At 67.0% G+C, this 223,400-nt stretch carries 222 protein-coding genes, 1 other RNA gene and 1 other annotated feature (1 of these 224 cut by a window edge); of the genes, 116 read left to right on the top strand and 107 right to left on the bottom strand.

The features are described 5' to 3' along the window. Positions 1–42 precede the first annotated feature (42 nt). Both NWE53_RS13230 and NWE53_RS13235 read left to right on the top strand, forming a co-directional pair. Positions 43–507, top strand: coding sequence for a MarR family winged helix-turn-helix transcriptional regulator (locus tag NWE53_RS13230; protein WP_265054710.1), 465 nt, complete (start codon positions 43–45; stop codon positions 505–507). After that, entirely contained in the window at positions 497–1,984 is a 1,488-nt protein-coding gene (locus NWE53_RS13235) for an amidase (RefSeq protein ID WP_265054711.1), read from the top strand. Before NWE53_RS13230 ends, NWE53_RS13235 begins: the two co-directional genes overlap by 11 nt. On the opposite strand, the gene NWE53_RS13240 is transcribed toward NWE53_RS13235, so the two are convergent. Beyond that, complete coding sequence (locus NWE53_RS13240; RefSeq protein WP_265054712.1) at positions 1,968–2,489, bottom strand: YkgJ family cysteine cluster protein; 522 nt, start codon at positions 2,487–2,489, stop codon at positions 1,968–1,970. The genes NWE53_RS13235 and NWE53_RS13240 overlap by 17 nt on opposite strands. Positions 2,490–2,679: 190 nt before the next feature. Between NWE53_RS13240 and NWE53_RS13245 the strand changes: the two genes are divergently transcribed. Continuing rightward, positions 2,680–4,059: an aspartate aminotransferase family protein gene (locus NWE53_RS13245; RefSeq protein ID WP_265054713.1), complete on the top strand. Its 1,380-nt coding sequence runs from the start codon at positions 2,680–2,682 to the stop codon at positions 4,057–4,059. A 102-nt stretch (positions 4,060–4,161) separates the two neighbouring features. After that, positions 4,162–4,476 (top strand): hypothetical protein, encoded by a 315-nt coding sequence (locus NWE53_RS13250; RefSeq protein ID WP_265054714.1) that lies wholly within the window; start codon positions 4,162–4,164, stop codon positions 4,474–4,476. Between the two features lie 148 nt (positions 4,477–4,624). Here the strand turns inward: NWE53_RS13250 and NWE53_RS13255 are convergent, their stop codons facing one another. Beyond that, positions 4,625–5,221 (bottom strand): L,D-transpeptidase, encoded by a 597-nt coding sequence (locus tag NWE53_RS13255; protein ID WP_265054715.1) that lies wholly within the window; start codon positions 5,219–5,221, stop codon positions 4,625–4,627. A gap of 222 nt (positions 5,222–5,443) precedes the next feature. Here NWE53_RS13255 and NWE53_RS13260 point away from each other — a divergent pair, with 222 nt between their 5' ends. Beyond that, the gene (locus NWE53_RS13260) at positions 5,444–6,373 is read left to right on the top strand and encodes a histone deacetylase family protein (RefSeq protein ID WP_265054716.1); all 930 of its coding nucleotides are present in this window, start codon (positions 5,444–5,446) and stop codon (positions 6,371–6,373) included. A gap of 155 nt (positions 6,374–6,528) precedes the next feature. Here NWE53_RS13260 and ribB read toward each other — a convergent pair whose 3' ends face one another. The 4 genes from ribB to NWE53_RS13280 form a co-directional block, all read right to left on the bottom strand. Then, positions 6,529–7,809, bottom strand: coding sequence for a 3,4-dihydroxy-2-butanone-4-phosphate synthase (ribB, locus tag NWE53_RS13265; RefSeq protein ID WP_265054717.1), 1,281 nt, complete (start codon positions 7,807–7,809; stop codon positions 6,529–6,531). A 186-nt stretch (positions 7,810–7,995) separates the two neighbouring features. Beyond that, positions 7,996–9,114 carry a chorismate synthase gene (aroC, locus tag NWE53_RS13270; protein WP_265054718.1) on the bottom strand — a complete coding sequence of 373 codons (1,119 nt, stop codon included), beginning with the start codon at positions 9,112–9,114 and terminating at the stop codon, positions 7,996–7,998. A gap of 66 nt (positions 9,115–9,180) precedes the next feature. Then, positions 9,181–13,203: a Pls/PosA family non-ribosomal peptide synthetase gene (locus NWE53_RS13275; RefSeq protein ID WP_442865014.1), complete on the bottom strand. Its 4,023-nt coding sequence runs from the start codon at positions 13,201–13,203 to the stop codon at positions 9,181–9,183. A gap of 245 nt (positions 13,204–13,448) precedes the next feature. Further along, positions 13,449–14,045 (bottom strand): histidine phosphatase family protein, encoded by a 597-nt coding sequence (locus NWE53_RS13280; protein ID WP_265054720.1) that lies wholly within the window; start codon positions 14,043–14,045, stop codon positions 13,449–13,451. Positions 14,046–14,185: 140 nt separating this feature from the next. Here NWE53_RS13280 and folP point away from each other — a divergent pair, with 140 nt between their 5' ends. From folP to folK, 3 genes are read left to right on the top strand one after another with little or no spacing between them, the layout of a single operon-like run. Next, positions 14,186–15,028 (top strand): dihydropteroate synthase, encoded by an 843-nt coding sequence (folP, locus tag NWE53_RS13285; RefSeq protein WP_265054721.1) that lies wholly within the window; start codon positions 14,186–14,188, stop codon positions 15,026–15,028. After that, on the top strand, positions 15,025–15,399 hold the full coding sequence (folB, locus tag NWE53_RS13290; RefSeq protein WP_265054722.1) for a dihydroneopterin aldolase: 375 nt from the start codon (positions 15,025–15,027) through the stop codon (positions 15,397–15,399). The genes folP and folB overlap by 4 nt, the downstream gene beginning before the upstream one ends. Continuing rightward, on the top strand, positions 15,389–15,913 hold the full coding sequence (folK, locus tag NWE53_RS13295; RefSeq protein WP_265054723.1) for a 2-amino-4-hydroxy-6-hydroxymethyldihydropteridine diphosphokinase: 525 nt from the start codon (positions 15,389–15,391) through the stop codon (positions 15,911–15,913). Before folB ends, folK begins: the two co-directional genes overlap by 11 nt. A gap of 18 nt (positions 15,914–15,931) precedes the next feature. Here the strand turns inward: folK and NWE53_RS13300 are convergent, their stop codons facing one another. The 5 genes from NWE53_RS13300 to NWE53_RS13320 all read right to left on the bottom strand — a co-directional run bounded on the left by NWE53_RS13300 (position 15,932) and on the right by NWE53_RS13320 (position 19,107). Continuing rightward, on the bottom strand, positions 15,932–16,252 hold the full coding sequence (locus NWE53_RS13300; RefSeq protein WP_265054724.1) for a type II toxin-antitoxin system PemK/MazF family toxin: 321 nt from the start codon (positions 16,250–16,252) through the stop codon (positions 15,932–15,934). After that, positions 16,246–16,500, bottom strand: coding sequence for an AbrB/MazE/SpoVT family DNA-binding domain-containing protein (locus NWE53_RS13305; protein ID WP_265054725.1), 255 nt, complete (start codon positions 16,498–16,500; stop codon positions 16,246–16,248). Before NWE53_RS13305 ends, NWE53_RS13300 begins: the two co-directional genes overlap by 7 nt. Positions 16,501–16,574: 74 nt before the next feature. Continuing rightward, complete coding sequence (fabI, locus tag NWE53_RS13310; RefSeq protein WP_265054726.1) at positions 16,575–17,414, bottom strand: enoyl-ACP reductase FabI; 840 nt, start codon at positions 17,412–17,414, stop codon at positions 16,575–16,577. A 159-nt stretch (positions 17,415–17,573) separates the two neighbouring features. Continuing rightward, on the bottom strand, positions 17,574–18,497 hold the full coding sequence (locus NWE53_RS13315; protein ID WP_265054727.1) for a DnaJ C-terminal domain-containing protein: 924 nt from the start codon (positions 18,495–18,497) through the stop codon (positions 17,574–17,576). Between the two features lie 154 nt (positions 18,498–18,651). Continuing rightward, complete coding sequence (locus NWE53_RS13320; RefSeq protein ID WP_265054728.1) at positions 18,652–19,107, bottom strand: RT0821/Lpp0805 family surface protein; 456 nt, start codon at positions 19,105–19,107, stop codon at positions 18,652–18,654. 125 nt (positions 19,108–19,232) lie between these two features. Here NWE53_RS13320 and pdxH point away from each other — a divergent pair, with 125 nt between their 5' ends. The 5 genes from pdxH to NWE53_RS13345 all read left to right on the top strand — a co-directional run bounded on the left by pdxH (position 19,233) and on the right by NWE53_RS13345 (position 22,028). Next, on the top strand, positions 19,233–19,847 hold the full coding sequence (gene pdxH, locus NWE53_RS13325) for a pyridoxamine 5'-phosphate oxidase (protein ID WP_265054729.1): 615 nt from the start codon (positions 19,233–19,235) through the stop codon (positions 19,845–19,847). A 13-nt stretch (positions 19,848–19,860) separates the two neighbouring features. Continuing rightward, positions 19,861–20,637: an SDR family NAD(P)-dependent oxidoreductase gene (locus NWE53_RS13330; RefSeq protein ID WP_442865015.1), complete on the top strand. Its 777-nt coding sequence runs from the start codon at positions 19,861–19,863 to the stop codon at positions 20,635–20,637. A gap of 16 nt (positions 20,638–20,653) precedes the next feature. Continuing rightward, positions 20,654–21,133, top strand: coding sequence for an NUDIX hydrolase (locus NWE53_RS13335; protein ID WP_265054730.1), 480 nt, complete (start codon positions 20,654–20,656; stop codon positions 21,131–21,133). Continuing rightward, a complete protein-coding gene (locus NWE53_RS13340; protein WP_265054731.1) occupies positions 21,130–21,576 on the top strand; it encodes a TIGR02301 family protein in 447 nt (148 codons plus the stop codon). Before NWE53_RS13335 ends, NWE53_RS13340 begins: the two co-directional genes overlap by 4 nt. Positions 21,577–21,758: 182 nt before the next feature. Continuing rightward, entirely contained in the window at positions 21,759–22,028 is a 270-nt protein-coding gene (locus NWE53_RS13345) for a hypothetical protein (RefSeq protein WP_265054732.1), read from the top strand. 200 nt (positions 22,029–22,228) lie between these two features. Here NWE53_RS13345 and NWE53_RS13350 read toward each other — a convergent pair whose 3' ends face one another. The 6 genes from NWE53_RS13350 to NWE53_RS13375 all read right to left on the bottom strand — a co-directional run bounded on the left by NWE53_RS13350 (position 22,229) and on the right by NWE53_RS13375 (position 28,237). Beyond that, entirely contained in the window at positions 22,229–23,500 is a 1,272-nt protein-coding gene (locus tag NWE53_RS13350; RefSeq protein ID WP_265054733.1) for an RNA polymerase sigma factor, read from the bottom strand. Between the two features lie 56 nt (positions 23,501–23,556). Beyond that, positions 23,557–23,979, bottom strand: a complete 423-nt coding sequence (locus NWE53_RS13355; RefSeq protein WP_265054734.1) for a YciI family protein — start codon at positions 23,977–23,979, stop codon at positions 23,557–23,559. Between the two features lie 84 nt (positions 23,980–24,063). Then, entirely contained in the window at positions 24,064–24,486 is a 423-nt protein-coding gene (locus tag NWE53_RS13360; RefSeq protein WP_265054735.1) for a YciI family protein, read from the bottom strand. Positions 24,487–24,614: 128 nt separating this feature from the next. After that, a complete protein-coding gene (locus NWE53_RS13365) occupies positions 24,615–25,277 on the bottom strand; it encodes a dihydrofolate reductase family protein (RefSeq protein ID WP_265054736.1) in 663 nt (220 codons plus the stop codon). Between the two features lie 140 nt (positions 25,278–25,417). Continuing rightward, entirely contained in the window at positions 25,418–26,836 is a 1,419-nt protein-coding gene (locus NWE53_RS13370) for a pyridoxal phosphate-dependent decarboxylase family protein (protein WP_265054737.1), read from the bottom strand. Positions 26,837–26,896: 60 nt separating this feature from the next. Beyond that, positions 26,897–28,237, bottom strand: coding sequence for a dihydroorotase (locus NWE53_RS13375; RefSeq protein WP_265054738.1), 1,341 nt, complete (start codon positions 28,235–28,237; stop codon positions 26,897–26,899). A gap of 258 nt (positions 28,238–28,495) precedes the next feature. On the opposite strand from NWE53_RS13375, the gene ygfZ reads away from it, so the two are divergent. From ygfZ to NWE53_RS13390, 3 genes are all read left to right on the top strand, one after another. Continuing rightward, entirely contained in the window at positions 28,496–29,395 is a 900-nt protein-coding gene (gene ygfZ / locus NWE53_RS13380) for a CAF17-like 4Fe-4S cluster assembly/insertion protein YgfZ (RefSeq protein WP_265054739.1), read from the top strand. After that, positions 29,392–30,051, top strand: a complete 660-nt coding sequence (locus NWE53_RS13385) for a DNA-3-methyladenine glycosylase I (protein WP_265054740.1) — start codon at positions 29,392–29,394, stop codon at positions 30,049–30,051. Before ygfZ ends, NWE53_RS13385 begins: the two co-directional genes overlap by 4 nt. A gap of 117 nt (positions 30,052–30,168) precedes the next feature. Continuing rightward, a complete protein-coding gene (locus NWE53_RS13390; RefSeq protein ID WP_265054741.1) occupies positions 30,169–30,795 on the top strand; it encodes an HD family hydrolase in 627 nt (208 codons plus the stop codon). Here the strand turns inward: NWE53_RS13390 and NWE53_RS13395 are convergent. Then, entirely contained in the window at positions 30,770–32,068 is a 1,299-nt protein-coding gene (locus NWE53_RS13395) for a pilus assembly protein (RefSeq protein ID WP_265054742.1), read from the bottom strand. The genes NWE53_RS13390 and NWE53_RS13395 overlap by 26 nt on opposite strands. Before the next feature lie 302 nt (positions 32,069–32,370). Here NWE53_RS13395 and aceB point away from each other — a divergent pair, with 302 nt between their 5' ends. Then, the gene (aceB, locus tag NWE53_RS13400) at positions 32,371–33,978 is read left to right on the top strand and encodes a malate synthase A (RefSeq protein ID WP_265054743.1); all 1,608 of its coding nucleotides are present in this window, start codon (positions 32,371–32,373) and stop codon (positions 33,976–33,978) included. A gap of 65 nt (positions 33,979–34,043) precedes the next feature. Here aceB and NWE53_RS13405 read toward each other — a convergent pair whose 3' ends face one another. From NWE53_RS13405 to NWE53_RS13415, 3 genes are read right to left on the bottom strand one after another with little or no spacing between them, the layout of a single operon-like run. Beyond that, positions 34,044–34,205, bottom strand: a complete 162-nt coding sequence (locus NWE53_RS13405; protein ID WP_265054744.1) for a hypothetical protein — start codon at positions 34,203–34,205, stop codon at positions 34,044–34,046. A 51-nt stretch (positions 34,206–34,256) separates the two neighbouring features. Continuing rightward, positions 34,257–35,201, bottom strand: a complete 945-nt coding sequence (locus tag NWE53_RS13410) for a dihydrodipicolinate synthase family protein (protein WP_265054745.1) — start codon at positions 35,199–35,201, stop codon at positions 34,257–34,259. An 8-nt stretch (positions 35,202–35,209) separates the two neighbouring features. After that, entirely contained in the window at positions 35,210–35,419 is a 210-nt protein-coding gene (locus tag NWE53_RS13415; protein ID WP_265054746.1) for a hypothetical protein, read from the bottom strand. 175 nt (positions 35,420–35,594) lie between these two features. On the opposite strand from NWE53_RS13415, the gene NWE53_RS13420 reads away from it, so the two are divergent. The 9 genes from NWE53_RS13420 to NWE53_RS13460 all read left to right on the top strand — a co-directional run bounded on the left by NWE53_RS13420 (position 35,595) and on the right by NWE53_RS13460 (position 42,973). Next, positions 35,595–36,641, top strand: a complete 1,047-nt coding sequence (locus NWE53_RS13420; protein ID WP_265054747.1) for a DUF3616 domain-containing protein — start codon at positions 35,595–35,597, stop codon at positions 36,639–36,641. Positions 36,642–36,646: 5 nt separating this feature from the next. Further along, positions 36,647–37,207 (top strand): NUDIX hydrolase, encoded by a 561-nt coding sequence (locus NWE53_RS13425; protein ID WP_265054748.1) that lies wholly within the window; start codon positions 36,647–36,649, stop codon positions 37,205–37,207. Positions 37,208–37,365: 158 nt separating this feature from the next. Further along, the gene (locus NWE53_RS13430) at positions 37,366–38,265 is read left to right on the top strand and encodes a hypothetical protein (protein WP_265054749.1); all 900 of its coding nucleotides are present in this window, start codon (positions 37,366–37,368) and stop codon (positions 38,263–38,265) included. A gap of 142 nt (positions 38,266–38,407) precedes the next feature. Then, on the top strand, positions 38,408–38,689 hold the full coding sequence (locus NWE53_RS13435; protein ID WP_265054750.1) for a metal-sensing transcriptional repressor: 282 nt from the start codon (positions 38,408–38,410) through the stop codon (positions 38,687–38,689). Between the two features lie 25 nt (positions 38,690–38,714). Beyond that, positions 38,715–39,827, top strand: a complete 1,113-nt coding sequence (locus tag NWE53_RS13440; RefSeq protein ID WP_265054751.1) for an S-(hydroxymethyl)glutathione dehydrogenase/class III alcohol dehydrogenase — start codon at positions 38,715–38,717, stop codon at positions 39,825–39,827. Between the two features lie 200 nt (positions 39,828–40,027). Then, complete coding sequence (fghA, locus tag NWE53_RS13445) at positions 40,028–40,864, top strand: S-formylglutathione hydrolase (protein WP_265054752.1); 837 nt, start codon at positions 40,028–40,030, stop codon at positions 40,862–40,864. 83 nt (positions 40,865–40,947) lie between these two features. Further along, complete coding sequence (locus tag NWE53_RS13450; RefSeq protein WP_265054753.1) at positions 40,948–41,358, top strand: low affinity iron permease family protein; 411 nt, start codon at positions 40,948–40,950, stop codon at positions 41,356–41,358. A gap of 203 nt (positions 41,359–41,561) precedes the next feature. Continuing rightward, positions 41,562–41,849 (top strand): hypothetical protein, encoded by a 288-nt coding sequence (locus tag NWE53_RS13455; RefSeq protein WP_265054754.1) that lies wholly within the window; start codon positions 41,562–41,564, stop codon positions 41,847–41,849. Between the two features lie 275 nt (positions 41,850–42,124). Then, entirely contained in the window at positions 42,125–42,973 is an 849-nt protein-coding gene (locus NWE53_RS13460; RefSeq protein ID WP_265054755.1) for an outer membrane protein, read from the top strand. 73 nt (positions 42,974–43,046) lie between these two features. Here the strand turns inward: NWE53_RS13460 and gpmI are convergent, their stop codons facing one another. Next, entirely contained in the window at positions 43,047–44,561 is a 1,515-nt protein-coding gene (gene gpmI / locus NWE53_RS13465) for a 2,3-bisphosphoglycerate-independent phosphoglycerate mutase (protein WP_265054756.1), read from the bottom strand. Positions 44,562–44,677: 116 nt separating this feature from the next. Between gpmI and NWE53_RS13470 the strand changes: the two genes are divergently transcribed. Beyond that, positions 44,678–45,427 (top strand): haloacid dehalogenase type II, encoded by a 750-nt coding sequence (locus NWE53_RS13470; protein ID WP_265054757.1) that lies wholly within the window; start codon positions 44,678–44,680, stop codon positions 45,425–45,427. Between the two features lie 19 nt (positions 45,428–45,446). Continuing rightward, entirely contained in the window at positions 45,447–46,133 is a 687-nt protein-coding gene (locus NWE53_RS13475) for a glutathione S-transferase family protein (protein ID WP_265054758.1), read from the top strand. 24 nt (positions 46,134–46,157) lie between these two features. Here the strand turns inward: NWE53_RS13475 and NWE53_RS13480 are convergent, their stop codons facing one another. Further along, on the bottom strand, positions 46,158–47,639 hold the full coding sequence (locus NWE53_RS13480) for a sensor histidine kinase (protein ID WP_265054759.1): 1,482 nt from the start codon (positions 47,637–47,639) through the stop codon (positions 46,158–46,160). 280 nt (positions 47,640–47,919) lie between these two features. Here NWE53_RS13480 and NWE53_RS13485 point away from each other — a divergent pair, with 280 nt between their 5' ends. Next, complete coding sequence (locus tag NWE53_RS13485; protein ID WP_265054760.1) at positions 47,920–49,593, top strand: formate--tetrahydrofolate ligase; 1,674 nt, start codon at positions 47,920–47,922, stop codon at positions 49,591–49,593. Positions 49,594–49,724: 131 nt separating this feature from the next. Here the strand turns inward: NWE53_RS13485 and NWE53_RS13490 are convergent, their stop codons facing one another. After that, the gene (locus tag NWE53_RS13490) at positions 49,725–50,762 is read right to left on the bottom strand and encodes an L-idonate 5-dehydrogenase (RefSeq protein ID WP_265054761.1); all 1,038 of its coding nucleotides are present in this window, start codon (positions 50,760–50,762) and stop codon (positions 49,725–49,727) included. Between the two features lie 132 nt (positions 50,763–50,894). Here NWE53_RS13490 and NWE53_RS13495 point away from each other — a divergent pair, with 132 nt between their 5' ends. Beyond that, complete coding sequence (locus NWE53_RS13495) at positions 50,895–51,662, top strand: SDR family NAD(P)-dependent oxidoreductase (protein ID WP_265054762.1); 768 nt, start codon at positions 50,895–50,897, stop codon at positions 51,660–51,662. Positions 51,663–51,850: 188 nt separating this feature from the next. On the opposite strand, the gene glmM is transcribed toward NWE53_RS13495, so the two are convergent. The 4 genes from glmM to ybgF form a co-directional block, all read right to left on the bottom strand. Continuing rightward, positions 51,851–53,194, bottom strand: coding sequence for a phosphoglucosamine mutase (gene glmM / locus NWE53_RS13500; RefSeq protein WP_265054763.1), 1,344 nt, complete (start codon positions 53,192–53,194; stop codon positions 51,851–51,853). A gap of 294 nt (positions 53,195–53,488) precedes the next feature. Continuing rightward, positions 53,489–55,414, bottom strand: coding sequence for an ATP-dependent zinc metalloprotease FtsH (ftsH, locus tag NWE53_RS13505; RefSeq protein ID WP_265054764.1), 1,926 nt, complete (start codon positions 55,412–55,414; stop codon positions 53,489–53,491). 109 nt (positions 55,415–55,523) lie between these two features. Continuing rightward, positions 55,524–56,564: a tRNA lysidine(34) synthetase TilS gene (gene tilS / locus NWE53_RS13510; RefSeq protein ID WP_265054765.1), complete on the bottom strand. Its 1,041-nt coding sequence runs from the start codon at positions 56,562–56,564 to the stop codon at positions 55,524–55,526. Positions 56,565–56,590: 26 nt separating this feature from the next. Next, positions 56,591–57,532 (bottom strand): tol-pal system protein YbgF, encoded by a 942-nt coding sequence (gene ybgF / locus NWE53_RS13515; protein WP_265054766.1) that lies wholly within the window; start codon positions 57,530–57,532, stop codon positions 56,591–56,593. Between the two features lie 168 nt (positions 57,533–57,700). Here ybgF and ssrS point away from each other — a divergent pair. The 3 genes from ssrS to NWE53_RS13530 all read left to right on the top strand — a co-directional run bounded on the left by ssrS (position 57,701) and on the right by NWE53_RS13530 (position 59,481). Beyond that, positions 57,701–57,857: non-coding RNA, 6S RNA (gene ssrS / locus NWE53_RS13520), on the top strand. A gap of 6 nt (positions 57,858–57,863) precedes the next feature. Beyond that, positions 57,864–58,451: a 5-formyltetrahydrofolate cyclo-ligase gene (locus NWE53_RS13525; protein WP_265054767.1), complete on the top strand. Its 588-nt coding sequence runs from the start codon at positions 57,864–57,866 to the stop codon at positions 58,449–58,451. Positions 58,452–58,656: 205 nt separating this feature from the next. After that, positions 58,657–59,481: a TIGR00282 family metallophosphoesterase gene (locus tag NWE53_RS13530; protein WP_265054768.1), complete on the top strand. Its 825-nt coding sequence runs from the start codon at positions 58,657–58,659 to the stop codon at positions 59,479–59,481. A gap of 220 nt (positions 59,482–59,701) precedes the next feature. On the opposite strand, the gene NWE53_RS13535 is transcribed toward NWE53_RS13530, so the two are convergent. Then, on the bottom strand, positions 59,702–61,057 hold the full coding sequence (locus tag NWE53_RS13535; RefSeq protein WP_265054769.1) for a globin-coupled sensor protein: 1,356 nt from the start codon (positions 61,055–61,057) through the stop codon (positions 59,702–59,704). A 238-nt stretch (positions 61,058–61,295) separates the two neighbouring features. On the opposite strand from NWE53_RS13535, the gene NWE53_RS13540 reads away from it, so the two are divergent. Together NWE53_RS13540 and NWE53_RS13545 are read left to right on the top strand one after the other, a co-directional pair. After that, positions 61,296–62,042, top strand: a complete 747-nt coding sequence (locus NWE53_RS13540; RefSeq protein WP_265054770.1) for a YebC/PmpR family DNA-binding transcriptional regulator — start codon at positions 61,296–61,298, stop codon at positions 62,040–62,042. 327 nt (positions 62,043–62,369) lie between these two features. Further along, positions 62,370–63,320, top strand: a complete 951-nt coding sequence (locus NWE53_RS13545; protein ID WP_265050007.1) for an IS110 family RNA-guided transposase — start codon at positions 62,370–62,372, stop codon at positions 63,318–63,320. A 13-nt stretch (positions 63,321–63,333) separates the two neighbouring features. On the opposite strand, the gene NWE53_RS13550 is transcribed toward NWE53_RS13545, so the two are convergent. Further along, a complete protein-coding gene (locus NWE53_RS13550; protein ID WP_265054771.1) occupies positions 63,334–64,113 on the bottom strand; it encodes a sulfite exporter TauE/SafE family protein in 780 nt (259 codons plus the stop codon). 153 nt (positions 64,114–64,266) lie between these two features. On the opposite strand from NWE53_RS13550, the gene ruvC reads away from it, so the two are divergent. The 5 genes from ruvC to NWE53_RS13575 are packed head-to-tail and all read left to right on the top strand — an operon-like array spanning position 64,267 to position 67,495. Beyond that, positions 64,267–64,782, top strand: a complete 516-nt coding sequence (gene ruvC, locus NWE53_RS13555) for a crossover junction endodeoxyribonuclease RuvC (RefSeq protein WP_265054772.1) — start codon at positions 64,267–64,269, stop codon at positions 64,780–64,782. A gap of 25 nt (positions 64,783–64,807) precedes the next feature. After that, positions 64,808–65,425 carry a Holliday junction branch migration protein RuvA gene (ruvA, locus tag NWE53_RS13560; RefSeq protein WP_265054773.1) on the top strand — a complete coding sequence of 206 codons (618 nt, stop codon included), beginning with the start codon at positions 64,808–64,810 and terminating at the stop codon, positions 65,423–65,425. Then, positions 65,422–65,910, top strand: a complete 489-nt coding sequence (locus NWE53_RS13565) for a GNAT family N-acetyltransferase (protein ID WP_265054774.1) — start codon at positions 65,422–65,424, stop codon at positions 65,908–65,910. Before ruvA ends, NWE53_RS13565 begins: the two co-directional genes overlap by 4 nt. A gap of 23 nt (positions 65,911–65,933) precedes the next feature. Next, positions 65,934–66,959 carry a Holliday junction branch migration DNA helicase RuvB gene (gene ruvB, locus NWE53_RS13570; RefSeq protein WP_265054906.1) on the top strand — a complete coding sequence of 342 codons (1,026 nt, stop codon included), beginning with the start codon at positions 65,934–65,936 and terminating at the stop codon, positions 66,957–66,959. After that, positions 66,956–67,495, top strand: a complete 540-nt coding sequence (locus NWE53_RS13575; RefSeq protein WP_265054775.1) for a YbjP/YqhG family protein — start codon at positions 66,956–66,958, stop codon at positions 67,493–67,495. Before ruvB ends, NWE53_RS13575 begins: the two co-directional genes overlap by 4 nt. A gap of 48 nt (positions 67,496–67,543) precedes the next feature. On the opposite strand, the gene NWE53_RS13580 is transcribed toward NWE53_RS13575, so the two are convergent. Then, on the bottom strand, positions 67,544–68,059 hold the full coding sequence (locus tag NWE53_RS13580; RefSeq protein WP_265054776.1) for a hypothetical protein: 516 nt from the start codon (positions 68,057–68,059) through the stop codon (positions 67,544–67,546). A 158-nt stretch (positions 68,060–68,217) separates the two neighbouring features. On the opposite strand from NWE53_RS13580, the gene ybgC reads away from it, so the two are divergent. From ybgC to NWE53_RS13595, 3 genes are all read left to right on the top strand, one after another. After that, complete coding sequence (ybgC, locus tag NWE53_RS13585; RefSeq protein ID WP_320109573.1) at positions 68,218–68,622, top strand: tol-pal system-associated acyl-CoA thioesterase; 405 nt, start codon at positions 68,218–68,220, stop codon at positions 68,620–68,622. Between the two features lie 55 nt (positions 68,623–68,677). After that, entirely contained in the window at positions 68,678–69,334 is a 657-nt protein-coding gene (locus tag NWE53_RS13590) for a TetR/AcrR family transcriptional regulator (RefSeq protein ID WP_265054777.1), read from the top strand. Positions 69,335–69,429: 95 nt separating this feature from the next. Beyond that, on the top strand, positions 69,430–69,888 hold the full coding sequence (locus tag NWE53_RS13595) for a DUF2852 domain-containing protein (protein ID WP_265054778.1): 459 nt from the start codon (positions 69,430–69,432) through the stop codon (positions 69,886–69,888). A gap of 146 nt (positions 69,889–70,034) precedes the next feature. On the opposite strand, the gene NWE53_RS13600 is transcribed toward NWE53_RS13595, so the two are convergent. Beyond that, a complete protein-coding gene (locus tag NWE53_RS13600; protein ID WP_265054779.1) occupies positions 70,035–70,616 on the bottom strand; it encodes a hypothetical protein in 582 nt (193 codons plus the stop codon). Positions 70,617–70,714: 98 nt separating this feature from the next. Continuing rightward, positions 70,715–70,963 carry a hypothetical protein gene (locus tag NWE53_RS13605; protein WP_265054780.1) on the bottom strand — a complete coding sequence of 83 codons (249 nt, stop codon included), beginning with the start codon at positions 70,961–70,963 and terminating at the stop codon, positions 70,715–70,717. A 305-nt stretch (positions 70,964–71,268) separates the two neighbouring features. On the opposite strand from NWE53_RS13605, the gene tolQ reads away from it, so the two are divergent. From tolQ to tolB, 4 genes are read left to right on the top strand one after another with little or no spacing between them, the layout of a single operon-like run. Further along, positions 71,269–71,979, top strand: a complete 711-nt coding sequence (tolQ, locus tag NWE53_RS13610; protein WP_265054781.1) for a protein TolQ — start codon at positions 71,269–71,271, stop codon at positions 71,977–71,979. 12 nt (positions 71,980–71,991) lie between these two features. Continuing rightward, positions 71,992–72,441 carry an ExbD/TolR family protein gene (locus NWE53_RS13615; protein ID WP_265054782.1) on the top strand — a complete coding sequence of 150 codons (450 nt, stop codon included), beginning with the start codon at positions 71,992–71,994 and terminating at the stop codon, positions 72,439–72,441. Between the two features lie 28 nt (positions 72,442–72,469). Further along, positions 72,470–73,678, top strand: a complete 1,209-nt coding sequence (gene tolA, locus NWE53_RS13620; RefSeq protein ID WP_265054783.1) for a cell envelope integrity protein TolA — start codon at positions 72,470–72,472, stop codon at positions 73,676–73,678. Positions 73,679–73,683: 5 nt separating this feature from the next. After that, a complete protein-coding gene (tolB, locus tag NWE53_RS13625) occupies positions 73,684–75,021 on the top strand; it encodes a Tol-Pal system beta propeller repeat protein TolB (RefSeq protein ID WP_265054784.1) in 1,338 nt (445 codons plus the stop codon). A gap of 179 nt (positions 75,022–75,200) precedes the next feature. Here tolB and NWE53_RS13630 read toward each other — a convergent pair whose 3' ends face one another. Continuing rightward, positions 75,201–76,001 carry an aldolase gene (locus tag NWE53_RS13630; RefSeq protein WP_265054785.1) on the bottom strand — a complete coding sequence of 267 codons (801 nt, stop codon included), beginning with the start codon at positions 75,999–76,001 and terminating at the stop codon, positions 75,201–75,203. Between the two features lie 377 nt (positions 76,002–76,378). On the opposite strand from NWE53_RS13630, the gene pal reads away from it, so the two are divergent. Beyond that, positions 76,379–76,891, top strand: coding sequence for a peptidoglycan-associated lipoprotein Pal (gene pal, locus NWE53_RS13635; RefSeq protein WP_265054908.1), 513 nt, complete (start codon positions 76,379–76,381; stop codon positions 76,889–76,891). 195 nt (positions 76,892–77,086) lie between these two features. On the opposite strand, the gene NWE53_RS13640 is transcribed toward pal, so the two are convergent. Both NWE53_RS13640 and NWE53_RS13645 read right to left on the bottom strand, forming a co-directional pair. After that, positions 77,087–77,455, bottom strand: a complete 369-nt coding sequence (locus NWE53_RS13640) for a cell division protein ZapA (RefSeq protein WP_265054786.1) — start codon at positions 77,453–77,455, stop codon at positions 77,087–77,089. Positions 77,456–77,475: 20 nt separating this feature from the next. Continuing rightward, positions 77,476–77,781, bottom strand: a complete 306-nt coding sequence (locus NWE53_RS13645; protein WP_320109574.1) for a DUF4164 domain-containing protein — start codon at positions 77,779–77,781, stop codon at positions 77,476–77,478. Between the two features lie 342 nt (positions 77,782–78,123). On the opposite strand from NWE53_RS13645, the gene tkt reads away from it, so the two are divergent. From tkt to NWE53_RS13705, 12 genes are all read left to right on the top strand, one after another. Beyond that, a complete protein-coding gene (gene tkt, locus NWE53_RS13650; protein WP_265054787.1) occupies positions 78,124–80,121 on the top strand; it encodes a transketolase in 1,998 nt (665 codons plus the stop codon). 119 nt (positions 80,122–80,240) lie between these two features. Next, positions 80,241–81,251 carry a type I glyceraldehyde-3-phosphate dehydrogenase gene (gap, locus tag NWE53_RS13655; protein WP_265054788.1) on the top strand — a complete coding sequence of 337 codons (1,011 nt, stop codon included), beginning with the start codon at positions 80,241–80,243 and terminating at the stop codon, positions 81,249–81,251. Positions 81,252–81,354: 103 nt separating this feature from the next. Then, the gene (locus NWE53_RS13660; protein WP_265054789.1) at positions 81,355–81,852 is read left to right on the top strand and encodes a hypothetical protein; all 498 of its coding nucleotides are present in this window, start codon (positions 81,355–81,357) and stop codon (positions 81,850–81,852) included. Beyond that, complete coding sequence (locus NWE53_RS13665; RefSeq protein ID WP_265054790.1) at positions 81,849–82,421, top strand: putative glycolipid-binding domain-containing protein; 573 nt, start codon at positions 81,849–81,851, stop codon at positions 82,419–82,421. Before NWE53_RS13660 ends, NWE53_RS13665 begins: the two co-directional genes overlap by 4 nt. A gap of 10 nt (positions 82,422–82,431) precedes the next feature. Further along, positions 82,432–83,625, top strand: coding sequence for a phosphoglycerate kinase (locus NWE53_RS13670; RefSeq protein WP_265054791.1), 1,194 nt, complete (start codon positions 82,432–82,434; stop codon positions 83,623–83,625). Positions 83,626–83,768: 143 nt separating this feature from the next. Further along, on the top strand, positions 83,769–84,851 hold the full coding sequence (gene fba / locus NWE53_RS13675) for a class II fructose-bisphosphate aldolase (RefSeq protein WP_265049935.1): 1,083 nt from the start codon (positions 83,769–83,771) through the stop codon (positions 84,849–84,851). 195 nt (positions 84,852–85,046) lie between these two features. Next, positions 85,047–86,201, top strand: coding sequence for a benzoate/H(+) symporter BenE family transporter (locus tag NWE53_RS13680; protein WP_265049936.1), 1,155 nt, complete (start codon positions 85,047–85,049; stop codon positions 86,199–86,201). Continuing rightward, complete coding sequence (locus tag NWE53_RS13685; RefSeq protein ID WP_265049937.1) at positions 86,198–86,851, top strand: thiamine phosphate synthase; 654 nt, start codon at positions 86,198–86,200, stop codon at positions 86,849–86,851. Before NWE53_RS13680 ends, NWE53_RS13685 begins: the two co-directional genes overlap by 4 nt. Next, complete coding sequence (locus NWE53_RS13690; RefSeq protein ID WP_265049938.1) at positions 86,848–87,765, top strand: tetratricopeptide repeat protein; 918 nt, start codon at positions 86,848–86,850, stop codon at positions 87,763–87,765. Before NWE53_RS13685 ends, NWE53_RS13690 begins: the two co-directional genes overlap by 4 nt. 91 nt (positions 87,766–87,856) lie before the next feature. After that, positions 87,857–88,645, top strand: a complete 789-nt coding sequence (locus NWE53_RS13695; protein ID WP_265049939.1) for an inositol monophosphatase family protein — start codon at positions 87,857–87,859, stop codon at positions 88,643–88,645. Between the two features lie 87 nt (positions 88,646–88,732). After that, positions 88,733–89,743, top strand: coding sequence for a flagellar motor protein MotA (locus NWE53_RS13700; protein ID WP_265049940.1), 1,011 nt, complete (start codon positions 88,733–88,735; stop codon positions 89,741–89,743). 29 nt (positions 89,744–89,772) lie between these two features. Continuing rightward, the gene (locus NWE53_RS13705) at positions 89,773–90,789 is read left to right on the top strand and encodes a peptidoglycan -binding protein (protein WP_265049941.1); all 1,017 of its coding nucleotides are present in this window, start codon (positions 89,773–89,775) and stop codon (positions 90,787–90,789) included. A gap of 140 nt (positions 90,790–90,929) precedes the next feature. Here NWE53_RS13705 and NWE53_RS13710 read toward each other — a convergent pair whose 3' ends face one another. Beyond that, positions 90,930–92,735, bottom strand: a complete 1,806-nt coding sequence (locus NWE53_RS13710) for an ABC transporter transmembrane domain-containing protein (RefSeq protein ID WP_442864833.1) — start codon at positions 92,733–92,735, stop codon at positions 90,930–90,932. A 241-nt stretch (positions 92,736–92,976) separates the two neighbouring features. On the opposite strand from NWE53_RS13710, the gene rpmE reads away from it, so the two are divergent. After that, complete coding sequence (gene rpmE, locus NWE53_RS13715) at positions 92,977–93,213, top strand: 50S ribosomal protein L31 (protein WP_265049942.1); 237 nt, start codon at positions 92,977–92,979, stop codon at positions 93,211–93,213. Between the two features lie 307 nt (positions 93,214–93,520). On the opposite strand, the gene rcdA is transcribed toward rpmE, so the two are convergent. After that, positions 93,521–94,051, bottom strand: a complete 531-nt coding sequence (gene rcdA / locus NWE53_RS13720) for a protease adaptor protein RcdA (RefSeq protein WP_265049943.1) — start codon at positions 94,049–94,051, stop codon at positions 93,521–93,523. Between the two features lie 370 nt (positions 94,052–94,421). Beyond that, on the bottom strand, positions 94,422–94,622 hold the full coding sequence (locus tag NWE53_RS13725; RefSeq protein ID WP_265049944.1) for a DUF1192 domain-containing protein: 201 nt from the start codon (positions 94,620–94,622) through the stop codon (positions 94,422–94,424). A gap of 94 nt (positions 94,623–94,716) precedes the next feature. On the opposite strand from NWE53_RS13725, the gene NWE53_RS13730 reads away from it, so the two are divergent. Continuing rightward, the gene (locus tag NWE53_RS13730) at positions 94,717–95,715 is read left to right on the top strand and encodes an NAD(P)H-quinone oxidoreductase (protein WP_265049945.1); all 999 of its coding nucleotides are present in this window, start codon (positions 94,717–94,719) and stop codon (positions 95,713–95,715) included. A 383-nt stretch (positions 95,716–96,098) separates the two neighbouring features. Next, positions 96,099–96,827, top strand: coding sequence for a DUF1013 domain-containing protein (locus NWE53_RS13735; RefSeq protein WP_265049946.1), 729 nt, complete (start codon positions 96,099–96,101; stop codon positions 96,825–96,827). 122 nt (positions 96,828–96,949) lie between these two features. Here the strand turns inward: NWE53_RS13735 and NWE53_RS13740 are convergent, their stop codons facing one another. Beyond that, complete coding sequence (locus NWE53_RS13740; protein ID WP_265049947.1) at positions 96,950–98,884, bottom strand: propionyl-CoA synthetase; 1,935 nt, start codon at positions 98,882–98,884, stop codon at positions 96,950–96,952. A 176-nt stretch (positions 98,885–99,060) separates the two neighbouring features. Between NWE53_RS13740 and NWE53_RS13745 the strand changes: the two genes are divergently transcribed. Both NWE53_RS13745 and NWE53_RS13750 read left to right on the top strand, forming a co-directional pair. Continuing rightward, positions 99,061–99,825, top strand: coding sequence for a sulfite exporter TauE/SafE family protein (locus tag NWE53_RS13745; RefSeq protein ID WP_265049948.1), 765 nt, complete (start codon positions 99,061–99,063; stop codon positions 99,823–99,825). A 99-nt stretch (positions 99,826–99,924) separates the two neighbouring features. Next, positions 99,925–101,553, top strand: coding sequence for an acyl-CoA synthetase (locus NWE53_RS13750; RefSeq protein ID WP_265049949.1), 1,629 nt, complete (start codon positions 99,925–99,927; stop codon positions 101,551–101,553). Positions 101,554–101,572: 19 nt separating this feature from the next. Here the strand turns inward: NWE53_RS13750 and NWE53_RS13755 are convergent, their stop codons facing one another. The 3 genes from NWE53_RS13755 to NWE53_RS13765 all read right to left on the bottom strand — a co-directional run bounded on the left by NWE53_RS13755 (position 101,573) and on the right by NWE53_RS13765 (position 102,726). Further along, the gene (locus NWE53_RS13755; protein WP_265049950.1) at positions 101,573–102,070 is read right to left on the bottom strand and encodes a YidB family protein; all 498 of its coding nucleotides are present in this window, start codon (positions 102,068–102,070) and stop codon (positions 101,573–101,575) included. Between the two features lie 37 nt (positions 102,071–102,107). Further along, the gene (locus tag NWE53_RS13760; RefSeq protein ID WP_265049951.1) at positions 102,108–102,368 is read right to left on the bottom strand and encodes a GlsB/YeaQ/YmgE family stress response membrane protein; all 261 of its coding nucleotides are present in this window, start codon (positions 102,366–102,368) and stop codon (positions 102,108–102,110) included. A 169-nt stretch (positions 102,369–102,537) separates the two neighbouring features. Beyond that, entirely contained in the window at positions 102,538–102,726 is a 189-nt protein-coding gene (locus tag NWE53_RS13765; RefSeq protein WP_265049952.1) for a YdcH family protein, read from the bottom strand. A 229-nt stretch (positions 102,727–102,955) separates the two neighbouring features. On the opposite strand from NWE53_RS13765, the gene NWE53_RS13770 reads away from it, so the two are divergent. From NWE53_RS13770 to NWE53_RS13790, 5 genes are all read left to right on the top strand, one after another. Continuing rightward, positions 102,956–103,174: a YdcH family protein gene (locus NWE53_RS13770; protein WP_055728071.1), complete on the top strand. Its 219-nt coding sequence runs from the start codon at positions 102,956–102,958 to the stop codon at positions 103,172–103,174. Between the two features lie 102 nt (positions 103,175–103,276). Then, positions 103,277–103,777, top strand: coding sequence for a 5-(carboxyamino)imidazole ribonucleotide mutase (gene purE / locus NWE53_RS13775; RefSeq protein WP_265049953.1), 501 nt, complete (start codon positions 103,277–103,279; stop codon positions 103,775–103,777). After that, a complete protein-coding gene (locus NWE53_RS13780; RefSeq protein WP_265049954.1) occupies positions 103,774–104,874 on the top strand; it encodes a 5-(carboxyamino)imidazole ribonucleotide synthase in 1,101 nt (366 codons plus the stop codon). The genes purE and NWE53_RS13780 overlap by 4 nt, the downstream gene beginning before the upstream one ends. A 269-nt stretch (positions 104,875–105,143) precedes the next feature. Next, positions 105,144–105,377 (top strand): 30S ribosomal protein S21, encoded by a 234-nt coding sequence (gene rpsU / locus NWE53_RS13785; protein WP_038359685.1) that lies wholly within the window; start codon positions 105,144–105,146, stop codon positions 105,375–105,377. 243 nt (positions 105,378–105,620) lie between these two features. After that, positions 105,621–106,472 (top strand): tetratricopeptide repeat protein, encoded by an 852-nt coding sequence (locus NWE53_RS13790; RefSeq protein WP_265049955.1) that lies wholly within the window; start codon positions 105,621–105,623, stop codon positions 106,470–106,472. A gap of 21 nt (positions 106,473–106,493) precedes the next feature. Here the strand turns inward: NWE53_RS13790 and NWE53_RS13795 are convergent, their stop codons facing one another. The 5 genes from NWE53_RS13795 to NWE53_RS13815 all read right to left on the bottom strand — a co-directional run bounded on the left by NWE53_RS13795 (position 106,494) and on the right by NWE53_RS13815 (position 110,773). Further along, entirely contained in the window at positions 106,494–107,318 is an 825-nt protein-coding gene (locus tag NWE53_RS13795) for an alpha/beta hydrolase (protein ID WP_265049956.1), read from the bottom strand. Positions 107,319–107,450: 132 nt separating this feature from the next. Further along, on the bottom strand, positions 107,451–108,857 hold the full coding sequence (locus NWE53_RS13800; RefSeq protein ID WP_265049957.1) for an NAD(P)(+) transhydrogenase (Re/Si-specific) subunit beta: 1,407 nt from the start codon (positions 108,855–108,857) through the stop codon (positions 107,451–107,453). Between the two features lie 3 nt (positions 108,858–108,860). Then, positions 108,861–109,295 carry an NAD(P) transhydrogenase subunit alpha part 2 gene (locus NWE53_RS13805; protein ID WP_265049958.1) on the bottom strand — a complete coding sequence of 145 codons (435 nt, stop codon included), beginning with the start codon at positions 109,293–109,295 and terminating at the stop codon, positions 108,861–108,863. A gap of 17 nt (positions 109,296–109,312) precedes the next feature. Further along, positions 109,313–110,452, bottom strand: coding sequence for a Re/Si-specific NAD(P)(+) transhydrogenase subunit alpha (locus NWE53_RS13810; protein WP_265049959.1), 1,140 nt, complete (start codon positions 110,450–110,452; stop codon positions 109,313–109,315). Positions 110,453–110,488: 36 nt separating this feature from the next. After that, complete coding sequence (locus NWE53_RS13815; RefSeq protein WP_265049960.1) at positions 110,489–110,773, bottom strand: aa3-type cytochrome c oxidase subunit IV; 285 nt, start codon at positions 110,771–110,773, stop codon at positions 110,489–110,491. 278 nt (positions 110,774–111,051) lie between these two features. Here NWE53_RS13815 and NWE53_RS13820 point away from each other — a divergent pair, with 278 nt between their 5' ends. Next, entirely contained in the window at positions 111,052–111,273 is a 222-nt protein-coding gene (locus NWE53_RS13820; RefSeq protein ID WP_265049961.1) for a hypothetical protein, read from the top strand. 5 nt (positions 111,274–111,278) lie between these two features. On the opposite strand, the gene NWE53_RS13825 is transcribed toward NWE53_RS13820, so the two are convergent. The 3 genes from NWE53_RS13825 to NWE53_RS13835 all read right to left on the bottom strand — a co-directional run bounded on the left by NWE53_RS13825 (position 111,279) and on the right by NWE53_RS13835 (position 114,475). Then, positions 111,279–112,646 carry an ABC1 kinase family protein gene (locus tag NWE53_RS13825; RefSeq protein WP_265049962.1) on the bottom strand — a complete coding sequence of 456 codons (1,368 nt, stop codon included), beginning with the start codon at positions 112,644–112,646 and terminating at the stop codon, positions 111,279–111,281. A gap of 122 nt (positions 112,647–112,768) precedes the next feature. After that, positions 112,769–113,521, bottom strand: a complete 753-nt coding sequence (locus NWE53_RS13830) for a bestrophin-like domain (RefSeq protein WP_265049963.1) — start codon at positions 113,519–113,521, stop codon at positions 112,769–112,771. A gap of 48 nt (positions 113,522–113,569) precedes the next feature. Then, entirely contained in the window at positions 113,570–114,475 is a 906-nt protein-coding gene (locus NWE53_RS13835) for a beta-keto acid cleavage family enzyme (protein ID WP_265049964.1), read from the bottom strand. A gap of 125 nt (positions 114,476–114,600) precedes the next feature. Here NWE53_RS13835 and NWE53_RS13840 point away from each other — a divergent pair, with 125 nt between their 5' ends. Further along, positions 114,601–116,226 (top strand): acyl-CoA synthetase, encoded by a 1,626-nt coding sequence (locus NWE53_RS13840; RefSeq protein WP_442865030.1) that lies wholly within the window; start codon positions 114,601–114,603, stop codon positions 116,224–116,226. Positions 116,227–116,346: 120 nt separating this feature from the next. On the opposite strand, the gene NWE53_RS13845 is transcribed toward NWE53_RS13840, so the two are convergent. From NWE53_RS13845 to NWE53_RS13855, 3 genes are read right to left on the bottom strand one after another with little or no spacing between them, the layout of a single operon-like run. Continuing rightward, positions 116,347–117,201 (bottom strand): PCC domain-containing protein, encoded by an 855-nt coding sequence (locus tag NWE53_RS13845; RefSeq protein ID WP_265049966.1) that lies wholly within the window; start codon positions 117,199–117,201, stop codon positions 116,347–116,349. Continuing rightward, complete coding sequence (locus NWE53_RS13850; RefSeq protein WP_265049967.1) at positions 117,198–118,832, bottom strand: acyl-CoA synthetase; 1,635 nt, start codon at positions 118,830–118,832, stop codon at positions 117,198–117,200. The genes NWE53_RS13845 and NWE53_RS13850 overlap by 4 nt, the downstream gene beginning before the upstream one ends. Next, positions 118,829–119,716, bottom strand: a complete 888-nt coding sequence (locus NWE53_RS13855; protein WP_265049968.1) for an IclR family transcriptional regulator — start codon at positions 119,714–119,716, stop codon at positions 118,829–118,831. The genes NWE53_RS13850 and NWE53_RS13855 overlap by 4 nt, the downstream gene beginning before the upstream one ends. A 226-nt stretch (positions 119,717–119,942) precedes the next feature. Between NWE53_RS13855 and NWE53_RS13860 the strand changes: the two genes are divergently transcribed. From NWE53_RS13860 to iolB, 8 genes are all read left to right on the top strand, one after another. Continuing rightward, complete coding sequence (locus tag NWE53_RS13860; protein ID WP_265049969.1) at positions 119,943–121,811, top strand: TRAP transporter large permease; 1,869 nt, start codon at positions 119,943–119,945, stop codon at positions 121,809–121,811. Between the two features lie 189 nt (positions 121,812–122,000). Further along, positions 122,001–123,020, top strand: a complete 1,020-nt coding sequence (locus NWE53_RS13865; RefSeq protein WP_265049970.1) for a TRAP transporter substrate-binding protein — start codon at positions 122,001–122,003, stop codon at positions 123,018–123,020. Positions 123,021–123,173: 153 nt separating this feature from the next. Continuing rightward, positions 123,174–123,977 (top strand): SDR family NAD(P)-dependent oxidoreductase, encoded by an 804-nt coding sequence (locus NWE53_RS13870; protein WP_265049971.1) that lies wholly within the window; start codon positions 123,174–123,176, stop codon positions 123,975–123,977. A gap of 214 nt (positions 123,978–124,191) precedes the next feature. Beyond that, positions 124,192–125,055, top strand: coding sequence for a MurR/RpiR family transcriptional regulator (locus tag NWE53_RS13875; RefSeq protein WP_265049972.1), 864 nt, complete (start codon positions 124,192–124,194; stop codon positions 125,053–125,055). Between the two features lie 106 nt (positions 125,056–125,161). Continuing rightward, entirely contained in the window at positions 125,162–127,096 is a 1,935-nt protein-coding gene (locus NWE53_RS13880) for a bifunctional 5-dehydro-2-deoxygluconokinase/5-dehydro-2-deoxyphosphogluconate aldolase (protein ID WP_265049973.1), read from the top strand. Between the two features lie 160 nt (positions 127,097–127,256). Then, entirely contained in the window at positions 127,257–129,107 is a 1,851-nt protein-coding gene (gene iolD, locus NWE53_RS13885; protein WP_265049974.1) for a 3D-(3,5/4)-trihydroxycyclohexane-1,2-dione acylhydrolase (decyclizing), read from the top strand. A gap of 26 nt (positions 129,108–129,133) precedes the next feature. Next, the gene (gene iolE / locus NWE53_RS13890) at positions 129,134–130,018 is read left to right on the top strand and encodes a myo-inosose-2 dehydratase (RefSeq protein WP_265049975.1); all 885 of its coding nucleotides are present in this window, start codon (positions 129,134–129,136) and stop codon (positions 130,016–130,018) included. Between the two features lie 159 nt (positions 130,019–130,177). Beyond that, a complete protein-coding gene (gene iolB, locus NWE53_RS13895) occupies positions 130,178–130,975 on the top strand; it encodes a 5-deoxy-glucuronate isomerase (protein WP_265049976.1) in 798 nt (265 codons plus the stop codon). Between the two features lie 66 nt (positions 130,976–131,041). Here the strand turns inward: iolB and NWE53_RS13900 are convergent, their stop codons facing one another. Continuing rightward, the gene (locus tag NWE53_RS13900) at positions 131,042–131,563 is read right to left on the bottom strand and encodes a DUF4156 domain-containing protein (RefSeq protein ID WP_265049977.1); all 522 of its coding nucleotides are present in this window, start codon (positions 131,561–131,563) and stop codon (positions 131,042–131,044) included. Between the two features lie 43 nt (positions 131,564–131,606). Here NWE53_RS13900 and NWE53_RS13905 point away from each other — a divergent pair, with 43 nt between their 5' ends. After that, positions 131,607–131,906 carry a hypothetical protein gene (locus tag NWE53_RS13905; protein ID WP_265049978.1) on the top strand — a complete coding sequence of 100 codons (300 nt, stop codon included), beginning with the start codon at positions 131,607–131,609 and terminating at the stop codon, positions 131,904–131,906. 102 nt (positions 131,907–132,008) lie between these two features. On the opposite strand, the gene NWE53_RS13910 is transcribed toward NWE53_RS13905, so the two are convergent. Beyond that, complete coding sequence (locus tag NWE53_RS13910; RefSeq protein ID WP_265049979.1) at positions 132,009–132,671, bottom strand: hypothetical protein; 663 nt, start codon at positions 132,669–132,671, stop codon at positions 132,009–132,011. A gap of 177 nt (positions 132,672–132,848) precedes the next feature. Between NWE53_RS13910 and NWE53_RS13915 the strand changes: the two genes are divergently transcribed. The 3 genes from NWE53_RS13915 (at position 132,849) to NWE53_RS13925 (ending at position 135,636) form a co-directional block, all read left to right on the top strand. Then, on the top strand, positions 132,849–133,058 hold the full coding sequence (locus tag NWE53_RS13915) for a hypothetical protein (RefSeq protein WP_265049980.1): 210 nt from the start codon (positions 132,849–132,851) through the stop codon (positions 133,056–133,058). Between the two features lie 177 nt (positions 133,059–133,235). Continuing rightward, on the top strand, positions 133,236–133,556 hold the full coding sequence (locus NWE53_RS13920; protein WP_265049981.1) for a polyhydroxyalkanoic acid system family protein: 321 nt from the start codon (positions 133,236–133,238) through the stop codon (positions 133,554–133,556). Positions 133,557–133,764: 208 nt separating this feature from the next. Beyond that, the gene (locus tag NWE53_RS13925; protein WP_265049982.1) at positions 133,765–135,636 is read left to right on the top strand and encodes a cation:proton antiporter domain-containing protein; all 1,872 of its coding nucleotides are present in this window, start codon (positions 133,765–133,767) and stop codon (positions 135,634–135,636) included. A 61-nt stretch (positions 135,637–135,697) separates the two neighbouring features. Here NWE53_RS13925 and NWE53_RS13930 read toward each other — a convergent pair whose 3' ends face one another. From NWE53_RS13930 to NWE53_RS13940, 3 genes are all read right to left on the bottom strand, one after another. After that, positions 135,698–136,114 (bottom strand): DUF3830 family protein, encoded by a 417-nt coding sequence (locus tag NWE53_RS13930; RefSeq protein WP_047578809.1) that lies wholly within the window; start codon positions 136,112–136,114, stop codon positions 135,698–135,700. A 124-nt stretch (positions 136,115–136,238) separates the two neighbouring features. Continuing rightward, positions 136,239–137,309 (bottom strand): patatin-like phospholipase family protein, encoded by a 1,071-nt coding sequence (locus NWE53_RS13935; RefSeq protein WP_265049983.1) that lies wholly within the window; start codon positions 137,307–137,309, stop codon positions 136,239–136,241. After that, positions 137,306–138,091 carry a 3-hydroxybutyrate dehydrogenase gene (locus tag NWE53_RS13940; protein WP_265049984.1) on the bottom strand — a complete coding sequence of 262 codons (786 nt, stop codon included), beginning with the start codon at positions 138,089–138,091 and terminating at the stop codon, positions 137,306–137,308. Before NWE53_RS13940 ends, NWE53_RS13935 begins: the two co-directional genes overlap by 4 nt. Positions 138,092–138,204: 113 nt before the next feature. Here NWE53_RS13940 and NWE53_RS13945 point away from each other — a divergent pair, with 113 nt between their 5' ends. The 3 genes from NWE53_RS13945 to NWE53_RS13955 all read left to right on the top strand — a co-directional run bounded on the left by NWE53_RS13945 (position 138,205) and on the right by NWE53_RS13955 (position 142,075). Continuing rightward, positions 138,205–138,744 carry a Fur family transcriptional regulator gene (locus NWE53_RS13945; protein ID WP_265049985.1) on the top strand — a complete coding sequence of 180 codons (540 nt, stop codon included), beginning with the start codon at positions 138,205–138,207 and terminating at the stop codon, positions 138,742–138,744. 13 nt (positions 138,745–138,757) lie between these two features. After that, entirely contained in the window at positions 138,758–140,032 is a 1,275-nt protein-coding gene (gene ispG, locus NWE53_RS13950) for a flavodoxin-dependent (E)-4-hydroxy-3-methylbut-2-enyl-diphosphate synthase (RefSeq protein ID WP_265049986.1), read from the top strand. Between the two features lie 78 nt (positions 140,033–140,110). Beyond that, positions 140,111–142,075, top strand: coding sequence for a potassium transporter Kup (locus NWE53_RS13955; RefSeq protein ID WP_265049987.1), 1,965 nt, complete (start codon positions 140,111–140,113; stop codon positions 142,073–142,075). Positions 142,076–142,267: 192 nt separating this feature from the next. On the opposite strand, the gene NWE53_RS13960 is transcribed toward NWE53_RS13955, so the two are convergent. The 5 genes from NWE53_RS13960 to NWE53_RS13980 form a co-directional block, all read right to left on the bottom strand. Beyond that, positions 142,268–143,143, bottom strand: coding sequence for a DMT family transporter (locus NWE53_RS13960; protein WP_265049988.1), 876 nt, complete (start codon positions 143,141–143,143; stop codon positions 142,268–142,270). A gap of 142 nt (positions 143,144–143,285) precedes the next feature. After that, positions 143,286–143,768 (bottom strand): MarR family winged helix-turn-helix transcriptional regulator, encoded by a 483-nt coding sequence (locus tag NWE53_RS13965; protein ID WP_265049989.1) that lies wholly within the window; start codon positions 143,766–143,768, stop codon positions 143,286–143,288. Between the two features lie 102 nt (positions 143,769–143,870). Further along, positions 143,871–144,452 (bottom strand): NAD(P)H-dependent oxidoreductase, encoded by a 582-nt coding sequence (locus tag NWE53_RS13970; protein ID WP_265049990.1) that lies wholly within the window; start codon positions 144,450–144,452, stop codon positions 143,871–143,873. A 161-nt stretch (positions 144,453–144,613) separates the two neighbouring features. Continuing rightward, positions 144,614–146,038 carry an FAD-binding oxidoreductase gene (locus NWE53_RS13975; RefSeq protein ID WP_265049991.1) on the bottom strand — a complete coding sequence of 475 codons (1,425 nt, stop codon included), beginning with the start codon at positions 146,036–146,038 and terminating at the stop codon, positions 144,614–144,616. Then, positions 146,035–147,363, bottom strand: a complete 1,329-nt coding sequence (locus NWE53_RS13980) for a cytosine deaminase (protein ID WP_265049992.1) — start codon at positions 147,361–147,363, stop codon at positions 146,035–146,037. Before NWE53_RS13980 ends, NWE53_RS13975 begins: the two co-directional genes overlap by 4 nt. Positions 147,364–147,554: 191 nt before the next feature. Here NWE53_RS13980 and folD point away from each other — a divergent pair, with 191 nt between their 5' ends. Further along, positions 147,555–148,415, top strand: a complete 861-nt coding sequence (folD, locus tag NWE53_RS13985) for a bifunctional methylenetetrahydrofolate dehydrogenase/methenyltetrahydrofolate cyclohydrolase FolD (protein WP_265049993.1) — start codon at positions 147,555–147,557, stop codon at positions 148,413–148,415. A gap of 2 nt (positions 148,416–148,417) precedes the next feature. Here folD and NWE53_RS13990 read toward each other — a convergent pair whose 3' ends face one another. The 3 genes from NWE53_RS13990 to lpdA form a co-directional block, all read right to left on the bottom strand. Continuing rightward, positions 148,418–148,762 carry a HepT-like ribonuclease domain-containing protein gene (locus NWE53_RS13990; protein ID WP_265049994.1) on the bottom strand — a complete coding sequence of 115 codons (345 nt, stop codon included), beginning with the start codon at positions 148,760–148,762 and terminating at the stop codon, positions 148,418–148,420. Next, positions 148,762–149,058, bottom strand: a complete 297-nt coding sequence (locus tag NWE53_RS13995; protein ID WP_265049995.1) for a nucleotidyltransferase family protein — start codon at positions 149,056–149,058, stop codon at positions 148,762–148,764. The genes NWE53_RS13990 and NWE53_RS13995 overlap by 1 nt, the downstream gene beginning before the upstream one ends. Before the next feature lie 164 nt (positions 149,059–149,222). Beyond that, entirely contained in the window at positions 149,223–150,623 is a 1,401-nt protein-coding gene (lpdA, locus tag NWE53_RS14000; protein WP_265049996.1) for a dihydrolipoyl dehydrogenase, read from the bottom strand. A gap of 222 nt (positions 150,624–150,845) precedes the next feature. Here lpdA and NWE53_RS14005 point away from each other — a divergent pair, with 222 nt between their 5' ends. Continuing rightward, positions 150,846–152,513, top strand: coding sequence for an L-lactate permease (locus NWE53_RS14005; protein WP_265049997.1), 1,668 nt, complete (start codon positions 150,846–150,848; stop codon positions 152,511–152,513). 146 nt (positions 152,514–152,659) lie between these two features. Here NWE53_RS14005 and NWE53_RS14010 read toward each other — a convergent pair whose 3' ends face one another. The 9 genes from NWE53_RS14010 to zapE form a co-directional block, all read right to left on the bottom strand. Further along, positions 152,660–153,064, bottom strand: coding sequence for an MAPEG family protein (locus NWE53_RS14010; protein ID WP_265049998.1), 405 nt, complete (start codon positions 153,062–153,064; stop codon positions 152,660–152,662). 87 nt (positions 153,065–153,151) lie between these two features. Then, complete coding sequence (locus NWE53_RS14015) at positions 153,152–153,568, bottom strand: VOC family protein (RefSeq protein ID WP_265049999.1); 417 nt, start codon at positions 153,566–153,568, stop codon at positions 153,152–153,154. 42 nt (positions 153,569–153,610) lie between these two features. Further along, complete coding sequence (gene odhB, locus NWE53_RS14020; protein WP_265050000.1) at positions 153,611–154,888, bottom strand: 2-oxoglutarate dehydrogenase complex dihydrolipoyllysine-residue succinyltransferase; 1,278 nt, start codon at positions 154,886–154,888, stop codon at positions 153,611–153,613. 129 nt (positions 154,889–155,017) lie between these two features. Next, positions 155,018–157,975 carry a 2-oxoglutarate dehydrogenase E1 component gene (locus NWE53_RS14025; protein WP_265050001.1) on the bottom strand — a complete coding sequence of 986 codons (2,958 nt, stop codon included), beginning with the start codon at positions 157,973–157,975 and terminating at the stop codon, positions 155,018–155,020. 156 nt (positions 157,976–158,131) lie between these two features. After that, complete coding sequence (gene sucD / locus NWE53_RS14030; protein ID WP_265050002.1) at positions 158,132–159,016, bottom strand: succinate--CoA ligase subunit alpha; 885 nt, start codon at positions 159,014–159,016, stop codon at positions 158,132–158,134. 9 nt (positions 159,017–159,025) lie between these two features. After that, positions 159,026–160,222, bottom strand: coding sequence for an ADP-forming succinate--CoA ligase subunit beta (sucC, locus tag NWE53_RS14035; RefSeq protein WP_265050003.1), 1,197 nt, complete (start codon positions 160,220–160,222; stop codon positions 159,026–159,028). Between the two features lie 79 nt (positions 160,223–160,301). Then, on the bottom strand, positions 160,302–161,264 hold the full coding sequence (mdh, locus tag NWE53_RS14040) for a malate dehydrogenase (protein WP_265050004.1): 963 nt from the start codon (positions 161,262–161,264) through the stop codon (positions 160,302–160,304). A 262-nt stretch (positions 161,265–161,526) separates the two neighbouring features. Continuing rightward, the gene (locus NWE53_RS14045) at positions 161,527–162,126 is read right to left on the bottom strand and encodes a TetR/AcrR family transcriptional regulator (RefSeq protein ID WP_265050005.1); all 600 of its coding nucleotides are present in this window, start codon (positions 162,124–162,126) and stop codon (positions 161,527–161,529) included. Between the two features lie 209 nt (positions 162,127–162,335). Next, a complete protein-coding gene (gene zapE / locus NWE53_RS14050) occupies positions 162,336–163,514 on the bottom strand; it encodes a cell division protein ZapE (protein ID WP_265050006.1) in 1,179 nt (392 codons plus the stop codon). Positions 163,515–163,926: 412 nt separating this feature from the next. Between zapE and NWE53_RS14055 the strand changes: the two genes are divergently transcribed. Further along, positions 163,927–164,877, top strand: coding sequence for an IS110 family RNA-guided transposase (locus NWE53_RS14055; RefSeq protein WP_265050007.1), 951 nt, complete (start codon positions 163,927–163,929; stop codon positions 164,875–164,877). A gap of 24 nt (positions 164,878–164,901) precedes the next feature. On the opposite strand, the gene NWE53_RS14060 is transcribed toward NWE53_RS14055, so the two are convergent. The 4 genes from NWE53_RS14060 to argH are packed head-to-tail and all read right to left on the bottom strand — an operon-like array spanning position 164,902 to position 168,865. Further along, entirely contained in the window at positions 164,902–165,732 is an 831-nt protein-coding gene (locus NWE53_RS14060) for an ABC transporter substrate-binding protein (RefSeq protein WP_265050008.1), read from the bottom strand. Positions 165,733–165,768: 36 nt separating this feature from the next. Continuing rightward, complete coding sequence (locus NWE53_RS14065; RefSeq protein WP_320109511.1) at positions 165,769–166,563, bottom strand: amino acid ABC transporter ATP-binding protein; 795 nt, start codon at positions 166,561–166,563, stop codon at positions 165,769–165,771. Continuing rightward, a complete protein-coding gene (locus tag NWE53_RS14070) occupies positions 166,560–167,453 on the bottom strand; it encodes an amino acid ABC transporter permease (RefSeq protein ID WP_265050009.1) in 894 nt (297 codons plus the stop codon). Before NWE53_RS14070 ends, NWE53_RS14065 begins: the two co-directional genes overlap by 4 nt. Further along, entirely contained in the window at positions 167,450–168,865 is a 1,416-nt protein-coding gene (argH, locus tag NWE53_RS14075) for an argininosuccinate lyase (protein ID WP_265050010.1), read from the bottom strand. The genes NWE53_RS14070 and argH overlap by 4 nt, the downstream gene beginning before the upstream one ends. A gap of 96 nt (positions 168,866–168,961) precedes the next feature. On the opposite strand from argH, the gene NWE53_RS14080 reads away from it, so the two are divergent. Further along, positions 168,962–169,888, top strand: coding sequence for a LysR family transcriptional regulator (locus tag NWE53_RS14080; protein ID WP_265050011.1), 927 nt, complete (start codon positions 168,962–168,964; stop codon positions 169,886–169,888). Positions 169,889–169,941: 53 nt separating this feature from the next. Continuing rightward, on the top strand, positions 169,942–170,328 hold the full coding sequence (locus NWE53_RS14085; RefSeq protein ID WP_265050012.1) for a SpoIIAA family protein: 387 nt from the start codon (positions 169,942–169,944) through the stop codon (positions 170,326–170,328). A 12-nt stretch (positions 170,329–170,340) separates the two neighbouring features. On the opposite strand, the gene phoB is transcribed toward NWE53_RS14085, so the two are convergent. The 7 genes from phoB to NWE53_RS14120 all read right to left on the bottom strand — a co-directional run bounded on the left by phoB (position 170,341) and on the right by NWE53_RS14120 (position 176,999). Further along, the gene (phoB, locus tag NWE53_RS14090; RefSeq protein WP_265050013.1) at positions 170,341–171,039 is read right to left on the bottom strand and encodes a phosphate regulon transcriptional regulator PhoB; all 699 of its coding nucleotides are present in this window, start codon (positions 171,037–171,039) and stop codon (positions 170,341–170,343) included. An 11-nt stretch (positions 171,040–171,050) separates the two neighbouring features. After that, positions 171,051–171,770 (bottom strand): phosphate signaling complex protein PhoU, encoded by a 720-nt coding sequence (gene phoU / locus NWE53_RS14095; RefSeq protein ID WP_265050014.1) that lies wholly within the window; start codon positions 171,768–171,770, stop codon positions 171,051–171,053. A gap of 85 nt (positions 171,771–171,855) precedes the next feature. Next, positions 171,856–172,662, bottom strand: coding sequence for a phosphate ABC transporter ATP-binding protein PstB (pstB, locus tag NWE53_RS14100; RefSeq protein ID WP_265050015.1), 807 nt, complete (start codon positions 172,660–172,662; stop codon positions 171,856–171,858). Between the two features lie 40 nt (positions 172,663–172,702). Beyond that, positions 172,703–173,587, bottom strand: coding sequence for a phosphate ABC transporter permease PstA (gene pstA / locus NWE53_RS14105; RefSeq protein WP_265050016.1), 885 nt, complete (start codon positions 173,585–173,587; stop codon positions 172,703–172,705). Positions 173,588–173,604: 17 nt separating this feature from the next. Beyond that, positions 173,605–174,561, bottom strand: coding sequence for a phosphate ABC transporter permease subunit PstC (pstC, locus tag NWE53_RS14110; RefSeq protein ID WP_442865031.1), 957 nt, complete (start codon positions 174,559–174,561; stop codon positions 173,605–173,607). A gap of 246 nt (positions 174,562–174,807) precedes the next feature. Beyond that, entirely contained in the window at positions 174,808–175,833 is a 1,026-nt protein-coding gene (gene pstS, locus NWE53_RS14115; RefSeq protein WP_265050018.1) for a phosphate ABC transporter substrate-binding protein PstS, read from the bottom strand. A gap of 113 nt (positions 175,834–175,946) precedes the next feature. Continuing rightward, entirely contained in the window at positions 175,947–176,999 is a 1,053-nt protein-coding gene (locus NWE53_RS14120; RefSeq protein ID WP_265050019.1) for an ATP-binding protein, read from the bottom strand. A 119-nt stretch (positions 177,000–177,118) separates the two neighbouring features. Between NWE53_RS14120 and ppk2 the strand changes: the two genes are divergently transcribed. Continuing rightward, positions 177,119–178,072, top strand: a complete 954-nt coding sequence (ppk2, locus tag NWE53_RS14125; protein ID WP_265050020.1) for a polyphosphate kinase 2 — start codon at positions 177,119–177,121, stop codon at positions 178,070–178,072. 16 nt (positions 178,073–178,088) lie between these two features. Here the strand turns inward: ppk2 and NWE53_RS14130 are convergent, their stop codons facing one another. From NWE53_RS14130 to NWE53_RS14165, 8 genes are all read right to left on the bottom strand, one after another. After that, on the bottom strand, positions 178,089–179,375 hold the full coding sequence (locus tag NWE53_RS14130) for a TRAP transporter large permease (RefSeq protein ID WP_265050021.1): 1,287 nt from the start codon (positions 179,373–179,375) through the stop codon (positions 178,089–178,091). Next, positions 179,372–179,887 (bottom strand): TRAP transporter small permease, encoded by a 516-nt coding sequence (locus NWE53_RS14135; protein ID WP_265050022.1) that lies wholly within the window; start codon positions 179,885–179,887, stop codon positions 179,372–179,374. The genes NWE53_RS14130 and NWE53_RS14135 overlap by 4 nt, the downstream gene beginning before the upstream one ends. 211 nt (positions 179,888–180,098) lie before the next feature. After that, a complete protein-coding gene (locus tag NWE53_RS14140) occupies positions 180,099–181,091 on the bottom strand; it encodes a sialic acid TRAP transporter substrate-binding protein SiaP (protein ID WP_265050023.1) in 993 nt (330 codons plus the stop codon). Positions 181,092–181,143: 52 nt separating this feature from the next. After that, positions 181,144–181,821, bottom strand: coding sequence for a GntR family transcriptional regulator (locus NWE53_RS14145; RefSeq protein WP_265050024.1), 678 nt, complete (start codon positions 181,819–181,821; stop codon positions 181,144–181,146). A 25-nt stretch (positions 181,822–181,846) separates the two neighbouring features. Continuing rightward, positions 181,847–182,743: a dihydrodipicolinate synthase family protein gene (locus tag NWE53_RS14150; protein WP_265050025.1), complete on the bottom strand. Its 897-nt coding sequence runs from the start codon at positions 182,741–182,743 to the stop codon at positions 181,847–181,849. 83 nt (positions 182,744–182,826) lie between these two features. Next, a complete protein-coding gene (locus NWE53_RS14155; RefSeq protein ID WP_265050026.1) occupies positions 182,827–183,645 on the bottom strand; it encodes a carbohydrate ABC transporter permease in 819 nt (272 codons plus the stop codon). Positions 183,646–183,823: 178 nt separating this feature from the next. After that, positions 183,824–184,750: a carbohydrate ABC transporter permease gene (locus NWE53_RS14160; RefSeq protein WP_265050027.1), complete on the bottom strand. Its 927-nt coding sequence runs from the start codon at positions 184,748–184,750 to the stop codon at positions 183,824–183,826. Between the two features lie 102 nt (positions 184,751–184,852). Next, on the bottom strand, positions 184,853–186,190 hold the full coding sequence (locus tag NWE53_RS14165) for an ABC transporter substrate-binding protein (RefSeq protein WP_265050028.1): 1,338 nt from the start codon (positions 186,188–186,190) through the stop codon (positions 184,853–184,855). A gap of 201 nt (positions 186,191–186,391) precedes the next feature. Between NWE53_RS14165 and NWE53_RS14170 the strand changes: the two genes are divergently transcribed. Continuing rightward, positions 186,392–187,252 carry an amidohydrolase family protein gene (locus NWE53_RS14170; protein WP_265050029.1) on the top strand — a complete coding sequence of 287 codons (861 nt, stop codon included), beginning with the start codon at positions 186,392–186,394 and terminating at the stop codon, positions 187,250–187,252. Positions 187,253–187,408: 156 nt separating this feature from the next. Continuing rightward, a complete protein-coding gene (locus tag NWE53_RS14175) occupies positions 187,409–187,864 on the top strand; it encodes an RbsD/FucU family protein (protein ID WP_265050030.1) in 456 nt (151 codons plus the stop codon). On the opposite strand, the gene NWE53_RS14180 is transcribed toward NWE53_RS14175, so the two are convergent. Beyond that, on the bottom strand, positions 187,842–188,357 hold the full coding sequence (locus tag NWE53_RS14180; protein ID WP_265050031.1) for a hypothetical protein: 516 nt from the start codon (positions 188,355–188,357) through the stop codon (positions 187,842–187,844). The two genes, NWE53_RS14175 and NWE53_RS14180, sit on opposite strands and share 23 nt — an antisense overlap. 1,097 nt (positions 188,358–189,454) lie before the next feature. Next, positions 189,455–189,715 (bottom strand): hypothetical protein, encoded by a 261-nt coding sequence (locus NWE53_RS14185; RefSeq protein WP_265050032.1) that lies wholly within the window; start codon positions 189,713–189,715, stop codon positions 189,455–189,457. A gap of 522 nt (positions 189,716–190,237) precedes the next feature. On the opposite strand from NWE53_RS14185, the gene NWE53_RS14190 reads away from it, so the two are divergent. From NWE53_RS14190 to NWE53_RS14210, 5 genes are all read left to right on the top strand, one after another. Then, positions 190,238–191,368, top strand: coding sequence for a helix-turn-helix domain-containing protein (locus NWE53_RS14190; protein ID WP_265050033.1), 1,131 nt, complete (start codon positions 190,238–190,240; stop codon positions 191,366–191,368). 15 nt (positions 191,369–191,383) lie between these two features. Next, positions 191,384–191,869 carry a hypothetical protein gene (locus tag NWE53_RS14195; RefSeq protein WP_265050034.1) on the top strand — a complete coding sequence of 162 codons (486 nt, stop codon included), beginning with the start codon at positions 191,384–191,386 and terminating at the stop codon, positions 191,867–191,869. A 115-nt stretch (positions 191,870–191,984) separates the two neighbouring features. Then, entirely contained in the window at positions 191,985–193,163 is a 1,179-nt protein-coding gene (locus NWE53_RS14200; protein ID WP_265050035.1) for a phosphoserine transaminase, read from the top strand. 202 nt (positions 193,164–193,365) lie between these two features. Further along, positions 193,366–194,955 (top strand): phosphoglycerate dehydrogenase, encoded by a 1,590-nt coding sequence (gene serA, locus NWE53_RS14205; RefSeq protein ID WP_265050036.1) that lies wholly within the window; start codon positions 193,366–193,368, stop codon positions 194,953–194,955. 2 nt (positions 194,956–194,957) lie between these two features. Next, positions 194,958–195,206: a DUF1902 domain-containing protein gene (locus NWE53_RS14210; RefSeq protein WP_265050037.1), complete on the top strand. Its 249-nt coding sequence runs from the start codon at positions 194,958–194,960 to the stop codon at positions 195,204–195,206. 2 nt (positions 195,207–195,208) lie between these two features. Here the strand turns inward: NWE53_RS14210 and NWE53_RS14215 are convergent, their stop codons facing one another. After that, positions 195,209–196,201, bottom strand: a complete 993-nt coding sequence (locus NWE53_RS14215; RefSeq protein WP_265050038.1) for a zinc-dependent alcohol dehydrogenase family protein — start codon at positions 196,199–196,201, stop codon at positions 195,209–195,211. A 101-nt stretch (positions 196,202–196,302) separates the two neighbouring features. Here NWE53_RS14215 and NWE53_RS14220 point away from each other — a divergent pair, with 101 nt between their 5' ends. Together NWE53_RS14220 and bla are read left to right on the top strand one after the other, a co-directional pair. Then, positions 196,303–197,202, top strand: coding sequence for a LysR family transcriptional regulator (locus NWE53_RS14220; protein WP_265050039.1), 900 nt, complete (start codon positions 196,303–196,305; stop codon positions 197,200–197,202). An 85-nt stretch (positions 197,203–197,287) separates the two neighbouring features. Continuing rightward, entirely contained in the window at positions 197,288–198,289 is a 1,002-nt protein-coding gene (gene bla, locus NWE53_RS14225) for a class A beta-lactamase (RefSeq protein WP_265050040.1), read from the top strand. A gap of 139 nt (positions 198,290–198,428) precedes the next feature. Here the strand turns inward: bla and NWE53_RS14230 are convergent, their stop codons facing one another. Further along, positions 198,429–199,337 carry a DMT family transporter gene (locus tag NWE53_RS14230; protein WP_265050041.1) on the bottom strand — a complete coding sequence of 303 codons (909 nt, stop codon included), beginning with the start codon at positions 199,335–199,337 and terminating at the stop codon, positions 198,429–198,431. A gap of 115 nt (positions 199,338–199,452) precedes the next feature. Between NWE53_RS14230 and NWE53_RS14235 the strand changes: the two genes are divergently transcribed. The 4 genes from NWE53_RS14235 to NWE53_RS14250 all read left to right on the top strand — a co-directional run bounded on the left by NWE53_RS14235 (position 199,453) and on the right by NWE53_RS14250 (position 203,726). Then, positions 199,453–200,334 (top strand): type 1 glutamine amidotransferase, encoded by an 882-nt coding sequence (locus tag NWE53_RS14235; RefSeq protein ID WP_265050042.1) that lies wholly within the window; start codon positions 199,453–199,455, stop codon positions 200,332–200,334. A 305-nt stretch (positions 200,335–200,639) separates the two neighbouring features. Next, entirely contained in the window at positions 200,640–200,957 is a 318-nt protein-coding gene (locus NWE53_RS14240) for a DMT family transporter (RefSeq protein WP_265050043.1), read from the top strand. A gap of 140 nt (positions 200,958–201,097) precedes the next feature. Beyond that, entirely contained in the window at positions 201,098–201,844 is a 747-nt protein-coding gene (locus NWE53_RS14245) for a F0F1 ATP synthase subunit A (protein WP_265050044.1), read from the top strand. Positions 201,845–202,001: 157 nt separating this feature from the next. Then, positions 202,002–203,726 (top strand): mucoidy inhibitor MuiA family protein, encoded by a 1,725-nt coding sequence (locus NWE53_RS14250; RefSeq protein ID WP_265050045.1) that lies wholly within the window; start codon positions 202,002–202,004, stop codon positions 203,724–203,726. Positions 203,727–203,910: 184 nt separating this feature from the next. Here the strand turns inward: NWE53_RS14250 and NWE53_RS14255 are convergent, their stop codons facing one another. Continuing rightward, a complete protein-coding gene (locus NWE53_RS14255; RefSeq protein ID WP_265050046.1) occupies positions 203,911–204,489 on the bottom strand; it encodes a tyrosine phosphatase family protein in 579 nt (192 codons plus the stop codon). Between the two features lie 124 nt (positions 204,490–204,613). Further along, complete coding sequence (locus tag NWE53_RS14260; RefSeq protein WP_265050047.1) at positions 204,614–205,825, bottom strand: M20 aminoacylase family protein; 1,212 nt, start codon at positions 205,823–205,825, stop codon at positions 204,614–204,616. 516 nt (positions 205,826–206,341) lie between these two features. Between NWE53_RS14260 and NWE53_RS14265 the strand changes: the two genes are divergently transcribed. Together NWE53_RS14265 and NWE53_RS14270 are read left to right on the top strand one after the other, a co-directional pair. After that, a complete protein-coding gene (locus NWE53_RS14265) occupies positions 206,342–207,634 on the top strand; it encodes an adenylosuccinate synthase (protein WP_265050048.1) in 1,293 nt (430 codons plus the stop codon). 51 nt (positions 207,635–207,685) lie between these two features. Further along, on the top strand, positions 207,686–208,930 hold the full coding sequence (locus NWE53_RS14270; protein ID WP_265050049.1) for a histidine kinase: 1,245 nt from the start codon (positions 207,686–207,688) through the stop codon (positions 208,928–208,930). Between the two features lie 188 nt (positions 208,931–209,118). Here NWE53_RS14270 and NWE53_RS14275 read toward each other — a convergent pair whose 3' ends face one another. Further along, a complete protein-coding gene (locus tag NWE53_RS14275; RefSeq protein WP_265050050.1) occupies positions 209,119–210,066 on the bottom strand; it encodes a polyprenyl synthetase family protein in 948 nt (315 codons plus the stop codon). Between the two features lie 168 nt (positions 210,067–210,234). On the opposite strand from NWE53_RS14275, the gene mtgA reads away from it, so the two are divergent. The 3 genes from mtgA (at position 210,235) to NWE53_RS14290 (ending at position 213,404) form a co-directional block, all read left to right on the top strand. Continuing rightward, on the top strand, positions 210,235–210,900 hold the full coding sequence (gene mtgA, locus NWE53_RS14280) for a monofunctional biosynthetic peptidoglycan transglycosylase (protein ID WP_442865032.1): 666 nt from the start codon (positions 210,235–210,237) through the stop codon (positions 210,898–210,900). A 153-nt stretch (positions 210,901–211,053) separates the two neighbouring features. After that, positions 211,054–211,239 (top strand): 50S ribosomal protein L32, encoded by a 186-nt coding sequence (gene rpmF, locus NWE53_RS14285; protein ID WP_265050052.1) that lies wholly within the window; start codon positions 211,054–211,056, stop codon positions 211,237–211,239. Between the two features lie 473 nt (positions 211,240–211,712). Next, positions 211,713–213,404, top strand: a complete 1,692-nt coding sequence (locus NWE53_RS14290; protein ID WP_265050053.1) for an EAL domain-containing protein — start codon at positions 211,713–211,715, stop codon at positions 213,402–213,404. A gap of 116 nt (positions 213,405–213,520) precedes the next feature. Here the strand turns inward: NWE53_RS14290 and NWE53_RS14295 are convergent, their stop codons facing one another. Next, positions 213,521–214,186 carry a hypothetical protein gene (locus NWE53_RS14295; protein WP_265050054.1) on the bottom strand — a complete coding sequence of 222 codons (666 nt, stop codon included), beginning with the start codon at positions 214,184–214,186 and terminating at the stop codon, positions 213,521–213,523. A 236-nt stretch (positions 214,187–214,422) separates the two neighbouring features. Further along, positions 214,423–214,478: a sequence feature (sul1 is cis-regulatory element that is thought to sense ions involved in sulfur or methionine metabolism; They are found in Alphaproteobacteria), on the top strand. A gap of 102 nt (positions 214,479–214,580) precedes the next feature. On the opposite strand from NWE53_RS14295, the gene NWE53_RS14300 reads away from it, so the two are divergent. Next, positions 214,581–216,056: a SulP family inorganic anion transporter gene (locus NWE53_RS14300; protein WP_265050055.1), complete on the top strand. Its 1,476-nt coding sequence runs from the start codon at positions 214,581–214,583 to the stop codon at positions 216,054–216,056. Positions 216,057–216,187: 131 nt separating this feature from the next. Here NWE53_RS14300 and phaR read toward each other — a convergent pair whose 3' ends face one another. Next, complete coding sequence (gene phaR / locus NWE53_RS14305; protein ID WP_265054912.1) at positions 216,188–216,790, bottom strand: polyhydroxyalkanoate synthesis repressor PhaR; 603 nt, start codon at positions 216,788–216,790, stop codon at positions 216,188–216,190. 311 nt (positions 216,791–217,101) lie between these two features. Between phaR and NWE53_RS14310 the strand changes: the two genes are divergently transcribed. Genes NWE53_RS14310 through phbB form a run of 3 tightly spaced genes read left to right on the top strand, consistent with a single transcriptional unit; the run spans position 217,102 to position 219,279 of the window. Beyond that, positions 217,102–218,280: an acetyl-CoA C-acetyltransferase gene (locus tag NWE53_RS14310; RefSeq protein WP_265050056.1), complete on the top strand. Its 1,179-nt coding sequence runs from the start codon at positions 217,102–217,104 to the stop codon at positions 218,278–218,280. Between the two features lie 16 nt (positions 218,281–218,296). Continuing rightward, positions 218,297–218,512, top strand: a complete 216-nt coding sequence (locus NWE53_RS14315; protein ID WP_265050057.1) for a DUF1737 domain-containing protein — start codon at positions 218,297–218,299, stop codon at positions 218,510–218,512. 41 nt (positions 218,513–218,553) lie between these two features. Next, entirely contained in the window at positions 218,554–219,279 is a 726-nt protein-coding gene (phbB, locus tag NWE53_RS14320) for an acetoacetyl-CoA reductase (protein ID WP_265050058.1), read from the top strand. 45 nt (positions 219,280–219,324) lie between these two features. Here the strand turns inward: phbB and NWE53_RS14325 are convergent, their stop codons facing one another. Further along, the gene (locus NWE53_RS14325) at positions 219,325–220,563 is read right to left on the bottom strand and encodes an MFS transporter (protein ID WP_265050059.1); all 1,239 of its coding nucleotides are present in this window, start codon (positions 220,561–220,563) and stop codon (positions 219,325–219,327) included. 342 nt (positions 220,564–220,905) lie between these two features. Next, complete coding sequence (locus NWE53_RS14330) at positions 220,906–222,108, bottom strand: MFS transporter (RefSeq protein WP_265054913.1); 1,203 nt, start codon at positions 222,106–222,108, stop codon at positions 220,906–220,908. 286 nt (positions 222,109–222,394) lie between these two features. On the opposite strand from NWE53_RS14330, the gene yddG reads away from it, so the two are divergent. Then, positions 222,395–223,252 (top strand): aromatic amino acid exporter YddG, encoded by an 858-nt coding sequence (yddG, locus tag NWE53_RS14335; protein WP_265050060.1) that lies wholly within the window; start codon positions 222,395–222,397, stop codon positions 223,250–223,252. Between the two features lie 143 nt (positions 223,253–223,395). Here the strand turns inward: yddG and NWE53_RS14340 are convergent, their stop codons facing one another. After that, positions 223,396–223,400: the 3' portion of a TIGR02302 family protein gene (locus tag NWE53_RS14340; protein WP_265050061.1), read on the bottom strand. The gene runs 2,752 nt beyond the window's last position; only the last 5 of its 2,757 coding nucleotides appear in the window; its start codon lies beyond the right edge, outside the window; it ends in the stop codon at positions 223,396–223,398.

The following is a 223,400-nucleotide window of genomic DNA, read 5'->3' on the forward strand; positions in this document are numbered from 1 at the left end:
CGAGATGGTTTAGGTCTGATCGTTCAAGAGGGGGAACGCGCGATGACCGCACCGAAGACCGTGCCACACGCGGCGACGGAGCCTGATCGCGTCTGGTTCCGCTTCATGCGATTGCACCAGCGTATGCTCATTCAGATGACGGCGCGCATCCGCACGCTCGGCCTCTCGGTCCCGCAATTCGACCTGCTTTCGACGCTGACCGAGCAGGAAGGCATCAGTCAGAGCGAGCTGGCCGAGCGGCTCTATGTCACCAAGGGCAACGTCTCCGGGCTGGTCGACCGCCTCGTGCAGGCCGGGCTCGTCGAGCGCCGCGCCATTGCGGGCGACCGGCGCTCCTACGCCATGCACCTGACGCCGGAAGGCCGCCGGCTGGCCGAGGCCGGCATCGCCGCCCAGCGCGATTTCGTCGCCAGCACGCTAGGCAAGCTCGGATCGGACGATCTCGCCGAGCTCGATCGCCTCGTGCTGCTCTGGCGCGATCTTGCCCGCGCCGTCGATGCCGAGTGACGGCACGATGGCTGCCGGCATCGATCTCACCGCCTCCGCCACGGTCTTGCGCGCGGCGCTGCTCGCCCGCCGCTTCAGCGCCACCGAGCTTCTGGAAGCGACCTTCGCCCGCATCGACTCGCTGAACCCGCGCCTCAACGCCATCGTCACGCAGGATCGCGACGCCGCCCGCGCCATTGCCCTCGCCAGCGATGCGCGGATCGCCGCGGGCACGGCCCGCCCGCTCGAGGGCCTGCCGATCACGATCAAGGATGCCTTCGACGTCGCCGGCCTGCCCTCCTCCGGCGGCCTGCCGGCCTATCGCGAGCGCGTGCCGGCCGAGGATGCCGCAGCCGTGGCGCGGCTGCGTGCGGCAGGCGCGGTCATCATCGGCAAGACCAACGCCCCCGTGTTCTCGGGCGACTTCCAGAGCTACAACCCGGCCCATGGCGTGACCAACAATCCCTGGGACGAGGCGCGCTCGCCGGGCGGCTCATCGGGCGGAGCGGCCGTGGCCGTCGCGACCGGCATGAGCGCCTTCGAGCTCGGCTCCGATCTCGGTAGCTCGATCCGTTGGCCGGCCCATGCCTGCGGCGTCTTCGGCCTCAAGACGAGCTGGGGGCTGGTCTCGACCTGGGGGGCGATCCCGCCGCCGCCGGAACGGCGCACACCGCGCAATGCCGACCTGATGGTCGCCGGTCCGATCACCCGCGCCGCCGAGGATCTCGACCTGATCCTGCCGGTCATCGCCGGTCCGCGCGATGTAGCGCACGCCTCTGCGCCTTTGCCGGAGCCGCGCTTCATCGACGCGAAGGGCCTGCGCGTCGCGCTCTGGGCCGACGATCCCTTCGCCCCCGTCGACAGCCAGGTGTCGGCCGTCGTGCGCGAGGCTGCGCGTCGTCTCGCCGAGGCCGGCGCCATCGTCGACGAGACCGCCCGCCCTTCCGTCAGCTTCGCCGATGCCTTCGAGGTCTATGCTCTGCTGAACCATGCCGTCGTCGCCTATGGCCTGCCGCCCAAGGTGCGCGCCCGCATCCAGGCGCAGGCCTCGCGCTTCAGCCCGAACGACCTGTCGCACCAGGCGTTGCAGGCGCGCGGCGCGCGGATGACGCCCGGCCTCTATCAGCAGATCGCGCATCGCCGCTTGGCCCAGAAGCGGCAATGGGCACGTTTCTTCGGGCGCTACGACGTCGTGCTCTGCCCGCCGGCGCCGGTCGCGGCGATCCCGCACGACCACACGCCCGATATCCACGCCCGCCGGCTCCTCGTGAACGGCGAGCCGCGCCCCTATCTCGATTTCCTGCACTGGGCCGCGCTCGCGACCGGCTCGGACCTGCCGGCCCTGTCGGCGCCGGTCATGCTGTCGCGCGAGGGCTTGCCGCTCGGCGTGCAGATCATCGCGCCTTTCGGGGAAGACCGGACGGCCATCGCGGTCGGCGCCATGCTGGAACGCGCCGGGAGCGGTTTCGCCGTGCCGCCGCTCAGTTCGTCGCCCTGACCTTCTCGACGGTCTGGCGTCCGCCCGGCAGATCGCGCAGGACGATGCGCTCATCCGCCGCGAGCTGCCCGAGAACAGTCTCGCCGCTCGCCGTCACCGCGGTCGCGGTCTTGCCGACGAAGACGATCACCGGCCGGCTGCCGGCGGCCGCCCAGCGTCTGAACTGCGAGAGATAGGGCTCCTTGCGCCAGGCCTGTGCCGCGCCGGGGTCGACCTGCGCATAGAGCAGCCGGCTCGCGCCATCCATGGTCAGGACGAAGCGGCTGCGCTCCGGCTTCCACTCCGGGCCGAGGAAATCCTGGCTGATCCAGAGGCAATGGAAGTCGCGGCACTGCTGCGGGCGGGTGTCGTAGATGCGGCAGCCGCGCCCGGGCTGGCAATTCCGGCACCAGGTGCCGGCCGTCATCGGCACGGCCGGGACATCGTAGACCTTGCAGCACAGCGCGCAGCTGCCGCAGCTGCGGCCGGGCGCCGGCCGGTTTGTCGAAAATGACGGGTCGAGCATCAGCCTTGGCCAGTCCGGAACGATTCCAGATTGGAAGATTGCCCACCTGTGCCAAGCCTGACAAGTGCGCGGCTTTGCGCCATCGGCCGCCTTGCAGCAGAGTATGGCGTCCCCTGCGCCAAAATCGCTCAACATTTGCGGTCAGTTCGGCTTATGGTGGCAAGAATTTTTAACAGGCCGGGAGCCCATCATGCTGTCGAATGTCGCCGTCAGGGATATCGAGACGCTCGTCCATCCCTATACGAACCTTGCCGCCCACCGGCAGAACGGGCCGCTGGTGCTGGAAAGCGGCAAGGGCATCTTCGTCTACGATTCAGCCGGCAAGGAATATATCGAGGGCATGGCGGGGCTCTGGTGCACCGCGCTCGGCTACTCCAACCAAGAGCTGATCGAGACCGCCTACGAGCAGATGAAGAAGCTGCCCTTCACCCACATCTTCGGCGGGCGCAGCCATGACCCGGCGATCGAGCTCGCCGAGAAGCTGAAGGAGATCGCGCCGGTTCCGATTTCGAAGGTGTTCTACGGCGCCTCCGGCTCGGACGCCAACGACACCCAGGTCAAGATCGTCTGGTACATGAACAATGCGCTCGGCCGGCCGCAGAAGAAGAAGATCATCTCCCGGCTGAAAGGCTATCACGGCGTCACCGTCGCCTCGGCGTCGCTGACCGGCCTGCCCAACAACCATATCGACTTCGACCTGCCGCTGCCCGGCATCCTCCACACCTCCTGTCCGCACCATTACCGCTTCGCCGAGCCCGGCGAGAGCGAGCAGGACTATTCGACGCGCCTTGCAGCCGAACTCGAGGAAATGATCCTGCACGAGGGGCCGGACACGGTCGCCGCCTTCATCGCCGAGCCAGTGATGGGCGCCGGTGGCGCGATCACCCCGCCGGCCGGTTATTTCGAGAAGGTCAACGCCGTCCTCGCCAAGTACGACATCCTCTTCATCTCGGACGAGGTCATCACCGGCTTCGGCCGCACCGGCAAGATGTTCGGCACCGAGACCTACGGCATGAACGCCGACACGATCTCGCTCGCCAAGCAGATCACCTCCGCCTATTTCCCGCTCAGCGCCGTCATGATGAACGAGAAGGTCTATGAGGTCCTGGTCGACCAGAGCCGCAAGATCGGCACCTTCGGCCATGGCAACACCTATGCCGGCCACCCCGTCGGCTGCGCCATCGCGGTGAAGACGCTGGAGATCTATCAGCGCGAGAAGATCGTCGATCACGTCAACAAGGTTTCGCCGGCCTTCATCCGGCGCCTCGACAAGCTCGCCGAGCATCCGCTCGTCGGCGAAGCCCGCGGTGTCGGCCTGATCGGCGGCGCCGAGCTGGTCAAGGACAAGCAGACCAAGGCCTCCTTCGAGACCAAGAAGGGCGTCGGCGCCAAGGCCGTGACCTACGCGCTGGAAGAGGGCCTCATCACCCGCGCCATGGGTGACCGTCTCGCCTTCTGCCCGCCGCTGGTCATCAGCGAGGCCGAGATCAACGAGATGTTCGACCGCTGCGAGCGCGCGCTCGACAAGACGCTGAACTGGGCCAAGGCGGAAGGCCTGTTCGCCGCCTGAGGGCCGGACGCACGAGGGATACGAAGGGCCGGGCGGCGATCGCCCGGCCCTTTTTCTTTTGTTCATCAATGTGGCCGAAGCTGCCGCGGGCCACAGATCGCCATGAACAAATCACAGACGCGCCCCGGCCCCGACCTGATCGGCGGTCAGGTTGCAGGGGTCGGGAGCGAGAGCTCCCGGCACGAGGTCATCAGAAAGTCAGGAGCCATGCTTCAACACGACGCCCGTCCCAAGATGCAGGATCGCAGGGGTTTTCACGATGCCAAGGCACGCGAGACCTACGCTTCCCAATTCCGCCCGATCGCGATTCAGGCGGTCGCTGCGGGAACCAGACAGATGTCGGGCGCGTTGAGGAAGCACGGCGAGACACGCAAGGCCGATTTGCCCGGTGCGCTTCGCCACGGTTTCGCCGACTGAAACCTCCCCTTCGAGACCCAAACGACTGGCCGGTGCGGAGTTTGCTCCCACCGGCCTTTTTTTGTCCGTCGTCCGAACGAGCGGTACTCGCAAACGAAAACGGGCGGCCCGAGGCCGCCCGCTGAAACACTAAAACCGGCCTGAAACGTCAGACGACGACGACCTTCGCGCCCGCCGGCACGCGGTTGAAGAGATCGATCACGTCGATGTTGCGCATCCGGATGCAGCCGGACGAAGCCGAGCGGCCGATCGTCTCCGGCTCGTTGGTGCCGTGAATGCGATAGAGCGTGTCCTGTCCGTTCTGGTAGAGATAGAGCGCCCGTGCGCCGAGCGGGTTGTCGGGGCCGCCAGCCAGGCCGCCAGCGACCGGCTTCAGATGCGGCCAGCGCTTGATCATCTCGGCCGGAGGCGTCCAGCGCGGCCATTCGGCCTTGCGCTGCACCACGGCCTCGCCGGTCCAGCCATAGGCCTCTTCGCCGGTCGCGACGCCGTAGCGGATCGCCTTCTTGTTCGGCAGCACGAGGTAGAGGAACTTCTCCTTCGTATCGACATAGATCGTGCCGGGCGGCTGACCGGTGGGATCGGCGATCTCATACGGGAGATAGGGAAGGTAGGTGTCGAACTTGGGGACGAGCGCGATATATTCCGCGTCCCGGGCTGACAGCTCAGGCGCAGCTACGCTCTTGTACTGGCAGGCGCCAAGGAGGGCCGACAGCGCCAAGGCAACGAAAACGGTTTTCTTCATAGCTTCCACCAGAGCGACCCGCAGGCAGCCTTTATGATGAATCGAACGTTAACGCTTCGTATCGCCCGAGACTTGCCCGAAGGGCGTTGGTCTGGCGAAGCACTAGGCCCCAAACCGGCAAGGTGCAATCTAGTTCCCTTTGTGACTCCCGGATGGCGCCTCGGCGTGGCAAAGCAGCCACGCTTCCCGCTGCTCAAGCCCTGTTCTCTCGGATAATCGCGCTTGACCACGCTTCTTATCACGCACCCGGCGGGCCTCGACCACGTCATGCCGCCCGGCCACCCCGAAAGCGCCGAGCGCCTGAAAGCCGTCGACCAGGCGCTGGAGGCGGAACGCTTCGCCTCGCTGATTCGGATCGAGGCGCCGCTGGGCACGCTCGATCAGGTGGCGCTCTGCCACCCCGCCGACCACGCGCAGGCGCTGATCGATTCGAGCCCGGCCTCAGGCTTCGTCCAGGTCGATGGCGACACCTTCATGTCGCCCGGCACGATCGAGGCTGCGCTGCGCGCCGTCGGCGGCGCGGTGCTGGCCGTGGACGAGGTCATGGCCGGCAAGGCGCGCAATGCCTTCGTCGCGATGCGCCCGCCCGGCCACCATGCCGAGCGCGACCGCGCCATGGGCTTCTGCTTCTTCAACCATGCCGCCGTCGCTGCCCGCCACGCGCAGAAGGCGCACGGCGCCGAGCGTGTCGCCATCGTCGACTGGGACGTGCATCACGGCAACGGCACGCAGGACATCTTCTGGGACGATGCCAGCGTGCTCTACGCATCGTCGCACGAGATGCCGCTCTACCCCGGCACCGGCGCCGCCTCGGAGCGCGGCACACATGGCACGATCGTCAATGTGCCCCTGCGTCCCGGCGAAGGCTCCGACGAGTTCCGCGAGGCTTTCGAGGTCGCGATCCTGCCGCGCCTCGATGCCTTCCGCCCCGATCTCGTCGTGATCTCCGCCGGTTTCGATGCGCATTGGCGCGATCCGCTCGCCAGCCTCAACCTGCGCGAGGCCGACTTCGCCTGGGCGACGCAGAAGCTGATGGAGCTGGCCGACAGGCACGCTGGCGGCCGCATCGTCTCGGTGCTGGAAGGCGGCTACGATCTCGATGCGCTGGCAACCTCCACCGCCGCCCATGTCGCGGCGCTGATGGGCAGCTGACGGCGTGCCCCCAAGGGATCAGACCCAGCCGTCATTCTCGGGCCGCGCAGCGGACCCGAGAATCTCTCGCCGCAAGCTGCGCCGGTACAGGAGCCTTCTCGTCACGAGATGCTCGGGTCAGGCCCGAGCATGACGGCCTGTTGGCTGCGCGCCGCCTACTCCAGCGGCGAAGTCCCGGCGATCTCGATGCCGAAGCCGCTCAGGCCCACGAAGGAGCGCGGCGAGGATGCGAGGTTCACGATCGAGCTGACGCCGAGATCGCGCAGGATCTGCGCGCCGAGCCCGACCTCGCGCCATTGCTGGCTGCGCAGGGCGTCGGCGCCTTCATCCTCGACGCTCTTGATCGGCACGCCGGCGCTGCCGTCGCGCAGATAGACGAGGACGCCCTTGCCCTCCTGCTGGAAGCGCTTGAGCACGCACTGGATCGAGCTGGCTCCGCCGAGCACGTCGGCGACGACATCGGCCCGGTGCAGGCGCGCCGGCACCTTCTCGCCATCCCCGAGCTTGCCCATGACGAAGGCGAAGTGCTGCGTATCGTCGAAGGGCGTGATGTAGACATGGCCGGTCATCTCGCCGAACGCGGTCTTGACCGGGAAGGAATGCACACGCTCGACCAGCTTCTCGCGCAACTGGCGATAGGCGATGAGATCCGCGACGGTGATCTGCTTGAGCCCGTGCTTCTCGGCGAAGGCGGCTATCTGCGCGCCCTTCATCACGGTGCCGTCGTCATTGGCGAGTTCGCAGATCACGCCGACCGGCGGCAGGTCGGCGAGCTTGCACAGGTCGACGGCGGCCTCCGTATGGCCGGAGCGCATCAGCACGCCGCCATCCTTGGCGATCAGCGGGAAGACATGGCCGGGCCGGACGAAATCCGCCGCGCCCATATTGCCGTTGGCGAGCGCGCGGACCGTGTTGTTGCGCTGCTCGGCCGAGATGCCGGTGGTCAAGCCGTGCTTGACGTCGACCGTGATGGTAAAGGCGGTGCCGAGCGGGGCATCGTTCGACGACACCATCGGGTCGAGCCGCAAACGGCGCGCCTCGGCCGAGGTCAGCGGCGCGCAGACGATGCCGCAGGTGTTGCGGATGATGAAGGCCATCTTCTCCGGCGTGCAGAGCGAGGCGGCGACGATGAGATCGCCCTCGTTCTCGCGGTCGTCGTCATCGGTGACGATGACGATCTCGCCGCGGGCGAAGACTTCGATGGTCTCTGCGACATTGTTGGACATGGCAGCCTCGCGCGGCCCGGACAGGCCGAGGAAATCATTGGGGGTGACGGAGCCGCTCGTGGCGGCGGCGATGCGCTCGGCGCTTTCGCGGGAGATCCAGGCGGTCTGGTCGTTGCACAGCGCCGTCACGCTGGCCGGCGACAAGCCGACCTGCTTGGCAAAGGCGCTGCGCGCGATCTTATGCTGTCGGAGCCAGGCGTCGAGCTTCATGCGACCAAGCTAATACGGCAGCGTTTCATCCGCAATGAAGAGACGATGCATTTTCAGTATTGCTGAAATGCAAGGTGCCCCGAGCCGTCATGCTCGGGCTTGCCCCCATGACGAGAAGGCTCCTTACCAGAGCCTCTTCCGGCCGGAGATTCTCGGATCCGCTTCGCGGCCCGAGAATGACGCGGCCTACTCCTGAAACGGCCAGCGCGTCTCCACCACGCCCACCTGCCCGCGATGGCGCAGATACTGGTCCGCCAGCACGCAGGCGACCATCGCCTCGCCAACCGGCACCGCGCGGATGCCGACGCAGGGGTCGTGCCGCCCCTTGGTGAACATCTCGGCCTCGCCGCCCGTGCGGGTCACGGTGGCGCGCGTCGCCAGAATAGAGGAGGTCGGCTTCACCGCGAAGCGCGCCACGATCGGCTGCCCCGTCGAGATGCCGCCGAGGATGCCGCCGGCATGGTTGGAGAGGAAGAGCGGGCGCCCGTCATTGCCGGCGCGCATCTCGTCGGCATTCTCCTCGCCGGAGAGTTCCGCCGCACCGAAGCCCTCGCCGATCTCGACGCCCTTCACCGCATTGATGCTCATCAGCGCCGCCGCGATCTCGGCATCGAGCTTGCCGTAGATCGGGGCGCCAAGCCCGGCCGGCACGCCCTCGGCGACGATCTCCAGCACCGCGCCGATCGACGAGCCCGACTTCCTGATACCGTCGAGATAGCCCTCGAAGAAGGCGGCAGCCTTGGCATCCGGGCAGAAGAAGGGATTGCGGCCGACCTCGTCCCAATCCCAGTTGCCGCGATCGATCCTGTGCGGCCCCATCTGGACCAGCGCGCCGCGCACGACCATGCCGGGCACGACCTTGCGGGCGATGGCGCCCGCCGCGACCCGCATCGCCGTCTCGCGCGCTGAGGAGCGCCCGCCGCCGCGATAGTCGCGGATGCCGTATTTCACATCATAGGTGAAATCGGCATGGCCCGGCCGGTATTTGTCCTTGATCTCGGAATAGTCCTTCGAGCGCTGGTCGACATTGTCGATCAGGAGCCCGATCGAGGTGCCCGTCGTCACCTGAACGCCGTCGCTCTCGCGGGCGAAGACGCCGGAGACGATGCGAACCTGGTCCGGCTCCTGGCGCTGCGTGGTGAAGCGCGACTGGCCCGGCCGGCGCCGGTCGAGATCGCCCTGGATGTCGGGCTCGGTCAGCGGGATCAGCGGCGGGCAGCCATCGACCACGCAGCCGATGGCCGGGCCATGGCTCTCGCCGAAGGTGGTGACGCGGAAGAGGTGGCCGAAGCTGTTATGCGACATGGGTGCCTGCGCGAAATCCTGCGCAGGCTCTTAGTCCCCATGGTGACCGGTGGTCAAACCGCGTGCTCAATGCCCGGCCGGCGCCTTCGCCGGCACCGCGGGCGCCCCCTCCCAGCGCGTATGCGCCGGCAGGTTCTCGCCCTTCATGATGACCGTGAGCAAGCCGATCTGGGCGTAGTCGCCGACATGGGTGTCGTAGAGCACGGTCGCGCCTGCGCCGACGCAGACGCCCTTGCCCAGCTTCACCCTGCCGACCTTCATCACCCGGTCCTCGTAGAGATGCGTCTGCAGCGCCGAATGGGCGTTCACCGTGCAGAAATCGCCGACCCTGATGCAGTCGAATTCGGTGATATCCGTCGAGTCGAGCCAGACGCCCTTGCCGTATTTCGCGCCGAACAGCGTCAGGAACCAGGGCAGGAACGGCGTGCCGCGCAGATAATCGAACAGCACCTTGCCGCCGAGGCCCCAGTACATGACGGCGACGGCCTCGGTGCGCATCGCCCACCACGACCACATCGGCTTCATCACCGGCTTGTAGGCGCCCATCATCAGCCATTTCACGGCCGCGCAGATCAGCGCCTGCACCACGGCGATCGCGACCGCGACCCCCATGAAGGACAGCACGAGGCCGAGCCAGTCGCCCTCGTTGATTTTCTGCTGCAGCACCATGTCGACGGCGATGGTGCCGAAGGTGATGAACAGCATCGACGGGAAGGAGGTGTGCAGCGCCTCGAAGACGCCGCGCCCGAACTGCTTGCCGAAGGAGGGCTTGTAGGTCCAGTCCGCGCCGAGATCGACCTTCTGCCGCGTCGGCAGCTTGATCGGCGGCGAGCCGAACCAGGTGTCGCCGGGCTGCATGCGGTCATTGGCGGGGGGTTTCGACTTGATGCCGATCAGCACGCGGTCGGGAATGACGGCGCCCGGCGGCACCACCGCATCGTTGCCGATGAAGACCTGCTCGCCGGTGCGCGTCGAATCGAGGCGCATATAGCCGCGGCGCATGTCTTCGTCGCCGAAGACCACCTCGTCGGCGATGAAGTTGCCGGCGCCGATGCCGGTGAGGTCGTAGCGGCCGGAGAGATTGGTCGAGATCTCCGCCCCCTTGCCGATGCTGGCGCCCATCAGCCGGTACCAGGCCCGCATGTAGATGGTCGCGAAGAGCGAGGAGAGCGTCTCCAGCGTTACTTCCGTCGCCAGCGCTACCGTCCATTTGCGCGCGTAGAAGCCGGAATGGATCGAATAGGAGCCGGAGGTGACGCGCGGCAGGATCGCCCAGCGCAGCCCGGCCATCAGCAGCACGGTGAAGGCGATGAGCCCGATCGCCGTCGGCCAGGTCAGGATCGGCAGGAACCAGAGATAGCTGATCTCGGTCCAGCCGGCGATCCAGTAGTCGATCTTGTCGAACAGCCAGAAGGCCGGGAAGATCGGCAGCAGGCTGACCGGCGGCAGCACGATCAGCATCAGGATGTGGAAGGCCGTCATCAGCGTGCGCCGTGCGGGCGAAGCTTCCGCCTGCGGCGGCAGGGCGGCGAGATCGACCGTGCCGATCTTGCGCGCCGGCGTGCCGTCCCAGATCTCGCCTACCCCGACCCGGGCGCCGGGCGGGATCGCGGTCAGGTCGCCGATCTCGGCATGGTCGCCGATCGCCGAGCCGTGGCCGAGCACCACGGACGCGCCGGCCGAGACGTCCTTACCGATCTTGATGCGGCCGATGACGAGCTTGTCGCCGATCGCCTCGCCATTGGCGAAGGTGGTCTTGGAGCCGAAGCTCGTGCCTTCGCCGATCTCGATCAGGTCGATCGCGCCGGCCTCGTAGTCGGAGATGATGACGTCGCGCCCGACCTTGGCGCCGAGCAGCCGCCAATAGAAGCGCATAACCGGCGTGCCCTGCAGCCATTTGATGTGGACGAGCCCGGCGACGCGCGCCGCGAACCACCAGCGGAAGTAGTAGACGCCCCAGAGCGGATAGATTCCGGGCTTGGTCCGGCCGAGCACGACCCATTTCAGCGCGATGGCGATGAGGCCGGTGACCAGGATGATCGCGATGTAGACGCCGAGCAGCGCGCCGATCTGGCCGAGCAGCGGCAGATCCTCGCCGGAGAGGATCATGTAGGTGACGAAGACGCCGAGCCATTGCGCCGTCGCGAGACCGATGACGACCGGCAGCACCACAGCCTGGGCCAGCCCGCAGAAGAAGCGGCGCAGGAATGGCGGCGGCGTGAAGGACAGGTCCTCGGTCGCGGCGATACCGCGCTCGTCGAGCAGTTCGGCCATCGCGCGCAACGTGCGTGCGCCGTAGACGTCCTGCAGCGTGATGCCGGCATAGGCCGGCGTTTCCCGCACGATCGAGATGAAGCGCGCCGCCAGCAGCGAATGGCCGCCGAGATCGACGAAGAAGTCCGCCTCCAGCGGCAGGCAGGCAGCGCCGAGCACGCGCCGGGCGGCGTCGAGCAGTGCGGCTTCGGTGGCGTTGCGCGGCGGCTCCTGCTCGCCATCGGCGCTGGGCGCCGTCAGCGGCGCCGCCTTGAGCATCTTGCGGTCGACCTTGCCGGAGACCATGCGCGGCAGCGATCCGACCGCCTCGAAATGTGCCGGCACCATATAGGGCGGCAGCTTTTCGCGCAGTGCCGCGCGGAGCGCGCCCCCGTCGACGGCTACGCCCGGCTCGGCCACGACAAAGGCGACGAGCCGCTCGATGCCATCGTCGGTGCGCAGCACGACGGCGGCCTGCGCCACGCCGGGCTCGTCGGCGAGCTTGGATTCGATCTCGCCGAGTTCGACACGGAAGCCGCGGATCTTGATCTGGTCGTCGATGCGGCCGTGGAAGACGATGTTGCCGTTGTCATCGAGGCTGACCGCATCGCCGGAGCGGTAGAGCACCGGGTCGCCCTCTCCCGCCAGGCCGGCGAAGGGGTTGGCGATGAACTTTTCGGCCGTCAGCTCCGGCCGGCCGTGATAGCCCTTGGCGACGCCCGGCCCGCCGATCAGCAACTCGCCCTGCTCGCCCGGGTGGACGAGGCGCAGCTCCTCGCTGACGACATAGGCGGTGTAGTTCGGGATCGGCTTGCCGATGGTGACGGTCTCGCCGGGCACGACCTCCGCGGCGGTCGCAACGACGGTCGCCTCGGTGGGCCCGTAGGTGTTGAGGATGCGCCGGCCCGGCTTCGACCATTTCTGCACGATCGCCGGCGGCAGCGCCTCGCCGCCGAGCAGGATCAGCTTCAGCGAGGGCACGTCGGCAGGCAGGATGCCGAGCAGCGTCGGCACGGTGTCGATCACGGTGACGCCGGCCTCCTCGAGGATGGCGGGCAGCTTCTCCGCATCGCCCATCATCTCCGGCGAGGCGACGAACAGCGTCGCGCCGACGAGATAGGGCGTCCAGATCTCCTCCATCGAAAGGTCGAAGGCGACCGATGCGCCCTGGAAGACGACGTCGTCCGGCCCGATGCCGTAGAGCGCGTTACCTGAGCGCAGGAAATGGCAGATGTTGCGATGGCTGATGACGATCGCCTTCGGCGTGCCTGTCGAGCCGGAGGTGTAGATCAGATAGGCCGGATGGTCCTTGGTCAGCCCGGCGGGCCGTGCCGCAGGCTCAATCCCGTCGGAATGTGCGGCCAGCCCCTCGGGCGACCAGACGGTCAGCTCGATCGCCTCCGCCCGACCGGCCCAGCCGGCGCAGGTGACGATGCCCTTGGCCGCCGCATCGTTCAGGCATGTCGCGATGCGCTCGACAGGCGCTTCCGCATCGAAGGGCACCCAGGCCGCGCCTGCGCGCGTGATCGCGATCTGCGCGACGAGCAGGTCGATGCCGCGCGGCATCCACAGCCCGACCATGTCGCCGGGCCCGACGCCAGCAAGTTGCAGCCCGCGCGCCTGCCGCCCGGCTTCCGCCCAGACTTCGGCATAGCCCAGGCGCCGCTCGCGATCGACGAGGACGGGATGATCAGGGCGAACGGCGACGGTCGCCGCGAAGATTTCGGCCAGCACCTCGTCACGGATCAGGTCAGGGCGCTTCTCGCCCGCCATCATGGCAAGGGGATTAGCGCCGGTCGCGTCCGACGCCGCCGACAGCTTCGTCATATCGTTCATCGCGCCCCGTTGCGCTGAAAGGCCCGTCGCTGTCGCCGCGGCAAACCAAGCCTGCGGCAGCACGGTGCCCTACCACGCACCCTATGAAGAAAACCGGAATCGTCGCAACGCGCCGCGACATCCGCGTGAGCCCCCCGGCCGGGCGGGCCGCCGCTTCACGACGTTTTGCTAGCACATTACTCCTGCGGAATCACGCGTGAACCGGTGATGAATGCCATGCGGTTGCGGAGGCCGATCAGGGCGGATCAGAGCCAATCGGCCTTGTTACCGGTCACGACGAGCAGCTTGCCCTGCCAGATCTCGACCATGGACGCCTCCCGCGGCGCCACCGCGCCGACCAGCGCCAGGACAGCGCGCGCCACCCCGCCATGGCTGACGATCACCGTCTCGCGCTGCAAGCCTTCGAGCACCGGCCGCACCCGCTCGGCCAGCATGCGGTAGCTTTCGCCGCCGGGCGGCACGAAGCCCCATTTGTCGCGCTCGCGCAGATGCGCCTGCTCGCGCTCGGCCTTGCGGATGTCGCGCCAGGTGAAGCCTTCCCACTCGCCGAAGGTCAGTTCCCGCAGCCGGTCGTCGATCGTGTAGGCGCCTGCCGGCAGCGCGAGCTCGTGCCGCAGGATGTCCATCGTCTCCCGCGCCCGCAGCATGGGCGAGCCGATATAGTCGAGCCCGGCATAGGCCGGCTCCAGCGCCTTGAGGCGCCCGGCCGCCTCGGCAGCCTGTCTGCGACCGAGTTCGTTGAGCGGGATGTCCTGTCCGCCCTGCAGCCGGCCCTCCCGATTCCAGTCGGTCTCGCCATGGCGGACGAGGATGAGCCGGTGCGGAAGCGATAGCGGGACCATGTGGCGCTTCTGCACGCTGGCACCCGCACCGTCAAAGCCCGGAGCGATGCTTCCTGCCCATGGCGACAATTGGCCGCTTTCTGTGGCCCAATCCACACGGCGTGTGTATAGCGCCCTTGCCCTGTCACTGGCGGACCCGCATGCCCCTCGCCCTCACCTTGCCCGATGGCCGCAGCCTGGCGCTCGATGCGCTGCCGCTCGTCATGGGCATCGTCAACGTCACGCCCGATTCCTTCTCGGATGGCGGCCTGCTCGCGAGCACCGAGGCTGCCGTGGCCCATGGCGAGCGCCTGGCCGCCGAGGGCGCCGCGATCGTCGATGTCGGCGGCGAGTCGACCCGCCCCGGCCATGCCACCGTCGATGCCGCGACGGAACTGGCCCGCGTGCTGCCGGTGATCGCCGGGCTGAAGGCACGGACCGACACGCCGATCTCGATCGACAGCTACAAGGCCGAGGTGGCCGAGGCCGCGCTCGCCGCCGGCGCCGCGATCGTCAACGATGTCTGGGGCGCCCAGCGCGATCCGCGCATCGCCGAGGTCGCCGCCCGCGCCGGCGCGCCGATCATCCTGATGCACAACCGGGAGACGATCGACGCCTCGCTCGACATCTTCGACGACGTCAGGCGCTTCCTCGATCGCTCGATCGCCATCGCGACGCAGGCCGGCGTGCCCCGCGGCCAGATCGTCGTCGACCCCGGCATCGGCTTCGGCAAGACCATCAGCCAGAACCTCGACCTGATCCGCCATCTCGACCGGCTGAACGAACTCGGCTGCCCGATCCTGCTAGGCGCCTCGCGCAAATCGACGCTCGGCCGCATCACGGGCCGGGAGATTCCGGCCGAACGGCTCGCCGCCAGCATCGCCGCCCATCTCTATGGCGTGAGCCGCGGCGCCGCCATCATCCGCGCCCATGACGTCGCGCCCCATATCGATGCGCTCAAGACCTGGGCCGCGATCGAGGACAGCATGAAGGTAGTCCCGTGAGCGAAACCGGCTCCATCCTGATCGAAAAGCTCGATATCTACGCCTATCACGGCTTCTTCTCGGAGGAGGAGCGCCTGGGCCAGCGCTTCGTGCTCGACATCCTGCTGGCCGTCGACATCCGCGCCTCCGCGATCAGCGACAAGCTCGCCGACACCGTCGACTACGGCAACGTCGTCGCCGTCGCGATCGAGGCGTTCACGGCGCGCCGCTACAATCTGCTCGAGGCGGCGGCGCGCGCCGTGGCCTTCGCCATCCTCGAGCGCTTCCCGCCGGTCGGCCGGGTCGAGGTCACGCTGCGCAAGCCCGGCCCGCCGATCCCGGCGACGCTCGGCTCGGTCGGAATCAAGCTGGATTTCCGGCGTGAGGACTGAGGCCGCCCTCGCCTTCGGCGGCAATCTCGGAGATCCCGTCGCAGCCTTCGCCTCCGCCCTGCGGAGCCTGCGCGGCCATTCCGCCGTCACGCTCGGGCGGCTCTCATCCGTGTACCGCACGGCGCCCTGGGGCAAGACGGACCAGCCCGAATTCCTCAACATGGCAGCGCTCGTCGAAACCTCGCTCGCGCCCGCTGAGCTGCTCGCACTCTGCCTGGAGCTGGAGCGGGCCGGCGGACGCGAACGCCGCGAGCGCTGGGGGCCGCGCACCCTCGACATCGACATCCTGACTTATGGCGACGAACTCATCGACCAGCCCGGCCTGCAGATCCCCCATCCGCGCATCGCCGAGCGCGCCTTCGTGCTGGCGCCGCTGGCGGAGGTTCTGCCGCGACGAGTGATCGGAAGCGAGACGGTCGCCGGCCTGCTTGGGGCTCTCGCCGACGAAACGATCCGCCGCGACGATGCCGCGACGGACCGGTTGAGAGCGCTGCTTGCAACACCCCTGCCCTGACTCGCCCAGCGACCTCGGCTACTCTTCGTAGAGTTCGCGCAGAACAGCCAAGGCCCGGCTGAGAGTGGATGGTGGAGCCGCGCCCAGGCGTCGGATCAGTCTTTTCTTGTCGAGCGCCCTGCTCTGTTCGAGCAGGACTAGCCCGTCGATGCCCTGGAACGAGATCGGTACGCGAAAGCCCGCCGCCCGGCTTTTCGAGGTCATCGGCGCAACGATGACCGTACGAAGATGGTCATGAATCTCGGCAGGCGAGATGATGAGGCACGGTCGCGTCTTCTGGATCTCGCTGCCGATCGTCGGGTCCAGCGCCGCGAGCCAGATCTCGCCGCGCTTCACCATGCCAACTCGGTATCGTCCGCATTGCCGAATTCGGGCCAGGCCAACGCGTCGTCGCCCACCGCCGCGAGGCTTTGGGCATCTTGCGCCCAACCTGCACGGGCCTGCTCCTGCACGCGCTGGATGACGATGCGGCCCTGCTCCACCGTGAGCTCGACACCATCGCCTGCCTTCGCCCCGATTTCAGCCAGAAGGGGTTTTGGGATGACGACGCCGGCGGAATTTCCGAACTTCTTGACGGCGCTGCGCATGGCCTCCTCCAACGAGGAAAACAACATACGCACAACCGAACGCCGTTACAACAATGTTATAACAAAAACTGGCGTCACTCGCCCTTTTCGAGGCTGATGTCCGGCGCGGTCGGCACCTTCATGCCGACGACATGGTAGCCGGCGTCGACATGCAGGATTTCGCCGGTGATGCCGCGCGACATGTCGGAAACGAGGAAGACCGCGGTCTCCCCGACCTCCTCGATCGTGACCGTGCGGCGCAGCGGCGAGTTGTACTCGTTCCAGCGCAGGATATAGCGGAAATCGCCGATGCCGGAGGCGGCGAGCGTCTTGATCGGCCCGGCCGAGATGGCGTTGACGCGGATCTTCGAGGGGCCGAGATCGGCTGCAAGGTACTGCACGCTCGATTCGAGCGCGGCCTTGGCGATGCCCATGACGTTGTAGTGCGGCATCCACTTCTCGGCGCCATAATAGGTCAGCGTCAGCAGCGAGCCGCCATCGGTCATCAGCTTCTCGGCGCGCTGGGTGATGGCTGTGAAGGAATAGCAGGAGATCAACAGGGACTTGGAGAAGTTCGCCTCGCTGGTGTCCACATAGCGGCCGGTCAGCTCGTCCTTGTCGGAAAAGGCGATGCAATGAACGACGAAATCGAGCTTGCCCCAGAGCTTCTCGACCTCGGCGAAGACCGCATCGATCGTCGCTCCGTCGGTGACGTCGCAATGGCCGACGACATGGCCGCCGAGCTGCGTCGCCAGCGGCTCGACCCGCTTCTTCAGCGCATCGCCCTGATAGGTGAAGGCGAGTTCCGCGCCGGCATCGGCAGCCGCCTTGGCGATGCCCCAGGCGATGGAGCGATTGTTCGCGACGCCCATCACGAGCCCGCGCTTGCCCTTGAGGAGATTGGCGGTCGGCGAAACGGCGTTGGAATCAGGCATGGGAAACCCGCGAACTGAACGATGAAGGACGGTCTCTTAGAACAGTCGCGGGGAAGTGGGAACCGCTTTTGATGCCGGCCTCCACGGATGATTCGCGCATCCGGGCCCGATTGGCGGCACTTGTCCGCCGTTTCGCGCCAAAACCCAAAACGCGCCGGCTTAGTCGCCGCGCGCCTTCATCAGGGCCGTCAGCTCCGCATCTTCGGCCGGCATCTCGATGTCGATCGCGACGAACAGATCGCCGACCGCGCCCTTCTCGCCCTTGAGCCCCTTGCCGCGCAGGCGGAACTGCTTGGCGCTGCCCGTCATCGGCGGGATGGTCATCTCCACCGCCCCCGTCAGCGTCGGCACATGCAGCGGCCCGCCGAGAACCGCCTTGGCGAGCGGCACCGCGACGCGGGTGCGCAGGTCCTTGCCGTCGATCGTGAAGCGCGGGTCCGGCTTGACCTTGATCGTCATCATCACGTCGCCGGCCTCGCCGGAGAACGGGTCGGTCTGGCCGAGCCCACGCAGGCGCATCACCTTGCCGTCGCTGACGCCTTCGGGAATCGTGATCTCGACCTCGCGCCCGCCGGGCAGCTTGACTCGGCGCGTCCCGCCAGTCGCGGCCTGGACCAGCGTGACCTCGAGCGTGAAGCTCTGCTCCGGTGGCTTCTGCGGCTCGGGCTTGCCGCGGGCGCGCCGGCTCGCCTCGCCAAACAGCGAGGAGAAGATGTCAGACGCGTCGAAGCCGGCATCGCCGCCGCTGCCGCCGGCACTGCCCCGGCCGAAGGGCGCGCCGCCCTGGCCGAAATTGAACTCGAAGCCGCCGCTGCGCCCGCCCCTGCCGGCGCCCATGCCCTCGAAACCCTGGAATTTCGGCTTGCCCTCGGCGTCGATCTCGCCGCGGTCGAACTGCTTGCGCTTGGTCTCGTCGCCGACGATCTCATAGGCGGTGTTGAGCTCGGAGAAGCGGTCCTGCGCCTTCGGATCCTCCCGATTGCGGTCCGGGTGCAGCTCCTTGGCGCGGCGGCGGAAGGCTTTCTTGATTTCCGCATCGCTCGCGCCGCGGGCGACGCCCAGAACCTGATAGGGATCGCGCATCCAAAACCTCGTTTCCACGCAAAGTCGGACAGCCGGCGCCAACCGCGCCAGCTACCCGCTTCGCTCTATCTGGGTATGGTGTGGCGCGAGCGCAACACCCTTCAAGCGCCCTTCTGCACCCGCCGTCAAGGCGAGGCAAGCGATAGCTGGGCGGTCAGCCCAGGTCCTTCCAGGGGCCGACATCCTTCACCGCCCATTCGCCGCCGGAGGGGCGGCAGGCCGTTCCCTGCAGCTTGACCGGCCGGGTCTGCGTCTGGACGCTGGCGATGAAGGCGCGGCAGATCTCATCCGAGCGCAGGAACGGCCCGCCGACCGGCACGAAGGAGCCCTTGATGCCGTTCTGGGGATTGTCCCAGGAGACGGCGGCGCCATTGCCCTGCGGATCGAGCGCAACGCCCATCGCGCCATCGGCGCGGCGCATGTCTTCCGGCCCGAGCTCTGACGAAAGGCTGGCCAATGCGGCAGGCCTGTTGCCGCCTCGCGCGGGCAGGATGGCGGACGTCGTCGCCACCTCGTCCTCGCTCTTGCTCGACAGGCCGAGGATCGGGAACGACACCGAGCAGCCGGCAGAGAGCAGCGCCAGCGCCATGGCGGCAACCAGCGGGCGCATGGGGGCTGCGCAATCAGGAAGGCTTTGGAACGCCTCGGCCCCTGCCCTATATAAACCAGCCGTCCGAAACCGGATCACTTCGCGCTCGCCCAAACGCCCACACTCCACTGACCGAGGATTAGAACGTGCAACCGTTAACGAGCGGTGACTTCACCGAGGAAAACGAGCCTTTCGCGTTGTTCCAGAAGTGGTTGGACGAGGCGGCGAAATCCGAGCCGAACGACCCGACCGGCATGGCGCTCTCCACCGTCGATGCCGAAGGCCTGCCCAACAGCCGCATGGTTCTGCTGAAGGGCCATGGACCCGACGGATTCGTCTTCTACACCAACACCGAGAGCCAGAAGGGCCAGGAACTGCTCGGCCAGCCCAAGGCCGCCGCGCTGTTCCACTGGAAGAGCCTGCGCCGGCAGGTGCGCATCCGTGGCACGGTCGCCCTCGTCACCGACGCCGAATCCGACGCCTATTTCCAGTCGCGCCCGCGCGACAGCCGCATCGGCGCCTGGGCTTCGCAGCAATCGCGCCCGCTGGAGAGCCGTTTCGCGCTGGAGAAGGCGGTGGCGAGCTACACGGTGAAGTTCGGCCTCGGCGAGATTCCGCGCCCGCCCTATTGGCGTGGCTTTCGCATCACCCCGGTCTATATCGAGTTCTGGCGTGACGGCGCCTTCCGCTTGCACGATCGCGTCGTCTTCCGCCGCGGCACGGCCGGCGAGCCGTGGACCAAGACGCGCTTCTACCCTTAAGGACTCCAGTTCTATGGCGATGCCGACGTTCGATTTTCCGAAGACCGAGGCTGGCAAACGCCCGGTCATGCTGCTGACCGGGGCGAGCCGCGGCATCGGCCATGCCACGGTGATGCAGTTCGCCATGGCGGGCTGGCGCATCCTGTCCTGCTCGCGTCAGGCCTTTTCCGAGAAATGCCCCTGGCCCTCCGGCGCCGACGACCACATCCAGATCGATCTCGGCGACCCCGAGGACACGATGCGCGGCATCGCCGAGATCAAGAAGCGCTTGGCCGCCGAGGGCGGCAAGCTCAACGCGCTCGTCAACAATGCCGGCATCTCGCCGAAGGGGCCGAAAGGCGAGCGCCTGGGCGCCGCAACGACCTCCTTCAACGACTGGCACAAGGTCTTCCAGGTCAATTTCTTCGCGCCGATCATGCTCGCCCGCGGCCTGCTCGACGAGCTGACCACGGCGAAGGGCGCCATCGTCAACGTCACCTCGATCGCCGGCTCGCGCGTCCACCCCTTCGCCGGCGCGGCCTACGCTACTTCCAAGGCCGCTCTCGCCAGCCTGACCCGCGAGATGGCCGCCGATTTCGGACCCCTCGGCATCCGCGTGAACTCGATCTCGCCGGGCGAGATCGACACCGCCATCCTCTCGCCGGGCACCGAGAAGATCGTCGCGACCCTGCCGATGAAGCGGCTCGGCAAGACCGACGAGGTCGCCAAGGCGATCTATTTCCTCTGCACGGACTCTTCGAGCTACGTCACCGGCTCGGAACTGCACATCAACGGCGGGCAGCACGTTTGACGCAGGGCGCAGCAGCATGACCGCCGAAGGCGGGCAGGTCATCCGCTTCCCGGCCGCCGGCCGCGCGGCGGCAAGACCGGTTCTGGCAGCCTCTGTCGCGGTCTTCCGCGACGGCAAGGTGCTGCTGGCGACCCGCACCAAACCGCCAGCCGACCAGCTCTGGTCCCTGCCCGGCGGCAAGGTCGAGGCCGGCGAGACGCTCGAGGAGGCCGCGCTGCGCGAGCTGGAGGAGGAGGTTGGCGTCACCGCCCGCATCCTCGGCTTCAACCGCCATGTCGAGATCTTCGGCCGCGATGCGAAGGGCGAGGTGACGCATCATTTCGTGGTCGCCTCCTTCGTCGGCGCATGGCTCTCCGGCGAGCCGCGGCCGGGACCCGAAGCCGGCGCCGTGATGTGGGCCGATCCGCTCAAGCTCGGCGGCCTCGCCACGACCCGCGAGCTCGGCGATGTGCTGCGCCGCGCGCACGACATCTTTGCGGCCAGTGGTTTGGCATGAGGCGCGCGGCGCCCGCCCTCGCCGTTCTGGCCGCCCTGCTGATGCTGGCGCCCGTGGCCACGGATGCCCAGCAACGCACGCAACCGGCGGCCAAGCCCCCGGCTTCCAAGCCCGCCGAGCAGCCCGCCCCCGAACCGACCGGCCCGCCCTACGAGCCGCAGCTGCTTCAGCTGGCCGAGATCATGGGGTCGCTCGCCTATCTGCGCACGCTCTGCGGCGGCAAGGAGGCGCAGGACTGGCGCGCCCGGATGACCGCGCTCGTCGAAGCCGAAGGCCGGACGCCGCAGCGGCGCGAGCGCCTGACCACCGCCTTCAACCGTGGCTTCCGGGCCTATTCGCTGACACATCGTTCCTGTACCGAGGCGAGCCAGGAAGCCTCCGCGCGCCTGGCGAGCGAAGGCGAGGCGCTGTCGCGTGCGCTCGCCGGCCGCTATGGCGGATAGGCAACAGCTGTGGCCCGAATGCGATCTTCGGTGGAATTCTCCCGGTCGCATTAACCTTTCTTAAACGCCGCGGTAGCGTGCCGCTCTGGCACGGCCTATGACTTGAGCATCGCCCAACCGTCGCGATCCGGGGCACAACCGGCGCGTTTCGCATCAGATAAAGGCTGAAGAGTCCAATTTCGATGCCAATCCAGCCCGAAGACACGATGCTCGACCCGAATCTCGCCGACGATCACGGCGATGCCCGCCGCGTCGCCTATGGCTATGTCGAGGACGCCTTCGCCGAAGGGCAGCAGGACGGGCTCGATTCGGACGCCATGGCCCACGCCGCGCTTTTCGCCGCGCTGCGCACGCTGGTCGAGACCTATGGCGAGGAGGCGACCGCCGTCTTCACCGAGGCCCTGCCGGAAAAGGTGCGCTGCGGCGCCTTCACCAGCGGCACGCGCCACTAGAACTTGCCGGGTTTTGACGGAACCACGCCGTCATTCCGGGGCTTCGCGTCAGCGAAGAGCCCGGAACCCATGAACACGGAGTTAGACGAGAACACCCGTCGGATCGGCCCATTTTTGGGCCGTGGTGTTCATGGGTTCCGGGCTCGGGCCTGCGGCCCGCCCCGGAATGACGGCGTGGTTCCGTGTAAAATCAACGCACTCTAATCGGCGGCACTCCGCGCCGTCGCGGCGCGCTCTTCCAGCAGCACCCGCTCCTTGACGTTGCCGGTCAGTGCGACGGCCTGATCGAACGCCTCGGCCGCTTCCCGATGTCGTCCGAGCTTTGACAACAGGTCGCCGCGCACACTCGGCAGGAGATGGTAGAGCTTCAGCGCCGGCTCGGCGTCCAGCGTCTCGACAATCTCCAGCCCCGCAGCCGGCCCCTCCGCCATGCTGACCGCCACCGCCCGGTTCAATTCGACGATCGGTGACGGCGCGACGCGCCCGAGCACCCCGTAGAGCGCCGCGATCCGGCTCCAGTCGGTCTCCTCGGGCGTGCGAGCACGGGCATGGCAGGCAGCCAGTGCTGCCTGCAGCAGGTAGGGCCCCGGTACATTTCCGGCGAGCCGCTGCGCCCGTTCCAGCGCAGCGAGTCCGCGACCGATCAGGAGCCGGTCCCAGCGCGCGCGGTTCTGGTCGAGCAGCAGGATCGGCTCGCCGGCCGGGCCGACGCGCGCACGCAATCGCGACGCCTGCAGTTCCATCAGCGCGACCAGGCCATGCACCTCCGGCTCCTGGGGTGCGCGCGCCGCCAGGATGCGCCCGAGCCGGAGCGCCTCCTCGCACAGCGCTGGCCGGACCCAGTCCTGACCGGCGGTCGCGGCATAGCCCTCGTTGAAGATCAGGTAGACCACCTCCAGCACCGAGGCGAGCCGCTCTCCGAGTTCGGCTCCGCCCGGCACTTCATAGGGAATCTTGGCATCGCTCAGTGTCTTCTTGGCGCGCACGATGCGCTGCGCCATCGTCGGCTCCGGGACCAGGAAGGCCCGCGCGATCTCCTCGGTCGTCAGCCCGCCGATAAGCCTCAGCGTCAGCGCCAGCCGCGCCTCCTTCGAGAGCACCGGATGGCAGGCGGTGAAGATCAGCCGGAGCAGATCGTCGCCGACCTCGTCGTCAAGAGCCGCATCGAGATCGGGCATCGCCGCGCCGTCGCTTTCGATGTCGTGGCCCAGCTCCTCCTGCTTGCGGCGGGCCATCATCTCGTGGCGGGCGGCGTCGAGCGCACGGTGCTTGGCGACCTGCATCAGCCAGGCCGCCGGATTGCGCGGCACGCCTTCTTCGGGCCACTGCTTCAGCGCGGCGACCAGCGCGTCCTGCGCCAATTCCTCGGCGCGGCCGACATCGCGGGTCAGCCGCGCGAGCCCCGCGATCAGCTTCGGCGCCTCCATGCGCCAGACCGTCTCGACGGTTCGGTGTGCATCGCTTGCCGACATGGGGAGCGATACACACCATCAGCACCTCGGCTGGCAAGCGGCTCGGGCCCGATCGTTCAGGCCTGACCGACCTCGGCTTTGAGGCGATCCCAGGCCGCCGCGGCTTCAGGCGTGACCACCTCGCCGAAATCCGCCAGTTCGAAGAGCGGCCGGATCTCGATCTCGGACGGGCCAGGCATCGGATTGGGGCAGCGCTTGACCCAGGCGATCGCCTCGTCGAGCGAAGCGCATTCCCAGAGCCAGTAGCCCGCCACCAGCTCCTTGGTCTCGGTGAACGGCCCGTCGACGACGGAGCGCTTGCTGCCGTCGAACTGCACGCGCGCGCCCTTGGAACTCGGCTGCAGGCCGTCGCCGCCCTTCATGATGCCGGCTTTCACCAGCTCCTCGTTATAGGCCATCATCGCCTCGAGCAGCTCCCGCGTCGGCGGGGCACCGGCTTCGCTGTCCTTGGTCGCCTTGACCATCACCATGAAACGCATCGGTCTTCTCCGTTTGCAACGAAGGCGGTGGAGACGTTCCCCCGCGCCTTCCGAAATCGAATGGGTTGGTTTCCAGGCTTCCGATCAGCCGGCGCGCTTCGCCGCCTCGGCGCGGAGGCGATCTTCCTGCTCGCGCAGCTCCGGCGTCAGCGCCTCGCCGAAATCCTCCATCTCGAAGACGGGGCGCAGCTCGATCTCGGTGCCGCCGTCGAAGGGCGCGCGCTTCAGCCACTCCACCGCCTCGGCGAAGGATTTGACCTGCCAGAGCCAGAAACCGCAGAGCAGTTCCTTGGTCTCTGCAAAAGGCCCGTCCGTGATCGTCCGCTCCGAACCGGAAAAGCGCATCCGCAACCCCTTCGAGGTCGGGTGCAGCCCCTCGCCCGCCAGCATGACGCCCGCCTTCACCAGTTCCTCGTTATACGCCCCCATCTTGGTGAGGATGTCCTCGCTCGGCATGATGCCGGCTTCGCTGTCCTTGTCGGCCTTGACCAGAACCATCACGCGCATCGGTGTCTCCTTGGTTTTCAGCTTCGGGAGGCAGGCCGGCAACGTTCACCGCCACCGTCGAAACCCGCTCTCTGACATCACGTCGAACGGGGCGCGCCCGGATCGACAGACCTGAGGAAATATTTTCGCTAGGCTTTGCTCGCCATGCGCTCGCGGCGCGCAAGCTCTGCCCGGCTCGGCTCCGCCTGCGCGAAGGAACCCGTCCTGATCGCGCCGGCGCGCCGGAAGCTCGCGATCACCACGCCTGTCGATGAGACCTTGCTGTCGACCAGCTCGAACGCCGCAGGCAGGGCCCCCTCGTCGAACATCCGCTTGCCCCGGCCGAGTACGATCGGGAAGATCAGCAGGGTGATCTCATCGATCAGGTCATGCTTGAGCAGCGAATGGATGAGCACGCTGCTGCCCTGGATCAACAGCATCGGCCCGTCCTGCTGCTTCAGCCGGGCTAGATCGGCGGGCATGTCGTGCAGGGCCACCGAATTCTGCCAGCTGAGCGGCTCCCTCGACGAGGTCACGACATATTTGGTGGTGCTGTTGAAAGCCTTGGCGATGGGATGGTCCTCCCCCGCATAAGGCCAGTAGGCGGCGAAAATGTCGTAGGTCGTGCGGCCGAGCAGGAGGTCGAAGGGCTGATCGAAGAGCTTGCCGATATGCTGACCCGTGACGTCGTCCGAATAAGGAAAGACCCAACCGCCGAACTCGAAACCGCCGGTCGGGTCCTCCTCGGGCCCACCCGGCGCCTGCATCACGCCGTCGAGCGACAGGAAGGTCGATGCAACGATCTTTCTCATCTCGGTTCTCCTATCCGGGGAGATCGGCAATCGCGGACCGCTCCGCACTCACTGCCGCTTCCCTGCCGACGCGTCGAACGGGCATCGACCAGATCGATAGATGCGCGACGATTTCCATCATCCTGCGCCGCGCTTTCGCCTCATGGGTTCGAGCATGCGCGCCAGGCCGCCCGGATCGCAGCGACGGAGGCGCCGATGTCCTGCGCCGTGGTCGCCCAGCCGATGATCGAGATGCGCATGACCCACTGACCGCGCCAGCGCGCTCCCCCGGCAAAGCAGGTCCCATCGGCCTGCATGCGCGCAATCACCGCCCGGGTCAGCGCATCGGCCTCCTCGACAGGCCTGTCGGCGCCGAACCGGACTAGGACCTGATTCAGGAAGACCTCGTTCAGGATCGCGATGCCGGCCTCGTTCCGCAGGCCGTCCGCCATCTGGCGCGCCAGCCGGCAATGCCGCTCGACCATCTCCACGATGCCCTCGCGGCCGAGATGGCGGATCATCGCCCAGGTCGCGAAGCCGCGCGCGCGTCGCGACAGCTCCGGCACGAAATGACTCGGGTCGCGCTCGCCCTCTGCGGTCTCCGGCAGGTAGCTCGCGCTCGCCGTCATCGCCTTGCGATGGGCGCGGGCATCGCGAACGATCGCGTAGCCGCTGTCATACGGCGTCTGCAGCCATTTATGCCCATCGGTCGCCCAGGAATCGGCCTGCTCTGCGCCCTCTGCCAAGCCGGCCAGCGACGGGCAGGCGCGCGCCCACAATCCGAAGGCGCCATCGACATGCACCCAGGCCCCGCGCGCATGCGCAAGCGCGATCAGCTCCGCGAAAGGGTCGAAGGCGCCGGTGTTGAGCTGCCCGGCCTGTAGCACCGCGATGGTCGGCCCGTCGCAACCGGAGATGGCAGCAGTGAAGCCCTCGACCGTGACGCGCCCCATTTCGTCGGTCGGCACGCGGATGACGCGATCATGGCCGAGCCCCAGCACCTGCAGCGCGGCGAACACCGTCGTATGGGCATCGTCGCCAATCACGACATGGATCGGCGGCGCGCCGAAAAGGCCGTCGGTCTCGACGTCCCAGCCGGCGCGCTGCAGCACCGCACTTCGCGCCGCGGCCAGGCAGACGAGATTGGCGACCGTCGCGCCAGTGACGAAACCGACCGAACAATCTGCGGGAAGCCCCAAGAGATCGAGCAGCCATGATGCAGCAACGCTTTCGGCCGCTGCAGCTGCCGGCGCCGCCTGGTGGTTGCCGGCATTCTGGCCCCAGGCGCTGGTCAGCCAGTCGGCGGCGACGCCGACGGGATGCGATGCGCCGATGACCCAGCCGAAGAAGCGCGGCCCGGTCGTCGCGTGCAATCCGGCCGCGGCCTTGTCCATGAGATCGGCGATCACCGCCTCGGCGGCAAGCCCGGTCTCGGGCGTCTTCTCCGCGAAGACCTCGACCATCTCGCGATAATCGCGCAGGGGCCGTTGCGGGCCATCGCCGATCGCGCCACGGAAAGCCGCCGCGCGCCCGGCGACTTCGTGGAACAGAGCCGCGAGATCCAGATCCCGTTCTGCCATGGTCGCCCCCTGAAAGAGGAGGGCCGACCTTAGGATATCAAGCTGGCGGTTGCGAGCCGCTCAGGCGCCGCGCGGCAGCGCCTCCAGGAAGCGCGCCGGCTCGCCCTGCGACGGGTTCGTCAGCTCGCCCTCCCACATCACCTTGAGGCCGCGCACGAAGGTGCCGACCGGCCAGCCGGTGACGGTGACGCCGTCATAGGGCGTCCAGCCGCATTTCGAGGCGCTCCAGTCGTTGGTGATCGTCTGCCTGCGCTTGAGATCGACGATGGTGAAGTCGGCATCGTAGCCGACCGCGATGCGCCCCTTGCCCTCCAGCCCGAAGATGCGCTGCGGCCCGGCGCTGCTGAGGTCGACGAAGCGCTCCAGCGAGAGGCGCCCGGCATTCACATGGTCGAGCATGATCGGCACCAGCGTCTGCACGCCCGGCATGCCGGAATGGCTCGCCGGATAGGGATGGTGCTTCTCCTCATGCGTATGCGGCGCGTGATCGGAACCGAGCACGTCGACGATGCCCTGCTCCACGCCCCACCAGATGCGCTGTCGATGGCTGTCGTCGCGGATCGGCGGGTTCATCTGGGCGTAGGTGCCGAGCCGCTCGTAGCAATCCGGCGCGACCAGCGTCAGATGGTTCGGCAGCACCTCGACGGTCGCGACATCCTTGTGGTCCTTGAGGAAGACCATCTCGTCCCCGGTCGAGATGTGCAGGATATGCACGCGCGCCCCGGTCTCGCGCGCGATCCGCACCAGCCGCTTCGTGCAGGTCAGCGCCACCTCGGGCGAGCGCCAGACCGGATGGCTCGACGGGTCGCCCTCGACGCGCAAGCCCATGCGCTCGCGCAGCATCGTCTCGTCCTCGGAGTGGAAGGCCGCGCGCCGGCGCGTCCGCTTCAGGATCTCGGCGACGCCCTTGTCGTCCTCCACCAGCAGGTCGCCGGTGGACGAGCCCATGAACACCTTGATGCCGGCCGCGCCCGGCAAACGCTCCAGCTCCGGCACGTCGGCAGCATTCTCATGCGTGCCGCCGACCCAGAACGCGAAATCGCAATGCATGCGATGGCGCCCGCGCCTGATCTTGTCTGCCAGAGCCTCCGGCGTCGTCGTCTGCGGGATCGTGTTCGGCATCTCGAAGACGCAGGTCACGCCACCGAGCGCCGCGGCGCGCGAACCGGTCTCGAGATCCTCCTTGTGGTCGAGCCCTGGCTCGCGGAAATGCACCTGGCTGTCGATCACGCCGGGCAGGATGTGGAGGCCCGTGCAATCGACCGCCTCGCCGGCCGAAGCCCGCGAGAGATCGCCGAGCGCCACGATCTTGCCGCCGGTGATGCCGATGTCGCGGCTGGTGCGGCCATCTTGGTTCACCACGGTGCCGCCCTTGAGGATGACGTCGTAGGTCTGCGGCATGGCTTGTCTCCGGGTGCAAGTTTCGTGGTGAGAACCTCCGCCGTCATCCCGGACAAGCCGCGAAGCGGCGCCGATCCGGGATCCATCGAAGGGCCGCTCGCTCTACGATGGATCCCGGATCTCCGCTTCGCTGCGTCCGGGATGACGGCGGAGGTTGGAAGGCGGATAGAGGGAGTTAGCTTAAACTTCCTGGATAGGCGAGTTGAGAACGTGGGCGAAGCCGCCTACCTATCGGCTCGGTCCGCAGGAGCAGCAGCCATGTCCGCAACCCGATTGATCGACCGTGGCGTCATCCGCGTCAGCGGCGAGGATGCCCGCGATTTCCTGCAGAACCTCGTGACCAACGATCTCGATCCGGTCACGCCGGGCCGGGCCGGCTATGGCGCGCTGCTGACACCGCAGGGCAAGATCATCTGCGATTTCTTCATCCTCGCGTTGTCGCCGGAAGACGGCGGCGGCTTCCTGCTCGACACCCCGCTGCTCCAGACCGCAGACCTGATGAAACGCCTGAAGCTCTATAAGCTGCGCGCCAAGGTTGTGCTGGAAGACCTGACCGAGAAGAGCGCGATCCTCGTCTCGGCTGACGGCGCCCCGCTGCCTGTGGAGGCCGGCTTCGTCTATGACGACCCGCGCCTGCCCGCCCTCGGCCAGCGTGCCATCGCCGATGCCGAAGGGATCGAGGCGCTCGTGATGGCCGAGCCGGATGCCTATCACGCCCGCCGCATCACGCTCGGAATCCCCGCCGGCGGCCGTGATTTCCCCTATGGCGACACCTTCCCGCACGAGGCGCTGCTCGACCAACTCGGCGGCGTCTCCTTCAAGAAGGGCTGCTATATCGGCCAGGAAGTGGTCTCCCGCATGCAGCATCGCGGCACCGCCCGCACCCGCGTCGTGCCGGTCGTCTTCGACGAAGGCATCGCCACCGAGACTGGCGCCGAGGCGACCGCCGGCGGTAAGCCGCTCGGCACCATCGGCTCGGGCACCGATGGCCGGGCGCTCGCCATGCTCCGCCTCGACAGGCTGGCCGACGCGCTCGCCGCCGGCACGGCACCGCTCGGCGGCGGCCTCGCCTTCCATCTCGCGGAGAAGCCCACCTTCATCCGTTTCCCCTTCCCCGGCGAGCCGGGCTTCGGAGCCGCCGCAGGGGTCGCCCTATGAGCCAGGCCAATGCCTTGAGCGAGGCCAAGCCTTCGAGCGAGGAACGCATCGCGATCGAGGGGGCGGACGGCAAGTTCCGCTGCCGCTGGCCGGGCACGGACCCGCTCTACCTCGCCTATCACGACACCGAATGGGGCGTGCCGGAATATGATTCCCGCGCGCTCTGGGAGAAGCTGATCCTCGACGGCTTCCAGGCCGGCCTGTCCTGGATCACCATCCTGCGCAAGCGCGATGCCTTCCGCGCCGGCTTCGCCGGTTTCGAGCCCGAGACCGTCGCCCGCTTCACCGAGGCCGATGTACAGCGCCTGCTTGCCGATCCCGGCATCATCCGCCACCGCGGCAAGATCGAGGGCACGATCAAGAGCGCCCAGGCTTATCTAAAGCTCAGCGAACGCGAGCCCTTCGCCGATTTCCTCTGGAAGCACCTCGACGGGCGCGTGCTGCAGAACGGCTTCCGCGCCCAAGGAGAAGTCCCGACCCAGACAAAGCTGTCCGAGGCGATCTCGAAGGAGCTCAAGAAGGCCGGCTTCACCTTCTGCGGCCCGACCATCGTCTACGCCTTCATGGAGGCGTGCGGGCTGGTCAACGACCACCTGACCGGCTGCTTCCGCTATACCGAATGCGCGGCGCTCGCCCGCGAAAGCCGTGCGGCATGATGATGGGGGACGGCTCCCTCTCAGCCCTCATCCTGAGAAGCCGCGAAGCGGCGTCTCATGGAGCCCTCGCCAGGATAAAAGCTCGTGAGGCGGGCTCTGCGGTGGCAGGTTTCTGACATGGCCCGCAAGCCCGAACCGCCGCGCGCCTGGCAGCGCATGCTCTCGGGCCGACGGCTCGATCTGCTCGATCCCTCTCCGCTCGACATCGAGATCGAGGACATCGCCCATGGCCTTGCCCGCGTCGCGCGCTGGAACGGCCAGACGCATGGAGCGCATTCTTTTTCGGTCGCGCAGCATTGCCTCCTGGTCGAGGCGATCGCCGGCCACCTCAACCCGGATTGGAGCAATGTCTGGCGCCTGATGGCGCTGCTGCACGATGCGCCGGAATATGTGATCGGCGACATGATCTCGCCGTTCAAGGTGGTGATGGGCGATGCCTACAAAAGCGTGGAGCTGCGCCTGCTCGCGGCCATCCACCTGCGCTTCGGCCTGCCCGCGACGACGCCAGTGGTCCAGAAGCGCAAGACGAAGGAAGCCGACACGATCGCCGCCTTCTTCGAAGCCACGCGGCTCGCAGGCTTCGCCCGCGAGGAGGCGCTGAAATTCTTCGGCCGGCCGCAGGCGCTGCCTGCCGAAATCCTTGCCTGGCTCGATCCGCTCGACACCGAGACGGCGCAGGCGCGCTTCCTGGCGCGCTTCGCCGAACTCGGCAGCGGGCTCAATGCGTCAGACGCACCGCGCTGATCTCATTGGCGATCGTCCTGAAGACGGGATCGAGCTGCGAGGCGCTCGTCACCTCGTAGTACATCTCCGGCTTGCTGGCGCATTCCTTCAGTAGCGCGGCATCGCCGTCGATCACGCGGATCGTGTAGAGATTGATGCCCGCGGACTTGGCATTCGCGCAGGCCAACCTGGTGCGATCATCGATAGCGTTGCCGGACTTCGTGAAGCGGTTTTCCGTATTGTCGCCATCGGTCAGCAGGATCATGTACTTCTTGAGCCGCGGCTCGGTCGTGGGCTTCGCTTCGGTAAAGGGCGCGCTCTGCGACAAGGTCGCCCAACCCCATACAGCACCGATCGTGACGTTCGTGTTGCCGACGGGGGTCATGGTGTCGATGCGCGCTTCCAGAGCCGTCCAGTCGGAAGACAGGGGCATGATCTCGGCCAGCGAAGACTGGCTGCACCAATAGGCCGGGTACTGCTGGGCGATCGCCGAATACGACCCGCCATCGGTCGTGTCATAGTTCTGGTCGCGATCGGTAATGCAACCCTGGCTTGACTGCGACCAAGTCGATTTCGTCATCGTCTCGGTGTCACAAACCTGAACCCACTTGTTGTTCTTCCACTCATCGCGGCAATTGACCTGCCGCGTCAGGCCATAGCGCATCCACTGCTCGTCCTTGAAGGACCGCGCGATACGAACCTGTGTGTTGAACGGGACAATCGAGACACGAATCTGATCCGTCTCGATCGCGGCGTCCTTCATGATCTTGAGGAGACTCTTCGCGGCCGTCTTCAGGTTGGTCATCTTGCTCGAGTTGGACATGGAGCCGGTATTGTCCAGCGCCAGCGCGAGCTCGATCTTGTTGGTTCCCCAGGTCGACTGGCTGTCGCTGGCGACCGCGATGTATTGAGGGCCGAGCACACGGCCGATCGTCGTCGGCACATTGGAGTTCGCCGAGATCTTGATCGTCCGCGCGGTGCGGTCGATCACCACCGTCGCGCCTGCGAACTCGCTCTTCGCGCTTGCCGGGAGATTGTCGCGGATCCAGAGATCGACGCGCTCCTTGAGTTGCCCGTCGGTCAGCTTCTGGGCATCGCGCGCCGCCATCAGCGAAGCGGAATCGATTGCCGAACTGAGGGCCTGGCGGGCGTTGCTGGCGCGCGAATAGTCGACGGTGATGCCGAGGATACCGACCAGCGGGAGCGTCAGGAATCCGGCCATGACCAGCACGTTGCCACGCTGGTCGCGGCGGAACCGCCGCATCATCTCGGAAAGGAAAGCGACCTTGAACATATCATCTCATCCTGGGCCGGATTGCCGCATTCAGCCGGATAAGCGTTGAGGCTCGGAACTTACGAATTGCTAAAACCGATTCATGGAACTCGCCCCTATCTGCACATTTTGAGAGGAAACAATGTGCCGTTGCGTCATCTGCCGATCTGAGTAAACCGCTCGGCAACCATTGGTTGCATTTATCGGTGTCTTTCACGCAACGATCATTTATTCCTGCATGGAACAAGTCATCGTCATTTTTTCTGCATTTCGAAAAGAAACGTTTCGCGGAACAATGCCCTGACGTGATCGGAGGAGCAGCCATGTCGGACACCCCCACCCTCTCCCTGCCGCAAGGTGTCGTCATCAAGGGCACCGTGCGGTCGCGCTTCGACGAGATTCTCACGCCCGAGGCGCTCGCCTTCGTCGCGGACCTGCATCGCCGTTTCAACGAAACGCGCAAACGCCTGCTCAGCCTGCGGGCCGAACGGCAGAAGCGCTTCGATGCCGGCGAGACGCCGGACTTCCTGGCTGAAACAAAGCATATCCGCGAGGGCGACTGGACCGTCGCGCCGATCCCGGCAGACCTGCTCGACCGCCGCGTCGAGATCACCGGCCCGGTCGATCGCAAGATGATCGTCAACGCGCTGAATTCGGGCGCCAAGGTTTTCATGGCCGATTTCGAGGATGCCTCCTCGCCGGTCTGGGCCAACATGGTCGAAGGCCAGCTCAACCTTCGGGATCGCTGGGCGGGCAAGATCGACTTCACCGATCCCACGAACGGCAAGGACTACAAGCTCGGCGCCAAGCCCGCCGTCCTCATCATCCGCCCGCGCGGCTGGCATCTGCCGGAGCGCCATATCGAGATCGACGACGAGGAGGCTTCCGGTTCCCTGGTCGATTTCGGGCTCTATGTCTTCCACAACGCCAAGGCCGCGTTGGCCGCCGGCTCCGGCCCGTATTTCTACCTGCCGAAGCTGGAAAGCCATCTCGAGGCCCGGCTCTGGAACGACGTCTTCGTCGCGGCACAGAGCGCGCTCGGACTGAAGAACGGCACGATCAAGGCGACCGTCCTGATCGAGACGCTGCCGGCGGCCTTCGAGATGGACGAGATCCTCTACGAACTGCGCGAGCATATGGCCGGGCTGAACTGCGGCCGCTGGGACTACATCTTCTCCTTCATCAAGAAGCTCGCCCGCAACAAGGCCTATGTCCTGCCCGACCGTTCCCAGGTCGTGATGTCCCAGGCCTTTCTGCGCGCCTATTCGCTGCTGCTGATCAAGACCTGCCACAGGCGCGGCGCCTTCGCGATGGGCGGCATGGCGGCGCAGATCCCGGTCAAGAACAACCCCGAGGCCAATGCCGCCGCCTTCGCCAAGGTCAAGGCCGACAAGGAGCGCGAGGCTGGCAACGGCCATGACGGCACCTGGGTCGCCCATCCCGACCTCGTCCCGGTCGCGATGGAGGTGTTCGACCGGCTGATGCCGCAGGCCAACCAGCTCGGCAACAAGCGCGACGACGTCGATATCGGCACGAAGGACCTGCTGGAGGTCCATCAGGGCACCCGCACCGAGGAAGGCTTCCGCGAGAACATCCGCGTCGGCGTGCAGTATATCGAGGCTTGGCTGCGCGGTCGCGGCGCCGTGCCGATCTACAACATGATGGAGGACGCCGCGACCGCCGAGATCAGCCGCGCCCAGATCTGGCAGTTCGTCCAGTACGGGGTCGCGCTCGAAGGCGGTGTGACGGCCGACGCCGCCCTGTTCAAGCGCTGCCTGTCCGAGGAGATGGAGCGGGTGAAGGGCGAGCTCGGTGCCGAGAACTACGCCAAGGGCCGCTTCCCGGAGGCGATCGCGCTGTTCGAGACGCTGTCGCTCGCACCAAACTTCGAGGACTTCCTGACCGTCCCGGCCTACGCCAAGCTGGGCTGAAGCCGGGTCCGGTCAGTCGATCGAGGGCGCCGCTGCCAAGCGGCGCCCTTTTTCTTTCGCACTGGTCAGCGCAGATGCCACCAGACCCGACCGCCAATGATCACGGCGAGCAGGACGACCGACCCGAAGAGATGCAACAGATCGGTTTTCCACCCGCCGGCCGAAGAATGCCGGACACTGTTGTAGATCGCCTCGCGACGCCGGCGATAGGTTCCGATCATCACCATTGAAGCCTCCATCTGATCGCTTCGGCGCTTCGGCGCCTCGTCTTTGGTGGTTCAGACCCGGCGGGGCCTTGCCGGCGCGCCGGCCTGCACGGCCGCCATCGCGGTGCCGGCGAGCGGACGCGGCAGGTCCTCGATCGCCTCTCGAACGAGGGCAGCGAGTTCCGGGCGCGCAGGAGCGAGCGGAGCGCGGCAAGCCGCGCCCACCTCGGGATGCAGCATCGACAAGGCGAGCTTGACGAGGACCGGATCGGGCTCCCTGGCGAGCAGATCGAGCAGCGGGACCAGGCGCCGCTGCAGGATCTGCGCCTGCCCGTAGAACTCGGAGCGCGCGGCGCTCTCCAGCCGCGCCAGCCAGTGCGGCGCGAGATTGCCGACGCTGGTGATGGCCCCGCACCCTCCCGCGAGCAGATAGGACGGGATGGTTTCGGCCGCGCCGGTCAGCCGCATGAAGCGGCGGTCGCGGAGGCGGGCGATCCGGTCGCAGCGGACGAGATCCCCACGTCGCTCGAGGATGCCGACGATGTTCGCGGCACCTTCCAGTGCCTCCAGCGTCTCCGGCGCGATCTCGACGCCGCAGCGATCCGGGTCGTTGTCGAGGATGATTTCGAGCCCGGTCGCCTGCGCGGCCGCCAGAGCGTGGGCGGCGAGGCCTGCCTGCGTCGGCCGGTTGTAGTAGGGCATGCGCAGCAGCAGGGCCGAAGCGCCCGCCCGCTCGGCAGCAGCGATCTCGGCGACCGTCTCGGCCGTGGCATAGCTCCCGACGGCGGCGATCACCGGGAAATGCTTGCCGGCTATGTGGCGGGCGGCGGCGCAGAGCTCAAGGCGCTCGGTCGCGCTCAGCGTCGGGCTCTCGCCCGTCGCGGTTCCGATCACGACGCCATCGGCGCCCTGCGCGATCTGCCAGTGAATGAGGCGTTCCAGCGCGCCATGGTCGATCGCGTCCTCGTCGAACGGCGTGACCAGCGCGGTGAACATGCCATGAAGCCAGTGGTTCATGACGCGGCTCAGAGCAGCCGCAGCGTCTTTGCCGTCATGCGGACGGCGCGCGGCCTGTGGCCGGTCTCGAACGCCGCATAGCGCAGCGCTGCACTGCGATCCGCGAAGATGCCGCCGCCTCGACCATGGGTCTCGACGGCAAGCCAATGACCTTCGACATCGCGCCCGATCAGAAATGCGAGCGGATGACGGAAGGATTTGGAGGGGATACTGAGCATTGTCCTGTTTCCCGAACGGTCTCCTAGACCGCACGGACAAGGTATTTTCGCCGCCATAGCCATTCGAGAAGGGGCGAGGGGCGACAACATCAAGGATGCATAAAGGTCGCGGCCTGGCTTTTGACTTCCGCGGACCACTCGCGCTCAATCCGCCCTTCTCTCCTGGATTCGCCGCATGCGCTCACGTTTTCTTCCCGCCTTTGCCGTTGCGCTGCTCGGCATCTCCCTTGCCCAGGCGGCGACACTCGTTCCCGAACAGCGCTTCAAGGCCTTGGCCGATTTCTCCGCCCGCAAGCCAGGCAAGCCGGCGCGGGATGTCAGCGGCCTCGCCTGCATGCCCGTCGCCAACGGTGCCCAGCGCTGTCTGCTGATCAATGACGAGGGCGCCTTCGCCCAGTTCGCCGGGATCGCCGAGAATCGCATCACGCCCGGCGCCACCCTGCCGATCATCGGCACGGAAGCCTCGCCCGATACGCTCGGACAGCCACCGCAAGGCATCTGCCGGACGGCCGGCCGCTTTGCGGAACTCGATGGCGAGGCCGTCGCCTATGCGGACCATGCATTCTATGTGGCGGGCTCGCATGGCTGCTCGCGCACCAAGGGCGAGTTCCGCCTCTCTGCTTTCCACCTGGCGCGGATCAAGGTCGATGCCGAAGGCGCACCCACCGGCCGGGTCGAATTGACCTATCGCCTTAGCGACATGCTGCGCCGCGCCGGCGAGGCCGGCGCCTTCTTCGGCAAGAGCCTGATGGACGCCAACGGCCTCAACGTCGAAGGCATCGCGGTGGCCGGCGATACGCTCTGGGCAGGCCTGCGTGCGCCCTCTCTCGGCAATCGCAGCTTTCTCGTCGGCGCCTCGCTCGAAGCCCTGTTCGCGCCGGGTCGCGCCCCCGCGACCGAAGCCCCGAAGGTCGTCGCCTTGCCCGCCGGGCCTGACCGCGGCATTCGCGATCTCGCGCTGCTGCCCGACGGCCGGCTGCTCGTGCTGCTCGGCCCCGCGCAGGAGCAGTCGCTTCCCTATTCCTTGATGCTGGTCGATATCATCAGGCTCGAGAATACCCGGCTGCTTGGCGATCTACCTGCCCGCAGCGGCGGCAAGGCCGAATCGCTGACGCTGCTGGCGCAGGACCGCACCTCGCTCACGGTTCTGATCGGCTATGACGGCCCCAAGAACGGTCATTTCGAATCCTATCGCCTGCCACTGCCGGCCGGGACGCGCTGAACGCGATGGACTTCAACGCCCGCCTTGCCCATGCCGTCGAACGTTACCGTGCTGACATCGCCGGCCCTCGCGAACATCTCTCCCTGTTGCGCTGGCAGATGGCGCAGAGTCACGCCCTGGACAGGCGCGACACCTTTCCCGGCCACCTCACTACCAGCGCCTTCGTGCTATCCCCGGACCATGCACAGGTCCTGCTGATCGACCATGTCGTGATCGGCCGCTGGCTCCAGCCCGGCGGCCATTGGGAGGAGGCCGAGCACTTCCATCTTTCCGCGGCGCGCGAAGCCGAGGAGGAAACCGGCGTCCACGGCCTGACGCTCCACCCCTGGCACGGCGGCGGAGACTTGCCCTTCACGATCGACAGCCACGATGTGCCCGGCAAGCCCTCTCGCGGCGAGCCCGATCATGTCCATCACGATCTGCAGTATCTTTTCCTCGCCGACCCCGCCCGGCCGCTCGTCGCACAGATCGAGGAGGTCCATGCCGCCGCCTGGAAGCCGATCGAGGCGCTGGCCGGCATCGCGCCGCGGGCACTGGAACGGCTTTCAACCGTTCCGAAACGCTGACTGTTGCAGCGCAACAACATCTGGCGGGATTGCGAAAACGCCTATGGCTCTTTTATCGCGCCGATCTCGGGCTCGCGACATGGTTCATTCGAGGATGAATTAGATAATGCAACTGATTTGCAATAGCGTATTGATCCGTGACTTCTGCGGAGTTTCCCATGTCTTCGAAAACCCTAGCTTTCGCCCTGATTGCCGCCGCAACCGCGGCTCCCGCCTTCGCCGCCGACCTGACTTACCGCAAGGCCACCCTTGCGCCGGCACCGGTGGTCTCCGCCTGCGTGGATGAGGAAGGCATCCCGACCGATGCCTTCGGCTTCACCACCGGCTCCGATGTCGCCAGCGTCGGCTCCTTCGGCCCGAGTCTCACCTATAACGGCGCCTTCGGCACGCGGACCGGCAGCTCGAACGGACATGGGCTCACCCTGCAGGGCTCCTACGGCCTCTTCCCCTGCTTCGAGGTCGGCCCCTATGTGCTGGGTTCCTTCAGCAACGCCTCGGCTGGCGGCATCAGCGCCGACGAGCGCGCATTCGGCGCCGGTGTCGAGATGAAGTACCGCCTCCTCGGGCGCGACATGCACGGGCTCGGCCTCACCCTTGTCCTGGATCCGAGCTTCAACCGTGCGGATCCCGACGGCGCCGGCCGCTTCACCACCTACAACACCGGCCTGCGCATCTTCGCTGACAAGGCGCTGATCCCGGGCAAGCTCTACGCCGCGCTCAACCTCTCGCAGGATCTGACCTGGACCGGCCCCTCGCCCTACCAGCGCTCCTCGACCTTCACGGTCGGCGGCTCGCTCGCCTGGCAGGTCCTGGACGGGCTCTATCTGAGCGGCGAAGTCCGCCACATGCGCGCCCATAACGATCTCGGCTTCGGCAACGAGTCGGGCTATGCCACTTTCGCCGGTCCCGGCGTGTTCTGGCAGGCGACCAAGCAGCTCGCCCTCTCCGCCGCCTACAACATCCAGGTCGCGGGCAAGGCCAAGGACCAGCCGGGCGATCTCGACCTGACCAATTTCAGCCAGCATCTCGTCAAGGTGAAGCTCGGATACAGCTTCTGACCCCGGTCGGAATTAAACGCCTGCGCAGGGGCGGCAGCGGCAACGCTGCCGCCCTTTTCCGTTGCCGTCGTGCTGTCTGCGTTGACATACTCCCCCTGAGTACCTAGCGTCGCGTCCGGATCGAACCCCTTGGCGCCCTCGCATGCCTCATACGCCTGAAGAGAAGAAGCGCGCCGTCACGCGGCTGCGCCGGATCAGGGGGCAGACCGACGCCCTGATCGCGGCCGTGGAGCGCGGCGAGGAATGCGGCGCCCTGCTGCAGCAGCTCGCGGCGCTGCGCGGTGCCGCGACGGGGCTGATGGCCGAGGTCCTCGAAAGCCATCTGCGCGAGACCATGGCCCGCCCGGCCGAGGCCGCGAAGGCGGAAGCCGGAGACGACGAGATCGCCGCGATCATGCGGGTCATCCGCCCCTATCTGAAATGAACGCTCGAAAAGAAGGAACCGCCCGATGAAGACCCGTGCAGCCGTTGCCTGGGAAGCCGGCAAGCCGCTCACCATCGAAACCATCGAGATCGGCGGGCCCAAGGCCGGCGAGGTCCTCGTCGAGGTGATGGCCACCGGCATCTGCCACACCGACGCCTACACGCTGTCGGGCCTCGATTCGGAGGGCAAATTCCCGGCGATCCTCGGCCATGAGGGCGCCGGCATCGTGCGCGAGGTCGGCGCCGGCGTCACCACGCTGAAACCCGGCGATCACGTCATCCCGCTCTACACGCCGGAATGCCGCAACTGTAAGTCCTGCCTGTCGCGCCGGACCAACCTCTGCACCTCGATCCGCGCCACCCAGGGCCAGGGCGTCATGCCGGACGGCACCTCGCGCTTCTCCTGCGACGGTGGCGAAGTGTTCCACTACATGGGTTGCTCGACCTTCGCGAACTTCACCGTGCTGCCCGAGATCGCGCTCGCCAAGGTCCGTGAGGACGCGCCCTTCGACAAGATCTGCTACATCGGCTGCGGCGTCACCACCGGCATCGGTGCCGTCATCTACACGGCCAAGGTCTGGCCGGGCGCCAATGTCGTGGTCTTCGGCCTCGGCGGCATCGGCCTCAATGTGATCCAGGGCGCCCGCATGGTCGGCGCCGACAAGATCATCGGCGTCGACATCAACCCGGCCAAGCAGGAGATGGCGCGCAAGTTCGGCATGACCGACTTCATCAACCCCAAGGAGATCGGCAACGACAAGGTCGTGCAGGCGATCGTCGACCTCACCGGCGGCGGTGCCGACTTCTCCTTCGACGCCACCGGCAATATCAATGTGATGCGCCAGGCGCTGGAGTGCTGCCATCGCGGCTGGGGTGAATCGATCGTCATCGGGGTCGCCGAGGCCGGCAAGGAGATCGCCACCCGGCCGTTCCAGCTCGTCACCGGCCGCGTCTGGAAGGGCACGGCTTTCGGCGGCGCGCGCGGGCGCACCGACGTGCCGAAGATCGTCGACTGGTACATGGAGGGGAAGATCAACATCGACGACCTGATCACGCACAAGCTGAGCCTGGACGAGATCAACCACGGCTTCGACCTCATGCATGAGGGCAAGTCGATCCGGAGCGTGGTGGTCTACTGAGGCGCCGCTTTCTGGCCTTATCCATAGGGCACGGAAACACGGCGTCATCCCGGACAAGCGGCACAGCCGCGCCGATCCGGGATCCATCATAGGGCTCGACCGCACTCTACGATGGATTCCGGATCTCCGCTTCGCTGCGTCCGGAATGACGGCGCGGGTGTAATTGCCCTGCCGCGGAAGCTCGATCGAAAGGACACCGCATGGAACTCCTCTCCTCCTCGAAGGCCTTCGGCGGCTCACAGCGCGTCTACCGTCACGAAAGCACGGCCTGCGCCTGCCCGATGAACTTCGCGATCTACCTGCCGCACCAGATCGAGGACGGGCCGGTGCCCGTGCTCTGGTATCTGTCGGGGTTGACCTGCACGCATCAGAACGTCGTGGACAAGGGCGAGTACCGCGCCGCCGCCGCCGCCAACGGCATCGCGATCATCTGCCCGGACACCAGCCCGCGCGGCGAGAACATTCCCGATGAGCCGGACAACTGGCAGTTCGGTTCCGGCGCCGGCTTCTATCTCGACGCCACGCAGGAGCCCTATGCCCGCAACTACCGGATGGAGAGCTATATCCGCGACGAGCTCCCGGCCCTCGTCGCCAAGAACTTTCCTCTCGACATGAGCCGGCAGGGCATCTTCGGCCATTCCATGGGTGGGCATGGCGCGATCACGCTGGCGCTGAAGAATCCGGATCGCTACCGCTCGGTCTCCGCTTTCGCCCCTATCGCCCAGCCTTCGACCGCCGGCTGGTCGCGCCCAGCCTTCCAGAAATATCTCGGCCCGGACGAAACGACCTGGCGCGCCTACGACTCGACCTTGCTGATCGCGGACGGACATCGCATCCCCGATCTCCTGGTCGATCAGGGCACAGCCGACGGCTTCCTCGAAGAGGGCCTGCGCCCGCAGCTGCTCGAGATAGCCTGCGCCACGGCCGGCATCCCGCTGCAGCTGACGATGCGGGACGGCTACGATCATTCCTACAGCTTCATCTCGACCTTCATGGCGCAGCATGTCGCCTGGCACGCCGAGCGTCTGGTCGCCTAGTCGGTTCGCATAGCGGGAACGGTCGCTTCTCGGCTGCGTTGGGGCTGTCAGGACAGCCTTGATCGGCACGGGGGAATTTCACCATGGCCAAGCGCCGTCTGCCGCAAAGCGACCGCTCGCTCTTCACCCGCCTTTCGCAATGGGTCGCTCATTGGGCCGGCAAGCCGCAGACCTTCTTCGGCGCCGGCGCCCTCATCGTGGTGTGGGCACTTTCCGGGCCGATCTTCAGCTTCAACGACACCTGGCAGCTCGTCATCAACACCTCGACCACCATCGTCACTTTCCTGATGGTCTTCATCATCCAGAACAGCCAGAACCGCGACACGGCGGCGATGCAGATCAAGCTCGATGAGCTGATCTGGAAGCTGGAGGGCGCGCGCGAAGAGCTGCTCGATCTCGAAGAGCTGGATGAAGAGAAGATCGAAAAGATCCGCCAGGAATTCGAGGACATGGCGGCCAAGGCCCGCAAGGCGGCCGGTAAGCCCGCGAGCTAAGCACCCGCGCGAACAGCCGGCTCTCGCCTGCGTAGCGACGGGGCCCGTGGCCAGCATCGCTACCGGCGAGGGAAGAACATGCCAGGGTGGAATTTCTCTTCCCCTTTGCCCCCCTGCGAAATAGTTCATCCAAATGAAGGATGTGACTTAAGGTAATTTAGGGCCACATCTCGCCGGGGGGCCAAATGGGGCGTGGCCTATCGATGGCGGATTTGCAGATCGCTCACGTCAATGAGTGCGGAAACTATTTCGTGATCGTTCCGGTCGAGAGTTCTTTCGGGACGCAGACGCGCGTCGCCCAGGAAGCGGCTATCGACAGAATGCGGCTTGCCGCGATGTCCGCGCGCCTTAGCGGCACCGTCGTTCCGGTCTGGGAGGACGGCGACAGGCTGGTTTTCCGCGCGCCGCAACGCTTTCACAGCTTCTTCAGGAGCATGTCGCTGTCGCTCATCCGCAGCAAGCTGAACGCGACCTTGACCTGTCAGGGGTAGGAGCGCCTGTTCCGCGCCACCGCATCGCCCTGACAGACCGGCAGTCACCGCCGGAGCCTGGCGCAAATTCGGCCGCCAGCGTTCGCACCTTCGCTTCTACCCCGCCAGCAGACTGGAAATAGTGAAGTTCCGTTAACATTCGCGGCTATCTTCAGGAAAAAGTAAGGTTAGCCGTTAGGGTTAAGGGTCATTTAAGAAATCTCTGCCAAGGTCCTTCCTGTTGGTAACTCGCGCGGGCTGCGTTTTTGCGCCGCGCAAACGCGAAGGACACTGCCATGGGCAGCCTGAAAACTCTCGCGCTGGCGGGCGGCTTGGCCCTCGGCGCATCCGCCGCGGCCCATGCTGCCGATCTTGCCTATGCCCCGCCGCCCCCGCCGGAGCCGCTTGGCCTCAAGGGCACCATCTCCAGCGGCTTCTATCTGCGCGGCGATATCGGCGTCGGCGTCCAGACCATCGGCAGGTACCACCAGGACGACGTCGTCCAGTTCGGCGGCAGCTTCTTCGGCCAGACCGATAATTCGGCCTTCTTCGCCGGCCTCGGCGTCGGCTATCGCTTCAACAACTGGCTGCGCTTCGACATCACCGGCGAATATCGCGGCTCGTCGTCGATCGGGGTGAACGACATCGTTTTCAACCCCTTCATCAACGACAACCAGACCAACACCTACAAGGGCAACCTGTCTTCGCTGGTCACCCTGTTCAACGGCTATTTCGACCTCGGCACCTGGAACTGCCTGACGCCCTATATCGGCGCCGGCATCGGCTTCTCCCAGAACCGCATCAGCGGTCTGACCGATCAGGGCTCCGTCGCCGGCTTCCCGACGCTTGGCTATGCCAGCAACGGCACCAAGACCGATCTCGCCTGGGCACTCATGGCCGGCCTCGGATACGAGGTGAACAAGAACCTCACGCTCGAGTTGGGCTACCGCTATCTCAACCTCGGCGACGCCCAGTCAGGCCGGATCGTCAACGCCTTCAACGGCGATATCTACGCCCCGCTCAAGTCCAGGAACATCGACAGCCACGATTTCCGCATCGGCATGCGCTGGAACTTCGGCGATCCGAACTGCTGCGGCACGCCGGAGCCGGTCGCCTACGCGCCGCCGGTCGTGCGCAAGTACTGACACGGCCTCCACAAGCTGCAACCGAACGGCGCGGATCACTTCCGCGCCGTTTTGCGTTGACGGTCCGCTCGCTTCAGCGCAGCAGCGACCGCCCTGTCATCTCGGCCGGCTGCTCCAGGCCCATCAGTGCCAGCAGCGTCGGCGAGATGTCGGCGAGGCGCCCGTCCGCCAGGGCTCCGGCCTGCCCGCCGATCAGCATCAGCGGCACCGGGTTGGTGGTGTGCGCCGTATGCGGCTTGCCGGTCAGCGGATCGACCATCAGCTCGGCATTGCCATGGTCGGCGGTGACGAGCAGCGCGCCGCCCGCCCGCTGCACGGCATCCGCGATGGCGCCCAGCCCGGCATCGACCGTCTCGACCGCCTTGATCGCGGCGGCCAGCACGCCGGTATGACCGACCATGTCGGCATTGGCGAAATTCAGCACGACGAGGTCGTAGCGCCCGGAATCGATCGCCTCGACCGCCTTGGCGGTCAGCTCCGGCGCCGACATCTCCGGCTGCAAATCGTAGGTCGCGACCTTCGGCGAAGGCGCCATCACCCGGTCCTCGCCGGGATAGGGCGTCTCCTCGCCGCCGTTGAAGAAATAGGTGACGTGCGGATATTTCTCGGTTTCCGCCATGCGGACCTGCTTGAGGCCCGCCTTGGCCACCGTCTCGCCCAGCCCCTCGGCGAGCGTCTGGGCTGCGAACAGCATCGGCATGACCTTGTCGAGCTCGGCGCTGTAGGAGGTCATGCTGACGGCCTTGACCAGCTGCGGCCGGCGCGGGCGCATGAACCCGGCGAAGTCTGGCTCCAGCACCGCGCCGAGGATCTCGCGGATGCGGTCGGAGCGGAAATTGAAGCTGAGCAGGCCATCGCCATCCCGCATGCCGGCATAGCCGCCGACCGCGGCCGGGACGATGAACTCGTCGGTGACATCCTGCGCATAGGCGGCCGCGATCGCCGCGTCGGCCGTGGCGAATGCAGCGCCCTCCCCCAGCACCATGGCGCGCCAGGCCTTCTCGACGCGCTCCCAGCGGTTGTCGCGGTCCATGGCGTAATAGCGGCCGGAGACGCTGGCGATCACCGCTTCCGGCGGCAACGCCGCCGCGAAGGCCCTGACGTAATCCGCTGCCGATTGCGGCGGCGTATCGCGCCCGTCCGTGAAGACGTGGACACGGACCCGAATGCCCTGGCTGACCAGGATCCGGGCAAGCGCCACCGCATGGTCCTGATGGGCATGGACGCCGCCCGGCGACACCAGGCCGAGCAGATGGCAGGTTCCGCCGCTCGCCTTCAGCTCGTCGACGAGGCCGGTCGCCGCAAGCGCCGCCGCGATCGAACCGTCGGTGATCGCCTGGTTGATCCGCGGCAGGTCCTGCATCACCACGCGGCCGGCGCCGAGATTGAGATGGCCGACCTCGGAATTGCCCATCTGGCCCTCCGGAAGCCCGACATCGAGCCCGGAGGTCCGCAGGAAGGCATGCGGACAGCTCGCCCAGAAGCGGTCGAAGTTCGGGGTCGCAGCCAGCCGGACCGCGTTGTCCTCGCTCTCCTCGCGCCAGCCCCAGCCATCGAGGATCATCAGCATCACGGGGCGAGGCGGCATCGGCTGAACCTGTCGGCGTCTGTGAAGGATGGTTGTGCGGATATCACGCACCGCGCCGTCAATGCGAGTGCTAAGAAAGCGGCAGGACCGCGGCGAAGCCCCGACGGAGGACAGCGATGGCGATCAAGGCGCTGGTTTTCGATGCCTACGGCACGCTCTTCGACGTGCAATCCGTGGCTGGCATCACCGACGCGGCCTTTCCCGGACATGGCGCGACGATCACCCAGATCTGGCGGCTGAAACAGCTCGAATACACCTGGCTGCGCGCCCTGATGGGCCGCTATGAGGATTTCTGGACGGTCACGCGCGACTCGCTCGATTTCAGCCTGAGGACGCTCGGCCTCTCCGCACCGCCGGACCTCGTCACCCGGATCGCCGAAGCCTATGACGCGCTCGCGCTTTACCCGGAGGCGCGCACGGCGCTGGAGGGGCTCGCCTCCCACCGCCTCGCCATCTTCTCGAACGGCAGCCCAGCCATGCTGAAGCGGCTCGTCGCGCATGCCGGTATCGGCGAACTGCTGGAAACCGTGATCAGCGTCGACGAGATCGGCGTCTACAAGCCCGATCCGCGCGGCTACGCTCATGTCGAGAAGCGGCTCGGCCTGGCCCGCGAGGAGATCCTCTTCGTCTCATCCAACGGCTTCGACATCGCCGGCGCCAAGGCGCACGGCTTCCATGTCGCCCGCATAGAGCGTGTGTCGGCAGGCAGGCTGCGCAGCGAGCTCGAAGCCGCCGCCACGATCGACCCCGCGCTGATGTTCAAGGCGCTCAGGATGCAGCCGGAGCAGCTCGGCTTCCAGGCCGATGCGACCATTGCCGCGCTGACCGATCTCGTCTCCTATGTCGCCGGATTGAGACAGGCCTGAGCGCCGCCGAGGAGCCACCATGATCAAGGTCTACTACCACCCCTCGCCCAACCCCGCGAAGGTGGCGCTGTTTCTGGAGGAGGCCGGCCTGCCCTACGAGATGGTGCCGGTCGACACCCGCAAGGGCGAGCAGTTCAAGCCGGAATTCCTCGCGATCAACCCCAACGCCAAGACGCCGGCCCTGACCGACGGCGACGTCACCGTCTTCGACTCGAACGCTATCCTGCTCTACCTCGCCGAGAAGACCGGGCAGTTCCTGCCCGAGGATACGCCGAGGGCGCGCGGCGATATGCTGTCCTGGCTGATGTTCGTCGCCACAGGCATCGGTCCCTATTGCGGCCAGGCGGTGCATTTCAGCCGCTTCGCGCCGGAGAAGATTCCCTACGCCATCAACCGCTACGCCCGCGAGGCCGAGCGCCACTGGGGCATCATCGACGATTTGCTCGGCAGGCGCCGCTATATGCTCGGGGACCGCTACACGCTCGTCGACATGTCCGTCTGGGGCTGGGCGACGCGGCTGTCCTTCGCGATCGGCGACGCATGGCCCGAGATGTTCCCGCATGTGAAGCGCCATCTCGACGAGATCTCGGCCCGGCCCGCGGCCCAGCGCGCCGTGGCACTGAAGGATCAGTTCGCTTTCAAGACGGAGTTCGACGACGAGGCGCGGAAGTTCCTGTTCCCGCAGAATGCCCGCATCGCCGGCTGATCGGACTTTGCCGGCGCCTGCACCTCAGGCGCCGGCCTCGTTCTCGCCGCCGCTGAAGGCCTCGAAGGGCGCGTCGAGCGTGAAGACCAGCCCTTCCCGGAGATAGGCGGTGGTGGTGCCGGCGCGTACGGCCGGGAAGGAGCGCTCGATCAGGCGAGTGCCGAAGCCCTTGCGGGAGGGCGGTGACACAGGCGGTCCGCCACTCTCCTGCCAGCGCAGGCGGAACTGCTTGACGCCCTCGATCTCGTCGACGCCCCAGCTCAGCGTCACGATGCCGGCCTCGTTGGAGAGAGCGCCGTATTTGACGGCATTGGTCGTCAGTTCGTGGAGGATGAGGGTGAGCGCGAGCGCCGGCTTCGGGCCCAGCACCACCGTGGTGCCGTGGATGCGGAAGCGCTGCGCATCGCCCTGGAGGGCGATAATGCTCTGAGCGATGTCGGCCACGCTCGCATCCGCACGCCGGCCGCCGACCAGCAGATCATGCGCCCGCGAAAGCGCCGCCAGGCGCGCGCCGAAGGTTTCGCGCGCCCCCTCGAGCGTGCTCGCACTGCGCAGGGTCTGCGAGGCCAGCGCCTGGATCATCGCCATGGTGTTCTTCACACGGTGCGCCAGCTCCTGCATCAGCAGCCGCTGCTCGGCCTCGGCCTCCTTGCGCTCGGTCACATCCAGATGCGCCCCGACGAGACGCACCGCCTGCCCGTTCTCGTCCCGCTCGATCTGCGCGATCGCCGAGATCCAGCGCAGCTGTCCGTCCGAAGGCCTGACGATACGATATTCCGCCTGATACTCGGTCGCCGTTCCCTGCACCGCTTCGCGAAAATGGGCCTCGACCGCCAGGCGCTCGTCGGGGTGGATGCGCCGGACCCAGTCCTCATGCGTTTCCTCGGCCGCTTCCGGCGGCAGCCCGTGGATCAGCAGGTATTCCGGCGATCGGCGATTATGGAAGCCGGAGCGCAGATTGACTTCGAGCCCGCCGACGCGGCCGATTTTCTGGACCCGGGCCAATTCCTGCTCGCGTCGCCGCAGTGTCTGCTCGGCACGCACGCGCTCCGTCGTCTCGGTGACGATCGCCAGCACGCCGTCGACAGCGCCGGCCTCGCCGAGGATCGGGCTGTAGTCGACGTTCAGCCAGACCTCCTCCGCCACGCCGGTGCGGTAGAAGACGAAAGGCACGTCTCGGTACGATGGCGACTCTCCGGCGAAGACGCTCGCCATCACCTCGCGATTGAACGCTTCGACCTCGGGCCACGCCTCGAAGACGCCGACACCGAGAATGGCCGGATGCCGCGCGCCGGCAATGACCGCATAGGCATCGTTGTAGAACATCAGGCCCTGCTCGCCCCAGAGCAGAGTCATGGCCGATGGCGAAAGCAGGATGAGCTGCAAAGCGTTGCGCAGGTGCGGCGGCCAGTCGGCGGGCGCGCCGAGCGTGGTTTCGTTGCCGGTCCAGCCGCGCAGCAATGCTGCGATCTCGCCCTTCCCAGCAGGCCAGGCTGGCTGCTTCATGGTCGTATCCCCCAGCCGACCAGAATGCGAAGTCGCAAACCATCTGCGCCAGCATTGGTAACTGCCTGTTCCGGGCCTCCGCAAGCGGCCATATGCGCTGCCGATGCCGACTCGAAGCCAGTAGCAGTCGCGGCCGGCACCTCTTGTGTCAAAAGACATTCCGGCCTGTGCATCATGGCCGCCATCGCGGCGAAAGCGCTGGCGGCGCCGGGCGTTTCGCGCCAGTGTCGCCGCCGCCGCGCCGGGAGGCGCGGAGCCAGCACAATCTCCGAGAGGACGGATGTCGACCGATATCGAGATCGCGCGCGCCGCGACGCTTCAGCCCATCGCCGCCATCGCCGGAAAGGCGGGCATTCCGTCCGAAGCGCTCAATCCCTACGGCAAGCATATCGCCAAGATCGACACCCACGCCATTCCGGGCTTTCAGGCGCGGCCGGACGGCAAGCTCATCCTGGTCACGGCGATCAGCCCGACGCCGGCCGGAGAGGGCAAGACCACGACGACCGTCGGCCTCGGCGACGGCCTCTCGCGCATCGGCAAGCGCACCCTGATCGCCCTGCGCGAACCCTCGCTCGGCCCCTGCTTCGGGGTCAAGGGCGGCGCCGCCGGCGGCGGCTACGCCCAGGTCGTGCCGATGGAGCAGATCAACCTGCACTTCACCGGCGATTTCCACGCCATCACCAGCGCTCACAACCTGCTCGCCGCCATGGTCGACAACCATGTCTATTGGGGCAATGGCCTCGGGCTCGACACGCGCTATATCGCCTGGCGCCGCGTGCTCGACATGAACGACCGGGCGCTGCGCGCGACCGTGTCCTCGCTCGGCGGGCCCGGCAACGGCTTCCCGCGCGAGGACGGCTTCGACATCACCGTCGCCTCTGAGGTGATGGCGATCTTCTGCCTGGCACAGGATTCCGCCGATCTCGAAGCGCGGCTCGGCCGCATCGTCGTCGGCCGCACCCGCGACAAGCGCCTGGTCACCGCCGCCGACATCAAGGCGACCGGCGCGATGAGCGTTCTGCTCAAGGACGCGTTGATGCCGAACCTCGTGCAGACGCTGGAAGGCACGCCCGCCTTCGTCCATGGCGGCCCCTTCGCCAACATCGCCCATGGCTGCAACTCGGTGATCGCCACCCGCGCGGCGCTGAAGCTCGCCGATTACGTCGTCACCGAGGCCGGCTTCGGCGCCGATCTCGGCGCCGAGAAGTTCTTCGACATCAAATGCCGCAAGGCCGGGCTGAAGCCCGCCGCCGCCGTCGTCGTCGCAACGGTCCGCGCTCTCAAGATGCATGGCGGCGTTGCCAAGGACGCTCTCGGGCAGGAAAATCTCAAGGCACTGGAAGCGGGTCTCTCAAACCTCACCCGCCATGTCGGCAACGTCCGCAAGTTCGGCGTGCCGCCGATCGTCGCGATCAACCACTTCACCACCGACACCGCTGCCGAACATGAGCTGATCCGCAACTACTGCCGCAACCATCTCGGCGTCGAGGCGGTGATCTGCCGGCACTGGGCCGAGGGTGGGGCCGGCGCCGAGGAACTCGCGCGCAAGGTCGCCGCGCTCGCCGATGAGGGCGAGGCCGATTTCGCGCCGCTCTACCCCGACGCCATGCCTCTCCGGCAGAAGCTGGAGACGGTCGCGCGCGAGATTTACGGCGCCGAAAGCGTCAGCGTCGATGCGAAGCTGCAGGCGCGCTTCGCGGAACTTGAGGCGGCCGGCTTCGGCGACCTGCCGATCTGCGTCGCCAAGACCCAGTATTCCTTCTCGGCCGACCCGACGCTGCGGGGCGCGCCCTCCGGCCATATCGTGCCGTTGCGCGAACTCAGGCTCTCGGCCGGCGCCGGCTTCGTCGTCGCGATCTGCGGGGACATCATGACGATGCCCGGCCTGCCCCGCGAGCCGGCGGCCGAGCGCATCCATATCGACGCTCAGGGACGGATCGAAGGACTGTTCTAGGTCGTCGCTATGCCGCCGTCATGCTCGGGCTTGACCCGAGCATCTCTTCCAGAACGAGGCTCCGGTACCTCATTCTGCGTGAGAGTCTCGGGCCTCGCTGCGCTTCGCCCGCGAATGACCCTCGGCGTCCCTCAGGCGAAGTCGAGCTGCACCTTGATCGCCTTCGACTTGTCGGCGGCAAGGTCGAAGGCCTCGACCGCGCGGTCGACGGGAATCGTCGCGGTCAGCAGCGGCGAGAGGTCGATATTGCCCGAGCCGATCATCGCCACCGCCCAGTCGAATTCCTCGTGGAAGCGGAAGGAGCCGCGCAGGTCGAACTCCTTGGCGACGACGACATTCATCGGCAGGGTGAACTGGCCGCCGACGCCGATCTGGACGATGACGCCGCCCGGCCTGATCACGTCGAAGGCGCCGCTCAGCGCATGCTGATTGCCGGATGCCTCGAACATGACGTCGAAGGCACCCTTCTCCGCTCCATACTCCGCTTTCAGCCGTTCAGGTTCGGCCGCGACATTGATCGTCGCGGTCGCGCCCATCTTGCGCGCGATCGGCAGGGGACCGTCGACCACGTCCGTCGCCACGATCTCGGCGGCGCCCGCCGCCTTCGCCGCGACGATGGTGAGCGCCCCGATCGGCCCGGAGCCCGTTACCAGCACGCGCTTGCCGAGCAGCGGGCCGGCGCGCTTGGCGGCATGCAGGCAGACCGAAAGCGGCTCGGCGAAGGCCGCCTCGGCTGCCGTGACATGCGGCGCCACCTTCACAGCCTGCCGCTCCTCGACGACCAGCACATCGCGGAAACCGCCCTGCACATGCGGGAAGCGCATCGCCGAGCCGTAGAATTGCATGTCGGTGCAGTGCTGCTGCAGGCCCATCTGGCAATAGCGGCAATGGCCGCAGGCCCGGCTCGGATTGACCGCCACACGGTCGCCCGGCTGCACACGCGAGACCTCGCCGCCGACCGCCTCGACCCGGCCTGCGATCTCATGGCCCAGGATCATCGGCTCGCGCACGCGGATCGTGCCGAAACCGCCATGAAGATAATAATGCAGATCCGAGCCGCAGATGCCGCCGGCCTCGATCCGCACCCTGACGTCGTGGGGCCCGAGCTCGGGCGCTGTCGTAGCCTCGACGCGCAGGTCCTTCTCGCCATGAATGAAGACGGCACGCATGTCTCGCTCCCGCTCTGTTGCCGAACCGCGTCCGCAACCATTGTCTAATCGTTTGAAACCTGCTTACCGAAGGATGCAGGTTGTGCGCAAACCGAAACTGCTCCCCGCCGGAGCACTCTGCGAGGATACGCCATGTCGCTGTCGCTGTTCAGTCTCGAAGGCAAGATCGCGCTCGTCACCGGCTCGGGCCAGGGCATCGGCCTTGCGCTTGCGGAAGGCCTGTCGGAGGCCGGCGCCCATGTGGTGCTGAACGGCCGCGACAAGGGCAAGCTCGAACGGGCACAGCAGGCGCTTAGCCAGGCCGGCCGCAAGGCCTCCATCGCCGCCTTCGACGTCACCGATCACCGGGCGGTCGAGGCCGGCATCGCCGCGATCGAGGCCGATATCGGCCCCATCGACATCCTCATCAACAATGCCGGCATGCAGAAGCGCGCGCCGATCACCGAATTCCCGGTCGAGGGCTGGCATGAGGTGATGAACACCAACCTGCATTCGGTCTTCTACGTCACCCAGGCCGTGACGAAGCGGATGGTGCCACGCAAGCGCGGCAAGATCATCAATATCGGCTCGGTGATGAGCGAACTCGGCCGCGCCACCATCATCCCCTACACCGCCTCGAAGGGCGCGGTGAAGATGATGACGCGGGGTCTCGCAGCCGAGCTCGGCAAGCACAACATCCAGGCCAATGCCATCGGCCCCGGCTACTTCGCCACCGAGATCAACACGGCGCTGATCGCGGACGAGGCCTTCACGAACTGGGTCTGCAGTCGCACGCCGGCCGGGCGCTGGGGCGAGACCAGGGAATTGGTCGGCGCCGCCATCTTCCTCTCCGCTCCCGCCTCCGACTACGTCAACGGCCATCTGCTCATGGTCGATGGCGGGTTGACTGCGGTGGTGTGAGCGAGCTGCAAGAACGCCAGCGTCATTCCGGGGCAGGCCAAAGGCCTGAGCCCGGAACCCAGAACCGATTCGCCGAAAATGGGCTTTGGCCGATCGTGCCGTGCGATCAGGCGCATCGGTTCTGGGTTCCGGGCTCTTCGCTGCGCGAAGCCCGGAATGACGCCCGAACCGTTACCCCTCAATCTGCTTCAGGCCGCCGCCTTCGTCACGGCATCGACGACATCGTCCACCGCGCGCTCGACGAGGTCGCGATCGTCGCCCTCGGCCATCACGCGGATCACCGGCTCGGTGCCCGACGGGCGGATGACGAGCCGGCCGCTCTCGCCGAGCAACTGCCTCGCCGCCTCGATCGCGCTGACCACCGCCTGCTGCTCCAGCGGCTTGCCCGCCTTGTAGCGGACATTCTTGAGGATCTGCGGCAGCGGCTCGAAGCAATGGCAGACTTCCGAGACCGGCTTGTCCATCCGCTTGACCACTGCGAGCAATTGCAGCGCCGCCACCAGCCCATCGCCGGTCGTGCCGAAATCCGAGAGGATGATGTGGCCGGATTGCTCGCCGCCAAGATTGAAGCCGTGAGTGCGCATGTGCTCCAGCACATAGCGGTCGCCGACCGCGGTGCGCGCCAGCGACAGGCCTAGCCCCGCAAGGTAGCGTTCCAGCCCGAGATTGGACATCACGGTCGCGACGATGCCGGGCGCCGACAGGCGTCCGTCCTCCAGCCATGAGCGCGCGATCACTGCCATCAGCTGGTCGCCATCGACGATGTGCCCCTGCTCGTCGATGATCAGCACGCGATCCGCGTCGCCATCCAGCGCGATGCCGATATCGGCGCGCAGCTCGCGGACCTTGGCAACGAGCGCTTCCGGATGCGTCGAGCCAACCTCGCGATTGATGTTGAAGCCATCAGGCTCGTCGCCGATGACGATGACTTCGGCGCCCAGCTCCCAGAGCGCTTCCGGCGCGACCTTGTAGCCGGCGCCGTTGGCGCAATCGAGCACGATGCGCAGGCCCTCGAGGCTCATATTGCGCGGCATGGTGCGCTTGGCGAACTCGACATAGCGCGCCGCGGCGCTGTCGATGCGCTTGGCCCGGCCCAGCCCCGCCGACGCAGCCAATCGCGGCCCGAGATCGGCATCGATCAATGCCTCGATCTCCCGCTCGACCTCGTCGTTGAGCTTGTAGCCGTCGGGGCCGAACAGCTTGATGCCGTTGTCCTCATAGGCGTTGTGCGAGGCCGAGATCATCACGCCGAGATCGGCGCGCATCGAGCGCGTCAACATGGCGACGGCCGGTGTTGGCATCGGGCCGAGCAGCATCACGTCCATGCCGACCGCGGTAAAGCCGGCGACCATGGCATATTCGATCATGTAGCCGGAAAGCCGCGTATCCTTGCCGATCACGACCCGGTGGCGATGCTCGCCGCGGCGGAAGGCGAGGCCCGTGGCCTGTCCGACCTTCAGGGCGAGGTCCGGCGTGATGACGCCGTTCGCCCGTCCGCGAATGCCGTCCGTCCCGAAATATTTGCGCGTCATTGCGATTCGTTTCCGAGGGGCTGTCGCGCCCGATTTTGCGCGTTCTATAGCCAAAAAACCTTTCCGCCTTGTCACATATTATGACGGAACATGACAGCGGCCGAAGAAGGCCTGCACGACGGAGGGCTCGTCGTTCCCGGGCGGAGCGCAGCGCAGACCCGAAAATCTCGGGAAAGATGAGGAGCAGGAGCCTTCTCGTCACGAGATGCTCGGGTCGAGCCCGAGCATGACGGAGCTGGATAAACGAAAAAGGGCGGCCTCTCGGCCGCCCTTTTTCGTTTATCCGAGTCTGCCTCAGGCCTGGGGCTGCGGCTCCATCCCGGCATCCGGCTCGCCGCGCTTGCGGCCCTTGCCGGCGCTCGGCACGGCCGAGCCGCGCGGAGCGTGCGGCGTGTCGTCGGCATCGCGCACCGGGCGCTTGCCGGCGATCAGATCGCGGATCTCCTCGCCCGTCAGCGTCTCGAACTCGAGCAGCGCCTCGGCCACCGAGACGAACTCCTCATGGTGCTCGGTCAGGATGGTCTTGGCGTCCTGATAGCCCTGATCGACCAGACGCTTGACCTCGGCATCGATCTTCTGGGCCGTCGACTCGGAGATCGACTGGCTGCGGCCCATCGACATACCCAGGAAGACCTCTTCCTGGTTGTCGCCATAGGCGACCATGCCGAGCTCGTCCGAATAGCCCATCTGCGTGACCATGGCCTTGGCCATCTTGGTCGCCTGCTGGATGTCGCCGGTGGCGCCCGAGGTCACGTTCTCGCGTCCGAAGGTCATCTCCTCCGCCACGCGCCCGCCCATGGCGACCGCAAGCTGCGAGGTGAACTCCTTGAACTTCATCGAGTAGCGGTCGCCCTCCGGCAGGAACTTGACCATGCCGAGCGCACGTCCGCGCGGAATGATCGTCGCCTTGTGGACGGGGATGCCGGCGGGAACGTAGAGGCCGACGATAGCGTGGCCCGCCTCGTGATAGGCGGTCAGCTTCTTCTCTTCCTCGGACATCGCCATGGATTTGCGCTCGGCGCCCATCATGACCTTGTCCTTGGCGTCCTCGAACTCGGCATGGGTGACCATGCGCTTGCCGCGACGCGCCGCCAGCAGGGCCGCCTCGTTGACAAGGTTCATCAGGTCGGCGCCGGAGAAGCCGGGCGTGCCGCGGGCGAGGATCTTCAGGTCGACGTCCGGCGCCATCGGCACCTTGCGGACATGGACCTTCAGGATCTTCTCGCGGCCGGCGACATCAGGGTTCGGCACGACGATCTGGCGGTCGAAACGGCCGGGGCGCAGCAGCGCCGGGTCGAGCACGTCCGGACGGTTGGTCGCGGCGATGATGATCACGCCCTCGTTCGGCTCGAAGCCGTCCATCTCGACGAGGAGCTGGTTCAGCGTCTGCTCGCGCTCGTCATTGCCGCCGCCGAGGCCGGCGCCGCGATGACGGCCGACCGCGTCGATCTCGTCGATGAAGATGATGCAGGGCGCGTTCTTCTTGGCCTGCTCGAACATGTCGCGGACGCGGCTGGCGCCGACGCCAACGAACATCTCGACGAAGTCGGAGCCCGAGATCGTGAAGAACGGCACATTGGCTTCGCCGGCGACGGCGCGGGCCGTCAGCGTCTTGCCGGTACCGGGAGGGCCGACGAGCAGCACGCCGCGCGGAATGCGCCCGCCGAGCCGCTGGAACTTCTGCGGATCGCGCAGGAACTCGACGATCTCCTGCAGGTCTTCCTTGGCCTCGTCGATGCCCGCGACATCATCGAAGGTGACGCGGCCATGCGCCTCGGTCAGCAGCTTGGCCTTCGACTTGCCGAAGCCCATCGCCCGGCCGGCGCCGTTCTGCATCTGGCGGGACATGAATATCCACAGGCCGATGAAGATCACGAAGGGCAGCGAGTTGACGAGCAGCGCCATGAACCAGGGCGTGCCCTCTGACGGAGCCCGCGCCGAAACCTGAACGCCCTTCTGGGCCATGGTCTTCAGCAGGTTCGGGTCGCCATAAGGCGCATAGGTCACGAAGCTGCGGCCATCGGAGAAGCTGCCGGAAATCTCCTGCCCGGCCACGACGACGTTCGAAACGCGCCCGGCCTCCGCCTCGTTGATCAGCTGGCTATAGGGGATTTCGTTCGTGCTCGCCCGCTGGCTTGGGCTCTGGAACAGCGTCACCAGAGCCAGCACGAGCAGGAAGATCACCACCCAGAGTGCGAAATTACGAAAATTCGGATTCATCACCAGTCCGATCGGGCCTGCCGGTCCAACCGGATAAGGCCAAGGGTTTGCTCAGGTAATCTAGGTGCGGCACACGCCCTTGCCAAGGGAAACAGATGGGGAGGCGGCACTAAGATTTCGCAGGGTGAACACCGCGTCGCCGTGGCCCTTCTCGCCGAAGGGCCAACACGCCGTCTCGGCCAAGCGCGATAATGCAGCCGGACAATGTCCGTCTGATGGCGAAACCCGCCTTCGCAGCGTCGCGCAGGGCTTGCACGCATTCTTCGAGCCGCTCGAGCCGGCCGTAGCCGTCACCACCGGCCGTGACGCCCTCTAGCGCCAGCGCCAGCACACGCAGAACGATCTCCTCCGGCTCCGTCAACAGAGCCCGGAAGTCGAGTCGCAGGCGCTGCTCGTCGGGTTCCGAATGGGGTTCCGATGGCATGCGGACCACCGCGAAGACATCCCGCGCACGTTGCGCCGCCCCCGCGTCCAGCCGCGCCATTCGCTCGGCGAGGCGCCCGAAGCGCTCGGCCGTCAGCCCGTGTTCCGCCAGCACCGGCATCGCGCCCCGCCAGCGGACGCGCTCGAAACGCGGATCGGCATTGCTCGGGTCCCGAAAGAAGGGCAGCCCCCTCGCCTCTGCAGTGGCCACCAGCCGCGCCTTTGGGACACCGAGCAGCGGGCGGGCGAGCACGATACCTTCCTTCTCGACACGGTCCCGCATCCCGACCAGACCGGATGGGCCGGAGCCATGAGCGAGCCGCATCAGCATCGTCTCGGCCTGGTCGTCGAGCGTATGGGCCGTGACCAGCACCGCCCCGCCAAGCCGCCGCGCCTCGCCCGCCAGCAACGCGTAGCGGGCGCGCCTGGCTTCGGCCTGGAGGCCACTGCCGGGCTTCGGCCCGTCCCAATGCAAAATCCTGTGCCCAATGCCGAGCCGGTCACAGAGCGATGCGACGGCAACCGCCTCCTCTGCCGATTCCGGCCGCAAGCCGTGATCGACGGTTGCGGCATGGACCTTTGGCCGGCCTGAGGCCCGCCCCCATTCGGCGAGCAGCGCCAGCAGCGCGACGGAATCAGGGCCGCCCGACACGGCGACGAGCAGTGCCGCCTGGCACGCCAGCCCCATAAAGAGTTCGCCGGCCTCGACAGGCGAGACCGGCGACATCATCGTTTCGTTCTGAGATGCCGCGCTCAAGCGCAGCCGGAGCGGCGCCGTTCGCGCGCAATGCCCTGGCGCACGGAATTGGACGCCGCAGGATAGTCGACACCGACCTTGGCATAGGTCGCACAGGCCTGGTCTTTGGCTCCGAGCCCGTTCAGCGCCATGCCGAGCTTCAGCAGGCTGTCCGGCGCCTTGGTCGCCTTCGGCGATTCCCGCGAGATCTTCAGGAACTGCTCGGCCGCCTCGCGATAGCGCTGCCGCTGGAGATAGCTCTCGCCCAGCCAGTAGGTGGCATCGACCGCCAGCCGGTCGCGCGGATAGCTCTGCAGGAACTGCCGGAAACCCATCTCCGCCTGCTCGAATTCCTTCCGCTGCAAGGAGGCAAAGGCGAGATCATAAGCTTCCTTCGCGCTCTGCGGCCCACTGGCGGCGGCGACGCTCGGTCCGCGCGGCATGGCCTGCGACAGGCCGCCTTGCGGAACTGGCCTCCCGACGCCCTGGAGGTCGAGCGGCTGGCCGGTGGCAGGGCCTCCGCCGTACTCATCCTCGATGATGCCGGCGATGCCGCCACCAAGCTGCTGCGGCGCGCCAGCCGCGCCCTGCTGCATCGTCGGATCGAAGGCGTCGCCGCGTCGCTGGCGCTGGGGCGCAGGCGCGCCGCCGGCGGGCGGCGGTGCCACAGGGGCCGGCGCAGCCCCACCGGAGCGTCCGCCGCCCTTCTCGCTCAGGCGGAAATCGACGTCCTCCTGGAACTTGCGCACCTGCTCGCTGAGGCGGCGATTCTCGAACTGGAGCTGCTCGATCTGGCCAGACATCTGGCGCAGCTGGTTTTCCAGCCGCGTGGTGCGGACCAGCAGGTCGGCGGCGTCCTGCGCCACGCCCGGCACGGCGCCGCCGAAAAGCGCCGCGGCGAGGGCGAGCGCCGTCAGCCCGGGACGGGAAAGATGACGGGCAAGGATCGAACGAAGCATCGATGAAACCGGTTTTCCGAATATGTCGCGCCTGTCTATATCACCTGCGCACCACGGCCAAAATATGAACACTTTCATGGCGCGCCCGGCCGGGAGGCGCAAGGCATCCCGGTGCATGGATGCAAATCGCCTCTGGCGCTTTGCCGGCAGCTTACTTACATTGGCTGAGCGGGGCTGCCTGGTGCGTGCGAGACAGCATTCCCCGGGCCCATACGACTCCCTAGGGAGCTGTCCCTGACCGGGTCCCTGGATCCGGACACACGGCGCCCACCTACTTCTGTAGGTGTCCCGGGATTCAAAACTCCACGGCCGAGGTGGCTCCGCAACCTTCATGACGACGATGCCCGCCGATGCGCCTGTAACGCCCTCCCCCCGGAAAGCCGCCCTTCGCGCGGCCGCGCTCGACCGGCGGGACGCGCTCGAGATCGACGACCGGCTCGAATGGGATTCCGAAATCGCCGCGCGCGTCCTCGCGCTGCCCGTCTGGGAGAGCCGCGGCCCGGTTTCCGCCTATTGGCCAATGCGGTCCGAGGCCGATCCGCGCCCGATCCTCGAAGCGTTGCATGATCGCGGCCTGCCACTCTGCCTGCCGGCCATCGTCGACAAGCACATGATCTTTCGCCGTTGGGCGCCCTATGAGCCGATCGTGCCCGGCGGTTTCGGCACGCTCGTTCCCGCTCCGGCCGAGCCCGAGGCGAAGCCCGCCATCCTGATCGTGCCGCTCGCCGCCTTCGACCGGCGCGGCTACCGCATCGGCTACGGCAAGGGCTATTACGATCGCGCCCTTGCGGAGCTTGGCCCCACCGTCAGCATCGGCATCGGCTATGGCGCGCAGGAGATCGAGGCCGTCCCCGACGAGCCTCACGACCGGCGCCTCGACTGGATCGTGACCGAACGCGAAACCATTCGCTGCGGTTGATTCCGCCGGGCTTTCGGGCCACGGAGTGGGACGGAACTGCCAATCCACAGCCCTCATCCTGAGGAGCCGTTCGCAGGAACGGCGTCTCGAAGGATGTTCCAGGAGTCTCCGGTGCCTTCTGGAGCATCCTTAGAGACGCGGCCTGCGGCCGCTCCTCAGGATGAGGGCTTGTGTGGTGGGCGATCTCACGCGTTCGGAGCCCTCTATGCGTCTGCTTTTCCTCGGTGACGTCGTCGGCCGCCCCGGCCGGATCGCAGTGCAGGAGCGCCTCCCCGCCCTGCGCGAGGCCTGGAAGCTCGACTGCGTCGTCATCAACGGCGAGAACTCCGCCGGCGGCTTTGGCATCACCGAGGCGATCTGCGACGAGATCCTGGCAGCCGGCGCCGATGTCGTCACCCTCGGCAACCATTCCTGGGATCAGCGCGAGGCCCTGGTCTTCATCACCAGGCAGGACAGGTTGATCCGCCCGGCGAACTATCCGCCCGGCACGCCCGGCCGCGGCGCGACCGTTATCGAGGCCCGCAACGGCGCCCGCGTCCTCGTCGTCAACGTCATGGGCCGCCTCTTCATGGATCCGCTCGACGATCCCTTTGCCGCGGTCGAGCGCGAGCTCGCCGCCTGCCCGCTCGGCGAAGTCGCGGATGCCGTCATCGTCGACGTCCATGCCGAGGCGACCAGCGAAAAGCAGGCCATGGCCTATTTCCTCGATGGCCGGGCCAGCCTCGTGGTCGGCACGCATACCCATGCCCCGACATCCGACACCCGCATCCTCCCGGCCGGCACCGCCTACCAGTCGGATGCCGGCATGTGCGGGGACTATGATTCCGTGCTCGGCATGCAGAAGGACGAGCCGGTGCGCCGCTTCCTGCAGAAGGTACCTGGCGCAAGGCTGGAGCCGGCAACCGGCGAAGGCACGCTGTCGGGCGTCGCCGTCGAGATCGACGATGCGACGGGGCTGGCGACGGCGGTCTGGGCGGTGCGGGTCGGCCCGCATCTCAGCGAGGCCCTGCCCGGCTGGGCGCAAGCCTGACGAGGTCGGCCGACGGCTCTGAAGCACGCCGGTTTGACACGGAACCACGCCGTCATTCCGGGCGGGCTGAAGGCCCGAGCCCGGAACCCATGAACACCAGCCCATCGAAAGACGCGATCCAACGAGGCTTCTCGTACGATCCAGTGTTCATGGGTTCCGGGCTCTTCGCTGACGCGAAGCCCCGGAATGACGTTGTGGTCCCAGTCAAGCCCGGCAGGCTCTAAACCGCGCGGTTCTGCCGGATCAGATCGTCGAAGGCGTGGTTCAGGCTCTCCGCCTGGCGGGACAGCGTTCCGGCCACGTCGAGCACGTCATGCACCGCCTTTCCGGCCTGCTGCGCGCTGTCGCTCAACTGCACGATGGTTTCGGCGTTCTCCTGCGTGCCCATCGCCGCCTGATCGGCGCTGCGGGCGATCTCCTGCGTCGCGGCGCGCTGCTCGTCGATGCTGGCCGCGACCGCACCCGCGATCCCGTTCACCTGGCTGGCGAAGGCGACGATGCTCTCGATCGCGGCGACCGCCTCGCGCGTCGCAGCCTGCATGGCCGGGACCTGGGCCGCGATCTCGTCAGTGGCCTTGGCGGTGCGCGCCGAAAGCTGCTTCACCTCGGTTGCGACGACGGCGAAGCCGCGGCCCGTCTCGCCGGCACGCGCCGCCTCGATCGTGGCGTTGAGCGCCAGCAGGTTGGTCTGGCTGGCGATCGTCTGGATCATCTCCACGACCGAACCGATCGTCTCCGCCGAATGTGCCAGGCTTTTGACGATGGCGTCGGTCTTCTGGGCCGCGGCATGGGCCTCATGCGCAATCGTCGATGCCCGCACGACCTCTGCCGCGACATGGTCGAGCGAAATCGACAATTCGTTCGTTGCAGTCGCGACATTGCTGACGTTGTCGGAGGCGCTCTCCGCCGCCCCAACGGCGCGCTCGGCCTGGGCGCTGGTTTCCCCCACCACGTTCTCGACCGATGCCGCGAGCCGCCCGACCTTGCCGGCGCTGGCGTTCACCGCGCTCACCACCTCCCGGACGGTGATCTCGAACGTCTCGATCTGTTGGCGCGTGCGGTCGCGGCTTTCCTGCTGAACGACGGCGTAGGTTTCCAGCAGCAATTCGAGATCGAGCTGCGTCGCCTTGGACAACGCCGTTCGCATCGCGATGCGCCGGTCGAGCTTGCGCCTCTGCCAAAAGCTCGACAGCCCCATCATGCTCCGGCGGTCGAGCCCGAGTTCCACGATGATGGCGTTCGAGACGATCGCGTGGCAGATCACCACGGCATAGATCGGCACGCCGCGATCGTGAAAGACGGTCGCCAGGCCGCGTGCCGACTCGGTGTAGCCCTCGCCCAGATTCCCCGACGCAAGCTTTATCCAGTGCGCGAGCCGCCGCTCATGCACGTCGGGCCTGCGCAGGGCCTGCGCGATCTCGGGCCAGGGCGCGAATTGCGCGTGCAGTTCCTCCAGCAGCTTCGGCAGCCGATCGCGCGCAAAGCCGGCCAGCGAACCGAGAAGTTCGATATCTTCGTTGAAGATCCGGAACGCCTGGAAGCGGTGCTCCTGCGCGGCGATGGAGTTGGATGTCACGACGTCACGGTGGCTGGAGAAGGCAGCGGCAGGAATTCACCGCGGGGCGCCGGCATAATGCTCATCTATGGCAAAGAATGGCTTAACGGCGGCTTCGCCGCCGTTTCTCGGCCGGAAGCCCAGCGGACGCTTGCCTGCCACGGAAGCCCGCGCCTATAAGGCCGTTCCATTCGCCTCCGGCCCGCGCCGGCGGGCGATGTTCCCATGGTTCCATCTTCTCAGAGGGCAAAGAGTCCCCATGGCCGGCCATTCACAGTTCAAGAACATCATGCACCGCAAGGGCAAGCAGGACGCGGTGCGCTCCAAGCTGTTCTCGAAACTGGCCCGCGAAATAACCGTGGCCGCCAAGATGGGCATGCCCGACATCAACATGAATCCGCGCCTGCGCATGGCCGTTCTCGCCGCCCGCGCCGAGAACATGCCGAAGGACAACATCCAGCGCGCCATCAACAAGGCGGCCGGCGGCGAAGGCGACAATTACGATGAGGTCCGCTACGAGGGCTATGGTCCCGGCGGCGCCGCCGTCATCGTCGAGGCGCTCACCGACAACCGCAACCGCACCGCCTCGGCCGTCCGCTCCTACTTCACCAAGGCGGGCGGCGCGCTCGGCGAGAGCAACTCCGTCTCCTTCATGTTCAACCGCGTCGGCGAGATCACCTATCCGCCGGAGGCCGGCGATGCCGACAAGATCATGGACGCCGCGATCGAGGCCGGCGCCGACGACGTGATCTCGGACGAGAACGGCCACACCATCCTCTGCGCCTTCGACAGCCTGAACGAGGTCTCCAAGGCCCTCGAAGCCGCGCTCGGCGCCCCGGCCTCGGCCAAGCCCGTCTGGCGGCCGACCACGACGGCCCCGCTCGACGAGGACAAGGCCGCCTCGATGATGCGGCTGATGGAAGCGCTCGACAATGACGACGACGTCCAGAACGTCTTCGCCAACTTCGAGATCGCCGACGACATCATGGCGAAGCTCAGCGCCTGATTTCAGCCTGCGTCATTCTCGGGCTTGACCCGAGAATCTCTTGCCAGACGAGGCTCCCGCACCTCCTCGTCATGAGATGCTCGGATCAAGCCCGAGCATTGTCTGTTTGTGATGGGGTATTGAGGTTTTGTTCCGCGTGAGCGGGATGTCTGGTCCGGCTGGCCGGCCGGACCAGACCCGACTCGTCGACCGTCCCGAGCCAGGGCTTTCGCCCGTCGTCATCGAGGTTGCGGGTCGCTTCCTTGTCACGCTTGGTGAGTTGCCAGGGCCTCTTCGCATGAGCCGAACGCCCGCAGACAATCACAAGCCCTTCGAGGATAGCTCCCGATGCCGGTTTGCACCACGGTCCCTGAACCCTCCCGTTTCCTCGGCTGTGATGTCGGCAAGGCCGGGATCGTCGTCTTCGACAGCCGCGGCGACACCCTCGGCAGTCTCCCTAACGAGGCTTCGGCCCTGGCAGCCTTCGCAGCCGGGCTCGGCCCGGACTGCCTCGTCGTCTGCGAGGCGACGGGCGGCTATGAGGACGCCCTGCTGGCGGCGCTCGTCTCAGCCGGCTGCCCGGCCCATCGCGCCGATGCCCGCAAGGTCAAGGCCTTCATCCGCTCCTATGGGACGCTCGGGAAGAGCGATGCGCTCGATGCCAGGGCGCTTGCCCGCTACGGCGCCGAGCGCCACGCTCGGCTGATCCGCTGGCAGGCGCCCGCCCCGGCACGCGAGCGCCTCCAGGTCCTGGTGCGGACCAGAGCCGATCTCGTCGCCCAGAGAACGGCCTGCACCAACCGGCTCAACGCTCCCGGCATCGAACCGGTCAAAGCCCCGCTCCAGGCCCTGCACGACTGCCTCAAAGCCCAGATCGCCGCCCTGGCGCAAACCATCGCCGAGACCCTGCGCACCATCGCCCGCACCGACAGAAGCGAGCAGGCCTTGCGCTCCATCCGCGGCATCGGAACGACCACCGCCGCCACCCTCATCGCACTCATGCCCGAGCTCGGACGCATCAGCCGGCGCCAGGCCGCCGCACTCGCAGGCCTGGCTCCTCATCCAAACCAGAGCGGCAGTCGAGACGCCTACCGCCCAACCAGAGGCGGCAGGGCCGAAATCAAGGCCGCCCTGTTCATGCCCGCAATGGCCGCCGCAAGGCACGACCCCGCCATGCGCGACGCCTACACACGCCTCATCGCAAACGGAAAAAAGCCAATCGTCGCTCTCACCGCAATCATGCGACGCATCATCGTCATCGCAAATGCCCGCGTCAGAGACCAAAACAAACTGAGTTGATGACGGTCCTCGACTACCGCCCGATCACCACGTCCCAGAGCGGCAGGCTGATCAGCGCGCTCAAGAAGATCACCAGATAGGCGCCGCGCCGGAAGTTCCGCTCAGAAGCGAGCCGGAAGCCGTGCGTGCCGGCCCAGAGCCCGACGCCGTAGACCGCGAAGAGCGGCACCGCCATCAGCAACGCGCCGCCGGTCAGGATGCCCTTCCACCACAGAACGGTGCCGCTGATCAGCGTCGAGACGCCGAAGAAGGTCTGCATGTTGGCCCGCGTCTTGTGCCGGTCGTTGCGCTGCGCACCGAGCCAGAACACCGCGAGCGGCATGCCGCCGATCGAGGCCATGCCGTTGAACAGCCCCGACAGCGCGCCGACACCGAGCGATAGCGGGATCGTCGGGCGCCCGTGATAGCGCCAGCCCGAGGCCATGAGGCCGACGGCGAGAAGCACCAGCAGGGCGAGGAGCCAGCGCATCGTCTCGCGGTCGAGCCAGATCAGCAGCCAGATCCCGGCCGGCAACGCCAATGTCGCCGTCAGCAGCAGCGGCAGAATCTCGCTCCACTCGGCATTCTTGGAACTGCGCGCCGCGATCGGCAGAGCGAAGGGCAGGTCGATGAACCAGATCAGCCCCAGCGCCGCCACCGGCCCGAGCACCATCGAGGCCAGCGGCATGAACACCATCGCGAAGCCGAAGCCGGTGAAGCCGCGCACCAGCCCGCCGAGCAGGGTAGCGGCCAGCAGGACGGCGATGCCGTCGGCCGTCAGGCCGGGCATGAAGGAGGCAAGGCTGAAAGGCATGGCATCGGCGCGAGAGGATAATTCTCTGGCGAACATGCCTGCCGGCCTCCGGCAAGAACAGCTTTCCTTTTTGATGGGATCGATGAGGAGAATTCATCTCCACTCAAGTTCCGCATGGGACAAGTCCGAAACACCCGCTAGTTTGGGCGTGTCATGGCACCCGCGATTCGCATCCTCGGTCTCGATCCCGGCCTCCGGAAGACCGGCTGGGGCATCGTCGTCTCCGAGGGCAGCAAGCTCTCCTTCGTCGCCTGCGGCTGCATCGAGAGCGACGGCGATCTGTCCCTCGGCGAGCGCCTGCGGCAGCTGCATGAGGGCCTGCACCAGGTCATCGTCGCGCACAGTCCGCATGAGGCCGCGGTCGAGGAGACCTTCATCAATCGCGATCCGCAATCGGCGCTGAAGCTCGGCCAGGCCCGCGGCATCGCGCTGGTCGTGCCCGCGCTCGCGGGCCTCAGCGTCGCCGAATACGCCGCCAACCTCGTCAAGAAGACCGTGGTCGGCGTCGGCCACGCCGACAAGAAGCAGGTGCAGGCGATGATCCGCGTGCTGCTGCCCAAGGCCGAGACCAGATCCGCCGACGCGGCGGACGCGCTCGCGGTCGCGATCTGCCATGCCCAGCATCGCGGCATCAAAGCGCTCGTCGCGCAGATGCGCGCGGCGGGTTGAACGTGACCGTTGGGGGACGGCAACCATGATCGGCAAGCTCAAGGGCCTGATCGATTCCTACGGCGAGGACCACGTCATCATCGACGTGCAGGGCGTCGGCTATGTCGTGCAGTGCTCGGCGCGCACGCTGCAGCGCCTGCCCAAGCCCGGCGAGGCGGCAGCGCTCTCGATCGAGACCCATGTCCGCGAGGATGCGATCCGCCTCTACGGCTTCATGTCCGATATCGAGCGCGACTGGTTCCGGCTGATGCAGGTGGTGCAGGGCGTCGGCGCCAAGGTCGCACTCGCCATCCTCTCGACGCTCGATCCAGGCAGCCTCGCCACCGCCATCGCCACCAACGACAAGGCCGCGATCGCGCGCGCGCCCGGCGTCGGCCCCAAGCTCGCCCAGCGCCTCTGCGCCGAGCTCAAGGACAAGGCACCGGCCTTCGGCCATATCGACCCCGGCATCGTCCAGCTCTCCGGCGCGCTCGAAGACAGGAAGCTGCCGCAGCCGATCGCCGACGCGGTCTCGGCGCTCGCCAATCTCGGCTATCCTCAGGCACAGGCCATCGCGGCGGTCGCGGCTGCCGCCAAGGCGGCCGGCGACGGCGCGGGCACGGCCCAGCTCATCAAGCTGGGCCTGAAGGAACTGGCGAAGTGAGCGCGCCCGAAGAGCTGGACCTGCGCATCGTCACCGACAAGCGCGAGCTCCTGCGGATCATGCTGGCGAGCTGGGGCTCGCACAGCATGATGATCGGCCTGCACGTCTACGACGTCGCCGAGATCGACGCGCTCGGCCTGTTCGAGCCTGACGGCACGACGGCCGCGCTGGCGAGCTGGACGGTCAGGGGCGACACCGCCTATCTCTGCGCGCTCCACTCGCTGAAAACCGGCGAAGGCGTGGCGATCCGCATGCTCGACGCCGTCATCTTCTCGGCGCGCAAGGCCGGCGCCAAGAGGCTCAAGGCGATGCTGACCAACGACAACATGCCAGGCATGACCTTCTATCAGCGCCGCGGCTTTCGCCTCTCGGGGCTTTATCTCGAAGCCATCGACGCCTATCGCTCGGTCGTGCCGACCATCATCAAGACGGGATACATGGACATTCCGATCCACGACGCCCTCGAACTGGAGATCGCGCTGTGAGCGAGCCGAAACGCTCCGGGCTGATGACGGCCGAACGCCGCGAGGACGACAGCGAAACCTCGCTGCGCCCGCTTTCGCTCGCCGATTTCACCGGCCAGGCCGCGGCGCGCGCGAATCTCCAGGTCTTCATCAACGCCGCCAAAAGCCGTGGCGACGCGCTCGACCATGTCCTATTCGTCGGCCCGCCTGGTCTCGGCAAGACGACGCTGGCGCAGATCGTGGCGCGCGAGCTCGGCGTCAATTTCCGCTCGACCTCCGGGCCGGTGATCGCCAAGGCCGGCGATCTCGCCGCCCAGCTCACCAATCTGGAAGAGCGCGACGTGCTCTTCATCGACGAGATCCACCGGCTCAACCCGGCGGTCGAGGAAATCCTCTATCCGGCGATGGAGGACTACCAGCTCGACCTCATCATCGGCGAAGGCCCGGCGGCGCGCTCGGTCAAGATCGACCTGCCGAAATTCACCCTCGTCGGCGCCACCACCCGCGCTGGCCTGCTGACGACGCCGCTGCGCGACCGTTTCGGCATCCCTATCCGCCTGCAGTTCTACACGGTCGAGGAATTGCAGGGCATCGTCGCCCGCGGCGCCCGCGTATTGGGCGTGCCGATGTCCGACGATGGCGCCAACGAGATCGCCAAGCGTTCCCGGGGTACACCGCGCATCGCCGGCCGGCTGCTGCGCCGCGTGCGCGACTTCGCCATCGTCGACGGCGACCCGATCGTCACCCGAAAGGTCGCCGACAAGGCGCTCTCCCTGCTCGACGTCGATGCGATCGGCCTCGACCAGATGGACCGACGCTACCTCACCACGGTCGCGATCAATTTCGGCGGCGGCCCGGTCGGGATCGAGACCATCGCCGCCTCGCTCTCCGAGCCGCGCGACGCGATCGAGGAGATCATCGAGCCCTTCCTGCTCCAGCAGGGCTTCATCCAGCGCACCCCTCGCGGACGCCTGCTGACGCCGCACGCCTTCCGCCATCTCGGCATGCCCGAGCCGTCGCGCGAGACAGCGCAGTTCGGCCTGTTCGGGGACGAAGAGAGCGAGGCATGATCGCGGCCTTCCGCCAGCTTGCGCTCGCGCTCGCTTTGACCGGGCTCACCGCCCTGCTGGCGATCGCGGCCCGCGCGGCCGAGGCAACGCCGGACCGGCCGGTGAAGGACGCCTATGCCATCACCATCAAGACGCTCGCGGCTTCCGGCGAGCCGCCCTGGCGCCCGCCGCATCGCGACAGACTCCTCAGCAAGAGCCTCGCCGCTCTCTTCGCCCGAGACGATCTCTATCAGGACGAAAGCGGCGAGATGGGTCAGATCGGCGCCGATCCCTTCATCAATGGCCAGGATGGCGAGGTGAAGAACCTGCATGTCGCCGTCACCGAGAAGCCGGCGAACGGCAAGGCACAGGTCACCGCCACCTTCCGCAGCTTCAAGCAGCCGGTCACCGTGCGGTTCCGCATGGTTGAGGAAGACGGCGGGTGGCGCATCGACGACATCGTCAACCGCTTCGAGGGCAAGGATTATTCGATCCGCGACGAGCTCTCGAAGCCCTATGACTGCGGCTCCTTCATGAACAAGCCCTGCAAGCGCTGAGCGCTCGCAGGGCCTGAGGCAGCCGCGCCCCCGGAACGCGCCGATGGATCAGCCGCTACGGCGAGCCATCTTCGCGCGCATCATCGCGGGACGGGCGCCAGCATCCTTGAGGGCGCCCGACTTGACGGCCTTCGGATTCTCGACCGGCTGCATGCCCTTGCCGGCGGTCCGGCTCCTTGGCCGTTCCACGGCATTCTGACGCTGCTTCAGCGCCAGTGCCTTGCGCGCGAGGCTGCGCTGGCTGGGCGCCCTTTCCTTCTCGGCGCGGCGCGTGCGCTCGGCGCCGACGCGCTTCAAGGCTGCCGTCAGCGCGTCGGCCTTGGCCTTGGTGCCGCTGTTGTCGCTGGCCGGCTTCGCACCTTTGGGCTCGGCCTTGCCGCGCATCTCGCGCTTCTGGCGACGCGCGCCGTCGCGCGCCTTGTCGCGGCGCTCGCGCAACTGGGTGGCGAGCTCGCGCAGGTCGTCCGCCGGCAGCGAGCCGATCGCGCCGCGCTGGGTGCGGGCGACGAGGTCGAGCTCGGTCTTGTCGAGCAGCCGCGCCGTCGCCTTTGTCGATTGGGCCATCATGTCCTCCCTTGCAGTTGGCTACGCAACGGCCAACGCCCGTCTTCACGGCTGGGTTCCGGGTGCGATCGTCGCAGCCTCCCGTCCGGCCAGGCCGTTCCGCTGGCGCGCGCGATGGTCTATGCCGTGGCCGACCGATGGATAACGGCCGGAGCGAGATGAGCAGGACCCACCGCATCGACATTCGTGTCTACTACGAGGACACGGATTTTTCCGGCGTCGTCTACCACGCCTCCTATCTGCGCTTCATGGAGCGCGGGCGCACCGAGCTGATCCGCGCGCTCGGCATCGAGCAGCGCGAGCTTTTCGACGGCGAGACCGCGCTCGGCTTCGCGGTGCGCAAGATGACGATCGATTTCCTCCGCCCTGCCGTGATGGACGATCTGCTGACCGTCGAGACCCGCTCGGTCGAAGCCCGCGGGGCGACCATGGATCTGGAGCAGCGCGTGCTGCGCGGCGAGGAGGTGTTGATCGCGGCCGCGGTCAAGGTCGCCTGCGTCGGCGCCGGCCGGGCACGGCGTATCCCCGACGAGCTGCGCAAGCGGCTGATGCTCGACGAATGACGATATCGCGCATGCCCATCGACGCGCCGGCCGCCCATATGTTAGCGCTCCTTACATGAGCTGGAAGCGCGACCGACCCGAAACGCCCCGCGGCTATCACCACGGCAACCTCAAGGAGGAGCTGGTGCGGGCTGCGCTCGGGTTGATCGGCGAGAAGGGGCCGAACGGCTTCACCTTCGCCGAGGCGGCGCGCTTGGCCGGCGTCAGCCCCGCCGCGCCCTATCGCCATTTCCGGGACCGCGACGAATTACTGGCCGATGTTGCGACTCGCGGGTTCCAGGCGTTCGAGGCCGCCCTCGCCCGCGCCTGGGACCAGGGCAAGCCCGATCCCGAGACCGCCTTCCACCGGCTGGGCCGCGCCTATCTCGCCTTCGCCCATGACGAGCCGGCCTATTATTCGGCCATGTTCGAGGCCGGCGTGCCGCTCGATGCCAGCGCGGAGCTGCGCGCGGCGGCCGATCGCGCCTTCGCCGGGCTGCGCCAGGCGGCGGAGGCCCTGATCGCGCAATTGCCGCAGGGCAAGCGCCCGCCGGCCCTGATGATGGCACTGCATGTCTGGGCGATGTCGCACGGCGTCGCCGCCCTGTTCGGCCGGGCCGATGGCGGCCGTCGCCCTCTGCCGATGTCGGCGGCCGAGCTGCTCGAGGCCGGCATGCTGATCTATCTCCAGGGCCTCGGCATCGGCCCCAAGGGCGCGGCGAAGCCCGACTGAAGCAATTCCGGGCGGCAGGCTTCTTGACAATCGGCGCAGCTGGATCCATTTATGTAAATGTGATTTACATTCACGATCATTAGAGTGAGGGAGCAATGCCGATCGTCGCCAAGCTTGACGAATATGGGAAGGGTGCCTGGATCGCCTTCGCGGTTCTCGGCTTCATCGTGTTCTGGCCCTTGGGTCTGGCGACCCTGGCCTTTCTGTTCTGGAGTGGACGCATGGGTTGTGGTTACGCAGGAGACCGGTACGAGCACCGGATGAGCCGTCTTCAGGGCAAGATGGACCGGCTGCGCGAGCGCATGGCCGGCCGCGAAGGCGGCTTCGGAAGCGGCTTCGGCGGCTGGGGCCGCGGCGGCCCCTCCAGCGGCAACCGCGCCTTCGACGAGTACCGTGCCGAGACGCTGCGCCGCCTCGAAGAGGAACAGCGCGAGTTCCACGACTTCCTGGACCGGCTGCGCATGGCTCGCGACAAGTCCGAGTTCGACCAGTTCATGGCCGACCGCCGCAATCAGCCGCCGGCGAATCCTCCGGCGCAGCCCGACGCCGCCTGACGCCTGCTACGGCAGATGCAGATGAGAGCCCGCTCCGGTCTGCCGGGGCGGGCTTTTTCGTCGCATGCAGGAGCTTACATCGCATCGCCAACGCGGAACGGGTCTGCCTGCCCGGAGCCCGGGCAGGCATTGCGCCTCGGCGAATGCTATCTGAGCACGATGTAGAATGCCTCGGCGAAGCTGAGATCCACCATGTCGCCCCGGCGGAGCTTCTGCAGATTCGCCTTCACGTCAGGGTCGGTGACGGTGAGCGAACGCGGGCCGAAGGGGCCGACATAGCTCACGACGCTGTTGGCCGCGTCGAATCGTTCGAACCGCGCCGTCAGCGTCACCGACCGTGCGACGAATTTTTCTGGCAGGTTCTGGAACGACGGCGCGCTCGCCGCCTCGGTGTAGGTGATCCTGGGCTTCGCACCACGCTTGTTGCGCCGGACGTCGACGACAACCCCCTCGACCCGGTTGATCTCGACCATGTCTCCCTCGCGGACATTCTCAAGATTGCCGAAGACCGGCGGAACGTCGACGAGCCATCGATAGCCGCGCTGCTCGACGACCACCGCGCGGTTGGGCGGATCGACCGACACGACGCGGACGGTAAGGCGCTCGATATCGACCGGGCCCACCCCCGCGACGATCACTGTTCGGCTGGTAACCTCAGGGGTGGTGGCGCAACCGGCCGCCCCCAATGCGATCGAAATCGCAACAATCAGACCAATATGCTTCGACATGGAAACCTCTCCGCTAAGAAAGCAACTCCGGGTCAATTCTAGCATCTTGTCGCGGATGATAGCCGCAGGAGCAGTAGTAGAGTCTTCCGCCGAGAGTTTCAGCCAAATTCTTGCGGGTGCTTATCCAGATAAATCCCGAGCCCTGAACCGGTAAATTTCGGACCTTCCAGCCCGGCCATTCGAGGCACGAGGCTGGTCGTGCGCCCCTCCGGCGGATCGAATCCGATCACCGGCTTTTCTCGAAAACCAGCCTTGACGACATCTCTGTCGTTCGTGAACTCGTCCCTCGAATCCACGCGGAATACCGGCCAGAACGGCGCCAGATCTGTAAAGCGCTCGTGCGTCACGCGATCCGAGAGGGGTCGTCGGAGGTTGCCTCTCAGCGCCCTTGAGGCATCGCGCCAGCCGTATACCCCACATTAACCTTGCTGGATGCTTAACTCATTGCGGAGCATGTGTTCCGTGGGAAACCCCGTTTCGGCCCATCTTTCGCCGGATTCGCGCGCGATTGACGGGGTACGGCATTTCCCCGGATCGCGAAACGGGCGGCGGCGTGGGTCTCCCGCGACGCGAGCGGCGGGGTTTGGATCGGGGCCATGGGCCTTGCAGGCTCGGCCGTCGGTCGTACCGCCTGGGTGAGAAGGATGACAGGATGAACCCCGCCGACGTTGCGCAGGCCGCGCCGCAGATCGACATGTCGTTCTGGACGCTGTTCTGGCATGCTCACATCGTGGTCAAGCTGGTGATGCTGGGCCTGATCGGCGCCTCGATCTGGTGCTGGTCGATCATCATCGACAAGACGCTGCTCTATCGGCGCACGCGCAAGGACATGGACGCCTTCGAGGAGGTGTTCTGGTCCGGCCGCTCGCTCGAGGAGCTCTATCGCGATCTCGCCGGCAAGCCGGTCAACGACATGGCCGCCGTCTTCGTCGCGGCGATGCGGGAGTGGAAGCGCTCCTTCGAGAATGGCGGGCGCTCGGTCGCCAGCCTCTCGCAGCGCATCGACAAGGTGCTGGACGTCACCATCCAGCGTGAGACCGAACGGCTGGAATCGAAGCTCCTCGTGCTCTCAACCATCGCCTCGGCCGCGCCCTTCATCGGCCTCTTCGGCACGGTCTGGGGCATCATGCATTCCTTCACCGCCATCGCGGTCTCCAAGAATTCCTCGCTCGCGGTCGTCGCCCCCGGCATTGCCGAGGCGCTCTTTGCCACCGCGATCGGCCTGTTCGCCGCGATTCCCGCGCTGATGGCCTACAACAAGCTCCAGGCCGAGGTCGCCAAGGCTCAAGGCCGGCTCGAGGCCTTCGCCGACGAGTTCTCCGCGATCCTGTCGCGGCAGATCGACGAGCGCATGGCGGCTTGAGGGGCTGAAAGCATGGGTATGTCCGCCGCCACAGGCGCAAAGGGCTCAGGCCGCCGGGGTCGACGCGGGCGCCGCCACGGCGCCATCGCTGAGATCAACATGACGCCGTTCATCGACGTCATGCTGGTGTTGCTCATCATCTTCATGGTCGCCGCGCCGCTGATCGCGACCGGCGTGCCGCTCGACCTGCCGCAGACCGGCGCCAAGCCGATCAACGTCGACCAGAAGCCGGTCACCATCGCCATCGACAGCAAGGGCCAGATCTTCCTGCAGGACCAGCCGACGCTGGAGCCGGATCTGGTCGCCAAGCTGCAGGGCCTGGCGAAGCAGGGCTTCGACGAACGCATCTATGTGCGCGGCGACAAGCTGGTCGACTATGGCCGGGTCGCCTCGGTGATGTCGACCATCACCTCGGCCGGCTTCAAGCGGGTTGCGCTGGTCACCGAACCGGCGAGCCGCTGAGAGCGAAGAAAGCAAGGGTGTTCAGGGCGTGAAGCTTACGACCTCCGAACCTGGCATGCTGGTGTCGGCGCTCGGCCACGCGACGGTCCTCGTCGCGGGGCTGCTGGCGTTCGCCTCGCCGGCGCCGCTGCCGGAGAACGAGGAGGCGATCGCCGTCGAGATCATCGATCCCAACGCGCTAAACCAGGTCACGCGCGGCGAGCGCAGCGCCGAGAAGGTGCAGGCCCAGCCGACGCCCCGCGCCGAGCGCCAGTCCGAGACGGTCGAGCGCAAGGAGGCCGGCGAGGCCAAGACCGACACGCCCGCCCCGCCTTCACGTCCGCCCGAGCTGAAGACCGCCGACGACAACGCTTCCACGCCTCTGCCGCCGACCCGCTCAGTCGAACTGCCGAAGCCCGAGGCCAAGCCGCCCGAACCCGCCAAGCAGCCGCCGCAGAAGAGCGAGGCCGCCGCCGCGCGCGAGGCCGAGCAGAAGCGCGAGGAACTCGCCAAGCTCGCCGAGGAGGCCGAAATCGCCTCCAAGGCGAAGCAGGCCGAGGAAGAGGCGAAGGCCGCCGCCAAGGCCAAGTCGGAAGCGGAAGCCCAGGCCGCCAAGCGCGCGGCTGACGCAAAGGCCAAGGCCGAGGCGCTCGCCAAGGCCGAAGCCGACAAGGCCGCGAAGGAGAAGGTCGAAGCCGCCGCCAAGGCGAAGGCAGAGGCCGAGCAGAAGGCGAAGCTCGCCGCCGAGGCCAAGGCCAAGCAGGAGGCGGAAGCCAAGGCGAAGCGCGAAGCCGAGATCGCCAAGAACTTCAACGCCAGCGATATCGCCAAGCTGCTCCAGTCGAAGGAGAAGGCGCAGTCGTCCGGCTCCTCGGCGCCGCAGGTCAACCGCACAGCCTCGCTGGGCACCGAGCGCGGCGCCTCGCAGAAGCTCAGCCCCTCGCTTCGGGCCCAGCTCATCGGCATCATCCAGGACCAGCTCCTGAAGTGCTGGAACGTGCCGATCGCGCTCGCCAATGCGCATGGCAACGGCAATATCGTGCCCTCGGTCCGGATGAAGCTGAACACCGACGGCTCGCTCGCCGGCCAGCCGGGCGTCATCAACTCCTCCGCCGACCCGCTTTTCCGCGTCGCCGCCGACTCGGCGCTGACCGCCACCCGCCGCTGCGCGCCATTGCGCATTCCGGCTCAATTCGCCTCTTATTATGACGATTGGCGCGATGTCGTCGTCAATTTCGACGCAAGGGACGTCATGTGACCCCGATGATCGACCGTACCCCCCTCCCCTTCCTCACCGCCGCTCCGACCCGCCGCCGCCTTCTGGCGACGGCCGGTGCCGCGCTGCTGGTGCCCACGGCTGCCCGCGCCGAACTCGTCATTGACCTGCGCGGCGGCGCGTTCCAGCCGATGCCGATCGCCATCGCCGACTTCGCCGGCGAAGGCGGCGTCCTCGTCTCCGGCGTCATCACCAACAACCTGAAGCGCTGCGGCTACTTCACGCCGATCGACAAGAGCCGCTTCCCGGAGGCGAACCCGCCCTTCGACGCGGCGCCCCGCTTCGACGCCTGGAAGGCCAGCGGCGTGCAGGCGCTGGTGACCGGCCGAGTCGCGCGCGAGGCCGGCCGCATCCGCGCCGAGTTCCGGCTCTGGGACGTCGCGACCGGCACGCAGACCGACGGCCAGCAATATTTCACCGACCCGAGCAATGCCCGCCGCGTCGGCCACATCATCTCGGACGCCATCTTCAGCAAGGTCACCGGGCTCGGCGGCTTCTTCGACACCCGCGTCGTCTTCGTCGACGAATCCGGTCCGAAGGAAAACCGCCGCAAGCGCCTCGCCATCATGGACCAGGACGGCGCCAATGTGCGCTTTCTCACCAATGGCGACACCTCTGTGGTGACGCCGCGCTACTCGCCGGTCTCGCAGGACGTCACCTTCATGACCCAGCGCCAGGGCGAGCAGCCGCGCGTGCAGGTGCTCAACATCGAGACCGGCCAGCGCCAGGTCGTCGGCAACTTCCCCGACATGAGCTCGAGCCCGCGCTTCGCGCCCAACGGCCAGCGCGTCGTTCTCTCGCTGCAGCAGGGCGGCAACGCCAATCTCTATGCCATCGACATCGGCTCGCGTTCGACGACGCGGCTGACCTCGACGGCGGCGATCGACACCTCGCCCTCCTATGCGCCCGACGGCTCGAAGATCGTCTTCGAGAGCGACCGCGGCGGCCAGCAGCAGCTTTATGTGATGTCGTCCGCCGGCGGCGACGGCCAGCGCATCTCCTTCGGCCAGGGCCGCTACTCGCAGCCCTCCTGGTCGCCGCGCGGCGACCTGATCGCCTTCACCCGCCAGGGCGGCGGCGGCTTCGCCATCGGCGTGATGCGCCCCGACGGCTCGGGCGAGCGCATCCTGACCGAGGGCTTCCACAACGAGGCGCCGAACTGGGCCCCGAACGGCCAGTACCTGATGTTCTTCCGCGATCCCGGCGGCCAGTCCGGCGGCAAATTGTACATGGTGGACATCACCGGCCGCGTCGAAGTGCCGGTGCCGACCCCGGCCTTCGCCTCCGACCCGACCTGGTCGCCCCTGCTGACCGCGGCGCGCTGAGGCGAACTGGTTTTCCTCGGAAACACGCCGTCATCCCGGGCTTGACCCGGGATCCATGCCGGAGCGCTGCCGATCAAGGTTCAGGCATGGATCTCGGATCCACGCTTCGCTCCGGCCGGCATGACCCAAAAAGCCGCCCGATGATCTCGGGCGGCTTTTGCTTTTGCGATGCTGCCGGCTCAATCGCGATAGGCCGGCTCCTCGGCGTCGAGCTGCCGGCGGATCGAGGCCAGATGCAGGCGCGCCGATTCCGGGTCACCCTCGCGCATCTGCCGATAGGCCGCCTCGGCGATCTCCGGCTTGACCGGCAGCACCTGGCGCCCCGTCGAGAGCGCGAGAGCCTGAACTTCGCAGGCGCGCTCCAGATAATAGAGATCGTCCCAGGCCTCGGCGATGCTCGGCCCGAGCACCATGACGCCGTGATGCTTCATGAAGACGATATCGGCCCCGCCGACCGCAGCCGCGATGCGGTCCCCCTCGCGCTCGTCGAGGGCCAGCCCGTTATAGTCCCGGTCCACGGCCGTGCGGCCGTAGAACTTCAGCGCCGTCTGCCCGGCGAAGATCAGCGGATCGCCCTCGGTCATCGAGAGTGCCGTCGCGTAGGGCATATGGGTGTGGAAGGCGACCTTGGCGCGCGGGATGTTCTTGTGGATCCGGGCATGGATGTAGAAGGCGGTAGCCTCGGGCTCGCCCTCGCCGGACACGACATTGCCGTGGAAGTCGCAGATCAGCAGCTTCGACGCCGTCAGCTCCCGGAAGGCCCAGCCATAGGGATTGACCATGAACAGGTTGTCATAGCCCGGCACGAGCGCGGAGAAGTGATTGCAGATCCCCTCCTCGAAGCCATAACGCGCCGCCATCCGGAACGTCGCGGCAAGGTCCCGGCGCACCTCCCATACCACCTCGGAGTCGAGGTCGGGCTGGTTCGGACCGCGGATGGGCGCCGTGCTCGCAGCGCCGGACTTGAGGGAATGGGCCATCGCGATCTCCGGTCGACGGGAAGGCGGAAACGAAGCAAGCATCGAGCCGACGCTTGCGGAACGATAGGGCCGGCCCGGCGAAACAGGCGCTGCAATTGCTCCGCCGATTTGCAAGCTTCTTTCGTGGCCCCGATGAAGGCGTCGGCATGCTCCACAATCGACCCGCAGCCGGCGGCCCGGCATCCGATGTGTCCGCCGCACCACATCCGCTGGCGGAAACGCCTTTCGCCATAATTGGTTAACCATACGCCCTAATGCCGCCACTTCGCCTTGTTCTGGCAAGGTCTCGTTTAGGTTGACGCTTCATTGATGGAGCCATGCGAAGCCCTCTTCGAAGCGCGCCGCCAAAAGATTTGATCGCCCGGAGTTCAGCCATGATGACCACTCTCTTCACCGGCGGCCGTGCCGTCCGTTTCGCCGCCGCCATTGCCGCAACGCTCGCACTCGGCGCCTGCGCCAAGGATCAGAACGCGGATGCCTCGGGCTTCGGCGCCGGCGGCGCCGCGACGCCCGGCAGCGCGCAGGACTTCGTCGTCAATGTCGGCGACCGCGTCTTCTTCGAGACCGACTCCACCGACCTGACCTCCACCGCCACCACCACGCTCGACAAGCAGGCCGGCTGGCTGCAGCGCTATCCGCGCTACACCTTCACGGTCGAGGGCCACGCCGACGAGCGCGGCACGCGCGAGTACAACTATTCGCTCGGCGCCCGCCGCGCCCAGACGGTGCGCGACTACCTCGCTTCGCGCGGCATCCAGGCCAACCGCATGCGCACCATCTCCTACGGCAAGGAGCGCCCGGTCGCGGTCTGCAACGACATCTCCTGCTGGTCGCAGAACCGCCGCTCCGTCACGGTGCTGGACGGCGCCGGCGGCGCGCCGGGCGTCTGATCGCAGCGAAAACGCACAATAAAAAAGACCCCGGACGGCGACGTCCGGGGTCTTTTCGCTTATGGGCGAATTGCTGTCATTCTCGGGCGAAGCGAAGCGAAGCGCAGACCGACCCGAGAATCTCGGACAGAAAGAGGCGCCTTTTCTTCCGGAGATGCTCGGGTCAAACCCGAGCATGACGACGCGTGGTCTTTCTCAACCCGCCGGCGTCGGGATCAGGCTCTTGGCGACGCCCTCGATCCGCTCGGCCGCCGCGACGAGCGCTTCCGCCGCACGGTCCTCGACATCGCTCAAGCGCTGGTCGGCGGCACCGGCATCGCCCCGTATCGCGGCATGATCGGCCTCGAGCCGCGCCAGCCTCTGCCTGAGTTCATGCACCTCGTCGGCCACCATCAGCGCCGCCATGACATGCAGCCGCATGTCGCCGATCTCGCCGAAGGCCTGCCGCATCTCGCCGATCTTGTCGTCATAGAACTTGGCCAGCCCCTCCAGATGCGGTTCCTCGCCCTCACCGCAGGCCATGCGGTACGCCTTGCCGGCGATCATGACGTTGACTTGCGGCATCCGCTGTCCTGCCTCTCTGTCTAGCTCGCTTCGGGCTCGGCCGGCTGCTGCGCCTGCACGCGGTCGATCACGGCACCGATGACGTTCATCGCCCGCTCCAGCCGCTGATCGACATCGGCCGCCGCAGTCTCGACATGGCCGAGCCGCGCCATCGCGCCGTCGAGATCGGCCGCGAGCCGCGCCCGATCGTCCTGCATCAGCGCCAGTTCCGTTTCGAGATTGCCCCGGCCGCGTTCGGATTCGATCCGCCGCCGCGCCGCCGCCTCGAGCTGCGCAAGCGCGCCGTCGAGACGCGCCAGCGCATTGTCCAACATCAGGCTCGCCACCATCGCTCTCCTTTCAGACCGAAGCCGGCTCACACGATTCGTGACTGAATTTACAGCAGAACGCCGGAAAACAGGAATCGCTCCGAAGACCCGGAAGCACCGCCTCGCAGGCACTTGCCCGCCATGCTTCAGACGCCGTCTGCGGAAAACCGGCAAAAGCCAGCCCCTGCGACCTCGAAAGCCGGATTCCGCGAATTGACTCGACCCGAGGGCAAGGCCTAATCCACCCGTCCTTTTCGAAGCTTGCCAAGCCAGCCAGCAACACTTCCAGCAAGCCCTCCCGCCTGCCCCATGCCGGCTCGGAGCGGCCCTCCCGCCCGCCAGACGGAGCCTGTGATCACCATGACCACCATCGACCGTGCCCAGCACAACAAGCTCGCCAACGCCATCCGCGGCCTGGCGATGGACGGCGTCGAGAAGGCCAAGTCCGGCCATCCCGGCCTGCCGATGGGCGCCGCCGACGTCGCCACCGTGCTGTTCACCCGCGTGATGAAGTACGACGCCGCCGATCCGCGCTGGCCCGATCGCGACCGCTTCGTGCTCTCCGCCGGCCATGGCTCGATGCTGCTCTACGCCTTGCTCTATCTCACCGGCGCGCCGGGCATGGCGCTCGACGACCTCAAGGCCTTCCGCCAGGTCGGCTCGAAGACTCCCGGCCATCCCGAGAACTTCGAGACCGCCGGCGTCGAGACCACCACCGGCCCGCTCGGCCAGGGTCTGGCGACCTCTGTCGGCATGGCGATGGCCGAGCGCATGCTCGCCGCGGAGTTCGGCAGGAAGGTCGTCGACCACCACACCTACGTCCTCGCCTCGGACGGCGACCTGATGGAGGGCATCAGCCAGGAGGCCATCGCGCTGGCCGGCCACCAGAAGCTCAACAAGCTGATCGTGCTCTGGGACGACAACGGCATCTCGATCGACGGCCCGCTCTCGATTTCCGACAATGTCGATCAGGTCGCCCGCTTCAAGGCCTGCGGCTGGCGCTCGGAGCGCGTCGATGGCCATGATCCCGACGCCATCGAGGCGGCCATCCGCCGCGCCCAGAAGTCCAACAAGCCGACCATGATCGCCTGCAAGACCGTGATCGGCTTCGGCGCGCCGAAGAAAGCCGGCACCTCCAAGGCCCATGGCGAGCCGCTCGGCGCCGAGGAGCTCGCTGCCGCCAAGCAGGCGCTCGGCATCACCGGCGGCGCCTTTGAGGTCGCGGCCGACCTGCTCAAGGCCTGGCGCGGCTTCGGTGCGGCCGGCACTGCCGCCCACAAGGAGTGGAAGGAGCGCTTCGCGACCCTGTCCGAGCGCAAGCGCGGCGATTTCGAGCGCCGCATTGCCCATACCGTCCCGGCCAAGCTCGACAAGACGATCCTCGCCCACAAGAAGGCGCTGATCGCGGCGCCGCAGGCCGTCGCCACGCGCAAGGCCTCGGAGCTGGCGCTGGAAGCGATCATCCCGGTCATGCCGGAGCTGGTGATGGGCTCGGCCGACCTGACGCCGTCCAACAACACCCGCACCAAGGCCGCCGAGGATTTCACGCCCAAGACCCCCAAGGGCCGCTATGTCCGCTACGGCATCCGCGAGCACGGCATGGCCGCGGCGATGAACGGCATCACCCTGCATGGCGGCTTCCGCACCGCGAGCGGCACCTTCCTGGTCTTCGCCGACTATGCCCGCCCCGCCATGCGCCTCGCCGCGCTGATGGGGCTGCCGGTCGTCTATGTCATGACGCACGACTCGATCGGCCTCGGTGAGGACGGCCCGACCCACCAGCCGGTCGAGCACCTCGCCTCGCTGCGCTCGATGCCGAACATGCGCGTCTTCCGCCCGGCCGACACGATCGAGACCGCGGAAGCCTGGCAGGCCGCGCTGGAGCGCACCGACGGGCCGACGGTCCTCGCCCTCTCGCGCCAGAACCTGCCGCAGCTGCGCACCGACGCCACCGCGAAGAACCGCTCGGCGGCCGGCGCCTACGAGCTGCTGGCGGCCGAGGGCGGCAAGGCCCAGGTCTCGCTCTTCGCCTCGGGTTCCGAGGTCGAGCTCGCCGTCGCCGCCCGCAAGCTGCTGGCCGAGAAGGGCGTGCGCGCCCGCGTCGTCTCGGTGCCCTCGCTGGAGCTCTTCCTGGCGCAGGACGAGGCGACCCAGGCCGAGGTCGTCGGCAGCGCGCCCATCAAGATCGCAGTCGAGGCCGGCGTGCGCTTCGGCTGGGATGCGGTGATCGGCCATGACGGCACCTTCGTCGGCATGCACTCCTTCGGGGCGAGCGGCCCCTACAAGGAGGTCTACAAGCACTTCGGCATCACGGCGGAAGCGGTCGCCGAGGCGGCGATGAAGAAGCACAACGCCTGATTTTCGATAGAACGGGCTGAGATTCCCAGATCGGGTCTTGCGTTCGGCCATGCTTTGGCCGAATTGCCCGCGTGGATAGCGACGGCTGCGCCGGTTCGCTCGGCGAAGGAGAGGAAGACATGACGGTCAAGGTGGCGATCAACGGCTTCGGCCGCATCGGGCGCAACGTTCTGCGGGCGATCATCGAATCGAAGCGCAAGGACATCGAGGTCGTGGCGATCAACGATCTCGGCCCGGTCGAGACCAACGCCCATCTCTTCCGCTTCGACTCCGTCCATGGCCGCTTCCCCGGCACGGTGACCGTCTCCGGCGACACGATCGATGTCGGCCGCGGCCCGATCAAGGTCACCGCGATCCGCGATCCCAAGGACCTGCCGCACAAGGCCCTCGGCGTCGACATCGCCCTGGAATGCACCGGCATCTTCACCACCCGCGACAAGGCGGCGGCCCATCTCGCCGCCGGCGCCAAGCGCGTGCTGGTCTCGGCGCCCTGCGATGGCGCCGACCTGACCGTCGTCTTCGGCGTCAACCAGGGCGAGCTGACCAAGGATCACCTCGTGGTCTCGAACGCCTCCTGCACGACCAACTGCCTCGCGCCGGTCGTGCGCGTGCTGCATGACGCCGTCGGCATCGACAAGGGCTTCATGACCACGATCCATGCCTATACCGGTGACCAGCCGACACTGGATACCATGCACAAGGATCTCTATCGCGGCCGCGCCGCGGCAATGTCGATGATCCCGACCTCGACCGGCGCCGCCAAGGCGATCGGCCTCGTCATCCCCGAGCTCAAGGGCCGTCTCGACGGCACCTCGATCCGCGTGCCCACCCCGAACGTCTCGGTCGTCGACTTCAAGTTCATCTCGAAGCGCAAGACCTCGGTCGAGAAGATCAACGACGCCATCGTCAAGGCCTCGAAGCGCGGCCCGCTCCGGGGCATCCTCGCCGTCACCGACCAGCCGAACGTCTCGATCGACTTCAACCACGATCCGGCGTCCTCGACCTTCGCCCTCGACCAGACCAAGGTCATGGACGACAAGTTCGTGCGCGTGCTGTCCTGGTACGACAACGAATGGGGCTTCTCGAACCGCATGAGCGACACGGCCGTCGCCATGGGCGCCCTGCTCTGATCCATCGCCGCCATACCTCCGAAAGGGGGTATGGTGCATGAAAGCGGGGCCGCAAGCCGCTCGCGGCGCGGCCCCGTCATTTCCGCCAAGCTACGGAGAGCCTATGGCCAAGATCGAGCCGACCGTCATGTCCCCGGCGCCCACCGACGCGCCAGCCGTGACGCCGCCCCCCGCATTCAGCCCCGCTCCCGCAGCCGCGACGCAGCCGCCGGCCGCTCCGGCCGTCATTGTCGGCTCTGCCGTGCCGGCCTCTGCCGAAACCGCAGCGAAGTCCGATCCGCGCCAGCTCGACCAGCTCTCGCGCATCGAGGAGAAGGCAGCCCGCATCGAGGAGAAGTTCGCGCGCTACGAGGCCGTGCTGACCCGCGCCGAGGCCTCGCTGGAGCGCAGCGCCCATAAGGTCGACGCCGCCGCCGGCACCATGGATTTCGCCGCGATCCGCAACGAGATCGCCGCCCTGCGCAATCGCATCGACGCGACGCCGCGCGCCGGCACGCTGTTCATGACCGCGATCGTCACCTCGGTGCTCACCGTCATCCTCACCATCCTGGTGCTGAAGTTCGGCGTGCCCGGCCTGTTCGGGGGTCTGCTGCCGCGATGAGCTTCCGGGACGTCGCCCTTCTCGCCGAGCCGCGCAGCCTGCGCTGGCGGCCGGTCGAGGGCATCGGACTGGAGCATTTCACGCTGCGCGGCACGCCGGCCGGCATCCGCGCCGAATCCGTGGTGATCGGCGAGCGCGGCGGCGGAGAGCCCTACGGCGTTTCCTACGCCATCGATTGCGATCCGGGCTTTGCCGTGACGGCCTTGACGATCGCGACCACCGATGGGCGCCGCGTCTTCCTGGAGCGGCGCGACGGCATTTGGCGCGATGTCTTCGGCGAGCACCTGCCCGCTTTCGACGACTGCGTCGACATCGACCTCGCCGGCACGCCCTTCACCAACACGCTGCCGATCCGCCGCGAAAGCTGGCAGCCCGGCCAGAGCCGCGAATTCGCGATGCTCTACATCCCCTTCGACAGCTTCGTGCCGCGGCTCGACCGGCAGGTCTACACCTGCCTGGAGCCGCGCCTGTTCCGCTATCAGGCGGCCGACCGCAGCTTCGAGGCCGAATTGCCTGTCGACGATGACGGCCTCGTCCTCGATTATCCCAGCCTGTTCGAACGCATCTGAAGAGACGCCGATGACCGCCTTCCGCACCCTCGACGACGCCGATCTCGCCGGCAAGCGCGTGCTTGTCCGCGTCGACCTCAACGTTCCCATGGAGGACGGCAAGGTCAGCGACACCACCCGCATCGACCGCATGCTGCCGACCATCCGCGAAATCGCCGACAAGGGCGGCAAGGTCATCCTCCTCGCCCATTTCGGCCGCCCCAAGGGCCGCGACGACAAGAACAGCCTGAAGCAGATCGTGCCGGCCCTCGCCCAGGCGCTCGGCCGCCCTGTCACCTTCGTCGACGACTGCATCGGCGATGATGTCGCCAAGGCCGTCGCGGCGGCTGATAACGGCGACGTGCTCCTGCTGGAGAACACCCGCTTTCACGCTGGCGACGAGAAGAACGACCCGGACTTCGTGAAGGCGATCGCCGCCAATGGCGACGTCTACGTCAACGACGCCTTCTCGGCCGCCCACCGCGCCCATGCCTCGACGGAAGGCCTCGCCCATGTCCTGCCGGCCTATGCCGGCCGCACCATGCAGGCCGAGCTGGAGGCGCTGTCCGCCGGCCTCGACAATCCGGCCCGGCCGGTGATGGCGATCGTCGGCGGCGCCAAGGTCTCGACCAAGCTCGAGCTGCTCGGCAACCTCGTCAGGAAAGTCGGCGTGCTCGCCATCGGTGGCGGCATGGCCAACACCTTCCTCGCCGCGCGCGGCGTCAATGTCGGCAAGTCGCTCTGCGAGCATGATCTCGTCGGCACCGCCCGCGAGATCGAGGAGAAGGCCAGGGCCGCCGGCTGCGAGATCCTGCTGCCGGTCGATGCGTTGGTCGCACGCGAGTTCAAGGCCCATCCCAGCTACCGGGTCGTGCCGGTCGACGGTGTCGAGGCCGACGAGATGATCCTCGATGCCGGCCCGCTCAGCATCGCCGAAGTCGTGCTGCGTCTGGAGAAGGTGAAGACGCTGGTCTGGAACGGCCCCTTCGGCGCCTTCGAATTACCGCCCTTCGACACCGCGACCGTCGCCGTCGCCAAGGCCGCGGCCAGGCGCGTCAAGGCCGGCAAACTCGTCGCGGTCGCGGGCGGCGGCGACACCGTATCCGCGATGAACCATGCCGGCGTCGCGGATGACCTCACCTATGTCTCGACGGCGGGTGGCGCCTTCCTCGAATGGATGGAAGGCAAGGCCCTCCCGGGCGTCGAGGCGCTGCGGAAGGCGTAAGGCACGGAAACGGCATTGAATCGGCCGCTCCGGCGACGGGGCGGCCGTTCGCATTTTAAGCTTTTTGCCGCTTTCGCTTTGCGCGGGCGGCGCTTCCGCACTACATCCTCCGACATACCGATTAGCCAAAGGGGAGTGCCATCGTGGCCCGTATCACGCTTCGCCAGTTGCTCGACCACGCCGCCGAGAACGACTACGGCGTGCCCGCTTTCAACATCAACAACATGGAGCAGGCGCTGGCGATCATGGCGGCGGCGGATGCGACCGACGCGCCCGTCATCATCCAGGCCTCGCGCGGCGCCCGCAGCTATGCCAACGACATCATGCTCAAGCACATGATGGACGCCGTCACCGAGATCTATCCGCATATCCCGGTCTGCGTGCATCTCGACCACGGCAACGAGCCGTCGACCTGCATGACCGCGATCCAGGCCGGCTTCACCTCGGTGATGATGGACGGCTCGCTCAAGGCCGACGGCAAGACCCCGGGCGACTGGGACTACAATGTCGGCGTGACCAAGACCGTCACCGACATGGCCCATCTCGGCGGCATCTCCGTCGAAGGAGAGCTCGGCGTCCTGGGTTCGCTTGAAAGCGGCGAGGGCGAGAAGGAGGACGGTCACGGCTTCGAGGGCAAGCTCAGCCACGACCAGCTCCTGACCAACCCGGACGAAGCCGTGAAGTTCGTCGCCGAGACGAAGGTCGATGCACTCGCCATCGCCATGGGCACCTCGCACGGCGCCTACAAGTTCACCCGCAAGCCGGACGGCGCGATCCTCGCGATGAACGTCATCGAGGAGATCCACAAGAAGCTGCCGAACATGCATCTCGTCATGCACGGCTCCTCCTCGGTTCCGCAGGACCTCCAGGACATCATCAACCAGTATGGCGGCAAGATGCCCCAGACCTGGGGCGTGCCGGTCGAGGAGATCCAGCGCGGCATCAAGCACGGCGTCCGCAAGATCAACATCGACACCGACAACCGGATGGCGATGACCGGCCAGATCCGCAAGATCCTGTCCGAGAACCCCGGCGAGTTCGACCCGCGCAAATATCTGAAGCCCGCCATGGAGGCGATGACGAAGCTCTGCACGCTGCGCCTGCAGGAGTTCAACACCGCCGGCCAGGCCTCGAAGATCAAGCGCGTCATCACGCTGGCCGAGATGGCCAAGCGCTACGCCAAGGGCGAGCTCGACCCGACCTTCGGCGCCAAGAAGGCGGCGTGACGCTTTGATCTACCCCCTCTCCCCCTGATCCCGGGGCTTGCCCGAGATCAGCTTCGCGAAGTGCCGAACTCGGCAACAGCCGAGTTCGGTCGGGAGAAGGGAAAGCGGCGTGATACGGCCATGCGGGAGAGTCTCTTTCCGGCTGGGTGCATTTCTGATTCAAGAGGTCGAACCCCGCCGCCGAGCCCGCAATCCATGTCGATCGTCTTCTCCGCCCTGGTCGCGGTCTTCGTCGGCTTCGCGGCTTCCGTCGCCGTCATCCTCTCGGCCGCGCACGCGCTCGGCGCCACGGCCGATCAGACCGTCTCCTGGGTCGCCGCGCTCGCCATCGGCACGGCCCTGCCGAGCATCTGGCTGTCCTGGCGTTACCGCATGCCGATGATCTGCGCCTGGTCGACGCCGGGCGCGGCCCTGATCGCCGCCGCCAGCGGCTTCGACATGGCCTCCGCCGTCGGCGCCTTCCTCGTCGCCGCCGTGCTGATGATGCTGACCGCGGCCTTGCGCCCGCTCGGCGGGTTGATCGAGCGCATCCCCATGCCGATCGCCTCGGCGATGCTGGCGGGCGTGATCTTCCGTTTCGTCGTCGCCGTCTTCGACGAGATGCGAATATCGCCGCTGCTCGTGCTGCCGCTGCTCGCGGTCTTCCTCGTCGCGCGGCTTCTCAATCCCTTCCTCGGCGTCATCGCGGCGCTGGTCGCCGGCATAGCCATCAGCTTCGCGGGCGGGCTCGCCCATTGGCCGGCAAGAGAGATCGCGCTCACCGGCCTCGAATTCGTCACGCCGCGCTTCGATATTGCCGCCATGCTCGGAATCGGCGTCCCGCTCTATCTCGTCACCATGGCTGCCCAGAACCTGCCCGGCTTCGCCGTGCTCCGCGCGGCCGGCTATAACCCGCCGACGGCGCCGGCCCTGTTCGCCACCGGGTTCGTCTCGCTGCTGACCGCCCCCTTCGGCGCGCATATGACCAACATGGCCGCGATTTCGGCCTCGATCTGCACCGGCGGCGACACCCATCCCGATCCGGCCCAGCGCTGGAAGGCCGGCGTCATCTACGGCTTCGCCTATCTCGTCGTCGCCGGCTGCACCGGCCTGCTGATCGCGCTGCTGCTCGCCCTGCCCAAGGCGTTGATCGTCGCCGTGGCTGGGCTGGGCCTCGTTGGCTCGTTCACCGGCGCGCTCGCGCAGGCGATGTCGTCCGACAAGGAGCGCTTCGCCGCGGTCATCGCCTTCGCCGTCGCAGCCTCCAGTCTCTCGCTTTTCGGCATCGGTTCTGCCTTCTGGAGTCTCGTTGCCGGGCTTAGCGTCTTGACATTGGACTTCGCTGCGGGCCGTTTGCGCAGCCGATCATGACTACACACGCTTCCCCCACTCGCCTGATGCTCGTCACCCCGCCCGTCGAAGACGCGGAGGCGATGGCCTTTCGCCTGATGCAGGCCATGGCCGGCGGCGATGTCGCCGCCGTCGTGCTGCGTCTGTCCCCTGGCGACGACCGCAGCCGGATCGAGCGCGTCAAGCGCCTCGCCGGCCCGGTCCAGGCCAACAATGTCGCGCTCGTCGTCGAGGACAGCGCCCTCGTCGCCACGCGTGGCGGCGCCGATGGCGTCCACCTCACCGGCGGCCCCGAGGCCATCGCGGAGGCCCGCTCCAGCCTGCGCAACGAGCGCATCGTCGGGGCCGGCAACCTGCGCGCCCGCCACGATGCCATGGATGTCGGCGAGGCCGGCGTCGATTACGTCATGTTCGGCGAGCCGCGTGCCGATGGCAGCGTGCCGCCGCTCGCAGCCGTGATCGAGCGCGCAGGCTGGTGGGCCGAAATCTTCGAGACGCCCTGCGTCGCCTATGCACCCGATGCCGAATCCATCGCCGCCCTGGTCGAGACCGGCGCCGAATTCCTCGCGCTCGGCGCCTGGGCCTTCGAGGAAGGGCAGGACATTCGCGCGCTGGTCGAGGCCGCCAATGCTGCGATCGCGGCCTGCTCGGCGCGGAAGACCGCGCGATGAAGCGGCTTGCCCGCCTCGCCTGTCTTGCCGGCCTCGTGCTGGCGGCGCCGGCCGAGGCTGCGCCCTACGCCGACAATGCCTACGGTGCCTACCAGGCCGGCCATTACCGGCGCGCCCTCTCCGAAGCCCTGAAGCGCATCGAGACGGATAGCAGCGACGCCGCGGCGATGACGCTGGTCGGCGAACTCTACCGCCAGGGCCTCGGCATCCCGCCCGACCAGATGGTCGCGACCGAATGGTATGAGCGGGCCGAGGCGCGCGGCGACGTCAATGCCGCCTTCGCATTGGCCACGCAGCTTCTCGACGAGAAGAGCGGCAAGCGTGACCCGGCCCGCGCCGGCGCCCTGCTCGAAAAAGCCGCCGCTGCCGGCCACCCGGCAGCGAACTACAATCTCGCGCTGACGCTGCTCGCCACCGGTCGCGAGGCTGACGACAAGCCGGCGGTCGCCCATCTCGAGATCGCGGCCAAGGGCGGGGTCAGCGATGCCATGCATGCGCTCGGCGTGCTGGCGAAACAGGGCCGCGGCATGCCCGCAAATGAGCAGGTCGCGGCGCGCTGGATGCAGCAATCGGCCGCCACCGGCAACATTCCCGCCATCGTCGAGTATGCGATCATGCTGTTCAACGGCACCGGAGTGCCGAAGGACGAGGCGGCAGCGGCAAAGCTGTTCCAGCGTGCGGCCGCGCAAGGCAACCCCATCGCCCAGAACCGCCTGGCCAAGCTCTATCAGTTCGGCCTGGGCATTCCGCCGGACACGATCGAGGCCGCCGCCTGGCATCTCGCAGCCCGTTCACAGGGCCTCGACGACCCCGCGCTGGAAGCCATGTTCGACCGCCTGAAGCCGGAGCAGCAGGGCCGCGCCGCGCGCATTGCGGCCAGCCGCATCAGCAGCGCAGTCTTGACGGCGCCCTAAGAGCCGCGCAAGTGACGGCTCGCTATTCTCGCCGGGCGCACAGGCCGCGCCGCAGGCTCATCGCGCCATCGCCGCGCGCAAGAGGTTCCAGATGATCCGTTCCCCCCTGATGACCGTGATGACCGACGCCGTGATCAAGGCGTCCCGCTCGCTCAAGCGCGACTTCGGCGAGGTCGAGAACCTGCAGGTTCTGGCCAAGGGCCCCGGGGACTTCGTCTCCAAGGCCGACCACAAGGCAGAGCAGATCCTGCGCGAAGCGCTTGAGAAGGCCCGCCCCGGCTACGGCTTCGTTATGGAGGAGAGCGGCATCGTCCACGGCACCGACGAGAGCAATCGCTGGCACATCGACCCGCTCGACGGCACCCACAACTTCCTGCGCGGCATCCCGCACTGGAACATCTCGGTCGCGCTGGAGCGCGACAACCAGTTCATCGCCGGCGTGATCTACGACGCCGCCAAGGACGAGATGTTCGTGGCCGAGAAGGGCAAGGGTGCCTTCGTCAACAACCGCCGCCTGCGCGTGTCCGGCCGCAGCGAGCCGGCGGACATGCTGATCGGCACCGGCATCCCGCATATCGGCAAGGGCGGCCATGGCCAGTTCCTGCGTGAACTCGCCGCCGTGATGCCGCGCTTCGCCAACGTCCGCCGCATGGGCTCCGCCGCGCTCGACATCGCCTATGTCGCCGCCGGCCGAATGGACGCCTATTGGGAGCGTGGCCTCAACACCTGGGATTTCGCGGCGGGCGCCGTGCTGATCCGCGAGGCGGGCGGCACCTTCGGCACGCTCGACGGCAAGCAGGTCACCAGCGCGAAGGACATCCTCTGCGGCAACGAGGCCGGCGAGCAGGCGTTGCGCGCCGCGCTGAAGACGGCGGGCTGAGGAACCTTCCCCGCTCTTTCGTGCTTGATCCCGGAGACGCGGGAGGCGACAGTCCTCCCGCACTCCGAGGCGAACGGAAGACGACGCATGGCGAATGAGGATTTCGCGGCCGAGCCGGTGACGGCCGCACCAACGCGGGCGGAAACCCGTTTCTCAAGGCCGCTTCGCTACGTCGTCCGCGCGGTTCTGTTCCTGGCCCTGATCGGCTTTCTCGGCTTCATCCTGCAGGGCGGGCTGGTCCAGGCCTTCATGACCAATCCGGGGCTTAACGGCCTCATCCTCGGCGCGCTCCTCGTCGGCGTGCTGATCGCGCTGCGCGAGCTCTGGCGCATCCACAGCGAGGCCCGGGCCGCGACCCGTCTCGCCGCCGCCCCCGCCTCGGCGGAAGTGCGGCGCGGACAGGTCATCGCGCCGCTCGGCCCGGTCCTGCCGGCGCTGGACAACGGCTCGCTCGCACCGGCCCAGGCCGTCTCCGCGCTCGAATCGATCGCGGTCAGGCTCGACGACGGGCGCGAGGTTCTGCGCTATCTCGGGGGCCTGCTCGTCTTCCTCGGCCTGCTCGGCACCTTCTGGGGCCTGCTCGACACGGTCGGCTCGGTCGGCGGCGTCATCAAATCCCTGCGCACCGGGGCCGAGGCCGGCGTGCTCTTCGACGAGCTGAAGGCCGGCCTCTCCGCCCCGCTCGCGGGCATGGGCCTGTCCTTTTCGTCCTCGCTCTTCGGCATCGCCGGCTCGCTGATCCTGGGCTTCCTCGATCTCCAGGTCGCGCAGGCGCAGCGCCGTTTCCGCAACGAGATCGAAAGCTGGCTGGGCACACGCACCGCCATTCCCGGCACCATCGCCCCGTTGCTTGGGGCGGGCGATCCGCTGGCCGATCGCTTCGAGAAGCTGAGCGCGGCGATGGCGGACGGGGCGTCCAACAACCGGGCCGCCACGCAGGCGCTCGCCAATCTCGCCGAAGGCATCCAGGGCCTCGTCCAGCACATGCGGGCCGAGCAGCAGATGATCCGCGATTGGGTCGAGGCGCAGGCCTCGCGCGAGAAGGATCTGAAGCGCCTGATCGAGCGCCTTACTGCCGACCAGATCGCTGAGCCATGATCAGCCTCTCCAGCGCAGGACTCTGAAGGATGGCCCTCTCCCGCGCCCATCGCCGCGAGGAAACGAACTTCTGGCCCGGCTTCGTCGATGCGCTCTCGACGATGCTGATCGGCATCGTCTTCCTGCTCACCGTCTTCGTGCTTGGCCAGTTCTTCCTCTCGCAGGAGCTCACCGGCAAGGACACGGCGCTGGAGCGGCTCAACCGGCAGATCTCCGAGCTGACGGACCTGCTCGCGCTGGAGCGCTCCTCCAACCGGCAGGCACAGGAAAGCCTGCAGCTCATGCAATCGACCTTGACCCAGTCGCTGGGCGAGCGCGGCCGCCTGCAGGGTCTGATCGATACCCAGAACGGCAACGCCCCGGCTCAGCTCGCCGAAGCGCAGAAGGCGCTGGAGACCGAGAAGCAGCTCTCCGCCCGCGCCCAGGCCAGCGTCGATCTCGTCAACCAGCAGATCATGGCCATGCGCCGCCAGCTCGCCGCGCTGGAGGAGGCGCTGGGCGCCTCGGAAGCCAAGGACAAGGAATCGCAGGCCCGCATCTCCGAGCTCGGCTCGCGGCTCAACGTCGCGCTCGCCCAGCGCGTGCAGGAGCTGGCGCGCTATCGCTCGGACTTCTTCGGCCGGCTGCGGCAGGTGCTTGGCACGCGGCCGGACATCCGCGTCGTCGGTGACCGCTTCGTCTTCCAGTCCGAGGTCTTCTTCGATGCCGGCCAGGCCGTGCTGAAGCCCGAGGGCAAGGGCGAGCTCGACAAGCTCGCCACCATCCTGCTCGATCTCGGCAACGAAATGCCGCCGGACCTGCCCTGGATCCTGCGCGTCGACGGCCATACCGACAATCGCCCGATCAAATCGGCGCAGTTTCCCTCGAACTGGTATCTCTCCTCGGCGCGCGCCATCGCGGTCGTCGAGTACCTGATCTCGCGCGGCCTGCCGACCGACCGCGTCGCCGCGACCGGCTTCGGCGAATACCAGCCGCTCGACGTCGCCAACAGCGACGAGGCCCACCGCCGCAACCGTCGCATCGAGTTCAAGATCACGGAGCGCTGAGCGTTTTAAGCCTTCTGGAACCTCATCGTCATGCTCGGGCTTGACCCGAGCATCTCGGAAACCAGTTTCTTCTGGTCCTGAGATTCTCGGGTCTGCGCTTCGCTCCGCCCGAGAATGACGCAGCGGTTCCCGCGCGCCTCTTACGCCGCCTCGAGCCCGAACTGCAGCGCCGCGAGACGCGCATAGAGCCCGCCGCGGGCCTTCAGCTCGGCATGGCTGCCCTCCTCGACGACGCGGCCGTCTTCCAGGACCAGGATGCGGTCGGCCGAGAGGATGGTCGCGAGGCGATGCGCCACCACCAGCGTCGTGCGCCCCTGCATCAGCCTGTCGAGCGCGTCCTGCACCACGCGCTCGCTTTCGGAATCGAGCGCGCTCGTGGCCTCGTCGAGCAGCAGGATCGGCGCGTCCTTCAGGATCGCACGGGCGATGGCGAGGCGCTGGCGCTGGCCACCCGACAAGGTGACGCCACGCTCGCCGACGACCGTGTCATAGCCCTCGGGCAAGGCGCGGATGAACTCGTCCGCGGCAGCGAGCCGCGCCGCCGCCTCGACCTCCGCCAGCGAAGCGCCGGGCTGGCCATAGGCGATGTTGTCGCGCACCGAGACGCCGAACACGGTCGGCTCCTGCGGCACCAGCGCGAAGCGCTCGCGCCAGGCCTCGGGATCGGCCTCCGGCCCGGCGACGCCGTCGACGACCACGCGCCCGTTCTGCGGATCGTAGAAGCGCAGAGCCAATTGCAGCACGGTGCTCTTGCCCGCGCCCGATGGCCCGACCAGCGCCACGCGCTCGCCCGGCCTGATCGAGAAATTCAGGTTCGACAGCGCCGGGCCGACGCGCCCGGGATAGCTGAAGGAGACGTTCTCGAAGGCGAGTTCGCCGAGCGAGGGATGCGGCATCGGCTTGGGATGCGGCGGCGCGGCGATGGCCGGCTTCATCGCCAGGATCTCGCCGAGCCGGCTCGAGGCGCCGGCCGCCGCGCTGATATCCCCGTAGACCTCGGAGAGCTGGCCGAGCGAGCTTGCCGCCAGCACCGCATAGAGAATGAACTGCGAGAGCCGCCCGCCCGTCATGCGCCCCTCGAAGACCTCGGTCGCCCCGGTCCAGAGCACGCAGACGACGCTCGCGCTGACTAGGAAGATCGCGACGCCCGAAAGCAGCGCGCGCGATGCCGTCGCCTCGCGCGAAGCCGAATAGGCCCCGTCCGAAGCGGCCTCGAACCGCGCCGAGGTCTGGCTGGCAGCGCCGAAGGATTGCATCGTGCGGATCGCACCGACCGCCTCGGCGGCGAAGGCCGAGGCGTCCGCGAGCCGGTCCTGCGCCGCCCGCGCCCGCCTGCGCACCGTACGCCCGGACAGGACGAGCGGGATGACGATCAGCGGGATGACGCCGATGACGATGGCGGAGAGCCGCGGGCTCGTCGCCACCATCAGCCCGAGTGCGCCCAGCGCCATGATGGCGTTGCGCAGCGCGATCGAGGCCGTCGAGGCGAAGGTCGACTTGATCTGCGTGGTGTCGGCGGTGAGCCGCGAGACGAGGTCGCCCGCCCGGCTCGAATCGAAGAAGGCCGGCTCCAGCCGCGTGAGGTGGCGGAAGACGTCGGCGCGCAGGGAGGCGACGATGCGCTCCCCCACCGTCATGACGAGGTAGAAGCGCGCCGAGCTCGCCAGCGCCAATACGGCGACGACGCCGATCAGCAGGATGAAATAGCTGTTGGCGAGCTGCTGTTCGCCCCCGGTGAAACCGACATCTATGACGCGCCGGACCGCCATGGGCAGCACCAGCGTCGCCAGCGACGCGATGACGAGCGCGACCAGCGCCAGGGCGATCCGCCCCTTCTGCGCCTGCGCATAGGGCCAGAAGGTCGCCAGAGAGCGGAAGTCGGGCCGCGCTTTCTTGTCGTTCTTGTCAGCCTCGGCCACGCGCCGGACCTCCTTCGTCTCTCGCATGCGCCACGCACGCTCTTTCAACCAATATCAATCTCGCTTCGTGAAGCCGATAGCGGCGCCCTTGGCAAACGACTCAACGCCGCAGGGGCCGCCTCGAATGCCGGTTAAGCTTGCGCTGTGGTCCCGGCTGCGATATGTGCACGCGACTTCACGACAGGCTCATCCGAATTCTTTTCGACGGGCCGGGCAGGCCCGCCTGCTTGTCGATGCGCCCGTTTTTGTAAGCTTCGAGGATTTCGTCATGGCCAAGTCCGGCATCCACCCCGACTATCACAACATCAAGGTCGTCATGACCGATGGCACCGAATATGCCACCCGTTCGACCTACGGCAAGGAAGGGGACACCCTCAACCTTGACATCGACCCCAAGACCCACCCGGCCTGGACCGGCGGCACCCAGCATATGCTGGACCGTGGCGGGCGTGTGTCGCGCTTCAACACGCGCTTCGCCGGCCTGGGCACGATCGGCAAGAAGTGATGCTGCGGCGCTCTGGCGCCGTCGTTGACCTGAAACAAAAAACCCGGCCTCGCGGCCGGGTTTTTTGTTGGAAATCCTGAACGCGCAGGCATCAGTTCGATCGAGCGGCACTGCGCGCCGTCATTCCGGGGCGGCCCGCAGGGGCGAGCCCGGAACCCAGAACCTATGCGTTTCACGCGGAGGCGCGAGGGTCGAGCCCGCATTCGAACGGCACCGGTTCTGGTTTCCCGGCTCAAGCGCTCCGCGCTTGCCCCGGAATGACGGCGGTGTCCTGCGACGAAAGCCGGTCAGCGACGCCCGATGATCCTCAATGCGTCAGGCCGAGCCGCGCTTGCAGGCTCGCCAGCTGGTCCTGGACGGGGTTGCGAGCTTCGTTGCGGGTCTCGGCTCCCGACATCTGGCTTTCGAGATGGCGCAGGCGCGCCTGCAGCCGCTGCGAATGCGCCATCAGATCGCGCAGGCGTTCCGGCAGTTGCGCGACGATATGCTCGGCCGGCGCGATCATCGGATCGCCGATCTTGACCTTGTTGTGCTCGGTCCTGGCCTGCTCGGCCGTCAGTTCGCCCTCGGCCACGGCACGTTGCACCAGGAGCCAGGAGGCGATCTGCATCAGCCGGGTGGTCAGGCGCATGCTCTCGGTAGCGTAGGTCAGCGCGACCTCGCGCGGCAGCGCCGCCGCTTCCTTGCGGCCGTCCCCGTCGAGATAGGCGGCCGTCTGCTCCACCAGCCCCATGCCCTCGCGGAACAGCAGCATGAAGGCGTCGGATCGCACGAAGCGACGCGCGAAGGAAAGGGCGCCCTCTTTCGTCTGCGGATCGAGCAGCTGGGCATCGTTCATGCGGTGTCTCCCATCGGCACAAGCCCGTGCGCCTTTGAAACGCGTCACGGATCATGCCGCCGATGTCGCAAGGATAGCGCCGATCACGTTTCCCGACGCCGGTAAGATGTCGTTAAGGTTAACGCGGCTAAACAGCTCTGGCGAGATACGACCGTCAGCGCCCGGACACGGGAATAAACGCGCTTATGGGCACGGTGCGCGAGAGACCCCAAAGACAAAAAAAGAGCCGCCAAAGGCGGCTCGAAGGTCAACAGGGAGGCGTCAAACAGAGTGGGCAGGAGCCACTCGACATCCAGACAAACTGGATGATGCGATTCATACTTTGGAATCTTTAACGCACCCTTAACGGGCGTGCCTTTTTGACCCTTGTTCAGGCCAGCTTTCGGAAAAACGCGTCCGCCGCGGAGCGCGACGCATCCTTTTTCGCGCGCGCCTCGGCCAGGCGTTCGATCTCGGCCTTCAGCACCGAGATGCGCTCATCGATCTCGGCGAGCGAGAGCATCGACAGATCCTGCCCGATCTCATGCACGCTCTTCGGCTTGGGGCGATCATCCTCCGGGAATATCGACATGGCGGCCTCGCATCTGCTCAAACTGCGCGCGGCAGGCTAGCCAACTCACGGCCGCAGTCACGCTGCGCCGCACCATGACGAAGGACGACAGGCCATGAAGCCCCTACCCGAGACGATGACAGCGATCGGCATCGCGCAGCCCGGCGGACCGGAAGTCCTGCGGCCGGAGAGCCGTCCCGTTCCGAAGCCCGGCCCGGGCCAAATCCTCGTCGCCCTCGCCGCAGCCGGCGTGAACCGCCCCGATGTCCTGCAGCGCCAGGGCGGCTATAGCCCGCCGCCCGGTGCCTCCGACATCCCCGGCCTCGAAATCGCCGGCACCGTCGTCGCGCGCGGAGAGGGAGCGGAGCGCTTCGCGATCGGCCAGCAAGTCTGCGGCCTCGTCGCCGGTGGCGGCTACGCGCAATATGCCGTCGTCCACGAGAGCAACGCGCTGCCCGTACCCGACGGCCTCTCGCTGATCGAGGCCGGCGCTATCCCCGAGACCTTCTTCACCGTCTGGACCAACGTCTTCCAGCGCGGGCGGCTGCAGGCCGGCGAGAGCTTCCTCGTCCATGGCGGCTCCTCCGGCATCGGCACCACGGCGATCCAGCTCGCCAAGGCCTTCGGCGCGACCGTGCTGGCGACCGCCGGTTCCGAGGACAAATGCCGGGCCTGCCGCGAACTCGGCGCCGACCATGCCATCAACTACCGCACGGAGGATTTCGTCGTGGCGGTGAAGGCGGCGACCGAGGGACGCGGCGTCGACCTCATCCTCGACATGGTCGGCGGCGACTATATCGACCGCAACTACGAAGCCGCCGCCGATCAGGGCCGCATCGTCCAGATCGCCTTCCTCAACGGCCCGAAGGCGACTGCCAATTTCAGCCGACTGATGCTGAAGCGCCTGACCCATACCGGCTCGACGCTGCGCCCCCGCACCATCGCCGAGAAGGCGGCCATCGCCGCCGAGCTGCAGGAGAAGGTCTGGCCGCTGCTGGAAGCCGGGCGCTGCAAGCCCCTGATCAACGCGACCTTCCCGCTTGCAGAGGCCGCGCAGGCGCACCGGCTGATGGAATCCAGCGCCCATATCGGCAAGATCGTGCTGACGGTGTGACTCCCCTCGCCGTCATTCCGGGGCTTCGCGCAGCGAAGAGCCCGGAACCCAGAACCAATGTCCTTCTGGCGGGTCTTGCAACGAGGTCCGCGCCGTCATGGAAAGCGCATCGGTTCTGGGTTCCGGGCTCAGGCCTTCGGCCTGCCCCGGAATGACGATGCGGTTGCGCCAACTGCCAGCAGCCTCTGCTACTACAGCGCACGCTTTCCATGGACACCTGCCCCGCCCTCGCCTATAAGGCGCGCCATCCTGCTCATCGTCGATGATTTGGATGGCCGGCCGGGGAGGCCGGTCGGCGCATGAGAGCTTTTGTCCGCGACCTTGCCTTGACGAGCCCCAGCCAAGCGAGCTGACGGCGCGAAGGCATTTCAGGAGACGCAACCGTGTCACAAACCCCGCTGATGCCCAAGGCCACCGCGGTCTGGCTGGTCGAGAACACCTCGCTGACCTTCGAGCAGATCGCCGAGTTCTGCAAACTGCACCCGCTCGAGGTGCGCGGCATCGCCGATGGCGAAGTTGCGGCGGGCATCAAGGGCCTCGACCCGATCACCTCCGGCCAGCTCACCCGCGAGGAGCTGGAGCGCGCCGCCAAGAACCCGAGCCATCATCTGCGTCTCGCCGAGCGCAAGGTGAAGGTGCCGGAGATCAAGCGCACCAAGGGCCCGCGCTATACCCCGGTCTCGAAGCGCCAGGATCGCCCGAACGCCATCCTCTGGCTGCTGCGCAACCATCCCGAGCTCAAGGATGCCCAGATCATCCGCCTGATCGGCACGACCAAGTCGACGATCGCGCAGATCCGCGACCGCACGCACTGGAACGCCCAGCAGCTCACCCCGATCGACCCGGTCAGCCTCGGCCTGTGCTCGCAGATCGACCTGGATTTCGAGGTCGGCCGCGCCGCCAAGGATCGCCCCGCCGCGCTGGTGGAAGCCGGCTCGACCCTGCTCCCCGCGGAGGAGACGACCGCTCGCGAGCCCAAGCCTTCCGAGAGCCAGCCCTTCGCCGACATGAGCCGGCCGAAGCGCGAGGAGGAAGCCGCCATCGACGTCGATTCCGTCTTCGCCAAGCTGAAGCAGCTCAAGCGCCCGGCCGACGAGGACGACGAGGGCTGAAGCTTTCTAGCCAGCCGTCATGCTCGGGCTTGACCCGAGCATCTCGGAAATCAGTGCTCTCTTGTCATGAGATTCTCGGGTCGAAGCGTCGCTTCGCCCGAGAATGACGGCATGATCGGGGCCTACCCGATCCCCCTGCCCTTCAGCGCCGTACCGATCTCGCCCAGTACTGCGGGGTCCTCGATCGTCGCCGGCACGGCATAATCCTCGCCATCCGCGATCTTCTTCATCGTCGCCCGCAGGATTTTGCCGGAGCGCGTCTTCGGCAGCCGGTTGACCGTCAGCGCCAGCTTGAACGCCGCGACCGGACCAATCCGCTCGCGCACCAGTGCGACCAGCTCGCGCTCGACCTGCTCGGGCGTCTCGGTCGCGCCTGCCTTGAGCACGACGAAGCCGCAGGGCTGCTCGCCCTTGAGCGCGTCGCGGATGCCGACGACCGCGCATTCCGCCACCGCCGGATGCGCCGCCAGCACCTCCTCCATCCCGCCGGTCGAGAGGCGATGGCCGGCGACATTGATGATGTCGTCGGTGCGGCCCATGATGAAGACATAGCCGTCCGCGTCGATGAAGCCGGCATCCGAGGTGTTGTAGTAGCCCGGATAGGTCGTGAGATACGCGTCCCTGAAGCGCTCGTCATCGTTCCAGAGCGTCGGCAGCGCGCCGGGCGGCAACGGCAGCTTGAGCACGATCGCGCCCATCTTGCCCGGCTCGACCTGCCGCCCGCCCTCATCGAGGCACTGCACGTCCCAGCCCGGCAGCGGTACGGTCGGCGAGCCGTGCTTGATCGGCAGCAGGCCGAGCCCCATCGGGTCGCCGACGATCGGCGACCCGCTCTCCGTCTGCCACCAATGGTCGATCACCGGCACCTTCAACAGTGCCTCGGCCCATTTCAGCGTCTCGGGATCGGCCCGCTCGCCCGCGAGGAACAGCGCCCTGAAACGCGAGAGGTCGTGGCCGGCGAGATGCCTGCCCTCCGGGTCCTCCTTGCGGATGGCGCGGAAGGCGGTCGGCGCCGTGAACAGCACCTTGACGCCATGCTCGGCGATCACCCGCCAGAAGGCGCCGGGATCGGGCGTGCCGACCGGCTTGCCCTCGTAGAGCACGCTGGTCGCGGCCTGGAGCAGCGGCGCATAGACGATGTAGCCGTGGCCGACGACCCAACCGACATCGGAGGCGCAGAACATCACCTCGCCCGGCCCGACGTCGAAAAGCTGGTCCATAGTCGCCTTGAGCACGACCATGTGCCCGCCATTGTCGCGCACCACGCCCTTCGGACGGCCGGTCGTGCCGGAGGTGTAGAGGATGTAAAGCGGGTCGGTGGCGGCGACCTCGACGCAGTCGGCCCTGCGCCCTGCCGCCTTGGCGGCTGCGACCAGCGTGCGCCAGTTCCTGTCGCGCGTGGCATGCATCGAGGCGTCCGCCTGCGGCCGCTGCAGCACGACGCAGGTCTCGGGCTTGTGCGTGGCCATCGCGATCGCGCCGTCGAGCAGCGGCTTGTATTCGACCACGCGCGTCGGCTCGACACCGCAGGTCGCGGTCAGGATCACCTTGGGCTCGGCATCGTCGATGCGCGTCGCCAGCTCCTTGGCGGCGAAGCCGCCGAACACCACCGAATGCACCGCGCCGATGCGCGCGCAGGCCAGCATGGCGAAGGCGGCTTCCGGCACCATCGGCATGTAGATGATGACGCGATCGCCCTTGCCGACACCGAGATCCTGCAGCACGGCCGCAAGCGTCGCGACCTCCTCCAGCATCTGGGCGTAGGTGTAGCTCGCCTTCGTCCCCGTGACCGGGCTGTCATGGATCAGCGCGACCTGCTCGCCGCGCCCGTCGCGGACGTGACGGTCGAGCGCGTTGAAGCAGGTGTTGCAGGTCGCATCCGGGAACCAGCGGCCATAGATACCGGCTTCCGGATCGAAAGCCCTAGCGGGCGGCTTGATCCAGTCGATGCCCTCGGCGATCTCGAGCCAATAGGCGCCCGGATCGGCCTGCCAGCGGGCATAGGTTTCGTAATAGCCTTCGGCGGGCCGGGCGGGCGCCGCATGGGAGCCATTCATCGGAAGCGTTCCTCTGCGCCGGATTTCATCCTAAAGCCCCGCAGCGAGCCGGCGTTGGCGGGGCCGATTTTGCGCGGAAGACTGCGCACTCCCCTTGGCCAGCGCAAGCTTCGTGTGCTTACGACTTTCGCCCATCCCGTTCCGCATCTCTCGGCCCTGCGCCCCGCCGTCGCTCCATGCCCTTCGACCTCGTCTTCTTCGCCGCCATGGTGCCGGCCGTCATCCTGACGGGATTGGCGAAGGGTGGATTTTCCGGGATCGGCCTGCTCTCCCTGCCGCTGATGGCCCTGGTCGTCTCGCCGGTGACGGCGGCGGCGATCATGCTGCCGCTGCTGATCGCGCAGGATGTCGTCTCAGTCTGGTCGTACCGGCGCGAATTCGACCGCCGCAACCTGGCGACGCTGGCGCCCGGCGCGCTGCTGGGCGTGCTCGCCGGCTACCTGTTGGCGGCGAAGGTCTCGGATGCGGCCGTCGTCCTCGCCGTCGGGCTGATTTCGATCGGCTTCGCGCTGCGCCGCATGCTGGGCGACGGCAAGAGGCCGCCCGCGGTCCAGCGCGCCAGCTGGGGGCCGGGCAGCCTCTGGGGCTTTCTCTGCGGCTTCACCAGCATGGTCGCCCATGCCGGCGGCCCGCCCTTCCAGATCTATGTGATGCCGCAGCGCCTGCCCCCGGCCATCTTCGTCGGCACCGGCGCGATCTTCTTCGCCGCGATGAATCTGGTTAAGATCATCCCCTATCTCGCCCTCGGCCAGTTCAGCAGCCAGAACCTCATGGCCTCCGCCGCGCTGCTGCCTTTCGCCGTGGCCGCGACCTTCGCCGGCGTCTGGCTGGTCCGGCGTGTGCCGGCCGAGCGCTTCTACGGGATCATCTACTGGCTGCTGCTGCTCGTCGGCGCGAAGCTCGTCTTCGACGGCGTGCGCGGCCTGCATCTGCTCGGCTGAGGCGCAGCCGCGCGATTGCGCCGCATCGGAAAAAGGGATGGATTACGCGAAGGCGCAGCAGCCGCTAAGGCTGTCCGCGCCTGCGTGGAAGGTTTTGCGATGACCCCTTCGGCCTACGACACCGATCTCGACCGCAACCCGGCGAATTTCCAGCCGCTGACGCCGCTGACCTTCCTCGAACGCGCCGCCGCCGTCTTCCCGGATCGCACGGCAATCATCCACGGGCCGCTGCGCCGCTCCTATGCCGAGTTCTATGCGCGTTCCCGCCGCCTCGCCTCGGCCCTGGCCAAGGCTGGCATCGGCAAGAACGACACCGTGGCGGCGATGCTGCCGAACACGCCGGCCATGCTCGAATGCCATTACGGCGCGCCGATGGCCGGCGCGGTGCTGAACACGCTGAACACCCGGCTCGATGCCGCGATCATCGCCTTCTCGCTCGACCATGGCGGCGCCAAGGTGCTGATCACCGACCGCGAGTTCTCGAAGACGATCAGGGAGGCCCTTTCCCTGTGCAAGGCGAAGCCGCTCGTCATCGACTATGACGACCCGGTCTATGACGGCCCCGGCGAGCGGCTGGGGAGCATCGAATACGAGGATTTCATCGCCGGCGGCGATCCCGATTTCGACTGGCAGATGCCATCGGACGAGTGGGACGCCATCGCGCTGAACTACACCTCCGGCACGACCGGCGATCCCAAGGGCGTGGTCTATCACCATCGCGGCGCCAATCTGCTGGCGACCTCCAACGTCATCACCGGCAATATGGGCCGGCATCCCGTCTATCTCTGGACGCTGCCGATGTTCCACTGCAATGGCTGGTGCTTCCCCTGGACGATCTCGATCGTTGCCGGCACCCATGTCTGCCTGCGGCAGGTCCGGGCCAAGGCGATGTACGACGCGCTCGCCGACCATGGCGTCACGCATCTCTGCGGCGCGCCGATCCTGATGTCCGCGCTGCTCAACGCCTCCGCCGAGGAGCGCCGCGACTTCCCCCAGACGGTGGCCTTCTTCACCGCCGCCGCCCCGCCGCCCGAGGCCGTGCTCGCCGGCATGAAGCAGGCCGGCTTCGAGGTGACGCATCTCTACGGCCTCACCGAGTGCTACGGCCCCTCCGTCGTCAACGACTGGAACGATGACTGGAACGCGCTTTCCCCTGCCGAGCAGGCGACCAAGAAGGCCCGCCAGGGCGTGCGCTACCCGGCGCTGGAAGGGCTCGACGTGCTCGACCCGGAGACGATGCAACCCGTGCCGCGCGACGGGCAGACGCTCGGCGAAGTCATGATGCGCGGCAATGTCGTGATGAAGGGCTATCTCGGCAACCCTAAGTCCACGCAGGCCGCGTTCGCTGGGGGCTGGTTCCACACTGGCGATCTCGGCGTGCGCTATCCCGACGGCTACATTCAGCTCAAGGACCGCTCCAAGGACATCATCATCTCCGGAGGCGAGAACATCTCGTCGATCGAGGTCGAGGATGCGCTCTACAAGCATCCCGCCGTTCAGGTTGCCGCGGTGGTGGCGCGGCCCGACGAGAAATGGGGCGAGACGCCCTGTGCCTTCATCGAGCTGAAGCCGGGCAAGGCGGCGACCGAGGCGGAGATCATCGCCTGGTGCAAGCAGCACCTCGCCTCGTTCAAATGCCCGAGGACGGTCGTCTTCGCCGAGGTGCCGAAGACCTCGACCGGCAAAATCCAGAAATTCCGGCTGCGGGAGATGGCGCGGGCGCTGTGAGAGCCCGCGCCGTTCGCCGTCAGGCGCGGTTCAGGCGTCCGTCCGGCGTGTAGTTGTCCACCGCCTCGGGCAGCACCTTCGACAGCCGCGCCAGCAGATCCTCGCGCGACAACCCGGTCTGACGGGCGATCGCATCGATGACCTGCGGCCCGAGCGCCTGCTCCAGATCGGTCGGCGCGACCTCCTCGTTCGGGCCCTGCCGCACCCAGGAATCGGCCTTCTCGCCCTGCCCCGACTGGTTGAAGCGGTCGACGAGCTCGCCGAGGCCGTTGTTCAGCACGGCGCCGACGCCGCCCGCCCCCAGCAATCCGCCGAGGCTGCCGAGCAGGCCGCCACCCTCCTGAGGCACAGACTGCGCCTGTCCCGGCTGGGGCGCAGGAATCTGTCCCGGCTCCGGCTGGCCCCGGCTGCCGAGCCACTCGGAGATCTTGTCGCGGTTCTGGTAACCCGCGACGGCGAGAAGCCCGAGCAGGGCTGTCAGCGACGGAAAACCGCTGCTGCTGTTGTCGTCACTCACGGCGATCACTCCTTCTCTCGTGCAAAGGATACCTGGATCAGACAGTGCGATTGCGGCCGGAAATGGCCGCCCAGACGACCAGCACGACAATGGCACCGACGACGGCGCCGATCAGCCCCGCCCCCTGACCGGGAGCGTACCAACCGAGTGACTGGCCGAGATAGGTCGCGACGAAGGCCCCGATGATGCCCAGGATCGTCGTCAGGATGAAGCCGGACGGCTCGTTCGAGCCCGGCATGATGAACTTCGCGACGACACCGGCGACGAAGCCGATGATGATGGTCCAGATAATGCCCATGCTATCCCTCCCTTGCTGAAGCGCGGCACATCAACCCACGGCCATGCGACAAAGTTCCGTTCGGCCCCGACGGCATCTGCCCATCGGCGCGGACAATAAAAAACCGGCCCCTTTCGGGGCCGGCTCGTCCGCATCTCGAATCAGTAACGGGTTGAGCGCCCGCTTCGCTTCAATGCAAGGTTCGCGATGGCATCGTCTGCCTTACGCGTTCGATCTCATCCTTCAGTTGCAATTTCTTCCGCTTCAACTCGGCCACGCTGAGATCGCTCGATGACGGGCTCGCCATAGCCTGGGCGATCGTATCTTCGAGCTGGCGATGCTTGCGCTCGAGTTCCGCAAGACGGGTTTGCAACGACATCTGGATCCTCCTGATCAGCGGTTGACGTCTCAATCTGGCATAGAGCCGGCTTCGCGTCTGCCCTGTGATGTCACACGGCATTCATGAGTTTCTTTGATCCTCTCCGGCTCATTCCCGGAAAGTCGTGAATAGGACGACCTTCCGGCCCTTGCGCGACGGCGGATGCCCTTGCGGGGCGCGCAGCGGGAAAGGCATAGTCACGCCCAATAACGGCGATGATGAGATGGCCATGGGATTCGAGCTCAGCCCTGAAGAGGTCGAGACCTTCACCGCGGAGCTGGCGCGGCTGCGGGAGGAACATCGCGATCTCGACAGTGCCATCGATGCGCTGGAGCGGGTCGGCTCGATCAACCAGATCCAGGTGCAGCGGCTGAAGAAGCGCAAGCTCTACCTGAAGGACCGCATCGCCCAGATCGAGGATGCGCTGACTCCCGACATCATCGCGTGACGCTGCGCCTTTCCGGCGGCGCTGTGCCCGATTCGCCCTTGCTTCACGGGCCCTGGACGGTCTAGATCGCGCGCTTCCGTAAGCGGAGCCCGAGCGCATCTCATGGCCGAGACCAGCACACCCGTCGCCATCATCATGGGCAGCCAGTCCGACTGGGCGACGATGCGCCACGCCGCCGAGACGCTCGACGCGCTCGCCATCCCCTATGACGCCCGCATCGTCTCGGCCCATCGCACGCCGGAGCGCCTGTTCGCCTTCGCCAAGGGCGCCAGGGCCGAGGGCTTCAAGGTGGTGATCGCCGGCGCCGGCGGCGCCGCGCATCTGCCGGGCATGGCGGCATCGCTGACGCCGCTGCCGGTCTTCGGCGTGCCCGTCGAATCCAAGGCCCTGTCGGGGCAGGACAGCCTGCTCTCCATCGTGCAGATGCCGGCCGGCATCCCGGTCGGCACGCTCGCCATCGGCCGGGCCGGCGCCGTCAACGCGGCCCTGCTCGCCGCAGCCGTGCTCGCCCTTTCGGATGCGGGCCTGGCGGAGCGGCTGGACGCCTATCGCGCCCGCCAGAGCGCAGGCATCGCCGAGCGGCCCAACCGGGACGAGGCATGAGCCCGCCCGTCCCCACCGGCCTTGCGCCGGGCGCCGTGCTCGGCATCCTCGGCGGCGGCCAGCTCGCCCGCATGATCGCGCTGGCGGCGGCCGATCTCGGCATCCGCTGCCATGTCTTCGCGCCCGAAGCCGACAGCCCGGCCTTCGACGTCGCCGCCCGTCACACCATCGCCGACTACGAGGACGAGGCCGCGCTCGCCGCCTTCGCGGGTGCCGTCGATGTCGTGACCTATGAATTCGAGAACGTCCCGGCCGCGACCGCGGCCTTCCTCGCCGGGCGTGCCCCGCTGCATCCCGGCGCACGCGCGCTCGCGGTGACGCAGGACCGTTTCAGCGAGAAGAGCTTCGTCGCCGGGCTCGGCCTGCCCGTGGCGCCCTTCCGCGCGGTCGATTCGCTCGCCGACCTCGAAGTCGCCGTCGCCGAGCTCGGCCGCCCTTCGGTGCTGAAGACCCGGCGCTTCGGCTATGACGGCAAGGGACAGGTCAAGATCGCGCCCGGCAGCGATCTCGCCGAGGCGCATGAGGCGATCGGCCGCTTCCCCGCGATCCTCGAAGGCTTCGTGCCCTTCGTCCGCGAGGTTTCGGTCGTCGCCGCCCGCGGCATCGACGGCGCCTTCGCCGCCTTCGACGTCTGCGAGAACGAGCATCGCGACCACATCCTCGCCTTCACCCATGTGCCCGCGAATCTCTCCGCCCCGGCCTCCGATGCGGCGATCGAGGCCGCACGCCGCATCGGCGAGGCGCTGGGCTATGTCGGCGTCTTCACCGTCGAGCTGTTCGTGCTGGAAGCGCAGGTCGGCAAGGGCGAGCGCATCGTCGTCAACGAGATCGCCCCGCGCGTCCACAATTCCGGGCATTGGACCAGCGAGGGCGCGCTGACCTCGCAGTTCCACCAGCATGTCCGCTCCGTCTGCGGCTTCCCGCTCGGTGCCACCACCCGGCGCGGCCGGATCGAGATGGAAAACCTGATCGGCGACGCCGCGCTGCGGTGGCGCGAGATCCTGGCCGAGTCCGGCGCCCATCTCCACCTCTACGGCAAGCGCGACGCCCGCCCCGGCCGCAAGATGGGCCATGTCACGCGGGTCATGCCGGAATAAGCATCGCCGTCATGCTCGGGCTTGCCCCGTGCATCTGGTGCCGGAAGAGGCTCCCAGGCCTTGTCCTGCCGGAGATTCTCGGGTCTGCACTTCGCTCCGCCCGAGAAATCGGAACCACGGAAAGCCCTAGTAAAAACCGCCATTTTCACCGCTCCATGCCGTGGACAGGCGAAATGAATTCTGGTATCCGCACGAACCTTCGAGCGATGTGCCCTGCGCCATCGTCGGCGCTGATTATTGACTCAACCCGCTAAGGACGGACGTTTCACGTGCAGGTTCTCGTTCGCGACAACAATGTCGACCAGGCTCTCCGCGCTCTCAAGAAAAAGATGCAGCGCGAAGGTATCTTCCGCGAGATGAAGCTCCGCGGCCACTACGAGAAGCCGTCCGAGAAGAAGGCGCGCGAGAAGGCCGAGGCCGTCCGCCGCGCCCGCAAGCTGGTTCGCAAGAAGCTGCAGCGCGAAGGCCTCCTGCCTGCGCCGGTCAAGCCGAAGCGCCCCTGATCCATTCCGGACGGCCTTCGGGCCGCCTTGGAAAGGGCCGATAGCCATCTGCGCCTGGAGCCCGCTCCGGGCGCTCTTGCTTTTCGGCGGCGTTAACCAAGTTTTGGCGGGTTTGAGTCGTTCTTTCCCGTGAGGCGCTGTCGGTTGGGGAGCGCAGAGACGCCGCGGCCGGCCCTCGGGCCGGATCAGCCTCCCGCAAGGGGGCAAGCGGCAGGCGAAGCACTGAACCAAAAGAGGCAGAGCATGATCCGAGGCAGGTATTGGCTGGCAGCAGCCGGCATGGCGGTCGCGCTCGCAGGGTGCGACACCGTCTCGAATTTATCCTCGCAGCCCGCCGTCGCCGAGCTCGACACACGCGACACCGCCGATGCCAACGTCAACATCGGCTCGTTGACCGAGGTCATCAACCGTAACCAGAACGACCCCGGCGCCTACAACACCCGCGGGGCGGCCTATGCCCGGGTCGGCCGCTTCTCGGACGCGATTTCGGACTTCACCAAGGCGGTCCAGATCGACCCTAACCTGGCTTCGGCCTACACGAATCGCGGTCTCGCGCTGCGCCAGAGCGGCCGCACCGACGCCGCGCTGGCCGATTTCAACCGCGCCACCACGGCCAATGCCAATTATGCGCCGGCCTATGTCGCCCGCGCCAACCTGCTGCGCCAGCAGGGCAACAGCCAGCAGGCCATCGCCGACCTCAACACGGCGATCCGCCTCAACCCGGAAGCGGCCGAGGCCTTCCATGCCCGCGGGCTGGTCTACCAGAAGGAAGGCCAGCACCAGCATGCCGTCACCGATTTCGATTCGGTGATCGACCGCAATCCCTACACCGCCCCGCCCTATATCGCGCGCGGCCAGAGCCTGAACGCGCTCGGCAAGTACGACGCCGCGCTCGAGGATTTCACTGCCGCGCTCAATGTCGACAACCGCAACGCCGACGCCTGGGCCGGCCGCGGCTTCGCCTTCGAGAAGCTCGGCAAGAAGACCGAGGCCTCCGAAGCCTATCAGCGTGCGCTTGGCCTCGACGGCAACAACGCGCAGGCGCGGGCCGGCGCCTCACGGATGGGCGGCGGCGGCGGCTTCTTCCGAAGCTGAGGAGCCACTCTTCGGGCTTCTTCAGGGCGACGCGCCGGCCTTGGCGGCCGGCCCGCCTACCGTGCGGGTTTCGGCTCCGGCCGGGCCTCCCTTGGCGACATCCGCGAGGAAACGCCGCACCTCGGCGACCGAGCCGTATCGAGGCAGATCCTCGTGCCGGCCGGCCGGAAAGCGCAGGAAGCGCTTGGGCGCGTTGGCCAGCTCATAAAGCGCCTGCCCCTGGGCGAAGGGGATGAGCTGGTCGCGCTCGCCATGCATCACGAGCAGCGGCACCTTGACCCGCCCGATGATCTCGTCCGAGCGGAACTTGTCCTTCATCAGCAGCCCCACCGGCACGTAAGGGTAGATGGCCTGCGCGACGGAGACGGTCGAGAGATAGGGTGCTTCCAGCACCACCGCCCGCAGCGGCACCTCCGCCGCCAGCTTCAGCACCACGCCGGTCCCGAGCGATTCTCCGTGGCCGACCAGCCGCCCGGTGCCGAAGCGCTCGGCAGCGGCGCCATAGGCGGCGCGGGCATCCTGTAGCAGCCCCTCCTCGCTCGGGCTGCCGGTGGAACCGCCATAGCCGCGATAGCTCACGGCGAAGAGACCCGTCCCGTCTTCCGTCAGCGCGCGGAACCGCCCCGCCCGGCCTGCCCGCCCGAGATTGCCGGCATTGCCATGGAAATAGAGCAGGACGGGCTTGTCGGCGCGCGGCGGCACGACCCAGGCGACGAGCCGCTCGCCATCGGCGGTCGCGATGCTCGCCTCCTCAGCCGCGACGAGGCCTGCGGTCGCGATATCGGCCTTGGCCGGATCGCGCGGATACATCAACTCGCGCTGGCGCAGATAGAGCATGCCGAGCATGGCCAGATAGCCGGCGACGCCAAAGACGCAGCAGCTTCAGAAGGCGCAGAATCATGCGGGGGCATGCCCGGAAAGCGAAAGGGCCGGCGATCAAGCCGGCCCTTTGCAGCAATCCGATGACGGCTGGCGTGTTTAGTGAGCCATCGCCTTGACGATGTCGTCGGTGACCTTCTTGGCGTCGCCGAACAGCATCATCGTGTTGGGCCGGAAGAACAGCTCGTTCTCGACGCCGGCATAGCCGGCCGCCATGCCGCGCTTGATGAAGAGCACGGTCTTGGCCTTCTCGACGTCGAGGATCGGCATGCCGTAGATCGGCGATGCCTTGTCGGTCTTGGCCGCCGGGTTGGTGACGTCGTTGGCGCCGATGACGAAGGCGACGTCGGCCTGGCCGAATTCCGAGTTGATGTCCTCGAGCTCGAAGACCTCGTCATAGGGCACGTTGGCCTCGGCCAGCAGCACGTTCATGTGGCCGGGCATGCGGCCCGCCACCGGATGGATGGCGTATTTGACCTCGACGCCTTCCTTCTTGAGCAGGTCGGCCATCTCGCGCAGCGTATGCTGCGCCTGGGCCACCGCCATGCCGTAGCCCGGCACGATGATGACCTTGCCGGCGTTCTTCATGATGTAGGCGGCATCATCCGCCGAGCCCTGCTTGACGGGCCGAGCCTCGACCGCACCGCCAGCGCCCGCCGCGGCATCGTCGCCGCCGAAGCCGCCGAGGATGACGGAGATGAAGCTCCGGTTCATCGCCTTGCACATGATGTAGGACAGGATCGCGCCCGACGAGCCGACCAGCGCGCCGGTGATGATCAGCGCCATGTTCCCGAGCGTGAAGCCGATGCCGGCGGCGGCCCAACCCGAATAGGAGTTGAGCATCGAGACGACGACGGGCATGTCTGCGCCGCCGATCGGGATGATCAGCAGGATGCCGAGCGCCAGCGAGACCGCGACGATCAGCCAGAAGACCGCATGGCTCTCCGACTTGATGAAGATCGCCAGCAGCACGATGAGCGCGATGCCGAGCCCGATATTGATGCCGTGGCGCTGCGGCAGCATGATCGGCTTGCCGCTCATGCGCCCGTCGAGCTTGAGGAAGGCGATGATCGAGCCGGTGAAGGTGATCGCGCCGATGGCGACGCCGAGCGCCATCTCGAACAGGCTCGCGCCCTTGATCGAGCCGGTATGGCCGATGCCGAAAGCCTCCGGCGCATAGAGCGCCGCCGCCGCCACCAGCACGGCGGCAAGGCCGACGAGCGAGTGGAAGAAGGCGACGAGCTGCGGCATCTGCGTCATCTGCACGCGCTTGGCCATATAGGCGCCGATGCCGCCGCCGATGGCGATGCCGAGGATGACCAGCAGCCAGCCGGAGAAGCCGGAGGGCGGGAAGAACAGCACGGTCGTGACGATGGCGATCGCCATGCCGATCATGCCGTAGCGGTTGCCCTGCCGCGAGGTCGTCGGATGCGACAGGCCCCGCAGGGCCATGATGAACAGGACGCCCGAAACGACGTAGAGCAGGGCTGAGAGGTTCGCGGCCATGCGTCAGCCCTTCTTCTTGTACATCGCGAGCATGCGCTCGGTGACGAGGAAGCCGCCGAAGATGTTCACCGAGGCGAGGATCAGCGCCAGGAAGCCGAAGACCTTGGCCCAGATCGGCCCGTCGCCGAGCGCCGGCAGGGTCTCGACGCCGACGGCGAGCAGCGCGCCGACGACGATGACCGAGGAGATCGCATTGGTGACCGACATCAGCGGCGTGTGAAGGGCCGGCGTCACCGACCAGACGACGTAGTAGCCGACGAAGACGGCGAGCACGAAGATCGCGAGGCGATAGACCGTCGGGTCGACGCCGCCGGTGGCGATGCTGGCGGCGGCGGCGGCCTGGTCGGCATAGCGCTCGGCGAGCTCGGCCGCCTGCCTGGCGAGCGTGGCCGCGTTGCGGGCCTGTTCGAGAGCCTGTTCGGTGGTCGGATTTGCCATGTTCGGAATTCCTTCGCTCAGGCCTTCGGCGCGAAATTCGGATGGATGACGGCGCCGTCCTTCGTCAGGGCGGTGGCCTTCACCAGCTCGTCGTCCCAGTTCACCGCGAGCTTCTTCTCGGCCTTGTCGATCAGCGTCTCGACGAAGGCATAGAGGTTCTTGGCGTAGAGCGAGGACGAGGTCGCCGGCAGGCGGCCGGGCACGTTGAGATGGCCGACGATCTTGACGCCGTTCGGGGTCGTGACGACCTCGCCGGGCTTCGCCAGCTCGCAATTGCCCCCGCGCTCGACCGCGAGGTCGACGATCACGGAGCCCGGCTTCATGCTCTCGACCATCGCGGTCGAAATCAGCTTCGGCGCGGGCCGGCCGGGGATCAGCGCGGTGGTGATGACGATGTCCTGCTTGGCGATGTGGCTGGCGGTCAATTCCGCCTGCTTCGCCTGGTATTCCTTGGACATTTCCTTGGCGTAGCCGCCGGCCGTCTGCGCCTGCTTGAACTCCTCGTCCTCGACGGCGAGGAACTTGGCGCCGAGCGATTCGACCTGCTCCTTGGTGGCGGGGCGCACGTCGGTCGCCGTCACGATGGCGCCGAGGCGGCGCGCGGTTGCGATCGCCTGCAGGCCGGCGACGCCGACGCCCATGATGAAGATGCGCGCGGCCGGCACCGTGCCCGCCGCCGTCATCATCATCGGCAGCGCCCGGCCGTATTCGGCGGCGCCGTCGATCACGGCGCGGTAGCCGGCGAGATTGGCCTGCGAGGACAGCACGTCCATCACCTGCGCGCGGGTGATGCGCGGCATGAATTCCATGGCGAAGGCGGCGACATTGGCCTTGGCCAGCGCCTCGACCTGCGCCTCGCTGCCATAGGGGTCCATCACGGCGATGACGAGCGCGCCCGCAGGCAGGCCGGCGATCTCGCCCTCGCCCGGACGGCACACCTTCAGCACGATGTCGGCGCCGGCGAGCGCCTTGGCCGCGGTCTTCGCGATCGTCGCGCCGGCCGCCTCGTATTCCGCGTCGACGATGCCGGAAGCAATGCCGGCCCCCGTCTGGATCACGACCTCGGCGCCGAGGCCCTTGAACTTGCGGACGGTCTCCGGCGTCGCGGCGACGCGGGTTTCCGCCCCTTGCGTTTCGGCTGGGACAGCAATGCGCATGGTGGGGCAGGCCTTTCCGGCGTTATGGGAAGACGGTCAGAGCAGCAGGAGCGCGAGCAGCATCAGCACCAGCGCGACGAGCGGTGCACGCCAGGAAATCGAGGGAGCGGCGATGCCGACGCCCGTGCCGACCACGGCGAGCAGCGTGCCGATCAGCGCCGTGCCCCAGGCATGCTTGGTGCCGCCGACCGCAAGCGCCGCGACGATCGCGAGGCAGGCGACGGTGCCGACCTCGGCGAAGTGCACGAAGCCCGTATAGGTCCGCTCATGCTCGTTATAGTCCATCGCGGGGATGTCGGCATGTTGGGCGTGGTCGGCCATGGTCTCGATCCTGAAAAAGACACAGTCTCTTTACGCCTGTAGCGCACCCGCGACGCACGGGCAACGCGGCAGCGCCGCGTGCCGGCGAAATGCATCGCTCGCCAACCCGGCACCTATCCAATACCGGCGGCCATTCGCCATTTCAATCGATTTAATCGTACGGAACCTGACGGTATGTCATCGCGCGCCCGTGGCCGCCATTAACGGCATTTCGGCAAAGGCCGGGACGATCCTCCCAGATTCGGTTAAATCCTTGCAATCGAGTGGAGGCGGTTTTCATGGACGATCCGCGCAAGAATACCGATGGCGATGATCCCTTCGCGCTCGATCCCGCCCTGCAGGAGAAAGCCAGGCGCTGGTTTGCCGAAGCGCGCGAGCAGACCAAGCGCGACGACGAGGAAATCGCCGCCTGGCGCAGCGACGCCCGTCCAACCGGAGGCGATGGCGGAAGCGGCGGTTTCGGCGGCGACGGCGGAGGGGATTGCGGCGGGGGCGATTGAGCCGCTCAGGCCTGCGCCTTCAGGCCGGCGCCTGCCAGCGCCGTGCTTTGCCGCTCGGCCACCCGCTCCAATGAGAAGCCGTCGATCTCCGTCTCGAACAGCCGGTGGAAATTCAATTCGGCGTCGAGATGAAGGAAGACGCCGCCGAGCCCGATCGCGGCGCGGTCCATGAAGACGAACTCGCGCGGCACGGTCACCGGCCCGCGCTGCTTCAAGGCCTGATGCACCTGGAAGGCCTGCTTGCGGCCGTATTCGGCCGGGCCGACGCCTTCGGCGATGCGCCGTGTCCGGTCCTCCAGCAACGGCCCGTAGATGAAGCGTGCCCAGATGTTCAGCGTGTCGACGAGATCCTTGGTCAGCCCCTTGAAGCCCCAGGTCTCGTAGGCATGGACGACCCGGGCATCCTCGCCGTCGCGCAGGCCGCGGTAGAGATCGACCACCCCGCCGACGAAGGAGGGCGGGAAGATGCGGATGCAGCCATAGTCGAGCAGGTTGATGCCATCAGGCTCGCCGGCCTCCGAAAACACCGTGTAGTTGCCGAGATGCGGGTCGCCATGGATGACGCCGTGATGGCTGAAGGGCCGCCACCAGGCCTTGAACATCGCGGTCGAGATCCGGTCGCGCGCCTCCTGCCCGTCCTGCTTGTGCGAGAGGATCGGGCTGCCGTCGAGCCAGTGCATGGTGAGCAACCGCCCGGTCGAGAGCCCCGCCTCGACAGCCGGCACGCGCACCTGCGCCGTGTCGGCGAGGATGGTCTGGTAGAGCGCGATGTGCTTGGCCTCGCGGCGGTAGTCGAGCTCCTCGCGGACGCGGGCGCCGATCTCCTTGGCGATCTCGGTCGTATCGATCACCGCGCCCATGCGCCGATGCAATGCGAACAGTATCTCGAGCTGGGCGATATCGGCCTCCACGGCCGATTCCATGTCAGGATATTGCAGCTTGCAGGCGAGTGGGGCGCCTTCCCTCGTCGTGGCGCGATGCACCTGCCCGAGCGAGGCCGCCGCCGCCGGCTTGAGATCGAACTCGCCGAAACGCTCGCGCCAGCCCGCGCCGAGCTCCGCCATCATCCGGCGCTTGACGAAGGCCGCGCCCATCGGCGGCGCCTGCGACTGCAGCTTCTGCAATTCGGCGGCATATTCGGGCGGCACGACATCGGGAATGGTGGCGACGAGCTGGGCCACCTTCATGATCGGCCCCTTCAGCCCGCCGAGCGCCTTCGCCAAGGCCTCGGCATTGGAGGCGTCGCGTCCCTCGACGCCGAAGAGCCGGGCGCCGGCGATCCGCGCCGCCACCCCGCCGACATTGGCCCCGACGCGGGCATAGCGCGCGGCACGGGCAGAAAAGCGGTTGGCTTCGGTATCGCGGTCGGACATCGGCTCGCTTTCGCGGGATCGGGCTTCACCTGATGTAAGCCGTCGCGCGGGGGATGCCAGTGCGGCCCGTCGCCTCGCCGGTCATGCCGCGGGCCGAGTGCGCCCCGGCGCATGGGGCCGCGTCACGGCCGCCCCAGCCGTTCGAGCGCCGTTCTGAAAGGGGCGTCGGAGACACGGATGAAGCCGAGATAGGGATGATCCATGTCGATGATGAGGACCAGGGCGACGCTGACGGACAGGGCGCAGACGAGCAGCGTGAACACGACCGTCCCGTTGCTCGGCGCGAGGATACCGAAGGAGGCGAAGAGCAAGGTGAACCACAGGATCAGCACCGCGAGAAACGGGGTGGGAAACCCGCCCACCTCCGTTTCGGTGCGCACCCATCTCGCTTCGGCGATGTCGCCGCTGACCTGAAGCGCACGCGACTGAAGCAGGCGCTGCGCTTCGGTCGTCGGCGTCAGGCCCCGCAGCCCATCCTGAATGGCTTCGACGTCGAAGCCCTCGGCGAGCGGGATATCGTGGACACCGTCATCCCGTTCGGCGCTCAGCCTCGCTTCGAGGGCCTTGCGAAGCGCCAGGCGCATCGGCTGCGTTTCCGGCCCGTAATGCGCCATGACGCGATCAAGCAGGAGCACGCGCGCCGCCGACGTCCGCCTCTCCAGGCCGGCATCGTCGAAGGATCGCTTCGCCGAAGCGATGAGGAGCCCGAGCGCTAGTGCCGAAAGCGTCCCGATGATCGCCGTCGCCAGCTTGATCGCATCCCTGGATTCGGGAGCCAGATGGTGGTCGGGCAGGCGCGAGCGCAGCACCATTCCCGCGAGCGCCGCGCCGAACACGCAGAGAAAGGCGATGCAGCCGATGGCGATGGGGCTCATTGCGCGCCTGATGCCTCTCGCCCTGTCGGGCAAGCCGGCAAGATATCGTCAGCTTGACGTTGCGTCCACCGCCGGCCGGCGTCCCGCGAGATTCGCCCGCACCTCGGCCACGCTGGCGGCCCGCCCTCCAGCAGCCTCGACCTTGCGAACCGTCTCGGCGATCAAGGCCGCATTGGTCTTGGTGCAGCCGAAGGGCGCATCCTCCAACCCGCCGCGAACATGGACCCCGCGTGAGACGGCGGGCGCGATCAGCTCGGATAGATCGACGCCGAGCCCGGCGATCATCACCGGAGCTTCGGGAGCATCCTCGGCCAGCAGCTTGAGATGCGCCTCCAGCGCCCATTCGCGCGGCGGAAAGCCCCAGGCGAAGGCGTCGGAGAACATCAGCCGGTAGATCGGCGTGGGCATGCCTGGATAGGCCCTGGCCAGTGCGGCCCCCAGCCGCGTGAAGCCGGGCTCGTAGATCGCGTAGCTCGGATGGACCTTGTGACGCTCGGCCACCTCCATGCCCTCGCGGATATGCTCGCCGGGGTTCTGATAGATGAAGCCCGGCTCTCCCTGCGGGATGCCGGCGAAGGTCGTCCAGTTGCAGGAGCCGGGATCGAGCACGCCCCATTCGACGAGGCCGCGCTTCGCGAGTTCCTCGAGATGGGTGTACCGGCCCGAGCCGATCATGTCGCCGGCATAGCCGGAACCGAGGATCGGGATCGTCGGATAGACGATCGCGTCGACCTTGGCGCGAATGCCCTCGATCGCCTGCGCATAGAGCTCCCAGTCGTCGCGCTGGCGGCCCGTCGCGACATCGTAGACGTGCAGATGCACGATCGCAGCACCGGCCTCGACCGCCGCGATGCCGTCGGCGACGATATCGGGAATGCTGATTGGAATACCAGGCTGGCGCTCTTTGCCCCAGGGCCCGTTGATCGCGGCTTCGATCCAGATCGGCTTGGTCACAGGCATTTCCTCGATCGGCTTATGCGGCTTTCCGCAGACCGTAAGCCGCGTCCGCCGGGCTTGTCAGCCTGCCCGCAGGCTGGGCAGGATCGGCAGGAATGCATGAGAGCGACCGGAGCGGACCTGTGTTGGAGCGCGGCACGACTTATGAAGATTCGCTGCGCCGCTTCGCCTGGCGCATCCCGGAGCGCTTCAACATCGGCACCGCCTGCTCGGACGCCCATGCCGACGGCACCGGCCGTCCGGCCCTGATCTTCGAGGAGGCTGACGGCAAGGTCGCGACGCTCTCGTTCGACGACCTCGCCCGTGCATCGAACCGCTTCGCCAATCTGCTCAGCGCTCACGGCATCGGCCCGGGCGAACGCGTCGGCATTCTGCTGCCGCAATCGCCGCAGACCGCGATCGCCCATCTCGGCACCTACAAGCGCGGCGCCATCGCCCTGCCGCTCTTCATCCAGTTCGGCCCGGAGGCGCTGGAGCACCGGCTCGGCCATAGCGGCGCCAGCGTCCTCGTCACCGATGCCGAGAACATCGGCAAGGTCGAGGCAATCCGCGATGCGCTGCCGAACCTGCGCAAGATCTTCGTCGTCGGCGGCGCCGGCCATCTCGATTTCGAGGCGGAGATGGCGAAGGCTTCCGACAGCTTCACCGCCGCCGACACCCGCGCCGACGACCCGGCCGTGATCATCTATACCTCCGGGACCACCGGTAAGCCGAAGGGCGCGCTCCATGCCCATCGCGTCCTGCTCGGCCATCTGCCGGGCGTGCAGATGCCGCAGGAGTTCTTCCCGCAGGCCGGCGACCTGTTCTGGACACCCGCCGACTGGGCCTGGATCGGCGGACTGCTCGATGTGCTGCTGCCGAGCCTCTATTGCGGCGTGCCGGTGCTCGCCTCCCGCGCCCGCAAATTCGATCCCGAGGCTGCCTTCGCGCTGATGGCGCGCCACAAGGTCCGCAACGCCTTCCTGCCGCCGACAGCCCTCAAACTGATGCGGCAGGTCGGCAATCCCCAGCGCTTCGGCTATTCCATGCGCTCGATCGGCACCGGCGGCGAGACGCTCGGCGCCGACATGCTCGACTGGAGCCGCGAGACCTTCGGTTTCCCGGTCAACGAATTCTACGGCCAGACCGAGGCGAACCTCCTCGTCGCCAATTGCGCCAGCCTGTTTCCGGTAAAGCCGGGCTCGATGGGCCACGCCGTGCCCGGCCACCGCGTGGCGGTGATCTCGCCCGAGGGGCGTGAGTTGCCGCCCGGCGAGCCGGGGCTGATCGCGGTCAACAGGCCGGACCCGGTAATGATGCTGGAATACTGGAACCAGCCCGACGCCACCGCGGCGAAATTCATCGGCGACTGGCTGGTCACCGGCGATACCGGGTCGCGCGACGATGAGGGCTATTTCTGGTTCCAGGGCCGCGACGACGACATCATCTCCTCGGGCTCCTACCGCATCGGCCCGGGCGATATCGAGGATTGCATCATCCGCCACCCCGCCGTGCTGATGGTGGCGGTCGTCGGCGTGCCCGATCCCGTCCGCACCGAGATCGTCAAGGCCTTCGTGTTGCCGAAGCCGGGCATCGATCCCTCCGCGGCGCTGGCAGCCGAGATCCAGGCCTTCGTGCGCGACCGGCTGGCGGCCTACCAGTATCCGCGCGAGGTCGAGTTCGTGACGGAGCTGCCGCTTACCGCCACAGGCAAGATCATGCGCAAGGATTTGCGGAATCGGGAGATCGAGAAGCAGCGGGGCGGCTGAAACCTCTCGTCATGCTCGGACTTGACCCGAGCATCTCTGGCGGACGGAGGCCCCGACGCTCCTTGTTCGGCAGGAGATTCTCGGGTCTGCGCTACGCTCCGCCCGAGAATGACGACGCTGCTATAGCGCCTCCAGCACCAGCTCGAAGGTCATCAGCACCGGATTGTCGCCGCGCTTCAGCCGCCCGCTCGCCAGCGTGCCCTTGTAGTCGACCAGCGCGACATCGATCGCAGCCTCGAACCCGCCCTCGCCCGCCGCGATCCGTCCATGAGTGATCGCGACCTCCGTGGCGAAATTCTCGACCACCCCGCCATCCGCGAAGCGCGCGCCGATCGTCGAGCCGACACCGCCATGGATTACGGCCTCCCGGATGCCATGCTCGGCGCAGAACCCCTCCAGCGCTCCGCAGAAATCGACGTTTGGCTTCACCCGCAGCGCAAAGAAACGCCCGTTGCGCGTCGCGTCGAGCAGCGCCGCCGGTTTCGGCCCGAACAGTTTGAAATTCGTCTCCCCGTCCGGCTCGGCGACGAAAGCCGTCCCGTCGAGCCCGACCGCCGGCAGCGTGATCGTCTCGGCGACCACCGTCTCGTCGGGCAGGATATGGCCGCCGCTGCGCTTGGCCGGCCCCTCGGCCCAGAGTGCATGGGCGTGGAAGAACGGCGCGCCGTCGCGCTGGCCGAAGGTCATCGCGCCGAGCTCGACCTGCGTCACCCCCGCTGGCCGGAAGGTCTCGCTGTAGAAAGCGGCATGTTCCGGCGTCTTCGACAGCGCCGGCATCACATAGGCGAAGGGCGAGAGCTTGAGCCCGTCAAGCTTGGCCACGCCGGAGACGAAGCCCGCCGCCGCGAAGCTGCGCCTGACGGCCTCCAGCAGCGGCAAGCCCGCCTGCAGCGTCATCGGGAAGGAAAGCCCATGGCACTCCGCCCACTGGATGCGCTCGGGCGTGCCGATGCCGGGCTGCTCGATCCGCCTCACTTTGCCCTCCCCTTCAGGAAATCGAGCTCGCCACGCTTTTCCAGCTCGTCCTTGACGAGGCGTTTCGGCACCTTGCCATAGCCGGATTTCGGCAGGGCCTCCCAGAACAGGAAACGCTTCGGCATCTTGTAGCGCGCGATCTTGGGGCTAAGGAAATCGGCGATCTCGGCCTCCGTCGCGCGCTGTCCTGGCCTGTTGACGCAGACCGCGATGCCGATCTCGCCCCAGACCGGGTCGGGCACGCCGAGCACCGCGACCTCGGCGATAGCCGGATGGGTCAGGATCTTCTCCTCGATCTCGCGCGGATAAATGTTCGAGCCGCCGGAGATGTACATGTCCGAGGCGCGGCCGGTGATGTAGACGAAGCCCTGCTCGTCCATATGGCCGAGATCGCCGGTGCGGAACCAGCCGTCGCGGAAGGATTTCGCATTGGCCTCGGGGTTGTCGTAGTAGCCGGCGAAGACGGCCGGGCCGATCACGCAGATCTCGCCCTGCACGTTCGCGCCGACCTCCCGGCCCTCCTCGTCCTGGATCTGCACCTGCATGCCCGTGCGCTCGAAGCCGCAGGTGCCGATGCGCGCATGCGGCCCGTCCTCTGGCTCATGCAGCGCCGGCGGCAGCACGGTGATGTTGCCGGTCACCTCGCCCAGCCCGAAATACTGCACGATCACCTTGCCGAGCTTGGCGAGCGCCGCCTTCTGGTCCTCGCGATACATCGGCGCCCCCGCATAGATGATGTGGCGCAGGCTGGAATGGTCGTGCTGGTCGGCGGCGGGATGCTCGACCAGCATCTTCAGGATCGTCGGCACCGTGAAGATATTGGTGATGCGGTGCTTGGCGATCAGCCGATAGGCCTCGTCGATATCGAAACGCTCGGTCGGCAGCAGGATCGAGGCCGCGCCGCGCGCCGAGATCACCAATTGGTGCACGCCTGCGCCATGCGAGAGCGGCGCCACCACCAGCGAGGCGTCGGCCTCGGTCGAGCCCGGCACCAGGTCGCAGAGATGGTTGGTGATCACGAAGCCCATCTGGCCATGGGTCAACACGGCTGCCTTGGATCGCCCGGTCGTGCCCGAGGTGAAGAAGAACCAGCAGGGATCGTCGTGCTCGACCGCGGCGTTCTCGACCTTTTCGCCGCGATGGCGCGCGATCACCGCCCCGACCTCGTCCTCGCCGAACGCGCCTTCCCCGATCCGCCAGAGAAATTCGGGCGCCGGGTTCGCAGCCGCGACCGCCGCGGCATGTTCCGGGAAATCGCCATGGCAGAGGAAGCCCTTGGCGCCGGAGGCAGTGGCGAGATAGGCCACCTCGTCCGGCAGCAGGCGGAAATTCGTGGGTACCCAGACCGCGCCAAGCCGGAAGGTCGCGAACATCGAGACGAACATCGCGTCGCAGTTCTTGGAATGGACGAGCAGACGGTCGCCCTTGCCGATGCCGCGCGCCTTCAGGCCCGCCGCCAGCGCCGAGACCTGCGCATCGATCTCGGCCCAGTCGAGCGTCTTCTCGCCCCAGATGAAGGCGGGGTGCTCGGCCAGGCGCCGCGCGTTCTGCGTCGCGATATGGGCGAGGTTCATCACGCGCCGCGTCATCGGCACGACGCCTCCGGCGGGGGCTGCGGTTACGGAGCTCATCGTGCGGCTCTCCCTGTCTCGATCGATCGCGGCGCGGCCGCCGTCATGGGCCTGGCGCCCTGTTTGGAAACGAACATCTGCGCCAGCAGCGCTTCCATCCGCACGCCCTCGCGTACCAGCAGCCCCGAAAGCTCGGCCTGCCGCGCCGGCGCCATGCGGCTGTCGATCGCGGCGATCGACAAAGCCCCGGCGACGCGCCCGTCCGGATAGCGGAAGGCGCGGCCTACTCCCCATGAGCTGGCGACGAGCCGGCCGGGATTGAGCGAGAAGCCGCGCTCGCGCGTCTCGACGATATCGGCGCGCATCGCTTCGGGCGCGAAGCCCGGATAGCGCGCCAGCAGCACGGCCGCGTTGGCGGCGATGATGCGGTCCACATCGTCGTCCGGCAGCGCGGCGAGGATCGCGAGTGAACCCGCCCCGACGCCCAGCGGATGCTGGTCGCCACCCTGCAGCGCATGGGTCCGCACCGGATAGGTGCCCTCCTCCCGATGCAGGCAGATCGCATAATTCTCGCGCCGCACGGTCAGGAAGCTCGTATCCTTCGTGTCCGTCGAAAGACGGCGAAGGCTGTCCATCGCCATATCGAGCACGCCATGGCGGCGCCCCGCCAGCACGCCGAGCACGAAGGCCTCCTCGCCCAGGCAATAGCGGCGCGTCTGCGGCTCCTGCTCGACGAGCCCGGCCCGCATCAGCGCCAGCAGCAGCCGCCGCGTCGTCGGCTTGTTGAGCCCGCTGCCGGAGACAATCTCGCCGAGCGGCAAGCCTTCGGCCGGCTCGCGCCCGATCAGCGAGAGCAGCCCCAGAGCGCGGTCGACGCTCTGCGAGCCGGACAGACCGGCTTCCGGCGCGGAACTCTGCGGCAAGCGCTCCTCCAGATAGTCCATGATATGGACCTTGTTCTTATCCTCAGAGCCTAGATTGGTGCATTGCCGATTGCAACGCCGCCTTCATCGTGTAAATCTGCCACGCGTCCACTGCTCACAGTGTGGACCACAATCGACGCCGACAGTTCACAAGATCGGCGCGAAGGGAGGATGAGCGATGGCCCTAGAGGCACACTGCGTGGCGGGGACAAGCCCGTGCCGCCCAAGCCGTAGCTGAGGTCGCGGCATGGTCGATGTCGTCGATACGCTGGCGCTGCCCGAGAACCTGAGCGAGAACGCGGATGCGCGCCCCGGCTCCCCGATCATGCGCCCGGTCGAGTTCGTCGCCGGCGCGCTCGTCGCCTTCATCATCTGCGTGCTGCTGCTCGGCGTCACCTCGCGCTATGTCTTCTCGCTGCCCTTCGTCTGGGTCGACGAGGTCGCCTCGATCTCGTTCATATGGCTGGCCATGCTCGGCTCGGCCATCGCCATCGACCGCAACGAGCATCTGCGCCTGTCGCTCTTCGTCAACATGATGCCGGAGCGGCTGCGCCAGTTCGTCGAGACCTTCGCGCTGCTCGCCATCGCGGCCTTCCTGGCGGCCATGGTCTATCCCGCGATCGACTACACGATCGAGGAAAGCTACGTCACCTCGGCCGCGCTCAACATTCCCAATAGCTGGCGCGTCTCCGCCATCGCCATCGGCATCGTGCTGATGCTGCTGCTCGCACTGCGCTATGCGATCAAGACCTCCCGCCCGCAGGATCTGGCCCTGGCCGCCGCCACGATCGTGGGCCTGGGCCTGCTGTTCTGGCTGGGCACGCCGGTCTTCAAGGGACTTGGCTACCTCAACATCCTGATCTTCCTGATCGGCGTCGTCGCGCTCTGCCTTGTTGCCGGCGTTCCCATCGCCTTCTGCTTCGGGCTGGGCACGCTCTGTTTCCTGATGTTCTCGACCAGCGTGCCGACCGTCGTGATGGTCGGGCGCATGGATGAGGGCATGTCGAGCATCATCCTGCTCTCGGTGCCGATCTTCGTGCTGCTCGGCTGCATCCTCGACGCCACCGGCATGGGCAAGGCGATCGTCGACTTCCTCGCCTCGATGCTCGGCCATGTCCGCGCCGGCATGTCCTATGTCCTGCTCGGCTCGCTCTTCCTGGTTTCCGGCATCTCGGGCTCCAAGGTCTCGGACATGGCGACGGTCGCGCCCGCTCTCTTCCCCGAGATGAAGCGGCGCGGCTACAAGCCCAAGGACCTGATCGCGCTGCTCTCCACCGGCGCGGCGATGGCCGACACCGTGCCGCCCTCGATCGTGCTGATCGTGCTCGGCTCCGTCGCCGGCGTCTCGATCGCCGGGCTGTTCAATGCCGGCTTCGTCATCGCCGGCGTGCTGCTGCTGGCGCTCGCCGGCCTCGCCCGCTGGAAGGCGATGGCCGAGGATATGAAGGGCGTGCGTCGCGCGCCCTTCTCGATCATCGGCAAGGCGGCTCTGATCGCCGCGCCCGCGCTCGTCCTGCCCTTCATCATCCGGGCCGCGGTCGGCGGCGGCGTCGCCACCGCCACGGAAGTCTCGACCATCGCCGTGCTCTACGCGCTGATCATCGGCATGGTGCTCTATGGCGGCATCGGCCGGGCCAAGTTCTACGCCATGCTGGTCGAGACCGCCGCGCTCTCGGGCGCGATCCTGATGATCCTCGGCACCGCGCTCGCCATGGCCTGGGCCCTGACCCAGACCGGCTTCGCCCGCGACCTCGCCACCTTCATGGCGGGCCTGCCCGGCGGCTGGCTCACCTTCATGGCGGTCACGATCGTCGTCTTCATGATCCTCGGCTGCGTGCTGGAAGGCCTGCCGGCGATCGTGCTGATGGCGCCGCTGATGTTCCCGATCGCCAAGAACCTCGGCATCAACGACATCCATTATTCGATGGTCGTCGTCACGGCGATGAACATCGGCCTGATGACGCCGCCGATCGGCATCGGCTTCTATATCGCCTGCAAGATCGGCAACGTCTCGCCGGACGAAGCGATGGGCGCGATCTGGCCCTATCTCATCGCGCTGCTGATCGGCCTCGTCGTCATCGCCCTCGTCCCCGGCCTATCGACCTGGGTGCTGTGAAGCTCATGTTGAAACGAACAGGCTCGACGTCATCCCGGACAAGCGGCGCTAGCCGCGCAGATCCGGGATCCATCGTAGAGCACAGAGCCCTACGATGGATCCCGGCGCTCCGCTACGCTGCGGCCGGGATGACCCGCCCCTGAAATCAGCCGCAGCAACAAGTAAAAGCAATCCAAGGAGAAAACGCCCATGACCATCTCACGCCGCAGCCTGCTCCAGGCGACAGCCGCCGCCTCCGCCATCGGCACCTTCCATATCGGCCGCGCCAATGCGCAGGCCGCCGAGTTCACCTACAAATACGCCAACAACCTGCCCGTCGCGCACCCGATGAACACGCGCGCCAACGAGGCGGTGGCGAAGATCAAGCAGGAGACGAACGGGCGCGTCGATATCCAGATCTTCCCGAACAACCAGCTCGGCTCCGACACCGACATGCTGAGCCAGGTCCGCTCGGGCGGCGTCGAGTTCTTCACGCTCTCGCCGCTGATCCTGTCGACGCTGGTCGCCAACGCCTCGCTGTCGGGCATCGGCTTCGCCTTCCCGAACTACGATGCGGTCTGGAAAGCGATGGACGGCGAGCTCGGCGCTTACGTCCGCGGCCAGATCAACAAGGCCAACCTCGTCGTCATGGACAAGATCTGGGACAACGGCTTCCGCCAGATCACCTCCTCCAGGGGCCCGGTCAACACGCCCGAGGACCTCAAGGGCTTCAAGATCCGCGTGCCGGTCTCCCCGCTCTGGACCTCGATGTTCACCGCCTTCCAGTCGGCCCCGGCCAGCATCAACTTCGCCGAGGTCTACACGGCCCTGCAGACCAAGATCGTCGACGGCCAGGAGAACCCCCTCGCCATCATCTCGACGGCCAAGCTCTTCGAAGTGCAGAAGTATCTCTCGCTGACCAACCACATGTGGGATGGCTTCTGGTTCCTGGCCAATCGCCGCGCCTGGGAGAAGCTGCCGGAGGACCTGCGCGCCATCGTCGCCAAGAACATCAACGCCGCCGCCCTTCTGGAGCGAGACGACGTCTTCAAGCTCAACGCCGGCCTGCAGGGCGAGCTGGTCTCGAAGGGCATGGTTGCCAACGAGACCAAGGCCGACGCCTTCCGCGAAGCGCTGCGCAAGGCCGGCTTCTATGCCGAGTGGAAGAAGAAGTACGGCGACGAGGCCTGGACGATCCTGGAGAAGGCGGTCGGCAGCTCGCTGAGCTGATCGCTCCGTAACCGTCATTACTCGGGCGAAGCGAAGCTTCGACCCGAGAATCTCATGACCAGCTAGCTCTGGTTTCCGTCATGCTCGGGTCAAGCCCGAGCATGACGCGCTTCCTCGACGCGTCCGCGCTACGCCACAGAAAGACTGACCACCATGGCTGACCGGCTGAAGGGCAAGATCGCCATCGTCTTCGGCGCCGGCTCCTCCGGCCCCGGTTGGGGCAATGGCAAGGCCGCCGCTGTCACCTACGCCCGCGAGGGCGCCGGCGTCGCCTGCGTCGACCTGAACCGCGAAGCCGCCGAAGAGACGGCAAGCATCATCGCCGGTGAAGGCGGCAAGGCGCTGGCGCTCGCAGCCGACGTCACGAAGCTCGCCTCGGTCGAAGCCTGCGTCGCCGACGCGGCGCGCCATTTCGGCCGCATCGACATCCTGCACAACAATGTCGGCGTCACCCATATGGGTGGGCCGGTCGAACTGTCCGAGGAGCAGTTCAACGCCTCGCTGCAGCTCAATCTCGGCTCGGTCTATCGCTGCGCCAAGGCCGTGATCCCGCAGATGCTGAAGGGCGGCGGCGGCGCCATCGTCAACATCTCCTCGCTCGCCGCCATCCGCTGGACCGGCTATCCCTACTTCGCCTACTACGCCACCAAGGCGGCGGTGAACCAGGCGACCGTCGCGCTGGCGATGCAGTATGCCCGGCAGAACATCCGCGCCAACTGCATCATGCCCGGCCTGATCGACACCCCGCTGATCTACAAGCAGATCTCCTCGCAATACGCCTCGGTCGAGGAGATGGTCGCCGCCCGCGACGCGCAGGTGCCGATGGGCAAGATGGGCACGGCCTGGGACATCGCCAACGCCGCCGTCTTCCTCGCCTCCGATGAGGCGAAGTTCATCACCGGTGTCTGCCTGCCGGTCGATGGCGGCCAGAGCTGCACCGCCGGCCTGCCGGGCTGACTCGCGGCGTCATTCTCAGGCGAAGCGAAGCGGAAACCCGAGAATCTCATGCCGAAGAAGCGGCCGGAGCCTCTTTCGGCAGGAGATGCTCGGGTCAAGCCCGAGCATGACAGCCTCTCCCCCGTCGATTGTTCATTCCCCCATTGGAACGCTTGCTCCATTTCCGCTTCGCTGCCAGAACTGTCGCAACAGGGACGGCAACGGAAACCCAAGAATGAGCGAAACCGCCGTTGCGGAACTGCCGCGCGATTTCGACGGCCTGCGCACGCTGATTCTCGCCCAGCGCGAGAGCCTGCCCAAGCGCATCGCCCAGATCGCAGCCTATTCGCTCGACAATCCCGACGAGATCGCCTTCGGCACCGCCGCCAGCATCGCCGTCTCGGCCGGCGTCCAGCCCTCGACGCTGATCCGCTTCGCCCAGCATCTCGGCTTCGATGGCTTCACCAGCCTGCAGGGCGTCTTCCGCGAGCGGCTGCGCGAGCGCAATTCGAGCTATGAGGAGCGCCTCAGCACGCTGCGGACCGGCGAAGGCGCTGCCGGTAACCACCACATTCTCGACGGCTTTCTCACCGCCTCGCGCAAGTCGCTCGACGTGATGAGCCGCAGCCTCGACGACGCGACGCTCGACCGCGCGATCACGATGCTGGCGGGGGCCGAGACCATCTATATCCTCGCCCGCCGCCGCTCATACCCCATCGCGAGCTATCTCGCCTATGCGCTCGGCAAGCTCGGCGTCCGCTATCAGCTGGTCGAATCGGCGGCCGGGCTCGACCCCGAGATGATCGCCTTCGCCTCGCCGAAGGATGCCGTGCTCGTCGTCAGCTTCTCGCCCTATGCGCAGGCCACCGTCGAGGACGCTCGCGGCCTCGCCGAACGCGGAGTCCCGCTGGTCGCCATCACCGATAGCGCGTTTTCCCCGCTTGCGAGCTTCGCCAGCCTCTGGTTCGAGGTCGCCGAGGCCGATTTCGGCGGCTTCCGCACGCTCTCCTCGACCATGGCACTGGCGATGGCGCTCTCCGTCGGCATCGGCGAGGCCCGCCGCATCGGCCGCAAGGGTCGCCGGCGCGGGCAAGCTTGACGTCTGAGGAACATCTATTCCGCATTGACGAAATAATGGAATTATTATTTCATGCCGGCAGCAAGGGCCGTTCGGCCTCAACGAGCATCGCAGCCGGGAGGATGATATGACGGGACCGCTCGGCGGATCGGCGCAGGCGCTCGACGTCATCACCATCGGCCGCGCTTCGGTCGACCTCTACGGCCAGCAGATCGGCTCGCGGCTGGAGGATGTCACCAGCTTCGCCAAGTCCGTCGGGGGCTGCCCGGCGAACATCGCCATCGGCACCGCGCGGCTCGGCCTGCGTTCGGCCTTGCTAACCCGCGTCGGCAACGAGCAGTTCGGCCGCTTCCTGCGCGAGCAGCTCGGCCGCGAAGGCGTCAATCTGGACGGGCTCAAGACCGACCCCGAGCGACTGACCGCGCTCGCCATCCTCTCGGTCGAGAGCGACACATCCTTCCCGCTGCTGTTCTACCGCGAGAACTGCGCCGACATGGCGCTGGAGGAGGGCGACATCGACCCCGCCTTCATCGCCAAGGCCCGCGCCGTCGTCGTCACCGGCACGCATTTCGCCCGGCCGAAGCCGGAGGCCGCCCAGCGCAAGGCGATGAAGCTGATGCACGCGAACGGCGGCAAGGTCGTGCTCGACATCGACTATCGCCCCAATCTCTGGGGCCTCGCCGGCCATGACGCGGGCGACAACCGCTACATCGCTTCGCAGGCGGTGTCCGAGCGGATGAAGACCGTCCTGCCCGGCTGCGACCTCATCATCGGCACGGAAGAAGAGGTGCTGATCGCGTCCGGCGAAAGCGAGCTGCTGCCGGCGCTGAAGACCATTCGCGCGCTGACGCCTGCGACCATCGTGCTCAAGCGCGGCCCGATGGGCTGCATCGTCTATGACGGCGCGATCCCGGACGATCTGGAAGACGGTATCGTCGGCAAGGGTTTCCCGATCGAGGTCTATAATGTGCTCGGCGCGGGCGATGCCTTCATGTCCGGCTTCCTGCGCGGTTGGCTCGGCGGCGAAAGCCTGCAGACGGCTGCGACCTGGGCCAATGCCTGCGGCGCCTTCGCGGTCTCGCGCCTGCTCTGCTCGCCGGAAAGCCCGACCTTCGAGGAACTGCAATATTTCCTGAAGAACGGCAGCCCGCACCGCGCCCTGCGCAAGGACGAGGACATCAACCACATCCATTGGGCCACGACGCGCCGTCGCGACATCCCCTCGCTGATGGCGCTGGCCTGCGACCATCGCTCCCAGCTCGAGGAGCTGGCGGCGAAGGCCGGGACCGATCCCGCCCGTATCCGCGACTTCAAGGTGCTCGCGGTCAAGGCCGCCGCGCGCGTCGCCAATGGCCGGCCCGGCTACGGCATGCTGCTCGACGAAAAGCATGGCCGCGAGGCGATGTTCGAGTTCGCCCGCCATCCTTTCGCCTGGCTCGGCCGGCCGGTCGAACTGCCGGGCTCACGCCCGCTGCGCTTCGAGATGAGCCAGGATATCGGCTCGGCCCTGCCGGAATGGCCGGTGGAGCACTGCATCAAATGCCTGTGCTTCTATCATCCGGACGACGCTCTGGAACTGAAGCAGACCCAGCAGGACAAGCTGCGCGGCCTGTTCGAGGCGGCGCGCAAGGTCGGGCGCGAACTCCTGATCGAGATCATTGCCGGCAAGAACGGCCCGCTCGGCCCCGACACCATCTCCCGCGCGCTGGAGGAGATCTACGCGCTCGGCATCAAGCCCGACTGGTGGAAGCTCGAGCCGCAATCCTCACCTGCTGCCTGGGCGGCCATCGAGCAGACCATCGCGAAGCACGACCCCTGGTGCCGCGGCGTCCTCCTGCTCGGCCTCGACGCGCCGGTCGAGGAGCTGGAAGCCGGCTTTGCCGCCACGGCCAATGCGCCCATCGTCAAGGGTTTCGCAGTCGGCCGCACCATCTTCATGTCGGCAGCCGAGGGCTGGCTTTCGGGCCAGCTGGATGACGAGGCTGCCATCGCCGACATGGCCAGGCGCTTCGGCGCGTTGACCGACCTCTGGCTTGCCACGCGCGGCCGCAAGGCGGCATAGCTTTCATGCGATCGGCCCACCCACGCGGGTCATCCCGGCCAAGCCGCGCGAGCGGCGCCGAGCCGGGATCCATGCCTGAACGGTTCCGGCATGGATCCGGGGTCTCGCTTCCCTCGCCCGGGATGACTTCATCATTCGTTGCGGAAAGTCGGAATCCGAAATGACTGGCACCATCCGCCTCACCATGGCGCAGGCCCTGACGCGCTACCTCGCCGCGCAGATGACCGAGATCGACGGAGAGCGTCTCCCGATCTTCGGCGGCGTCTGGGCGATCTTCGGCCATGGCAACGTCGCGGGCCTCGGCGAGGCGCTCTGGCACGAGCGCGAGCGCCTGCCGACCTTCCGCGCCCATAACGAGCAGGCCATGGCCCATGCCGCCATCGCCTACGCCAAGGCGAACATGCGCCGCCGCTTCATGGCCGCGACCACCTCGATCGGCCCCGGCGCGACCAACCTCGTCACCGCTGCGGCGCTGGCCCATGTCAACCGCCTGCCGGTGCTGCTGCTGCCGGGCGACGTCTTCGCCAACCGCATTCCCGATCCCGTCCTCCAGCAGGTCGAGGCTTTCGGCGACGGCACCGTCTCGGCGAATGACTGCTTTAAGCCCGTCTCGCGCTATTTCGACCGCATCACCCGGCCCGGGCAGATCATCCCGGCGCTCGCCCGCGCCATGCAGGTGCTGACCGACCCCGCCGAATGCGGCCCTGTGACGCTCGCGCTCTGCCAGGACGTTCAGGCCGAGGCCTATGATTACCCCGAGAGCTTCTTCACTGAACGCCTCTGGACGCCGCGTCGTCCGCGCGCCGACCGCGCCGAGCTGAAGGCCGCCGCCGAGGCCCTGAAGGCCGCAAGGAAGCCATTGATCGTCGCTGGCGGCGGCGTGCTCTATTCCGGCGCCTCCGACGATCTCGCCCGCTTCTCGGCCGCGACGGGCATTCCCGTCTGCGAGACGCAAGGGGGCAAGTCCTCCCTGCCGGACGACAACCCGCTGAACATGGCGGCCGTCGGCGTCACCGGCACCGCGGCCGCCAACCGTCTCGCCGCCGAGGCCGACCTCATCCTCGCGGTCGGCTCACGCCTGCAGGATTTCACCACCGGCTCTTGGGCACTGTTCGGCGCCCCGCAGAAGACGATCATCGGCCTCAACGTTCAGGCTTTCGATGCCGGCAAGCACCGGGCCCTGCCGCTCGTCGCCGACGCGCGCGAAGGTCTTGCCGAACTGGCTGAGGCCATCGCCGGCTGGAAGGCCCCGGAAAGCTGGACCGCCGACGCCAAGGCCGGCAAGGCCGACTGGCGCAGGGAAGCGGATCAGGTCACGGCCGCCACCAACGCCGCCCTGCCCTCGGACGCGCAGGTCATCGGCGCGGTTCAACGCAGTCTCGGCTCGGATATCATTCTGCTGCATGCGGCAGGCGGTCTGCCGGGCGAGTTGCACAAGCTCTGGCAGGCCGGCCCGCCCGGTTCCTGTCACGGCGAATACGGCTTCTCCTGCATGGGCTACGAGATCGCCGGCGGGCTCGGCGCCAAGATGGCGAAACCGGAGAAGGAAATCGTCGTCATGGTCGGCGACGGCTCCTATCTCATGCTCAATTCCGAGATCGCGACCTCGGTGATGCTGGGCCTGAAGCTCACCATCGTCCTGCTCGACAATCGCGGCTACGGCTGCATCAATCGCCTCCAGAACGCCACCGGCAGCGCCTCCTTCAACAACCTGCTGAAGGATGCCCGCCACGAGATGCTGCCCGAGATCGACTTCGTCGCCCATGCCGCGAGCCTCGGCGCCATCGCGACCAAGGCGGCGTCGATTGCCGAGCTGGAGACCGCGCTGGCGCAGGCCAAGGCCAACACCCGCACCACGGTCGTCGTCATCGACACCGACCCGCTGATCTCGACCGGCGCCGGCGGCGCCTGGTGGGACGTGGCGGTGCCCGAGGTCAGCGCGCGCGCGGAAGTCCGGGCGGCGCGAGCCAACTATGAAACCCGCGTGAAGCGGCAGCACATCGGCGACTGAACCCGCCTATCGGAAAGACGAAAGACATGATCCGCATCGGCGCGAACCCCATCGGCTGGTCGAATGACGACATGCTGGAGATCGGCGGCGACATCCCGCTCGAAACCTGCCTGAACGAGGCGCGAGAAGCCGGCTTCACCGGCATGGAGCTCGGCAACAAGTTTCCGCGCGAGGCCGGCAAGCTGAAGCCGATCCTGGACGCTCACGGCCACGCCCTCGTCTCGGGCTGGTACTCGACCGAGCTGCTCGTCCGCGACGTCGCCGCCGAGATGGCGGCCGTCAAGGCTCACGCGACGCTGCTGCGCGACATGGGCTGCTCGGTCCTGATCGCGGCGGAGACGTCGAACGCGATCCATTCCGACATCACCAAGCCGCTTTCGGCGCGGCCGGTCCTGCCCAGGGCGAAATGGGACGATTTCGGCGCGGGCTACACCAACTTCGCCGAGGCGGTGAAGGCCGAGTACGGCCTGCAGCTCGTCTATCACCATCACATGGGCACGGTGGTGCAGACCGAGGCCGAGATCGATCGCTTCATGGGCGTCACCGGCCCGGCCGTCGGCCTTCTGCTCGACACCGGCCATGCCACCTGGGGCGGCGGCGACCCGGCCCGCATCGCCCGCCACTGGAAGGCACGCATCCACCATGTCCACTGCAAGGACATCCGCGAAGCCGTGATGTGGCGCTCCAACCGCGAGGACTGGTCCTTCCTCGAATCCGTGCTCGCCGGCGTCTATACCGTGCCGGGCGACGGCCTCATCGACTATGTCCGCGTGCTCAGGGAGCTTCAGGGCTACTCCGGCTGGATCGTGGTCGAGGCGGAGCAGGATCCGAAGAAGGCCGAGCCGGCGACCTATGCCAAGCTCGGCCATGCCAATCTGGCGCGCTTCATCAAGGAAGCGGGGCTGGCGTAAAGCAGCTTGCAAGCCCTCATCCTGAGGAGCGCTTCGTAAGAAGCGCATCTCGAAGGATGCTCCAGCTGGTTCCGGAGCCTCCTGGAGCATCCTTCGAGACGGCCCTGCGGGCCTCCTCAGGATGAGGGCTACGTTGATCTCCGGCGCGAGGAACGACCCATGTCCCATCTCAAGGTCAAGCCGACCGGCACGCAGGGCCGCGTCACCCATGTCACGCCGGAAAGCGCCGGCTGGACCTATGTCGGCTTCGATCTGCACCGGCTGAAGCCGGGCGAAACCGTCTCGGCCAGGACCGGCGACCGCGAGACCTGCCTCGTCTTCGTCACCGGCAAGGGCGAGGCCACGGCCGGCGGGCAAGGGCTCGGCGAACTCGGCGAGCGCATGACGCCGTTCGAGGGCAAGCCGTGGTCGGTCTATATTCCGCAGGATTCCGATTGGTCGGTCACCGCCACCACCGATCTCGAACTCGCGATCTGCAGCGCGCCGGGGCTCAACGGCGGTTTACCCGTGCGCGTCATCAAGCCCCGCGATCTCGGCCAGGAAATCCGTGGCAAGGGCTCGAACACGCGCCACGTCACCAACATCCTGCCCGAAGGCGAGCCGGCGGATTCCCTGCTGGTGGTCGAGGTCATCACGCCCGCCGGCAACACGTCGAGCTATCCGCCGCACAAGCATGACAGGGACGAGCTGCCGCAAGAGTCATACCTCGAAGAAACCTACTACCACCGCCTCAACCCGCCGCAGGGCTTCGGCTTCCAGCGCGTCTATACCGACGACCGCAGCCTCGACGAAGCGATGGCGATCGAGGATGGCGACGTCGTGCTGGTGCCGAAGGGCTATCACCCCTGCGCCACCTGCCATGGCTACGATCTCTATTATCTCAACGTCATGGCCGGGCCGAAGCGGACATGGAAGTTCCACAACGCCGCCGAGCATGAGTGGATGCTGAAGAGCTGAACCACCTGCCCTTCGGGCGCCGAGGTCAGGCCTGGGCGCCCGTGAGCAGTTCAGTCGGCATCCGTCTCATGGATTGCACTTGTAGACCGTGCCGGAGGTCTCCGGCCCCTTCCACTTGATGTCGGCGACAGTGGAGAAGACATGGGTTCCACCCATCTCCGCGCCCTTGATCTTCAGGCGGGTGATGATCGAATCGCGCGCCGTATCCGTCAGCAGCACCGAATGCAGATCGGACCTGCCGTCGATCTCGCCAAGCTTGGTGCAGTTCTCCACAACCCCCTTCGCATCGGTCACCACGACGATGCTGCTGCGCGAGGTGTGATAGGCGCAGGCCCCCAGCAACAAAGCCGGCACAAGAATGAAGAAACGCGGCATTGCCATGGTTCGGGCTGTCCTGATCGATTTGTGCCCCATGTTCAGCCGCTCCGCCATAAATGCAAGTCCGGGGATATGGAAGCGGCGTCTTGCCGCCCGGCAGGTTCGCCGCTGCTTTCCTGAGCCACTGATTGCTGCGGGATTGAATGAATTCGACCGCACGAACTTTAACGCAAAGCCCGCGTCATTCTTGACCTGCGATGGCGGCTGCATTTAAGTCGCGACAGGCCAATGGGAGGCTGAAAAAGGATAAACGATGCGTAGCATTTTGATTGTTGGCGCCATGGCCGCGCTCCTTGCCGGTTGCCAGACCGCGCAGGAGTCCCTGGCCGACGCTGAAGTCACCTGTGAGGCCCAGGGCTTCCGTCCGGGCACCCGTGCTTATCAGCAGTGCCGTTCGGCGAACTATGTCGAGAACCGCCGCGCCTCGAACGAAACCGGCAATGCCGTCGCAGCCGGCGTCGCGGCCGGTGTCATCGGGGGCGCCCTCGTTGCCGCCGACAACCGCTCCTATTACGGCCGCGGCTATTACGGACGCCGTGGCTACTGGTGGTGATAGGTGAGCGCATCCCATTAGGATGCGTCTCCCCATAGGATAATGAAAAGAAGGGCCCTGCGGCATGCCGCAGGGCCCTTCTTCTTAGGAGAGCTGGTTGCTTCAGCGCTTGGCAGCACGTCGCCGCGCCGGAGCCGGCTCCTTGGCCGCGCTCGAAGCCGACGTCAGAAGCGAGCCGATCACATAAACGGCAAGCCCCAGCCCGACCATGACGGCCATGGGCTCGCGCTCCGCGCGCTTCGCCAGCATGCGGCCGCCCATATCGGCATAGTCGCGCGCCCGCGCCGCGTAGTCGTTGGCGCGATCCGCATAATCGTCCGCGCTCTCGCGGCGGGCGCTCAGCCAGCTGCTGCCAGCCTTCAGGGCACGGTTGCCGGCGTCCGCAGCATCGGAGCCGTAGTCGTTGAGCCAGCTACGCATGCGGCCATAGTCCGGCTCGTAGCGCTCCCAGCGCGAGGAGGGCTGGCTGCGCAGCGTCGCCCAGGCAATCAGCCCGATGCTCACGGCACCCAGGCCGAGCGTCGCGAGCGGATGCCGCTCGACGGTGCGCACGACGGTGTCCCCGCCTTCTCGAACCGCCTCCATCGGATCGGCCTCGTCCCAGGCTTCCTTGGCTCGCTCATAGCCGTCCTTCACGGTCTCGCTCGCCTTGTCGGCCATATCGGCCGCCTTGCTGCGCAGCGACCGCACGGTCGTCTCGGCCTCGTCCTGGATCTCGTCGGCAGCGTTCTGAACATCGGGCGGGAATCTGTTGGTGATCGCCATGGCGGTTTCTCCGTTTCTGGAAGCGGGCATGTGCAATGAACGAGAGACTCCGGGCCTGTGTTCCCGCGACGGTCGAAAACGCTTGGGTCATCATTCTTCGCCTGTTCGGCCATAACCCGGTCATGTTTGGATGCGATCTATCGCGGAACAGGGGCATTCAACGAGAAGGAGACGCTTATGCACGTTCAGCACCTCCAGATCGCTCATCCTGCAGTTCTCTCGGATCCCGAATGGATCGCGCTGGAGAGCATCGAAGAACAGACCCAGCACTTCATCTTCGACGACACGATGCTGCTTGCCTTGCGGGATCGTGGGCTGGTCGAGTCGGACGGGATCGTCTGGCGCGTCACCCAGACCGGGCACAGGCGCCTCATCGAGCGCGATTGAGCCTCCGGCCGAAGGCCGGGTTCCGTTCCGTATCATCATCATTGTCGATCATCATGCCCGCCTCCCGGCGGGCTTTTCGACGGCGCTGGAAAAACTCCGGCGCCGTCGCCATGTCTGGGCCTCGTGCCATGTCCGGGCCTGGTTTCGCAGCTCGGCTCCGCTTTCCGATGAGGTTCCATGGGTAAACCCGTCTCCATCACCATCTCGCATGACCTCGGCCGCGTGGGCGCGCTCGATCGCCTGCGCAGCGGGCTAGATCGCATTCGCGACAAGCTCGGCATGGTCAGGATGCAGCTCGTCGAGGAGCGCTGGGACGGCGACAACCTGCATTTCGGCGTGGGCGCGCTCGGCCAGACCGTCCATGGCCGCATCGAGGTCGAGGACAGCCTGGTCCGCGTCGAGGTCACACTGCCCTGGATGCTGGCCGTCTTCGCCGAGAAGCTGAAGATCGGCGTCCAGAAGCAGGGCCAGATCCTCCTGGAAAAACCGAAGGCCTGAGCCGGTCGCCCTTGCGCCCGCCAGCAGGCGCGCACTCCGGAGATGGCTTCTGATAATTCGCGGCCGCGGCTCGCGGCCGCGGGCGGAAAATTCGGCAGCGCCGGCCTAAAAGACGTACGTCCTTAGGTTGAAATCGGCGGCTTCAAACCCCATGCTCCGAAGCGTTCCAGCATTTTCGATTACTTGACGTTTCGGACTCGGGAGACCCATGCATCACGGCCCGCTGATCGCCATCATCGTCGCGGGCCTCGGCCTTGCTTTCGTCTTCGGGGCTATCGCCCAAAAACTGCGGATTTCCCCCCTCGTCGGCTATCTCGTCGCCGGCGTCGCCGTCGGCCCCTTCACGCCGGGCTTCGTCGCCGACCAGAACCTCGCCAACGAGCTCGCCGAGATCGGCGTCATCCTGCTGATGTTCGGCGTCGGCCTGCATTTCTCCCTGAAGGACCTGCTCTCGGTGAAGGCGATTGCCGTGCCGGGCGCCGTCGTGCAGATCGGCATCGCGACGCTGCTCGGCCTCGGGCTCGGGACGCTGCTCGGCTGGAACTGGTTCTCCGGTGCGGTCTTCGGCCTGGCTCTTTCGACTGCATCGACCGTCGTTCTGCTCCGCGCCCTGCAGGAGCGGCGGCTGGTCCAGACCGAGCGTGGCCGCATCGCGGTCGGCTGGCTGATCGTCGAGGACATGGCGATGGTGCTCGCGCTGGTGCTGCTGCCGGTGCTGGCCGAGATCATCAACGGCGGCTCGCAGCCGGGCGCGAGCGCGCCGCTGGCGACCCGCTTCGACCTCGGCATCTGGGGCGTGCTCGGCCTGACCTTCGCCAAGCTGATCGGCTTCCTCGCCTTCATGCTCGTCGTCGGGCGGCGCGTCATTCCCTGGGTCCTGCACTGGGTCGCGCATACGGGCTCGCGCGAGCTCTTCCGCCTCGCCGTGCTCGCCGTGGCGCTCGGCGTCGCTTATCTGGCCGCGACCCTGTTCGGCGTCTCCTTCGCGCTCGGCGCCTTCTTCGCCGGCATGATCCTGTCGGAATCGCCGCTCTCGCAGCGCGCCGCCGAGGAGACCCTGCCGCTGCGGGACGCCTTCGCGGTGCTGTTCTTCGTCTCGGTCGGCATGCTCTTCGACCCCGGCATCATCCTGCGGGCGCCCGGCCCCCTAATCGCCACGCTCGCCATCATCCTGATCGGCAAATCCGTCGCCGCCTGGATGATCGTGCGCGCCTTCGGCCGCTCGAACGCGGTTGCGCTGACGATCTCGGCCTCGCTCGCCCAGATCGGCGAGTTCTCCTTCATCCTCGCCGGGCTCGGCAGCGCGCTCGGCATCCTGCCGGCACAGGGGCGCGATCTCATCCTGGCCGGCGCGATCCTGTCGATCCTGTTCAACCCGGTGATGTTCGCGATCGTTGAGCGCCTGGCCCCCGAGGCGCCGGTGGCGAAGCCGAAGCCAGCAGCCGCCCCCGCCGAAGCGGCGGAGCCCGAGCCAACTGCTTCCGAGGCCCAGCCGGAGGCGGCGCCCGAGCGGGACGTCACCCCGACCAGCCTCAAGGATCACATCGTCGTGGTCGGTTACGGCCGCGTCGGCAGCCTGCTCGGTGCCGGGCTGCTGGCCCAGGGCTCGAAGCTGCTGGTCATCGAGGACAATCCCGACGCAGTCGCGACGGCGAAGCGCGACGGCGCGGAGCTGCTCGTCGGCAATGCGGCCGATCCCGAGGTGCTGTCGGCCGCGGCGGTCGGGCGCGCCATCCGCCTCTTCGTCGCCATTCCCGGCAGCTTCGAGGCCGGCCAGGTCTGCGAGCAGGCCCGGGCGGAGAATCCGACGCTTCCGATCGTCGCCCGCGCCCATTCCGATGCCGAGGTCGCCCATCTCACCAAGTGCGGCGCGACGCTGACGATCATGGGCGAGGCCGAGATCGCCCGCGCCATGCTCGGACTCTGCCAGAACCTCGCGGGAGCGGCTCAGCCGGAAGCCTCACCGCCCGAGGCGAAGCCGGAAGACGCCAGGCCGGACGCAGCGGGCGGGCTCCACCTTGTGAAGCCCCGCGCCTCCGCGTCGGACGATTCGCCCGCCGACCCGTCGGCCGCGGCCTGAAAAAAGGGCGGGGGGCCATGCGCCCCGCCCTTTCGATGTCAGCGGCTTCGTCGAACCCGGCTCAGTCGACGAGGTCGAAGCGGACGTCCTGCACGCCTTCGTAGAGCGTCTTGCGGCCGAGCGTGTAGAGGTTCTCCAGCCCCGAAGTCAGGGTGATGAAGTGGTTGCCGGAGAGCACGCCAGCCTTGCTGGCGAACTGCACGCCGCCATAGGCCAACAAGATTTCGGTCTCGCTGACGCCGCCCGGATACAGGATGATGTGTCCGGGCGCCGGATAGGCCGTGTTGTTCTCGTAGCCGACGCCGAAATCGAGATCGCCGAGCGGCATCCAGACGCCTTCGCCACTCCAGCGCACATGCACCATCTTGCTGATGAACGGCATCTGCTTTTTGAAAGCGGCGCAGGTCTTCGGGGCGGCCTCCAGCTCGAACTTGGCATCGAACTTGAACGGCCCGGCAGTGACGATCAGCTTGCTCATGAAATCCCTGTCTTTCTGCAATGGGGTCCCGGACTCGGTGAATGCCATTCCGCTGCGCCCTCGCGCAAGAGTGGCTCGGGAACAAGAGAGGCGCCGGAAAGCGAAGGATCGCGTCGCCACTGCCTCAGGTGATCGCGTCCTTGAGATCGAGCGTCCCCGCCTTGCCGATCGCCTCGTAATTGCGTTTGAGCCAGCGCTTCGCCGCCGCGCGCCCCAAGTCGCGCAGCCTGAGCAGGAAGGACCATTCGGCGTTCATCCGCGACGAGGAGCTCAGCTCCGCCAGCGGCGGGCCGCCGTCGATCCGGTGCATCAGCACGCGCTTGTATTCGTCGCGTGGCAGCTTGCCGGCATCGACCAGCCGGTTGACGAAATCGATCGCGCGCAGCTCGCGCAGTGTCGAGGCGTTGAAGGTGATCTCGTTCAGGCGATCCTGGATCTCGCGGGCCTTGGTCGGCAGTTCCTTGCGCTGGACCGGGTTGATCTGCACCAGCAGGATGTCGTCGCAATGCGCCTTGTAGAACAGCGGGAACAGGGCGGGATTGCCCATATAGCCGCCGTCCCAATAGGCCTCGCCATGGATTTCCACCGCCTGGAACACCATCGGCAGGCAGGCCGAGGCCATCACATGGTCCGCGGTCAGGTCCCCGCCTTCGAACACGGCGATCTTGCCGGTCCGGACATTGGTGGCGGCGATGAAGAGCTTCACCGCATCGTGGGACCGCACCTTCTCGAAATCGATCAGGTCGGAGATGACGCCGCGCAGCGGGTTGATGTTCAGCGGGTTGACGTCATAGGGGCTGGCGACCTTCGAGAACATCTCCAGGAAGAGCAGGCCGGGCGGCGTGCCGTTGCTGCCCCAGGCGCCCAGCATGGTGTCGAGCAGCGAGCGCTCGGAGCCGCCATACTTGCCGTCGACGCTGATCGCCCGCCAGAACGCCTCCAGCTTGGCCCGCGCGCCATCGGCGCCGCCGTCGACCCAGCCCTCGGCCAGCACGACGGCATTCATCGCGCCGGCGCTCGTGCCGGTGAGCGCCTCGATGCCGAGCCGCCCATCCTCCAGGATGACGTCGAGCACGCCCCAGGTGAAGGCGCCATGCGCGCCCCCGCCCTGCAGCGCCAGCGAGATCGTCTTCTCCGCCTTCGGCCCGGCCAGCCCCTTGACCAGCTCGGGCTTGCGGGACGGGCGCCCGCTCATGCGGCGGTCCAGCCGCCATCCATCGGCAGCGTCGCCCCGGTGATCGACTTGGCAGAGTCGGTGCAGAGGAAGACGGCGAGCGCCGCGACCTGCTCGACCGTGACGAACTCCTTGGTCGGCTGGGCGTCGAGCAGCACGTCGTTGATGACCTGTTCCTTGGTCAGGCCGCGCGCCTTCATCGTGTCCGGGATCTGCTTCTCGACCAGCGGCGTCCAGACATAGCCCGGCGCGATGGCATTGACGGTGATGCCCTTGGTCGCGACCTCGAGCGCCACGGTCTTGGTCAGCCCGGCAATGCCGTGCTTGGCGGCGACATAGGCCGATTTGAACGGCGAGGCGACGAAGGCATGCGCCGAAGCGGTGTTGATAATCCGGCCCCAGCCCTTTTCCTTCATCTTCGGCAGGGCGGCGCGGATCGTGTGAAACGCCGAGGACAGGTTGATCGCGATGATCTGGTCCCATTTCTCGATCGGGAACTCGTCGATCGGCGAGACGTACTGGATGCCGGCATTGTTGATCAGGATGTCCATGCCGCCGAAGGCCTTCTCGCCCTCGGCGATGAAACCGGCGATCTCGGTGGGCTTCGTCATATCGGCTGGCGAAAACACCACCTTGACTCCGAATTCCTGCTCCAGATCGGTGCGCAGCTTCTCGGCATCTGCGGCTGGCATAATTCCGTTAATGACGAGGTTGGCGCCCTCCTTGGCGAGTGCGCGGGCATAGGCGAGCCCGATGCCGGAAGTCGAGCCGGTGATGGCGGCAGTGCGATCTTTAAGGAACATGAGCGTCAAGGCTCCTGACAATCGGGGAGAAAATGCTTAGGTTCGTGTTCGAACAAGGCAATGCAACGATTGGATATCATCGCACGTTGCCCGAGGACTCTTCGCAGCGCAACATGACGAAAATGCAGCCAGAAGCCCATGACCACCACGATCATGTGCACCACACGCATGACGGACCATGCCGCCACGCCGAGGACCATCGCCGCCATGCGGCCGAGGCCCTGGCGCGGGCGGAGCGCATCTGCCGCGAGCGCGGCCTGCGCCTGACTCCCATCCGGCGGCAGGCGCTGGAAGCTCTCCACGCCGACCATCGCCCGGTCGGAGCCTATGATCTCGCCGACCGGATTTCGCCGGCGGGCGGGCGGCGGCTTGCGCCGATCTCGATCTATCGCGCGCTCGATTTCCTGGTCGAGCAGGGCTTCGTCCACCGGCTCTCTTCGAAGAATGCCTATGTCGCCTGCCTGCACGGCCATGGCGCGCATGAGGTCGTCGCCTTCCTGATCTGCGAGGTCTGCGGCGGTGTCGACGAGGATTCTTCGCCCGCGATGAAGAAAGCGGTGGCGGCCATCGCCGAAACCCGGCAATTCTCCCCGTCGCACCAGATGGTCGAGATCGTCGGCCGCTGCGAACATTGCCGCAACGCCGGTTCGTGATAGAGCAGCCCTCATGAATGAGCGCGCCTTTTCCTATCTGACGCCGGAACGCGCCGGGCCGCTCGCCCGTCAGCTGACCGTACCGGTCAAGGTCGGCAACGTCACCGTCGGCGGCGGCGCGCCGATCGTCGTGCAGTCGATGACGAATACGGACACCGCCGACATCAGCGCCACGGTGGCGCAGGTCGCGGCGCTCGCCCGGCAGGGCTCGGAGCTGGTGCGCATCACGGTCGACCGCGACGAGGCCGCAGCCGCCGTGCCGAAGATCCGCGAGCGGCTGGACCGCGTCGGCATCGACGTGCCGCTGGTCGGGGACTTCCACTATATCGGCCACAAGCTGCTGGCCGATCATCCGGCCTGCGCCGAGGCGCTGGCGAAGTACCGGATCAACCCCGGCAATGTCGGCTTCAAGGACAAGAAGGACAAGCAGTTCTCGCAGATCATCGAGATGGCAATCAGGCACCGCAAGCCTGTCCGCATCGGCGCCAACTGGGGCTCGCTCGACCAGGAACTGCTGACCGCGCTGATGGACGAGAATGCGGTGAGCGCGCGCCCGCTCGACGCCCGCGCCATCATGCGCGAGGCCATGGTGCAATCGGCCCTGCTCTCGGCCGAGCGCGCCGAGGAACTCGGCCTCGCCCGCGAATACATCATCCTTTCGGCCAAGGTCTCGGGCGTGCAGGACCTGATCACGGTCTACCGCATGCTCGCGAGCCGGGCGAACTACGCCATCCATCTCGGGCTCACCGAGGCCGGCATGGGCTCGAAGGGCATCGTCGCCTCCTCCGCCGCGCTCGGCATCCTCCTGCAGGAAGGCATCGGCGACACGATCCGCTATTCGCTGACGCCGGAACCGGGCGGAGACCGCACGCTTGAGGTCAGGACGGCGCAGGAACTGCTCCAGACCATGGGCTTCCGCGCCTTCGTGCCGCTCGTCGCCGCCTGCCCCGGCTGCGGCCGCACGACCTCGACCGTGTTCCAGGAGCTGGCGCGCGACATCCAGGACTGGATCTCCACCTCGATGCCCGAATGGAAGACGCGCTATCCCGGCGTCGAGAACCTCAACGTCGCGGTGATGGGCTGCATCGTCAACGGACCCGGCGAGTCCAAGCATGCCGATATCGGCATCTCGCTGCCGGGCACAGGCGAGGCGCCGACCGCCCCTGTCTTCGTCGACGGCAAGAAGGTCACGACCCTGCGCGGCACTGGAATCGCGGACGAGTTCAAGACGATGGTTGCGAGCTATGTCGAGCGGCGCTTCGGCGCTGGTCTCGGCGCGGCTGGCTGACCCTGCCTTTGCGTGCCCCTCGCATTATGCTAGAGGCCCCGGCCTTTCGCTGCACCGCAGCACGCGCGGAGATCCCTTATGGGGCATGAGAAGCCGAATCCTGCGACCGTCCGGCCGGAGGATTCCCGTTTCGGGCTCGACGATGGCCACGGCCATGCCGGCGGGCACGGTCACGGCAAATCGGGCTATACCGCGCTTGCGCTCGGTGCGCTCGGCGTCGTCTATGGCGACATCGGCACGAGCCCGCTCTACGCCCTGCGCGAAACACTGCTCGCGGCGACCGGCGGCGCGGAGAACGTCGTCATTCCGCCCACGGTCGTCATCGGCGTCCTCTCGCTGATCCTGTGGTCGCTCGTCATTGTGGTGACGCTGAAATACGTCGTGCTGCTGATGCGGGCCGACAATAACGGCGAGGGCGGCATCCTGACCCTCGTCGCGCTCGCCCAGCGCAGCCTCGGCCGGGCGCGCAGCCACATGGCCCTGCTGCTCGGCATGATCGGCGCGGGCCTGTTCTACGGCGACACCGTCATTACCCCGGCGATCTCGGTGCTTTCGGCGATCGAGGGCGTCAAGCTGATCACGCCGGCGCTCAACGACTACATCCTTTGGATCGCCTCGGTGATCCTGATCGGCCTCTTCGTGGTCCAGAGCCACGGCACCCAGCGCGTCGCGACCTTCTTCGGCCCGATCATGCTGGTCTGGTTCCTGACGCTGGCCGGGCTCGGCATCTATCACATCGCCGACGACCTCAGCGTGTTCCGCTCGATCAACCCCTATTACGCGCTGCTGTTCTTCCGCGACCACGCCGGCGTGGCGCTGGCCGTCCTCGGCTCGGTCTGTCTGGCGGTGACGGGCGCCGAGGCGCTTTACGCCGATATGGGCCATTTCGGGCGCGGCCCGATCCGCGGCGCCTGGCTCTATATCGTCTTCCCGGCATTGTGGCTGAACTATCTCGGCCAGGGCGCGCTCATCCTCTCCGACCCCAGCGCCATCGACAATCCGTTCTACCGGCTCGCTCCGGAGGGCCTGCTGCTGCCCTTCGTCGTGATGGCGACGGTGGCGACCATCATCGCCAGCCAGTCCGTCATCACCGGCGCCTTCTCGCTGACGCGACAGGCGATCCAGCTCGGCCTGCTGCCGCGCATGGAGATCCGCCACACCTCTGAGCAAACCTCGGGCCAGATCTATGTGCCCCGCGTCAACCTGCTGCTGCTCGTCGTCGTTCTGATCCTGGTCTGGTCGTTCCGGACATCGTCGAGCCTGTCGCACGCCTATGGCATCTCGGTCTTCGGCACGATGGTGGTCTCTTCCCTGCTCGCCGCCATCGTCATCCGCCGCCACTGGGGCTGGAGCCTGCCGGCCACCGCCGCGCTCATCCTGCCCTTCCTGCTGGTCGACGTATCTTTCTTCTCGGCCAACATGCTGAAGCTCTTCCACGGCGGCTACGTGCCGGTGCTGCTCGCCATGGGGCTGACGCTGGTGATGTGGACCTGGATGCGCGGCACCAAGATCCTCTTCGACAAGACCCGCAAGACCGACGTGCCGCTGCTCGAGCTCGTCACCATGCTGTCGAAGAGCCCGCCCGCCCGGGTGAAGGGCATGGCCGTCTTCCTGACCAGCGACCCGGAGACCGCCCCGGCCTCGCTGCTGCACAACCTCAAGCACAACAAGGTGCTGCACGAGCGCAACGTCGTGCTGACCGTGCGCTCGGCCGACACGCCGCGCGTCCTCGAGGAGGAGCGCGTGCGCCTCGCCCGCATCACCGACGACTTCTGGCGGGTCGACATGGTCTACGGCTACATGGAGAGCCCGAACGTGCCCAAGGGGCTGGCGATGCTGCGCAAGCAGGGCTTCAAGTTCGACATCATGTCGACCTCGTTCTTCCTGTCGCGCCGCTCGATCAAGCCCTCTCCCCAGTCGGGAATGCCGATCTGGCAGGACAATCTCTTCATCGGCCTGACCAAGAGCGCGACCGACGCGACGAACTTTTTCCAGATCCCGACCGGCCGCGTCGTCGAGGTCGGCACGCAGGTCACGGTCTGAGCAAACGCGGCTGTCATTCCGGAGCAAGCGCGCAGCGCTTGAGCCCGGAACCCAGAACCGGCGGAGCTTGTTCGGAAGAGCTCCCCGAGCCCGTAAGCTCATGCGATATCAGACGTCGGTTCTGGGTCCCGGGCTCGGCCCTTGCAGGCCGCCCCGGAAAGACAGCGCGATTCCTGTCGAGCCCTACAGTCTCTAGTCCAGCCGCGCCGAGGCCGCCTCTTCCGGCACATGCCGCACCCGCTCGCGATAGAGCAGGTAGAGCCCGGAGGCGATGACGATGCCGGCGCCGGCGAAGGTCCAGCCGTCCGGCAGCTGGCCGAAGACGAACCAGCCGAGCAGCACCATCCAGACGATCTGCGAGTAGATGAAAGGCGCGAGCACGGTCGCCGGCGCCAGCCTGTGCGCGAGGATCAGGAGCCAGTGGCCGAAGCCGCCGAGCACGCCGACAAGGATCATCAGAAGCCAGGGCAGCAGGCCCTGCGGCGTCTCCCAGATCCAGGGCAGCAGCGGGATGGTGGCGAGCGTTCCGGCGGCGCCGGAATAGATCATCGTCGTTTCCGATGAATCATGGCCCGAGAGCATGCGCGTCGACAGCGCGTAGAAGGCGAAGCAGAAGCAGCCGAGCACGCTGAGCAGCGCCGCCGGATGCATGCCGCCGATGCCCGGCCGCGTCACCACCAGCACGCCGATGAAGCCGACGGCGATCGCCGCCAGCCGGCGCGGTCCCGGCCATTCCCCGAGCAGCGGCCCGGAGACCAGCGCCACCAGCAGCGGCGCCGCGAACATGATCGAGATCGTCTCGGCGAGCTGGAGATAGCGCAGCGCCACGAAATTGAGCGCCGTCGAGCCGAGCAGCAGCAGCGAGCGCCCCCATTGCAGCCAGGGACGCTTCGTCCGCAGCACGCCCGGATGCGACCACGGATTGATGAGCGCGAGCACCAGGATCATGCTGCCGGCATAGCGCGCGAACACCACCTGCAGCGGGTTCATCGACTGCCCCAGCCATTTCGCGCTCGCATCGAGCATCGAGAACAGCAGGACGGCGACGCCCATCAGGCCGATGGCCATGAGGCGCGCTCGCCCCGCGTCGGACGGAGCCTGGGATGGCAGGGGCACGTGGTTTCGCCATGCTCTGGAGGAATGACGAAGCCAGATTGAACCGATTTAGAGGCCTCCGCCAGCTCAGGAGCGCATGCGCTCCATGCGCAGATCAGGCGTCGCTATCGGCCTCGTCGAGATCGGTGTCGGGATCGTCATGATCGGCGCCGGCCCGGGAAAGGCCCTTGGCGGCCTTGCGCAGCAGCTTGCGCAACTGCTTGCGTTCCTTGCCGTCGAGCTTGTCGAGAAGCTCTTCCTCGACGTCGTTCCAGACCGCGTCGAGTTCCGCGGCGGTCTTCTGCCCGGTTTCCGTCAAGGCGACCTGGACCAGCCGGCCGTCGCGATTGCCGCCCTCGCGCGTCACGAGGCCCTGGAGCGAGAGGCGCCCGATCGTCTTCGACACCGTCGGCGGCTTCACGCGCAGCAGCGAGGCAAGCTCGCCCATCGTCATCGGCGCCGGCTGCAGGGCTTTCAGCGCCTGCTCCTGCCCGGGGAACAGTCCGAGCCCGTTCAGCCGCTCGCCCATCCGCGATCGATGCAGACGCGCGGTGACGAGCAGGGCACGGCCAACGCTTTTCTCGAGTGCCTTGGTCATGGGTCGATCCTTCGGGCCGATCCTTGGACGGATAAGGAGACGCTTCGCCGGCTGCGTATTCGCGCGCGAACATGACAGACGGATGACAATGCAATGTCAGAGCTAAAAGACTGTGAGTTTCGCGGCGACTTTTTGCAGGAAAGCGTCCCGGCTCTCGGGCGTCGAGAGATTCATGTCATAATGCGCCAGATAGGTCGTGCGGGCCAGCGGGTGACAGACCGCACGCAGCGCGCGGCAGACCGCCTTGCGCGGCGGATCGCCCATCAGCAAGGCGCGCCAGCGTGAGCCGCCATAGCTCGTGACGGCCGCAAGCCGGCGGATATTGTGTAGCGCCGGCTGCGCTTTCCCATCGGCCATCCTGAACGAGACTCCCGGCAGGAAGACCCTGTCGAGGAAACCCTTCAGGATCGCCGGATAGCCGAAGTTCCAGACGGGGAAGCACAGCACCAGCGCTTCGGCGGCCCGCACGCGTTCAACATAGCCGGCAACCGGCAATGTGTTGCTGGCGATGTCGTGATAGCCGCGCCGCTCCTCCCGGCTCAGCACCGGGTCGAAGCTCTCGGCATAGAGATCGCAATCATCGACCTCGTGCCCGGCCTGCCTCAGTGTTGCGACCACCGTCTCGTGGGCCGCGGCACCGAAGCTCTCGGGAACGGGATGGGCATAGAGGACGAGCACGCGCATTGCTGAGGCTCCGAGTGCGGGCTGTTTTTGACGGAACCACAACGTCATCCCGGACAAGCCGCGTCTGCGGCGCCGATCCGGGATCCATCATAGAGTTCCGGTGTCCTTCGATGAGTCCCGGGTCAAGCCCGGGATGACCGAGCGGCCCGTTCGCAAGCGTTCTAGCCGACTCCGGCCTCAGTGAGACTGCGGAACAGGAAGGTCTTGCCCGAGCGATAATCGTAGCTCGGGTCCTCCCAGGCGATCATCTTGCCGGGGTTGAGCAGGCCCTGCGGATCGGCCTCGCGCTTGAAGGCGAGCTGCGTCTCGTCGGTCTGCTTCATGCCGCCTTCCTCCAGCGTGTACCGATGCGGGTTGAAGATCGGCGCGCCCATCTCCTCATGAACGGCGATGATCTCCTCCAGCCGCTCTTCCGTGGTGAAGCGCACCAGCGGCAGGCCGAAGCAGGTGATCTTGCCGTCGAAGCGCACGAATTCGAGATGGGCGACCACCTCGTCGCCGAAGCGGGCATGGATCTTGTCGACGAGGTCGATCTGGTTCGGGAAGGGATAGAGCACCTGCAGATAGGTGATCGCGGGGTCGACACGCAGCGCCCGCAGCGTCGTGTGGTTCCAGCCGAGCTCGTAAGCCGGCGGCAGGCCCTTGGCATCTTCGGGCGACAGCTTGTCGGTGCGCAACAGCAGCTCCGCGCCCTTAAAGCGCCGAGCATAGGCGCAGAGCGCATCCACCGCGAAATCGGCGGCCATGACGATGACGAGATGGCTGTCGCGCGGCAGGAACTTGCGATGCCGCAGGAAATAGTCGTGCGGCGCGGGCGCGGCGACGACGCAGAGGTTCTTGAGCGCGAGCCCGTCCTGCTCGCCCACCGCATTGGCGAATTCGGTGGCGGCGCGCAGGCTGTCGAAACCGACGATGACGTCGACCCAGTCATAGGCCGGGCCGAGCGGCATCTCGACCTCGGTGATGATGCCGTTGGTGCCATAGGCATGGGCGACCTTGTGCAGATCCTCGCCGGAGAATTCGAGGATGCGAGGGCTTGCCTCCATCGTCGCGACCTTGAGCCGGATGATGTTGCCCCAGTCGCGCAGGCCACCCCATTTGATCGAACCGACGCCGCCCGAGCCGCCGGCGATGAAGCCGCCGATCGAGGCGGTCTGGTAGGTCGAGGGATGCAGGCGCAGTTCCTGGCGCGAGTGGGCACGCGTCTCGTCATCGATCCGCGCCATGATCGCGCCGGGCTCGGCGACATAGCGGCCGGCACCGATTTCCCTGACCTTGTTGAAGCCGGAGAGGTCGAGCAGCACGCCGCCCGACAGCGGCATCGCCTGCCCGTAATTGCCGGTGCCCGTACCACGCGGCGTGAGGGGGATACCGAGCTCGTGGCAGGCGGCGAGCACTTGCACGACCTCTGCCTCGCTCACCGGCGAGACCACGATATCGGCGACGATATGGTCGAGCTGGCGCTTCAGCACCGGCGAGTACCAGAAGAAGTCGCGGCTCTTCTGCTTCACCAGCGCCGGGTTCTCCTCGGTGCGGATGCCACCGAGGCGGGTCTTCAGCGTGGCGATGTCGTAACGTCCGGTCATGATGCTCTGCCCATCAGATGGTCGAGTTCGCGGTAATCCGGCAAGGTCCGGTCGATCGGTCGTCCGGCGACCAGCACCGTGCGATCGGCCTGCGGCCGGGAGAAGAGTTCCGTCCAGTCGCGCGCCCGCGTCAGGATGAGATCGGCCGGCGCTCCCACCGCGATGACGCCGGCGCCACGCAGGCCCATCGCTTCCGCCGGTGTGCGCGCCACGGCCGCAGCCCAGTCCGGGCCAGAATGATCGAGCTGGAGGATGCGCGTGCCCTCGCGCAGCACCTCGACGAGGTCGAGATCGCCATAGGCATAGAACGGGTCGCGCGTGTTGTCGGATGCGATCATCACCGGCACACCGGCCGCCTTCAGCTCATGTAGGGCGGTGACGCCACGCCAGCGCGGTGTGCGGCCCACCCCCCTGTCCTGCAGATACATGTTGCAGAGCGGCAGCGAGACCACGGCGATGCCGGCCTCGCGAACCTTGGCGATGATCCGCGCCTCGTCCTCCGGCGCCTGCAAAGCGAGCGAGCAGCAATGCCCGCACAGGATCTTGCCTGAAAAGCGATGGCGCAGCGCCGCATCCGCGATGTGCTCCAGCGAGCGGGCCGCGGGATCGTTGGTCTCGTCGACATGAAAGTCGAGATCGAAGCCGTTCTCGATCGCCGCCTGAAAGAGGATGTCGAGCGCCCGGTCGAGCTCCGGGATCATGTAGGTGACGCAGCCGAGGATGCCGTCGCCATGCGCCTTCACCGCCGCGATCACCGCCGCCATATGCGCCGGATCGAGCGCCGCATCGGCCCCGAACAGCGGCGAGGCCTGCAGCGCGATACGCCCGGCCCATTCCGCCCTGATCTCGGCATAGGCAGGCCAGGAGATGCCGATCTGCTTGCCGACGGAATCGATATGGGTCCGCATCGCCGCCGTGCCATGCGCGAAGGCGGTGCGTAGCGAGAAATCCATCCGCGCCCGCACATCCTCGGCGGACCAGTTCGCCTCGCGGTCGGCTGCGACCGTCGTCAGCGCACCCGGAAAGGTGCCATCCCGATTGGGGCTGCGCGGCCAGATATGGCCCTTGTCGAGATGAACGTGACAATCGACCAGCCGCGGCAGAACGATCCCGCCGTCGAGATCGACGGCCGGCATCGCCCCCGCAGCCACCATGCCGGCCGGCTCGATCCTTTCGGTCCGGCCCTCGGCAATGACGAGATCGATGCGCGCCAGCCCGTTGCGGTCAGCCGCAACCTCGCCGCCCTCGATCAGGCAGGCAGGAGCGCGGAGCTCGGCAAGGCGGAAGGCCGGGGCATCGGGCATGCGGGCGAAACCGGTCGTCACGTTGTCCCTGCCCCTTCCAGCCTCGCGTCTTGGTTCGTCGATACCGGGCGGCCCGTAGCCCCGCAAGCCGCGACGGACGCCCCTCCCCTGCCACATGGCACCCGTGGCCATGTCGCCATCGCATTCGGGCTTGTCCGGGCCGGCCGGATCGCGCATGAGGGCGGCGTCACCCATAAGGACGAGGTCGGACCATGACCGGTGAAGCCCGCATCATCGACGGCAAGGCCGCCGCCGCCGCGCTCAGGGCCGAGATCGCCCGCGAGGTCGCCGTGATCAAGGCTGCGCGTGGGCTCGTGCCGGGGCTGCATGTCGTGCTCGTCGGCGAGGACCCTGCGAGCAAGGTCTATGTCGCCTCCAAGGAGAAGCTGGCGGTCGAGATCGGCATGAACTCGGTCGCCCATCGGCTGCCGGCCGAGACGACCGAAGCCGAGCTTCTCGCCAAGCTCGCCGAACTGAATGCCGACGACAATGTCGACGGCATCCTGGTCCAGCTCCCCCTGCCGAGGCATATCGACACCGGCCGCATCATCGACGCGATCGATCCGGCCAAGGATGTCGACGGGCTGCACCCGATCAATGCCGGTCTGCTTGCCGGCGGCAAGAACGGGCTCGTGCCCTGCACGCCGCTCGGCAGCATGCTGCTGCTGAAGCAGGCGCTGCCTTCGCTGTCCGGGCTGGATGCGGTCGTCATCGGGCGCTCGGAACTGGTCGGCCGGCCGGTTGCGCAATTGCTGCTTCAGGCCGACTGTACCGTCACCATCGCCCATTCGCGCACGCGCGACTTAGCCGCCGTGGTCCGGCGCGCCGATGTCGTCATCGCGGCGGTCGGCCGCCCGCGCATGGTCAAGGGAGACTGGATCAAGCCCGGCGCCACCGTCATCGATGTCGGCATCAACCGCCTGCCCGACGGCAAGCTCATCGGCGATGTGGATTTTGCCGAGGCCGTGAAAGTGGCCGGCGCGATCACGCCCGTGCCGGGCGGCGTCGGCCCGATGACCATCGCCTGCCTGCTCCGCAATACGCTGACGGCGTTCAAGGCGCGGCGGGGGTGAAATCAACCGCGCGATCGGACGAGAAGGTCTTCGATCGCAGCGCGCAGGGGCGGCAGATCCTCCGCCACCACGGCCCAGACGATATCGGGGTCGACGCGCCAATATTCGTGTCGGATCAGGTTGCCGATGGCCCGAACGTCAGCCCAAGCGATCTCGGGCCTTGAGGCGAGCAGATCATCGGGGAGATGGCGAACCGCTTCCGAGATGATCTCCAGCAACCGTTCGATGCCGCGCTGCGCAAATCCAGCCTTGGCAAAGCTCGCGCGATCATGGCTTGAAGCGGCGTCCTCGATCATCCCGATAGCATCGAGAATGTCTTCCAGGACGACATCGACGCGTCTTGCCATCAGAAGACCCGGACGGCCTCGCTCTCGATCTGGTCCCGCAGCTTCGGATGCAGGCTCGATCGTGTCGTCAGGTCGATCGCGACGCCGAGCTCTTCCGTCAGGTAGCGCTGCATCCCCGCGAGATCGAGCAGCGAGAACTTCCGGCCGGGCTCGACATCGATGAAAATATCGATGTCGCTGTTCTCTCTCGCCTCGTCGCGAGCGGTCGATCCATAGACAAAGGCCGCCTGTGCGCCACGATCGCGCAAGACCTTGGCACGGCAGATCAACTCGGCGGTAGCTTCGTCACGGGTCATGACGCCGATCCTATATCAGATCGGCAATGAACCAAAGGACCGGAGGCTACTCCCCCAGCCGAGATGATCAGCCCTGAGCCGACCATCTCGGAAACCAGAATTCTCTCGTCACGAGATTCTCGGGTCGAAGCCAAGCTTCGCCCGAGAATGACGCAGACGGTGGATCACATGTGGATCTGGCGCTTCTCCACCGCCATCGCCGCTTCCTTCACCGCCTCGGCGAGCGTCGGATGTGCGTGGCAGGTGCGGGCGAGGTCTTCGGCCGAGCCGCCGAACTCCATCAGCACGGTCACCTCGGCGATCAGGTCCCCGGCATGCGGGCCGATGATGTGGCAGCCGAGCACGCGGTCGGTCTTGGCATCGGCCAGCACCTTCACGAAACCGTCGGTATGGCGGATGGCGCGGGCGCGGCCATTGGCCGTGAAGGGGAACTTGCCGATCTTGTATTCGACGCCGGCCGTCTTGAGCTCTTCCTCGGTCTTGCCGATCGCGGCGACTTCCGGCGCGGTGTAGACGATGCCCGGAATGGCGTCGTAGTTCACATGGCCCGCCTTGCCGGCGATGATCTCGGCCACCGCGACGCCCTCGTCCTCGGCCTTGTGCGCCAGCATCGGCCCGCGCACCACATCGCCGATGGCATAGATGCCGGCGACATTGGTCTTGAAATGGTCGTCGATGACGACGCGGCCCTTCTCGGTGGCGACGCCGGCCTTGTCGAGGCCGAGGCCGTCCGTATTCGGGCGGCGGCCGATCGCGACCAGCACGATATCGGCATTGAGCGTCTTGGCCTCGCCCCCGGCGGCGGGCTCGACGGTAACGGTCGCGCCGCCCTTCTTGGCCGTCTCGACCTTGGTGACCTTGGACCCCAGCTGGAAGGTGAAGCCCTGCTTCTCCAGGATGCGCTGGAACTGCTTGGCGATCTCGCCATCCATGCCGGGCAGGATGCGATCGAGATATTCGACGACGGTGACCTTGGCGCCGAGACGGGCCCAGACCGAGCCGATCTCGAGGCCGATCACGCCGGCGCCGACCACGACGAGCTCCTTCGGGACAGTGCCGATCTCGAGAGCGCCGGTCGAGGTCACCACGGTCTTCTCGTCGATCTCGACGCCCGGCAGCGGCGCGGATTCGGAGCCCGTCGCGATGACGATGTTCTTGGTCTCGATCTCCTGCGTCTTGCCGTCCTCGGCGGTGACGATCACCTTGCCGGCGGCCGGGATCGCGGCCGTGCCGTGGAAGGCGTCGATCTTGTTCTTCTTGAGCAGGAATCCGACGCCGTTGACGTTGGCGTCGATCGTCTCCTGCTTGTGCGCCATCATGGCCTTGAGATCGAGCTTCGGCTTGCCGACGACGATGCCGAGCTTCTCGAAGGTGTGGCCGGCTTCCTCGAACATCTCGGAGGCATGCAGCAGCGCCTTGGAGGGAATGCAGCCGACGTTCAGGCAGGTGCCGCCATGCGTCTTGCGCTTCTCGACGACGGCGACCTTCAGCCCGAGCTGGGCGGCCCGGATGGCGCAGACATAGCCCCCGGGGCCGGTTCCGATAACGACGAGATCGTAGGCCATGACGCCCTTCCGTTGATGGTTTCGAGGCCGCGGACGACGCCGCGGCGGATGGCGGTCGGCATACATCGGTTCTGCGGCAAGCGCTACGTCATTCATGCGTTGACGGCATGCCGCGGCGCTTGCCGCGACTCAGACAGCGGCGCTTACTGCCGGATCACAAGAAAAGGATGAAACGCCATTCGCTGAACATTGCAGATCAGCCCGCTGGAGGGGCACGCCGTCATGTGGAATCAGGTCTATGATCCATTCGGCAACAGCGTCCTGTCGACGCTCGCAGCCGCGCTACCCGTCGTCGTTCTGCTCGGTCTCATCGCATCCAACGCCGTCAAGGCGCACATAGCCGCCGTCATCGCGCTCATCGTCGCCAATCTGGTCGCGATCTTCATCTTCACCATGCCGGCCGGGATGTCGCTGCGCGCGACGCTGCTAGGCGCCGTCACTGGTTTCTTCCCGATCGGCTGGATCGTCCTCAACGTCATCTTCCTCTACCGGCTGACGGTCGAGAAAGGTGCCTTCAAGACCTTGCAGACCACGATCGGCGGCGTCACCGACGACCGCCGCATCCAGCTCCTGCTGATCGCCTTCGCCTTCGGGGCCTTCTTCGAGGGCGCTTCCGGCTTCGGCACGCCGGTCGCCGTCACCGGCGCCATCCTGATCGGCCTCGGCTTCTCGCCGCTGGCGGCATCGGGCCTCTCGCTCATCGCGAACACCGCCCCCGTGGCCTATGGCGCACTCGGCACGCCGATCCAGGGCCTCAGCCAGGTCACCGGCATCGACCCCTTCCTGCTCGGCGCCATGGTCGGGCGTCAGCTGCCCTTCTTCTCGGTGCTGGTTCCCTTCTGGCTGATCTGCGTCTTCGCCGGCTGGCGCGGGATGCTGCAGATCTGGCCGGCGATCCTCGTCACCGGCGTGTCCTTCGCCGTGCCGCAATTCCTGATCTCGAACTTCATCAATCCCTGGATCGTCGATATCGGCGCCTCGCTGATCTCGATGGCTTGCCTGATCGGCTTCCTGCAGGTCTGGAAGCCGAAGGAGATCTGGACCTCGCCGACGCTGCGCGGCCACGACATCTCCGACGACGGCAGCCTCGTCCAGCCCACCGCCAGGGCCAAGCCGAGCTCATCGCAGGTCTGGGTGGCGCTGACGCCCTGGATCATCGTCTGCATCATCCTGCTGGTATGGGGCACGGGCTGGTTCAAGAGCGCGGTCAATCCCTGGGCGACCTGGAACTATGCGATTCCCGACCTCCACAACCAGATCAAGAAGGTCGCGCCCGTCGCCGCCAGGCCGACCCCGGAAGGCGCCATCTTCTCCTTCACATGGCTGTCCTATACCGGCAGCGGCATGCTGATCGCGGCGGTCATCTCCGGTTTTGCGCTGGGTTTCGGCCCAGGCAAGATGCTCTCGATCTACGGCAAGACGATCAGGCTCTGCGCCTATTCGCTGGTCACCATCGCCGCGATGCTGGCGATCGGCACGCTGACGCGGCTTTCGGGCATCGATGCCACGCTCGGCCTCGCCTTCGCCGGCACCGGCGTGCTGTATCCCTTCTTCGGCACGCTGCTCGGCTGGCTGGGCGTCGCACTCACGGGCTCGGACACGGCGTCGAACGTGCTCTTCGGCAATCTGCAGAAGGTCACCTCCGAACAGCTCGGCCTCTCGCCGATCCTGATGGGCGCGGCGAACTCCTCGGGTGGCGTCATGGGCAAGATGATCGATGCCCAGTCGATCGTCGTCGCCTCCACCGCGACGGGCTGGTTCGGCCATGAAGGCACGATCCTGCGCTTCGTGTTCTGGCACTCGATCGTGCTGGCGAGCCTGGTCGGCGGCTTCGTGATGCTGCAGGCCTATGTCCATCCCTTCTCGGCGATGGTGGTGGTGCAGCCCTGATCTGGAGCATCTTCGAGCGAAGTGGATACCGTTTCGCGTGAAGGCAATCGATAAAACAAGAGGCCGGAGCATGTCCGCGATGCAGAGAACGCGAACATGCTCCAGGATGAGTCCGCCGGGGCGGATCGGACCGGCGCGCCGATGCGTCACATCAGCAGTCGCCAGAGCATCATCGCGAGGCCGGCGACCGAGGCCAGCCAGACGACGGTGCGGACCACCGGGATGCCGGTGGCATAGAGGATGACATAGACGAACCGCGCGGCGAGATAGAGCCACGCCCCGGTCGCCGCGATGCCGCCGGCCTTGCCCGTGACGGTCAGCGCAAGCGCGAGTGCCACAAAGGCCGGATAGGTTTCGAGCAGGTTGTCGAGCGCGCGCTTCAGCCGCTGCGCGACGATGCTCTGCGGTTCGCGCCGCTCGTCGCGCGGGCTGAACAGATAGGTCGGCCCGAGATCGGCGGACGTTCCCGCCTGCAGGACGACCTGCACGAGCAGGAGCAGGACGCTCCAGCCGAGAACGGTGATTTCGGTCGTCATGGGAAGTGCGGTCATGGTCCCCTCCAGCCCGGATAGGCGGGGAGCATGACAGCTTGTCGAGTTCAGGCCAATCCGATCACGGGCGCGGCGGCGAAGGCGCGATCACAGCGGCGCGTTGAACGCCCAGACATGGCCGAAGGGGTCGCGCAGCCTGCCATAGCGGGCGCCCCAGAACACGTCGCTCGCCGGCATGAAGATTTCGGCGCCGGCAGCCTCGGCCCTGGCCAGCGCGGCATCGACATCGGCCGGCGCCGGCAGGTTGATGCTGATCGCGACGCCAGTGCCCTTGAGGCTCGTCGGCGCCATGACATGGCCGCCGAACTCCGGGAATTCGTCATGCAGCATGATCTCGCTGCCGAACAAGGCGAGGTTGGCGTGCATCACGCGCTCGCCATCCTCGGCTGGCTGCATCAAGGTGCACTGCGCGCCGAAGGCCTTCTCATAGAAGGCGATCGCCGCCTTGCCGCCCCTGACGCAGAGATGCGGCTGCAGCGGCGGAACATTCGGTGGAAAAGCCATGGCTCATCTCCTCCTGCCCCGCCGTCGCGGGTCTGGCTGTCCTCAGAGATCGAGGACGAGGCGCGCCGGGTCCTCCAGGCCTTCCTTGACGCGGACGAGGAAGGTCACGGCCTCCTTGCCGTCGATGATGCGGTGGTCGTAGCTGACCGCGAGATACATCATCGGCCGGATCTCGATCTTGCCGCCGACCACGACCGGGCGCTCCTGGATCTTGTGCATCCCCAGGATCGCCGATTGCGGCGCGTTCAGGATCGGGGTCGACATCAGCGAGCCGTAGACGCCGCCATTCGAGATCGTGAAGGTGCCGCCCTGCATCTCCTCGATCGAGAGCTTGCCGTCGCGGGCCTTCTTCCCGAACTCGCCGATCTTCTTCTCGACACCGGCGATGGAGAGATCGTCGGCATCGCGAACCACCGGCACGACGAGGCCCTTCTCGGTGCCGACGGCGACGCCGATATGGTAGTAGTTCTTGTAGATGATGTCGGTGCCGTCGATCTCGGCATTGACCGCCGGGATCTCCTTCAGCGCCTGGACGCAGGCCTTCACGAAGAAACCCATGAAGCCGAGCTTCACGCCGTGCTTCTTCTCGAAAACGTCCTTGTACTGGTTGCGCAGCGCCATGACGTTGGTCATGTCGACCTCGTTGAAGGTCGTCAGCATGGCAGCGTTGGACTGCGCCTCCTTCAGGCGGCGCGCGATGGTCTGGCGCAGCTTCGTCATCTTGACGCGCTCTTCGCGCGAGGCGTCGTCCGGCGCCGAGGGAGCGCGGACCTGCACGGGCGCGGGCGCGGCGGCCGGAGCGGCAGCGCCGCCGGTCGCGATCGCGGCCAGCATGTCGCCCTTGGTGACGCGGCCGTCCTTGCCCGAGGCCGGGACGGAGGCCGGGTTGACGCCGCTCTCGGCGGCGAGACGCGACACGGCCGGGCCGGAATCGGCAGCCTTGGTCGCCGGCTTCACCTGCGGCTCGCCGGCGATGGCGGCGGTCTTCTTCTCGGCATCGGCGACCGTGTTGGAACCGGCCTTGCCGGCCGCCTGGGCGACGGCGGCGTCGTCCTTCTTCGGCGCGGCGGCAGCAGCGGCACCGCCTTCGGCGATCGTGCCGAGCAGGGCGCTGACGCCGACCGTCTCGCCTTCCTTGGCGACGATCTCGCCGAGCACGCCGGCGGCCGGGGCGTTGACCTCCAGCGTCACCTTGTCGGTTTCCAGCTCGACGAGAGGCTCGTCGGCCTTCACCGCCTCGCCCGGCTTCTTGAACCACTTGCCGATCGTGGCCTCGGAAACGGATTCGCCGAGGGTAGGTACGCGGATTTCGGTCGCCATGTCAGGCCTCTGTTGTCTCGTTCTCTGGCGGTCGGTTCGGCATCGGCTCGGGAACGCGGATCGGTCCCCGGAAACACCGGTGCGGCATGAAAGCCCGGCGGCGCCCGAAGGGCGCTGCCGGGAGAATAATCAGCCCGCGAAGGCCTCGTCGAGGAAGGCGTTGAGCTGCGCGACGTGCTTCGACATCAGGCCGGTCGCGGTCGCGGCCGAAGCCGGACGGCCGACATAGCGCGGCCGCTTCGACTTCGAGCCGGCATGGCCCAGCACCCATTCGAGATAGGGCTCGACGAAGGTCCAGGAGCCCATGTTCTTGGGTTCCTCCTGGCACCAGACCACGTCGGCACCCTTGAAGCGCGCCAGCTCCTGCGCCAGCGTCTTCAGCGGGAACGGATAGAGCTGTTCCACGCGCATCAGGTAGACGTCGTCGAGGCCGCGCTTCTCGCGCTCCTCAAGCAGGTCGAAATAGACCTTGCCCGAGCAGAGCACGACCCGGCGGATCTTCGAGTCCTTGACCAGCTTGGTCGACGACCGGCCGCGCTCGGCATCATCAGCCAGCACGCGGTGGAAGGTCGATCCCTCGGCCAGCTCGCTGAGCTCGGAGACGCAGCGCTTGTGGCGCAGCAGCGACTTCGGCGTCATCAGGATGAGCGGCTTGCGGAAGTCGCGCTTCAGCTGCCGGCGCAGGATGTGGAAGTAGCTCGCCGGAGTCGAGCAGTTCGCGACCTGCATGTTGTCCTCGGCGCACATCTGCAGGAAGCGCTCGAGGCGCGCGGAGGAGTGCTCGGGACCCTGACCCTCATAGCCATGCGGCAGCAGGCAGACGAGGCCGGACATGCGCAGCCACTTGCGCTCGCCCGAGGAGATGAACTGGTCGAACACGACCTGCGCGCCATTGGCGAAGTCGCCGAACTGCGCCTCCCACATCGTCAGCGCGTTCGGCTCCGACAGCGTATAGCCGTACTCGAAGCCGAGCACCGCCTCTTCCGAGAGCATCGAGTTGATGACCTCGTAGCGGGCCTGGTCCTCGCGGATATGGTTCAGCGAGGTGTGGCGCGCCTCGGTCTCCTGGTCGATCAGCACCGAATGGCGCTGCGAGAAGGTGCCGCGCTCGCAATCCTGGCCGGAGAGGCGGACCGGGTTGCCGTCGAGCAGCAGCGAGCCGAAGGCCAGCGCCTCGGCGGTCGCCCAGTCGATGCCCTCGCCCGCCTCCACCGCCTTCTTGCGGTTGTCGAGGAAGCGCTGGATCGTGCGGTGCGCGTTGAAGCCGGCAGGCACCGCAGTGATCTTCTCGGTGATCTCCTTGAGCACGGCTGCCTCGACGCCGGTGGCGCCGCGGCGCGGATCGTCCTCGTCCGCGCGGATCGCCTTCATGCCGGCCCAGCGGCCGTCGAGCCAGTCGGCCTTGTTCGGCTTGAAGGACTGGCCGGCGTCGAACTCGACCTCGAGCTTGCTCTTCCAGCCGGCGCGGATCTCGTCGATCTCGCCGGCGTTGAGCACGCCCTCGGCCTCGAGCTTGGCGGCGTAGAGCTCCAGCGTCGTCTTGTGGCCGCGGATCTTGCGGTACATCAGCGGCTGGGTGAAGCCCGGCTCGTCGCCCTCGTTATGGCCGAAGCGGCGATAGCAGAACATGTCGATCACGACCGGCTTGTGGAACTTCTGCCGGAACTCGATCGCGACCTTGGCAGCGAAGACGACCGCTTCCGGATCGTCGCCGTTCACGTGGAAGACGGGAGCCTCGACCATCTTCGCCACGTCGGACGGATAGGGCGAGGAGCGCGAATAGCGCGGATAGGTGGTGAAGCCGATCTGGTTGTTGATGATGAAGTGCAGCGAGCCGCCGGTGCGGTGGCCCTTGAGGCCCGACAGGCCCAGGCACTCCGCCACGACGCCCTGGCCGGCGAAAGCCGCGTCGCCATGGATCAGCAGCGGCAGCACTTTGGAACGCTCGACGATGTCGCCGAACTGGTCCTGCTTGGCGCGGACCTTGCCGAGCACGACGGGGTCGACGATCTCGAGATGCGACGGGTTGGCGGTCAGCGAGACGTGCACGTTGTTGCCGTCGAACTCGCGGTCGCTGGAGGCACCGAGATGGTACTTCACGTCGCCCGAGCCCTCGACGTCATCCGGCGCGAAGGAGCCGCCCTTGAACTCGTGGAACAGCGCGCGGTGCGGCTTGCCGAGCACCTGCGTCAGCACGTTGAGGCGGCCGCGATGGGCCATGCCGAAGACGATGTCGCGCACGCCGAGCGCGCCGCCGCGCTTGATGATCTGCTCCAGCGCCGGAACCAGCGACTCGCCGCCATCGAGGCCGAAGCGCTTGGTGCCGGTGAACTTCAGGTCGAGGAACTTCTCGAAGCCTTCGGTTTCGACCAGCTTGTTGACGATCGCGCGCTTGCCCTCGCGGGTGAAGGCGATCTCCTTGTCCGGCCCCTCGATGCGCTCCTGCAGCCAGGCCTTCTGCTCGGGGTCGGAGATGTGCATGAACTCGATGCCGACCGTGCCGCAATAAGTCCGCTGCAGGATCGCGACCATCTCGCGGACGGTCGCGAACTCCATGCCGAGCACGTTGTCGATGAAGATCTTGCGGTCGAGATCGGCCTCGCCGAAGCCGAAGGCGGCCGGCGACAGCTCTTCCGTATCGTCGCGGCTCTCGATGCCCAGCGGGTCGAGCTTGGCATGCAGGTGGCCGCGCATGCGGAAGGCGCGGATCAGCATGATCGCGCGCACCGAGTCGCGCGTCGCCTGCTGCACGTCGGCGGCCGAGATCGTGGTGCCCGCGGCCTTAGCCTTGGCGCCCAGCTTGTCGGAAATCACCTTCTCGACCACGGCCCAATTGCCGTCGAGCGCCGAGATCAGTTCGCTATTGGCGGTGACCGGCCAGTTCGGCTTCTTCCAGGACGCGCCCTTGGCATTCTCCAGCACGACCTGCTTGTCGTCCTGCAGCGCGCCGAAGAAGCTCTGCCACTGCTCGTCGACCGACTTCGGGTCGGCCTCGTAGCGGGCATAGAGATCCTCGATATAGGCCGCGTTGCCGCCATAGAGGAAACCGGTCTGCGCGAGAGCCTCGTTGATGTCCTGGCGAGCCATGATGCTCCTGCCTTCCTTCGCCGCTTGCGTCACGTCCGAACCCTTGCCCGGACATCCTTCGATCTGCCGTCATGCTCGGGCTTGACCCGAGCATCTCTTGGGAATTGGCGGCGCGTCATGGTCGACTCAAGGCTGACCATGACGCGCGAGAACGCCTCAGCCCTTCAACACTTCGACCAAGGTCTTTCCAAGGCGCGCCGGCGAGGGCGAGACCTTGATGCCGGCCGCTTCCATCGCCGCGATCTTGTCCTCGGCGCCGCCCTTGCCGCCCGAGATGATCGCACCCGCATGGCCCATGCGGCGGCCCGGAGGCGCCGTGCGGCCGGCGATGAAGCCGACCATCGGCTTCTTGCGGCCGCGCTTGGCCTCGTCCTTGATGAACTGCGCCGCGTCCTCTTCGGCCGAGCCGCCGATCTCGCCGATCATGACGATCGAGGTGGTCTTGTCGTCGGCCAGGAACATCTCGAGCATGTCGATGAACTCGGTGCCCTTGACCGGGTCGCCGCCGATGCCGACGGCCGTGGTCTGGCCGAGGCCCTCGCGCGTGGTCTGGAACACCGCTTCATAGGTGAGCGTGCCCGAGCGCGAGACGATGCCGACCGAGCCGGGCTTGAAGATGTTGGCCGGCATGATGCCGATCTTCGACTCGCCGGCGGTGACGACGCCGGGGCAGTTCGGCCCGATCAGGCGGGTCTTCGAGCCGACCAGCGAGCGCTTGACCTTGACCATGTCGAGCACCGGGATGCCCTCGGTGATGCAGATCACCAGCGGGATCTCGGCGTCGATCGCCTCGCAGATCGCATCGGCCGCGCCCGGAGGCGGCACATAGACGACGGACGCCGTGGCGCCGGTCTTGTCCCTGGCCTCGACGACGCTGTCGAAGACCGGCAGGCCGAGATGCAGAGAGCCGCCCTTGCCCGGCGAGGTGCCGCCGACCATCTGCGTGCCATAGGCGATCGCCTGCTCGGAGTGGAAGGTGCCGTTCTTGCCGGTGAAGCCCTGGCAGATGACCTTGGTGTTCTTGTCGATCAGGATGGACATGTCTGCTCCTCAGGCCTTCTTGACCGCAGCGACGATCTTCTGCGCCGCGTCGTCGAGGTCGTCGGCGGGGATGACGTTGAGGCCGGAGGACGAGATGATGTCCTTGCCTTCCTGGACGTTGGTGCCTTCCAGGCGCACCACCAGCGGGACCTGAAGGCCGACGGCCTTCACTGCGGCGATGACGCCGCGTGCGATGACGTCGCACTTCATGATGCCGCCGAAGATGTTGACGAGGATGCCCTTCACCTTCGGGTCGGCGGTGATGATCTTGAACGCCGCCGTCACCTTCTCTTCGGAAGCGCCGCCGCCGACGTCGAGGAAGTTCGCGGGCGATTCCCCGTAGAGCTGGATGATGTCGAGCGTCGCCATGGCGAGGCCGGCGCCGTTGACCATGCAGCCGATCGTGCCGTCGAGTGCGATATAGGCGAGGTCGTACTTGGACGCCTCGATCTCCTTCTCGTCCTCTTCCGTGGTGTCGCGGAGCGCAACGACCTCGGGGTGACGATAGAGCGCGTTGGAGTCGAACGAGATCTTGGCGTCCAGGCACTTGATCTGGCCCTGGGTCGTCACGATCAGCGGGTTGATCTCCAGCATGTCCATGTCCTTGGCCACGAACGCGGTGTAGATCTGGCTGAGCACGGTGCCGGCCTGCTTGGCGAGGTCGCCCGAGAGCCCGAGGATGCGCGCCATGGCGCGGCCGTGATGCGGCATGATGCCGGTGGCCGGGTCGACCGAGAAGGTCTCGATCTTCTCGGGCGTGTCATGGGCGACGGCCTCGATGTCCATGCCGCCTTCCGTCGAGACGACGAAGGCGATGCGCGAGGTCTCGCGGTCGACCAGCGCCGAGAGGTAGAACTCCTTCTCGATGTCCGAGCCGTCCTCGATATAGAGGCGGTTGACCTGCTTGCCGGTCTCGCCGGTCTGCACGGTGACCAGCGTGTTGCCGAGCATCTCCTTGGCGTGGGCCTCGACCTCCTCGACCGATTTGGCCAGGCGCACGCCGCCCTTCGCGTCGGGGCCGAGTTCCTTGAACTTGCCCTTGCCGCGCCCACCGGCATGGATCTGCGACTTCACGACATAGAGCGGCCCCGGCAGCTTCCTGGCGGCCTCGACCGCCTCCGCCACCGTCAGTGCCGGGAAACCGGCCGAAACGGGCGCGCCGAATTCCTTGAGGATGGCTTTGCCCTGGTATTCGTGGATGTTCATGTGCTCGGTTTCCCTGACAGCGACCGAAAATTGACGAGAGGGCGACGGCGCGAATCCGCGCCGTCGCCCTCACTTAAGCTCACGCGAGTGACGGATCGACGTTCTTGCAGGCGTCGATGAGGCCCTGCACCGAAGCCACCGACTTCGCCAGCATCTCCTTCTCGGCGCCGTTGAGGCGGATCTTGACGACGCGCTCGACGCCCTTGGCGCCGATCACGACGGGAACGCCGACGAACATGTCCTTGACGCCGTACTGGCCCTTGAGCGCGGCGGCTGCCGGCAGCACGCGCTTCTGGTCCTTGAGATAGCTCTCGGCCATCGCGATGGCGGAGGCGGCCGGAGCGTAGAAGGCCGAGCCGGTCTTGAGCAGGTTGACGATCTCGCCGCCGCCCTTGCGGGTGCGCTCGACGATGGCGTCCAGCTTCTCCTGCGTGGTCCACTTCATCTTGACGAGGTCCGGCAGCGGGATGCCGGCGACGCCCGAATAGCGGACGAGCGGCACCATGTCGTCGCCATGGCCGCCGAGCACGAAGGCCGAGACGTCCTTGACCGAGACCTGGAACTCCTCGGCGAGGAAGTGGCGGAAGCGGGCGGAGTCGAGCACGCCGGCCATGCCGCAGATCATGTTCGGCTTGATGCCGGAGAACTTCTGCAGCGCCCAGACCATCGCGTCGAGCGGGTTGGTAATGCAGATCACGAAGGCCTTCGGCGCATACTGCTTGATGCCCTCGCCAACCGCCTTCATCACCTTGAGGTTGATGCCGATCAGGTCGTCGCGGCTCATGCCGGGCTTGCGCGGCACGCCGGCGGTGACGATCACGACGTCGGCGCCCTTGATGTCCTCGTAGGAGCTCGTGCCCTTGTAGCCGGCGTCGAAGCCGTCGACCGGCGCGGACTCGGCGATGTCCAGACCCTTGCCCTGCGGGATGCCGTCGGCGATGTCGAACAGGACGATGTCGCCCAGTTCCTTGAGGCCGGCGAGGTGGGCGAGCGTGCCGCCGATCTGGCCGGAGCCGATGAGGGCGATCTTCTTACGGGCCATTGCCTAGTCCTTTTGTCCTGGCGCTGCAAAATGCCGGCGAGCCGGCCAAACCGTGCGTTCCTTTGGCCCAAACCGGGCTTTTGCCGCAACCCTTGCCCGAAAAGCGGCTTTTCCGGGGCGCCCGCCCCCGCATCGCGCGAGGGAACAGGGCAGTCTTAGATTTTTCAATGACTTGCGGGAGCACATTTCAGTGGCTCGATCGAGGATGGTCGGAATTCGAGCAGTTACAATTTACGAATTCTGTAATTCGTCACCAGATTTTTCACACGATGCCGCTACCGAGCACCCGCAGGATCACGCGGATCAGGGTGGAGAGTCGCGTATCGACCGAAGCCAGCGGCACATCCGCTTCCAGCGCCAGCGAGGCGGGATGGATGAAGCGATGCGTGGCGTCGATGACGAAGGCGATGGCGCGGTCGCGGTCGCGCGGCTCGAAGACGCCCGTCGCGATGCCCTCGTCGACGACGCGCTCGAACAGGGCGCGCACGCGCGTGCGGTTGCGCCGGCTGATGGCATGGCGCTTGGCGACGGCGAGCGACAGCGCCGCGAACAGATGCGGATCCTCGCTCAGGAGGTCGCGATTGGCCTTGGCCAGCGCCAGGATCAACCGTTCGAGCTTGTCGTCGGCCGGGTCGGGCCCGTCGGCGACATCGGCGAGCCTGCGCTCCGTCGCCTTCAGCCAGACATCGACGACAGCATCGATGAGCGCCACCCGCGAGGGAAAGTAGCGGTAGACATTGGCATGCGTCATGCCCGCCTCTTCCGCCACGGCGACGACGGTGAAGCGCTTCAGCCCGAACTTGCGCAGATGCTCGCTGGCGACCGTGAGGATGCGGGTCTCGCTCGGCTCGCGCTGCGGCATGGGTCAGCGATCCATCGGCTCAGATAGCACCGCCGTCATTCCGGGGCATCGCGCAGCGATGAGCCCGGAACCCAGAACCGATGCCCCTCGCGCGGTCGCTGTGCCATCCGATGCCTCTCTCTGGATCGGCGGCGTCGGCTCTGGATTCCGGGCTCGCCCCTGCGGGGCGCCCCGGAATGACGGTGAGGGATTCGCGCCGCCGGCCGTCATCACGTCTCGACCAGACCGGTGGTGTCTCCGCTCGCCGTCGAGTCGGGGCGGCCATGCGGCATGGCGAGGTATTCCTCGGAGCGCATCTCGATGAGGCGGGACACCGTGCGGTCGAACTCGAAGGCCTCGCGCCCCTGCCTGGCATGGTAGAGCTCGTGCGGTTCGGCCGCCGCCGAGGCGACGAGCTTCACATGGTGCTCGTAGAGCGTGTCGATCAGGATGATGAAGCGCTTGGCCTCGTTGCGCCGGTCGAAATCGAGGATCGGGATGCCATCGAGCACCAGCGTATGGAAACGCTGCGCCAGCGCGATGTAGTCCGAGGCGCCATAGGCCTGGGCGCAGAGATCGGCGAAGCCCGCTCGCGCCACGCCGCCCGCCGCCTGCGGCAGGACGAGGTCGTGCCCCTGCACGTTCAGCACCGTGCGCGGCCCCTGCGCCGTGCCGGACAGTGCCTTGAAGGCCGTGTCGAGCGCGGCCTTCGCCTTGTCGTCGGCCGGCACATGGTAGACCGGCGCGCCGCCGAGCTTCTCCAGCCGGAAATCGGTGCGGGCATCGAGCTTGAGCACCTCGACCTTGGTCTGCAGCAGCGCGATGAAGGGCAGGAACAGCGCCCGGTTGAGCCCGCCCTCATAGAGGCGCGAAGGCTCGACATTCGAGGTCGCGACCACCACGACGCCGGCGGCGAACAGCGCCGTGAACAGCCGCCCCAGGATCATCGCATCGGCGATGTCGGTGACGGTGAACTCGTCGAAGCAGAGCAGGTAGGCCTCGTCCGCGAGTTCGGCGGCGACGGGCGCGATCGGGTCGGCGTCCTTGACCTCGCCGCTCTTGATCTTCTGGCGGTAGATGTTGATGCGTCCGTGCACATCGGCCAGGAACTCGTGGAAATGCACGCGGCGCTTGCGCTTCACCGGCGCGGCCTCGAAGAACATGTCCATCAGCATGGTCTTGCCGCGGCCGACCGAGCCCCAGATGTACAGCCCTTTCGGCGCCTCGGCCGTGTCCGGCTTCTTGCCGAAGAGCCAGCCCAGCGCGCTGCCCTTGCGGGCGAGGCGGCGGGCCGCGAGAGCGGCGGTCAGGACTTCCAGCCGCTTCACCACCGCGACCTGCGCGGGATCGCGCTCGATGGCGCCCGCCTCGACCAGGGCGGCATAACGGTCGGTGATCGAGGCTGACATGACGGCGGGCGCTGGCGATCCGGATGAGACCAGACGGGGTTACGGCAGCCCTGCCATCATCGCAAGTCCGACGGACCGTTTCGGGAAAAGAGCGTGATTCTCGGGGCGACGCATCGCGTCGACCCGAGAATCTCATGACGAGCGCGCGCCGGTTTCCGAGATGCTCGGGTCAAGCCCGAGCATTGTCTGTTTGTGATGGGGTATTGAGGTTTTGTTCCGCGTGAGCGGGATGTCTGGTCCGGCTGGCCGGCCGGACCAGACGCGACTCGTCGACCGTCCCGAGCCAGGGCTTTCGCCCGTCGTCATCGAGGTTGCGGGTCGCTTCCCTTGTCACGCTTGGTGAGTTGCCAGGGCCTCTTCGCATGAGCCGAACGCCCGCAGACAATCACAAGCCCTTCGAGGATAGCTCCCGATGCCGGTTTGCACCACGGTCCCTGAACCCTCCCGTTTCCTCGGCTGTGATGTCGGCAAGGCCGGGATCGTCGTCTTCGACAGCCGCGGCGACACCCTCGGCAGTCTCCCTAACGAGGCTTCGGCCCTGGCAGCCTTCGCAGCCGGGCTCGGCCCGGACTGCCTCGTCGTCTGCGAGGCGACGGGCGGCTATGAGGACGCCCTGCTGGCGGCGCTCGTCTCAGCCGGCTGCCCGGCCCATCGCGCCGATGCCCGCAAGGTCAAGGCCTTCATCCGCTCCTATGGGACGCTCGGGAAGAGCGATGCGCTCGATGCCAGGGCGCTTGCCCGCTACGGCGCCGAGCGCCACGCTCGGCTGATCCGCTGGCAGGCGCCCGCCCCGGCACGCGAGCGCCTCCAGGTCCTGGTGCGGACCAGAGCCGATCTCGTCGCCCAGAGAACGGCCTGCACCAACCGGCTCAACGCTCCCGGCATCGAACCGGTCAAAGCCCCGCTCCAGGCCCTGCACGACTGCCTCAAAGCCCAGATCGCCGCCCTGGCGCAAACCATCGCCGAGACCCTGCGCACCATCGCCCGCACCGACAGAAGCGAGCAGGCCTTGCGCTCCATCCGCGGCATCGGAACGACCACCGCCGCCACCCTCATCGCACTCATGCCCGAGCTCGGACGCATCAGCCGGCGCCAGGCCGCCGCACTCGCAGGCCTGGCTCCTCATCCAAACCAGAGCGGCAGTCGAGACGCCTACCGCCCAACCAGAGGCGGCAGGGCCGAAATCAAGGCCGCCCTGTTCATGCCCGCAATGGCCGCCGCAAGGCACGACCCCGCCATGCGCGACGCCTACACACGCCTCATCGCAAACGGAAAAAAGCCAATCGTCGCTCTCACCGCAATCATGCGACGCATCATCGTCATCGCAAATGCCCGCGTCAGAGACCAAAACAAACTGAGTTGATGACGCGCAGATGCTCCGCAGGACTTACTTGCCCTGGTTGACGGTGATCGGCTTGATCGCGTTGTCGGGCAGGCCGTACTTCTGGATCAGCGCGTCATAGGTGCCGTTCGCCTGGAGCCGGTCGAGCGCGCCCTTGACGGCGTCGCGCAGCTGCGTCCCTTCCGCCGTCTTGGCGAAGGGGATGCCGGCCAGCGAATGGGTGAAGGGCTTGCCGAGCGGGATATAGGTGTTCGGCTCGAGCTTCTGGAAATGGCTCATCGTCTCGCTGCCCTGGACGCCGCCCTGCAGGCGCTGCGTCTTGAGCTGGGTGCGGGCATCGACCGAGCCCTCGGTCTCGACCACGTTGACCGCGGGCTTGCCCTTGGCGACGCAGTTCGATGCGCTCCACTCGCCGATCTGGCGCGGCCAGTTGGTCGCGCGGCTGGCGCCGACACTCTTGCCGCAGAGGCCCTCGGGGGTCTTGATCGTGTCCTTGAACGCCGTGACCGTGTAGAATTGCGCGCCGGAATCCAGGTAGTTGATGAAATCGGCCGCCTCGCGCCGTGCCGGCAGGTCGCTCATCCCCGCCATCACCGCGTCGACGCGGCCCGTCTGCAGCGAGGACAGCATCTGGGCGAAGGCGGTCTCCTGCCACTCGACCTTGATGCCGAGCTCCTTGGCGATGGCCTCGCCGAGCTCGATATCGAAGCCCGAGAGCTGGTTGGTCGCCACGTCCTTGAAGGTGATCGGCGGATAGTTCGGCTGGGTGGCGATGATGATCTTGCCGGCGGTCTTGACGCGGTCCGGCAGGGCTTGGGCCTGTGCGGCGAGCGCGGTGCCGGCGAGCAGCGCGGCGGCGATGGTCAAACGAAGCATGTGGTCTCTCCCTCTAGTGAACTGATTCCGTTGCCGTCACTTCAGGACGGCGGCGATGAAGTCGCGCGTGCGCGCCTGTTTCGGCGCGACGAGAACGGTCTGCGGCGGACCCTGCTCGACGATCTCGCCCTTGTCCATGAAGACGACATCGCCCGCCACCTCGCGCGCGAAGCCGAGCTCATGCGTGACCACGATCATCGTCATGCCTGAGGCCGCGAGATCGCGCATCACGTTCAGAACCTCGCCGACGAGTTCGGGGTCGAGCGCGGAGGTCGGCTCGTCGAACAGCATCAGCTTCGGCTTCATCGCCAGCGCCCGGGCGATGGCGATGCGCTGCTGCTGCCCGCCCGAAAGCTCGCTCGGATAGGCGTCGCGCTTCTCGGCGAGGCCGACACGCTCGAGCAGCGCCGTCGCCTCGGCGACGATCTGCTTGCGCGGCCGCTTCAGCACGGTGAGCGGCCCCTCGATGATGTTCTGCAGCGCCGTCATGTGGTTGAACAGGTTGAAGCGCTGGAAGACCATGCCGGTGGCGAGGCGCTGGCGCGCGATCTCCGGGTCGGTCAGCTCGTGCAGCTCGTCGCCGACGCGGCGATAGCCGATCAGTTCGCCATCGACGCGGATGGCGCCCTGGTCGATCTTCTCGAGCTGGTTGATGCAGCGCAGCAGCGTCGACTTGCCCGAGCCCGACGGCCCGATGATGCACTGGACCGTGCCGGGCTCGATCGAGAGCGAGACGTTGTTCAGCGCCTTCAGATCGCCGAAGAACTTGCTGACATTGGCGATCGTGACGATCGCGCTATCGGCCTCTGCCGTGTTCGCCACCGCGCTCATGCGGGCTCCTCCTGAACCGCGGCGCGTTTGATGCGCCGTCCCACCCGCCCCTTCGAGAAGTGGCATTCGAGAAAATACTGGCCGATCTGCAGCAGCGTCACGACCAGCAGGTACCAGCCCGCGGCGACGATCAGCAGTTCGATGACCCGCGCATTGGCATAATAGATCGTCTGCGCGTTGCGCAGGATCTCGGCGTACTGGATCACGCTCGCCACCGAGGTGAGCTTGACCATGCTGATCACCTCGTTGCCCACCGGCGGGATGATGACGCGCATCGCCTGTGGCAGCACGATCCGGCGCAGCGTCGTCAGCCGCGTCATGCCGATCGCCTTGGCGGCCTCGGTCTGGCCGGTGTCGACGGAGAGGATGCCGCCGCGCACCACCTCGGCCGTATAGGCGCCCTGGTTCATGCCGAGCCCGAGCAGCGTCGCCATGAACGGCCCGATGATATCGATCGTCCGCCAGGAGAACACACCCGGAATGCCGATGGTCGGGAAGACCAGCGCCAGGTTGAACCAGATCAGGAGCTGCAGCAGCAGCGGCGTGCCGCGGAAGAACCAGATGTAGAACAGCGCCACGCTGCGCAGCACCGGGTTCGGCGACATGTACATGATCGCGAAGACGACGCCGAGCACGACGCCGAGCGTCATCGCGCAGACGGTCATGATCAGCGTGTTGCCGAGGCCGGCGATGATGGCGGGCGCCGTGAAGAACTGCCGGACCACCGGCCAGGCGATGTCGCCCTCGACGAAGGCCATCACAATCCAGGCCAGGATGGCGAGGATCACGGCCGAGGCGAACCAGCGGCCGTAGAAGCGCCGCGGCACGATCCTGAGATGGGCGATAGCAGAGAGATCGCGGCTGCTGATCGGTGAAGTGGCGTCGGTCATCGCCGCGTCTCCCGGCTCCAGGCTTCAAGAGCCGTCAGGTTGTCACGGAAGCGCGCGATCTGCTCGCGCACGCGGTCGGGTGCCGTGCCGCCATGGCCGCTGCGGGCCGCGACGGCGGCATCGAGCGTCAGATGGTCGATCACGCCAGCGTCGAGCCGCGGATCGACGGCCCGGAGGTCGACGGCGTCGAGCGTCTCCAGCTCACGCCCCATTTCCTCGCAATAGCGCACCAGGGTCCCCGTGATCTCATGCGCCTCGGCGAAGGGCACGCCCCTGCGGGCGAGATAGTCGGCCACTTCGGTCGCCAGCGCGAAGCCGGAGCCGGCCTGGGCACGCATCACCTTGGCGTCGGCGCTCATGCTGGCGATCAGCCCGGCAAAGGCGGGCAGCACCTCTTCCAGCACGTCGACGGCGTCGAATGCGGCGCGCTTGTCCTCGGCGAGGTCGCGGTTGTAGGAAAGCGGCAACCCCTTCAACGCTCCGAGCATGGCGACGAGATCGCCGGTCAGCCGCGCCGCCCGCCCGCGCGAGATCTCGGCGATATCGGGGTTCTTCTTCTGCGGCATGATCGAGGAGCCGGTGGCGAAGGCGTCGTCCAGCGTCACCCAGGCGAATTGCCTGGAAGCCCACAGCGTCACCTCCTCGGCGAGCCGCGACAGGTTCGTCGTCAGCATCGCCGCGACGAACAGGAACTCCGCGACATGGTCGCGCGCGCCGACCGCATCGACCGAATTCTCGAACGGCCGATCATAGCCGAGCGCCCGCGCGCTGAGCTCGGGATTGAGCGTGATCGCGGAGCCGGCAAGCGCCGCCGCCCCGAGCGGCGACTGGCCGGAGCGCGCTTCCCAATCCTTCAGGCGCGAGGCATCGCGCATCAGCACCTGGCCATGCGCCATCAGCCAGTGGCCGAAGGTGACGGGCTGGGCGCTCTGCAGATGGGTGAAGCCGGGGCTGACCGAGGCCGCGTGCAATTCCGCCTGGTCGGCGATCGCGGTCAGCAATTCGGCCAGCATCGCCGCCAGCGAACGCGACTTCTCGCGCAGATAGAGCTTGAGGTTGTTGGCCGCCTGGTCGTTGCGCGAGCGCCCGGCCCTGAGCTTGGCACCGGTCGAGCCGATCCGCTCGGTCAGGATGCGCTCGATGAAGGTGTGGACGTCCTCGTCCTGCGGCCCCGGCGCGATGCGGCCTTCGACCGTGTCCCGCGCGATCGCGTCGAGGGCGGTCAGGATGGTGTCGAGTTCCGGGGCCGTCAGCAGCCCGGCGCGCCCGAGTTCGGCCGCATGCGCCTTGCCGCCCGCGACATCCTGGGGCACCAGCCTGGCGTGCTCGCCGGCTGCGCTGGAGAGCTTCATCAACCGCGCATCCGGCGGTTTGCGGAAACGTCCGCCCCACAGGCGGGTCGTCTGGTTCATGATGCTCGTTCCTCCCCTAGCGGAAGAATGGCCTCTTGACCGAGAGGCCGGCAAACGAAACGATCTCCGCAGAGATAGTCCGAAAAGGAATACCCCATGGCCGCCGGTCGGCCTCCCCCGTCATCGACCGCCCTGCGGGCCTTCACCACCGTCGCACGACTGGGCTCGACGGCCCGCGCCGCGCAGGCGGTCAACCTCACCCAGAGCGCCGTCTCCAAGCAGATCCTCTCGCTGGAGCATCATCTCGGCGCCGTGCTGTTCGATCGCAGCCCGCTCGGCCTGAAGCTGACCGAAGCCGGCGCGATCTATCTGCCCTATGCCGAAGCGGCGCTGGAGCAGATGGATCGCGGCGCGCGGCGCCTGGCCGAGCGCTCCGCCGTCGCCCGGCCGATCCGGCTGCACATGGTCGCCATCGTCGGCGAGCGCTGGCTGATGGGGCGCTTTCCCGCCTTCGCCGAGGCTCACCCAGGCGTCGACGTGCAGTTCACCAACTATGTCAGCGAGAGCGAGACCGAAGAGCCCGATCTCGATATCGCCCACGGCGTCCCGCCCTGGACCGGCAGGGAGGCGCACTATCTGTTCGGCCGCGATGTCGCCCTCGTCGCCGCGCCGAGCCTGATCGAGCGCATGGGCGGTTTCCGCCGCGCCGCCGACATCCAGAAGATGACACTGCTCCAGCACTATCAGATGCCGACCTTCTGGGCCGAGTTCACCGAGGCCCACGATCTGCGCGGAGCCGTGCCCGAGCACACCGTGCGCTACGGCTACTATTCCGTGATTACCAGCGCCGCCGTCGCCGGGCTCGGCGTCGCCTTGACGCCGCGCTGCTATGTGGCGGATGAATTGGCCTCCGGCGCGCTCGTCAACCCGCTCTGTCTCGGCTTCACAAGCGCGACCGGCTGCTGGCTCACCCGCCCGCTCGGCCAGCCGGATCGCCCCGGCCTCGACGAATTCGTCACCTGGTTGCTCAGCGAGGCCGGGCAGTTCGACGCCGCGACACGGGCGCCTTCTTCAGCAGACTGATTCCCCGCGAAACTTCCCTCCGGGCGGTGCGTTGTCTTCGCCGAGGAGGAGACATGCTCACCATTCTGCCCGCCCCGGACCATGTCGGCGCCTATCGCCTGTCGCGGACGCTGACAGCCGACGATCTCGATCAGATCATGGCCGATATCGATGCGAAGCTTGGCCGCCACGAGAAGATCGGCATCCTCGCCGACTTCACCGAGTTCACCGACATGACATTGGCAGCCGCCTGGAAGGATGCGCGCTACAGCCTCGGCGAGCTCTGGGAGCTCCAGCGTTTTCCCCGCGAGGCCGTGGTCACCGACAAGAGCTGGCTCGCCGCCTTCGTCGACCTGCTCAACCCCGCGATCCCCTTCGTCACGGTGCGCACGTTCAAGCCGGAGGAGTACGACACCGCGCTGGCCTGGGCCGGCGATATCGAGGGCGGTCCCAACGCCTGACGATCGCGCGCGTCAGCTGCGCGCGAAGGTCTCGTCGAAGGCGTAGCCGGCGCCGCGCACCGTGCGCAGCGGGTCCTTGGTGTTGGCAGGCGTGATTGCCTTGCGCAGCCGCCCGACATGGACGTCGACCGTGCGCTCGTCGATATAGACGTCGCGGCCCCAGACGGCATCGAGAAGCTGGGCGCGCGAATAGACCCGCCCCGGTGCCTGCATCAGGAATTCGAGCAGCCGGAACTCGGTCGGCCCGAGATGCAGCTCGCTGCCGGCGCGGCGGACGCGCCGGGTCGTGCGGTCGAGTTCGAGATCGCCCGCGGCCAGCAGCCCCGCGACGTGACCTGGCTTCGCCCTGCGAAGAAGCGCCTGGATGCGCGCGATCAGTTCCGGCAGCGAGAACGGCTTGACGACGTAGTCGTCGGCGCCGGTCGCAAGGCCGCGTACCCGCTCGGTCTCCTCGCCGCGCGCCGTCAGCATGATGATCGGCACGCGCTCGGTGTCGCGCCGCGAGCGCAGCCGCCGGCAGAGCTCGATGCCGGAGAGGCCGGGCAGCATCCAGTCGAGCAGCACGAGATCGGGGGTGTGGTCGCGCAGATGCAGCTCCGCATCGTCCCCGCGCGCGACGCTGTCGACCTCGAAGCCCTCGGCCTCGAGGTTGTAGCGCAGCAGCAGGGTGAGCGGCTCCTCGTCCTCGACGATCAGGATGCGTGCGGCCATGATGTCTTGCCTCAGCTGCCCGTGATCGCCTCGACCTCGATATTGGTCGTGTCGAGCTTCGGCCTGTTCACGTCGAGCGAGTCGCCGGTGATGAGATAATGGATCGTCTCGGCGATGTTGGTGGTGTGGTCGCCGATGCGCTCGATGTTCTTCGCGCAGAACAGCAGATGTGTGCAGAAGGTGATGTTGCGCGGATCTTCCATCATATAGGTCAGGAGTTCGCGGAACAGCGAGGTGTAGAGCGCGTCGATCTCGTCGTCGCGGCGCCAAACCTCGAGCGCCTTCTGCTCGTTGCCGGCGGCATAGGCGTCGAGCACGTCCTTGAGCTGCGCCTGGACGAGGCGGCTGATGTGCTCGAGGCCGACGACCGCGCGATGCGGCGGCTGGAACTGCCCGGCGATGGCGACGGCCCGCTTGGCGATGTTCTTGGCGAGATCGCCCACGCGCTCGACATCCGCCGCGATGCGGATCGCCGAGATCAGCTCGCGCAGATCGTTGGCGAGCGGCTGGCGCCGGGCGATGGTCAGCACCGCCTTCTCCTCGACCTCGCGCTGGAGATTGTCGAGGCGCTGGTCGGCCGAGATGATCTTCTGGGCGAGCGCGGTGTCGCGGCGCACCAGGGCGACGGTGGAATCGCCCAGCATGCGCTCGGCCATGCCGCCCATTTCGGCGAGGCTGCGGCGGATGCCCTCGAGATCGGTGTCGTAGGAACGGACGATGTGATCGGTCATGGCGTTATCCTCGAAGCATTTTCAAGCGAAGTGGGCACCGGTTCGCGCGATGAAAATGCGATAAAACAAAGAAGTCCGTCGCCGCTCAGCCGAAACGGCCGGTGACGTAGTCCTGCGTCTGCTTTTTGCCGGGGTTCATGAAGATCGTGTTGGTCGGCGCGAACTCGATGACCTCGCCCAGATACATGAAGGCGGTGTACTGCGAGATGCGGGCCGCCTGCTGCATGTTGTGGGTAACGATGGCGATGGTGAAGTCGCTCTTCAGCTGCTCCAGCAGGTCCTCGATCTTGCCGGTCGAGATCGGATCCAGCGCCGAGGTCGGCTCGTCGAACAGGATCACCTCCGGCTTCTGCGCGATGGTGCGCGCGATGCACAGGCGCTGCTGCTGGCCGCCGGAGAGGCCCATGCCGGAGCTCTTCAGCTTGTCCTTGACCTCGTCCCAGAGCGCGGCGCGGCGCAGGGCGCCTTCGACGCGGTCGTCGAGCTCGGACTTAGGCGGCCTCTCATAGAGCCGGATGCCGAAGGCGACGTTGTCGTAGATCGACATCGGGAACGGCGTCGGCTTCTGGAACACCATGCCGACGCGCGAGCGCAGCTCGTTCACGTCGACATCGTTGGAGATGATGTTGCGCCCGTCGAGCAGGATCTCGCCGGTCGCCCTCTGCTCGGGATAGAGCGAGTAGATCCGGTTGAAGATGCGCAGCAGGGTCGACTTGCCGCAGCCGGAAGGGCCGATCAGCGCCGTGACGTGCCGGTCGCGGAAGTCGAGGTTGATGTTCTTCAGCGCCTTGTGCTCGCCGTAGTAGAAATCGAGGTTTTTCACCGCGATCCGGACGGGCGCCTCGGCATCGAGCGATTGCGGGGAGAGTTCAAGGGTCGAAAGCATCGACATGGTCCTTCAGGATCAGACGCGACCGGGTTGGATTCAAGCTCTACTTGCCGCCGCTGACGATGCGGCGGGCAACGATCGAGAGCAGCAGGATCGACATGGTGATGATGAGCGAGCCGGCCCAGGCCAGCTGCTGCCAGTTTTCGTAAGGGGCCGAGGCGAACTGGTAGATCGTCACGGGCAGGTTCGAGACGCCGCCGACGAGGCTCGCCGAGAACCAGAAATTGTTGTTGAGCGCTGTGAAGATCAGCGGCGCGGTCTCGCCGGCGATGCGGGCAAGAGCCAGCAGGATGCCGGTGACCATGCCGGCCTTGGCCGCCCGCCAGGTCACGCTGGTGATGACGACCGAGGGCGGCGCGCCGAGAGCGGCTCCGGCCTCGCGCAGCGGGCCGGGCACGAGGCTCAGCATGTCCTCGGTGGTGCGCACGATGACGGGGATCGCGATGATGCCGAGCGCGACGCCGCCGGCCCAGCCGGAATAGCCGCGGAACGGCTCGACCAGCAGGACGTAGACGAACAGGCCGATCAGGATCGACGGCGCCGAGAGCAGAATGTCGTTGATGAAGCGGATCAGGTTCGCGAGCTTCGAGCGCCTGCCGTACTCGGCGAGCCAGGTCCCCGCCAGCACGCCGATCGGCGTGGCGATGGCGATGCCCAGGAAGGTCAGCACCACCGAACCGACGATGGCGTTGGCGAGGCCGCCGCCCTGCGAGCCGGGGCCGGGCGTGACCTCGGTGAAGGTCGCGAGCGAGAGCCCGCCGATGCCCTTCACCACCAGCATGCCGAGGATCCAGAAGAGCACGAAGATGGCGCAGAAGGTGAAGCCGGTGGCGATGATCTTCATCAGCCGGTCGGCGGTGCGGCGGGACTGGCGGACGCGCCCCCAGGGGGTATGGGGCAGTTCGCGCGGCTTGGAAGCAGTGGTCATGCTCATCTCCCGGGACCTCAGTAGCGCTTCACCCGCGAGACCAGCAGTCGCGCGATGACGAGGACGACGAAGGTGACGAAGAACAGGATGCAGCCCAGCGCGATCAGCGAGTTGAGCTGGAGGCCCATCGCCTCGTTGAACTCGTTGGCGATGCGCGAGGCGATGGTCGAGCCCGGATCGAGGATCGAGCTCGACAGGCGGTTGGCGTTGCCGACGACGAAGGTCACCGCCATCGTCTCGCCGAGCGCGCGGCCCAGGCCGAGCATGACCGCGCCGATGATCGAGACGCCGGCCTGCGGCACCAGCACATGGCGCACGACCTCCCAGGTCGTCGCGCCGATGCCGTAGGCGCTCTCGCGCAGCACGGAGGGGATCTGCTCCAGCATGTCGCGGGTGATCGAGGCGATGAAGGGCACGATCATGAAGGCCAGGATGATGCCGGCCGTGAAGATGCCGAGGCCCGAGGGCGAGCGCGAGTAGAGCACGGTGCCGACGATCGGGATGCCCTCGACGATGTTCGAGAGCGGGATCTGCACATAGGCCGCGAAGAGCGGCGCGAAGACGAACAGGCCCCACATGCCGTAGATGATCGAGGGCACGGCGGCGAGCAGCTCGATCGCGGTGGCGACCGGCCGCTTGAACCAGGGCGGCGCGAGCTGGGTGAGATAGACGGCGATGCCGAGCGAGAGCGGCACGCCGATCAGCAGCGCGATCAGCGCCGTCGAGAGCGTGCCGACGATCGCCGGCCAGGCGCCGTACTGGTCGTTCTGGGTGTCCCAGACGCTGGAGGTGATGAAGCCGAGGCCGAATTCGCGGAAGGCCGGCCAGCCGCCGACGACCATCGAGAGCATGATGCCGGCGAGCAGCACCAGGACGAACAGCGCCGCCGCGAAGCTGGCATTGCGGAAGAACAGGTCGAAGCCTGCCTTCGGCGTCCTGCGGACGATCGGCGCCGCGCCGGGAATGCTCGTCATGTCGGTTGCTGCGGTCATCCGCGGAAGCTCCGGTGTCGTAGCCGAGGTCGTCTGCGGCCGGTTGCCCGGCGCCGATCAACCTCAGCCCTCATCCTGAGGAGCGCTCTGCAGGAGCGCGTCCCGAAGGAGGCTCCCGTGCACTCTGGATCCATCCTTCGAGACGCCGCGCACCGCGGCTCCTCAGGATGAGGGCTGAATGTATCGGCAAGGCGGGAATGTCCCGCCTCGCCTTGTCGGCGGCAGCGATCAGAAGATCGGCTTGCCGGCGGTATCGGTCACGCCCTTCCAGGCGGCGCGGACCTGGTCCTTCACATTCGCCGGCAGCGCGACGTAGTCGAGTTCGCTCGCCAGCTTGTCGCCGCTCTTGTAGGTCCAGTCGAAGAACTTCAGCGCGGACTGGACATCTTCCGGCTTCTCCGGCTTGGCATGGACGAGGATGAAGGTCGCCGAGGTGATCGGCCAGGCTTCCGCGCCCTTCTGATTGTTGAGCGAGATGCCGAAGCCGGGCTGCTCCTGCCAGTTGGCGTTGGCCGCAGCCGCCTGGAACGCCTTCTCTTCCGGAGCCGGGAAGTTGCCGTCGGCATTCTTCACCAGGGCATGGGCGAGCTTGTTCTGCTTGGCATAGGCGTACTCGACATAGCCGATCGAGTTCGCGACCTGCTTGACGGAAGCCGAGACGCCTTCATTGCCCTTGCCACCGATGCCGACCGGCCACTGGACCGACTGGTTGGTGCCGATCTTGGACTTCCAGTCGGGCGAGACCTTGGAGAGGTAGTCGGTGAAGACGAAGGTCGTGCCCGAGCCGTCCGAGCGGTAGACCGGGTTGATGTTGGCGTCCGGCAGGGTCACGCCGGCATTGAGCGCCACGATCTTCGGGTCGTTCCACTTCTTGATGTCGCCCAGATAGATCTGCGCGATGATCTCGCCCGAGAGCTTGAGCTTGCCCGGCTCGATGCCGGCGATGTTGACGGCCGGAACGACGCCGCCCATCACGGTCGGGAACTGGATCAGGCCGTCCTTGGTGAGGTCCTCGCCCTTGAGCGGGGCGTCGGTCGCGCCGAAGGCGACGGTCTTCGCCTTGATCTGGCGGATGCCGCCGCCCGAGCCGATCGACTGGTAGTTCAGGCCGATGCCCGTGTCCTTCTTGTAGGCCTCGGCCCACTTGGAATAGATCGGGAAGGGGAAGGTCGCGCCGGCGCCGGTAATGTCGGCGGCCTGGGCGGAACCGGCGATCCCGGCGGCGACGGCCGCGAGAACGAGAATCTTGCGCATTGAGATGTCCTCTCTGGGTCGCTGTATGCAGCGGCCCTGTCAGAACACCCTCTATATGACAGCCAAATGACATTTCGTCATGAAAGCTGTCATGAAAGGCTGACAGCCGGTCTCTAGCCGGCCTGCTGAGCGCCGAAGCGGGGCAGGATCGCCTTGAAGGTCGCGCCCTCGCCGGGCTTGCTCTCGATCGTCAGCCGGCCGCGATGGCGCAGCACGATATGCTTGACGATGGCGAGGCCCAGGCCCGTGCCGCCCGCCTCGCGGCTCGCCGCGGTATCGACCCGGTAGAAGCGCTCCGTCAGGCGCGGCAGATGCTCCGGCGCGATGCCGGGGCCGTCGTCGCGGACATGGAAGCTGGCCTCGCCCTCCCCGGCCTCGACAGTGATCAGCACCTCGCCGCTCCGCTTGCCGTATTTGATCGCGTTCTCGACGAGGTTCTCCATCAGCCGCAGCAATTCGTCGCGATCGCCGGGAACCTGGAGCGGCTCGCGCGGCGTGCGCAACATCAGCGTCACCTCGCGCTCGCGCGCCATCAAGGTGAGCGAGTCGACGATCTCGCGCGCGATGCCGGCGAGATCGACGGGCGTGTCGGGCGCAACATGGGCGCGCTGCTCGATGCGCGAGAGCGACAGCAGGTCATCGACGAGGCGCGCCATGCGTAGCCCCTGCTCGCGCATGATCCCGAGGAAGCGCTCGCGGGCGCGCTCGTCGTTGCGCGCCGGCCCCTGTAGCGTCTCGACGAAGCCGAGCAGCGAAGCGAGCGGCGTGCGCAGCTCGTGGCTGGCATTGGCGACGAAATCGACGCGCATGCGCTCGATCACCCGCTGCTCGCTGAGGTCCTGGAAGGTCAGCAGCGTCGCGCGCCGGCGCCCGGCGCCCAGCGCCGCGATATGGATGCGAAAGGCCCGCTCGAACGGCACCCGCTCGACGAGCTCGACGGTCTTGCGGTCCCCCCCGAGCGCGACATGCTCGATCGCGTCGTTGAGATCGGGGTCGCGCAGCACCAAGGCCAGCAGCTTGCCGATCTCGAGCCCCGGAATGAGCGCGCGCATCGCCGGGCTCAACGCCTGCGCGAAACCCTGCTCGTCGAGCAGCACGACGGGAGCGCCGAGCGCCTCGATCATGTGCCGCGTCGTCGCGGAGTGGGAAACGGTAATGTCGACCATGGAGCGCCCGAAGCCTGCCGGCGGCGGCCGGCGCGCCCTTCCTGAGCGGAAGAAGCGGAAGCGTCAATTCCCTTCCGCGCGGCAGCCGGCTAGGCTTTGCGCGAAACAAGGAGCCGACGATGGCGAAGAAATTCTCCGGTTCAAATGCGAAGAACGCGATCGAATTGCCGTCGGGGAACCAACCGAAGCCGGCGAAGGCCCGCTCGAAGCCCGCCAAGCTCAAGGACTTCGATATCGAGGCCGATACGCTGCCGGAAGCCATCGTCGATGCCGCCTATCACAGCGGCGACTATCCCTACGGCAAGCGGATGAAGCGCAAGCGCTACAACCGCGAGCTCGAGCCGCTCCAGATCGAATTGCAGAAGCTGACGCGCTGGGCCGCCAAGCAGGGCGAGCGCATCGTCATCGTCTTCGAGGGCCGCGACGGCGCCGGCAAGGGCGGCACCATCGCCCGCTTCACCCAGCATCTCAACCCGCGCCAGGCCCGCATCGTCGCGCTGCCGAAACCGTCCGATACCGAGAAGGGCCAGTGGTACCTGCAGCGCTACGCTGCCGAGATGCCGACGGCGGGCGAGATCGTGTTCTTCGATCGCTCCTGGTACAACCGCGCCGGCGTCGAGCGTGTCATGGGCTTCTGCACGCCGGAGGAAACCGAGCATTTCCTGCGCGAGGCGCCGGTCTTCGAGGGCATGCTGGCGCGGGACGGCGTCCGCCTGATCAAGCTCTTCCTGACCATCGGGCGCGAGATGCAGATCACGCGGCTGCATGCCCGCTGGCACGATCCGCTGAAGCGCTGGAAACTGTCACCGATCGACTTCGAAGCCCTGCCGCGCTTCGACGATTATTCCCGCGCCTTCGACGAGATGCTCGGCCGGACCTCGACCGAAAGCGCGCCCTGGCATGTCGTGCGCAGCAACGACAAGCTGCGCGCCCGCCTCAACGCCATCCGCCACGTGCTGAAGGCGATCCCCTACAAGGACAAGGACGAGGCGGCGATCGGCACGCTCGACGAGGAGATCGTCATCCCCGTCGACCGCTATCTCGACCATGGCGGCGAGCCGGAGGGCCGATAGCGCTCCAGCGGCCGCGTCACGGCCCCATCACGTGGTTCGGCAGCCAGGTCGTCAATGGCGGCCAGAGCGTGATCATGGCCAGCACCACCAGCAGCGGCACGAGCCAAGGCAGTATCGCCTTCGACATCGTCTCGAAGGAGACGTTCGCGATCCGCGTCACCACGAAGAGCACGACGCCGATCGGCGGGTGGATCGTCCCCAGGATCAGGTTCAGGATCATGATGATGCCGAACTGCACGGGGTCGATGCCGAAGCTGTGGGCGGCTGGCACCAGGATCGGGATCAGGATCAGGAGCGCCGCCAGCGCCTCCATGAAGCAGCCGACGACGAGCAGGATGAGGTTGCAGACCAGCAGGAAGACCAGCGGGTCCTTGATCGTGTCGACGATCAGCGGGGTCAGCGTCTGCGGCACGCGCGAGATCGACATGCACCAGCCGAGCGCGCCCGCCGCCATGACCAGCACCGTGACGAGGCCGGTGGTCTCGACGGTCTCGATCAGGATCGGCCAGATCTGCTTCACCTCCAGCGTGCGGTAGACGAAGAAGCCGAGGAAGAGCGCGTAGAGGCAGGCGACCGCCGCGGCTTCCGTCGGAGTGAAGATGCCGGTGAACATGCCGCCGAGGATCAGCGGCGGCGTCATCAGCGCGAAGAAGCCGCTGAGGAAGGTCCGGCCGATCTCGCGGAAGCCCTTGAACTTCTCCTTCCGGAAGCCCTGGCGCTTGGCGATGATCGCGACCATCACCATCAGCGACAGCCCCATCAGGATGCCGGGAATGACGCCGCCGATGAACAGCCGCCCGATCGAGACATCGGCCGTGACGCCGTAGATCACCATCGGCAGCGAGGGCGGGATGATCGGGCCGATCGTCGCGGCCGCCGCGGTGATCGAGGCCGCCGTCTCCGGCCGGTAGCCGGCCTTGCGCATGGCGCGGATCTCGATCGCGCCCGAGCCCGCCGCATCCGCCACCGCCGAGCCGACCATGCCGGCGAAGATCATGCTGGTCAGGATCGAGGCATGGGCATAGCCGCCGCGCAGCCAGCCGAGCACTGCCGTGGCGAAGGCGACGATGCGGTCGGTGATGCGCGCCGCGCCCAGGATGTTGCCCATCAGGATGAAGAGCGGCGCGGCGACGATCGGGAAGGAGTTCATCGCCTGCGCCATCTTCTGCGGCACGATCGAGGCGGAGAAATCGCCGATCAGCACGAAGGCGAAGGCGGCCAGCCCCATCGAGGCGAAGAGCGGGAAGCCCGCCAGGATCGAGAGCAGCCAGACCCCGGAGATCTGGAAGATCAGCGTGCTCACTCGACCGCCTCCTGCATCGTCGGCACGACCGGCGCGATGGGCGGCGCGTTCCAGTTGCGCAGATTGTCGACGAGATCAGCCACGCCCTGCAGCGCGGTTACGACGCCGGCCAGCAGCATGGGCACATAGAGCACTCCCATCGACAGCGGCACCGTCGTCGCCTCGAGGTCGTAATTCGCATGGACCAGATGGACGCTGTACCAGGTCACCAGCAGGCCGAAGACGATCATCGCCAGCTGCATCACGGTCTCGGCCGCCCGCCAGCCATGCTGCGGCAGGAGATTGTGGAAGAAGCGGATGCGGATATGGGCGCGCCGCCGGCTCGCCAGGACCCAGCCCGCGACGGCGACCCACAGCATCAGGAAGCGCGAGACCTCGTCGGTCCAGATCAGCGGGTCACCCAGCGCCCGCGTCACGATGCCCAGCGTCACGGTGACGAGCAGCGCGACGAGAAGGATCGCCGCGATCACCTCCATCAGGCGGTCGAATATTGCGCGTACCAATACGGCCATCGGGATATCTCTCAGCCTCGGCTCGGAACCACGCGGTCATTCCGGGGCAGGCCAGCGGCCTGAGCCCGGAACCCAGAACCACGACGACGACCCCAAAAAGACGAAGCGAACGTCCCGCTCTTCCCGGGTGAAATCGGCGGCTATGGATTCCGGGTTCGCTGCTGCGCAGCGCCCCGGAATGACGGCGGAACGATCTTTACGGACGACCGACTCAAAGCGCCTGGATGCGGTCCCAGAGCCCCTTGCCCCATTTACTCTCGAACTTGGCCGGCACGCTCGCCAGAACCGGCTTGCGGAAGGCCTCGTTGTCGGGCTTGACCACCGTCATGCCGCCCTTGGCCAGCGTGTCGGCGAGGCCCTTTTCCTGCTCCAGGATCTCGTTGTCCTGCCAGGTGGCGGCCTTGTCGACGGCCGCGACGATGACGTCGCGATCGACCTGGGGGATCTTCTGCCAGGCGCTTTCGTTCACGATCACCAGCCGCGGCGTGATGATGTGCGCGGTCAGCACGAGGTATTTCTGGACCTCGCCGAGCTTGGCGGAAGCGATCGTCGGCAGCGGATTCTCCTGGCCGTCGACCGCCCCTTGCGACAGGGCGAGATAGAGCTCGGAAAAGTTCAGCGGCGTCGGCCGCGCGCCCCAGGCCTCGGCCATGGCGCGGAAGGTGTCGACCTCCGGCACGCGCAGCTTGAAGCCCTTCATGTCCTCGACGGAGTTGATCGCCTTCTTGCCGCTGGTGAGGTGGCGCACGCCGTAATAGTTGACGCCGATCATGCGCATGCCGCGCTTCTCGACCAGCGCCTTGTTGAGCTCGTCGATCAGCGGGGATTTCAGCGCCCGCGTCATATGCGCCGAATCCTTCCAGATATAGGGCGCCTCGATGATCGAGAGCTGCGGCACGAACTGGCCGAGCTGCGCCGCGCCTTCCGTGACCATGGTCAGCGCGCCCGATGCCACCGACTCGACCATGTCGCGCGAGGAGCCGAGCTGCCCGTTCGGGAAGGACTGGATCTCGACGCGCCCGCCGGTCTTCTCCTTGATCTCGGCGCCGGCCTTCACCGCGCTCTGCGGCGAGGGATGGCTCGCCGGCTGGCCGTCGGCCCAGCGCAGCACCAGCTGTTGCGCGCGCAGGATGTTGGGCGCGGCGATCGCTGCCGCCCCTGCCGCCGTGGCGGCCAGAAAATCGCGCCTCGTCTGCCTCTTCATCGCTGTTCCCTCCGGGAGCGGCCGGTTCTCCGGCTCGTGGTGGTTGCGGATGTCAGTACTGCATCGCCCGTGTCCTGGCGTTGCCGATATGGGCGGCCATCGCCTCGGCCGCGCGCTCGGGATCGCGCGTCTCGACCGCCGCGATGATCGCGAGATGGTCCTGCATCACCGGCACGATGATGCTGTTGTGGATGCGCGTCTCGTATTGCCGGATCAGGCGGATCTTGAGCCAGGTCACGCGGAAGGCCTGGCTGACGATGTCGTTGTCGAGGTGATCGATGATCGCCTCGTGCATCAGCCGGTCGATGTCCTCGGCGTCCTCGATCAGGCGCTCGTCGCCGCCCGCTTCGGCGCGGGCGACGATCGCCTCGTGCCGCACCCGCTGCTCGGCGATCTCCTCATCCGTGGCGTTGCGCGCATAGAGCGCCGTCGCCTCCTTCTCGAGGAAGAGCCGGAACTGGAAGGCGTTGCGGATCAGGTTGAGGTCGACATGGGCAACCTGCATGCCGCGCTGCGGCACGGTCTTGATCAGCCCCTCTGCCTCCAGTCGCGGGATCAGCTCGCGGATCGCGCCGAGCGGAAAGCCGGTCATCGCGACGAGCTCGCGCTGGGTCACGAACTGGCCGGGCTTGATCTCGCGCGCCAGCAGCCGCTCGGTGAAGGAGGCATAGGCGCGCTCCCTCAGCTTCAGCGGTTCGCCTTCGCGCGGTTCCTGCTCCGGCTGGTTCACGTTTTCCTCCCTCAGGCCGCCTCCTTCAGGCGGCTTTCGCCTGCGAGATCGAATCGAAGGCGGCGAAGAGCCGCTTGCGGGTCGCCTCGTCCAGCGCCTCCAGCGGCGGGCGCATCGCGCCATAGCCGGGATCGCCATGGATATGGCCGGTCAAAGCCTTCACCGCCGCCAGCACCGGGTGCGAGCAGATCTCGTCGACCAGCGCGTTCACCACCGGGCTGTCCTTGCCCTCGTAGACCATCGGGCGCAGCAGGCCCGGCACCAGATTGGCGAGGCCGCAGATCGTGCCCTCAGCACCATTGCGCACCGCCTTGGCAAGCTGGCGCTCGTCCCCGACCAGGATGGCGAGCTCGCCATGCGCCTTCAGCAGCGCCTCGGTATTGGCATAGCTGCCCGAGGAATCCTTGACGCCGATGACGAGCCCGGGGAACGTCGTCTTGAGGCGCTGCACCAGCCCGACACTGATATCGACCGCCGTCACCGAAGGAATGTGGTAGAGGATGACGTTGCGGGCCGAGCCTCCCAGTTTCTCGAAGAACTGCGAGAACCAGACATAGAGCCCCTCGTCGCTGACGCCCTTGAAGTAGAACGGCGGCGCGACCAGCAGGCCCTTCGCCCCGGCATCCAGCGCCAGCCCGGCCTGCTCAACCGCCTCATGCATGGAGGCCGCCGCGATGCCGGCATAGATCTGCCGGGCAGGATCGATACCCGCCCCGATCAGCGCGCCCATCATAGCCGTCCGCGCGGGCAGGCCGAGCGCCGCGCCCTCGCCCGTCGTGCCGAACAGCGTGACCGAGTCGCAGCCCTGGGAAAGCACGTGCCGTGCATGCTTGACGAGACGCGGCAGGTCGACGCCGCCACCCTCCCGCATCGGGGTGGTGATCGCGCAGGAAAGGCCGAAGCGGTTCTTGTCGGTGGCCATTTGAGGGAGCTTTCAGGTCTGAACGGTGACTGACATGTTAGTATGAAGACAGAGGTGCTCGCAAGCGCTCGCCAGCGGTTTCGCTAGCCGTCCTTGAGACCTCCGGAGGAGAGCCCGGCGACGATCTGGCGTTGCGCGATCACCGTCACCAGCAGCACCGGCAGCGTCACCAGCAGCGCCGCGGCCGCCAATGGCCCCCAGGAGATCTGCTCGAAGGTCAGCGAGTTGTAGACGGCCGATGGCAGCGTGCGGCTCGCCTTGCCGCCGAGCACCACCGAGAAGATGAAGTTGTTCCAGGAGAAGATGAAGGCGAGGATGCCGCCGACGACGATGCCCGGCTTCGCCAGCGGCAGCGCGACATGGCGGAAGGCCTGCCAGCTCGTCGCGCCGTCGATGCGCGAGGCATCCTCCAGCTCCATCGGCACGTTCTCGAAATACCCGATCATGATCCAGACGATGATCGGGATGGTGATGACGAGATGGGTGATGACGAGCGCCGTGATCGTGCCGACGAGGCCGGTGATCTGGAACAGCAGGAAGAGCGGGATGAGATAGGACAAGGCCGGCGTCATCCGCGCCACCAGGATCAGCACCGCGAACTTATGCGCCTTGCCGCGCGCGATGCCGTAGCCGGCGGGCACGCCGACCAGAAGCCCGATCAGCACCGCCCCGCCGGTGACGAGGATCGAGTTCCAGAGATAGAGCCCGAAATTGTTCTGCGCGAAGACGTCGACATAGTTCTTCAGCGTCGGCGGATCGGGGATGAACACCGGCGGAAAGGCGGTGTTGTCGAGCTCGTTCTTGAGCGACAGCGAGATCATCCAGAGGAAGACCAGCACCGCCGGCGAGACCAGCACGAAGACCGAGGCCCAGAAGCCGACCTTTTTGAGCGTGCGGGTCATGGCGACCACTCCTCGCCCCGACAGGAAAGGACACCGTCATCCCGGACGCAGCGAAGCGGAGTTCCGGGATCCATCGTAATGCGCCGAGCCCTCCGATGGGTCCCGGGACAAGCCCGGGATGACGTCGCGTTCGCAATGACGCGGAGAGACGAGGCAAGGAAGCCGGAAGAGGAGCCCATCACGCGTTCCACTTCGACTTCTGCCGCGCATAGAGCAGCAGCAGCGAGAGCATGATGATGATGACGAAGAAGATCACCACGACGGCCGAGGCGTAGCCGATCTTGTAGAACTGGAAGGCCTGCAGATAGAGGAAGATGTTGAGCGTCTCCGACGCCGTTCCCGGCCCGCCCTGCGTGATCACGAAGATCGTGTCGAAGGCCTTCAGCGCATCGATGGTGCGGATCACGATCGCCACCATGATGAAGGGCCAGACCAGCGGCAGCGTGATGTGCCGGAACATGTGCCAGTCATTGGCGCCGTCGATCAGCGCGGATTCATAAGGCTCGCGCGGCAGGCCGGCTAGGCCACCGAGCACGATCAGCATGACGAGCGGTGTCCAGTGCCAGACCTCGACCATGACGAGGGTCGGGATCACCGTCGCCGGATCGTAGACCCAGCCCTGCGGCCCGATCCCGATCAGCGACAGCAGGTAGTTGAGCACGCCGAGCTGCGGGTGGAACATCATCGTCCAGACCAGCGCGACCGCGACCGGCGTCGCCATCATCGGCATCACGAAGATGGTGCGCAGCAGGCCCCGGAACGGGAATTCGCGATGGAAGACCAGCGCCGCCGCCGTGCCGAACACGATGGGCAGCACCACCGCGAGGACCGTGAAATAGACCGTATGCCCCATCGACTCGAGGAAGCGCTGGTCCTTCGCCAGCTCGGCGAAATTGCCGAGGCCGACGAATTCCACGCCGCCGCCGATCTTCCAATCCTGGCCGGACATGTAGAGCGTGAACAGCCACGGAAAGACGATCACCGCCGTGATCACCAGCACCGCCGGCAGCGAGAACAGCCAGTAGCGCGGCGTGAAATCATGCGACGCGGCAGCGGCCGGAGGCGCTGCACTGGCGAGACTTGCTGGCAGGGACGTGCTGGTCATGCGTTCGAACCGTCATGCCCGGGCCTGACCGGGCATCTCTTTGAAAAAGGCCCAATGGTCGCGAGATGGCCGGGTCGAGCCCGGCCATGACGCCTATGATCCTCACCCCTGCTCGCTCTTGGCGAGCACCGGCGCGAAGGTCTCGGTCGCCTTCTTGAGCTCGGCCGCGACATCGGCGCCACCGATCGCATTGGTCAGCGCCACGCCGAACACGTCGCGGAATTCGGTCACCGGCACGATCTGCGGCAGGCCGGCCCGCGCGATCTTGGCGGAGGACAGCAGGCAGTCGAAATACTGCTTGCCGAACTTCGACTGCTGGATCGTCTCGGTGTCGAGATAGGCCGAGGAACGGCCCGGCGCGCCGGCGCCGGCCTTGAGCATCGCGATCTGGTTCTTCTTGTTGGTCATGAACTGCAGGTAGAGCCAGGCCGCCTCCTTCTTCGAGGAGCCGCGCGAGATGCCCATGCCGTCGGCGAACATGCCGGCATAATGCGCCTTGGGCCCCGGCGGCGTCACGCCATAGCCGACCTTGCCGACGATGCGCGACTTGGTCGGATCCTCCAGCGGCGTGGCGAAGCCGATGCCGTCGAGCCACATCGCGGCGCGGCCCTGCATGAAGGTGGTCTGGCATTCGTTCCAGTTGAAGCCGACCTGCCCGGCCGGGCCGGTCTCCTTGTTGAGCTTGCGATAGAGATCGGCCGCCCAGATCGCCTCCGGCGTATCGGTGAGCAGCTTGCCCTCCGGCGAGGTCGTCTCCATGCCCTGTCCGAGCATCAGCGAGGTCCAGACCGGGACATTGGCGTTCTTCAGGCCGCGCGAGACGAAGCCGGCGATGCCCTTCGCAGGATCGTGCAGCTTCTGCGCGACGGTGAACATCTCGTCCATCGTCTTCGGGTAGGCCACGCCCTTCGCGTCGAAGAGCTCCTTGTTGTAGTAGACCATCCAGTAATCGACGAAAAACGGGATCGTATCGAGCGCCCCGTCGGCCTGCCGCGCATAGGCGACCGGGCCGGCGCCGAAATCGGCAAAGTCGAAATCGGGCGCCGTCAGCGCGGGGTTCTTGATGTAGGGATCGAGGTTCTCGAACCACTTGCCCTTCGCCGCCATGCGCTTCTGGACGTGCAGCGAGATGCCGCTGACGTCGAAGCTCGGCTTGCCCGAGGCGAACTCGATCACCGCCTTCTGGCGCTGCTGCTGCTCCGGCACCTGCTCGGCCGAGACCTTGATGCCGGTGAGTTCGGTGAACTCCTTTTCCGCCGCCTGCATCAGGTCGGAGCGCGGGTTCTTGACCAGCAGCACGTCGATCGACTGGCCGGAGAATTTCTTCCAGTCGAACGCGCCTTGCGCCTGCGCCTTCCGCAGCACCAGCGGCGAGGCGATCGCGGCGGCCGCGCCGCCCAGAAGAACGCGGCGGGTCGGTTTCAGAATGCTGTCGGTCATCGGCGTCCTCCCCAGGACAAAAGGCTGCCCTTTGCGGGCTTTCAGGTCGCGCGGAACTGGAAGGAAGCACCGCTTCCGTCTCCCGCGATCGGGGTGGACGCTAATCCGCTTTCGAGGCGGTTGCAAGCTAACATGTTGGCGTGCACATAGTGGCGCCGCGCCGGCCCTGCCCGGCCTTGAGCCCATCCGCGAGAGCCGCCGGTGAAGAGTCCGCCCCGCATCGATTCACACCAGCATTTCTGGCGGCTCGCCCGCGGCGATTATGGCTGGCTGACGCCCGCGCTCAAGCCCATCCATCGCGACTTCGAACCCGCCGACCTCGCCCCGCATCTCGCCGAACACGGCATCGCCGCGACCATCCTCGTCCAGGCCGCCCCGACCGAGGCGGAGACGCTCTTCCTGCTCGAAACCGCCGCCGCGACGCCCTTCGTCGCCGGGGTGGTGGGCTGGGCCGATTTCGAGGCACCCGACGCCCCCGCCCGCATCGCCGCGCTCGCCGCCGACCCGCTGCTGGTGGGCCTGCGGCCGATGGTGCAGGACATTCCCGATCCGAACTGGCTCGCGCGGCCGGACCTTACCCCCGCCTTCGCCGCGCTCAAGGCCCACGGCCTCGTCTTCGACGCGCTGGTGAAGCCGGCGCAGATCCCGGCGCTGCTCGCCCTGCTCGACCGCGAGACCGAGCTTCCGGTCGTGATCGATCACGGCGCCAAGCCGGACCTCACCGGCGCCGATCTCTCCGCCTGGCGTGCCGGCATCGCGGCGCTGGCCGCCCGGCCGAACACGGTCTGCAAGCTCTCCGGCCTCGTCACCGAGGCGCCGCCCGGCTGGCGCGAGGCGACGCTGGCGCCGGCCGTCGCCCAGCTCCTCGCCTGCTTCGGACCGGAGCGCCTGCTCTGGGGCAGCGACTGGCCGGTCGCGACGCTTCGCGCCTCCTACGACCAGTGGCTCGCCACGGCCGAGCGGCTCACCGCCACGCTCTCCGAACCCGAGCGCGCCGCGATCTTCGGCGGCAACGCCGCCCGCATTTATCTGACGAAGAGGGGGCGCCGCCCGGCAGCCTAGCCATTGCCAACTTCACCTCTCAGCCCTCATCCTGAGGAGCGGCCGTGAGGCCGCGTCTCGAAGGATGATCCAGCTCGCTTAGGAGCCTCCTGGAGCATCCTTCGAGACGGCGCTGACGCGCCTCCTCAGGATGAGGGCTCGCCAAGGAACCCCGCCATGCTGAAGAACCTCGATCCCGTGCTCTCCGCAGACCTGCTCTGGGTGCTCGCCGCCATGGGCCATGGCGACGACCTCGCGCTGGTCGATGCCAACCACCCGGCCGAGACGATCGCCAGTTCGACCACGAGCGGCAGGCTGATCCGCCTGCCCGGCCTGACGATGCAGCGCGCCGCGCGCGCCATCCTCTCGGTGCTGCCGATCGACGATTTCGAGCCGGAGCCGCTGAGACGCATGGAGGTGGTGGGGAATGCGGCGGCGCTGCCGGATGTGCAGCGCGCCGTGCAAGGCGAGATCGATGCGGCGCTCGGCCGCCCCGCCCAGCTGGCGGGGATCGAGCGCTTCGCCTTCTACGCGGCGGCGCGGGGCGCCTTCGCGGTGGTGCAGGTCGGCGATCCCCGACCCTATGGCTGCTTCCTGCTGCGCAAGGGCGTCATCGCCGGGGAGCCGGGCTGAGGCCCCGCCCCGGCCGCGACAGGGCGCCGCCCTCGCGCTCGGCGGCCTGCGCCTGCCGCACCCGCGCGGCGCGCGCGGCCTCGCCCTCGGGCGGCTGTGGTGGCCGCGCGGCACGCTTCGCCCTGACCGCCGGCGGCGGCACGGGTTCGGGCGGCGGTGCTGGCGGCATGGGCTCCGTCGTGGCCTGCCGGTGCTCGTCGAGACGCCGCCGCGCCTCGCGATCGGACTCCTCGGGGCTGAGCCCGGCGCTGCGCGCCTTCACCACGAGACGGAGATATTGCTTCTCGGACTCGGGCATGGCGTCGAAGAAGTCGCGCATGCAGGCACCCGGATCGGGATTTTGGCAGGCGCTGCCGCGGCGGCAGGCCTTGTGCGGGCAGAAGGACCAGACCTTGAACGCGTCGACGACCATGCGGTGCCGGCGGTCCATCTCCCTCTTGTAGTCCGCGCTCCATTGCGCCTGCTCGGGCGTCTGCCAGGGTTCCCGCTGCATGTTCCTGCTCCCGCTCGTTGCCCTTGCGATCCGCGTCACGCCCGGCCTCGCCTCACGCGTCATGTCCGGGCCTGCCTCTCGCGCCCTGACGGCTTGCGTCCCGCGTCATGCCCGGGCTTGACCCGGGCATCTCCTGACGAGGAGGCTTTGGAGCCTTGTCCGGCCCGAGATTCTCGGGTCTCCCTGCGGTCGCCCGAGAATGACGCACGTGTTTTCGCCCGCCCGCACTTGCGCGCGAGCGTTTTGAAATTCGAGGGGCAGCGGAGCGCCGCGAGGCGCGGGGGTATCGGGCCGCTTCCATTGAGCCAGGATGCGGCGCGGAAGGATTGAGCCACCTTCCGCACGCCCGTGGCGCTCCGCCTATCGGCGTTCTCATCTAGACTCCGGGCCGCGCTTCTACGGCTCTCCGGTTCCGGTCCCGCTCGCCTCGACGCCAGTTCGGCACGGAGCGCGCTGCGCTCCGCTTTGTCTCGTGCATCGGATGGTCCCGAAAAGTGGGTCGCACTTCCCGGTCCGATGCCGGCCTCGTCGCGTCTCGGGTTGCAGGACCTTTCCCTTCGAGCCTCCCAGCGAGCTCCTCGCGCAGGGGCCGTAGTACCCCCAGAGCGGTGCCCCGAAGCCTCCCGGGACTGGCTTGCAAGGCCAGCCGCAGGCGCCGCCCCCATCCCGCCACACGACATGCCTCCGGATGGCTGCCCCTCGGGGATGAGGTGGGCCGAGGATAGGGGCGACACGGGAGGGCGGGGATAAGTTTTGTGAGGGCGACGCAGCATCGCCGCGCGCTCGTTAGAGCATGCTGATTTTGTACGGAACCACGCCGTCATCCCGGGCTTGACCCGGGATGCATGCCGGAGCCTGTCCGAGGATCCCCGGGCATGGATCCCGGATCTGCGCTTCGCTCCGTCCGAGATGACCATCACTTCCACGAAAACGCGGCAGGCTCTAGCGTCGGGCTTGTCCCGACCACCCACGTCTCACACCGGAACGATCAGCCAGGCCATCCCCGACGCCGGCCCCTTCATCAGGCCCGCAAGACGTGGATGCCCGGCGCAAGGCCGGGCATGACGGCGCGCCCCGTATTCAGCGCGGCGCGCCCCTCACGCCCCCTTGGCGATGGCCTGCTTCAGCCGCGCGACGGCCTCGGCCGCGCCGGACCTGACGTTGATCTCCAGTGTCGGCGCCTCGCGCTCGATCATCTCGATGAGCACTTCGGGCGTGATCTCGGCCCGCGCCGCGGTGAGCTTCAGCACGGCATTGGCGATGATGTTGGGCCAGTACGCCGCCCCGCCCTTGGCCAGCCCCTTGGCCTTGCGGCCCTCGAATTCCTGGGCGAGCTGTTCGGGGGTCTTTTTGGCCATGGGGAGAGTTCCGAGAATCGCTTTGGGCGGTGAGCCTAGCGCATCCAACTGAAAAGGGGCGCGATGGTTATCGCTTCAGCCGGAAAGCGTGCCCGAACTTCAGCTGTTAAAGGCGCCGCATCGGAATTTTCAAGTGCGGTCACGAAATGAACGACTTAACGCATGGCGTTAAGTAGTGTTGACGAGGCATCATCATCATGGTACCGCTCGAAAATGCTCATTGAGTTCTCGAACCCTCGCGTTGCGCTGATTGAGACAGATCGTGCTGCTGAAACCGGCTTGCCGGTAGCGGTCATTCAACAGGCGCGACAGCGCCTTAATCTGGCTCGGGCTGCTCCGGATTTAGATACCATGCTAGCTTGGAGAAGCCTTGGATATATCCCGGAAAGTGAGGCGAACAAAATTCGAGGAGCAATTCTGATCGGTCAGCAATGGTCCCTCCAGATACAAGTCGACGAACGCAGTGTACCGCACAAATTAAGAATCATGACACTACAAGAGCACGCTCGAGGGGTTGCATAGATGACAGACCTAAAAGTGGTCGGCATCGACCCGCCTGGAAACTATATAAAGATAGAACTTGACGCAAGGGGATGGTCTCAGCGGGATTTGGCCTTTATACTGGGTCAAACTGAGCAGCAATTGAACCCCCTTCTATCAGGGAAAAGAACAATTACGCCCGACATGGCGAGGTTGCTTGGAGATGCCTTCGGGGTATCTCCTCAGTTTTTTGCTAATCTGCAAAGCCAATACGACCTCGCGAATGCAAAAGTGCCAGACCCGGCGGTTCGCACCCGAGCTCGCCTTCAAGGAACATATCCAGTTCGCGATATGATACGCCGCGGGTGGATAAATGCCGCTGATGCGGCGCTTCTTCAGTTGCAGGTGGACCGGTTCTTCGAAGCAGACAACGACCACGGAACGCAGAAGCAAATTGCCTACGCAGCCAAGAAAACTCACTACAACACAACTAACAGCTATCAAATCGCGTGGGTCTATCGCGTACGTCAGCTGTCAAGGCAGATAGTCACTCCGGAATTTTCGGCTGAGAAACTAAGGTCAAAACTTACTCAGATAAGATCTTTGATGATAGACCCTGAGTCCGTCCGCGATATACCGGAAATTTTGGTAAGCTGCGGAGTGAGATTCGTCATTGTCGAAACTCTTCCAGGCGCAAAAATAGATGGAGTTTGTACTTGGCTCGATGATAAAACACCCGTCATTGGAATGTCTACTCTTCACGATAGAATCGATAATTTTTGGTTTGTTTTGAGGCACGAGATAGAGCACGTCCTCTTAGGGCATGGAAAAGATAGCTTTGGGATTGTAGATCATCTTCAGGGTGACGCGCTCTCCGTAGGAGACGATATCGAAGAGATTGAGAGAATAGCAAATATAGCGGCAGGAGAATTTTGCGTTCCTAGCAAAAAAATGGACTCGTTTTACGCCAGGAAGCATCCGTATTTTTCGGAAAGGGACGTTGTTGGCTTTGCCGCTCTGATGGAAGTTCACCCCGCAATTGTAGTCGGGCAGTTACAGAGGCGAATGGATAGGTATGATTATTTACGAAAGTACCAAGTTCCTGTCCGTCGATATGTGATCGAGCGAGCTGTCACTGATGGCTGGGGTCACGTGGCAAAAGCCGAACTTTAGGAGGCAATAGATAGAATGGCCACTTTTGCAGAGCAGATGCAGAAAATATTCGATCGCTATAATGCCGAAGTTGATCCTAATCCGGTATCTCTTGATGAGGTTGCCGCTTGGGCTTTGCAAAATGGCCTGTATCGTCCAGAGCCACGCGACGTAGCCAAGCTATGCCGCGATGCACTTGCCGAAAGTCTGCGGCAAGAGAAGCGAGTGGACGAGAAGGGGCGCAAGTACCGCGCAAAACATTCCGTCAAAACCAATATCGGGGGAAGCCAGTTGAGCCTCTGGGCAGATATCGACAAAGCGCCCCGATTGTTCATGGAAAAATCATTTGCACAGCGCCGAAAATCAGTTGTCGATGACTGCTTCCAAGTAAAACAAGACGTTGACCACTACAACGATCAACACCCCGACGATACTCCAATTCCGCTTGTTTTAGATTTTACAGATGACGTTGCAGAAATTGAAGCCGCTGGCCGCAAAGGACGCGAAGACGACGTTGCCTGAGGCGAACACCCGGGTTTCTTATCGGCCTTGACTCCCGCCCCCTCACCATCCTACCCCCATCGACGGGACACGCCCCCCCAACGGGGCGCGCCCATCTGTAAGGATGGAGACATCGATGGCGAACACCGCACCGACCACGCGCCCGCGCGTGCCTAACTTCTCGTCCGGCCCCTGCGCCAAGCGCCCCGGCTGGACCCTCAAGGGCCTTGCCGACGCTCCGCTCGGCCGCTCGCACCGCGCCAAGATCGGCAAGGACAAGCTGAAGGCCGCGATCGACCTCACCCGCGAGGTGCTGCAGATCCCCGCGGATTACCGCATCGGCATCGTGCCCGCTTCCGACACCGGCGCCGTCGAGATGGCGCTGTGGAGCCTGCTCGGCGCCCGCGGCGTCGACATGGTCAGCTGGGAGAGCTTCGGCGCCGGCTGGGTCACCGATGTCGTCAAGCAGCTCAAGCTTTCCGACGTCCGCACCTTCGACGCCCCCTATGGCGAACTGCCGAACCTGCGGAAGGTCGACACCAAGAACCGCGACGTCGTCTTCACCTGGAACGGCACCACCTCCGGCGTGCGCGTCGTCGATGCCGGCTGGATCGCCGATGACCGGGAGGGGCTGACCATCTGCGACGCCACCTCCGCCGCCTTCGCCGAGCGCCTCGACTGGCAAAAGCTCGATGTCACCACCTTCTCCTGGCAGAAGGTGCTCGGCGGCGAGGCCGCGCATGGCATGATCGTGCTCTCGCCCCGCGCGGTCGAGCGGCTGTTGACCTACAAGCCGGCCTGGCCGCTGCCGAAGATCTTCCGCATGACCTCTGGCGGCAAGCTGATCGAGGGCATCTTCACGGGCGAGACGATCAACACGCCCTCCATGCTCGCGGTCGAGGATTATCTCGATGCGCTGAACTGGGCGAAGAAGGTCGGCGGGCTCGACGGGCTGGTGAAGCGCGCCGACGCCAACGCCCGCGTCATCGCCAAGTTCGTGCGCGAGAACGACTGGATCGACTTCCTCGCCGTGAAGCCGAAGACGCGCTCCAACACCTCGGTCTGCCTCAAGTTCACCGACCCGGCCGTCACCGCCCTGCCGGCGGACGCGCAGGCGGCCTTCGCCAAGCAGGTCGTCTCGATCATCGAGAAGGCCGGCGCCGGCTACGACCTCGGCCATTACCGCGACGCCCCTCCCGGCCTGCGCATCTGGTGCGGCGCGACCGTGCAGGCGCGCGACGTCAAGGCGCTGTTGCCCTGGATCGAATACGCCTTCGCCGAGGCCAAGGCCGGCTTGAGCAAGAAGGCGGCATAAGGCGCTGCCCGTTGTGACGCACTCACCGTCATCCCGGGCAAGCGAAGCGCAGACCCGGGATCCATCGTAGAGCGAGCCGCCCTTCGATGGCTTCCGGAGCGGCGCCGCTTCGCGGCTTGTCCGGAATGACGGGGTGTTTCCCCGTCCCCTGAATTTCACGCGAGCCCGTGCGCCTCAGCGCCGCGCCGCCGGAGCCATCCTCATGACAGCCCCCAAAGTCCTGATTTCCGACGCCCTCTCGCCCGCCGCCGTGCAGATCTTCAAGGATCGCGGCATCGACGTGACCTTCGATCCCGGCCTCGGCAAGGACAAGGACAAGCTCGCCGCGATCATCGGCGACTATGACGGCCTCGCCATCCGCTCGGCCACCAAGGCGACCGCCAAGCTGCTCGAGCAGGCGACGAAGCTGAAGGTGATCGGCCGTGCCGGCATCGGCGTCGACAATGTCGAGATCCCCGCCGCCACCGCGCGCGGCATCATCGTGATGAACACGCCCTTCGGCAATTCGATCACCACCGCCGAGCACGCCATCGCGATGATGTTCGCGCTCGCACGCCAGATCCCCTCGGCGGATATCTCGACCCAGGCCGGGAAGTGGGAGAAGAACCGCTTCATGGGCGTCGAGATCACGGCGAAGACGCTGGGCCTGATCGGCGCCGGCAATATCGGCTCGATCGTCGCCGAGCGCGCCATCGGCCTGAAGATGCGCGTCATCGCCTATGACCCCTATCTCTCGCCGGAGCGGGCCGTGCAGCTGGGCGTCGAGAAGGTCGAGCTCGAGGACCTGCTGAAGCGCGCCGACTTCATCACCCTGCACGTCCCGATGACCGAGAAGACGAAGAACATCCTCTCGGCCGAGAACCTCGCCAAGACCAAGAAGGGCGTGCGCATCATCAACTGCGCCCGCGGCGGCCTCGTCGACGAGCAGGCCCTTGCCGACCTCATCAAGTCCGGCCATGTCGCGGGCGCGGCCTTCGACGTGTTCTCGCAGGAGCCGGCGGAGCAGAACCCGCTCTTCGGCCTCGACAACGTCGTCTGCACGCCGCATCTCGGCGCGAGCACCAACGAGGCGCAGGAGAACGTCGCGCTGCAGGTCGCCGAGCAGATGAGCGACTACCTGCTGAAGGGCGCCATCACCAACGCGGTCAACTTCCCCTCGATCTCGGCCGAGGAAGCCCCGCGCATCAAGCCGTTCGTGGCGCTGGCGGAAAAGCTCGGCTCCTTCCTCGGCCAGCTCACCGAAGCCGCGGTCAAGGGCATCCGCATCGAGTATGAGGGCGCCGTCGCGGACCTCAACCTCAAGGCGATCTCGGCCGCCGCGATCACCGGCGTGCTCAGGCCCTTCCTGCCCGAGATCAACATGGTCAACGCCGCGATGATCGCCAAGGAAAAGGGCATCGTCGTCGAGGAGCTGACCCGCGAGGTCGCCGGCAATCTCGAAAGCGTCATTCGCATCGTCGTCGAGGCCGAGGACATGCCGCGCCACGCCTCGGGCACGGTGTTCCAGGACGGCAAGCCGCGCATCGTCGAGATCCGCGACATCCAGGTCGATGCCGAGTTCGCGCCGCACATGCTCTATGTCCGCAACGCCGACAAGCCCGGCTTCATCGGCCAGTTCGGCTCGCTGCTCGGCGGCGCAGGCGTCAATGTCGCGACCTTCTCGCTCGGCCGCGACAAGCCGGGCGGCGACGCGATCTGCTATGTCGCCGTCGACGAGCCGATCTCGGACGAGCTGCTCGCGAAGATCCACGAGATCCCGATGGTCAAGCGCGCGCGTCGACTCAGGTTCTGATCGTGCTCAATCCGCTGAAGGCTCTCGTCGCCGCGCCTGCCGGGGCAGCGGAGCCGATCCGCTTCGAGGTCCGCCGCGACGAGGCGGCGGGCCTCTGGTACGCCATGGACACCGGCGAGCTCGGCATCGTCACCGAGGCCGAGTCGCTCGACGCCCTACGCGAGCGGCTGAAGCAGCTCCTGCCGGAATGCTTCGGCATCGAGAACTGCCCGGTCGAGCTCGCTCTCTGCGACGACGCGCCGGACGCCTAGGCTCAGACCGTCACCACGATCTTCCCGAACTGGTCGTTCGACTCGAGATAGCGATGCGCCGCGACGATCTCGTCGAGCGGGAAGCTGCGCGCGATCACCGGCTTGAACGCCCCCTCCGCCACGCCGGCGAGGATGAAGGCCTTCGCCGCGGCGAGCTTCGCCGGGTCGCGCGTGATCTCGTGGACGAGATAGCCGCGCAAGGTCAGGCTCTTGCCCAGCACGGCCGGCAGCGGGAACGGCGTCGGCAGAGGGCTCAAGCCGCCATATTCGACAAGGATGCCGCCCGGCGCCATCGCCGCCGTCAGGGGCTCGAAGATCGGCCCGCCGACGGCATCGAGGACGACGCGGAGACCAGAACCACCACCCGCCGCAGCCTCCAGCCGTTCCGCCAGCCCCTCGCCCTCCGATAGCACCACCGCCGCCGCTCCATGGGCCATCAGCGCCTCGCGCTTGGCCTCGGAGCGCGTCACGGCAACAGGCCGTGCGCCGATGCGGTTGGCGATCTGGATCGCGGCGAGGCCGACGCTGCTTGACGCCGCCGTGATCGCCACGGTCTCGCCGGTCTTCAGACCTGCCAGATCGACCAGCGCGCCATAGGCGGTGAGGAAGGCCATCCACAGCGCCGCAGCGCCCTCCCAGTCGAGCTCGGGCGGATGCTTCACCACCAGTTCGGCCGGCACGCGGATCAGCTCGCCATGGACGGGCCAGCGCAGCATCGAACGCGGCGGGACGAGGCTGACGGCATCGCCCGGATTCAATCCCTCGACGCCGTCTCCGATGCTTTCGACGACCCCGGCCGCTTCCAGCCCGAGCCCCGAGGGCAGCGCCGCCGCCTCGATATAGCTGCCACGCCGGAGCAGCGCCTCCGCCCGGTTGAGGCCGAGCGCCTTCGCCAGGATGCGAACCTCGCCCGGCCCCGGCGGCAGCACCTCGACCTCCTCGATCCGCAGCACCTCCGGCCCGCCCAGCTCCGAGAAACGAACAACCTTTGCCATGACTTCATTCCAAACGATTTCGAATGAAGCGATTGTCTGCGCCACCAGCCCAACGATAAAGTCGCGTGTGCTTTGCAGATCAGAAACCATTGGTTCCGAAAATGGATCGCCTCACCAGTATGGAAGTCTTCGTCCGGGCGGTCGATCTCGGCTCGTTTGCGGCGGCTGCCGAAACGCTCGATCTCTCCGCGCCGATGGTCGGCAAGCATGTCCGCTTCCTGGAGGAGCGGCTGGGTGCGCGGCTTCTGAACCGGACGACGCGCCGTCAGAGCCTGACGGATGTCGGCCGCGCCTATTACGACCGCTGCCGCACCATCCTGGCCGAGACCACGGCGGCCGAGGCGCTCGCCGGCGACCATCTCGGCGAGCCGAGCGGGCGGTTGCGCGTGACGATGCCGGCGCATTTCGGCCGGCGTTGCGTCGCGCCGGTGCTGTTCGGGCTGGCTCAGCGCTATCCGCGCCTCGAACTGGAACTCTCCTTCGGCGACCCGATCGCCGATCTGGTGCAGCAGGGCTATGATCTCGCCATCCGCACCGGCACGCTGGAGGATCGCTCCGGTATCGTCGCCAGGCGCATCGCCCGCCAGCCGATGCTGCTCTGCGCCGCCCCGGCCTATCTCGAACGTCACGGCACGCCTACGGGACTGGACGATCTCGCGCAGCATCAGGCCATTCTCTATGGCCGTGCCGGCTGGGTCCGGCCCTGGCAGTTTCCGCAGGCCGGCCTGCCGCCGCTGGAGATCGCGCCATCCGGGCGGCTGCGCTTCGACGATCTCGACGCGATGGCCGATGCCGCCGTCGCCGGGCTGGGGCTGTCATGGCTGCCGGCCTGGCTGATCCGCGACCGCTTGCGCTCGGGCGAATTGGCCGTCGTCCTGCCCGACCAGCCGCCCTTCCTCTATGACGGCTATGCGCTCTGGCCGCAAAGCCCGCTGCTGCCGCTCAAGGTCCGCGTCGCCGTCGACGAGCTGGCGAAGGCCCTGCCGCCGCTGATGGCGTGAGCCTGCCCGGTGTCGCCGGGCTGCTGCCGCAACCATGCCGCAATGTCCCCTCCCTTGTGTTGGGCGCCATCACAGAGGATCGCCCATGCCTGCCCGCCTTCGCCTTGCCGCCACGGCCCTCGCCTGCCTCGTCGCCCTGCCTGCCCTCGCCGATTGGGACCGGGCCAGGCTCGACAAGGAGATCGTCACGATCGAACAGCAGTCGAAGGGCCGGCTCGGCGTCGCCCTCATCGACCTCAAGGACCGCAAGCAGTGGTCGCATCGCGGCGCCGAGACCTTCCCGATGCAGAGCGTGTTCAAGCTGCCGCTCGCCGTCGCCGTGCTGCAGCAAGTGGAGGCCGGCAAGTTCAAGTTCGACCAGCCGATCACCGTCACGCGCAAGGATTTCTCGCTGTTCCGCAGCCCGCTGGTCAAAGCCTTCAAGGGCGAGCGCAACGACTACCCGCTCAGCGAGCTGATCCGCCTCGCCGCCGGCGAGAGCGACAACACTGCCGCCGACCTGCTGATGCGGGAGATCGGCGGGCCGCAGGTGGTGACGAAGATGCTGCGCGACGGCGGCATCACCGGCATCTCGGTCGACCGCTACGAGCGCCAGTTCCAGCCGGAGATCTATGGGCTGCGCGGCTTCGCCTGGGGCGAGACGGTCGATGAGCAGCGCTTCCGCGCCGAGCTGAAGGCAATGAACCCCCAGCCGCGCACCGCCGCGCTCTCGGCCGCCTTGAAGGACAAGCGCGACGCCGCGACGCCCGAGGCGAGCGCCCTCTTCCTCGAGGCCTTTGCCAAGGGCAACTGGCTGCGCCAGCCGGCCCATGCCGCCTTCCTCGAGAAGGTGATCTCCGAGAGCAAGATCGGCGCCGACCGGATCAAGGCCGGCCTGCCTGCGGGCTCGCGCCTCGCCCATCGCACGGGTCTCGGCCTGACGGTCGACGGCATCAACCACGCCACCAACGACATCGGCATCGCGACGCTGCCGGACGGCCGGCGCTTCGCCATCGTGGTCTACCTCGCCGGCTCGCGCGCTGATGCCAAGGAGCGGGAAGCGGCTCTGGCGGACGTGGCGCGGCTCGCGGTTTCGGCGCTGCGCTGACAAGGGCAGCGCATACCCTGACGTCATGCTCGGGCTTGACCCGAGCATCTCGGAAACCAGTGCCTTCTCGTCCTGAGATTCTCGGGTCTTCGCTCCGATTCGCCCGAGAATGTCGGCAGTTGTCGACGAAAGAACTTCCCTACCGCCCCAGCCGCTCGGCGATGAAGATGCCACCGAGCACCAAAGCGAGCGCGAGCGCGTGGTAGAGGCCGAAGGGCTCGCCGATGATCAGCACGGCCAGGATCGGCGCGAAGACCGGCACGAGATTGACGAAGACGCCGGCCCGGCCGGGCCCGATGATCTCGATGGCGCGCATGAAGAACAGCTGCGACAGCAGCGAAGGCCCGATCACCGTGAAGGCCAGGATGCCCCAGCCCGTCGCGGTCGGGGCGTGGAATTTGCCGAGCGCGATCTCGCCGACGAGCAGCGGCAGCGAAACAAGGCAGGCAAAGCAGGCGACCGCCGCGAAGAAGACCAGCCCCGGCATCGCCGGCCGGTTGCGGATGGCGACGGTGTAGCCGGCATAAAGCACGCAGGCGAGGATCATCAGCAGGTCGCCGGCAGCGAAGCGAAAACCGGTCAGGACATGGATGTCGCCGCGGCTCGCCGTGACGGCGACGCCGAGCAGCGTGACCGCGACGCCGAGCGCCTGCATGGTGCCGATCGGCGTGCGATAGGCCAGGAAGGCCCCGACCAGCACGAAGACCGGGATCGAGCCCTGCAGGATGCCGATATTGATCGCCGAGGTCGAATAGGCGGCGAGATACATCAGCGTGTTGAAGGCGGTGAAACCGAGGATGCCGAGCAGGGCGACGAAGCGCCAGCGCGCCAGCAGCACCGGCCAATAGGCCCGGATCTGATGGCGCAGCAGGAACGGCATGATCGCGCAGACCGCGATCCAGCGGAACGAGGTCAGCGCCATCGGCGAGATGTTGCCGACGGCGAGCCGGCTCGCCACGGCATTGCCGGCCCACATCAGCGTCGTCAGGATCATCAACAGATAGGCATTGGCCCAGGCGCGTTGCAGCCAAGTCGGGGAAGGGTGCACGATTCCGCCCTGTTCCGGGAAAGGGCTCTTGCAATACCCTTGCGCGAGCCCGGTCTCATATGAGATGCGGCGCAAGCCTGACCGTCGCCCTGCGCATCCCTGCGGACATTTCTCGATGATCAAAACCAATTCCCGCCCGCTCCGCCTGCTTTTCGTCGACGGCAACACGCGCGAGCATCGAGAAGGGCTGCGGGAGGCTTACGGCATGGCCTATGGCGAAGCCTATGCCGCCGAGATCGCGGCGATCGCACCCGGCATCGTCTCCGACATCTGCCTGCCGGCCGACGAGGGCGCCAACCTGCCTGACGGCGCCGGGCTCGAATCCTATGACGGCGTCTTCCTGACCGGCTCGGCCCTCCACATCTACGAGACCGAGCCGGCGGTGACGCGGCAAGTCGAACTTATGCGGTCGATCTATGCCAGCGGCACGCCCTGCTTCGGCTCCTGCTGGGGCATCCAGATCGGCTCGGTCACGGCGGGCGGCACCGTCACCGCCAACCCGAAGGGCCGCGAGGTCGGCTTCGCCCGGCGGATCACGCCCACAGAAGCGGGCCGGAACCACAAGCTGCTCGAAAGCAGGCCTGCCGCCTTCGACGCCCCGGCGATTCATCTCGACACCATCGCCCTGCCCGCGCATGGCACGACGATCCTCGCTTCCAACGCCTACAGCCAGGTCCAGGCCGCCGAGATCAGGCATGGCGGCGGCACCTTCTGGGGCGTGCAGTACCACCCCGAATTCCCGCTGAAGCAGGTCGCCTCGATCCTCGGGCGCATGGTGCCGCTCCTGATCGAGGAAGGCTTCCGGCGCGACGAGGCCTCGACGCAGAGCTGGCTCGGCGATTTGCGCACGCTCGACGCCGAGCCGCAGCGGCAGGACCTCGCCTGGGCGCATGGCCTCGACCGCGAGGTGCTCGACACCGAGCGCCGCGTCACCGAGCTGCGCAACTTCGTCGAGCACCGCATCAAGCCGCATGCGAGCGAGCGCGGTAGGGCCTGAGTGCTCGGCGCCAACATCCCGCGAGCATCGTCCCGAGGATCTCTTCCGGAAGGATGCCACATGACCGCGCCGTCATCCCGGGCTTGACCCGGGATCCATGCCGGAGCGCTTCCGGTCGAGGTTCAGGCATGGATCCCGGCTCTCCGCTTCGCTCCGGCCGGAATGACCCGCGCTCCTGGCAGGGCGCAGCCTGCTCCAGCCTTGCTATCCCCAGCCGCGCTGACTAGATCAGCGTGAGCGAGGCCACGACCTCCCCCAACCTGGGCGATGTGCCGGGACGACCCGGCAACTCATGGGGGACCGCTATGGCGTGGCTCTATCTTTTTTCTGCCGGCATTCTCGAAATCGTCTGGGCCTACACGATGAAGCAGTCGGACGGGTTCTCCCGTCCGGGGCCGGCAGCGATCACCATCGTCACCATGATCGGCAGCTTCGCCCTGCTCTCGCTGGCGATGCGCTCTTTGCCGCTCGGCACCGCGTACACGATCTGGACCGGCATCGGCGCGGTCGGCGCCTTCCTCGTCGGCGTCACCGTGCTCGGCGAGGCGCTGACGCCGATGCGCATCGCCGCGGCCGCTCTCATCGTCTCCGGCCTCGTCATGATGAAGCTCTCGGCGAGCTGATGGCGCTTGCCAAACCAGGGCCCGCTTTCTAAGCAGGGCCGGCCTCGGGACGACCCTTGGCCTTCGCTCACATCGGGGACGGCCCCACGGCACGGATTTGTCCGCGCCGTCGCGCAACCTCGTGCAGCGGAGGCCCAGCCTTGGCCAATCCCAGCGACCAGTTCATCGTCAAGACCCTCATCCCCCTACGCCTCGGCGGGATCGACATGGGCTTCACCAACGCGGCGCTGATGATGGCGCTCGCGACAGTCGCGATCGGCGGCGGGCTGATCCTTGCGACCAGCTCGCGCGCACTGATCCCGGGTCGGGCCCAGGCGCTCGCCGAGATGCTCTACGAATTCGTCGCGAGGACGCTGACCGACGCGACCGGCCGCGAGGGCATGCGCTTCCTGCCGCTGATCTTCTCGCTCTTCATGTTCGTGCTGGTGCTCAACCTGTTCGGCATGGTTCCCGGCGCTTTCACCGTCACCAGCCACATCGTCGTGACCTTCGCACTCGCCATGCTCGTGATGGCGACGGTGGTCGGCTACGGCGCCTACCGCCATGGCCTGCGCTTCCTGCGGCTGTTCGTGCCCTCCGACGTGCCGGGCTGGCTCCTGCCCTTCATCACCGTGATCGAGATCGTCTCCTTCCTGTCGCGGCCGATCAGCCTGAGCCTGCGCCTCTTCGCCAACCTGCTCGGCGGCCATATCGCGCTCAAGGTCTTCGGCAGCTTCGTCGCGGCCTTGCTCGCAGCCGGCTTCGGTTACGGGCTGCTGGCGCCGCTGCCGCTGCTGATGACCGTGGCGCTGACGGCCTTCGAGTTCCTGGTCGCGGTGCTGCAGGCCTATGTCTTCACCGTGCTCGCCTGCATCTACCTGAACGACGCGCTGCATCCCGGCCACTAGCCGGCGCCACGCCAAGACCGGGCCCCTCCTGCAAACACAGGACGCTCTCCCCGCCCGCTCGTCCTATCCGCATTCCGGCCCAATTCCGCCTTGGGCGTGCCGAATTCGACCACGCCTATCACGGCCTCGTGATTGCGATCTGGAGGGGACGATTTTGATGAGAAGCCATATTGCCGCTGCCCTGATTCTCGCGCCCGGCCTCGCCAGCGCCGCCGAGACCGAGCTGTCGAGCCGGATCGACCGCATCACGGTGTATCCCGACGGCGCCGTGGTGACGCGGCTCGGCAAGGCCGAGCTGCTGCAGGGCGTCTCGCAGGTCGTGCTGCGCGGCCTGCCGGCGACCATCGATCCCGCTTCCATCCGCGTCGAGGGCAAGGGCGACGGCGCCTTCTCGGTCGGTGCCGTCGATGTCCGCGTCACGCCGGGCGACGCCAGGCCTGTGCTCGACACGGTGCTGGAGGACAAGCTGAAGGCGCTGCGCGACGACAAGGACAGGCTCACCGGCCAGATCGCCGCGAACGAGGCCAAGCGCGCCACCATCGAGCGCTTCGCCCAGACCGGCCCCGACAAGCTCGGCCCCGACGGCAAGGCCCTGCCCGTAACCGACTGGCCGGCCGTGTTCGAGGCGATCGGCACCGCGCTGGTCAAGGTCCAGGACGAGCTGCGCGGCGTGCGCAACCGCCTGTCCGACGTCGAGGCCGAGATCGCCTCCCTCGAACGCGCCCGTCCGCAAGGCGGCAAGCCGGGTGCACCGAAGCGCGACGTCGCCATCGCGGTCGAGGCGCCGCAGCCCGTCGCGGCCGAATTCACCGTGAGCTACCGCGTCACTGGCGCGAACTGGACGCCGACATACGAGGCAAGGCTGACGACGACGGGCGAGAAGCCGGAGATCGCCCTGACGCGGCGCGCCGAGATCCGCCAGCGCAGCGGCGAGGCCTGGGACGATGTGGCGCTGACGCTCTCGACCACGCGCGCGGCCGGCGGCACCCGCGCTCCCGATCTCGCGCCCGTGCAGGTCGCCTTCTTCGAGCCGCAGATCATTGCCGAGGCACGGGCGCGCGCCATGGCGCAAGCCCGCAAGCAGGAAACGGAACGGGCAGCTCCTGCTGCCGCCCCCGCGCCCCCATCAAATTTCCGTTTCAGCGGTGGAGTTTCGCGCGATGAGTTGAGGGTCGCCGCCGATGCTCAGGTCGCGACGATCGAGGCCGGCGCCTATCAGGCGAATTTCCAGGTGCCGGGCCGCGCCAGCGTCCCGCAGGACGGCGCCGCGAAGACGGTGGTCCTGACGCAGCGCAGGGCGGACGCGACGCTCGCCGCCCGCACCGTCCCGGAGCTGGAGCTGAAGGCCTATCTGGAAGCCGGCTTCACCCATGAGGAGGAGGCGCCGCTCCTGCCCGGCCGCGTCGCGCTGCATCGCGACGGCACCTATGTCGGCATGGGGCAGTTCGGGCTCGTCGCCCCGGGCGACAAGGTCGAGCTCGGCTTCGGCGCCGACGACCGGATCAAGGTCAGCTACGCCCCGGTGAAGCGGCGCGAGAACGAGCCGAGCTGGCTCGGCCAGACCCGCACGGACCAGCGCGAATTCCGCACCGTGGTGAAGAGCCTGCACAGCAAGCCGGTGAAGATCACGGTGCTCGAGCGCATCCCCTTCTCGGAGAGCAGCGCGATCACGGTCGAGACTATCGCCGCCCTCACGACCCCGCCGACCGAAAAGCAGGTCGGCGATCGCCGCGGCGTCTCGTCCTGGACCTTCGATCTGCAGCCCGCCTCCGAGAAGGAGATCAAGCTGACCTATCGCATCAAATGGCCGGGCGACCGCGAACTCTCCTACGAGCAGCAGCCCATGCCGGGACCGGAGCCCGTGGCGCGCCCGATGAATTGAAAGGGCGCCGGGCCTCCATCGTCATTCTCGGGCGAAGCCCTCGGGTCCGATCTTCGATCGGCCCAAGGATAAACTCCGCGCAGACCCGAGAATCTCTTGCAGGAAGAGGCTCTGGAGCCCTCACGTCATGAGATGCTCGGGTCAAGCCCGAGCATGACGGCGCCCCCCTTGCCCGCGGGCGACCTCAGACCGCCATCTCGATCTCGCGCCTGCGGCCGAGATCGTTCATCCAGGTGCGGAATTTGGGCTGCGCCTCGATCTGGTGGGCGTAGTGCCGCCCGAGCGCCGCGGTCAGCCGTCCCTGCCGGCCGAGTTGCGCGTCGGCGAAGCCGATCATCACCGAATTCGGCCAGGACTGCGGGCGGATTTCGCGCAGCCTTGCGAACAGCGCATCCTCGCCTTCGGTCGGATCGGCCTGCGCCATCAGCGTCAGCATCGCCGCTGTCGAGCGCGAAATGCCCATATGGCAGTGGACCAGCAGATGCCCCTTCACGCGGGCGGCGGCCGTCTCCTGCAGCCCCTCGCCGAAGCGCAGGATCTCCCCGACATGCTCGGGTGCGGGCATGATCTGGCCGGGCCGGGGATCGATGATGTCGTGGAAGCGCAGCGTGACGCGGTGGTGCTCGCCATAGGCGCCGAAAGCATCGAGCTCGGCCCGGTCGGGATCGAGCACCGAGAGCACATGCGTCACCTCGCGCGCGCTGTTGCCGGGCAGCTCGTCGATGCCGCAGATCGTCAGGGTCGAGATGGCGAGGGTCTTCATGGCATTGCTCCGCGGCTGAGCATGCCGCCTAGGTCCGTTCCGCCGATGGCGCAACCGCTGGAAACGACGGGCACCCCTGCAAGCTTGCGGCCGGCATCGTACGACACCGGCCGCCAAGCAATTCTCACTCGGCGGCGATCGCCTGCCAACCCTGGCCGAGCTCCTGCTCGACGAGGCCGACCCAGTAGCGCGCACCGGCCGGGATGATCTCGTCGTTGAAATCGTAGAGCGGCGTGTGCAGGCCGACGAAGGAGCCGTCGGGATTGACGCCGTTGCCGATCCGCATGAAGGCGCCGGGGCGCACCAGCATCATCTCGGCGAAATCCTCGCCGCCCGTGCCCGGCCGGAGCTGGCCGTTGACATGCTCGGACCCGACCGCCGCGCTGGCCGCCGCGACCGCGACCTTGACCTGCTCGGCCTCGTTCACGAGCGGGCTGGTGCCGCGATGATAATAGGCTTCCGCCTGGCAGCCCCAGGCCAGGGCCGTCGCCGCCGCGAGCTCGGCGATGCGCCGTTCCACCGTATCGCGCACCTCCTGCGAGTAGGTCCGCGCCGTGCCGCCGATGACGAGCTCGGAGGGGATGACGTTCGAGGCGTCGGCGTCGCCGCCATGGATGTAGCCGACGCTGATCACCGCCGTGTCGAGCGGGGCGACGTTGCGGCCGATGATGCCCTGCAGGCCGAGCACGAAATGCGCTTGCGCATAGGTGATGTCGGTGGAGCGATGCGGCTGCGAGCCGCCATGGCCGCCGACGCCGTGGAAGGTGACCTTCCAGGAATCCGCCGCCGCGAGGAACGGGCCGACCGTGGTGCCGAAGCTGGAGGTCGGCATGCCCGGCGTGTTGTGCAGCCCGTAGATGGCGTCGCAGGGGAAGCGCTCGAACAGCCCGTCCGCCAGCATGGCGTTGGCGCCGCCGCGGCCTTCCTCGGCCGGCTGGAAGATCAGGTTGACCGTGCCGGCGAAGTCCCGGTTCTCGGCGAGGTAGCGCGCCGCTGCGAGCAGCATGGTGGTGTGCCCGTCATGGCCGCAGGCATGCATCCGGCCGGGGGTACGCGAGGAATAGGGCAGGTTGGTCGTCTCTTCCAGCGCGAGACAGTCCATGTCGGCGCGCAGGCCGATGGCGCGCGGGCCGGGCCGGCTGCCGCGGATGACGCCGACAACGCCGGTCTGGCCGACATTCTCGGTGACCTCGACGCCCCATTCGCGCAAGCTATCGGCGACGAGCTTGGCGGTGCGGTGCTCCTCCAGGCCGAGTTCGGGATGGGCGTGGATGTCGCGGCGGATCGCCGTGAACGCGGCATGGTGCCGGTCGAGCCAGTCGTCGAGCTTGGTCATGATCGATGGTTTCCCCTCTCTTGCGGCGCCGGCATGCATGGTCCCTGCCATCGGCCGCCAACCGCCATTCTAGCCCTTACGCCCGATTGCGGCAGCATTACTGCGCAGATGCTGCAGAGCGGCCATGCTCAGATGGTTTACGCCAGCAGCTTCGAGGTCGACGAGAGAGATTCGCCGCGCCGTCATCCCGGGGCATCGCGGAGCGATGAGCCCGGAATCCAGAACCGACGCCGCGTCTTGATGAGGCACATGTGACCGGCTCGTTTAGCGATATGACGTGTCGGTTCTGGGTTCCGGGCTCGACCCTGCGGGTCGCCCCGGAATGACGGGGAGGTCTGATGGTCTGAGCCATTCACCCTGGCAATGAGACTGTCGGAAAACTTGACCTTCGGACCACATTGGCCCATGAGGGCTTGCAAGGACCTGCCCCGAAACCCCGGCCTTGCGCCGGGGTTTTGCATTTGCGCGGGCCGCTTGCACGGGCAACGCGGAACGTAAAGCAGGGACACCTCGCTCATGGCGAATGTTGTGGTGGTCGGCGCCCAGTGGGGCGACGAGGGCAAGGGCAAGATCGTCGACTGGCTGTCGAGCCAGGCCGATGTCGTCGTCAGGTTCCAAGGCGGGCATAATGCCGGCCATACGCTGGTCATCGACGGCAACGTCTACAAGCTCTCGCTGCTGCCCTCGGGCATCGTGCGTCCAGGCAAGCTCTCGGTCATCGGCAACGGCGTCGTCGTCGATCCCTGGCACCTCGTCGAGGAGATCGCCAAGCTGCGCACCCAGGGCGTCGCGATCACGCCGGACAACCTCCGCATCGCCGACAACGCCACGCTCATCCTGCCGCTGCATCGCGAGCTCGACCATTTCCGCGAGACCTCGAACGCCGGCATGAAGATCGGCACGACCAAGCGCGGCATCGGCCCGGCCTATGAGGACAAGGTCGGCCGCCGCGCCATCCGCGTCATCGACCTCAAGGACGAAGCCCTGCTCGAGGCCAAGATCGAGCGCCTGCTGGCCCATCACAACGCGCTGCGCCGCGGGCTGGGCATCGGCGAGGTCGACGCCGGGGAACTGCTCGGCCCGCTCAAGACCATCGCTCCCGAGATCCTGCCCTATGCCGACACGGTCTGGGCACTGCTCGACGCCGAGCGCCGCGCCGGCAAGCGCATCCTGTTCGAAGGCGCACAGGGCGCGCTGCTCGATGTCGACCACGGCACCTATCCCTTCGTCACCTCCTCGAACATCGTCGCCGGCCAGGCCGCGACCGGCTCGGGCCTCGGCCCCTCCGCCGTCGGCTATGTGCTCGGCATCGCCAAGGCCTACACGACCCGCGTCGGCGAAGGCCCCTTCCCGACCGAGCTCTTCGACGAGATCGGCGAGCTGATCGGCACCAAGGGCAAGGAGTTCGGCGTCGTCACCGGCCGCAAGCGCCGCTGCGGCTGGTTCGACGCCTGCCTCGTGCGCCAGACGGTGAAGACCTCCGGCATCGACGGCATCGCACTGACCAAGCTCGACATCCTCGACGGCTTCAAGGAGATCAAGGTCTGCGTCGGCTACAAGCTCGACGGCCAGGTGCTGGAGCATCTGCCGGCCGGGCAGAGCGACCAGGCTCGCGTCGAGCCGATCTACGAGACGATCGAGGGCTGGGACGGCTCAACGGCGAACGCCCGCTCCTGGGCCGACCTGCCGGCGCAGGCGATCAAGTACGTCCGCCGCATCGAGGAGCTGATCGGCGCCACCGTCGCCGTGCTCTCGACCAGCCCGGAGCGCGACGACACGATCCTCGTCCACAATCCTTTCGAGGGATAAGCGTGCCCTCCGAGGGTTGACGCAGGGCGCCATCAGCGACAAGTGAGGCCAATGGCCGACTTCTATCCTATCCTGGCGCGAGCCGTCGCCGGGTTGCCCGACAACTCTCCCGAGGCGCGCCGCGCCATCTTCGATCGGGCGCGGGCGGCTCTCGTTGCGCAATTGCGCGGTCTCGACCCGCCCCTGAGCGAGGCCGAGATCATGCGCGAGCGCCTGGCGCTCGACGAGGCCGTCGCCCGCATCGAAGCCGATCACGACGAGACGCCCGCCGCGCCGCCTGCTGCCGAAGGCCCGGTGATTCGCCCGGTGGAGGCGGTTCCGCAGCCGCCGCGGCCGCCCGAGCCGAAGAAGCAGCCGGAGTTCGCGCCGCTGCCGGCGGCCACCGGCCAGGACGAGGGCGAACCGCTTCCGGAGCCCGCCCAGCCGCAGATCGCCCGCCCGCGCGTGCTGCCGCCGCGCGAATCGCGGGTGAAACCCGGCCATATCCGCTCGGCCGTCGTGGGAGGCGTCGTCGCGATCGCCGTCGCCGCGATCGCGGCCACCGCGATCTATGTCCACAAGCTGAAGCCGCAGGACACGCCCCGCGCGAACGGCGAAACCGCCGCGCAGCAGGCGCGGCCGGCCCAGCCGGACAACGCCGGCAAGATCTCCGACCGCGTCGGCGAGGCTGGCGCGCCGGCACAGAACCGGCCCGGCAACAATGCCCCGAGCGCCGCGCAGGGTATCCCCGTGCCGCAGCCCGGCGGCGAGATCGCCGTCGCCCAGCGCGCGATCCTCTACACCGAGGTGCCCGAGAACCCGCAGCAGCCGAGGGCGGTCAACGGCCGCGTCTTCTGGCGCCTCGACAGCGAGAGCGCCGGCCAGGGCCGCCCGGTCGAGACGATCGTGCGCGCGACCGTCGAGATCCCGGATGCCGGGCTGAATCTCGATTTCACCATCCGCCGCAACACCGATTCCGCCTTCCCCGCCTCGCACATCATCGGCCTGCGCTTCACCAGCAGCGGCGACCCGGCGACGCAGGCGATCAAGGAGGTCGGCGTGCCGCAGCTCAAGACCGAGGAAGGCGAGCGCGGCGCGCCGCTCTCGGCGATCAACTCCGCGCTCGGCGACAATCTCTTCGTCGCGGCGCTGTCGAACGTGCCGGTCGAGGTCGATCGCAACGTCGATCTCATCCTCAACCGGAGCTGGATCGACGTGCCCGTGCTGTTCACCTCCGGGCGCCGCGGCATCATCACCTTCGAGAAGGGCGTCTCCGGCAGCCAGACGCTGGCCGACGCCTTCGGCCGCTGGCGGTAAAGGCCTCCGCGCCCCGGTTGTCATAACACCCCAGGGCGTTCTGACTAATCTCGGAACCGTCTCGTCATCCCGGGCTTGCCCCGGGATCCATCGGAGGGCGCCGGGGCTCTACGATGGATCCCGGATCGGCGCCGCTTCGCGGCTTGTCCGGGACGACACCGTGTTTCCGCAAGAAATCGATAAGGGGCTCAGCTCTTCCGCTCGGCCGCGAAGCGCGCGGCGGCCCTGAGGACATCGGCATCGGGGCCGAAGCCAACGAGAGCCGCAACCGCCGCGTCGCTCAACCGGTCGCGCTCGCGCTTGGCACCGTCCAGGCCGAGCGCGCCGACCAGCGTGCCCTTGCCCTTGTCCTCGTCCTTCGCGGTCGCCTTGCCCATCCGGGCCGCGTCGGATTCCACGTCGAGGATGTCGTCGGCGACCTGGAACGTCGCGCCGAGCGCCCGGCCGTACCGGCCGAGCGCCGCCAGCGCACCGGCATCGGCGCCGCCGAGCCGCGCGCCGATCTCGACGCTCGCCGCAAGCAGAGCCCCGGTCTTCATCGCCTGGAGCTGGCGGATGGCGGCCTCCGGCAGCGAAGTCTTCTCCGCCTCGAAACGCCCCTCGGCCGCGAGGTCGAGCATCTGCCCCCCGACCATGCCGCCGAGCCCGGATGCGCGCGCCAGCGTGCTCACCAGCGCGGCGCGGATCGCGCCGGAAGGATGCGTCGCCTCATCCGCCAGAACCGCGAAAGCCAGCGTCAGCAGCGCGTCGCCGGCAAGGATCGCCGTCGCCTCGTCGAAGGCCTTGTGAACCGTCGGACGGCCGCGCCGCAGGTCGTCGTCATCCATCGCCGGCAGATCGTCATGGACGAGCGAATAGCAATGCAGCAGCTCGACGGCCGCGCCCGCCCGCAGCGCCTGCTCGGTGGTGACGCCGAACAACCGCGCCGTCTCGATCGTCAGGAAGGGCCGCAGGCGCTTGCCGCCCCCCAGCGCGCCATGCCGCATCGCCGCGACGAGGCGCGGCGGGCGCAGGGTCTCGCCTTCAGCCGGCTCGGCCGAGAGCAGCGTCTCCAGCAGGGCCTCGACGGCCGCGGCATTATCCGCGAGGCGCAGGTCGAGATCGCCATGGCTGGCCGGTGATGTGACGGAACTCATGCGCGGGTCTCGCGTTCGCTGCCGGGACGGGGGCCTTGCCGGACGCTGGCGGCATCGTCAAGCTGCGCCACCATGGCGCAGGGCTTGGCGCGGGACTTGGCAGCAGGGCTCGGCCCCAAGACATCGAGCCTTGCGCCGATCGATCGACGAGGGGGACGAAGCAACGTGCTGGGCAGGATTCTCGGCCTCTGCTTCAAGTTCGCCTTCTGGCTGCTGCTGATCCTCATCGCTGCGATCGTGCTCTATCGCTTCGTGCCCGCGCCTTCGACGCTGATGCTCGGCCGCTGGCTGACGCTGCGCTCCGTCGAGCGCGAATGGGTGCCGCTGGCCCAGATCTCGCCGAATCTGATCCGCGCCGTCATCGCGTCGGAGGACCAGCGCTTCTGCAGCCATCGCGGTGTCGACTGGATCGAGCTCAATGCTGTTATGGAGGACGAGGACGGGCCCAGCCGCGGCGCCTCGACGCTGACCATGCAGACGGCCAAGAACGTCTTCCTCTGGCCCGGCCGCTCCTATATCCGCAAGGGGCTGGAAATCCCGCTGGCGATGGCGATCGATTTCGCCTGGGGCAAGCCGCGCGTCATCGAGGTCTATCTCAACGTCGCCGAATGGGGCGAAGGCCTGTTCGGGGCGGAAGCCGCCGCGCAGCGCTATTTCGGCAAGCCGGCCGCGCGCCTGACCACGGCCGAGGCCGCGCGCCTCGCCGCCGCGCTGCCGAACCCGCTTCTGCGTGACCCGGCGAAGCCGAATCGCGCCCTGCAGTCCGCCGCTGCCCGCACGCAGCGCCGGGTCGGCCAGCTGGGTACGCTGGGAGACTGCGCCGTACCCGGCTGATCCGGCCTTAATCGCTAGAAATCCGGATTCGGCACTAGCCATCGGCACCTCGAGCGTGTATGGGCAACGCCTCACGAGATTGATCCGTCGCCGTGGCGGAGGCGTGGCTTTGGCAAGCCTGCGCGTTCGGACGGCGGCACGATGGAGAGTACAATGGCCGTTCCGAAGAGAAAGACGTCGCCGTCGAAGCGTGGCATGCGCCGCTCGGCCGACGCGCTGAAGCAGCCCACCTATATCGAAGACAAGAACTCCGGCGAGCTGCGCCGTCCGCACCATGTCGACCTGAAGAGCGGCATGTATCGCGGCCGCCAGGTGCTGAAGGTCAAGGCCGACGCCTGAGGCGTTCCGGCCAGGTGCGGTAGCGATGCCGCTCCCCCGACAGAAGACGTGAACCGGCCGAGAGGCCGGTTTTTCTTTGCCTTGTAAGTGTCTGAGTCAGGCGCGGAGGCGCGGCATCCGGCGTGCGGGCACGAGCTGCGCCGCCGCCCGATAACATCCCGCAGCCGATTGGGGCGTCGCCTTCCCCCGGCGTGCGAAGGGGCCGATTTCCGCCCGTGCCGCGGCGGCCTGCAAAAGCACAAGCGCAGATGCGTTGGTGCTGACCGCACCCTGCTCCGGCCAAACGCGGGCCTCTGCCATGTATCACTCCGGCACACACAACTTGTGACGGAGCTCAGGCTGCAAATCATTGGCCAGACTTAACGCCCCATTAATCGGAATGACCGCATCGTTTCGAAGCACTTCCCATCATCCGGACAGGGCGACGAAGCACCAGAACGGCGCGGCGTGGGCTGTCTTTCCGAGGCCGAGCGATGCCCACCCCCTCGATCTTCAGCTTCCAGAATGGCGGCCCGGTTGATCCTCGCAGCATCCTCTCCTCGATCGGTGAAGTCGTTTACGGCTGGGACGTCCAGAGCGACTCCCTGAGCTGGGGCCCGAATGTCGCGGATGTGCTGGGTCCGATTCCGGCCACGGTGCTGGCGCGCGGCCTCGCCTTCGCCGGGCTGGTCGAGCCGGGCAGCGGCCCGAGCCGCTATGACGCGATCTTCGGCTCCAGCGAGCACGACCATGGCGACGGCGTGATCTACCGGACCCGCTACGCCATCGACCTCGCCGGCCGCAAGATGTGGGCCGAGGACACCGGCCGCTGGTTCACCGGCAGCGACGGCCGCCCGGCCAGTGCGCGTGGCGTCGTGAGGCTGGAGCGCGCCGCCAGGGCCGACGAGCTGGAGCAGCTAGGCAACGAGCTCTGCGACCGCCCCGCCTTGCTGGAGCACATCGATGCGGCGCTCAAGGAGCACCTCTCGGCCGAGCGGCCGGTCGTCGTGCTCGTCGCGGCGATCGACGAGCTCGCGCGCCTCAACGACGATTTCGGCCATGAGGCCACCGACGAGATCATCAGCACCGTGCATGAGCGGCTGCGCTCGGTCACGCGCCGCCGCGACCATCTCGTCCGCTATGCCGGCAACAGCTTCGCCATCTTGCTCGTCGGCTGCCCGCAGGACCAGATCGAATCGGCGGCCCGCCGCTTCATCAAGATCGTCGCCCAATCGGCGATCGAGACCGCGCGCGGCATCGCGCTCGTCCGGCTGCGCGTCGGCGCCGCCAGCGCCCCCGAGCTGGGCAACCATGGCGGCTCGCTGCTGGCCGCGGCCGAGGGAGCGCTCGCGACGGCGCGTGCCGGCGCGATCGATACCGCCGTGACCGCCAAGCCGCGCCCGCGTCGCGACACGGCCGGCGATCAGGTCGGTTTCGACGTGCAGGCCATCGCGGCGCTGAACGAGAGGCGGGTGCGCCTCGCCCTCCAGCCCGTCGTCAGAACCTGCTCACGCGAGCCCGCCTTCCACGAAGCACTGATGCGGGTCGGCCAGGGCGATACCGGGCTTTATTTCGCCTCGGCCGAGCTGGTTCCGATGCTGGAACGGCGCGGCCTCGTGCGGCTGTTCGACCATCGCGTGCTCGAGCTCGCCATGGACATGCTGCAGGACGACCCGGACCTCGTGCTGTCCGTCAACGTCTCACCGCGCTCGCTCACCGACCCCGAATGGCTCGATGCCTTCGTCGCCTGCACCACTGCGGCCACAGACGCGGCATCCCGCCTGATCGTCGAGGTCACCGAGACCGCGACGATCGAGAACCCGACGCGGATGGGCAAGCTGCTCGGACGCATCAAGGAACAGGGCGCGCGCATCGCGATCGACGATTTCGGCGCCGGCCATACCTCGCTGCGCCACCTGCGCGCCTTCCCGATCGACATCCTCAAGATCGACGGCGCCTTCACCCAGAATCTGCGGCGTTCGACCGATGACCGCTTCTATGTCCGCACGCTCATCGACCTCGCCGGCCATCTCGGCGTCGAGACGGTGGCGGAATGGGTCGATGACGAGATGCAGGCCGCCATGCTGCGCGACTGGGGCGTCACCTATCTGCAGGGGCACCTCGTCGGCCGGGCCGAGCTGCATGCGCCTTCGCAGCATGTGCGCCGGAGACTGGCCGCGGGCTGACGCGACGGCGTGGCCACACGGAGGAAGAAGGCACGCCACGCTGGCGGCTCTTCAACATCCGGCTTCAGCCATGCTCCGGGTCGGAGGCGCCCGTCGAGCGCCCCCGGATGGTCGCGTCAATTGGCAGCGAAGCAGTAAAACAGCCCGGCGCTGCCCGTGCTTTTCAGCGCATCGGGGCTGCATCCGCCGCGCGAAAGATGGGACATGTTCCAGGATTTCGAGGGCGGCGTTTCGTCGAGACCCGAGCGATCATGGTGGCCGAGCATCACCGCGCCCTCGGCGCCGCTTCTGGTATAGTTGCCGCAGGTACGATCCTCGCCTGGGCCGAACGCAGTGCCGTCGGCTTGCGAGCCCGTCAGCATATCGTGCTCATTGGGCGTGTCGCCGCGGCCTTTGACCGTTTCTCCTTTCTCGTTGAGCGCAGTCTGCTTCGTGAGATTGGTTGCGGCGCCATGCAGGTCGGCGACACTGCTGGCGATCACGGCGCCCTTGGCATTTCGCCACGGACCGGCGCCGATACGGTCACGCGCATTGACGGCGGCCACCCCGCCGGCCGCTTGCGTCGACATATAGGCCCGCCAGGTCTTGCTGCCGGCACCGACGGCCTGGGCGAGGCGCTGGCAGATCGCATCCGCACCTGCGAGGCCGCCCAGATCGGCCCCCTTCCCCGAGCCGCTGCTCGTGACGAAAAAAGTCATCTCGCTTGTCTGGGCTTGCGCTGCGCCGGCAGCGAGCGCCAGAAACCCTGCGGCGGCGACCAGCTCGATACACGCTATGCGCATCACTTCGTCCTCCCGTTCATGACCTTGTTCTTGGATACGCCTCGTCCGGTTTCCCCTCGATACCCGGTGGCTGGCCGGAATTGTCTAACACATCCACGGTTCGGGAGCGGAATCGCTACGTCACCCAAGGCCTGTTACAGACCTCGGATGAGTGCGCAGAGGCGCTTTGGCGGGCGTATTGCCTGCAATGTCTGTTGCGCCGCAATATCGAGACGGTTTAAAGGATGGGCCATAAACTCGGACCCGGTGAAATCCCGGGTGGCTCTTCCGGCCGCCGATCCGCCGGACAACGCAATCACGGACAGTTTCGGTCTCGGCCTCCGCCGGACTTCCGAGTTTGCGCGCCTCGTCCGCCACACCTGCCGGCGGGGCCTCGAAGGCTTCATTCTTCACTATGGCAATCTCTCATCTTCGCAACGAATGGGCGCCCAACGTCACGCGTGAGCTGCTGGCCGGTACGGTCGTCGCGCTCGCTTTGATTCCCGAGGCGACCGCGTTTTCGATCATCGCCGGGGTCGATCCGAAGATTGGTCTATACGCCTCCTTCTGCATCGCCGTCGTCTCGGCGTTCGCGGGTGGGCGGCCGGCGATGATCTCTGCCGCGACCGGCGCCATGGCGCTGGTCATGGTCACGTTGGTCAAGCAGCACGGCGTGCAGTACCTCTTCGCCGCAACAATCCTGACGGGCTTCTTTCAGATTGTTGCCAGCGTCCTGAAGCTCGGAAACCTCATGCGCTTCGTTTCGCTCTCGGTCGTGACCGGCTTCGTCAATGCGCTTGCGATCCTGATCTTCCTCGCGCAGATGCCGGAACTGATCGGCCGAGGACCGACTGTCTATGCGATGACGGGTATCGGCCTCGCGATGATCTATCTTCTGCCGCGGATCACGAAAGCCGTTCCATCCGCGCTGGTGACCATCGTTCTGCTCACCGCCGTGTCGATATATTTCGGCTTCGATATCCGCACGGTCGGCGACATGGGCGCGTTGCCCAGCGAACTGCCATTCTTCGCAATCCCACAGGTGCCGCTCACCGTCGAGACGCTTCAGATCATCACGCCTTATGCGCTGACCCTGGCTATGGTCGGTCTCCTGGAGAGCCTGATGACGGCTGCGATCGTTGACGAGATGACCGACACGACCTCCGACAAGAACCGGGAATGCGCCGGACAGGGCGCCGCGAACATCGTCGCCGGTCTGTTCGGAGGCATGGCGGGGTGCGCCATGATCGGCCAGTCGGTCATCAACGTCTCGTCCGGCGGGCGTGGCCGGCTCTCGACCCTGTGGGCCGGCGCCTTCCTGCTCTTCCTGATCGTCGTGCTCGGTCGCTATGTCGCGCAGATTCCAATGGCGGCGCTCGTCGCGGTGATGGTCATGGTTTCGATCAACACGTTCCAGTGGGGATCCCTACGGTCTCTTCTGGTGCATCCGAAGAGCTCCAGCTTCGTCATGCTCGGCACGGTCGCCGTCGTCGTCTGGACACATGATCTGGCGAAGGGCGTTCTGTTCGGCGTGATCCTCAGCGGACTGTTCTTTGCCCATAAGGTGACGCACTTCTTCGCCGTCGAAGCCGATCGGCAAGGGGACACCACGGTCTATCGCGTGACGGGGCAGATCTTCTTCGCGACGGCGGAGGCTTTCCACTCGGCGTTCGATTTTCGGCAGGAGGAGGTCCGACGCGTCGTGATCGATCTCAGCGCCGCGCATTTCTGGGACATCAGCGCGATCCACGCTCTCGATCGGGTTGTGCTGAAGTTCCGTCACCACGACGTCGCGGTCGATACCGTCGGAATGAACAACGCTACGGCAACCATGGTCGAGCGTCTCGCTGTGCATGACAAGGAAGGGACCAAGCTCGCTCCCGGCCATTGATCCGCCCCCGGACCAGTCCCGGCGGCTTGCAGTTCGGCCCCGCTGCAACGGAGCGCCTCGATCCCCGGTAGCCAATAAAAAAGCCGCGCCCTCTCCTGCGAGGGCGCGGCTTTGGAATCGTCGGGATCGGCTCAGCGCGTGCGGGAGAGCTTGTCCAGGCGCTCGCGCATCTCGTTGAGCTCGCGCTTGAGGTCGCCGAGGTCGCCGCTTCCCGCCTGGGCGGCAGGCTTGGCGCCTTCGGCCGCATCCTGCCGGGCCTGGGCCACCGCCGTGAAGGGGTTGAACAGCCGGAAGGCCTCGGTGAACATCTGCATGTTCGCCCGCGTCTGCGCCTGGATGGCGTCGAGCGCGTTGCCTCCGAACGGCGTGCCGCCGAAGGCCTTGGCCATCTGGTCGCGGAACTTGTTCTGATCCTTGGTCAAATTCTCCATAGAGAATTCGAGGTATCGCGGCACCAGCGCCTGCATGCTGTCGCCGTAGAACCGGATGAGCTGGCGCAGGAAAGCGATCGGTAGCAGATTCTGGCCGTCCTTTGCTTCCTCGTCGAAGATGATCTGTGCCAGCACCGAGCGCGTGATGTCCTCTCCGGACTTCGCGTCGTAGACCACGAAATCTTCGCCGCCGCGTACCAGGCCGGCGAGATCCTCAAGAGTGACGTAGGAGCTGGTGCCCGTGTGGTAGAGACGCCGGTTGGCGTATTTCTTGATGACGGTCGGTTCTTTATCGGTGGCCATCAGATCCTTCTTGACGTTGATCCGCGGCCACTGGTGATCCCGGCGTGCTCGGCGGAGCGGTCTCCCTGTCATGACGATAGCCTGTCGGTGCTGCACCGCAAGCTCTTTGAGCGCGCAGTGCAAAAATCTGTCGAAAGTGAGATGCGGCCCCTGCCTTCCGGCGTTGCCCACAGCTCCGTGTCCCGCTTCAATCCCGGAAATCGCTGCCCGCCCGTCTTGACGGCGTCGCGGCGGACTTCGAAGGTGGCGATGAGCGGCTGAACCGGCGGGAGCGGTGCGGCGGCAGTAACAACAAAGCGAGGACCTCTCTCATGGCAGACTCGGATATCGTGATCGTCAGCGCAGCGCGCACGGCGGTTGGCGCCTTCAACGGCGGCTTCGCCAACACTCCCGCCCACGAGCTTGGCGCCATCGCCATCAAGGAAGCGCTGCGGCGCGCCAAGGTCGACGGTGCCGAGGTCGACGAGCTGGTCATGGGCCAGGTGCTCGCCGCAGGCCAGGGCCAGAACCCGGCCCGCCAGGCCGCCATGGCTGCCGGCATCCCGCAGGAGAAGACCGCCTGGGGCCTCAACCAGCTCTGCGGCTCGGGCCTGCGCACCGTCGCCATCGGCCTGCAGCAGATCGCCAATGGCGATGCCGACATCATCGTCGCCGGCGGCATGGAATCGATGTCGCTCGCCCCGCATGCCTCGCATCTGCGCAACGGCACCAAGATGGGCGACACCAAGTTCGTCGACACCATGATCAAGGACGGGCTCTGGGACGCCTTCCACGGCTACCACATGGGCACGACGGCCGAGAACGTCGCGACCAAGTACCAGATCAGCCGCGAGGAGCAGGACCGCTTCGCCGTCGGCTCGCAGAACAAGGCCGAGGCCGCGCAGAAGGCCGGCCGCTTCAAGGACGAGATCGTCCCGGTGACGATCGCCTCGCGCAAGGGCGACATCATCGTCGACAGCGACGAGTATCCGCGCCACGGCGCGACGATCGAGGCCATGGCCAAGCTCCGCCCCGCCTTCTCCAAGGATGGCACGGTGACCGCCGGCAATGCCTCGGGCCTGAATGACGGCGCCGCCGCGCTCGTCGTCATGACCGCCAAGGAAGCCGCCCGCCGCGGCCTGACCCCGCTCGCCCGCATCGCCTCCTGGGCGACGGCCGGCGTCGACCCGGCGATCATGGGCACCGGCCCGATCCCCTCGACCCGCAAGGCGCTTGAGAAGGCCGGCTGGAAGGTCGGCGATCTCGATCTCGTCGAGGCCAACGAGGCCTTTGCCGCGCAGGCGCTGGCGGTCAACAAGGACCTCGGCTGGAACCCCGACATCGTCAACGTCAACGGCGGCGCCATCGCGATCGGCCACCCGATCGGCGCCTCGGGCGCCCGGGTGCTGGTCACGCTGCTGCACGAGATGGCCAAGCGCGACGCCAAGAAGGGTCTCGCCACCCTCTGCATCGGCGGCGGCATGGGCGTCGCCATGGCGGTGGAGCGTTGAGGGAAGCGCCTCTCCGATGGCGAAGCGCACCACGCTCTATCGCTACCTGACCGGACCCGATGACGCCTCGTTCTGTCATCGGGTCAGCGAGGCGCTGAGCCGCGGCTGGTCGCTCTACGGCCCGCCGTCGCTCACCTTCGACGCGGCGCAAGGCCGCGTCATCTGCGGCCAGGCCATCATCAAGGACGTGGACGAAGCCTATTCGCCCACACTGAAACTATCTGAACAATAACGGCGACAAGCCGCAGGGATTATCCAGAGGGAGATGGGTCTATGGCGAAGGTGGCATTGGTTACGGGCGGCTCGCGGGGCATCGGCGAGGCGATCTCGAAGGGCCTGAAGGCGGCCGGCTACAACGTCGCGGCGAGCTATGCCGGCAATGACGAGGCCGCGGCCAAGTTCACCGCCGAGACCGGCATCAAGACCTATAAATGGGACGTCTCGGACTACGAATCCTGCGTCGCCGGCATCGCCAAGGTCGAGGCCGATCTTGGGCCGGTCGACGTGCTCGTCAACAACGCCGGCATCACGCGCGACGGCATGTTCCACAAGATGACCAAGGAGCAGTGGGACGCGGTCATCAACACCAACCTCAACTCGCTCTTCAACATGACCCGCCCGGTCTGGGAAGGCATGCGCGCGCGCAAGTTCGGCCGCGTCATCTGCATCTCGTCGATCAACGGCCAGAAGGGCCAGATGGGCCAGGTCAACTACTCCGCCGCCAAGGCCGGCGACATCGGCTTCGTCAAGGCACTGGCACAGGAGGGCGCGCGGGCCGGCATCACGGTGAACGCGATCTGCCCCGGCTACATCGCGACCGAGATGGTCAAGGCGATCGATCCGGCCGTGATCGAGAAGTCGATCCTGCCGCATATCCCGGTCGGGCGCCTCGGCGAGCCCGCGGAAATCGCGCGGGCCGTGGTGTTCCTGGCCAGCGACGATGCGGGCTTCATCACCGGCTCGACCATCTCGGCCAATGGCGGCCAGTACCTGGCCTGATCGCCTGGATCCGCCGCTCCACTGCGGGGCGGCGGCCTTCCCCGCTCATGCCATGACGGGGCGCGGCGTGCCGTCGCTCGCGGTCGCCTCCGGCTCCTGCGAGATCGACGGATTCATCGGATCGATGACCTCGAAGGGCCGCTCGACCTTGTCCGGCGGCGCGCGCATGCGCATGCGCAGGCCGGCGACCGCCGCCAATGCGATAGCGATCGCGGCCATGAAATACAGCAGCCCGTCGATGTCGAAGCGCGCCATGATGCCGGCGCCGACAAGGGGTCCGAGCGCCGAGCCGAAGCCGCTGACCAGGATCAGGCGCCCGCTCACCGCCACCACGCGGTCCGCCGGCATCCGGTCGAGCGCATGGGCGACGCAGACCGGATAGAGCGTCGACATGAAACCGCCGAGCAGCGCCGCGACCGGCAGCACCGCCATCAGCGAGCGCGGCATCGCCACCAGCAGGATCACGGCCGCGGCATAGCCGACCGCGAGGCCGGCTAGCACGAGCCGGCGGTCGTTGCGATCCGACAAGCGTCCGACAGGCACCTGGAAGGCGAGCCCGCCGAGCACCGCGACCAGCATGAACAGAGCGATCGTCTGCTGCGGAATGCCGTTGCTGAGCATCCAGGCCGGCACCAGCGCGTAGAAGGCGCTGGTGATGACGCCGCTGACCACGCAGCCGACGACCGAGAGCGGCGCCTGGCGCGATAATTCGCCGTAGCGCAAAGTCGCCTCCGGCGCGAGGCCCGGCGCCTCCGCCCGCGTCGTGCTGACCATGATCAGCGCCAGCGCGAACAGCGCGATGATGATCTGGAACGCGCCGGCAGACTGGATCGAGAGCCGGGCGACGGCGAGCTGGCCGATCGCGAGCGCCAGGAACGTCCCGACCATATAGGTGGAGAAGACGCGGCCGCGCTGGTCCGGCACGGCCTTGGCATTGAGCCAGCTCTCCGTCGTCACGAACAGCCCGACGCAGCCGATGCCGATCACCGCCCGGCAGGCAGCCCAGACCAGCGCCGAGGTCCAGAGCGGCATCAGCGCGGTCGCGACGACGACGAGCCCGGCGAAGGCCGTGTAGGCGCGGATATGCCCGACGCGCTGGATCACCCCGCCGCTCGACACGGCGCCGATTGTGAAGCCGACGAAATAGGCGCTGAGCACGATGCCCGTCGCGGCCGGGCCGAAATCCTCGAGCGTCAGGCGCAAGGACAGGAAGGTGTTGAAGAAGCCGTTCGCGAGCTGCACCAGACTCGTCGCGGCAATCAGCGTTCCGATCTGAACCAGCATCGGCCAACCTCTCAGCAGCAGCCGAAAGCGTTCGGCCGGAGAGCGGAGAGGGCTAGCGCCCGAATGTGGGCTCAATGCGTCGAGGCCGCCGGTGATCGCCGGCGGCCTCGAAGAATGCGAGGTGAAGGGCCTGGGACGTGCTGCTTATAGACGGAACCTCGCCGTCATTCCGGGACAGGCTGCAGGCCTGAACCCGGAACCCAGAACCGATGTCCTCGATCGTTAGAGGCGCCGGAAGAAACCGGTTCATGATGGACGGCATCGGTTTTTGGTTCCGGGCTCGGCCTTTCAGGCCGCCCCGGAATGACCGAGAGGTTCCGTCTCAAGACAACAGGGTCCGGCTCAACTCTGTCGCGCGCCCTTCGGCAGCAGGAAGGTCAGCAGGCCGACAGCCGGCAGCCAGGCGCAGATCTTGAAGACCTGGATGATGCCGATCTGGTCGGCGAGCGCGCCGATGCCCGCCGCCGCGATGCCGCCGAGCCCGAAGGACAGCCCGTAGAACAGCCCGCCGACCAAGCCGACGCGATGCGGCACGAGGTCGATCGCGTAGATCAGGATCGCCGAAAAGGCGCTCGCCATGACGAAGCTGATGATGACGCTGAGCACGCCGGTCCAGAACAGGTCGGCATAGGGCAGCATCAGGGCGAAGGGCAGCGAGCCCAGGATAGAGAGCCAGATCACCCGGTCGCGGCCGATGCGGTCGCCGATCATGCCGCCGAGGATAACGCCGAGCGCCCCGACGACGAGATAGAGGAACAGCATGATCTGCGAGAGCTGCAATTCGACGCCGAAGCGCTCGATCAGGTAGAAGGTGTAGTAGGAGGTGAAGGCGGCGGTATAGCCGTTCTTCGAGATCAGCAGGACGACCAGAACCGCCATCGCCAGCAGCACGCGTCCATGCGGCAAGCCATGGCTCGCGACCTCCTCGGCATGCACCGGGGACGCTTTCTGCTCGCGGCGCATCGCCGAATAGCGCGAGCCGAGCCAGCCCATCACCAGCATCGCCACCAGCACCACGCCGGAGAACCAGGACAGGCTTTCCTGCCCGCGCGGCACGACGATCAGCGCCGCCAGCAGCGGGCCGATCGCATAGCCGATATGGCCACCGACCTGGAAGACGCCCTGCGCCAGTCCCTGCCGCCCGGCCGCGGCGTGGCGTGCCATCCGCGTCGCCTCGGGGTGGAACACGGCGGAGCCGAGCCCGATCATCGCCGCCCCGATCAGCACGACGCCGTAGCTATGGGCAAAGGAGAGCAGCAGCAGCCCCGACAGCGTGGCGCACATGCCGGCGACCATCGCATAAGGCCAGGGCCGGCGGTCGGTGACGTAGCCGAGCAGCGGCTGCAGCAGCGACGACGTCACCTGGAAAGCGAGCGTAATCAGGCCGATCTGCACGAAATCGAGCTGATACGTCTCCTTGATCAGCGGATAGAGCGCCGGGATCATCGACTGAACGAGGTCGTTCAGCAGATGTGCCAGGCTCAGCGCGGCCAGAACCGGCATCAGCGGACGACGGGCGACGGATTGCATCGGGATCGTGGTCATAAAGCAGGCAATGAGCCGCCTTGCGCGCGCGGTCAACGCTGCCCGGAGCATGGCGCCTATCGCCGGGAAGCCGTGCTGCGACGCAACAGCAGCCGTCATGCTCGGGCTTGACCCGAGCATCTCGTGCAGAAGGAGGTTCTGATAGCTGCCTGTCTCGAGATTCTCGGGTCGGCGCTTCGCTCCGCCCGAGAATGACGACAGAGGTCAATCGGAAAGACCGCCTCCAATATCGGCAAGCCCCGCGAAACCTGCTATCGCCGCGGAATTCCGACATCGCCGAGCCGCTATGACCTCCCGCCCCGCGACCCTCATCGGCTTCTGCGCGATCCTGCTCTGGTCGACGCTCGCGCTGTTCACGGCGATGTCGGGCCGCGTGCCGCCCTTCCAGCTCGTCGCCATGACCTTCGTCATCGGCGGGCTATTGATCCTGGCGATCACGGCGCTGCGCGGACAGCTCTCCCGCATCAAACCGACGCCGGCCTCCTTCGCGCTCGGGCTCTACGGCCCGTTCGGCGACACCGCCCTCTACTACGCCGCCGTGAAGACGGCACCGCCGGCCGAGGCCAACCTGATCCACTATCTCTGGCCGCTGCTGATCGTGCTCTTCGCCGCGCTGCTGCCGGGCGGCAGATTGAAGCCACGCCATCTCGTGGGCGCATTGATCGGACTCGTCGCGACGGGCCTGCTGGTTTCAGGCGGGCTCCGAACCGGCGGCGGCCTCGCGCTCGGGCATATGCTGGCCGCGCTCGGCGCCCTCGTCTGGGCGAGCTATTCGGTGATGTCCCGCCGCTTCGCCAACGTGCCTTCGGAAAGCCTCTGCATCACCATGCTCGGCTGCGCTGTGCCGGCGCTCGCCTGCCATTTCGCCTTCGAGACGACGCTCTGGTCGCTGACATCGATCGAATGGGCGGGCGTGCTCGGCCTCGGCCTGGGCTCGATCGGCCTCGCCTTCGTCGTCTGGGATGTCGGCATGAAGCAGGGCGACGTCGCCCTGCTCGGCGTCGCCTCCTACGCCGCGCCGGTGCTCTCGACGCTGGTCCTCGTGCTCTTCTGCTATGCCGAGGCAAGCTGGCTGCTTGCCGCCTCCTGCGCGCTCATCGTCTTCGGCGCGCTGGTGGCGAGCGCGAGTGGGCGGAAGGCTTAGATGGGCGTCATGCTCGGGCTTGACCCGAGCATCTCGTGACGCGGAAGCTCCCGCTCCTCATTCTGCAAGAGATTCTCTGGTCGAAGCTTAGCCTCGCCCGAGAATGACGCCCCGGGACCCAGGCATGACCGCGCGCTGCTCCCTCAAT

Origin of the sequence: Bosea sp. NBC_00550, assembly GCF_026020075.1 — a bacterium.
Lineage (GTDB): Bacteria > Pseudomonadota > Alphaproteobacteria > Rhizobiales > Beijerinckiaceae > Allobosea.

Bases quoted from the DNA above. Each gene is read 5' to 3' on its own strand.
- folD (WP_265049993.1), top strand. From the start codon at position 147,555: ATGACCGGTGAAGCCCGCATCATCGACGGCAAGGCCGCCGCCGCCGCG.
- NWE53_RS13365 (WP_265054736.1), bottom strand. From the start codon at position 25,277: ATGAGAAAGATCGTTGCATCGACCTTCCTGTCGCTCGACGGCGTGATG.
- phbB (WP_265050058.1), top strand. From the start codon at position 218,554: ATGGCGAAGGTGGCATTGGTTACGGGCGGCTCGCGGGGCATCGGCGAG.
- mdh (WP_265050004.1), bottom strand. From the start codon at position 161,264: ATGGCCCGTAAGAAGATCGCCCTCATCGGCTCCGGCCAGATCGGCGGC.
- aceB (WP_265054743.1), top strand. From the start codon at position 32,371: ATGTCGGACACCCCCACCCTCTCCCTGCCGCAAGGTGTCGTCATCAAG.
- NWE53_RS13375 (WP_265054738.1), bottom strand. From the start codon at position 28,237: ATGCCGCAGACCTACGACGTCATCCTCAAGGGCGGCACCGTGGTGAAC.
- yddG (WP_265050060.1), top strand. From the start codon at position 222,395: ATGACCTCCCGCCCCGCGACCCTCATCGGCTTCTGCGCGATCCTGCTC.
- ruvB (WP_265054906.1), top strand. From the start codon at position 65,934: ATGACGGCCGAACGCCGCGAGGACGACAGCGAAACCTCGCTGCGCCCG.
- phoB (WP_265050013.1), bottom strand. From the start codon at position 171,039: ATGGCCGCACGCATCCTGATCGTCGAGGACGAGGAGCCGCTCACCCTG.
- NWE53_RS14250 (WP_265050045.1), top strand. From the start codon at position 202,002: ATGAGAAGCCATATTGCCGCTGCCCTGATTCTCGCGCCCGGCCTCGCC.
- NWE53_RS14195 (WP_265050034.1), top strand. From the start codon at position 191,384: ATGGCCACTTTTGCAGAGCAGATGCAGAAAATATTCGATCGCTATAAT.
- NWE53_RS13900 (WP_265049977.1), bottom strand. From the start codon at position 131,563: ATGCAGCCGCCATCGCAGGTCAAGAATGACGCGGGCTTTGCGTTAAAG.
- ribB (WP_265054717.1), bottom strand. From the start codon at position 7,809: ATGAAGCTCGACGCCTGGCTCCGACAGCATAAGATCGCGCGCAGCGCC.
- argH (WP_265050010.1), bottom strand. From the start codon at position 168,865: ATGAACCAGACGACCCGCCTGTGGGGCGGACGTTTCCGCAAACCGCCG.
- NWE53_RS13680 (WP_265049936.1), top strand. From the start codon at position 85,047: ATGTCGATCGTCTTCTCCGCCCTGGTCGCGGTCTTCGTCGGCTTCGCG.
- NWE53_RS14275 (WP_265050050.1), bottom strand. From the start codon at position 210,066: ATGAGTTCCGTCACATCACCGGCCAGCCATGGCGATCTCGACCTGCGC.
- NWE53_RS14325 (WP_265050059.1), bottom strand. From the start codon at position 220,563: ATGCTGGTTCAGATCGGAACGCTGATTGCCGCGACGAGTCTGGTGCAG.
- iolD (WP_265049974.1), top strand. From the start codon at position 127,257: ATGACTGGCACCATCCGCCTCACCATGGCGCAGGCCCTGACGCGCTAC.
- NWE53_RS14085 (WP_265050012.1), top strand. From the start codon at position 169,942: ATGCTCACCATTCTGCCCGCCCCGGACCATGTCGGCGCCTATCGCCTG.
- NWE53_RS13360 (WP_265054735.1), bottom strand. From the start codon at position 24,486: ATGCGCGTGATGGTTCTGGTCAAGGCCGACAAGGACAGCGAAGCCGGC.
- NWE53_RS13435 (WP_265054750.1), top strand. From the start codon at position 38,408: ATGCCTCATACGCCTGAAGAGAAGAAGCGCGCCGTCACGCGGCTGCGC.
- iolE (WP_265049975.1), top strand. From the start codon at position 129,134: ATGATCCGCATCGGCGCGAACCCCATCGGCTGGTCGAATGACGACATG.
- NWE53_RS13960 (WP_265049988.1), bottom strand. From the start codon at position 143,143: ATGGCCATCGGCCTGATGGGCGTCGCCGTCCTGCTGTTCTCGATGCTC.
- pstB (WP_265050015.1), bottom strand. From the start codon at position 172,662: ATGTCGATGCTTTCGACCCTTGAACTCTCCCCGCAATCGCTCGATGCC.
- NWE53_RS13935 (WP_265049983.1), bottom strand. From the start codon at position 137,309: ATGAGCGGGCGCCCGTCCCGCAAGCCCGAGCTGGTCAAGGGGCTGGCC.
- NWE53_RS13630 (WP_265054785.1), bottom strand. From the start codon at position 76,001: ATGGCCCATTCCCTCAAGTCCGGCGCTGCGAGCACGGCGCCCATCCGC.
- ybgC (WP_320109573.1), top strand. From the start codon at position 68,218: ATGAGCAGGACCCACCGCATCGACATTCGTGTCTACTACGAGGACACG.
- NWE53_RS13805 (WP_265049958.1), bottom strand. From the start codon at position 109,295: ATGGCAAATCCGACCACCGAACAGGCTCTCGAACAGGCCCGCAACGCG.
- NWE53_RS13910 (WP_265049979.1), bottom strand. From the start codon at position 132,671: ATGGCGATCACCAACAGATTCCCGCCCGATGTTCAGAACGCTGCCGAC.
- NWE53_RS13390 (WP_265054741.1), top strand. From the start codon at position 30,169: ATGGCCCGCAAGCCCGAACCGCCGCGCGCCTGGCAGCGCATGCTCTCG.
- NWE53_RS13920 (WP_265049981.1), top strand. From the start codon at position 133,236: ATGGGTAAACCCGTCTCCATCACCATCTCGCATGACCTCGGCCGCGTG.
- NWE53_RS14315 (WP_265050057.1), top strand. From the start codon at position 218,297: ATGGCGAAGCGCACCACGCTCTATCGCTACCTGACCGGACCCGATGAC.
- bla (WP_265050040.1), top strand. From the start codon at position 197,288: ATGCCTGCCCGCCTTCGCCTTGCCGCCACGGCCCTCGCCTGCCTCGTC.
- NWE53_RS13480 (WP_265054759.1), bottom strand. From the start codon at position 47,639: ATGAAGCAGCCAGCCTGGCCTGCTGGGAAGGGCGAGATCGCAGCATTG.
- NWE53_RS13580 (WP_265054776.1), bottom strand. From the start codon at position 68,059: ATGGCCCAATCGACAAAGGCGACGGCGCGGCTGCTCGACAAGACCGAG.
- NWE53_RS13995 (WP_265049995.1), bottom strand. From the start codon at position 149,058: ATGACCCGTGACGAAGCTACCGCCGAGTTGATCTGCCGTGCCAAGGTC.
- NWE53_RS13825 (WP_265049962.1), bottom strand. From the start codon at position 112,646: ATGTCCGACCGCGATACCGAAGCCAACCGCTTTTCTGCCCGTGCCGCG.
- ftsH (WP_265054764.1), bottom strand. From the start codon at position 55,414: ATGAATCCGAATTTTCGTAATTTCGCACTCTGGGTGGTGATCTTCCTG.
- pstC (WP_442865031.1), bottom strand. From the start codon at position 174,561: ATGACGAGCATTCCCGGCGCGGCGCCGATCGTCCGCAGGACGCCGAAG.
- NWE53_RS13250 (WP_265054714.1), top strand. From the start codon at position 4,162: ATGAACAAATCACAGACGCGCCCCGGCCCCGACCTGATCGGCGGTCAG.
- NWE53_RS14150 (WP_265050025.1), bottom strand. From the start codon at position 182,743: ATGGCCACCGACAAGAACCGCTTCGGCCTTTCCTGCGCGATCACCACC.
- NWE53_RS13240 (WP_265054712.1), bottom strand. From the start codon at position 2,489: ATGCTCGACCCGTCATTTTCGACAAACCGGCCGGCGCCCGGCCGCAGC.
- NWE53_RS14045 (WP_265050005.1), bottom strand. From the start codon at position 162,126: ATGCCGCAGCGCGAGCCGAGCGAGACCCGCATCCTCACGGTCGCCAGC.
- ygfZ (WP_265054739.1), top strand. From the start codon at position 28,496: ATGTCCGCAACCCGATTGATCGACCGTGGCGTCATCCGCGTCAGCGGC.
- NWE53_RS14065 (WP_320109511.1), bottom strand. From the start codon at position 166,563: ATGAGCGCGGTGGCGAACACGGCAGAGGCCGATAGCGCGATCGTCACG.
- pal (WP_265054908.1), top strand. From the start codon at position 76,379: ATGACCACTCTCTTCACCGGCGGCCGTGCCGTCCGTTTCGCCGCCGCC.
- NWE53_RS13540 (WP_265054770.1), top strand. From the start codon at position 61,296: ATGGCCGGCCATTCACAGTTCAAGAACATCATGCACCGCAAGGGCAAG.
- NWE53_RS13695 (WP_265049939.1), top strand. From the start codon at position 87,857: ATGATCCGTTCCCCCCTGATGACCGTGATGACCGACGCCGTGATCAAG.
- NWE53_RS13410 (WP_265054745.1), bottom strand. From the start codon at position 35,201: ATGAACCACTGGCTTCATGGCATGTTCACCGCGCTGGTCACGCCGTTC.
- NWE53_RS13690 (WP_265049938.1), top strand. From the start codon at position 86,848: ATGAAGCGGCTTGCCCGCCTCGCCTGTCTTGCCGGCCTCGTGCTGGCG.
- NWE53_RS14220 (WP_265050039.1), top strand. From the start codon at position 196,303: ATGGATCGCCTCACCAGTATGGAAGTCTTCGTCCGGGCGGTCGATCTC.
- NWE53_RS14190 (WP_265050033.1), top strand. From the start codon at position 190,238: ATGACAGACCTAAAAGTGGTCGGCATCGACCCGCCTGGAAACTATATA.
- NWE53_RS13970 (WP_265049990.1), bottom strand. From the start codon at position 144,452: ATGCGCGTGCTCGTCCTCTATGCCCATCCCGTTCCCGAGAGCTTCGGT.
- ruvA (WP_265054773.1), top strand. From the start codon at position 64,808: ATGATCGGCAAGCTCAAGGGCCTGATCGATTCCTACGGCGAGGACCAC.
- NWE53_RS13810 (WP_265049959.1), bottom strand. From the start codon at position 110,452: ATGCGCATTGCTGTCCCAGCCGAAACGCAAGGGGCGGAAACCCGCGTC.
- NWE53_RS14290 (WP_265050053.1), top strand. From the start codon at position 211,713: ATGCCCACCCCCTCGATCTTCAGCTTCCAGAATGGCGGCCCGGTTGAT.
- NWE53_RS14005 (WP_265049997.1), top strand. From the start codon at position 150,846: ATGTGGAATCAGGTCTATGATCCATTCGGCAACAGCGTCCTGTCGACG.
- NWE53_RS13730 (WP_265049945.1), top strand. From the start codon at position 94,717: ATGAAGCCCCTACCCGAGACGATGACAGCGATCGGCATCGCGCAGCCC.
- NWE53_RS13430 (WP_265054749.1), top strand. From the start codon at position 37,366: ATGTCTTCGAAAACCCTAGCTTTCGCCCTGATTGCCGCCGCAACCGCG.
- NWE53_RS13905 (WP_265049978.1), top strand. From the start codon at position 131,607: ATGCGTAGCATTTTGATTGTTGGCGCCATGGCCGCGCTCCTTGCCGGT.
- NWE53_RS13750 (WP_265049949.1), top strand. From the start codon at position 99,925: ATGACCCCTTCGGCCTACGACACCGATCTCGACCGCAACCCGGCGAAT.
- tolQ (WP_265054781.1), top strand. From the start codon at position 71,269: ATGAACCCCGCCGACGTTGCGCAGGCCGCGCCGCAGATCGACATGTCG.
- NWE53_RS13795 (WP_265049956.1), bottom strand. From the start codon at position 107,318: ATGCTCGGCATGCTCTATCTGCGCCAGCGCGAGTTGATGTATCCGCGC.
- NWE53_RS13305 (WP_265054725.1), bottom strand. From the start codon at position 16,500: ATGCGCAGCGCCGTCAAGAAGTTCGGAAATTCCGCCGGCGTCGTCATC.
- NWE53_RS13760 (WP_265049951.1), bottom strand. From the start codon at position 102,368: ATGGGCATTATCTGGACCATCATCATCGGCTTCGTCGCCGGTGTCGTC.
- tkt (WP_265054787.1), top strand. From the start codon at position 78,124: ATGACCACCATCGACCGTGCCCAGCACAACAAGCTCGCCAACGCCATC.
- fabI (WP_265054726.1), bottom strand. From the start codon at position 17,414: ATGCCTGATTCCAACGCCGTTTCGCCGACCGCCAATCTCCTCAAGGGC.
- NWE53_RS13740 (WP_265049947.1), bottom strand. From the start codon at position 98,884: ATGAATGGCTCCCATGCGGCGCCCGCCCGGCCCGCCGAAGGCTATTAC.
- NWE53_RS13660 (WP_265054789.1), top strand. From the start codon at position 81,355: ATGGCCAAGATCGAGCCGACCGTCATGTCCCCGGCGCCCACCGACGCG.
- NWE53_RS13385 (WP_265054740.1), top strand. From the start codon at position 29,392: ATGAGCCAGGCCAATGCCTTGAGCGAGGCCAAGCCTTCGAGCGAGGAA.
- NWE53_RS13330 (WP_442865015.1), top strand. From the start codon at position 19,861: ATGGCGATGCCGACGTTCGATTTTCCGAAGACCGAGGCTGGCAAACGC.
- NWE53_RS13725 (WP_265049944.1), bottom strand. From the start codon at position 94,622: ATGTCGATATTCCCGGAGGATGATCGCCCCAAGCCGAAGAGCGTGCAT.
- NWE53_RS13405 (WP_265054744.1), bottom strand. From the start codon at position 34,205: ATGGTGATGATCGGAACCTATCGCCGGCGTCGCGAGGCGATCTACAAC.
- NWE53_RS13395 (WP_265054742.1), bottom strand. From the start codon at position 32,068: ATGTTCAAGGTCGCTTTCCTTTCCGAGATGATGCGGCGGTTCCGCCGC.
- NWE53_RS13315 (WP_265054727.1), bottom strand. From the start codon at position 18,497: ATGCGCGATCCCTATCAGGTTCTGGGCGTCGCCCGCGGCGCGAGCGAT.
- sucC (WP_265050003.1), bottom strand. From the start codon at position 160,222: ATGAACATCCACGAATACCAGGGCAAAGCCATCCTCAAGGAATTCGGC.
- NWE53_RS13930 (WP_047578809.1), bottom strand. From the start codon at position 136,114: ATGAGCAAGCTGATCGTCACTGCCGGGCCGTTCAAGTTCGATGCCAAG.
- NWE53_RS13355 (WP_265054734.1), bottom strand. From the start codon at position 23,979: ATGCGTTTCATGGTGATGGTCAAGGCGACCAAGGACAGCGAAGCCGGT.
- NWE53_RS13440 (WP_265054751.1), top strand. From the start codon at position 38,715: ATGAAGACCCGTGCAGCCGTTGCCTGGGAAGCCGGCAAGCCGCTCACC.
- NWE53_RS13615 (WP_265054782.1), top strand. From the start codon at position 71,992: ATGGGTATGTCCGCCGCCACAGGCGCAAAGGGCTCAGGCCGCCGGGGT.
- NWE53_RS13575 (WP_265054775.1), top strand. From the start codon at position 66,956: ATGATCGCGGCCTTCCGCCAGCTTGCGCTCGCGCTCGCTTTGACCGGG.
- serA (WP_265050036.1), top strand. From the start codon at position 193,366: ATGACAGCCCCCAAAGTCCTGATTTCCGACGCCCTCTCGCCCGCCGCC.
- NWE53_RS13235 (WP_265054711.1), top strand. From the start codon at position 497: ATGCCGAGTGACGGCACGATGGCTGCCGGCATCGATCTCACCGCCTCC.
- ppk2 (WP_265050020.1), top strand. From the start codon at position 177,119: ATGGCGAAGAAATTCTCCGGTTCAAATGCGAAGAACGCGATCGAATTG.
- NWE53_RS13255 (WP_265054715.1), bottom strand. From the start codon at position 5,221: ATGAAGAAAACCGTTTTCGTTGCCTTGGCGCTGTCGGCCCTCCTTGGC.
- NWE53_RS13640 (WP_265054786.1), bottom strand. From the start codon at position 77,455: ATGCCGCAAGTCAACGTCATGATCGCCGGCAAGGCGTACCGCATGGCC.
- ybgF (WP_265054766.1), bottom strand. From the start codon at position 57,532: ATGCTTCGTTCGATCCTTGCCCGTCATCTTTCCCGTCCCGGGCTGACG.
- fghA (WP_265054752.1), top strand. From the start codon at position 40,028: ATGGAACTCCTCTCCTCCTCGAAGGCCTTCGGCGGCTCACAGCGCGTC.
- NWE53_RS13865 (WP_265049970.1), top strand. From the start codon at position 122,001: ATGACCATCTCACGCCGCAGCCTGCTCCAGGCGACAGCCGCCGCCTCC.
- NWE53_RS14120 (WP_265050019.1), bottom strand. From the start codon at position 176,999: ATGGTCGACATTACCGTTTCCCACTCCGCGACGACGCGGCACATGATC.
- NWE53_RS14070 (WP_265050009.1), bottom strand. From the start codon at position 167,453: ATGACCGACGCCACTTCACCGATCAGCAGCCGCGATCTCTCTGCTATC.
- NWE53_RS13685 (WP_265049937.1), top strand. From the start codon at position 86,198: ATGACTACACACGCTTCCCCCACTCGCCTGATGCTCGTCACCCCGCCC.
- NWE53_RS13485 (WP_265054760.1), top strand. From the start codon at position 47,920: ATGTCGACCGATATCGAGATCGCGCGCGCCGCGACGCTTCAGCCCATC.
- NWE53_RS13710 (WP_442864833.1), bottom strand. From the start codon at position 92,735: ATGCGAGAGACGAAGGAGGTCCGGCGCGTGGCCGAGGCTGACAAGAAC.
- odhB (WP_265050000.1), bottom strand. From the start codon at position 154,888: ATGGCGACCGAAATCCGCGTACCTACCCTCGGCGAATCCGTTTCCGAG.
- purE (WP_265049953.1), top strand. From the start codon at position 103,277: ATGGCCGAGACCAGCACACCCGTCGCCATCATCATGGGCAGCCAGTCC.
- NWE53_RS13790 (WP_265049955.1), top strand. From the start codon at position 105,621: ATGATCCGAGGCAGGTATTGGCTGGCAGCAGCCGGCATGGCGGTCGCG.
- NWE53_RS14015 (WP_265049999.1), bottom strand. From the start codon at position 153,568: ATGGCTTTTCCACCGAATGTTCCGCCGCTGCAGCCGCATCTCTGCGTC.
- NWE53_RS14185 (WP_265050032.1), bottom strand. From the start codon at position 189,715: ATGGCCAAAAAGACCCCCGAACAGCTCGCCCAGGAATTCGAGGGCCGC.
- NWE53_RS14295 (WP_265050054.1), bottom strand. From the start codon at position 214,186: ATGCGCATAGCGTGTATCGAGCTGGTCGCCGCCGCAGGGTTTCTGGCG.
- NWE53_RS13860 (WP_265049969.1), top strand. From the start codon at position 119,943: ATGGTCGATGTCGTCGATACGCTGGCGCTGCCCGAGAACCTGAGCGAG.
- NWE53_RS13955 (WP_265049987.1), top strand. From the start codon at position 140,111: ATGGGGCATGAGAAGCCGAATCCTGCGACCGTCCGGCCGGAGGATTCC.
- NWE53_RS13700 (WP_265049940.1), top strand. From the start codon at position 88,733: ATGGCGAATGAGGATTTCGCGGCCGAGCCGGTGACGGCCGCACCAACG.
- glmM (WP_265054763.1), bottom strand. From the start codon at position 53,194: ATGACGCGCAAATATTTCGGGACGGACGGCATTCGCGGACGGGCGAAC.
- NWE53_RS13415 (WP_265054746.1), bottom strand. From the start codon at position 35,419: ATGCTCAGTATCCCCTCCAAATCCTTCCGTCATCCGCTCGCATTTCTG.
- NWE53_RS13335 (WP_265054730.1), top strand. From the start codon at position 20,654: ATGACCGCCGAAGGCGGGCAGGTCATCCGCTTCCCGGCCGCCGGCCGC.
- NWE53_RS14155 (WP_265050026.1), bottom strand. From the start codon at position 183,645: ATGACCCGCACGCTCAAAAAGGTCGGCTTCTGGGCCTCGGTCTTCGTG.
- NWE53_RS13460 (WP_265054755.1), top strand. From the start codon at position 42,125: ATGGGCAGCCTGAAAACTCTCGCGCTGGCGGGCGGCTTGGCCCTCGGC.
- NWE53_RS14080 (WP_265050011.1), top strand. From the start codon at position 168,962: ATGGCCGCCGGTCGGCCTCCCCCGTCATCGACCGCCCTGCGGGCCTTC.
- NWE53_RS13420 (WP_265054747.1), top strand. From the start codon at position 35,595: ATGCGCTCACGTTTTCTTCCCGCCTTTGCCGTTGCGCTGCTCGGCATC.
- NWE53_RS13990 (WP_265049994.1), bottom strand. From the start codon at position 148,762: ATGGCAAGACGCGTCGATGTCGTCCTGGAAGACATTCTCGATGCTATC.
- NWE53_RS14300 (WP_265050055.1), top strand. From the start codon at position 214,581: ATGGCAATCTCTCATCTTCGCAACGAATGGGCGCCCAACGTCACGCGT.
- NWE53_RS13850 (WP_265049967.1), bottom strand. From the start codon at position 118,832: ATGAGCTCCGTAACCGCAGCCCCCGCCGGAGGCGTCGTGCCGATGACG.
- NWE53_RS13915 (WP_265049980.1), top strand. From the start codon at position 132,849: ATGCACGTTCAGCACCTCCAGATCGCTCATCCTGCAGTTCTCTCGGAT.
- NWE53_RS13780 (WP_265049954.1), top strand. From the start codon at position 103,774: ATGAGCCCGCCCGTCCCCACCGGCCTTGCGCCGGGCGCCGTGCTCGGC.
- NWE53_RS14180 (WP_265050031.1), bottom strand. From the start codon at position 188,357: ATGCAGCGGGAACCCTGGCAGACGCCCGAGCAGGCGCAATGGAGCGCG.
- NWE53_RS14235 (WP_265050042.1), top strand. From the start codon at position 199,453: ATGATCAAAACCAATTCCCGCCCGCTCCGCCTGCTTTTCGTCGACGGC.
- NWE53_RS14240 (WP_265050043.1), top strand. From the start codon at position 200,640: ATGGCGTGGCTCTATCTTTTTTCTGCCGGCATTCTCGAAATCGTCTGG.
- NWE53_RS13770 (WP_055728071.1), top strand. From the start codon at position 102,956: ATGGGATTCGAGCTCAGCCCTGAAGAGGTCGAGACCTTCACCGCGGAG.
- tilS (WP_265054765.1), bottom strand. From the start codon at position 56,564: ATGTCGCCGGTCTCGCCTGTCGAGGCCGGCGAACTCTTTATGGGGCTG.
- NWE53_RS14060 (WP_265050008.1), bottom strand. From the start codon at position 165,732: ATGCTTCGTTTGACCATCGCCGCCGCGCTGCTCGCCGGCACCGCGCTC.
- NWE53_RS13370 (WP_265054737.1), bottom strand. From the start codon at position 26,836: ATGGCAGAACGGGATCTGGATCTCGCGGCTCTGTTCCACGAAGTCGCC.
- folP (WP_265054721.1), top strand. From the start codon at position 14,186: ATGCCCCTCGCCCTCACCTTGCCCGATGGCCGCAGCCTGGCGCTCGAT.
- NWE53_RS13965 (WP_265049989.1), bottom strand. From the start codon at position 143,768: ATGACCAAGGCACTCGAGAAAAGCGTTGGCCGTGCCCTGCTCGTCACC.
- NWE53_RS13450 (WP_265054753.1), top strand. From the start codon at position 40,948: ATGGCCAAGCGCCGTCTGCCGCAAAGCGACCGCTCGCTCTTCACCCGC.
- NWE53_RS13925 (WP_265049982.1), top strand. From the start codon at position 133,765: ATGCATCACGGCCCGCTGATCGCCATCATCGTCGCGGGCCTCGGCCTT.
- NWE53_RS13800 (WP_265049957.1), bottom strand. From the start codon at position 108,857: ATGGCCGCGAACCTCTCAGCCCTGCTCTACGTCGTTTCGGGCGTCCTG.
- NWE53_RS13245 (WP_265054713.1), top strand. From the start codon at position 2,680: ATGCTGTCGAATGTCGCCGTCAGGGATATCGAGACGCTCGTCCATCCC.
- NWE53_RS14160 (WP_265050027.1), bottom strand. From the start codon at position 184,750: ATGACCAGCACGTCCCTGCCAGCAAGTCTCGCCAGTGCAGCGCCTCCG.
- NWE53_RS13530 (WP_265054768.1), top strand. From the start codon at position 58,657: ATGCGTCTGCTTTTCCTCGGTGACGTCGTCGGCCGCCCCGGCCGGATC.
- pstS (WP_265050018.1), bottom strand. From the start codon at position 175,833: ATGCGCAAGATTCTCGTTCTCGCGGCCGTCGCCGCCGGGATCGCCGGT.
- NWE53_RS13300 (WP_265054724.1), bottom strand. From the start codon at position 16,252: ATGGTGAAGCGCGGCGAGATCTGGCTCGCGGCGCTGGACCCGACGATC.
- lpdA (WP_265049996.1), bottom strand. From the start codon at position 150,623: ATGGCCTACGATCTCGTCGTTATCGGAACCGGCCCCGGGGGCTATGTC.
- NWE53_RS13830 (WP_265049963.1), bottom strand. From the start codon at position 113,521: ATGAGCCCCATCGCCATCGGCTGCATCGCCTTTCTCTGCGTGTTCGGC.
- ruvC (WP_265054772.1), top strand. From the start codon at position 64,267: ATGGCACCCGCGATTCGCATCCTCGGTCTCGATCCCGGCCTCCGGAAG.
- NWE53_RS14010 (WP_265049998.1), bottom strand. From the start codon at position 153,064: ATGACCGCACTTCCCATGACGACCGAAATCACCGTTCTCGGCTGGAGC.
- NWE53_RS13545 (WP_265050007.1), top strand. From the start codon at position 62,370: ATGCCGGTTTGCACCACGGTCCCTGAACCCTCCCGTTTCCTCGGCTGT.
- NWE53_RS13665 (WP_265054790.1), top strand. From the start codon at position 81,849: ATGAGCTTCCGGGACGTCGCCCTTCTCGCCGAGCCGCGCAGCCTGCGC.
- NWE53_RS13455 (WP_265054754.1), top strand. From the start codon at position 41,562: ATGGCGGATTTGCAGATCGCTCACGTCAATGAGTGCGGAAACTATTTC.
- NWE53_RS13815 (WP_265049960.1), bottom strand. From the start codon at position 110,773: ATGGCCGACCACGCCCAACATGCCGACATCCCCGCGATGGACTATAAC.
- tolB (WP_265054784.1), top strand. From the start codon at position 73,684: ATGATCGACCGTACCCCCCTCCCCTTCCTCACCGCCGCTCCGACCCGC.
- NWE53_RS14265 (WP_265050048.1), top strand. From the start codon at position 206,342: ATGGCGAATGTTGTGGTGGTCGGCGCCCAGTGGGGCGACGAGGGCAAG.
- NWE53_RS14175 (WP_265050030.1), top strand. From the start codon at position 187,409: ATGCTGAAGAACCTCGATCCCGTGCTCTCCGCAGACCTGCTCTGGGTG.
- sucD (WP_265050002.1), bottom strand. From the start codon at position 159,016: ATGTCCATCCTGATCGACAAGAACACCAAGGTCATCTGCCAGGGCTTC.
- aroC (WP_265054718.1), bottom strand. From the start codon at position 9,114: ATGTCGCATAACAGCTTCGGCCACCTCTTCCGCGTCACCACCTTCGGC.
- NWE53_RS13490 (WP_265054761.1), bottom strand. From the start codon at position 50,762: ATGCGTGCCGTCTTCATTCATGGCGAGAAGGACCTGCGCGTCGAGGCT.
- NWE53_RS14200 (WP_265050035.1), top strand. From the start codon at position 191,985: ATGGCGAACACCGCACCGACCACGCGCCCGCGCGTGCCTAACTTCTCG.
- NWE53_RS14310 (WP_265050056.1), top strand. From the start codon at position 217,102: ATGGCAGACTCGGATATCGTGATCGTCAGCGCAGCGCGCACGGCGGTT.
- NWE53_RS13475 (WP_265054758.1), top strand. From the start codon at position 45,447: ATGATCAAGGTCTACTACCACCCCTCGCCCAACCCCGCGAAGGTGGCG.
- NWE53_RS14140 (WP_265050023.1), bottom strand. From the start codon at position 181,091: ATGAAGAGGCAGACGAGGCGCGATTTTCTGGCCGCCACGGCGGCAGGG.
- NWE53_RS13940 (WP_265049984.1), bottom strand. From the start codon at position 138,091: ATGTTCCTTAAAGATCGCACTGCCGCCATCACCGGCTCGACTTCCGGC.
- gpmI (WP_265054756.1), bottom strand. From the start codon at position 44,561: ATGCCGCCTCGCCCCGTGATGCTGATGATCCTCGATGGCTGGGGCTGG.
- zapE (WP_265050006.1), bottom strand. From the start codon at position 163,514: ATGTCAGCCTCGATCACCGACCGTTATGCCGCCCTGGTCGAGGCGGGC.
- NWE53_RS13595 (WP_265054778.1), top strand. From the start codon at position 69,430: ATGCCGATCGTCGCCAAGCTTGACGAATATGGGAAGGGTGCCTGGATC.
- NWE53_RS13590 (WP_265054777.1), top strand. From the start codon at position 68,678: ATGAGCTGGAAGCGCGACCGACCCGAAACGCCCCGCGGCTATCACCAC.
- rcdA (WP_265049943.1), bottom strand. From the start codon at position 94,051: ATGAACGATGCCCAGCTGCTCGATCCGCAGACGAAAGAGGGCGCCCTT.
- NWE53_RS14255 (WP_265050046.1), bottom strand. From the start codon at position 204,489: ATGAAGACCCTCGCCATCTCGACCCTGACGATCTGCGGCATCGACGAG.
- NWE53_RS13230 (WP_265054710.1), top strand. From the start codon at position 43: ATGACCGCACCGAAGACCGTGCCACACGCGGCGACGGAGCCTGATCGC.
- NWE53_RS13550 (WP_265054771.1), bottom strand. From the start codon at position 64,113: ATGCCTTTCAGCCTTGCCTCCTTCATGCCCGGCCTGACGGCCGACGGC.
- NWE53_RS13345 (WP_265054732.1), top strand. From the start codon at position 21,759: ATGCCAATCCAGCCCGAAGACACGATGCTCGACCCGAATCTCGCCGAC.
- NWE53_RS14025 (WP_265050001.1), bottom strand. From the start codon at position 157,975: ATGGCTCGCCAGGACATCAACGAGGCTCTCGCGCAGACCGGTTTCCTC.
- NWE53_RS13745 (WP_265049948.1), top strand. From the start codon at position 99,061: ATGCCCTTCGACCTCGTCTTCTTCGCCGCCATGGTGCCGGCCGTCATC.
- NWE53_RS13600 (WP_265054779.1), bottom strand. From the start codon at position 70,616: ATGTCGAAGCATATTGGTCTGATTGTTGCGATTTCGATCGCATTGGGG.
- NWE53_RS13670 (WP_265054791.1), top strand. From the start codon at position 82,432: ATGACCGCCTTCCGCACCCTCGACGACGCCGATCTCGCCGGCAAGCGC.
- NWE53_RS13320 (WP_265054728.1), bottom strand. From the start codon at position 19,107: ATGCGCCCGCTGGTTGCCGCCATGGCGCTGGCGCTGCTCTCTGCCGGC.
- NWE53_RS13350 (WP_265054733.1), bottom strand. From the start codon at position 23,500: ATGTCGGCAAGCGATGCACACCGAACCGTCGAGACGGTCTGGCGCATG.
- NWE53_RS13280 (WP_265054720.1), bottom strand. From the start codon at position 14,045: ATGGTCCCGCTATCGCTTCCGCACCGGCTCATCCTCGTCCGCCATGGC.
- NWE53_RS14165 (WP_265050028.1), bottom strand. From the start codon at position 186,190: ATGACCGACAGCATTCTGAAACCGACCCGCCGCGTTCTTCTGGGCGGC.
- NWE53_RS14055 (WP_265050007.1), top strand. From the start codon at position 163,927: ATGCCGGTTTGCACCACGGTCCCTGAACCCTCCCGTTTCCTCGGCTGT.
- NWE53_RS13975 (WP_265049991.1), bottom strand. From the start codon at position 146,038: ATGACCGGACGTTACGACATCGCCACGCTGAAGACCCGCCTCGGTGGC.
- rpmE (WP_265049942.1), top strand. From the start codon at position 92,977: ATGGCCAAGTCCGGCATCCACCCCGACTATCACAACATCAAGGTCGTC.
- pstA (WP_265050016.1), bottom strand. From the start codon at position 173,587: ATGACCACTGCTTCCAAGCCGCGCGAACTGCCCCATACCCCCTGGGGG.
- NWE53_RS13880 (WP_265049973.1), top strand. From the start codon at position 125,162: ATGACGGGACCGCTCGGCGGATCGGCGCAGGCGCTCGACGTCATCACC.
- NWE53_RS13425 (WP_265054748.1), top strand. From the start codon at position 36,647: ATGGACTTCAACGCCCGCCTTGCCCATGCCGTCGAACGTTACCGTGCT.
- iolB (WP_265049976.1), top strand. From the start codon at position 130,178: ATGTCCCATCTCAAGGTCAAGCCGACCGGCACGCAGGGCCGCGTCACC.
- gap (WP_265054788.1), top strand. From the start codon at position 80,241: ATGACGGTCAAGGTGGCGATCAACGGCTTCGGCCGCATCGGGCGCAAC.
- NWE53_RS13820 (WP_265049961.1), top strand. From the start codon at position 111,052: ATGGACGATCCGCGCAAGAATACCGATGGCGATGATCCCTTCGCGCTC.
- NWE53_RS14270 (WP_265050049.1), top strand. From the start codon at position 207,686: ATGGCCGACTTCTATCCTATCCTGGCGCGAGCCGTCGCCGGGTTGCCC.
- NWE53_RS14260 (WP_265050047.1), bottom strand. From the start codon at position 205,825: ATGACCAAGCTCGACGACTGGCTCGACCGGCACCATGCCGCGTTCACG.
- NWE53_RS13855 (WP_265049968.1), bottom strand. From the start codon at position 119,716: ATGGACTATCTGGAGGAGCGCTTGCCGCAGAGTTCCGCGCCGGAAGCC.
- ispG (WP_265049986.1), top strand. From the start codon at position 138,758: ATGAATGAGCGCGCCTTTTCCTATCTGACGCCGGAACGCGCCGGGCCG.
- NWE53_RS14330 (WP_265054913.1), bottom strand. From the start codon at position 222,108: ATGACCACGATCCCGATGCAATCCGTCGCCCGTCGTCCGCTGATGCCG.
- NWE53_RS13875 (WP_265049972.1), top strand. From the start codon at position 124,192: ATGAGCGAAACCGCCGTTGCGGAACTGCCGCGCGATTTCGACGGCCTG.
- NWE53_RS13495 (WP_265054762.1), top strand. From the start codon at position 50,895: ATGTCGCTGTCGCTGTTCAGTCTCGAAGGCAAGATCGCGCTCGTCACC.
- NWE53_RS13705 (WP_265049941.1), top strand. From the start codon at position 89,773: ATGGCCCTCTCCCGCGCCCATCGCCGCGAGGAAACGAACTTCTGGCCC.
- phoU (WP_265050014.1), bottom strand. From the start codon at position 171,770: ATGACCGATCACATCGTCCGTTCCTACGACACCGATCTCGAGGGCATC.
- NWE53_RS13945 (WP_265049985.1), top strand. From the start codon at position 138,205: ATGACGAAAATGCAGCCAGAAGCCCATGACCACCACGATCATGTGCAC.
- NWE53_RS13275 (WP_442865014.1), bottom strand. From the start codon at position 13,203: ATGAACGATATGACGAAGCTGTCGGCGGCGTCGGACGCGACCGGCGCT.
- NWE53_RS13470 (WP_265054757.1), top strand. From the start codon at position 44,678: ATGGCGATCAAGGCGCTGGTTTTCGATGCCTACGGCACGCTCTTCGAC.
- NWE53_RS13340 (WP_265054731.1), top strand. From the start codon at position 21,130: ATGAGGCGCGCGGCGCCCGCCCTCGCCGTTCTGGCCGCCCTGCTGATG.
- NWE53_RS14135 (WP_265050022.1), bottom strand. From the start codon at position 179,887: ATGGCCGTATTGGTACGCGCAATATTCGACCGCCTGATGGAGGTGATC.
- NWE53_RS14215 (WP_265050038.1), bottom strand. From the start codon at position 196,201: ATGGCAAAGGTTGTTCGTTTCTCGGAGCTGGGCGGGCCGGAGGTGCTG.
- phaR (WP_265054912.1), bottom strand. From the start codon at position 216,790: ATGGCCACCGATAAAGAACCGACCGTCATCAAGAAATACGCCAACCGG.
- NWE53_RS13525 (WP_265054767.1), top strand. From the start codon at position 57,864: ATGACGACGATGCCCGCCGATGCGCCTGTAACGCCCTCCCCCCGGAAA.
- NWE53_RS13870 (WP_265049971.1), top strand. From the start codon at position 123,174: ATGGCTGACCGGCTGAAGGGCAAGATCGCCATCGTCTTCGGCGCCGGC.
- rpmF (WP_265050052.1), top strand. From the start codon at position 211,054: ATGGCCGTTCCGAAGAGAAAGACGTCGCCGTCGAAGCGTGGCATGCGC.
- NWE53_RS13765 (WP_265049952.1), bottom strand. From the start codon at position 102,726: ATGTCGTTGCAAACCCGTCTTGCGGAACTCGAGCGCAAGCATCGCCAG.